Annotated in this window: 192 protein-coding genes, 4 tRNA genes, 3 rRNA genes and 2 other RNA genes (2 of these 201 running past the window's edge); 78 read left to right on the top strand and 123 right to left on the bottom strand. The window is 39.9% G+C overall.

Going from position 1 to position 230686, the window contains the following annotated elements:
• From A379_RS10880 to A379_RS10825, 12 genes are all read right to left on the bottom strand, one after another.
• A protein-coding gene (locus tag A379_RS10880) for a DUF3683 domain-containing protein (protein ID WP_040728067.1) crosses the window boundary here: on the bottom strand, positions 1-3171 show its 5' portion. The gene continues 693 nt to the left of window position 1, outside the view; 3171 of the gene's 3864 nt are visible here — the first part of the coding sequence; its start codon is at positions 3169-3171; its stop codon lies beyond the left edge, outside the window.
• A 112-nt stretch (positions 3172-3283) separates the two neighbouring features.
• The gene (gene der, locus A379_RS10875; protein WP_040728065.1) at positions 3284-4714 is read right to left on the bottom strand and encodes a ribosome biogenesis GTPase Der; all 1431 of its coding nucleotides are present in this window, start codon (positions 4712-4714) and stop codon (positions 3284-3286) included.
• 13 nt (positions 4715-4727) lie between these two features.
• On the bottom strand, positions 4728-6053 hold the full coding sequence (bamB, locus tag A379_RS10870) for an outer membrane protein assembly factor BamB (protein ID WP_081696403.1): 1326 nt from the start codon (positions 6051-6053) through the stop codon (positions 4728-4730).
• Between the two features lie 27 nt (positions 6054-6080).
• A complete protein-coding gene (locus tag A379_RS10865; RefSeq protein ID WP_040728064.1) occupies positions 6081-6722 on the bottom strand; it encodes a tetratricopeptide repeat protein in 642 nt (213 codons plus the stop codon).
• 57 nt (positions 6723-6779) lie between these two features.
• A complete protein-coding gene (gene hisS, locus A379_RS10860) occupies positions 6780-8063 on the bottom strand; it encodes a histidine--tRNA ligase (RefSeq protein ID WP_040728062.1) in 1284 nt (427 codons plus the stop codon).
• A 45-nt stretch (positions 8064-8108) separates the two neighbouring features.
• Positions 8109-8576, bottom strand: coding sequence for a RodZ family helix-turn-helix domain-containing protein (locus A379_RS10855; RefSeq protein WP_040728060.1), 468 nt, complete (start codon positions 8574-8576; stop codon positions 8109-8111).
• A gap of 26 nt (positions 8577-8602) precedes the next feature.
• A complete protein-coding gene (gene rlmN / locus A379_RS10850; RefSeq protein ID WP_051145175.1) occupies positions 8603-9748 on the bottom strand; it encodes a 23S rRNA (adenine(2503)-C(2))-methyltransferase RlmN in 1146 nt (381 codons plus the stop codon).
• Positions 9749-9763: 15 nt separating this feature from the next.
• Complete coding sequence (ndk, locus tag A379_RS10845) at positions 9764-10186, bottom strand: nucleoside-diphosphate kinase (protein WP_040728059.1); 423 nt, start codon at positions 10184-10186, stop codon at positions 9764-9766.
• A 117-nt stretch (positions 10187-10303) separates the two neighbouring features.
• Positions 10304-10630 (bottom strand): iron-sulfur cluster assembly accessory protein, encoded by a 327-nt coding sequence (locus tag A379_RS10840; protein WP_040728058.1) that lies wholly within the window; start codon positions 10628-10630, stop codon positions 10304-10306.
• Between the two features lie 20 nt (positions 10631-10650).
• On the bottom strand, positions 10651-11082 hold the full coding sequence (locus A379_RS10835; protein ID WP_040728055.1) for an Rrf2 family transcriptional regulator: 432 nt from the start codon (positions 11080-11082) through the stop codon (positions 10651-10653).
• A 111-nt stretch (positions 11083-11193) separates the two neighbouring features.
• On the bottom strand, positions 11194-11979 hold the full coding sequence (gene cysE, locus A379_RS10830; RefSeq protein ID WP_040728054.1) for a serine O-acetyltransferase: 786 nt from the start codon (positions 11977-11979) through the stop codon (positions 11194-11196).
• Entirely contained in the window at positions 11972-12787 is an 816-nt protein-coding gene (locus A379_RS10825; protein ID WP_051145174.1) for an RNA methyltransferase, read from the bottom strand. The genes cysE and A379_RS10825 overlap by 8 nt, the downstream gene beginning before the upstream one ends.
• Before the next feature lie 110 nt (positions 12788-12897).
• Between A379_RS10825 and A379_RS10820 the strand changes: the two genes are divergently transcribed.
• Positions 12898-13707, top strand: a complete 810-nt coding sequence (locus A379_RS10820) for an inositol monophosphatase family protein (RefSeq protein ID WP_040728052.1) — start codon at positions 12898-12900, stop codon at positions 13705-13707.
• Positions 13708-13762: 55 nt separating this feature from the next.
• Here A379_RS10820 and rimI read toward each other — a convergent pair whose 3' ends face one another.
• From rimI to A379_RS10790, 6 genes are all read right to left on the bottom strand, one after another.
• Entirely contained in the window at positions 13763-14254 is a 492-nt protein-coding gene (gene rimI / locus A379_RS10815; protein ID WP_051145173.1) for a ribosomal protein S18-alanine N-acetyltransferase, read from the bottom strand.
• A 27-nt stretch (positions 14255-14281) separates the two neighbouring features.
• The gene (locus tag A379_RS10810) at positions 14282-14872 is read right to left on the bottom strand and encodes a hypothetical protein (protein WP_040728050.1); all 591 of its coding nucleotides are present in this window, start codon (positions 14870-14872) and stop codon (positions 14282-14284) included.
• Positions 14873-14894: 22 nt separating this feature from the next.
• A complete protein-coding gene (locus A379_RS10805; RefSeq protein ID WP_040728049.1) occupies positions 14895-16439 on the bottom strand; it encodes a 2-isopropylmalate synthase in 1545 nt (514 codons plus the stop codon).
• Positions 16440-16503: 64 nt separating this feature from the next.
• Complete coding sequence (pssA, locus tag A379_RS10800) at positions 16504-17358, bottom strand: CDP-diacylglycerol--serine O-phosphatidyltransferase (protein ID WP_081696454.1); 855 nt, start codon at positions 17356-17358, stop codon at positions 16504-16506.
• 177 nt (positions 17359-17535) lie between these two features.
• Positions 17536-18060: a DsrE/DsrF/DrsH-like family protein gene (locus A379_RS10795; protein WP_040728047.1), complete on the bottom strand. Its 525-nt coding sequence runs from the start codon at positions 18058-18060 to the stop codon at positions 17536-17538.
• Between the two features lie 7 nt (positions 18061-18067).
• Positions 18068-18280 (bottom strand): sulfurtransferase TusA family protein, encoded by a 213-nt coding sequence (locus tag A379_RS10790; protein WP_040728046.1) that lies wholly within the window; start codon positions 18278-18280, stop codon positions 18068-18070.
• Positions 18281-18372: 92 nt separating this feature from the next.
• Here A379_RS10790 and A379_RS10785 point away from each other — a divergent pair, with 92 nt between their 5' ends.
• The 5 genes from A379_RS10785 (at position 18373) to soxA (ending at position 22209) form a co-directional block, all read left to right on the top strand.
• Positions 18373-19851, top strand: a complete 1479-nt coding sequence (locus A379_RS10785) for a M48 family metalloprotease (RefSeq protein ID WP_051145172.1) — start codon at positions 18373-18375, stop codon at positions 19849-19851.
• A 181-nt stretch (positions 19852-20032) separates the two neighbouring features.
• Positions 20033-20413, top strand: a complete 381-nt coding sequence (soxX, locus tag A379_RS10780; protein WP_040728044.1) for a sulfur oxidation c-type cytochrome SoxX — start codon at positions 20033-20035, stop codon at positions 20411-20413.
• A gap of 34 nt (positions 20414-20447) precedes the next feature.
• The gene (gene soxY, locus A379_RS10775; RefSeq protein WP_040728042.1) at positions 20448-20915 is read left to right on the top strand and encodes a thiosulfate oxidation carrier protein SoxY; all 468 of its coding nucleotides are present in this window, start codon (positions 20448-20450) and stop codon (positions 20913-20915) included.
• Between the two features lie 56 nt (positions 20916-20971).
• Positions 20972-21283, top strand: coding sequence for a thiosulfate oxidation carrier complex protein SoxZ (gene soxZ / locus A379_RS10770; RefSeq protein ID WP_040728041.1), 312 nt, complete (start codon positions 20972-20974; stop codon positions 21281-21283).
• A gap of 95 nt (positions 21284-21378) precedes the next feature.
• A complete protein-coding gene (gene soxA / locus A379_RS10765) occupies positions 21379-22209 on the top strand; it encodes a sulfur oxidation c-type cytochrome SoxA (protein ID WP_040728039.1) in 831 nt (276 codons plus the stop codon).
• A 185-nt stretch (positions 22210-22394) separates the two neighbouring features.
• On the opposite strand, the gene A379_RS10760 is transcribed toward soxA, so the two are convergent.
• Entirely contained in the window at positions 22395-22796 is a 402-nt protein-coding gene (locus tag A379_RS10760; RefSeq protein ID WP_040728038.1) for a hypothetical protein, read from the bottom strand.
• A 20-nt stretch (positions 22797-22816) separates the two neighbouring features.
• Positions 22817-24676, bottom strand: coding sequence for a dihydroxy-acid dehydratase (ilvD, locus tag A379_RS10755; RefSeq protein ID WP_040728036.1), 1860 nt, complete (start codon positions 24674-24676; stop codon positions 22817-22819).
• Between the two features lie 99 nt (positions 24677-24775).
• Here ilvD and argA point away from each other — a divergent pair, with 99 nt between their 5' ends.
• Positions 24776-26062 (top strand): amino-acid N-acetyltransferase, encoded by a 1287-nt coding sequence (argA, locus tag A379_RS10750; RefSeq protein ID WP_040728034.1) that lies wholly within the window; start codon positions 24776-24778, stop codon positions 26060-26062.
• A gap of 20 nt (positions 26063-26082) precedes the next feature.
• Positions 26083-26697, top strand: coding sequence for a ribonuclease T (rnt, locus tag A379_RS10745; RefSeq protein ID WP_040728033.1), 615 nt, complete (start codon positions 26083-26085; stop codon positions 26695-26697).
• A gap of 131 nt (positions 26698-26828) precedes the next feature.
• Here rnt and grxD read toward each other — a convergent pair whose 3' ends face one another.
• Together grxD and A379_RS10735 are read right to left on the bottom strand one after the other, a co-directional pair.
• On the bottom strand, positions 26829-27182 hold the full coding sequence (gene grxD, locus A379_RS10740) for a Grx4 family monothiol glutaredoxin (RefSeq protein WP_040728031.1): 354 nt from the start codon (positions 27180-27182) through the stop codon (positions 26829-26831).
• Between the two features lie 79 nt (positions 27183-27261).
• Positions 27262-29085 (bottom strand): N-acetylglutaminylglutamine amidotransferase, encoded by a 1824-nt coding sequence (locus tag A379_RS10735; RefSeq protein WP_040728030.1) that lies wholly within the window; start codon positions 29083-29085, stop codon positions 27262-27264.
• A 330-nt stretch (positions 29086-29415) separates the two neighbouring features.
• On the opposite strand from A379_RS10735, the gene A379_RS10730 reads away from it, so the two are divergent.
• The 3 genes from A379_RS10730 to coaE all read left to right on the top strand — a co-directional run bounded on the left by A379_RS10730 (position 29416) and on the right by coaE (position 33241).
• A complete protein-coding gene (locus A379_RS10730) occupies positions 29416-30309 on the top strand; it encodes an alpha/beta hydrolase (RefSeq protein ID WP_051145171.1) in 894 nt (297 codons plus the stop codon).
• A gap of 12 nt (positions 30310-30321) precedes the next feature.
• Positions 30322-32556 (top strand): bifunctional diguanylate cyclase/phosphodiesterase, encoded by a 2235-nt coding sequence (locus tag A379_RS10725; protein ID WP_040728029.1) that lies wholly within the window; start codon positions 30322-30324, stop codon positions 32554-32556.
• Between the two features lie 67 nt (positions 32557-32623).
• The gene (gene coaE, locus A379_RS10720) at positions 32624-33241 is read left to right on the top strand and encodes a dephospho-CoA kinase (RefSeq protein WP_040728027.1); all 618 of its coding nucleotides are present in this window, start codon (positions 32624-32626) and stop codon (positions 33239-33241) included.
• 27 nt (positions 33242-33268) lie between these two features.
• On the opposite strand, the gene A379_RS10715 is transcribed toward coaE, so the two are convergent.
• Complete coding sequence (locus A379_RS10715; protein ID WP_232744846.1) at positions 33269-34231, bottom strand: Nudix family hydrolase; 963 nt, start codon at positions 34229-34231, stop codon at positions 33269-33271.
• 170 nt (positions 34232-34401) lie between these two features.
• Here A379_RS10715 and hisC point away from each other — a divergent pair, with 170 nt between their 5' ends.
• Positions 34402-35460, top strand: a complete 1059-nt coding sequence (gene hisC / locus A379_RS10710) for a histidinol-phosphate transaminase (protein WP_040728026.1) — start codon at positions 34402-34404, stop codon at positions 35458-35460.
• A 131-nt stretch (positions 35461-35591) separates the two neighbouring features.
• Here hisC and argJ read toward each other — a convergent pair whose 3' ends face one another.
• On the bottom strand, positions 35592-36803 hold the full coding sequence (gene argJ / locus A379_RS10705) for a bifunctional glutamate N-acetyltransferase/amino-acid acetyltransferase ArgJ (RefSeq protein ID WP_040728025.1): 1212 nt from the start codon (positions 36801-36803) through the stop codon (positions 35592-35594).
• 120 nt (positions 36804-36923) lie between these two features.
• Positions 36924-39641 carry a preprotein translocase subunit SecA gene (gene secA, locus A379_RS10700; protein WP_040728024.1) on the bottom strand — a complete coding sequence of 906 codons (2718 nt, stop codon included), beginning with the start codon at positions 39639-39641 and terminating at the stop codon, positions 36924-36926.
• A gap of 180 nt (positions 39642-39821) precedes the next feature.
• Here secA and A379_RS10695 point away from each other — a divergent pair, with 180 nt between their 5' ends.
• Positions 39822-40259: a DUF721 domain-containing protein gene (locus tag A379_RS10695; protein ID WP_040728023.1), complete on the top strand. Its 438-nt coding sequence runs from the start codon at positions 39822-39824 to the stop codon at positions 40257-40259.
• Between the two features lie 28 nt (positions 40260-40287).
• Here the strand turns inward: A379_RS10695 and lpxC are convergent, their stop codons facing one another.
• The 12 genes from lpxC to A379_RS10635 all read right to left on the bottom strand — a co-directional run bounded on the left by lpxC (position 40288) and on the right by A379_RS10635 (position 53311).
• Positions 40288-41214: a UDP-3-O-acyl-N-acetylglucosamine deacetylase gene (gene lpxC, locus A379_RS10690; RefSeq protein ID WP_040728021.1), complete on the bottom strand. Its 927-nt coding sequence runs from the start codon at positions 41212-41214 to the stop codon at positions 40288-40290.
• Positions 41215-41391: 177 nt separating this feature from the next.
• Positions 41392-42639, bottom strand: a complete 1248-nt coding sequence (gene ftsA / locus A379_RS10685; protein WP_040728019.1) for a cell division protein FtsA — start codon at positions 42637-42639, stop codon at positions 41392-41394.
• A gap of 65 nt (positions 42640-42704) precedes the next feature.
• Entirely contained in the window at positions 42705-43403 is a 699-nt protein-coding gene (locus A379_RS10680; protein WP_040728018.1) for a cell division protein FtsQ/DivIB, read from the bottom strand.
• Positions 43404-43433: 30 nt separating this feature from the next.
• Positions 43434-44342, bottom strand: coding sequence for a D-alanine--D-alanine ligase (locus A379_RS10675; protein ID WP_040728017.1), 909 nt, complete (start codon positions 44340-44342; stop codon positions 43434-43436).
• Complete coding sequence (murC, locus tag A379_RS10670; protein WP_040728015.1) at positions 44342-45730, bottom strand: UDP-N-acetylmuramate--L-alanine ligase; 1389 nt, start codon at positions 45728-45730, stop codon at positions 44342-44344. The genes A379_RS10675 and murC overlap by 1 nt, the downstream gene beginning before the upstream one ends.
• Before the next feature lie 148 nt (positions 45731-45878).
• The gene (locus A379_RS10665; RefSeq protein ID WP_040728013.1) at positions 45879-46223 is read right to left on the bottom strand and encodes an ATP-binding protein; all 345 of its coding nucleotides are present in this window, start codon (positions 46221-46223) and stop codon (positions 45879-45881) included.
• A gap of 108 nt (positions 46224-46331) precedes the next feature.
• Positions 46332-47561: an aminotransferase class V-fold PLP-dependent enzyme gene (locus A379_RS10660; protein ID WP_040728012.1), complete on the bottom strand. Its 1230-nt coding sequence runs from the start codon at positions 47559-47561 to the stop codon at positions 46332-46334.
• Between the two features lie 56 nt (positions 47562-47617).
• Positions 47618-48955, bottom strand: a complete 1338-nt coding sequence (sufD, locus tag A379_RS10655) for a Fe-S cluster assembly protein SufD (RefSeq protein ID WP_051145170.1) — start codon at positions 48953-48955, stop codon at positions 47618-47620.
• A gap of 19 nt (positions 48956-48974) precedes the next feature.
• Positions 48975-49733 carry a Fe-S cluster assembly ATPase SufC gene (gene sufC, locus A379_RS10650; protein WP_040728011.1) on the bottom strand — a complete coding sequence of 253 codons (759 nt, stop codon included), beginning with the start codon at positions 49731-49733 and terminating at the stop codon, positions 48975-48977.
• A gap of 70 nt (positions 49734-49803) precedes the next feature.
• Positions 49804-51318, bottom strand: coding sequence for a Fe-S cluster assembly protein SufB (gene sufB / locus A379_RS10645; protein WP_106381701.1), 1515 nt, complete (start codon positions 51316-51318; stop codon positions 49804-49806).
• 106 nt (positions 51319-51424) lie between these two features.
• The gene (locus tag A379_RS10640) at positions 51425-52222 is read right to left on the bottom strand and encodes a hypothetical protein (protein WP_040728009.1); all 798 of its coding nucleotides are present in this window, start codon (positions 52220-52222) and stop codon (positions 51425-51427) included.
• 18 nt (positions 52223-52240) lie between these two features.
• Positions 52241-53311, bottom strand: coding sequence for a zinc ABC transporter substrate-binding protein (locus tag A379_RS10635; protein ID WP_051145169.1), 1071 nt, complete (start codon positions 53309-53311; stop codon positions 52241-52243).
• A gap of 107 nt (positions 53312-53418) precedes the next feature.
• On the opposite strand from A379_RS10635, the gene A379_RS10630 reads away from it, so the two are divergent.
• Complete coding sequence (locus tag A379_RS10630) at positions 53419-54282, top strand: ATP-binding cassette domain-containing protein (RefSeq protein ID WP_081696400.1); 864 nt, start codon at positions 53419-53421, stop codon at positions 54280-54282.
• On the top strand, positions 54279-55079 hold the full coding sequence (locus A379_RS10625) for an iron chelate uptake ABC transporter family permease subunit (protein ID WP_232744845.1): 801 nt from the start codon (positions 54279-54281) through the stop codon (positions 55077-55079). Before A379_RS10630 ends, A379_RS10625 begins: the two co-directional genes overlap by 4 nt.
• A gap of 208 nt (positions 55080-55287) precedes the next feature.
• On the opposite strand, the gene A379_RS13255 is transcribed toward A379_RS10625, so the two are convergent.
• From A379_RS13255 to A379_RS10535, 19 genes are all read right to left on the bottom strand, one after another.
• Complete coding sequence (locus A379_RS13255) at positions 55288-57768, bottom strand: methyl-accepting chemotaxis protein (protein ID WP_040728008.1); 2481 nt, start codon at positions 57766-57768, stop codon at positions 55288-55290.
• Between the two features lie 125 nt (positions 57769-57893).
• Positions 57894-58385 (bottom strand): type 3 dihydrofolate reductase, encoded by a 492-nt coding sequence (gene folA, locus A379_RS10615; protein WP_040728007.1) that lies wholly within the window; start codon positions 58383-58385, stop codon positions 57894-57896.
• Positions 58382-59215: a thymidylate synthase gene (locus A379_RS10610; protein ID WP_040728006.1), complete on the bottom strand. Its 834-nt coding sequence runs from the start codon at positions 59213-59215 to the stop codon at positions 58382-58384. Before A379_RS10610 ends, folA begins: the two co-directional genes overlap by 4 nt.
• A gap of 154 nt (positions 59216-59369) precedes the next feature.
• Positions 59370-60161 carry a prolipoprotein diacylglyceryl transferase gene (lgt, locus tag A379_RS10605; protein WP_040728004.1) on the bottom strand — a complete coding sequence of 264 codons (792 nt, stop codon included), beginning with the start codon at positions 60159-60161 and terminating at the stop codon, positions 59370-59372.
• A 207-nt stretch (positions 60162-60368) separates the two neighbouring features.
• On the bottom strand, positions 60369-62399 hold the full coding sequence (locus A379_RS10600) for a methyl-accepting chemotaxis protein (RefSeq protein WP_040728002.1): 2031 nt from the start codon (positions 62397-62399) through the stop codon (positions 60369-60371).
• Between the two features lie 351 nt (positions 62400-62750).
• Positions 62751-63530 (bottom strand): SDR family NAD(P)-dependent oxidoreductase, encoded by a 780-nt coding sequence (locus A379_RS10595; protein ID WP_040728000.1) that lies wholly within the window; start codon positions 63528-63530, stop codon positions 62751-62753.
• Positions 63531-63565: 35 nt separating this feature from the next.
• Positions 63566-64642, bottom strand: a complete 1077-nt coding sequence (gene murG, locus A379_RS10590) for an undecaprenyldiphospho-muramoylpentapeptide beta-N-acetylglucosaminyltransferase (protein ID WP_040727999.1) — start codon at positions 64640-64642, stop codon at positions 63566-63568.
• A 71-nt stretch (positions 64643-64713) separates the two neighbouring features.
• On the bottom strand, positions 64714-65961 hold the full coding sequence (ftsW, locus tag A379_RS10585; protein WP_081696399.1) for a putative lipid II flippase FtsW: 1248 nt from the start codon (positions 65959-65961) through the stop codon (positions 64714-64716).
• A gap of 81 nt (positions 65962-66042) precedes the next feature.
• On the bottom strand, positions 66043-67419 hold the full coding sequence (murD, locus tag A379_RS10580) for a UDP-N-acetylmuramoyl-L-alanine--D-glutamate ligase (RefSeq protein ID WP_040727997.1): 1377 nt from the start codon (positions 67417-67419) through the stop codon (positions 66043-66045).
• Between the two features lie 21 nt (positions 67420-67440).
• Positions 67441-68523, bottom strand: a complete 1083-nt coding sequence (mraY, locus tag A379_RS10575; protein WP_040727996.1) for a phospho-N-acetylmuramoyl-pentapeptide-transferase — start codon at positions 68521-68523, stop codon at positions 67441-67443.
• A gap of 77 nt (positions 68524-68600) precedes the next feature.
• Entirely contained in the window at positions 68601-70136 is a 1536-nt protein-coding gene (gene murF / locus A379_RS10570; RefSeq protein ID WP_081696398.1) for a UDP-N-acetylmuramoyl-tripeptide--D-alanyl-D-alanine ligase, read from the bottom strand.
• Between the two features lie 9 nt (positions 70137-70145).
• A complete protein-coding gene (locus tag A379_RS10565; RefSeq protein WP_040727994.1) occupies positions 70146-71780 on the bottom strand; it encodes a UDP-N-acetylmuramoyl-L-alanyl-D-glutamate--2,6-diaminopimelate ligase in 1635 nt (544 codons plus the stop codon).
• Complete coding sequence (locus A379_RS10560; RefSeq protein ID WP_040727993.1) at positions 71780-73708, bottom strand: penicillin-binding protein 2; 1929 nt, start codon at positions 73706-73708, stop codon at positions 71780-71782. Before A379_RS10560 ends, A379_RS10565 begins: the two co-directional genes overlap by 1 nt.
• Positions 73695-74066 carry a cell division protein FtsL gene (ftsL, locus tag A379_RS10555; RefSeq protein ID WP_051145168.1) on the bottom strand — a complete coding sequence of 124 codons (372 nt, stop codon included), beginning with the start codon at positions 74064-74066 and terminating at the stop codon, positions 73695-73697. The genes A379_RS10560 and ftsL overlap by 14 nt, the downstream gene beginning before the upstream one ends.
• 77 nt (positions 74067-74143) lie before the next feature.
• On the bottom strand, positions 74144-75376 hold the full coding sequence (gene ftsZ, locus A379_RS10550) for a cell division protein FtsZ (RefSeq protein WP_081696397.1): 1233 nt from the start codon (positions 75374-75376) through the stop codon (positions 74144-74146).
• 63 nt (positions 75377-75439) lie between these two features.
• On the bottom strand, positions 75440-76369 hold the full coding sequence (gene rsmH, locus A379_RS10545; protein ID WP_040727991.1) for a 16S rRNA (cytosine(1402)-N(4))-methyltransferase RsmH: 930 nt from the start codon (positions 76367-76369) through the stop codon (positions 75440-75442).
• Between the two features lie 44 nt (positions 76370-76413).
• Positions 76414-76872, bottom strand: a complete 459-nt coding sequence (gene mraZ / locus A379_RS10540) for a division/cell wall cluster transcriptional repressor MraZ (protein ID WP_040727989.1) — start codon at positions 76870-76872, stop codon at positions 76414-76416.
• Between the two features lie 675 nt (positions 76873-77547).
• Positions 77548-77929, bottom strand: an RNA gene (gene rnpB / locus A379_RS12895) — RNase P RNA component class A.
• A 139-nt stretch (positions 77930-78068) separates the two neighbouring features.
• On the bottom strand, positions 78069-79505 hold the full coding sequence (locus tag A379_RS10535) for a D-alanyl-D-alanine carboxypeptidase/D-alanyl-D-alanine-endopeptidase (protein ID WP_106381700.1): 1437 nt from the start codon (positions 79503-79505) through the stop codon (positions 78069-78071).
• A 105-nt stretch (positions 79506-79610) separates the two neighbouring features.
• Between A379_RS10535 and A379_RS10530 the strand changes: the two genes are divergently transcribed.
• From A379_RS10530 to A379_RS10520, 3 genes are all read left to right on the top strand, one after another.
• On the top strand, positions 79611-80009 hold the full coding sequence (locus A379_RS10530; protein WP_040727988.1) for a hypothetical protein: 399 nt from the start codon (positions 79611-79613) through the stop codon (positions 80007-80009).
• Positions 80010-80849 (top strand): class I SAM-dependent methyltransferase, encoded by an 840-nt coding sequence (locus A379_RS10525; protein WP_051145166.1) that lies wholly within the window; start codon positions 80010-80012, stop codon positions 80847-80849.
• A gap of 394 nt (positions 80850-81243) precedes the next feature.
• Positions 81244-81660 (top strand): response regulator, encoded by a 417-nt coding sequence (locus tag A379_RS10520; RefSeq protein WP_040727987.1) that lies wholly within the window; start codon positions 81244-81246, stop codon positions 81658-81660.
• A gap of 18 nt (positions 81661-81678) precedes the next feature.
• Here the strand turns inward: A379_RS10520 and rsmI are convergent, their stop codons facing one another.
• Entirely contained in the window at positions 81679-82554 is an 876-nt protein-coding gene (gene rsmI, locus A379_RS10515) for a 16S rRNA (cytidine(1402)-2'-O)-methyltransferase (RefSeq protein WP_040727985.1), read from the bottom strand.
• Between the two features lie 187 nt (positions 82555-82741).
• Here rsmI and A379_RS10510 point away from each other — a divergent pair, with 187 nt between their 5' ends.
• The gene (locus A379_RS10510; RefSeq protein ID WP_157832369.1) at positions 82742-84295 is read left to right on the top strand and encodes a penicillin-binding protein activator; all 1554 of its coding nucleotides are present in this window, start codon (positions 82742-82744) and stop codon (positions 84293-84295) included.
• An 8-nt stretch (positions 84296-84303) separates the two neighbouring features.
• Entirely contained in the window at positions 84304-84690 is a 387-nt protein-coding gene (locus A379_RS10505) for a YraN family protein (RefSeq protein ID WP_040727982.1), read from the top strand.
• Positions 84691-84718: 28 nt separating this feature from the next.
• Here the strand turns inward: A379_RS10505 and ppsA are convergent, their stop codons facing one another.
• The 4 genes from ppsA to A379_RS10485 all read right to left on the bottom strand — a co-directional run bounded on the left by ppsA (position 84719) and on the right by A379_RS10485 (position 90320).
• Positions 84719-87145 (bottom strand): phosphoenolpyruvate synthase, encoded by a 2427-nt coding sequence (gene ppsA, locus A379_RS10500; protein WP_040727981.1) that lies wholly within the window; start codon positions 87143-87145, stop codon positions 84719-84721.
• 261 nt (positions 87146-87406) lie between these two features.
• The gene (locus A379_RS10495; RefSeq protein WP_157832368.1) at positions 87407-88282 is read right to left on the bottom strand and encodes a dienelactone hydrolase family protein; all 876 of its coding nucleotides are present in this window, start codon (positions 88280-88282) and stop codon (positions 87407-87409) included.
• Between the two features lie 116 nt (positions 88283-88398).
• Positions 88399-89313 carry a helix-turn-helix transcriptional regulator gene (locus A379_RS13125; RefSeq protein WP_040727980.1) on the bottom strand — a complete coding sequence of 305 codons (915 nt, stop codon included), beginning with the start codon at positions 89311-89313 and terminating at the stop codon, positions 88399-88401.
• Positions 89314-89315: 2 nt separating this feature from the next.
• Positions 89316-90320 (bottom strand): LuxR C-terminal-related transcriptional regulator, encoded by a 1005-nt coding sequence (locus A379_RS10485; RefSeq protein ID WP_040727979.1) that lies wholly within the window; start codon positions 90318-90320, stop codon positions 89316-89318.
• 450 nt (positions 90321-90770) lie between these two features.
• Between A379_RS10485 and A379_RS10480 the strand changes: the two genes are divergently transcribed.
• Positions 90771-93650: an autotransporter domain-containing protein gene (locus A379_RS10480; protein ID WP_040727977.1), complete on the top strand. Its 2880-nt coding sequence runs from the start codon at positions 90771-90773 to the stop codon at positions 93648-93650.
• Positions 93651-93894: 244 nt separating this feature from the next.
• On the opposite strand, the gene A379_RS10475 is transcribed toward A379_RS10480, so the two are convergent.
• From A379_RS10475 to A379_RS10450, 6 genes are all read right to left on the bottom strand, one after another.
• Positions 93895-94578 carry a trans-aconitate 2-methyltransferase gene (locus tag A379_RS10475; protein WP_040727976.1) on the bottom strand — a complete coding sequence of 228 codons (684 nt, stop codon included), beginning with the start codon at positions 94576-94578 and terminating at the stop codon, positions 93895-93897.
• 52 nt (positions 94579-94630) lie between these two features.
• Positions 94631-98296 carry an exodeoxyribonuclease V subunit beta gene (locus A379_RS10470; protein WP_040727975.1) on the bottom strand — a complete coding sequence of 1222 codons (3666 nt, stop codon included), beginning with the start codon at positions 98294-98296 and terminating at the stop codon, positions 94631-94633.
• Positions 98296-101124 (bottom strand): PD-(D/E)XK nuclease family protein, encoded by a 2829-nt coding sequence (locus tag A379_RS10465; protein ID WP_040727973.1) that lies wholly within the window; start codon positions 101122-101124, stop codon positions 98296-98298. Before A379_RS10465 ends, A379_RS10470 begins: the two co-directional genes overlap by 1 nt.
• A 27-nt stretch (positions 101125-101151) precedes the next feature.
• On the bottom strand, positions 101152-101628 hold the full coding sequence (locus tag A379_RS10460) for an RDD family protein (protein ID WP_040727972.1): 477 nt from the start codon (positions 101626-101628) through the stop codon (positions 101152-101154).
• Positions 101629-102073: 445 nt separating this feature from the next.
• A complete protein-coding gene (locus A379_RS12840; protein ID WP_051145164.1) occupies positions 102074-102859 on the bottom strand; it encodes a M48 family metallopeptidase in 786 nt (261 codons plus the stop codon).
• A 108-nt stretch (positions 102860-102967) separates the two neighbouring features.
• Positions 102968-104182, bottom strand: a complete 1215-nt coding sequence (locus A379_RS10450) for an EAL and HDOD domain-containing protein (RefSeq protein WP_040727971.1) — start codon at positions 104180-104182, stop codon at positions 102968-102970.
• Between the two features lie 293 nt (positions 104183-104475).
• Between A379_RS10450 and A379_RS10445 the strand changes: the two genes are divergently transcribed.
• From A379_RS10445 to A379_RS10425, 5 genes are all read left to right on the top strand, one after another.
• A complete protein-coding gene (locus A379_RS10445; RefSeq protein ID WP_157832367.1) occupies positions 104476-105402 on the top strand; it encodes an RluA family pseudouridine synthase in 927 nt (308 codons plus the stop codon).
• Positions 105402-105839, top strand: a complete 438-nt coding sequence (locus tag A379_RS10440; protein WP_040727969.1) for an HIRAN domain-containing protein — start codon at positions 105402-105404, stop codon at positions 105837-105839. The genes A379_RS10445 and A379_RS10440 overlap by 1 nt, the downstream gene beginning before the upstream one ends.
• 87 nt (positions 105840-105926) lie before the next feature.
• On the top strand, positions 105927-106805 hold the full coding sequence (locus A379_RS10435) for a 3'-5' exonuclease (protein ID WP_040727968.1): 879 nt from the start codon (positions 105927-105929) through the stop codon (positions 106803-106805).
• A gap of 26 nt (positions 106806-106831) precedes the next feature.
• Positions 106832-107467, top strand: coding sequence for a trimeric intracellular cation channel family protein (locus A379_RS10430; protein ID WP_040727966.1), 636 nt, complete (start codon positions 106832-106834; stop codon positions 107465-107467).
• A gap of 227 nt (positions 107468-107694) precedes the next feature.
• Positions 107695-107922, top strand: a complete 228-nt coding sequence (locus tag A379_RS10425) for a hypothetical protein (RefSeq protein ID WP_040727964.1) — start codon at positions 107695-107697, stop codon at positions 107920-107922.
• A 9-nt stretch (positions 107923-107931) separates the two neighbouring features.
• Here the strand turns inward: A379_RS10425 and ggt are convergent, their stop codons facing one another.
• Genes ggt through A379_RS10410 form a run of 3 tightly spaced genes read right to left on the bottom strand, consistent with a single transcriptional unit; the run spans position 107932 to position 112338 of the window.
• Positions 107932-109692: a gamma-glutamyltransferase gene (gene ggt, locus A379_RS10420; protein WP_232744844.1), complete on the bottom strand. Its 1761-nt coding sequence runs from the start codon at positions 109690-109692 to the stop codon at positions 107932-107934.
• Positions 109693-109722: 30 nt separating this feature from the next.
• Positions 109723-111681: a M48 family metallopeptidase gene (locus A379_RS10415; RefSeq protein ID WP_040727963.1), complete on the bottom strand. Its 1959-nt coding sequence runs from the start codon at positions 111679-111681 to the stop codon at positions 109723-109725.
• 60 nt (positions 111682-111741) lie between these two features.
• Positions 111742-112338, bottom strand: a complete 597-nt coding sequence (locus A379_RS10410) for a LemA family protein (protein ID WP_198525675.1) — start codon at positions 112336-112338, stop codon at positions 111742-111744.
• A 270-nt stretch (positions 112339-112608) separates the two neighbouring features.
• On the opposite strand from A379_RS10410, the gene A379_RS10405 reads away from it, so the two are divergent.
• Together A379_RS10405 and A379_RS10400 are read left to right on the top strand one after the other, a co-directional pair.
• Entirely contained in the window at positions 112609-113241 is a 633-nt protein-coding gene (locus A379_RS10405; protein WP_040727960.1) for a YSC84-related protein, read from the top strand.
• 110 nt (positions 113242-113351) lie between these two features.
• Positions 113352-113693 (top strand): DUF3392 family protein, encoded by a 342-nt coding sequence (locus A379_RS10400; RefSeq protein WP_040727958.1) that lies wholly within the window; start codon positions 113352-113354, stop codon positions 113691-113693.
• Positions 113694-113823: 130 nt separating this feature from the next.
• Here the strand turns inward: A379_RS10400 and A379_RS10395 are convergent, their stop codons facing one another.
• The gene (locus A379_RS10395) at positions 113824-114102 is read right to left on the bottom strand and encodes a peptidylprolyl isomerase (RefSeq protein ID WP_040727956.1); all 279 of its coding nucleotides are present in this window, start codon (positions 114100-114102) and stop codon (positions 113824-113826) included.
• A gap of 172 nt (positions 114103-114274) precedes the next feature.
• On the opposite strand from A379_RS10395, the gene A379_RS10390 reads away from it, so the two are divergent.
• The 6 genes from A379_RS10390 to mvaD all read left to right on the top strand — a co-directional run bounded on the left by A379_RS10390 (position 114275) and on the right by mvaD (position 120869).
• The gene (locus A379_RS10390) at positions 114275-115339 is read left to right on the top strand and encodes a hydroxymethylglutaryl-CoA reductase (RefSeq protein ID WP_040727955.1); all 1065 of its coding nucleotides are present in this window, start codon (positions 114275-114277) and stop codon (positions 115337-115339) included.
• 14 nt (positions 115340-115353) lie between these two features.
• On the top strand, positions 115354-116421 hold the full coding sequence (gene fni / locus A379_RS10385) for a type 2 isopentenyl-diphosphate Delta-isomerase (RefSeq protein ID WP_232744843.1): 1068 nt from the start codon (positions 115354-115356) through the stop codon (positions 116419-116421).
• Between the two features lie 121 nt (positions 116422-116542).
• Positions 116543-117706: a hydroxymethylglutaryl-CoA synthase gene (locus A379_RS10380; RefSeq protein ID WP_040727954.1), complete on the top strand. Its 1164-nt coding sequence runs from the start codon at positions 116543-116545 to the stop codon at positions 117704-117706.
• Between the two features lie 17 nt (positions 117707-117723).
• A complete protein-coding gene (locus A379_RS10375) occupies positions 117724-118752 on the top strand; it encodes a mevalonate kinase (RefSeq protein ID WP_040727951.1) in 1029 nt (342 codons plus the stop codon).
• Complete coding sequence (locus A379_RS10370; protein ID WP_040727950.1) at positions 118737-119735, top strand: mevalonate kinase; 999 nt, start codon at positions 118737-118739, stop codon at positions 119733-119735. Before A379_RS10375 ends, A379_RS10370 begins: the two co-directional genes overlap by 16 nt.
• A 78-nt stretch (positions 119736-119813) precedes the next feature.
• Positions 119814-120869 (top strand): diphosphomevalonate decarboxylase, encoded by a 1056-nt coding sequence (gene mvaD / locus A379_RS10365; RefSeq protein WP_040727949.1) that lies wholly within the window; start codon positions 119814-119816, stop codon positions 120867-120869.
• A gap of 300 nt (positions 120870-121169) precedes the next feature.
• Here mvaD and A379_RS10360 read toward each other — a convergent pair whose 3' ends face one another.
• The 4 genes from A379_RS10360 to efp all read right to left on the bottom strand — a co-directional run bounded on the left by A379_RS10360 (position 121170) and on the right by efp (position 124360).
• A complete protein-coding gene (locus A379_RS10360) occupies positions 121170-121625 on the bottom strand; it encodes a ClpXP protease specificity-enhancing factor (protein ID WP_040727948.1) in 456 nt (151 codons plus the stop codon).
• Positions 121626-121636: 11 nt separating this feature from the next.
• Complete coding sequence (locus A379_RS10355; protein WP_040727945.1) at positions 121637-122275, bottom strand: glutathione S-transferase N-terminal domain-containing protein; 639 nt, start codon at positions 122273-122275, stop codon at positions 121637-121639.
• A gap of 201 nt (positions 122276-122476) precedes the next feature.
• Entirely contained in the window at positions 122477-123466 is a 990-nt protein-coding gene (gene epmA, locus A379_RS10350; protein ID WP_040727944.1) for an EF-P lysine aminoacylase EpmA, read from the bottom strand.
• A 327-nt stretch (positions 123467-123793) separates the two neighbouring features.
• Positions 123794-124360: an elongation factor P gene (efp, locus tag A379_RS10345; RefSeq protein ID WP_040727942.1), complete on the bottom strand. Its 567-nt coding sequence runs from the start codon at positions 124358-124360 to the stop codon at positions 123794-123796.
• A 79-nt stretch (positions 124361-124439) separates the two neighbouring features.
• Here efp and epmB point away from each other — a divergent pair, with 79 nt between their 5' ends.
• A complete protein-coding gene (epmB, locus tag A379_RS10340) occupies positions 124440-125378 on the top strand; it encodes an EF-P beta-lysylation protein EpmB (RefSeq protein ID WP_040727941.1) in 939 nt (312 codons plus the stop codon).
• On the opposite strand, the gene A379_RS10335 is transcribed toward epmB, so the two are convergent.
• Genes A379_RS10335 through A379_RS10325 form a run of 3 tightly spaced genes read right to left on the bottom strand, consistent with a single transcriptional unit; the run spans position 125375 to position 128240 of the window.
• Positions 125375-126910: a glycosyltransferase family 39 protein gene (locus tag A379_RS10335; RefSeq protein WP_040727940.1), complete on the bottom strand. Its 1536-nt coding sequence runs from the start codon at positions 126908-126910 to the stop codon at positions 125375-125377. The two genes, epmB and A379_RS10335, sit on opposite strands and share 4 nt — an antisense overlap.
• Before the next feature lie 8 nt (positions 126911-126918).
• A complete protein-coding gene (locus A379_RS10330) occupies positions 126919-127353 on the bottom strand; it encodes a divergent PAP2 family protein (protein WP_040727938.1) in 435 nt (144 codons plus the stop codon).
• Complete coding sequence (locus A379_RS10325) at positions 127353-128240, bottom strand: decaprenyl-phosphate phosphoribosyltransferase (protein WP_040727935.1); 888 nt, start codon at positions 128238-128240, stop codon at positions 127353-127355. Before A379_RS10325 ends, A379_RS10330 begins: the two co-directional genes overlap by 1 nt.
• A 111-nt stretch (positions 128241-128351) precedes the next feature.
• On the opposite strand from A379_RS10325, the gene A379_RS10320 reads away from it, so the two are divergent.
• Genes A379_RS10320 through A379_RS10295 form a run of 6 tightly spaced genes read left to right on the top strand, consistent with a single transcriptional unit; the run spans position 128352 to position 134960 of the window.
• Entirely contained in the window at positions 128352-128741 is a 390-nt protein-coding gene (locus A379_RS10320; protein WP_040727933.1) for a GtrA family protein, read from the top strand.
• Positions 128742-128749: 8 nt separating this feature from the next.
• Positions 128750-130102 carry an FAD-binding oxidoreductase gene (locus A379_RS10315; protein WP_040727932.1) on the top strand — a complete coding sequence of 451 codons (1353 nt, stop codon included), beginning with the start codon at positions 128750-128752 and terminating at the stop codon, positions 130100-130102.
• A 32-nt stretch (positions 130103-130134) separates the two neighbouring features.
• Positions 130135-130875, top strand: coding sequence for an SDR family oxidoreductase (locus A379_RS10310; protein ID WP_040727930.1), 741 nt, complete (start codon positions 130135-130137; stop codon positions 130873-130875).
• 14 nt (positions 130876-130889) lie between these two features.
• On the top strand, positions 130890-132407 hold the full coding sequence (locus A379_RS10305) for a glycosyltransferase family 39 protein (protein ID WP_040727929.1): 1518 nt from the start codon (positions 130890-130892) through the stop codon (positions 132405-132407).
• 18 nt (positions 132408-132425) lie between these two features.
• A complete protein-coding gene (locus tag A379_RS10300; RefSeq protein WP_081696393.1) occupies positions 132426-133796 on the top strand; it encodes an acyltransferase in 1371 nt (456 codons plus the stop codon).
• A gap of 33 nt (positions 133797-133829) precedes the next feature.
• Entirely contained in the window at positions 133830-134960 is a 1131-nt protein-coding gene (locus A379_RS10295; protein WP_040727926.1) for a glycosyltransferase family 2 protein, read from the top strand.
• A 19-nt stretch (positions 134961-134979) separates the two neighbouring features.
• Here the strand turns inward: A379_RS10295 and A379_RS10290 are convergent, their stop codons facing one another.
• Positions 134980-135588, bottom strand: a complete 609-nt coding sequence (locus tag A379_RS10290) for a tRNA-uridine aminocarboxypropyltransferase (RefSeq protein WP_040727925.1) — start codon at positions 135586-135588, stop codon at positions 134980-134982.
• A gap of 30 nt (positions 135589-135618) precedes the next feature.
• Between A379_RS10290 and A379_RS10285 the strand changes: the two genes are divergently transcribed.
• The gene (locus A379_RS10285) at positions 135619-136077 is read left to right on the top strand and encodes a GNAT family N-acetyltransferase (RefSeq protein ID WP_157832366.1); all 459 of its coding nucleotides are present in this window, start codon (positions 135619-135621) and stop codon (positions 136075-136077) included.
• Between the two features lie 70 nt (positions 136078-136147).
• Here the strand turns inward: A379_RS10285 and rmuC are convergent, their stop codons facing one another.
• From rmuC to A379_RS12835, 9 genes are read right to left on the bottom strand one after another with little or no spacing between them, the layout of a single operon-like run.
• Entirely contained in the window at positions 136148-137626 is a 1479-nt protein-coding gene (gene rmuC, locus A379_RS10280; RefSeq protein WP_040727922.1) for a DNA recombination protein RmuC, read from the bottom strand.
• Positions 137623-138240: a hypothetical protein gene (locus A379_RS10275; protein ID WP_040727921.1), complete on the bottom strand. Its 618-nt coding sequence runs from the start codon at positions 138238-138240 to the stop codon at positions 137623-137625. Before A379_RS10275 ends, rmuC begins: the two co-directional genes overlap by 4 nt.
• A 24-nt stretch (positions 138241-138264) precedes the next feature.
• A complete protein-coding gene (locus tag A379_RS10270) occupies positions 138265-138918 on the bottom strand; it encodes a hypothetical protein (protein WP_040727919.1) in 654 nt (217 codons plus the stop codon).
• Entirely contained in the window at positions 138902-140473 is a 1572-nt protein-coding gene (locus tag A379_RS10265; RefSeq protein ID WP_040727917.1) for a hypothetical protein, read from the bottom strand. The genes A379_RS10270 and A379_RS10265 overlap by 17 nt, the downstream gene beginning before the upstream one ends.
• A 2-nt stretch (positions 140474-140475) precedes the next feature.
• Positions 140476-141678, bottom strand: a complete 1203-nt coding sequence (locus A379_RS10260; RefSeq protein WP_040727916.1) for a type II secretion system F family protein — start codon at positions 141676-141678, stop codon at positions 140476-140478.
• A 13-nt stretch (positions 141679-141691) separates the two neighbouring features.
• On the bottom strand, positions 141692-143377 hold the full coding sequence (locus A379_RS10255) for a GspE/PulE family protein (protein WP_040727915.1): 1686 nt from the start codon (positions 143375-143377) through the stop codon (positions 141692-141694).
• Positions 143378-145225: a tetratricopeptide repeat protein gene (locus tag A379_RS10250; protein ID WP_040727913.1), complete on the bottom strand. Its 1848-nt coding sequence runs from the start codon at positions 145223-145225 to the stop codon at positions 143378-143380.
• Between the two features lie 13 nt (positions 145226-145238).
• Positions 145239-146966 (bottom strand): pilus (MSHA type) biogenesis protein MshL, encoded by a 1728-nt coding sequence (gene mshL / locus A379_RS10245; protein ID WP_040727909.1) that lies wholly within the window; start codon positions 146964-146966, stop codon positions 145239-145241.
• Positions 146956-148560: an ExeA family protein gene (locus A379_RS12835; protein ID WP_051145162.1), complete on the bottom strand. Its 1605-nt coding sequence runs from the start codon at positions 148558-148560 to the stop codon at positions 146956-146958. Before A379_RS12835 ends, mshL begins: the two co-directional genes overlap by 11 nt.
• 146 nt (positions 148561-148706) lie before the next feature.
• Between A379_RS12835 and A379_RS10235 the strand changes: the two genes are divergently transcribed.
• Complete coding sequence (locus A379_RS10235) at positions 148707-149219, top strand: helix-turn-helix domain-containing protein (protein ID WP_040725716.1); 513 nt, start codon at positions 148707-148709, stop codon at positions 149217-149219.
• Positions 149129-150055, top strand: coding sequence for an IS3 family transposase (locus A379_RS10230; protein ID WP_106381680.1), 927 nt, complete (start codon positions 149129-149131; stop codon positions 150053-150055). Before A379_RS10235 ends, A379_RS10230 begins: the two co-directional genes overlap by 91 nt.
• Positions 150056-150280: 225 nt before the next feature.
• Here A379_RS10230 and rrf read toward each other — a convergent pair.
• The 8 genes from rrf to A379_RS10190 all read right to left on the bottom strand — a co-directional run bounded on the left by rrf (position 150281) and on the right by A379_RS10190 (position 162773).
• Positions 150281-150395: ribosomal RNA gene (gene rrf, locus A379_RS10225) — 5S ribosomal RNA — on the bottom strand.
• A 180-nt stretch (positions 150396-150575) separates the two neighbouring features.
• A 23S ribosomal RNA gene (locus tag A379_RS10220) occupies positions 150576-153442 on the bottom strand.
• A 580-nt stretch (positions 153443-154022) separates the two neighbouring features.
• A tRNA-Ala gene (locus tag A379_RS10215) sits at positions 154023-154098 on the bottom strand.
• 232 nt (positions 154099-154330) lie between these two features.
• Positions 154331-154407 (bottom strand) — tRNA-Ile (locus tag A379_RS10210).
• 79 nt (positions 154408-154486) lie between these two features.
• A 16S ribosomal RNA gene (locus A379_RS10205) occupies positions 154487-156032 on the bottom strand.
• The 16S, 23S and 5S rRNA genes sit together here with 2 tRNA genes alongside, the layout of an rRNA operon.
• Before the next feature lie 726 nt (positions 156033-156758).
• On the bottom strand, positions 156759-160574 hold the full coding sequence (locus tag A379_RS10200) for a YhdP family protein (RefSeq protein ID WP_040727908.1): 3816 nt from the start codon (positions 160572-160574) through the stop codon (positions 156759-156761).
• Between the two features lie 93 nt (positions 160575-160667).
• Positions 160668-162137 carry a ribonuclease G gene (rng, locus tag A379_RS10195; protein ID WP_040727907.1) on the bottom strand — a complete coding sequence of 490 codons (1470 nt, stop codon included), beginning with the start codon at positions 162135-162137 and terminating at the stop codon, positions 160668-160670.
• A 42-nt stretch (positions 162138-162179) separates the two neighbouring features.
• Positions 162180-162773, bottom strand: a complete 594-nt coding sequence (locus tag A379_RS10190) for a nucleoside triphosphate pyrophosphatase (RefSeq protein ID WP_040727905.1) — start codon at positions 162771-162773, stop codon at positions 162180-162182.
• 175 nt (positions 162774-162948) lie between these two features.
• Here A379_RS10190 and A379_RS10185 point away from each other — a divergent pair, with 175 nt between their 5' ends.
• The gene (locus A379_RS10185; RefSeq protein ID WP_040727902.1) at positions 162949-163362 is read left to right on the top strand and encodes a hypothetical protein; all 414 of its coding nucleotides are present in this window, start codon (positions 162949-162951) and stop codon (positions 163360-163362) included.
• A 21-nt stretch (positions 163363-163383) separates the two neighbouring features.
• Here A379_RS10185 and A379_RS10180 read toward each other — a convergent pair whose 3' ends face one another.
• The 11 genes from A379_RS10180 to A379_RS10130 are packed head-to-tail and all read right to left on the bottom strand — an operon-like array spanning position 163384 to position 176451.
• The gene (locus tag A379_RS10180) at positions 163384-166233 is read right to left on the bottom strand and encodes an FAD-binding and (Fe-S)-binding domain-containing protein (RefSeq protein WP_040727900.1); all 2850 of its coding nucleotides are present in this window, start codon (positions 166231-166233) and stop codon (positions 163384-163386) included.
• Between the two features lie 20 nt (positions 166234-166253).
• Positions 166254-167612 (bottom strand): O-antigen ligase, encoded by a 1359-nt coding sequence (locus A379_RS10175; protein ID WP_040727898.1) that lies wholly within the window; start codon positions 167610-167612, stop codon positions 166254-166256.
• The gene (locus A379_RS10170; RefSeq protein ID WP_040727897.1) at positions 167599-168630 is read right to left on the bottom strand and encodes a phosphotransferase family protein; all 1032 of its coding nucleotides are present in this window, start codon (positions 168628-168630) and stop codon (positions 167599-167601) included. Before A379_RS10170 ends, A379_RS10175 begins: the two co-directional genes overlap by 14 nt.
• A gap of 9 nt (positions 168631-168639) precedes the next feature.
• Entirely contained in the window at positions 168640-169638 is a 999-nt protein-coding gene (locus tag A379_RS10165) for a polysaccharide pyruvyl transferase family protein (RefSeq protein ID WP_081696392.1), read from the bottom strand.
• A gap of 3 nt (positions 169639-169641) precedes the next feature.
• The gene (locus A379_RS10160) at positions 169642-170235 is read right to left on the bottom strand and encodes a hypothetical protein (protein ID WP_040727894.1); all 594 of its coding nucleotides are present in this window, start codon (positions 170233-170235) and stop codon (positions 169642-169644) included.
• Complete coding sequence (locus tag A379_RS10155) at positions 170232-171329, bottom strand: hypothetical protein (RefSeq protein ID WP_051145161.1); 1098 nt, start codon at positions 171327-171329, stop codon at positions 170232-170234. Before A379_RS10155 ends, A379_RS10160 begins: the two co-directional genes overlap by 4 nt.
• Positions 171322-172422: a polysialyltransferase family glycosyltransferase gene (locus A379_RS10150; protein WP_051145160.1), complete on the bottom strand. Its 1101-nt coding sequence runs from the start codon at positions 172420-172422 to the stop codon at positions 171322-171324. Before A379_RS10150 ends, A379_RS10155 begins: the two co-directional genes overlap by 8 nt.
• A 1-nt stretch (position 172423) precedes the next feature.
• Positions 172424-173452 (bottom strand): lipopolysaccharide heptosyltransferase I, encoded by a 1029-nt coding sequence (gene waaC, locus A379_RS10145; RefSeq protein ID WP_040727892.1) that lies wholly within the window; start codon positions 173450-173452, stop codon positions 172424-172426.
• Positions 173453-173484: 32 nt separating this feature from the next.
• Entirely contained in the window at positions 173485-174453 is a 969-nt protein-coding gene (gene rfaD / locus A379_RS10140) for an ADP-glyceromanno-heptose 6-epimerase (protein WP_040727890.1), read from the bottom strand.
• A 3-nt stretch (positions 174454-174456) separates the two neighbouring features.
• Entirely contained in the window at positions 174457-174828 is a 372-nt protein-coding gene (locus tag A379_RS10135) for a diacylglycerol kinase (RefSeq protein ID WP_040727889.1), read from the bottom strand.
• 30 nt (positions 174829-174858) lie between these two features.
• Complete coding sequence (locus tag A379_RS10130) at positions 174859-176451, bottom strand: phosphoethanolamine transferase (protein WP_040727887.1); 1593 nt, start codon at positions 176449-176451, stop codon at positions 174859-174861.
• Positions 176452-176548: 97 nt separating this feature from the next.
• On the opposite strand from A379_RS10130, the gene A379_RS10125 reads away from it, so the two are divergent.
• From A379_RS10125 to A379_RS10115, 3 genes are read left to right on the top strand one after another with little or no spacing between them, the layout of a single operon-like run.
• On the top strand, positions 176549-177211 hold the full coding sequence (locus tag A379_RS10125; protein ID WP_040727885.1) for a dual specificity protein phosphatase family protein: 663 nt from the start codon (positions 176549-176551) through the stop codon (positions 177209-177211).
• A 3-nt stretch (positions 177212-177214) separates the two neighbouring features.
• A complete protein-coding gene (gene msbA / locus A379_RS10120; RefSeq protein ID WP_040727884.1) occupies positions 177215-178963 on the top strand; it encodes a lipid A export permease/ATP-binding protein MsbA in 1749 nt (582 codons plus the stop codon).
• Positions 178960-179907, top strand: a complete 948-nt coding sequence (locus A379_RS10115) for a lipid A biosynthesis acyltransferase (RefSeq protein WP_040727883.1) — start codon at positions 178960-178962, stop codon at positions 179905-179907. Before msbA ends, A379_RS10115 begins: the two co-directional genes overlap by 4 nt.
• A gap of 257 nt (positions 179908-180164) precedes the next feature.
• Here the strand turns inward: A379_RS10115 and A379_RS10110 are convergent, their stop codons facing one another.
• Entirely contained in the window at positions 180165-180377 is a 213-nt protein-coding gene (locus A379_RS10110) for a zinc-finger domain-containing protein (RefSeq protein ID WP_040727882.1), read from the bottom strand.
• 24 nt (positions 180378-180401) lie between these two features.
• The gene (locus A379_RS10105; protein ID WP_040727880.1) at positions 180402-181328 is read right to left on the bottom strand and encodes a branched-chain amino acid transaminase; all 927 of its coding nucleotides are present in this window, start codon (positions 181326-181328) and stop codon (positions 180402-180404) included.
• A gap of 551 nt (positions 181329-181879) precedes the next feature.
• On the opposite strand from A379_RS10105, the gene A379_RS10100 reads away from it, so the two are divergent.
• Both A379_RS10100 and argF read left to right on the top strand, forming a co-directional pair.
• Positions 181880-183061, top strand: a complete 1182-nt coding sequence (locus A379_RS10100; RefSeq protein WP_040727879.1) for an aspartate aminotransferase family protein — start codon at positions 181880-181882, stop codon at positions 183059-183061.
• A gap of 4 nt (positions 183062-183065) precedes the next feature.
• On the top strand, positions 183066-183974 hold the full coding sequence (gene argF, locus A379_RS10095; protein ID WP_040727878.1) for an ornithine carbamoyltransferase: 909 nt from the start codon (positions 183066-183068) through the stop codon (positions 183972-183974).
• Between the two features lie 93 nt (positions 183975-184067).
• Here the strand turns inward: argF and recR are convergent, their stop codons facing one another.
• The 11 genes from recR to A379_RS10045 form a co-directional block, all read right to left on the bottom strand.
• Positions 184068-184661, bottom strand: coding sequence for a recombination mediator RecR (recR, locus tag A379_RS10090; protein ID WP_040727876.1), 594 nt, complete (start codon positions 184659-184661; stop codon positions 184068-184070).
• Between the two features lie 18 nt (positions 184662-184679).
• Complete coding sequence (locus tag A379_RS10085) at positions 184680-185009, bottom strand: YbaB/EbfC family nucleoid-associated protein (protein WP_040727875.1); 330 nt, start codon at positions 185007-185009, stop codon at positions 184680-184682.
• Positions 185010-185057: 48 nt separating this feature from the next.
• Entirely contained in the window at positions 185058-187406 is a 2349-nt protein-coding gene (gene dnaX / locus A379_RS10080) for a DNA polymerase III subunit gamma/tau (RefSeq protein WP_051145159.1), read from the bottom strand.
• Positions 187407-187734: 328 nt separating this feature from the next.
• An RNA gene (ffs, locus tag A379_RS12955) (signal recognition particle sRNA small type) lies at positions 187735-187831 on the bottom strand.
• Between the two features lie 14 nt (positions 187832-187845).
• Positions 187846-187920 (bottom strand) — tRNA-Gly (locus A379_RS10075).
• A 2-nt stretch (positions 187921-187922) separates the two neighbouring features.
• A tRNA-Ser gene (locus A379_RS10070) sits at positions 187923-188012 on the bottom strand.
• Positions 188013-188114: 102 nt separating this feature from the next.
• A complete protein-coding gene (locus tag A379_RS10065) occupies positions 188115-188612 on the bottom strand; it encodes a heme-binding protein (RefSeq protein WP_051145158.1) in 498 nt (165 codons plus the stop codon).
• 239 nt (positions 188613-188851) lie between these two features.
• Positions 188852-192187, bottom strand: a complete 3336-nt coding sequence (locus tag A379_RS10060) for an efflux RND transporter permease subunit (RefSeq protein WP_040727873.1) — start codon at positions 192185-192187, stop codon at positions 188852-188854.
• Between the two features lie 2 nt (positions 192188-192189).
• The gene (locus tag A379_RS10055) at positions 192190-193293 is read right to left on the bottom strand and encodes an efflux RND transporter periplasmic adaptor subunit (RefSeq protein WP_040727871.1); all 1104 of its coding nucleotides are present in this window, start codon (positions 193291-193293) and stop codon (positions 192190-192192) included.
• 45 nt (positions 193294-193338) lie between these two features.
• Entirely contained in the window at positions 193339-194742 is a 1404-nt protein-coding gene (locus A379_RS10050) for a TolC family protein (RefSeq protein ID WP_040727870.1), read from the bottom strand.
• Positions 194743-195012: 270 nt separating this feature from the next.
• Positions 195013-195648 carry an alpha/beta hydrolase gene (locus tag A379_RS10045; RefSeq protein ID WP_040727869.1) on the bottom strand — a complete coding sequence of 212 codons (636 nt, stop codon included), beginning with the start codon at positions 195646-195648 and terminating at the stop codon, positions 195013-195015.
• Between the two features lie 154 nt (positions 195649-195802).
• On the opposite strand from A379_RS10045, the gene A379_RS10040 reads away from it, so the two are divergent.
• The 4 genes from A379_RS10040 to A379_RS10025 all read left to right on the top strand — a co-directional run bounded on the left by A379_RS10040 (position 195803) and on the right by A379_RS10025 (position 202129).
• A complete protein-coding gene (locus A379_RS10040; protein WP_040727867.1) occupies positions 195803-196954 on the top strand; it encodes a 4-phosphoerythronate dehydrogenase in 1152 nt (383 codons plus the stop codon).
• Positions 196955-197104: 150 nt separating this feature from the next.
• Positions 197105-197674 carry a DUF302 domain-containing protein gene (locus A379_RS10035; protein ID WP_040727866.1) on the top strand — a complete coding sequence of 190 codons (570 nt, stop codon included), beginning with the start codon at positions 197105-197107 and terminating at the stop codon, positions 197672-197674.
• Between the two features lie 1772 nt (positions 197675-199446).
• Entirely contained in the window at positions 199447-200748 is a 1302-nt protein-coding gene (locus tag A379_RS10030; protein ID WP_040727865.1) for an OmpP1/FadL family transporter, read from the top strand.
• Positions 200749-201280: 532 nt separating this feature from the next.
• Positions 201281-202129: an NAD-dependent epimerase/dehydratase family protein gene (locus tag A379_RS10025; RefSeq protein ID WP_040727864.1), complete on the top strand. Its 849-nt coding sequence runs from the start codon at positions 201281-201283 to the stop codon at positions 202127-202129.
• An 869-nt stretch (positions 202130-202998) separates the two neighbouring features.
• Here A379_RS10025 and A379_RS10020 read toward each other — a convergent pair.
• Positions 202999-203475, bottom strand: coding sequence for an FxsA family protein (locus A379_RS10020; RefSeq protein ID WP_040727862.1), 477 nt, complete (start codon positions 203473-203475; stop codon positions 202999-203001).
• A gap of 417 nt (positions 203476-203892) precedes the next feature.
• Here A379_RS10020 and A379_RS10015 point away from each other — a divergent pair, with 417 nt between their 5' ends.
• The 22 genes from A379_RS10015 (at position 203893) to A379_RS09915 (ending at position 224800) form a co-directional block, all read left to right on the top strand.
• The gene (locus A379_RS10015) at positions 203893-206166 is read left to right on the top strand and encodes a protein-disulfide reductase DsbD (RefSeq protein WP_106381698.1); all 2274 of its coding nucleotides are present in this window, start codon (positions 203893-203895) and stop codon (positions 206164-206166) included.
• Between the two features lie 222 nt (positions 206167-206388).
• Positions 206389-206829, top strand: coding sequence for a type II 3-dehydroquinate dehydratase (gene aroQ / locus A379_RS10010; RefSeq protein ID WP_040727861.1), 441 nt, complete (start codon positions 206389-206391; stop codon positions 206827-206829).
• 120 nt (positions 206830-206949) lie between these two features.
• Positions 206950-207411: an acetyl-CoA carboxylase biotin carboxyl carrier protein gene (accB, locus tag A379_RS10005; RefSeq protein WP_040727860.1), complete on the top strand. Its 462-nt coding sequence runs from the start codon at positions 206950-206952 to the stop codon at positions 207409-207411.
• Positions 207412-207422: 11 nt separating this feature from the next.
• Positions 207423-208772 carry an acetyl-CoA carboxylase biotin carboxylase subunit gene (accC, locus tag A379_RS10000; protein WP_040727858.1) on the top strand — a complete coding sequence of 450 codons (1350 nt, stop codon included), beginning with the start codon at positions 207423-207425 and terminating at the stop codon, positions 208770-208772.
• A gap of 201 nt (positions 208773-208973) precedes the next feature.
• On the top strand, positions 208974-209852 hold the full coding sequence (gene prmA / locus A379_RS09995; RefSeq protein WP_040727856.1) for a 50S ribosomal protein L11 methyltransferase: 879 nt from the start codon (positions 208974-208976) through the stop codon (positions 209850-209852).
• 66 nt (positions 209853-209918) lie between these two features.
• Positions 209919-210890, top strand: coding sequence for a tRNA dihydrouridine synthase DusB (dusB, locus tag A379_RS09990; protein ID WP_040727855.1), 972 nt, complete (start codon positions 209919-209921; stop codon positions 210888-210890).
• A gap of 37 nt (positions 210891-210927) precedes the next feature.
• Positions 210928-211194 carry a helix-turn-helix domain-containing protein gene (locus A379_RS09985; RefSeq protein ID WP_051145156.1) on the top strand — a complete coding sequence of 89 codons (267 nt, stop codon included), beginning with the start codon at positions 210928-210930 and terminating at the stop codon, positions 211192-211194.
• Between the two features lie 66 nt (positions 211195-211260).
• Positions 211261-212823: a bifunctional phosphoribosylaminoimidazolecarboxamide formyltransferase/IMP cyclohydrolase gene (purH, locus tag A379_RS09980; protein ID WP_040727853.1), complete on the top strand. Its 1563-nt coding sequence runs from the start codon at positions 211261-211263 to the stop codon at positions 212821-212823.
• Positions 212824-213211: 388 nt separating this feature from the next.
• Positions 213212-214498, top strand: coding sequence for a phosphoribosylamine--glycine ligase (gene purD, locus A379_RS09975; RefSeq protein WP_040727852.1), 1287 nt, complete (start codon positions 213212-213214; stop codon positions 214496-214498).
• Positions 214499-214753: 255 nt separating this feature from the next.
• A complete protein-coding gene (locus A379_RS09970) occupies positions 214754-215062 on the top strand; it encodes a late competence development ComFB family protein (RefSeq protein WP_232744842.1) in 309 nt (102 codons plus the stop codon).
• A gap of 241 nt (positions 215063-215303) precedes the next feature.
• The gene (gene ccmA, locus A379_RS09965; protein WP_040727849.1) at positions 215304-215933 is read left to right on the top strand and encodes a cytochrome c biogenesis heme-transporting ATPase CcmA; all 630 of its coding nucleotides are present in this window, start codon (positions 215304-215306) and stop codon (positions 215931-215933) included.
• Positions 215934-215946: 13 nt separating this feature from the next.
• Positions 215947-216603, top strand: a complete 657-nt coding sequence (gene ccmB / locus A379_RS09960; RefSeq protein WP_232744840.1) for a heme exporter protein CcmB — start codon at positions 215947-215949, stop codon at positions 216601-216603.
• Positions 216600-217358 carry a heme ABC transporter permease gene (locus A379_RS09955; protein ID WP_198525674.1) on the top strand — a complete coding sequence of 253 codons (759 nt, stop codon included), beginning with the start codon at positions 216600-216602 and terminating at the stop codon, positions 217356-217358. The genes ccmB and A379_RS09955 overlap by 4 nt, the downstream gene beginning before the upstream one ends.
• A 3-nt stretch (positions 217359-217361) precedes the next feature.
• Entirely contained in the window at positions 217362-217520 is a 159-nt protein-coding gene (gene ccmD, locus A379_RS12950) for a heme exporter protein CcmD (protein ID WP_081696390.1), read from the top strand.
• 51 nt (positions 217521-217571) lie between these two features.
• On the top strand, positions 217572-218045 hold the full coding sequence (ccmE, locus tag A379_RS09950) for a cytochrome c maturation protein CcmE (protein WP_040727847.1): 474 nt from the start codon (positions 217572-217574) through the stop codon (positions 218043-218045).
• Positions 218042-219967: a heme lyase CcmF/NrfE family subunit gene (locus tag A379_RS09945; RefSeq protein WP_040727846.1), complete on the top strand. Its 1926-nt coding sequence runs from the start codon at positions 218042-218044 to the stop codon at positions 219965-219967. The genes ccmE and A379_RS09945 overlap by 4 nt, the downstream gene beginning before the upstream one ends.
• Positions 219964-220503: a DsbE family thiol:disulfide interchange protein gene (locus tag A379_RS09940; protein WP_040727844.1), complete on the top strand. Its 540-nt coding sequence runs from the start codon at positions 219964-219966 to the stop codon at positions 220501-220503. Before A379_RS09945 ends, A379_RS09940 begins: the two co-directional genes overlap by 4 nt.
• A gap of 17 nt (positions 220504-220520) precedes the next feature.
• A complete protein-coding gene (locus tag A379_RS09935; protein WP_040727843.1) occupies positions 220521-220958 on the top strand; it encodes a cytochrome c-type biogenesis protein in 438 nt (145 codons plus the stop codon).
• Between the two features lie 4 nt (positions 220959-220962).
• Entirely contained in the window at positions 220963-222018 is a 1056-nt protein-coding gene (locus A379_RS09930; RefSeq protein WP_040727842.1) for a tetratricopeptide repeat protein, read from the top strand.
• Between the two features lie 180 nt (positions 222019-222198).
• Positions 222199-222807, top strand: coding sequence for a NapC/NirT family cytochrome c (locus A379_RS09925; protein WP_051145155.1), 609 nt, complete (start codon positions 222199-222201; stop codon positions 222805-222807).
• 98 nt (positions 222808-222905) lie between these two features.
• A complete protein-coding gene (locus tag A379_RS09920; RefSeq protein ID WP_040727840.1) occupies positions 222906-223496 on the top strand; it encodes a cytochrome c in 591 nt (196 codons plus the stop codon).
• An 11-nt stretch (positions 223497-223507) separates the two neighbouring features.
• Positions 223508-224800 (top strand): NAD(P)/FAD-dependent oxidoreductase, encoded by a 1293-nt coding sequence (locus A379_RS09915; RefSeq protein ID WP_040727839.1) that lies wholly within the window; start codon positions 223508-223510, stop codon positions 224798-224800.
• 168 nt (positions 224801-224968) lie between these two features.
• Here A379_RS09915 and clpB read toward each other — a convergent pair whose 3' ends face one another.
• Positions 224969-227539, bottom strand: a complete 2571-nt coding sequence (gene clpB / locus A379_RS09910) for an ATP-dependent chaperone ClpB (protein WP_040727838.1) — start codon at positions 227537-227539, stop codon at positions 224969-224971.
• 224 nt (positions 227540-227763) lie between these two features.
• Here clpB and A379_RS09905 point away from each other — a divergent pair, with 224 nt between their 5' ends.
• Both A379_RS09905 and A379_RS09900 read left to right on the top strand, forming a co-directional pair.
• Positions 227764-229050 (top strand): diguanylate cyclase, encoded by a 1287-nt coding sequence (locus tag A379_RS09905; RefSeq protein ID WP_051145154.1) that lies wholly within the window; start codon positions 227764-227766, stop codon positions 229048-229050.
• A 98-nt stretch (positions 229051-229148) separates the two neighbouring features.
• Positions 229149-229949, top strand: a complete 801-nt coding sequence (locus A379_RS09900; RefSeq protein ID WP_040727837.1) for a YdcF family protein — start codon at positions 229149-229151, stop codon at positions 229947-229949.
• A 251-nt stretch (positions 229950-230200) separates the two neighbouring features.
• On the opposite strand, the gene hemN is transcribed toward A379_RS09900, so the two are convergent.
• Positions 230201-230686, bottom strand: partial view of an oxygen-independent coproporphyrinogen III oxidase gene (gene hemN / locus A379_RS09895; RefSeq protein WP_040727834.1) — the 3' end only. Its footprint extends 897 nt past the window's final position; only the last 486 of its 1383 coding nucleotides appear in the window; its start codon lies off the right edge, out of view; the stop codon is at positions 230201-230203.

Raw genomic sequence — 230686 nt, 5'->3', positions numbered from 1 at the left:
AACGGTTTGTGCTCCTGACTCAGACAACATCGCAATGGTCGCTAGACCAATATCACTAAATAATCGCTCAGAACCACAGCCAGGAAAGTAAAATACCGCATCAGAATCATCATCCACTTTGCTCGGGTTACTAATAATAGGCACCATATTAGGTTCTTCTAACCCTAATAAACCGCGCATAGTTGACTGGTTAGGCCCTGTATTCAATGGTTTTCGAACAAAGTTAATCACCTGTTGTTGAACAGGAGCAATTGTGGTCGATTGAGGTGGAATATCTTTTGGCTTACCTAAAAAACCAAATGTTTTTGCAAACTTATAGCCTAAGGTTATAAAGTTAGCACTCCAACCAATCATGGTTTTTCTTAGCAATTTGATTGTCACAGGGTTCTTAGTATTTAAGAAGAACAACGCGGCTTTAACAGTAAGTGAAGAACGCTTTCTACCCATTTTGGTTAGAATATTTCGCATACGAATCGAAACATCACCAAAATCAATATTAACAGGGCAAGGCGCTTCACACTTGTGGCAAGTTGTACAATGGTCTGCGACATCATTCATGGCATCAAAATGCTGTAAAGAGATACCACGTCTTGTCTGTTCTTCATACATAAAGGCTTCAATGACCTGACCTGTAGCCAAAATTTTATTACGCGGTGAATACAGCAAATTCGCTCGTGGAATATGCGTCTGACAAACAGGCTTACATTTACCACATCGCAAACAGTCTTTAATGTCATTATTCAGCTCATCAAGCTCATTTGCCTCTAGGATAATTGCCTCTTGATTCACTAAACTTAACGATGGCGTATAAGCGTTATCTAGTCCTGAACCAGGCATTAACTTGCCTTTATTGAAGTAGCCATTTGGATCCACTTCATTTTTGTACTTAACAAAAGCCTCAATTTTAGAGTTTTCTAAATACTGAAATTTCGTTAAACCGATACCATGTTCACCAGAAATAACACCGCCCAATTGATGGGCTATATCCATAATACGATCAACTAACGATTCGGCTAAATGAACCATTTCGTAATTACCAGAATGTACTGGGATATTGGTATGAATATTTCCATCACCTGCGTGCATATGTAATGCAACAAAAAGACGTGCGGTACGAATCTCAGCATGAATTTTGTCTAAACGTTTGTGTAACGCTTCAAAATCATGGCCTAAGAAAGTTTGCTTTAAGAACTCTTTAACTTCTTTACGGTATGAGAGTACCGTCTCACGACGCAAGAAAAGGCTTGCTAAAGTATCACCGTCTCTCACATTACCGTGTGACTCTTTTGGCAAAAGGTCTAAACACTCACTAGCAGGACTATGCAGACGTTCTAACTTACCTAACCAACGAGCTTTAACGGTTTTGAAATGTTCAAGCGTCTCCTCAACCTTGCCTCTAAAGTACTTAGAAGGTCCAGAGATATCCTCAAAATCATCTTCTTGGCTAAACTCAGGAATATCGCCTTCAAAGTACTCAATGTAGGCATTAAGAATATCAACCTTATTCTTAATCGACATTTCAATATTGATTTTTTCAATTTCAATATTGTATTCATTCAAACGATCTAAAGGAATGACCACATCTTCGTTAATTTTAAAGGCATTAGTATGAGATGAAATAGCTGCAGTACGAGAGCGATCCAACCAAAAACGTTTACGTGCTTCGTCACTGACCGCAATAAACCCTTCGGCATTTCGTTTATTGGCAAGCGCCACAATCTCAGTACAGGTATTAGCGACTTCAAACCCATTTTCGCCACAAATATCAGCCAATAACAACATTTTTGGCAGCTCTTTACGGCTTGCTTTGGTATTGTACTTAACGGCCTTGATATAACGATCATCTAAATGTTCAAGCCCTGCAATCAGAATACCTTCTTTTTTCTTAGACTCAACGTAATCTAAAATTTCAACAATAGCAGGTACCGCGAGACTTAAATCCGTACCAAAAAATTCCAAACAAACGGTACGAGTATGGCTCGGCATGCGGTGCACAATAAAACGGCTTGAGGTAATCAGACCATCACACCCTTCTTTTTGAATACCTGGCAATCCACTCAAAAACTTATCTGTAACATCTTTACCCAGGCCTGCTTGTCTAAAACCTGAACCTGGAATCTCTAAACGCTCGGTTTCACCAATTTGCGTTTGACCATCTTTTTCAAATCTGCGGATATCGAAAATGACGGTTTTTTGATCTTGTAACTTACCTAAATTATGGTTGATACGCTCAACTTCTAACCATTTTGCATCAGGTGTCACCATTCTCCATGACGCTAGGTTATCCAAGGTAGTTCCCCATAAAACGGCTTTTTTACCACCCGCATTCATAGAGATATTGCCACCAATCGTTGAAGCATCTTGAGAGGTTGGATCTACGGCAAAAACATATCCAAAACGTTCAGCCTGTTCAGAGACTCTTCGAGTGACAACCCCTGCTCCCGTTCGAACAGTGGGGACTTTACCAATCATCGGTAATTCAACCTGCTCAACCAAACTCATAAACTCAAGTTTTTCAGTATTGATTACTGCAGTTGCTTCATGTAAAGGAATCGCTCCACCCGTATAACCAGTACCTCCACCACGCGGGATAATAGTTAGCTCAAGATCAATACATGCTTGAACCATCTCGATAGTTTCTTGCTCAGAATCTGGTGTTAGCACCACTAAAGGTAATTCTACACGCCAGTCAGTCGCATCCGTCGCATGAGATACACGGGCTAAACCACCAAAATCGATATTGTCTTCACGAGTACATTTTTTTAAACGTTTTAATACCTTATGACGCAATACCACTTGTTTTGGAAACCAAGCAGCAAACTCTTCTACCGCTTTGGCCGTAGAATTCAGCAGGTCAGCCGCCACTTCATTGCCATTCAAACGTTTTTCAACTTCTTTAAGACGGTGATGCAGCGCTTGAATTAACGCTTCACGACGTTTAGGATTTTGAATCAAATCATCTTGAATATAAGGGTTACGACTAATAACCCACATATCCCCTAAAACCTCAAAAAGCATGCGAGCTGATCGCCCTGTATTACGAGTTTGGCGTAACGACTCTATGGTTGTCCAACACGACTCCCCCAAAAACCTTAAAACAATCTCTTTATCAGAGAATGAGGTGTAGTTATAAGGGATTTCGCGAATACGTTTCGTCGGGTTTGGACTCATGGTATTAATTCAACTCTTAATGTTTTGGGGACTGAAAATGGTAACGCCTAAAATAGAAAATAGTATGGATAAACAATGAAATAGCCACTGTTTATCAATTTTAAATTTTTACTTAAGTACGACGTTTTTGAGTTTTTTTCTTTTTCTTAAGTTTCGCTTTCATATCAGATTTTTCTGATTTAGCAGACAAGCGAGAACTTAATTTATTTTTACGGCCTTCAAACGGGTTTTGCGTTACTTTGTATTCAACCGTAACCGGTGTACCAACCCATTTAAACGCCTTACGGAATACATTCACTAAATACTTAGTGTAAGCTGCGGGCAGTTTATCCACCTGAGTACCATGAACGATAACTCTTGGTGGGTTTAAACCGCCCAAATGAGCATAACGCAGTTTGACACGACGTCCTGAAATAAGTGGCGGTTGATGGTCAAGAACAGCTTGTTCCAACACTCGGTTTAAATCAGAGGTGGATACACGTTTAAAAGCAGCTAAATGAACCGCATCAATGGTTTTAAACAGATCACCAACACCTGTTCCATGAAGAGCGGAAATAAGATGTTGTTTTGCATAGTCCGCAAACTGAATACGGAAACTCAATTCATTCTTAACCCACTCTTTTTGCTCAGTAGATAAATTATCCCATTTATTTACGGCAATGACTAAGCCACGACCTGATTCAATGGCTAAACCAAGTAAGGTTAAATCTTGATCCGTTAAACCTTCAGAACCATCAATAAGAAGAATAACTACATGAGAATCTTCCATCGCTTCAATCGCTTTAACAATACTGAATTTTTCAATTTTTTCTTTAATATTCTTACGTCTACGGATACCAGCCGTATCAATTAAGGTATAAGGTTTTCCATTACGCTCAAATGGAACAAAGATACTATCTCGAGTAGTGCCTGGCATATCAAATGCAACAACACGGTCTTCACCAATCATTCGGTTAATTAACGTTGACTTACCCACATTTGGACGCCCAACAACAGCCACTCTCACCCCTGGGTGTTCATCCAAATCAAACTCATCCTCATCCTCTTTTTCAGGAAGAAAAGACAAAATATGGTCAACCGCAACGGCAACATTATCACCGTGTGCCGACGAAATGGCATAAGGCTCACCTAATCCGAGCTGAAAAAAATCTGAAGTCGCCATTGTATAATCACGACCTTCTGATTTATTCACCAACACTTGAACAGGTTTATCAAACTGTCTAATGTAATTCGCAATAAGTTCATCAGCGGGAACAAGCCCTTGACGACCGTCAACTAAGAAAAGAATGGCATCGGCCTCTTCCAAAGCAGCTCTTACCTGATCCGCCATAAGAGGATCAACACCTTCAATCTCTCCGCTTAGGCCACCTGTATCAACAACGATGTATGGCACCTTACCAACACGCCCTGTACCATACTGTCTATCACGGGTTAACCCAGGATAGTCTGCCACAATCGCATCTCTCGAACGTGTCAAACGATTAAAAAGCGTAGATTTACCTACATTTGGGCGCCCAACAAGAGCGATTACAGGTTTACTCATTTATTTTATTTACCTAAAACGGCCATAAATTTGACAGTTTAAAATTCCACCAAGAATCACTTTCTTCATTGGCATTTTTTGTTGAATTATCAGCATCAGAACCAGTCGTACCAGGCTCTAATTCAGTTGATTGTGGATTATATTGCTCTTTAAATAATTTAAGATTAGAAGGTGTAACATCATAACTTGTAATAACGCCCTCATCATCAAGTAAATAAGCGTTTTTACCTTCGGAATAAACCCTCAAAATTCGGTTTCCATCACCATACTCATTACTGTGTTTGGCGCGGGCAATTTCAATACCCTGTATTTTATTTAGCCAATGTAGATAACCCCAACCATCAACCACTAAAATATCATCAGCAAATAGAGATAAATCACCTACTAAACGATTTTTAAATGCATTTTGCTTCCATAAATTAACCCCATTGGTTAAATCAAAACCATATAAAATATCGTCTTCATCCACAATATAGACGGCTCTATCATCAACCACAAAATCCCTGTAACCAGAAATATCTTTTACAAAATAAAAATTGCCATTTTCAGGGTTGATAGATGCAAACTTACCATGAAATCCTAATACAAAAAGTCTGTTATCTTTCATAACGAGCTTAGATTGAATATCAACCATGCGCTCTAAATCCGTTCTTCCACTTGGAACCGCTATACGGTTTTCCCAAAGTAAAGCCCCCGATTTAGCTGAAAGCGCTTGTACAGACCCTGACTCCCAACCAATAAAAATTTTACCATCATCATAAACAACTTCAGGAGAGCCTCGCAGAGAAAGGTTTGGCATCTGATGCTCGACAACCCATTCCACTTTGCCATCTTTTGCATTTAGAGCATAAAGCTTACCGTCAACCGTCCTAGTAAAAATTTTGAGGTCCGCTACAACAGCTCGACTCATAACCTCACTAGAAAGTTGAGTTTGCCAAAGATAATCACCTGTTTTGGCCGAAAAAGAAATCAATTGCCCTTTTGAAGTCCCGACTAATAAATCATCACCATCTTTCGTTGGCCCAGACACAATAGGAGAGTCTAGCTTAACTTGCCAATCAATTTGATCCATCCAACGCGAAGTATTGCTTTTTTTCAATGAAACCAAATGACCCGTTTCAGTTGCGACATAAACTCGACTCTCATCCTCTGCAAAAAATAAACCTTCAGAGTCTCTGTTAGGCATACTTTCTAACTTTACTTGCCAGTTTTTATGCAGAGAATAATCTGACTCCATTGGTGCCATGTAAGGTTCTACTATAGGCTTAGTTGAAGAACAGCCACCAAGTAGACCTAAACAAGTCGTAAATGCTGCAAGAAGAGTAAAATGTTTATTCATTCTGGTTACCAATTCATTATTTAGGGGTTACTTTGCCAAATCATCTAACTGAATTTGAGCTAGACCCAATAAGTTCTTTTCTGTTTCTGGATTAGCTACGACTGCAGAAAATGCAGAATATGCTTTTTCAGAATCTTTTTGCTGTAGCGCTAACATACCAGAAATATAATCAACACTGCCTTTAGCAGCACCTTCTATGTTTAAAGCATTCAGCTGTGCTAATTGTGCTTCTGCTTCAGTATATTTTTCTTCATCAATATACACTCTTGCTAATCGAGTCTGTGCCGTAACTTTTAAAGCTAAATCGGGGGCATTTTTAACAACCCAGTTTAAATGCTCAATTGCTTCCGCTGAATTGCCTTTCTCTAGACTATAAGTTGCATACAATAACGCAGCTCCTGAAGCGTATGGGCTCTTAGGCTCTTCTTGAATTAACTTCAAAGCTTCACGGGACACTTCACCAAAGTTACCTTGTTGCATACTCGCCTGTAATAACTCATACATTGAAGAAGAATTAGCCGCTTCAACATATTGAGTGTTCGTCCAATAACGCCAACCAGAAAAAGCTAACACAACAACTAAAATAGCAGATAGTAGCTTAGTTCCGTTTTTATTCCACCAGCTTTTAAATGCTTCGATTTGTTCTTCTTCAGTTTCGTAACGACTCATTTGTTATAAACCCTTATCAGTTTGCTTATATAAAATTATGTGTGATTTTTGTTTTATTTAATGTTTACTATCAGTGAAAAGTGTACGCAAGTAAGTGGTTAACTCAGTCCATTTAATAATTTGCTGTTCACCTTCTGAACGAAGAGGTTTAACCGCAACCACTTGCTCATCAATCTCTTGTTCTCCCATAACGATTGCGTAGCTAGCTCCAGATTTATCCGCTTTTTTAAACTGACTTTTAAAGCTACCGCCTCCGCAATTCATCTGTACATTTAATGCTGGAAAGGCATCACGAATCATTTCAGAAATTACCAGGCCTGGTCTTGAAGCTTTTTCTCCTGCCGCCACAATAAACAAATCTGCTTCACCAACGACTGGAACAAGCTCTTTATCCATTAACAAAGCCACTAAACGTTCAATTCCCATAGCAAAACCCACAGCTGGAACGGATTTTCCACCAATCTGTTCAACCAAACCATCGTAGCGTCCACCCGCACAAACCGTCCCTTGCGCCCCTAGCTCTGTTGTTACCCACTCAAAAACAGTGCGATTATAGTAATCTAGACCTCTCACCAAGTTTGGATTAACAACATAAGCAATGCCAATATCATCAAGATGTGATTTTACCGTTTCAAAATGGGCTTTTGATTCATCATCAAGGTGATCGATTAATTTTGGAGCTCCATCAACCAACGTTTTCATATCGGGATTTTTAGTATCTAAAATCCGTAACGGATTAGTCTCTAGACGTCTAAGACTATCTTCATCAAGCTTATCTTTATGCTGAGACAGATAAGAAACCAATGTATTACGATAGTTTTCTCTTGCTTCTTGACTTCCTAAAGAGTTAATTTGTAGTTCGAGGTTTTCTAGCCCCAACTGTTCCCATAAACGAGCCGTTAAAACAATCAGCTCCGCATCTACATCAGCCGAAGCTAAACCAAATACTTCAACACCAAACTGGTGAAACTGCCTATAACGCCCTTTTTGTGGACGCTCGTAACGGAACATAGGCCCAGTGTAATAGAGTTTTTGGATTTGGTTATGAGCTAGACCGTTTTGGACAATTGCTCGTACGCAACCTGCGGTACCTTCTGGACGTAAGGTTAAACTTTCACCATTTCGGTCCGAAAAGGTATACATCTCTTTTTCAACAATGTCGGTTACTTCACCAATTGAACGAGCAAATAATTCGGTTTTTTCAACAATAGGCAAACGAATTGAGTTAAAGCCATATTGTTGTAGAGTTTTTTCAGCGGTTTTAATTAAGTAATCAAAGGCGTTTGCATCCGCACCATATATGTCATTCATTCCTCTGATTGCTGAAATTTGATTTGCCATTGTCTCTTTTTCTCTTAAATCTTATATATTAATGGGTATTGAAAATTACTGTATCGGATTAGGTAAAGTAATCTCTGTTGCTTGTTCTAATGTTTTGTTTAAATCGACTTGTGACAAATCAATACCTAATGAGGACAGGAACCACACAATCAAAACGACAATGGAGATAAATAACGTTATTTTTACCCATAATCGACTCATAATGGGTTTTGTTGTTTTAAAACCATCACGCTGTATCGATTGCAACTCAGAACCCACATTAATTCCATGTGGAAAATATATTTCAAACTCGTCTAGATTAACATCAACTAAAGAAGCGTAGTTCCTCAGATAACCACGCTCAAAGGTCGATAAACTTTGTAAATTCAAATCACCGCTTTCAAGCTTTTCTAATTGTTTGCAAGATAAATTTAGCTTTTCTGCCGCCTCATCAATAGAGAGATTCTTTTGTTCACGCCCAAGAGCAAGTAATTCGGATAATTGAGCATTTGAATCTTCAACGGTATCGGTCATTATCTATTCCTGCCTGGTTAAACCATTTAATTTAAGGACTTGCCAGCAAACTCTATTCTATGCTGTGTTCGTTTTGTTCTATCTGACACCTTACCCGCCAACTGTCCACAAGCCGCATCGATATCATCGCCTCGAGTTTTTCTCACCGTAACATTTAAACCACCTTCTTCCAATATCGCTCTAAACTTATGAATGGCATTATTTGAAGAACGTTTATAGTCCGTATTTGGAAATGGATTGAAAGGGATTAAGTTGACTTTACACGGTAAATCACCAAGCAGTTTAACAAGCTGCTTTGCATGCTCAACCCTGTCGTTAATTTGATCCAACATCACATATTCAACAGTAACATGTTTTTTACTGTGACCACCTTCTACATAACGATGTAGGCTTGGCATCAATACTTCTAGTGGATACTTTTCATTGATAGGGACTAATATGTCGCGAAGAGCATTATTCGGTGCGTGCAATGAAATTGCAAGGCTAACATCGACTTCTTCTTTAATTTTGTCTATAGCAGGAACAACACCAGCCGTACTTATTGTGACACGCCTTTTTGACAAGCCATAAGCAAAGTCATCCATTAATATGCGAGCGACTGGAAAAGTATGCGTCACATTTAAGAGTGGCTCTCCCATCCCCATAAACACAACGTTTGAGATTCGACGTTCTTCTTTGGGTTTACAGCCTAATGCTTTGTTCGCCACCCACATTTGGGCAATAATCTCCCAATTCTCAAGGTTACGATTAAACCCTTGCTGACCTGTAGAACAAAAACTACACTCTAAAGCACATCCTACCTGTGAAGAGATACAGAGCGTACCACGGTTTTTTTCGGGAATAAAAACGGTCTCTACAGAGTTATGATTATCCACTTCTAAAAGCCATTTAATCGTTCCATCATCCGAAACTTGTTCAGCCACAATTTTAGGTGTGCGTACTTGCGCAACCCTAATGAGCTTCTCTCTGAGCGCTTTACTGAGATTTGTCATCTCTTCAAAATCGCTTACACCAAACTGGTGTATCCACTTCATTACTTGGCCAGCACGAAAAGGTTTTTCATCAATCGAAGCAAAAAACTCTTCCATTGCTTGTCTATCCATCCCCAACAGATCAATTTTTTCTGAAGACGTTACATTAGGGATTGTGGCGTTACTTTGAGTTTGATTCATTTTAGGTTACAACTATTAAGCTCTTGGACAAATTTCATTTTCTGAAAAAAAGAAATCAATTTCTCTTGCCGCACTTTCTGGGGAATCCGAGCCATGAACAGAGTTTTCGCGGACTGAAATAGCAAAATCAGCACGAATTGTACCCTTTTCCGCTTTACTAGGATCAGTAACACCCATAATTTGGCGGTTTTTAGCTATAGCGCTCTCACCTTCTAAAACTTGAACAATAACAGGTGCCGAAGTCATATAAGTAATCAAAGGTTCGTAAAATTCTCTGCCTTTGTGTTCTGCGTAAAATCGTTCTGCTTCATCCAGCGTTAACTGTTTCATTTTAGATGCAATAATACGTAAACCATTATCTTCAAAACGCTGGGTTATTTTTCCAATCAAGTTTCTAGACACGGCATCTGGCTTAATAATTGAGAACGTTTTTTCCATCTCAGAAGTCCTTTAAATTTTAATCGGCATATTTTAACAACAATTAGCTAAAGCTGCAGAAAAACAAAACCCCGGTCAAATGCCGGGGCTACTTTTGTCAAAATATAGTATTACCAGTTAAACAGTGAAGGATTCACCACAACCACAACTATCCTTAACTTTAGGGTTTTTAAAATCAAACCCCTCATTCAATAAACTTTCTTGAACGTAATCAATTTCCATACCGTCAATGTTTTCTAAACTTTTGGCATCCACCACAACCTTAGTTCCAAAACTTTCAAAAACTTGATCGCCATCTTTTATCTCATCCGCATAATCAACCACATAAGAAAAACCAGCACAACCACTTACTTTAGTCGCCACACGTAAACCAATACCGTGACCTCGTTTATCAATCATAGTCTTAACTCGGTTTGATGCAGATTCAGTTAGTGTTACAGCCATATTCATTCCTAATTAGGTTATTAACCAAATGCAATTTCTTTTACATTGGATTGTTTTTTATCAATTACATTCTGAAGTGTAATACTTTTCAAGAAACTGTCAATTGTTGAGCTTAATTCACTCCACAACTCGTGCGACAAACACTCATCACCGCCATGACAATTTGCTTTACCACCACACTTACGGGCGTCAACTGACTCATCTACCGCTCGAATAATTTCACTGATTGAAATCTCACTTGGAGAACCACTTAAACGATACCCACCGCCAGGTCCGCGAGCGCTGGTAACCAAATCGGCTTTTTTCAACTTAGCAAACAATTGCTCTAAATACGATAAAGAGATGCCTTGTCGTTCAGAAATAAGCGATAGAGTAATCGCCCCCTTATCTTGATTTAAGGCGATATCAATCATTGCTGTGACAGCATAACGACCTTTAGATGTTAATTTCATAAAAGTAAAATCCAAGTAAAGAAGTATTAGGATTTTATAATAACCAAGTAATTAACTCAAGATTTAATATCCATTTCATTCATTCAAAACGATTGAACACCAAAAAAGCAATCAACTTCTCTTCTTTAAATGAGCAGCCTGACTCGGATCACTTGGTTCAAGAACGGCATCGTCCAGGCCTGGTAGATCAATATCGATTGACTCACCACCCATTGCTGCCAAAGAGGCGGCAAGCTTTTCTAGCTTTTCATCTTGAACCTGAATATGATCCAGTAAACTATAAATCGCTTTTTCAACAGGGTCAGCCATTTCTTGGCCCACACCATAAGCATCAAAACCAATTTTTTCTGCCATCTTGGCTCTTTTGACCTTTACATCATCTGCTTGTTGTTTGACCACTCGCCCAGGAATACCAACAACGGTTTCGCCCTTACCAACAGGTTTAATAACAACTGCGTTAGAACCAACCCTTGCACCATCGCCAATCTCAATAGGCCCAAGAACTTTAGCGCCTGCACCCACAACCACACCATTACCTAAAGTAGGGTGACGCTTACCCTTTTTCCATGATGTACCGCCGAGTGTAACACCATGATACAAAGTACAATCATCACCAATTTCCGCAGTCTCACCAATCACAACACCCATACCATGATCAATAAAAAAACGTTCACCAATTTTAGCCGCTGGGTGAATTTCAATCCCAGTAAACCATCGTGCAAAACCTGAGATAAATCGAGCCAACCACTTAAAGTTAATCTTCCAAAACCAGTGAGCAAGTCGATACCATAGAATGGCATGCAACCCAGGATAAGTCGTTAACACCTCAAACGTATTTCGAGCCGCTGGATCACGATCAAAAACACAATTAATATCTGATCTCAATCTCTTAAACACTGTCCGTGTTCTCCTGTAAAAGTGTTGGCGATATTGTGTTGACTTCCTCTAATCGCTCATTGTATTTAGGTGACTGCCTTTGAGCGGCGGTTAAAATTCCCCTTAAGATATCAATTTCTTTAACATCCAATTGAGAGCGGTTAAACAAACGACGCATTCTTCGCATAAAACGTGCATTTTTATCAGGATCTAAAAAATCGATATCTTGTAAAGCAAGAAATAAATGATCATAAAAGCCCTCCAATTGCTCCGTACTCGCCAATTTATGACGATAACCTTTTCGGTGAACAGACTCAATTTGAGTGGCCATTAAACACTCATAAGCAAAGACCTGAACTGCCGCTCCAATATTTAATGAGCTATAAGTTGGGTTGGTTGGAATATGAGCTAGATAATGACACTTATCCATTTCTGCATTACTTAAACCCGAGTCCTCTCGACCAAAAACAAGAGCCACCTCTCCCTCGTCAACAGTTTCAAGAGCAAGCTTAGCAGTTTCTCTAACATCAAGCTGAGGCCAAGACACCTTTCGTAGCCTGGCACTTGCCCCTACCACCAACTTGGTACCCAACAATGCTTCATCCAAAGTTGCAACAACCTTTGCATCATTTAAAACATCAGTAGCACTCGATGCTCTTGCTGATGCGACCTGGCTTGGAAACTCCTTAGGGTTAACCAAAACTAACTGACTTAGCCCCATATTTTTCATGGCACGTGCAATTCCGCCAATATTTCCAGGGTGTGAAGTTTCAATAAGCACAATTCTAATTTTCGCCAATCCTGGATCAAGACGGTAATCTTCAATCATTTTTCTTTTCCGTTTATAATCTTTTCATTAAAATTTATTTTGATAAACGTGTATTCTACCCGTTCATTACAATTTAAACATCACCAACACATAAAAACTAAAGGCACAACATGCATCCACTTCTAAATATCGCCACTCAAGCCGCCAGAGCTGCAGGCGGCAACATACTTCATCACCTTGATCGAATTGACCAACTTAACGTTGAGCATAAGGGTAAAAACGACTATGTTAGCGAAGTGGACAAAGAAGCTGAAAACACGATTATCCAAACCATTAAAAAGTACTATCCAGACCATGAGATTCTGGCAGAAGAAAGTGGTGCATCTGGTCAAAAAGGAAAAAAATCCGATACACGATGGATTATCGACCCTTTGGACGGCACAACCAACTTTCTGCATCAATTTCCGCAGTTTTCCGTTTCTATTGCTGTCGAAGTCAAAGGTAAAGTCCAGCATGCGGCCATTTTTGATCCCGTTCGCGACGAGATGTTTACAGCAAGCCGCGGCAGTGGCGCATTTATTAATAACCGTCGCATTCGCATCTCTGAGCAAAAAACATTGGATAACGCACTCTTAGCGACAGGTTTCCCATACCATGACTTCAGTTATTTAGATGTTTACATGGCAAGTTTAAAAGAATTTATTAGCACAACAGCGGGCGTTCGCCGTGCGGGTTCTGCAGCTCTTGATTTAGCCTATGTGGCCTGTGGTCGAGTAGATGGGTTTTGGGAGTTTAATTTGAAACCTTGGGATATAGCTGCTGGCGCATTAATCATTACTGAAGCGGGTGGTTTGGCAACGGATTTTACAGGCGGAGAGAATTTCTTAAAACATGGCAATATCTTAGCTGCAAACCCAAAGCTCTATAAAGAGATGGCTCAAACTCTAGCAAAAACAATTCCTGCTGAACTAAGGAAATAAACACCTATTATTAACGTGCTTTGCTAACGTACTAAATCACCATTAGCAAAGCCATCTAATCAATAGAAAAAGACATCAAAATCGCATCTTCTTTTTCTTCAATCAAACTTTGTGTTTCATCATCCCAGGCTTGAGATCGATAATAGCCCTTTCGCACACCATCCTCAGTAAAACCCAATTGTTTATATAGAGATTGAGCAGGGTAATTTGACTCTCTTACCTCTAAAAGAACCACTTTAAAATCACGGTTCTTTAAACCATCAAGAATACTTAAAAAGGCTTGCTTAGCAACCCCTTTTCTTTGAAAGCTTGGCGCAACACAAATATTAAGAATATGTGCCTCATCTAGAACTGGAAGAATACAACAATAGCCCAACATTCGATTATCGATATCACAAAACACATAGTTCAACCCTTGGTCTAAACTCTTCTCAAAACCATTAAGTGTCCAAGGAAAATCATAGGATTTTTGCTCAATCTCATAAACCTGATGTAAATCGGACTCATCCATTAAACGTAAGTAATTAAAACAGGAAAGATTTGACATGATACGTAATCTTGTTAGCTTCTTGACTTAAATACAACGATTTAAAGAGACAACAGAGTGATAAAAACTTTGTTTTGCATAAGGGTCAGACAGCATCAATTCAAATTCTGGCACTGAAACGACTTGGACACCTTCAGAAAGCTGCTCAGAAATTTCATGCTCCTCATCCATCGTTAACACCCATTCGACACCTAAATCAATAACTTCTTCCATGGTAGAAAAAACAGCATCTTCAGTGACCAACAACTCGGTATCAAAAAACACAACTTGCGTTTCATCCCAGTCAAAGGCCTTCATAATATTCTGCCAAAGTTGCCATGCCAAAGATTCATCATTTTGCCAAACACTCTCCAAGCCAGCTCCTAAAACAACCACAGAGGTAACAGTCTGAGCCTGTACCTTAGATTGAAACAACGGCTCTTCAACAAGAAGATTCTTTTCTTCCAATAGATCAACTTGATTATCAATTGAGTCTAAAAAGGGTTCATTTTGATTATTACCCAAGGTCTCTCCATTATTTAATGGCTTTGTCTCTATATCAAAGTAACCAGGCCTGGTAACCCAGTTTGAACCACCTATTTGAGAAAATAAGTTATTTGAAAATTGTATTTTTGACATCCGTTATCACAAACCAAACAAATCAAACTGGCGCTTGTGGATGCGCTTTATCGACATCCACTGCAAGTTTATTTAACGCATTTATATAAGCCTTAGCCGAGGCCGTAACGATATCGGTATCAGACCCCTGACCATTAACAATACGTCCGCCCTTTTCAAGGCGCACAGAAGTCTCGCCCAATGAATCTGTTCCATTTGTCACATTACTGACTGAATATAACTGCAGAGATGAACCTGACTCAACAAGAGATTCAATCGCTTTAAAAGTGGCATCCACCACACCACTACCTGTTGCTAAAGCACTGGCTTCATCTCCCTTCATCCACAGAGTCACTTCTGCTTGAGGACTCTCACCCGTTTCTGTGGATGCTTTAATGGAAATTAAGCGATAAGATTCATTTTCAACACGCTGAGTATTATTATCCGTCACTAAAGACTGTAAATCTTCATCGTAAATTTCATGCTTTCTATCTGCCAACTCTTTAAATCGAACAAAAGCCTCGTTCAACTCTTGTTCAGTTTCAAAGTCGATTCCAAGCTCATCAAGGCGTGTCTTGAAGGCGTTACGGCCTGAGTGTTTCCCCATAACCATTTTATTGGTACTCCAGCCAACATCTTCAGCACGCATAATTTCATAGGTTTCGCGATGTTTTAGTACGCCATCTTGATGAATCCCCGATTCATGTGCAAAGGCGTTTGCACCCACAATCGCCTTATTAGGCTGTACTGCAAAACCAGTAATATTAGAGACCAGTCTTGAGGCCGCTAATATCTCGCGTGTGTTAATACGCGTATCAACTTCAAAAATATCTTGTCGAGTTTTAACCGCCATCACAACTTCTTCAAGTGCGGTATTTCCAGCACGTTCGCCCAATCCGTTAATGGTACACTCAACTTGCCTTGCGCCATTTCTAACGGCGGCTAAAGAGTTTGCAGCTGCCAAGCCTAAATCGTTATGGCAGTGCGCTGAAAATATCGCTTTATCGGAATTGGGAATACGCTCAATAAGCTGCTTAAATAAATTACCAAACTGGTGTGGAACATTGTAACCAACGGTATCTGGAATATTGATAGTCGTTGCTCCCGCATCAATAACGGCTTCAATTACTCGACATAAAAAATCGACATCAGAACGCCCTGCATCTTCAGGAGAGAATTCAATATCATCCGTGTAGTTTCGAGCCATCTTAACCGCCCAAACGGCACGATCAACAACTTCATCTGGAGACATGCGTAATTTTTTCTCCATATGTATTGGAGACGTTGCTATAAACGTATGTATGCGACCTGAATTAGCGGGTTTAATCGCTTCACCAGCTCGTCTAATATCGTGTTCAACAGCGCGAGCCAAACCACAAATCGTACTATCTTTAACTACCGACGCAACGGCCTGAACCGCTTCAAAATCACCTTCACTCGCAGCTGGAAATCCAGCTTCAATCACATCAACCTGAAGCTTCTCCAACTGTTTTGCAATTCGAATCTTCTCTTCTTTGGTCATTGATGCGCCAGGACTTTGCTCACCATCACGAAGTGTCGTATCAAAGATAACTAAATGGTCTTTCATGTTCATTTATCCAGTAATATTTTTGTATATTGTTTTAAATAACTTAATTTAAAGCTGCGAAAATTTATGACTTCTTGTCTTCCATTTCAGAGAGATTGTTTTCTGATTCATTGCGTGTTTCTTCATCGGACTTACCATCGTAATCTGCTACTTTTTCTTTTAGCACTTCACTTTGCTCTGGCTCATCTGTTTTATGTGCTTTTCTCATCGCTCTCGTTTTCTTTAAAGTCAATAAAGTAATTATCGGACCTGAAACGGCATAAGATAGAAAAATAATAAATAGAATCATAGCGGGTTTGATTGTGATCACTACAAAAACCAAAACCACAATCAACAATGTTACAAAGGGTACTTTATCTTTTAAATTCAATTCTTTAAATGAGCTGAATCGTGTATTACTCACCATCATCAACCCTGCAAACACGGTTAACACCAAAGCAACCACAGGGGTAATAGCCAAATCAATTTGATTACTTTCAACAACCCAAATCAACCCCGCTAACAATGCCGCTGCAGCTGGGCTTGGCAAGCCTTGAAAGTATCTTTTATCTGCAGTACCAACCTGGGTATTAAAACGCGCCAACCTTAAAGCCGCTGCAACCGTGTAAATAAACGCAACTAACCAACCTAACTTACCAAAGTCCATTAGCGCCCATTGAAAGATAAGAATGGCGGGCGCAAGACCAAAAGAAATCATATCTGCTAGACTGTCGTACTCTGCACCAAAAGCACTGCAAGAGTTCGTCATTCGGGCGATTCGGCCATCTAAACCATCAAAAACCATTGCAATTAAAATCGCAATGGCTCCCAACTCAAAATGACCTTGTATACCTGCTATTACTGCATAAAAACCCGCAAATAAAGCCGCTGTTGTCATTAAATTTGGTAGTAAATAAATACCTCTTTCAAACCCTTTCATATTCTCTTTCTCTAAATTAGCGATGTTTTTTTCTAAACCAAGCACTGTAATTTGATAATAACCAGGCCTGGTAAATCTTCATTTTGACTATTCTAACAATTAATCTAATCCGCAAAGCAAAGTATTTATCTAAACTAAACCCTGGGTTGTACTTACCATTTCACTTACTATAAAAACCTACACATATAGACTCTGGCTCTCAGAAGTGTTTGCAAAATACGTTGCGGCACCGGCAAAACCTATTCCATCGATAAAATCACTCTCTTGATGCCCCATCATCTCCATCGTCATTTGACAAGCCGTCATATTAACGCCCAGCTCAATACAAAGATCTCGCAATTCCTCTATCGGTACCTGCCCTTGCTGTAAAAGTGTTTTCTTAAATCCCCAAGTCGCTAATAGACTCATTCCTGGTAATGTCCATACCAGGCCTGGTAACACCTGATTAAAATCGATATTAGTCAGCCATTCGGGCCCAACAGGACTTCTAATAACCATTCCTGGGTTTCCTAATGGAGAAACTTTTAACGAATCGGTCGATTTTAGAACCGCTTTTAAACCGTAGAATGTAAAAAACAATTGAACATCTTTATCCATTGCCGCAGCCGTACTGGCCAATATAAAGGTAGGATAAGCCCAATCAAGGGTTCCCTTTGAATGAATAATACTAAGATTACTCTTTGTAGGTACTTCTAATTCCATACTTAAATTAACCCTTAATTCTGAATTTTATATTCGGGTTCTCGCCAAGTAACTCACACATTAAACCAGCTTGTTGACAAAAGGCTGGAATATCCCTTAAACCTGACTTATCACTAATTTCTAAAACAACATCAATCTTTTTACCGCTGTTTTCTGCCAAATATTTCTTTAACTTAATAATGGGCATTGGACATACCAACCCAACCAAATTTAACTGCATACTTACAATACCTTGACTATTCTTTTTATAGACACACTTCTTCAATATAATAACCAAATGTAATTCAATAATTTAAAAAGATAACGTATTTAATGAAGACTTCTAATCAAGTAAATAAACAACCAAAACCATATGACTTAATACGGTTTAGCCTAATCTGTTTATTACTAACCCTCTGCCATTCAAATCTAACCCATGCAAACACTCTTCCTGATTTGGGCGCTCCTGACCTTGTTGAATACGACACTGAAACAGAACAAAATCTTGGAAGAGCATTCACCTCTGCTCTCCACACACACTATAAACTACTCAATGATTTGGACACCAATGACTACATTAGAGAGCTTGGCCACAAACTAGCAAGCTATACGGGCAATAATCGCAACTACTCTTTTTATATTATTGATGATTCAAGCATTAATGCTTTTGCTGGCCCTGACGGTGTAATAGGTATCCATACAGGACTTATTTTAGCTTGTGAAACTGAAGATGAACTGGCAGCGGTTATTGCCCACGAAATATCCCACGTCACTCAAAATCATCTATCAAGAAGATACGAATACTCAAGCACACAGGGCGGAATCAGTACCATTGCCACACTTATTGCTGCCATATTAATAGGCACCCAAGACCCTTCAGCAGGAATGGCTGCACTTATGGGAGGCATGGGATATAACTTACAGCAACAATTAAAAAACTCCAGGCAACATGAATCAGAAGCAGATGCTATAGGCATCACCCTGCTCTACAATACGGGTTACAACCCACATGCCATGGGCAGTTTCTTTGCACGCCTTTCAAAAGAGAGCCAACTCGATACAATTAAAGTACCTGAAATACTGAGAACACACCCCGTATCAGAAAATAGACTTGCAGAAGCAGAAAATCGTGCACAAAACCTCAAACCAAACAACAAAGCAAAACCACAGAGTCAATTAAACTTAATTCAGAAAAGAATTAAACTCTTAAACAACAGTCACACTGAGTATAAAAAGAACCACTCACACAGCCATCATGAAAACCAGGCCTGCTATGAAAAAACACTTGAGCACACTGAAAACCACAACAAAGCACCAGATTGTTTATACACACTCGCCTATACAAATTCTAACCCCATATATATGTCAGCACTGATACAAAGCTTAATCAAACAAGACGAGCCTATAAGTATTAAAAACCTTTCAAATGTAAATAAGCAGATAGCACTTAAAATAGAACTTCATCCAGACAATGAATCGCTTCCTATCTACTACAGTCGATTACTAAGGAAGCTCAATAAAGACATAGACGCTAAAAATATATTGATCAATGCTGAGCAATATTTGTTATATAAATACAACTTATACATCGAGCTTTCAGAATTTTTTGCGAAAAAAGAACAGAAAGCTGAAGCTTATTTCAATTTAGCCAAAGCCTATCTGGAGAGTGGAAACCCAGAACGAAGTAAGTATTTCCTAAAACAAGCCCTTGCCGCCAAAACAAACAATGACCAAAATATTGAGAAACAAATCACCCTATTTAAAAACCAAAACAGCAAGTTGTTGAATAATAACGATAAAGAGCAAGAATAACAATTTGCCATAAAAATTTATTTAACATTGATTAAATAATACTATCGCAATCATTCCCCAAAAACCTTGCGTTTATTAAGTAACTGAGTAAGCTAACACCACAAAGAGCAATCTCTTTTGTTCATATAAAAAAATCCCAACATATAATGGGAACGTCGAAAGACACTTTTGGAGGAGAAGAATGATGAATTCTAAAATGAAGCAACTGTTGACTGCTTTAGCTATTTCAACTGCGGTAGTTGCTGCACCAATTTCTGCTGTTCAAGCAGCTGATAAAGGCGCATCTACGGTTGAAGAAGGAAAAAAGCTAGCATACAGCCGATCAAAAGGTAACTGTCTAGCGTGTCACATGGCTGGCGAAGGTGCTATGCCAGGTAACATTGGTCCTGCTTTAATCGCGATGAAACTTCGTTACCCAGATAAGCAAAAGCTATACGACAAAGTATGGGGTAAAGCTGAAACTCAGACTGTGCCTAACAGCATGATGCCTGCTTTCGGGCACAATGGTATCTTGTCAGATAGTGAAATCAGCAAAATTGTTGATTACATCTATACTCTATAATTTTTATTAAACCTAACCGGGAGTTTAAAACCTTATGAAACGTAGATCTTTCCTTAAAGGTACTCTAGCAACTGGTGTTGCAGCTGTAGCTGTAAACGCTGGTCTTCTAACACCTAGCTCAGTATTAGCTGACTGGAACTCAAAAGCATTCAGTGCTAAGACTACTGACGATGCACTAAATAGCGTGTTTGGTTCTACAAGCACTGCTGATTCTGGTGACATCAAACTTAAAGCACCTGCAATTGCAGAAAACGGTGCTGTAACACCTGTTACAGTTGACGCTTCAGGTATCGATGGTGTTGAATCTATCGCTATCATGGCAAGCAAAAACCCAATGCCTTTAGTATGTGAATACACTTTCGCTGCTGGTGCAATTGGTTACGTTTCTACACGTATCAAAATGGGTCAAACGATGAATGTTATTGCCGTTGTTAAAGCTGGTGGGAAACTACTTAAAGCTGAACAAGAAGTTAAAGTAACAATCGGTGGTTGTGGTGGTTAATCCCCACTGAAATTACTTAATTTCTACAACGAAACAAATTATTAAAAGGAAATAACATGTCTATTAAAATTAGAATGCGTGGTAAATCAAAAGGTGGCGTAGCTGAAGTTAAAGCTCTAATCAAGCACCCTATGGAATCTGGTGTTCGTATGAACAAAAAAACTGGTAAGCCTTATCCAGCTAAGTACATTGATATGGTTCAAGTTTCTGTAAACGGTACTCCTGCAGTTGATGCTCAGTGGTCTGGTGCAGTTTCTGCTAACCCATACATGGCTGTTCAAGTTAAAGCTAACGCTGGTGATGAAGTTACTGTATCGTTAACTGACAACACTGGTGAAAAAGGGACTGATTCTATTAAATTAAAATAATAGTTTCCTACCCTGGCATTAGTCTGATATGACTAATGCCAATCCTAAAATAATAATAATTAGAAATATACAGAGCTCTCGGACGGAGGATTGGAATGAAAAAAACACTACTAATCGCCTTATCTTTAGGTGTGACAGTAGGTGCCGCTTCAACATCGGCATTGGCTGTTGATCCTGAGATGGATCGCCAACAAATCGTTGATTTCTTCAAAGCAAAAAATCCAAAAATTGCACCTGAAGAATATATTAATGGCGCATATATTTATGATGCCGATAAATTTGCTCAGTGGGAAGCAGCAGAAGAATTCCCTCCTTATTTAGATGCCATTGATGCTGGTGAAGCTGCGTGGAATAAAGACCAAGCTGTATTTGAAAAATGTTTTGGTTCTGATGTATCTAAAGTACGTGTTCAATACCCATACTTTGATGATGCTACGAACAAGGTAGTAACTCTAGAAGCTGCTATCAATAAATGTCGTACAGATGCAGGTCTTAAACCATATAAACTTAAGAAAGGCACTCTAGCGCAAGTTAGTGCTTATCTAGCTTACAATGCACGCGGTCAAAAGATCAATGTCAAAATTGAAAGCGAAGGTGCTCGCAAAGCTTATGAAGCTGGTCGTGCAATCTACATCGAGCCTCGTGGACAATTAGGGTTATCATGTGCGAAATGTCACACTTATAACTCTGGACGCAAAGCGCGTTCTAATATTTTATCTCCTAACCTAGGTCATACGACTCACTTCCCGGTTTTCCGTGCTAAGTGGCAGGCTTTAGGAACATTACACCGTCGTTATGAAGGTTGTAACAAAAATATGCGTGCCAACCCATTTAAAGCTCAAGGTACTGAATACAGCAACCTAGAGTTCTTCCAAGCTTATGTTTCAAACGGTTTGGAAATCAATGGACCTGGTTACCGCGAATAATTTGAATAATATTCAAATTTTAAAACCCAGCTTTGCTGGGTTTTTTTATGCCTTATTTCACCAAATTTTTTCACTAAACTCTTCACCCAATTAGCGAAACATTGTAAAAAATTAAACACGCAGAGATAAAAAAACCGACTTTTACATCGGCTTTTGGTACTACTGAAGCTTTATATGACAATCAGTCATGACCCCTCAATCATCATCTCTCCCTCATAAATCCAATCAAACCCTTGACGAACCCATTTTTCAATACGTAGCATTAACTCAGGATCATTTAAACCCATTTTTTGGGCAATCAAAAAAACTCTGTCTTGCTCTTCATCACCAAAGTGACCATCTTTATAAGATAGTTTAATAAGCTCTTGTAGTGTAATAATTCGAGATGACTTGCTATCTAACAAAGTAATCGCATCATCAATATTTAAGCTACTTTTATCTAAATCATAATCTATACCATAAGCACTACTAAAGTCCTTAAGATACTGAACTTCTTCATCAGAAACATCATTATCTGCAGCCGCTAAATTTACGGCTAAATCAAATACTACTTGACGCTGGGCTTGAGTAAGTTTATCTGCAAACATATTAATTTCTCCAAGAAGTTTTATTTACGTTCAATTTGTTCTACATTTCTTACAGCACCATATGCTGCACTTGTTGTCATAGCTGCATATGCTCTTAATGCCGAAGATACTTTACGTTCTCTTGGCATCTCTGGCTTCCAAGCATGTGATGCACCTTTTGCTTCCATAGTTTCTCTACGAATATCAAACTCTTCATCTGAAACCAATGCATTGATTGTACGATTTGGAATATCAATTTCAATGATATCACCTTCCTGCACCAAGCCTATATTGCCACCCTCTGCTGCTTCTGGAGAGCAGTGTCCTATTGATAAACCAGATGTCCCTCCCGAGAAACGTCCGTCTGTTAATAAGGCACACTCTTTACCTAGACCTTTAGATTTTAAGTAACTTGTTGGGTAGAGCATCTCTTGCATACCAGGACCGCCTTTTGGCCCTTCATAACGAATTAAAACGACATCACCTGATTTCACGTCATCACCTAAGATGCCAGCAACAGCCGCATCTTGACTCTCGTAAATCTTCGCTTTTCCTGAAAACTTAAAGATGGATTCATCGACACCTGCGGTCTTTACGATACAACCGTCAAGTGCAATATTTCCGTGTAATACGGCTAAACCACCATCTTGTGTGTAGGCGTGCTCCATTGAACGAATACAACCATTCTCAGGGTCTGTATCAACCGTTTTCCAACGTTTGGACTGACTAAACGCTTCTGTAGTACGAATATTGCCTGGTGCAGCTCTAAAGAAAGTCTCTATCGCTTCATCTTCATTACGGCTAATATCCCACAAATCAATTGCAGCCCCCATCGTTGAAGCGTGCACCGTGTGTACATCTGTATTAATTAGTCCACCACGCTCCAGTTCGCCCAAAATTCGCATAATACCACCAGCGCGATGAACATCCTCCATATGATAAGTTTTAGAGTTTGGTGCAACCTTTACTAAACAAGGAACCTTACGAGAAATTTCATCCATATCTTGCATAGTAAATTCAACTTTTGCTTCATGGGCGATCGCCAATAGATGCAATACAGTATTGGTTGAGCCTCCCATTGCAACGTCTAATGCCATTGCATTTTGAAAAGCCTCATAAGTTGCAATTGAACGCGGTAATACACGATCATCATCCTGTTCATAGTACTGCTTGGTAATCTCAACAATACGACGCCCCGCTTCGACAAATAAATTTTTACGGTCAGCATGAGTCGCTAAGGTTGTTCCATTACCTGGTAGAGCGATACCTAAAGCTTCCGCTAGACAGTTCATTGAGTTTGCAGTAAACATGCCCGAACAAGAACCGCACGTTGGACAGGCTGAAATCTCAACCTCATTCACATCGCTGTCAGAGCAAGAATCATCGGCGGCCATAACCATCGCATCAACCAAATCTAGTTTAATCCCTTCACCACCAAGAACCGTTTTACCTGATTCCATTGGGCCGCCAGTAACAAAGATGGTTGGAATATTCAAACGCATAGCCGCCATCATCATGCCTGGAGTAATTTTGTCGCAATTTGAGATACAGACTAAAGCATCTGCACAGTGTGCATTACACATATATTCGACAGAGTCTGCTATCAAATCACGCGAAGGCAATGAATACAGCATACCGTCATGCCCCATGGCAATTCCGTCATCTACCGCAATGGTATTAAACTCTTTAGCCACGCCACCAGCCTCTTCAATGACTCGAGCCACTAATTGCCCCATATCTTTTAAATGTACATGTCCAGGTACAAACTGGGTAAACGAGTTGGCCACAGCAATGATTGGCTTACCAAAATCTTCTGTGCCCATCCCTGTTGCACGCCAAAGTGCACGAGCACCTGCCATATTACGACCGTGAGTACTGGTTTTTGAACGATATTGCGGCATTAAAAACTCCTTTTAAAGGGTGTAAAGCAATTTGCGCTTTAGACTTTACCCTTGAGACTGTTATACTTAGTAAATTATTAGACTTATTTTCGCACATTCATGCAGCAATCTGAATTAGATTTTATTAATACATTAAGACAATCCTCACGTTATATAGAACAACACCGTGGAAAAACCTGTGTTATCTATTTACCAGGAGAATTTTTGGCGTCTAAAGATTCTACCTCACAACTATCCCAAGACATTGGTCTTCTCTACAACTTAGGCTTAAAAATTGTATTAGTGATGGGAGCATCGCCACAGTTAGACCAAGCCTTTACCCATGCAGGAATTGACTGGAAATTGCACCATCAATTCAGAATCACCCCTACTGAGTTAATTCCTGTATTTCAGCAAACTATCGGACTTTTACGCAGCCAGCTTGAAGCAACATTTAGCCAAGCAAACTGCTTGCAACCAAACCCTCCTACTTTAGTTTCGGGTAATTGGGTAATCGCTCAACCAAAAGGCGTTATTGATGGTATAGATTTTCAACATACGGGTAAGTTACGGAAAATTCGACACCAAGCCATTTCTGACTGTTTAGAATCAGGGCAGGTTGCATTATTAACCCCTATCGCCTACTCACTTACTGGTGAAGTCTTTAACTTAAATACCCTTGAACAGGCCTGTGAAATAGCGAGCGCGATTCATGCTGACAAATTGATGGTGTATGGCTCAGCAGAGCAATTAGCTCACTTACCAAAGCAGGTTAGCATTCCACAGCTAACAACCATTATGCAAGCTCCTGCAAACAATGAGCAAGTGTTATTATTGAAGCAGATCTCATACACCAACCATAAAGTTAAACGTGTTCATTTAATGGACCAAAACAATCCAAGCGCTTTATTACTTGAACTTTTCTCTCGTGATGGTTCTGGTACGCTTATATTCAGTGACCGATACCATCAACTTCGTTCTGCAAACATTGAAGATGTAGGTGGCATACTCGGTTTAATTGAACCTTTGGAACAAGAAGGCATCTTAGTAAAACGTTCCAGAGAAAGATTGGAGTTAGAAATCAACAAATTTGTTGTCATTGAACGAGATCAAATGATTATAGGTTGTGCGGCTCTGTATGAAAATGACGATAATATGGCTGAATTAGCTTGCCTTGCTGTGCATCCAGAATATCAAGGACAAGAACTCGGCAGTGAGCTACTTAAAGCGATTGAAATCAGTGCAATCGATAAAAAAATAAAACAGTTATTTTTACTCACAACTCATACCCATCATTGGTTTATCGAACACGGATTTTATCTGGCTGATATCTCAGCATTACCCAATCAAAAACAATCCCTATATAATTTTCAACGACAATCCAAAGTGCTTGTCAAATCGCTGTAAAACACAGCTAAAGTGAACTCATGAGCAAAGTGACTCAAATCAAAGACCGTTTTCGCGGTTTCTTACCTGTTGTTGTTGATGTTGAAACAGCGGGTTTTAATGCCAATACCGATGCCCTGTTAGAAATGGCCGTAGTCACCTTAAAAATGGATGAGAATGGATTGCTCATTCGGGATCAGACTATTGATCGAAATATATTGCCATTTGAAGGCGCAAATCTTGAAGAGAGTGCATTGAAGTTTATTGGCATGGAAGACCCCTATCACCCTTTTAGAAATGCTATGAATGAAAAACGCGCATTAAATGAATTATTCGCGCCCATTCAACAGCAAATAAAAGCAACGGGCTGTACTCGTGCTATTTTAGTTGGTCACAATGCTTTTTTTGATTTGAACTTTGTCCAAAAAGCGGCAGAACGTTGCAAAATAAAGTCACCATTTCATGAGTTTAGTACTTTTGATACCGTTTCTCTTGCTGGCTTGGCTTATGGTCAAACCGTTTTAGCAAAAGCCGCCGTTTGTGCTGGCATGCATTGGGACAACCAACAAGCACACTCTGCGGTGTATGACACAGAAAAAACCGCAGACTTATTTTGTGAAATTGTTAATCAATGGCCAATTGACGCCACAGAATAGTGTTTTTTAATAAAACGCATTAAGTTACCAGGCCTGGTAACTTTAAACAGATTCCAAGAAATTTTATGCAAAAAAGGCGCTATCAAAGCGCCTTTTTTACAGTGTTGTAAACACAAAAATAACGTTTTTCGTTATTTCGCTTCATGTTTAGCGTTTGCATCTGCCATCATTTTTTTCAACTCGCCTGATTCTGCAAGCTCAAGGGTAATATCACATCCACCTTGTAATTCACCGTCAATATATAACTGAGGGAAAGTCGGCCAATCCTGATATTTAGGTAGATGTTCAAAAATAGTTGCATCAGCCAAAATATTCACAAAAGCAAACTTTTCACCTGTTTCAGCCACCGCCTGTGCTGCACGGCTTGAAAAACCACAAGATGGCATTTGTGGTGTGCCTTTCATGTATAAAACAACAGGGTTATTCGTCACTTGACTATGAATACGCTCTAAAGTCTCTTTTACAATAGGATCTTGGTTTTCCATGGTTCATTCCTTAATAATTTTAAATCCAGAGTAGTTTACTAGGTTATCACAAAAAAATATAGATTTTCTTAGTGGTAGATTAAATTGTTTTATCTACATGCTTCTGCAACCAAAACTCAAGCAAAGCGGCATGCCATAATTTACTGCCCTGAATCGCTGTAAAAGCATTTTCTGCTTCTGGATTTGCCAAAAGCTCGGCCAGTTTTTGCTGATTAAAGATGCCTCGCGCCTTGGCTTGCGGAGAAGTTAATAACGCTTTCATATATTCAAAAAAATCTCCTCGAACATACTTCAAGGCAGGCATTGGAAAGGCCACTTTTGGTCGATCGATGATCTCATCAGGCACAAGACCTCGCCCAATTTGTTTAAGAATATACTTTCCATCGTTTTTGAGCTTTAACTCATCAGGAGCCGCCATCGCTACTTCAACCAATTTATGATCTAGAAAAGGAACTCGAGCCTCTAATCCCCAAGCCATCGTCATGTTATCAACCCGTTTTACGGGGTCATCTACAATTAACGTTGTGACATCAAAACGTAAAACTTGGTCTAAAAAGGTGTCTGCTCCCTCTTCAGTCAGTCGGTCACCAACATAGTCTGAAGTCACATCATGAATATGGTATTTAGGATTAACAACCTCCAACCACTCTTGATGCGAACGGTCAAAATAGTGAGGTGCAAAGGAGGCAACAGCTTGTTTTGGGTTGGTTAGATCCTTATTTGTAGCCGCTTCAGCCATTTTGGCATACCAGAAATACCCGCCAAACACCTCATCAGCCCCCTGACCAGACATCACCACTTTGACATCCTTTGAGACCTGTTCAGAGAGTAGATAAAACGCAACCGCATCTTGTCCAACCATAGGTTCTGACATTGCTTCAATTGCTTCATGCAACCGAGGTAAAACCTCCTCGTTAGAAATTAAATATTTTTTATGATCAGTTTTATAACGCTTAACCACTAAGTCAGAAAATTCAAACTCATTTCCCTTCTCTTCTGGGGCATCTTCAAAACCGATTGAAAAGGTTTTAACCTTTTCAACCCCCGCTTCCGCTAACATCGCCACCAGCAAGCTGGAATCTAAACCACCAGACAGTAAAACCCCCACAGGCACATCAGAGGCCGTTAACCGCTTATGAACCGCTTCTTTTAACGAAGCATGAACAGCATCGATCCACTCTTTTTCGGTTTTAGGTGCAGGTAACCCATTGAGCGTTTTAGGACGTTTTGCCTCTAAATGCCAAAAACATTTTTTATACATTTGTCCATCAGGGTTCACAATTAACCAGTGACCAGGTTCTAATTTTTTAATGCCTTTTAAAATAGTGTGAGGTGCAGGAATAACGGCATGTAAAGTCAATTGATGGTGAAGACCAACTGGATCAATGTCAGTATTAATGCCGTCGGTTTCTAACAAAGCTTGAGTATTCGAAGCGAACCTTACCCCACCTTCAACAGGAGCATAATAAAGCGGTTTAATCCCCATTCGATCTCGCGCTAATAACAGTTGATGTTGCTCATCATCCCAAATGGCAAACGCAAACATACCTTCAAATCGTGAAACGCAATCCATTCCCCATTGGCGATAGGCTTTGAGAATAACCTCGGTATCGGAATGAGAGACAAATGTCTGTCCAAGTTCTTCAAGCTCAACCTTTAATGACTCATAATTATAAATACAACCATTAAACACTAAGGTTAATGCATCATCTTGCATCGGTTGATGCCCCGCAGATGAGAGATCAATAATCGCTAAACGTCGATGACCCAGTCCCACATGACCATTTAACCAAACGCCTTCATCATCTGGCCCACGTTTTTGCATGGCATCTAACATAGGTGTAAGCGTTTTTTCAGAAGCTCGCTGTCCATCCCAATAAATTTCACCACAAATCCCACACATAAAGAACTCTCGTATTTTGTATTACTAATTAAATAGCCAACATTCTAACGTTTTTGTAGCAAATGCGCCAAAGTTTGAGGGCTGCGATACATCTTTAACGACCAAGAAATAAAACAAATTAATAATTCAAAATTTAATATACATTCACTATGTGAAACAGCACCGTCTAACGGTTTATGTATTTAATTTTCGTTTGACTCTTAGTCATTATTTGCTAACCTTATGCTAACTGGGTGTTTTGCTTATTAGCAACCATTGGTGCAATAAATTATAATAACAACTTATTACTTTCATTCCTGAACGAATACAATGGTTAAAATCTAAAATATTATGGATAGTGTAAACACTAAACGCTCAATTTTGATACCGCTCATCTTTATCACTATTCTTCTCTCTTTTGCCATAGAGAGTCAGGCTGCAACCGTTAGTCATAAACTGAATAATTCAGAAATCCATGCCGAGGCAGACTACTTTAAAGGTGAAACAACAAAACCTGCCGTTCTTATCATTCACGGTTTTTTAACAACGAACAAGTTTCATACGGTTGTAGCAATGAGTAAATCACTTCAAGATGAAGGCTTTACTACTCTTGCGCCAACCCTGACTCTAGGTATTAACAAACGACAAAACTCCATTAAATGTAACTCAATCCATACACACACACTAGAAACCGATGTGGATGAAATTCAGTCCTGGGTTGATTGGTTAATGAGTCAAGGACATCAAAAAATTATATTAGTTGGGCATTCCAGTGGCAGCCAAGAACTTCTAGAGTATCTCAACACTAAACCGCAGACAAACATTACAGGGGCGGTATTTACGAGTTTATTTTATTTAAAGGGTAAAGAGCTCGGCACGCTAGAAAATGAAATCGTTTTAGCGAAAGATTTGCTCAGTAAAAACCAAAACCGTCCCAATAAATACAGTTTTTTATTTTGCAAAAACAACTATTTTGCCACCACAGAAAGCTATCTTTCCTATATGAAACTTGACAGAGAATACGTTCTAAATAGCTTAAATAGATTACAAATTCCAAGTTATACCATTATGGGTAGTGCCGACAAACGCTATTTAAGTGTTGGTAAAAACTGGCTTGATGAAATTAAACATACAGGTACGAACTTAATTATTGTGGATGGCGCCAACCACTTTTTTTCAAGTGAACATGAATTTGATTTACAAGACCGTCTAGTTGAAATCGTTAAAGAAATCTCTAGTAAATAGGATGATAAATTCTTGAACCCCCCTAAATCTCTCATAAAGTCCATTCGTTTTTACTTTGCATTCTTCCTTATTATTTCTGCATTAGTTCTACTTTTTGTTGATTTAACCCTCTACCGAGAAGGTGAAAAGATTCGAGAAACCGTGCAAAAACAATCAAAACTCGAAGCCGAGCATGAGCTTGAGAAGGCTATCTATAACGCTTTAAATAACATTAAAAAACAAGCCAATGCTATTACCGAATGGGATGAGGTTCACCAGCAGTTCAACGACCCTAGTTATTACTTCTTTTGGCATGACGAACGTCTTAAAGAGAGCGGTTATTTCAAACCCTACTATAATTCACTAGAGCTCTATAAATCCAATTCAGAACTGCTTATGCCCGCATCTCCAAATACACAATTACAATTTTTATTACCCGAAAAATTAACGGATACAGAGCCGAAAGTCATCCTGAAAAACAATTTAGAAATGTATCTAAACTTTTTCCAGGAAGTCAAATTAAGAGGCTCGGAAGAGGTTATTGGCTATGTAGGAATTTCAATCGAATTTCTACCCTTTCTATTGAGCCAAAATACATTTTACAGCGTCGATAAATCTTCACTTCGTGTTAATGGAACAGGAGAGTTTCCTTTTGATGAGATTATGACACACCTCTCTTATCAGCCCACTTCTAACCCTGTCAGTGACTACTTATGGCAACTGATTCAGGACTTTATTATCGAACTCATTGTGCTAATGATTATTATTAGTTTATTGATAACATTCCTGTTTAATTTAACAATCTATAAACCCTTGTATGTTATCTCGGAGTACCTACAGCGTTTAAAAAACCAACCTAAAAAAATTCATCCACTCCCCAAAGAGATGTTTTTTTTAAAAGAATTCGAAGAATTAAAAAACACCATTCACGATTATCATAGAGATTTACAAAATACTCAAAATGAACTAGACCGTCAAAACCAAACCGTTTGGGAACAGGCGCGTAGAGATGTGTTAACTAACATCTATAACCGTCGTGCTTTTGATGAAGCATGGAATGAAGTGGTTTATGAATATATTCAAAACCCCAGCCCCATCACGTTCATGCTCTTTGATTGTGACTTTTTTAAAGCGTTAAATGATACCTATGGTCATGAAGTTGGGGATGAGGTCATTAAGCTCTCAGCCATCACCATTCAGCAAACACTACCTATCGACTGCCCTGTTTATCGTATTGGTGGAGATGAGTTTGCGGTGCTATTGCAAAATAAAACCCACGAAGAAACTATGATGATTGCTCAAGCTTGCCTAGTTTCTTTGGAGCAAGCGCCTTTTCCCAGCATTGGTATTAAAGAACATTTAAGCTTTAGCGTTGGTGTAAGCAGTACCTTAGAAGATTTAAGTAATGATATTAGTTTATTACCCAAACAAGCTGACATGGCAATGTATAAGGCTAAGCAGTCCCTAAATGAAAAAATTCAATGTTATCACTCTAGCTTTGAAAATGAATCTCTCTCTCTTGTTTCCAACAGCCTTGTGAACACCATTGTTGAAGCGATTCATACAGGAAAAGGGATTCAAATGCATTATCAACCTATTCAGTCGTTGCTTGATCAATCTATTTACTATGAATCCCTTATTCGCATCAAACAAGATGATCAACTTATTGTTCCCAATGATATCTTTTCTGTTGTTGACCGCCGCAGATTAGAATTTGAACTTGATAATCAAGTGATTAAACAAATTCATGGCGCCTTTAAACGAGGTGAGATTCCAACAGGAACAGGACTCTCTATTAATATCTCAGGCAAAACCCTGCTGCAACCCAGCTTTCCAAAACTGTTTAAATCTATTAAACCTTTTTTGAAAGACTACAAAATAGTTCTAGAGATTACTGAAAACAGCTTAATTGACCATATGGAATATGCTCAAAAAGTACTTAATAATTTACGTGCCGATGGATTTTTAATTGCCCTCGATGATTTTGGCAGTGGTTACTCATCTATCCGTTATTTAGCACATATGCCCGTTGATATTATTAAGTTTGATATGACAATGACCCAAGCTCTGTTAAGCCCCGATATCAAAACACGTAATATTATTGAAACTACGGCTGAGATGATTATAAACTCTGGCTACGATTTAATTATGGAAGGCATTGAAGACCAAGAGATGTTACAAAAAGCGGCTGATGCTGGTGCCACACACATTCAAGGGTACTTACTCGGAAAACCATCCGCCATTGCTCAGAAACCCATTTCAATGTAAGTGGGATAGTCAATCTACAACGAACTTACACAAACAGCTAGATAAACCATAGTGAATAACAACGAATATGACTAAAGTGATTGGACTTACAGGTGGTATTGGCGCAGGAAAAAGCACCGTTACAGCGCTATTAGAAAAGCACAATATCCCTATAATCGATACCGATCAACTATCCCGCGAAGTTGTAGAGCCGCATTCCAAAGGACTCCAACAGGTTGTGGAGTGTTTTGGCGAAAAATGCCTCAATACGGATGGTACACTTAACCGAGCACTTCTAAGAAAAATCATCTTCAATGAAGCAAGCGCAAAACAAGCGTTAGAATCGATTCTCCACCCACTTATTCTAGAGAAAACGCTTCAAAAAATTACCGAGTATAGGAAAGCCAAACCAACACATATCGTTGTTGCCATCCCGCTTTTAATTGAATCCATCAAAAAACAAACTACCAGGCCTGGTTATATAGATGAAATTTGGGTGGTTGATTGCTCTATTGAACAACAAATACAACGCGCTGTACAAAGAGATGGCAATGACCGCGCATTAATCGAAAAGATTATTGCACAACAAGCCACTAGACAAGAGAGACTGCAATACGCTGACTCTATTATTGATAATAGTGGCTCGCTTGAAACATTAGAACAGAGCGTTCTTTCCAAGCTTGAACCATTTTCAACAGAAACTTAAAAACAAAAATCAAACACAGCCAAACAATCAGCTTGGCCAAAAACCAGAAATCGCTGCAATTCCTTGTCCACCATTTTGTTTAGCAACGTCAATATCTTCTGGCTTCATACCACCCAGAGCAAAAACAGGGATTGGAATATCCTTTACTTTATCTGCAAAATTTGACCAGCCAATTCCTGGCACTTCTGGGTGAGAAGTAGTCTCTTTCACTGGCGACAGTAAAATAAAATCGGCATCCAACTTTAAAGCTTGAGAAATATCGTTATCCGTGTGAGTTGAAACCCCCAGTATTTTGTCTTTTGCTATGGGGCGTTCATTAAACGCATCAATTTCATTGGAAGCCAGCTGAATGCCATCGGCATCTGGAAAGGTCTCTAATAGCGTCACTTTACCATTCAATAAAATTTTAGCACCATAGTGCTGGCACTGTTTAATGGCGGGTTTTGCAATCTCTAAAAAAGCCTCTTCAGATAACCCTTTAGCTCTCAACTGACAAAAACGAACCCCGCTATCCAAGGCATTAGTCAGCTTTTGTAACGCCTCTTGAGCATTCACAAACTGACCTGTAATCATATAGCTGTCTGACAATTGTAAAGCCGTAACAATCCCTTTATTGGCTTTAGGAAACTCCAAATTTGAAAGCTCATTTACAGCAAACCATTCAACTCTTTGCCCTTCATTACCTGTTGGTTTACCCCTAAATTGCTCAGTTTGATAAACATGCAAACGTACTGAAACCTTTTCGTAATGCCAGGGAATTTCAATGAGTTTTTGCCAACCCTTTGTTTGAATAGCCAACTCTTCAAAAAATTCTCGCTGTAAAGCTTCAATTATACTTTCACCCTCTTCAACCTTTCCACCAGGAAACTCCCAATGATTGGCATGACTTTGATGTTTTTGTCTCAAACTTAGACAAACCTTATCGTCTTGTTTAAGCACACCCACAGCAATATCAATATAAGAATTTATTTTATTTTTGGTTTCTAACACGCTTACTCTCTTCCTTATTTATGACAATAGAAACTCTAAAACTCTAAAGAGTGAATATTAAGATTTCTTACAGGCTAAATTACCAGGCCTGGTAACTTTAAGGTAAAATACTTTGAAATAAAATCACCTTATATCATAGTAAACCGTTTTTAATTTTAAGAGTCTATCCCATGAGTCAATTTTGGAGTTCGTTAGTTCACAACTTAACCCCTTACGTTCCAGGTGAACAGCCAAAGGTGAGCAACTTAATCAAGCTTAATACCAATGAGAATCCATACCCACCTTCTGATCGTGTTTTACAAGTCATTAGAGAAGTTGCCGATGATAAGCTAAAACTCTACCCTGACCCAAATGCGGATCTATTAAAACAACGTATTGCTAAATATCATGGTTTACAGGCGAATCAGGTCTTTGTGGGTAACGGCTCTGACGAAGTTCTGGCGCACGCCTTTCAAGCGCTTTTAAAACACGACAAACCCTTACTATTTCCTGACATCACATACAGCTTTTACCCTGTATATTGTGGTTTATATGGTATTGATTTTAAAGAAATCCCTTTAACAGACGATTTTGCGATAGATATTAATCACTATCAGCAAGAGTGTGGGGCAATTATCTTTCCCAATCCAAATGCGCCCACAGGCCGTCTTTTAGAACTAACCCAAATTGAAGAGTTGCTTATAAATCACCCTAACCAAGTGGTCGTTATTGATGAAGCTTATATCGATTTTGGTGGTCAAAGTGCGATTACCTTAGTAAACCAATATCCAAACTTATTGGTAACACAAACCTTATCTAAATCTCGTTCTCTAGCTGGTTTACGCGTCGGTTTTGCGGTGGGTCATCCCGACCTTATTGAAGGGTTAGAGCGTGTTAAAAACAGCTTTAACTCCTACCCTTTAGATCGTATGGCAATCTATGGAGCTGTTGCTTCGTTTGACGATGAGAGCGCCTTTCAGAATAGTTGCAAAGCAATCATTGAAACGCGTGAAGAACTGGTTTCTCATCTACAAAAACTCGGGTTTGAGGTAATCCCCTCTAAGGCAAACTTTGTCTTCGCCAGTCATAAAAACTTCAATGCCGAAGAGATTGCCGCTAAACTGCGTGAAAAATCGATTATTGTGCGCTACTTCAATAAACCTCGTATCAATGAGTACTTACGCATCACGATTGGTAACAATGATGAAAACCAAGCTTTATGTAAAGCGCTAAGTGAAATCGTTACTTAAAAAAGTGATTCAACAAAACCGATCTAATAAATAGTACCTCATAAAAAACCCCAAATAAGAGCTTCTTATTTGGGGCTTTTGCTTGAAATAACCAATAATCAAACTAAATGGCTATAACTGGTCACTTGTCATTAAGAACGATACTCAGCATTAATTTTCACATAATCATATGAAAAGTCGGTTGTCCAAACCGTCTCAGAAGCATCACCACGATTTAACTGAATCAAAATATCAATATCTGTTTGATTCATAACCGCTTTGCCAGCTTCTTCAGTGTAAGAGATTGCACGACCACCATTTTCGACAATGCAAACATCCCCTAAATAGATTTTAAGTGCATTCACATCCAGTGAATCAACACCCGCTCTACCCACTGCCGCTAAAATACGACCCCAGTTTGGATCTGAGGCAAATAACGCTGTCTTAACCAACGGTGATAAAGCAACAGCATGTGCAACCTTCAAACATTCGGCTTGTGACGCACCGCCTTCAACAATAACACTTACAAACTTAGTCGCACCTTCTCCATCACGCACAATCATCTGTGCTAAATCGGTCATTACTTGATTAATTTCAGTCGCAAATGCTTTGTAAGCAGAAGACTCCACCGAATTAATTTCTGGCATATCGACTTGTTGAGTTGCCGTTAATGTGCAAGCATCATTTGTGGAGGTATCACCGTCAACTGTGATTCGGTTAAACGACAAATTAACCGCATCCGATAAACACTGCTGTAAACAGGCCTGATTGATTTTTGCATCCGTTGCCACAAAACCTAACATAGTCGCCATATTCGGATGAATCATTCCTGATCCTTTTGAAATGCCCGTAATGGTCACTGAATGTCCATCAATATCAACAACTTTACTTACCGACTTAGGTACTAAATCTGTCGTCATAATACCTTTACAAGCATCCTGCCAACCTGTGATCGATAAATTTGATAAAGCTAAAGGAATTCCCGCTTGAAATTTTTCCATCGGAATGTTTTCACCGATTACCCCTGTTGAAAAAGGTAAAACTTGCTCGGCATCACAACCTAACTCATTCGCAAGCCATTCACAGGTCTGTTTAGCATCTTGTAGGCCGCGCTCACCTGTTCCAGCATTGGCATTACCCGCATTTATCAACAGAGCTCTAGGCTGTGCCATTTTTAGATGGTTTTTTGCCAATGTAACTGGCGCTGCACAAAAGGCATTTTGAGTAAATGTGGCTGCAGTAATAGAACCTTCAGCCAACTCAAAAACCACTAAATCGGTTGAACCATTCTTTTTAATTTTTGCTGCACAAGAACCTAAATACACACCCGCAATAGGATGAAACTCTAGCGTATCTATTTTCATAAAAATTCCTTAAAACCCTTACTTATCTTTATTATCTATTAGGGAAAAACAAAACCCACCTAACGGTGGGCTTTTATAATGCTTTTGAGAGATTATAAAATCAATTTAGCATACTGTGGATTAACTTAATTTTCCACAACATTGTTTATATTTTTTACCCGAACCACAAGGACATGGATCATTTCGTCCTACTTTTGGTGCTTCTCTTTTGAAGGTAGAGTCCGCCTCAACTTCAACCTCTTGATTATCATCAGATAAGCCATCTGCCGATGGATGTGTCGCATCTAAATTGTGTGGGCGTTCTTTTTCTGTTTGCTCATCAAAATCAGCCACATCTTGTGACCCTTCAATTTGCACTAAAGAAAGTACCTTAACCGTTTCAAAAGTCACTTCTTGCAAGAAGTTGTGGAACATCTCAGAAGATTCACGACGGTACTCTTGGAAAGGGTCTTTTTGTGCATAACCGCGTAAGTGAATACCACGACGTAAATAATCCATTTCTGACAAATGTTCACGCCACTGTCTATCAATCGTTCTCAACAATACTTCTTTTTCGAAATGATGACGTGTGGCAGGATCAACAACAGCCATTTTGGCTTGGTATAAAGTAGCCAATTCAGCCACGATACGTTCAACCAATTTTTCTTCATACAGATTTTTATCTTCATCTAACCAAGTTTGAATTGAAAACTGTGCGCCTAACTCTTCGGCGATGGCTTTTTCGACTCCTGGAATATCCCACTGTTCTTCCAAAGAGCCTTTAGGGATATACATCGCAACAAGTTGTTCAACGACTTGTTCACGCAAACTATCAACTACATCAGAAACCTCTTCAGCTTCCATTAACTCGTTACGCTGTTGATAAACCACTTTACGCTGTTGATTAGAAATATCATCAAATTTAAGTAAGTTTGCACGCTCATCTTGATGCATACGTTCAACTTGCTTTTGAGCTCGCTCAATCGACTTAGTGACCATCTTATGCTCAATCGCTTCATCAGAAGTCATACCTAAACGTTTCATCATAGATTTTACTTTTTCAGAAGCAAAACGACGCATCAAATCGTCATCTAAAGAGAGATAAAAACGTGTGGTTCCCACATCACCCTGACGCCCAGAACGACCACGTAACTGGTTATCAATACGTCTTGATTCATGTCGTTCTGAACCAATCACTTTTAAACCGCCAAAACTCAACACCTCATCATGGCGTTTTTTCCAATCTGCTGTTACTTGCTTAACTTTTTCCTCACTAGGATTGTTCAATTCAGCTAGTTCAAGTTCTAAATTACCGCCTAATACAATATCAGTACCACGCCCTGCCATATTGGTAGCAATCGTAACGGCACCTGGACGCCCAGCATTAGCAATAATAGACGCTTCTTTTTCATGTTGTTTGGCATTCAAAACATTATGTGGCACATTTTCTTGTGTTAGAAAACGCGATAAAAGCTCCGACATTTCAATTGAAGCGGTACCCACCAATACAGGCTGTTGTGATTTATGTGTTTCAGCAATATCTCTAACAATGGCATGAAATTTCCCTTCCATATCCAAAAAGACCAAGTCAGGTAAATCGATTCTTGTTGGTGTTTTATTTGGTGGGATAACGACAACTTCAAGATTATAGGTGGATAAAAACTCACCCGCTTCAGTGTCCGCTGTCCCCGTCATACCAGATAATTTTTCATATTGACGGAAGTAGTTCTGGAAAGTAATTGAAGCAAATGTTTGACTCTCTTGTTGAATCTTAACACCCTCTTTCGCCTCAACCGCTTGGTGTAAACCTTCACTCCAGCGACGCCCTTCCATTTTACGACCTGTAAACTCATCGATAATGACAACTTCATCATTTTCAACAATGTAATCACGGTTCTTTTCAAACAGTAAATTGGCTCTTAGAGCCGCATTCACATGAATCATTAAACCGATGTGAGCCGCATCATAAAGGCTATCACCTTCTTCAAGCAGTCCTTGCTCGGCCATCATTGCTTCGACTTTGGCATGTCCATCATCCGTTAAATAGACTTGCTTTGATTTTTCATCAATCGTAAAGTCACCCGAAGAGGTTTTGGTCTCTAGATCTTCTTCACCCTGTTCAAGGTGTGCAACTAATGGGTTAATTTTTTTGTATAGCTCCGATTTATCTTCAGATGGCCCTGAAATAATCAAAGGTGTACGAGCCTCATCAATCAAAATTGAGTCAACCTCATCAATGACGGCAAAATGTTGACCACGCATGACTTTTTCAGCTGAGAAAATTGCCATATTGTCACGCAGATAATCAAAACCGAATTCGTTATTCGTTCCATAAGTAATATCTTGAGCATAAGCGGCTTGTTTCTCTTGTTGAGATTGGCCGCTTAAAATCACACCGGTACTTAACCCTAAAAAACTATATAACTGCCCCATCTGTTCAGCATCACGTTTAGCGAGGTAGTCATTTACGGTAATAACATGAACACCCTCACCTTTCAGCGCATTTAAATAAACAGGAAGAGTTGCCACCAAGGTTTTACCTTCACCCGTTCGCATCTCAGCAATACGCCCATCATTAAGAGCCATACCACCAATCATCTGCACATCATAATGACGCATTCCAAAAACACGTTTACCTGCTTCACGCACAACCGCAAAAGCTTGCGGAAGAATGTCATCTAAGGTGTTACCATCTTCAAGAAACTGTTTAAATTCTTGGGTTTTCTGTTGCAACTCTTCGTCTGTTAATGCTTCATATTCTTCTTCTAATGCATTAATTGATTGAGTCACTTTACGATACTGTTTAAGCATGCGTTCGTTTCGACTACCAAAGAGTTTTGTAAAGATATTTAAGGCCATTTAAATGTTCATTCCAATTAAAAAATAGTGCTAACAATAGATGACATAAGCTGTCAAGCGGGCGAATCACAAATTTGATTCTGCATCATTTTACGCTAAACCCCAATTTTTGGGGTTTTGTACAATCATTATTGCGGTAAAATGAGCGAATATTCTAACATAAAACCAAATACTAACAGTATGAAACCTCTCTTAAATCAAGCACAAGGTGCGCTAAAAAACTTACTGGCAGACGCACAGCTTTTCCAAGCTCTTCTAGAGGTGGGACAGGATAGCTTACCGACAGAACTTCAACCTCATTTGGTTGGCGTGAGCTTTGAAAAAAATACGCTACTATTGCAACTTGATGAAAGTATTTGGGCAACACAATTGCGCTTTTATGAACCCAATTTGCTGGGCATCTACCAAGAGCACTTTCCACACTTAGAACTCAGAAATGTAAAGGTTCATGTCTTACCACAATCACCTGATCCTGTTCGTACCAAAAAAATTGTCACGCCACCCAGCAATCAAGATGCTGAAGAGATGCTACAAATCAGTCAATCCGTTAAATCAAAAGGCCTCAGTGAAGCTCTTAAATCACTCAGTTTACGTGCAAAAAAAAACGCCCATGACTAGGGCGTTTTTTCTAATAGTTAATTTGGCACTAAAGTAGAACCTTACTACTACCATACCTCACAGGTGGTTTTCCACCTTCATCAGAGTACTCTACCAATTCATAAGCTTCAGGTTGCTCTAATAAAGCTCTTAATAATTGATTGTTTAATGCATGCCCAGACTTATGAGCGGTAAACTCACCCACAATAGGATGCCCCAGCATGTATAAATCACCTACTGCATCTAAAATTTTATGCCGTACAAACTCATCTTTATCTCGAAGGCCTTCGATATTCATTACACCTTTCTCATCAAGACCAATCGCATTTTTTAAACTCGCTCCCAACCCTAGATTTCGTGCTCGTAACGTCTCCATATCTTTCATAAAACCAAAGGTACGTGCACGGCTCACTTCTTTAAAATAGGCTGTTGATGAAAATTCTAAAGTCATTTTTTCAGCTGTCTCTTGGAATGCTGGGTGTTCAAAATCAATTGAGAAATTTAAACGATAACCTTCATACGGTTTAAACTCAGCAGAACCACCTTTTTCATTTTCAACTCGAATAGGCTTTAATATTTTTACGAACTTTTTAGGTACGTCTTGAATTTGAATACCCGCCGACTGCAATAAAAAGATAAAATGGGATGAACTACCGTCCATTATTGGCACTTCATCCGAAGTGATATCAATATACACATTATCAATTCCAACACCCGCCAGAGCCGACATTAAATGCTCAATGGTCGCTATTTTTATTTTCTTCTCACCATCAGAGTTAACAATGGTCGTACATAACATAGTCTCACCAACAATCTCAGGTGACACTCTGAATTCAACTTCTGGCGTGCAATCGACACGTCTAAAGACAATTCCAGTGTTCACAGGGGCTGGACGCAAAGTCATGACTGATTCATGACCCGTGTGTAAGCCAATACCTTTGGCCTTAATTTTGTTGGCAAGTGTTCTTTGATTCAAGGGAAACTCATTTTCTAATGTGGATTTTATACTATGTTTTCAATACTGCGAATTTAAAGGATTGTCTACTTACAAAGCAAAATATCCATCTCTTATAACGCCGTGCATTCTAGCATAGAACACACCGCAAAATTTAGACCGAAATTTACTTAGATATGTAATCCGTACAATTAATGCTTAAAAGCTTTTACTAAACCACGTTTTCATTCTTTCAAGGACAGAACCTGCATCCGAAAAGCTAGAGCGTTCAGCTATCTCAGGTACTGCACCACCTAAATGGTCTCGAGCGTGCATTAATAGACCAACCGTTGTTGCATAAGACGGACTATTGACTTCATCTTTTAGGCCATGAACACCTTGTGGATAACCCAATCTTACAGGCATATGAAAAACTTCTTCTGCTAACTCAACTGCCCCTTCAACCAGAGAACTGCCACCCGTTAAAACAATACCTGCTGCCAAAACATCTTCAAATCCCGCACTGCGTAGCTCTGCTTGAATCAGTTGAAATAACTCTTCATATCGTGGCTCAATCACTTCCACTAAAGTACGACGAGAAAGGCATCGCGCTGGGCGATCACCCACACTGGCTACCTCAATCTCTTCGTCTTTATCAATTAACTGAGGTAAAGCACAAGCGTATTTACGCTTAATCTCTTCGGCGGCTTGTGTTGGTGTACGTAAGGCAACTGCAATATCATTGGTAACTTGATCGCCTGCAACAGAAATAACCGCAGTATGGCGAATTGCGCCATTATGAAACACGGCAATATCCGTTGTTCCACCACCAATATCAACTAAACAAACACCGAGTTCTTTTTCATCTTCAGAAAGCACCGCTTCACTCGAAGCAAGTTGTTCTAGAATGATATCAGAGACACCTAAGTTACAACGCTCGACACATTTGGTGATATTTTGTGCCGCACTGACAGAGCCAGTAACCATATGAACCTTAGCTTCTAGACGAACACCTGACATACCAATTGGCTCACGGATACCGCCTTGATTATCGATAATGTACTCTTGAGAAAGAATATGTAGAACACGCTGATCACCAGGAATGGCAATGGTTTGTGCAGCATCCATAACACGTTCAATATCATCAGGCTGAACATCTTGGTTACGAATAGCCACCATACCGTTTGAGTTAAAACTCTTAATATGACTTCCTGCAATACCTACGTAAACAGAATGCACTTCAAAACCCGACATTCTTTCAGCTTCATCAATCGCACGTTGAATAGATTCAACGGTAGAATCGATATTGACGACAACACCCTTTTTGAGTCCTCTTGAAGGATGAGTTCCCATCCCCACCACTTCTATTTCGCCATCTGGTTTGATTTTACCGATGATTGCCGCAATTTTAGAAGTACCGATATCTAAACCCACTACGGTATTTGAGGAGTGTTGTTTTCGCGCCATGCTATGCTTTACCTTTTCTCATTTCACACTATCAAATTTGAATCTTGAACCAAGCTAAATACGATTCATTTCTTGGCAATTATAAAACCATTACTATAGCGTAAATCATAAATTCCTGCTGATTTTCTCATCTCTGAATCGAGCTTTGGATAGGCTTTGATAAAACGCTGTAGTTTATGCTCATAATTCAATGAATCTAAGACAATACTTGGGCCATCTAAGATGCCGATACTCCAGACATTATCTGTGGATAATTTCAAGGATTTTATAATAAAATCTAAATTTAAAAACTGACTTTGTAGGGTAATTAGATTACGCAAAACCTGCTGTGATTGGGCGAGTTCTCCATCAAGCTCAACCAGATTGGTAAAGCCCTCTATTGATTCTGGAAAGAACACCTCACCAGAACGATTCACTAGTCCAGCATCCCCCCAGCGGGCAACAGGAGTTTGCTCTTTAATTGAAATATAAAGTAAATTTGGCCATTTACGTTTTACCTGGGCTGACTGCACCCAATCTAAATGCACCAAATCTGCTTGAATTTTATTTAAGGGGATATCCCAAAACGATGCTCCTAAATAAGGCTTTACAGTCGTAGCAATCTCTTCTTCTGTCACTTGTTTAATCGGTAAAACCAGCTTGTAACTCTCTATAGGCTTATAGAGTGGAGAATCTTTCTGAGTAGACAGCCAGCCAACAGAAACAAGAGTTACCAATGCTAAAAACAGTATGAATAGTTGCAGACTGCGCTTTACGCTAAACAAAATAATCTACTCCTGTAAACATCATTCCGCTTAACGCTTTAAGGTTGTTTTTAAAATTTCAACAACTAAATTTTCAAAACTGATCCCAGCCACCTTCGCAGCCATAGGAACAAGACTATGATCCGTCATACCAGGAACCGAGTTGAGCTCGATTAACCAGGCCTGGTCATCCTCATCCAACATTAAATCCACTCGCCCCCATCCCTGTGAACCAAGCACATGAAAGGCTTGTAAAACTAAATTTTGAATATCACTTTCACTTTCTGAATCAAGGCCACAAGGGCAAATATATTGAGTATCGTTTGATTTGTATTTAGCATCAAAATCATAAAAATCATGTGAGGTTTTTAACTGAATCAATGGCAAAGCCTGGTTATTCAATACCGCCCCAGTATATTCACGCCCGGTAATCCACTGTTCAATCAAAACTTCCGAGTCAAACTCACGAGCGTAAGTGACGGCTTCAACCAAGCTCTCTTTGTCATAGACCTTACGCATACCAATACTAGAACCTTCATGGCATGGTTTTACAATGACTGGAAATGGTAAATCAAACTCATCAATATCTAATGGCATCAAATCAGAGACCCAGATGAATCCTGGAGTTGGCAGGCCTGCTCCCATCCACATCCACTTGGTTCTTAGTTTATCCATGGCAACAGCTGACGCGGTCATTCCACTGCCTGTATAAGGTAACCCTAAATCATCTAAAACAGCTTGAACCACACCATCTTCACCCCAACGACCGTGCAAGGCAATAAACGCTCTATCGTACTCTTTAGCAATACGCTGTAAATCTTCTAGTTGCGTGACATCTTCTGAAACCGCATCAATGCCTTGAGCCAATAAAGCTTCAGTAACCGCAGCACCACTTCTTAACGAAACGTCTCGCTCAGCCGCTTTACCGCCCATTAATACAGCCACTTTTCCAAACTTCATTAAACCTGCTCCTCAACTGAGTGCCAGTTTTTAGCGACCTGCCCCACATCACCCGCTCCCATAACGAGAACGACATCATCATCATGCAAAACATCTTTAGCGATTTCATCTAGCTGCTCTAAACTGTCAGCATAAAAGCCATGTTCACCACGCAGCCTCAAGGCTTGAAGCAGTGATTTTGAATCAAACATTGGCAATGGCATTTCACCAGCGGCATAAACATCTAATAAAATCACCAAATCAGGCCCCATTAAGGCTTGAACAAAGTCATCAAACAAGTCACGTGTTCGGGTGTAACGATGCGGTTGAAAAACTAAAACCAAACGTTTTTCTGGAAAAGCGTCTCTGGCCGTCGAGATGGTCGCTTCAAGCTCTGTTGGGTGATGACCATAATCATCCACTAAAGTTACGGTATGATTGCCAATAACACGTTCAGGATAAACCTCAAAACGTCGCCCTACACCACCAAATTCATTTAAAGCCTGCTGAATCGCTTCTACCGAAACATCCAACTTTAGAGCAATCGCAATTGCGGCAAGCGCATTTAATACGTTGTGTTTTCCAGGTAGGTTCAGCGTAATATCAAAGCTACGTTCACGGCCAACCAGAACCTGAAACTGCATCTGCAACCCTTTTGCAGTAACATTGATGGCTCTGATATCGGCATTTTCAGCAAAACCATAGGTCAAAACTTTACGGGATAGTTTAGGTAAAATCTTTTGAATATTCTCATCGTCTATACACATAATCGCCATGCCATAAAATGGCAAACGATGAATAAATTCGATAAAGGTGTTTTCTAAATTTTGGTAATCACCTTGATAGGTTTCCATATGATCTTCATCAATATTGGTAACCACCGACATCATCGGTGAAAGGTGTAAAAATGAAGCATCGGATTCATCCGCCTCGGCAACTAAATAACGACTCGAACCCAAGCGAGCATTAGAACCGACCTGGTTCAATTTACCACCAATCACAAAAGTTGGATCAATCCCACCTTGTGTCAGTACCGAGGCGGCAAGACTGGTTGTTGTGGTTTTTCCGTGGGTTCCTGCAATCGCGATTCCAAAACGCATTCTCATTAATTCAGCTAACATTTCAGCACGAGGAATAACGGGGATACGGGTGCTTCTTGCCCAATCAACTTCCGCATTACCTGCTCCAATGGCGGTAGAAACCACCACCACATCGGTATTTTTAACGTGATCCGCTTCATGCCCTAGCTGAATCAGTGCGCCTAAAGATTCTAAACGCGCGACTGTCGGGTTATGTTTTAAATCAGAGCCAGACACAATATATCCAAGGTTAAGACAAACCTCAGCAATACCCGCCATACCTACACCACCGATTCCAACAAAATGAATCTGTTTAACTTGTTCTTTCATTGCGTTGACAACTTCATAAATTAATTTTAAATATAGGCAATATCATACAATGATTTACTGATGCAAACGCCAATTTCTATTCTTAATATTAAGGTTTTTTCACTGGCAAAAAAGACAACCTTTTTAAGTTATTGAATCTAAAAATACATTATTGAATGGTTGAAGAAGTCATTCCCTCTGCATTCTCAATATTTTCAAACGGTTTTGAAACGGGCTGAGGAATCACCCAGTAAAATTGACCAAGAATAGCCGCTAACTCGGTTGGTTTTTGATATGGGTTAGTTATTTCGACTGTGCCACTTGATTGAGTTGCGACCACACCATTAGACAAAGCATTGTTAATCAAACTTTTGATTAAGCCGACATCTCCCTCCAAGAGACCTAACTCGGGATTCCACCAAAATACCGTTTGAGGATAAGCCTCATCCATGTTTGGAAGCGGAATTAACTCGATGCGAATCCAGCTAAGAGAGATAGTTTCATTTGATTTCATAATCACTAATATACTGAAAACAGAAATGAAATTTTAAAATATTGGGTGTATTAAGATTGATACATCTAAAAAGCTACCAGGCCTGGTAGCTTAGGCTGTGCAAGTAATTTAAATTAACATCTCTTTAGCTTCTTGAATAGAAACCACTAAACGGTCAATATCTTCGAAGTTATTATAAGCGCCAAATGAGGCACGAATCGTTGCTGGTACATTAAAGTGTTGCATAACAGGCATCGCACAATGATGGCTCGCCCTTACTGCAATCCCATCTTGATCCATTAATGTTGCCATATCATGAGGATGTACACCTTCAATTACAAAAGAGACGACACCACCTTTATGCTCTGCTTGACCAATAATTTGTAACCCATCAATTTCAGATAATTTTTCAGTCGCATAAGCCAATAGCTCTGCTTCATGCTTAGCGATATTTTCTAAACCGACTTCATTCAAAAAATCGACCGCTGCAGCCAAGCCAATGGCACCTGAGATATGTGGGGTTCCTGCTTCAAACTTATAAGGCAAAACGTTGTATTCTGTTTTATCAAAGGTCACGGAGTAAATCATATCTCCACCACCTTGATAAGGTGGCATCGCTTCTAATAAAGCTTCTTTAGCATACAAAACACCAATTCCTGTTGGACCATACATTTTATGACCAGACAGCGCATAAAAATCACAATCTAAATCTTGCACATCCACCTGCATATGCGGAGTCGCTTGCGCGCCATCAATCATAATTTTTGCACCCACAGAATGCGCGATTTCAGCCATCTCTTTTACAGGGTTTATGGTGCCTAATGCATTTGACATATGCGTCACTGAAACCAACTTGGTTTTTTCAGAAACCAGACTTTTAAGTGCATTCATGCAGACTTCGCCTTTCTGGTTCATGCGTAACACGATAAGACGAATCCCCATGCGATCTCTTAAAAGCTGCCAAGGGACAATGTTTGAGTGGTGTTCCATCTCGGTGACAATCACTTCATCACCCTCTTTCAGGTTTTCCATAACCCAGCTTTGTGCAACCAAATTAATTGCTTCAGTGGTTCCTCGAACAAAAACAATCTCTTTGGTGCTTTTTGCGTTTAAAAAGGCCCTTAAAGTTTCACGCGCGCCCTCATATTTTTCAGTTGCCCGCTCACTTAAACCGTAAACACCACGATGTACATTTGCATTTTCTTCACGGTAATAGCGCTCTAAAGCATCAATCACTCGTTGTGGTTTTTGTGATGTCGCTCCACTGTCTAAATAAACCAGCGGTTGTCCATTTTCAACCAAGTTTAGGATTGGAAACTGCGCTCGTACTTTTGCAAAGTCGATAGTGTTTGTTGACATACTCGTTCCGTTAGTCATTATTTAAACCAGTGAATAAATAAAAGGATAATTGTTGATTACTGATGGATTTTTACCAGGCCTGCTGAAAGACGATCTGTTACCCAGTGTCGGATTTGCTCATTACTAATGTCTTCTGCAGGTTCAAGCAAGAAGGCATGGGTAATCATCTTAATCGCATCTGCACGACGAATCCCGCGAGCTTGCAAATAGAAGATTTGATTTTTATCAATCTGACCTGATGCAGAACCGTGAGAACACTTTACATCATCCGCATAAATCTCTAACTGAGGTTTGGTGTCCATTTTGGCTTGATTTGATAACAATAGGTTTTTGTTATCCATTTGACCATCGGTCTTTTGTGCCTTTTGATCAACACGAATCATCCCATTAAAAACGCCAATAGCGTGATCGGTTAATACATATTTATGCAACTGCTGACTAGTGCCCCAAACATCGTTATGTTGGGTATCTGTACGAGAGTCAACGACTTGGTTATCTTTAGCTAAACACGCGCTATTCTGCTGGCTTTCAATGTATTCGCCATTCATCAAAATATGATTTTGATGGCGCGAAAGCTGCGAACCTAAACCGCCATAAAAACTATGAAAACTGCTATTATCCGCTTGATAGATAAACTGGTTATTGAAGTAGAATGCGCTATCATTTTGCTCTTGCATCACAATTTGTTTACAACGCGCTTGTTTAGCTATCTCAATTTCAGTCACAACATTCGTGCAGGCACTACTGTCTGTTTCGCCCGTTAATTCGGCTAAAGACACAAAACGTTCAACCAAAGTTAACTCTGCATTTTCGCCAAGTTCAACGCGATTACGCACATTGCTCATTTGATTTTTTTGTGTCTGGATATGCAAAACAAAAAATGGCATTTCCATATAAGCATTGGCAGCTAACTGAAGATAAAAACCATCCGCTAACAAAAGACTATTTAAAACACCAAATGGCTCTTTAGTTATCTGTTTTTCTCTTTCAAATAACACTTCAGCATTACCAGCGATGGATTCAATATCTCTAAAAGATTCATAAATCACACCTTTTGGCAGAGCTTCTAAATCATCGGATAACGATTCACTAAACCAGCCATCAACAAACACCACCATCGTGACTGGGAAACCAGGCATAAACTGACGAACTTGTTGACTCGTAACGGGTACCGCAGGTTGCATAGCAAAATGGTTTTGTACAAAACCTGTTAAACGAGTGTATTGCCACTCCTCATCTCGCTGCGTAGGAAAACCCTGCTCATTCAACAATTGTTGGGCTTGTTGGCGAATTTTTTGTAAAGAAGCACTTTGACAAGTCGCATTCAGCAACTCCGATTGAGCCACATAATGTTCAACCGCTTTTTTGGCTACGGGAGAGATTTTTCTTTGCATGTAATTATCCGCTCTCGTTTTAATTGTTTTGATTTTGTTGAATGATGTCGTCGTAACCATTCTCTTCAAGCTCATGAACTAACTCAAAACCACCTGATTTAACGATTCGGCCGTTATAAAGAACGTGAACATGATCAGGTTTAATGTAATCCAATAAACGTTGATAGTGAGTCACAACAATAAAACTTCTCTCTTCAGAGCGCAGAGCATTCACACCATTCGCCACAACACGTAAAGCATCAATATCTAAACCTGAATCGGTCTCATCAAGAATACAAAGCTTTGGTTCTAATAACGCCATCTGAAAAATATCATTACGTTTTTTCTCACCACCAGAGAAACCAACATTAACAGAACGTTCTAGCAAATCGGCACGCATATCCAACAGGTCGATTTTCGCTTTTGCAAACTCATCAAAATCAAACATGTCTAATGCAGGTAAACCACGCTCTTCACGAATGGCATTTAAGGCGGTTTGCATAAATAACTTATTACTCACACCAGGAATTTCTACAGGGTACTGAAAAGCTAAAAACAACCCTTTACGAGCTCGTTCTTCAGCATCCAATTCAAGCAAGTCTTCGCCATCAAACTCAACACTACCTGCCGTCACTTCGTAATCATCACGACCAGATAGCACATTAGCCAGCGTACTTTTACCCGCCCCATTAGGCCCCATAATTGCGTGCACTTCACCGGGTTTAACCTCTAGGTTAAGGCCTTTTAAGATCTGCTTATCATCAATTTCTGCTTGTAGGTTTTCTACTTTTAATAACATGGTATCAATACTTTCTATTTATGAATTCTTGTAATATGTTCTGTCAATATTGGATTTGCCCTTCAGCAATTTAACCAACAGACCCTTCTAAACTGATTGCCAGTAACTCTTCAGCTTCTTGAGCAAACTCCAGCGGTAATTCGCTAAAGACCTCCTTACAGAAGCCATTTACAATCATTGAAATGGCATCTTGTTCACTGATTCCACGTTGCTTGCAATAGAACAACTGGTCTTCACCAATACGTGAAGTGGTCGCTTCATGCTCAATTTGCGCGGTTGGGTTCTCAACTTCAATGTAAGGAAACGTATGCGCTCCACACTGATCACCAATCAGCATAGAATCACACTGGGTAAAGTTTCTTGCGCCTTCCGCACTCGGTAAAATTTTAACTAGACCACGATAGGTGTTATCACTTTTACCCGCAGATAACCCTTTAGAGATAATCGTGCTTCGAGTGTTTTTACCGATGTGAATCATTTTTGTACCGGTGTCGGCTTGCTGTCTGCGGTTGGTTAAAGCAACCGAGTAGAATTCACCAATCGAGTTATCGCCCTTTAAGATACAACTTGGATATTTCCAAGTAATGGCCGAACCTGTTTCAGCTTGTGTCCATGAAAGCTTTGAGTTTTTACCTTCGCAAATACCGCGTTTGGTTACGAAGTTTAAAATACCGCCTTCACAATCTTCATCGCCAGGATACCAGTTTTGCACTGTAGAGTATTTTACTTCAGCGTCTTCATGCACAATGACTTCCACCACAGCGGCATGCAATTGATAGGTGTCACGCACTGGCGCTGAACAGCCTTCCAAATAACTAACATAACTGCCTTTATCGGCAATTAAGATAGTACGTTCAAACTGCCCAGTTTTTGCTTCGTTAATACGGAAATAGGTCGATAAATCAATCGGACAACGAACCCCTTCAGGTATATAAACAAAGGTTCCATCAGAGGCTACCGCGGAGTTAAGTGCGGCAAAGTAATTGTCGTGATGAGGCACAACGGTACCGATATATTTCTGCACCATCTCGGGATAATCTTGAACAGCTTCAGAAAAGGAGCAGAAAATAATACCTAATTCAGCTAAATCTTCGCGTTTGGTCGTTGAGACAGAAATAGAGTCAAAAATAGCATCAACGGCTACATTGGCATCATCCCCCGTAATAGGCACACCCAATTCAGCAAAGGCTTTTGCCACTTCAGGGTCAATTTCATTACTTTGCTCATCATCGGTACTGCAAGTACCTGCGCATGAACCGCACTCTGGAGCAGAATAGTAGCTGTAATCCTGATAATCTAAAGGCGTATATTCGGCTTTAGCCCAATGAGGTTCTTCAAGTGTTTTCCAGTAAGCAAAGGCTTTTAAACGGAAATCAAGCATCCAATCTGGTTCATTCTTTTTTGCTGAAATCGCACGTACAACCTCTTCATTTAACCCTTTTGCAAAGGTTTCAACGCTAGTGGTTGTTACAAAACCCTCTTTGTAGTGCTGATTTTTAGAAAGTAAGTCATTTATCTCTTGATATTGACTTTCATCAGAGCCATGTTCTGGTTGTAGTTCGGTTATTTTTTCTGCGTTAGCCATTATTCTAAATCGCCTAATTATAATATCAGAGTATTTTAGTGGGTTATTATCGAAATGTCCATGCCTAACCTAAAAACAAACGTCACGCAGACGTTTACTTAGTAACTCAAGCCTTACAAGCCTGAATCATTTCTGACAACCAAGCTTTCTCAAGGTTTACACCACTAATTGTTAACTGGCCAAGTTGGTCATCGGACTCTGCCGCAAAGGTATCCCAACGATACGGGGTTCCCTCTATCGTGACTAGATTTTGATACTCTAGTGTTTTTAACGTTCCTACCACTCGGGTAATATTCATGCCTAAGTTCTGTCGAGCGTTATCCAACACCATAAGCAGATGATCCAACACAATCCGTTCTAACTTAAAGTGAAAACATTCTATTTTTTCGGATACATTCTTGACACTCCCCCGAGCTTCTAATGAGCTCGCTTGGGTGTCATTTGTTTTAGTAAAGCCGTTAAAGCTTTCTGGCAAGGCATGATTTAACATACGCACAACAGGCAAGGATGAATTCTCTGGCCTATTCTGTACAACCCATTTACCCCACCAGGCCTGGTCATCTAGGGAACTCTCTTCACTGAAAGTAAACACGATGCCATCAGATATTTTTAATAAACGCTGTAGTTGAGTATTTAGCCAAGCAGAATCATCACCTGGCAATATTGAGCGAATATCAACCACACACCAAACCGCATACGATGAATGGTTACTAGGCATTTTTATAAAATCTTGCCACTCAAAACATCCAGGCCTGGTAAATTCAATTTGGTGATTTTCTAGAATTAAATCCGCATCGGTGAGTTTTGAACAAGCAAACTGATTATTTAATCTCTCTGCTACACGGCTTTTACCTGAACCAGGTAAACCGATGAGTAAAATATTTTGAGATTCAAGTGTATTCATTCTGAATCAATCTTTATTTTATTGGGCTGATGGACGCGCTAAACAATCATAAAATTGATTCGCCAACTGCTTAAGAAAAACGTCATATGGCAAGTAGTCGGCATCATTTTTTTGTTGATAATCTTTGGAAACTAATCCAATTGGGTCAAGACTTCCCACCTGCACATCTAGCCCCTTGGTTACGGCCAACACTCTTTTGGCAGGAAATTGCGGTTCTTTAAACACACAACGCACATCACCTTGCTTAATTTTTTCGCGCAATTCCGCCACACGTTTAAGACTTGGTGACACAGATGGGTTCAATTGGATAGAGCCAATACCGTTCAAGTCATAACGATGTTCAAAATATTGAAAAGCGTCATGCAAAACCATAAACGGAACTTCTTTTACGGGTTGTAGTTGGTTAACGATTTGTCGATCTGTATCTGCCAATTGTAACAACCAGGCCTGGGTTCTTTGCTCTATGGCTCCAGCTTGTTCAGGCTTCAATAACTGTAACTGTTTCGACACTGCTAGAACTAAACGCTGAGCATTATGAACAGACACCCATAGGTGACCATCCATCCTAATTTCATGTTCGTGCTCTTCGTGTTCATCGGCATGTTCAGAGTGCTTATGTTGATGCCCTTTTTTCTCCCACAAACCACCCTGTCTAATGGGTAACTCTTCAATACCAACCAAAGCCTGTATAGATAATTCATTGCCTTTAAGATTAGATAATGGTTTCTGCATCCAACTATCAACAGGACTTCCCACCCATAGAACTAAATCACTTTGTTGAAGCGTTTTTAGGTCTGAAGGTTTCAATTGAAAACCATGCGGACTTGCTCCAGGTTTTAGAATTACTTCCAAATGATCCTCTTCAGAGAGCAAAGGAGCAATCATCCCTGCTAAAGGAGGAATTGAGGTTGAAATATTAATTGCATAACTTGAATGAGAGAAGCCCAATAAAGGCAGAGCACAAAAAGCCATCAGAGAGGAATAAGATTTAAATAAATCCAAACGCCTTTTTTCTCCAAATAGAAGCCGTTTTAATTCTTTTCGTACTTCTTTTAATACTTTATGATTCAAACTCGATAAAATATTCATAACATTAATTCATCCTTATCCTTTTAAAGCTCATATAAGCTAAATTAAGGCTATATACTATATTATTCGCACTCTGTGTTACCCAATAATTAAAGGCTCTCGTCATCGTGCAGTTCTCACAAAACCAAAAACCACTGATTAAAGCAGAGAACATCTCCCATCAGTTTGGTTCTAACAGCGTTTTACAGCAAATCTCGTTACAAATTTTTCCTAAAGAGATTGTGACGTTAATTGGGCCTAATGGCGCAGGAAAATCGACTTTACTTAAAATTTTACTTGGCTTAATCAAGCCATCTCAAGGATTAGTCACTCGCCAAGCAAATTTACAAATTGGTTTTATGCCACAAAAAATCCAAATTGACCCAACGCTACCAATGACCGTTAAACGCTTTTTAGAGTTAGGCTTGCCACAAACCCATTTTTTAAAGAGTCTTGTTCGAGGTCGTTTTCAGGCCACGCATTCTAACACACTGATCGAAAAAACCACCCATGATCTAGATATCAACGAACTATTAAATCAACCTATCCAAAAAGTCTCTGGTGGAGAAATGCAGCGCATTCTACTCGCTCGTGCATTGATTAGAAAGCCCAACTTATTAGTACTAGACGAACCTGTCCAAGGTGTTGATTTGCAAGGGCAGACTGAAATCTACGACTATATTAATAAAATTAGACATGAGTATGGCTGCGGTATTTTAATGGTCAGTCACGACCTACACATCGTAATGAAACACACCGATGAAGTACTCTGCCTAAACCAACATATGTGTTGCACAGGACACCCACAGAACGTGAGTAAATCATCAGAATTTCAGGCTCTATTCGGTGATCTCTCTGAAAGCTTAGCCTTTTATGAACATCATCATAATAATGATGCTTGCGACCATACTCATGGCCACCACCATCATAATGAACAAGAAACTGCTCTTACGGCAAAGTCTGAGCCTAATAACAATGGAAAAACATTATGATGAACTGGCTACCTGACTTCATGTTCTATGCACTTATTGGTGGTATTGGCCTAGCGATTATCTCTGCACCTTTAGGCGTTTTTATGGTTTGGCAACGCCAATCCTACTTTGGCGCAACCCTAGCGCATTCTGCGCTACTTGGTATTAGTATTGGTCTTTTTCTAGAAATGGATTTAACACTTAGTGTCATTGTTATTTCAATGCTCGTGGCGGCAATGATATTTTGGCTAAGCCATTTTAAACAACTGTCGTCAGACACCTTATTAGGCATACTTGCACACAGCAGTTTGGCATTTGGACTCATCTTGATTAGTTTACAAGACAATATTCAAGTAGATTTAATGGCCTATTTATTTGGCGACATTTTAAGCATCAATGAAATCGACTTAGGCTTAATATTCTTAACCAGTCTTCTAATACTCTTATTTTATGCACAACATTGGCAGGCATTACTCAATGTCACACTTAATCCAGAACTTGCACAAGTTGAAGGGGTAAACGTCAAAAGAGTTCAGCTTCTTTTTGTTTTATTGTTAGCTTTTATGATCGCACTCTCGATGAAAATTGTGGGCGTATTATTAGTGACTTCTTTATTAATTATTCCCGCAGCTGCAGCCAGAAGGCTATCAAACTCACCTGAACAGATGCTGGTATACAGCATTATCATTGGTTGCTTGTCGATTATTTCAGGGCTTTTAGTCTCTTACCAAGTAGACCTACCTACTGGTCCTTCTATTGTGATGACCGCCACAATCCTTTTTCTACTGCTTTTATTAAAGCCTCAAGAAAATAATTAACTTAAATAAAACCTTTGCACGAGTGTTGCTCGAGACAAAAATAAGAAAAACGCAGTGAATTTCTCACTATTCACTGCATCTTTCAGCAACAACTTGGATAAGTTTAGCTTTTTTTACCGAGCTTTGACTCGTGCAAAGGCTTCAAATAAAAAAATAGAGGCCTATCGCCTCTATTTTTTATTCACCCTGATTTAAAGCTTCTTATCTTTTAAGCTAACTGATCAATTATCTGATAAAGCAGTTCAACCACTTTTTCACTCTGCACATCAATCTCAGCAAGACCAGCTTCAACGGTATCAATATCATTAATAGACTTGGCATCCATTACCGTTTTAATCCCTTGGTGCATCTGCATATGCTCATCACCTAGCTGAACCATTTGAGGAATATGCATAAAGGCCTGACCATCTGAATAGTACCACTTGCCTAAGATACAGGCGGTATGGTCAGTCGCCGACTCATAGGTTACACCAATATCCACACCTTCAACATAGGCGCGAATTTTACCTTTCCAAGCCAAGTGAGCCTCAATCATTTTCTCAAATTGACTCGCCGTTTTAGAGTTGATTAACTTAGCCATTCTCTGTGAAACCACGTTATCAACATTAAATAAACTCACCTGTTCTTGCAGGGTACCAGCATTGTCTAGTAGCGCTTTACTTGATTCAGCGGCCGTTTGCACAATCGCGGCATTTTTCTGTGTCATCTCATCCATAGACATTACCGCACTATTAACCTGCTCAACACCTCTCGCTTGCTCTTCACTGGTTCCTGAGATGTCCGCAACCATCTCACTCACTTCAAGCATCGTGGCATTGATTGTACTCAAGACTTCACTGGTTTGACCAACATACAAGCCACTTTCTTCACTGATTTTCACACTATTTTCTATTAGGTGTTTAATCTCACCAGCCGCTTCTGCCGATTTACCTGCTAGATTCCTTACCTCTCCTGCCACAACCGCAAAACCTCGTCCATGCTCTCCTGCACGAGCTGCTTCTACAGCCGCATTCAGTGCCAATAGATTTGTCTGGAAAGCAATGCCATCAATTAAGGTCGTAATATCATTAATCTTCTGACTCGCAGCTGACATCTCCGACATTGAGTTAAGTGCTTTTTGCATCGTCACCAAACCCGCTTCCAACTGATGGCTAGCGTCTGTGGTTTTTTCTTTGGCTTGAAAAGCGTTATCTGCATTTTGACGCACCGCACTTGTCATCTCCTCCATTGACGCTGAAGTTTCTTCTAAAGCGGCGGCTTGCTCTTGTACTCGGTTGCTAATCTCACTGTTACCCTGAGCCAAATTCTGCACACCACTCACAACGGACTGCGTTATCGCCTCGACTTTCGCGACCATCACAGCCGTATTTTTTACTGAACTATTCAATGAGTCTTTTAAAACCGCCATTTTCCCCGAATAGGTTCCACTTACAATCTTAGTCAGATCCCCTTCACTAATAGAAGCTTGGACTTTTGCCACCTCTTCCACAAAGCTTTCTAAATCATTTAAGGTTAAGTTTAAAGACTCTTTTAACGGAATAAAGTCACCAAGCACATCTGCTTCTGACCTTACTGAGAAGTCACCATGCGATAGATAATTAAGTGTTTCAGCGATTGAGTTAACGCTCGATTTCATGAGTACCGCAGAACGCTCTAAATCATATAGAACATCCGCAAACTTACCTTCTAGCTGAATTGAGTCATCTTTATCAACCTCAAGAACACCTGCACGGAAATTTTGCGCTGTTTTTTCAATCACATTCATGACAGAACGGATTTGGTGCACAGAGCTGTTTACTTCGTTCTTCATTTGCATAAAATCCCCTTTTAATTCAAAGGAGACTTCACTGTCAAACTGACCTTTTGAAACATCTTTTAAAACATCATTAACGGAAAAAACAGAACGACTAATATCTTCTAATAAAGCGTTCACTGCTTGTGAAGTAATTGCAAGTTCATCCTTGCCATACACTTTGATACGATGCTTCAACTCACCTGTTTCAACAATTTTAAGCATGGTGTTTTCCATCTCAGTAATAGGCTTCAGCAAACTGCGCATAACCAAAAAACCGATAATTGAAAACAGTACAACTATGACAGCAAAACCACCCCAAAGGTATACGGAACTTTGCTCCTGTTCAGCGTGTAAATTCTCTATTGCTAGCGAGTTTTGGGTAATTTCATAATCTCTAAATTTCTCAACAATATCAGCAAAAGATTGATACTTTGGCCTAAACTCTTCCTGCATAATAACAACCGCTTCATCCCTAAAACCCTCATTAATTGCGGTCATAAAACTACCAAAAGAAGTGTTTGCACTCGCTACGTTTGCTTTTAACTCTTCATATATTTTTGATTCTTCTGCATTTAAATCAATTTTATTTAAACGTTCAAAGATTTTAAATATGTCGTCCGCCGTCTCTTTTAGAACGTCTCGGCCTTTTGCCATTTTTTCGTCATAACCCTCCTCATCTTCATCAAAGAGAACTAAGTTTAGGAGTTGAATTTCTCGTCTATCAGAGGTGTTTTTAAGATGATTAAGTAATGCCAACTTTTCACCATTGACATCAATAACAATTGAAAGGGTTTTATTTGTCTGATTAGTAAGGTACTGCGTTGCTAGGTTTCCCAAAAGCAATAAAACAAGCGTTCCAATGATTCCAAGAATCATCTTCGTTTTAATTGACATAGACACTCCATTTTTAAAGCCTACTTCATTGTTAATGACTTTATTGTTCTCTATTCGTGTACGCCATTCTAGAGGAAAGGATTCCTTCAGGTGATAAGAGTTTACTATCTAATAACTAATAGTTTTTATTCCCCCTTTTCAAGGGTAACAAAATCAAACTCATACGCATGACGTTCATCTTTTGCATGATGCTCTCTTGCAAGCTCATTCCATGCCAACCGAGTCCAGTCAGGAAAGTGGGTATCACCATCAATATCTGCATCAATTAATGTTAGATAGAGTTTATCCGCCTTAGGAAGCATCATGGTATATAGTTGGCCACCCCCCATAATAATGACTTCTTCAGCCTCAGAAAGTTCAGATAGTGCCGCTTCCACAGAACTAAACACCTTTACTCCCTCAGTATTCAAATCCATTTGGCGACTAATGACATAATTTGGGCGGTTAGGTAAAGGTTTAGAACCAATCGATTCAAAGGTTTTTCTTCCCATAATAACGGGCTTTCCAGTGGTTACCGCCTTAAAAAACTTTAAATCATCGGGTAAATGCCAAGGCATGTCATTATCTAAACCAATCACTCGGTTTTTTGCCATAGCGGCAATCATTGCAATCTTCATACGGACACCGTGGCTTTAATATGCGGATGAGATTCATAACCCACAATTTCAAAGTCCTCAAACTTGTAGTCAAAAATCGTTTCAGGCTGACGTTTAATCACTAATTTAGGCAGTTGGTAAGGCGCACGAGTTAACTGCTCTTTTGCCTGTTCAATGGTATTGTTATAGAGATGCACATCGCCACCAGTCCAGACAAACTCACCAACTTCCAGGCCTGTCTGTTGAGCCATCATATGCACTAATAGCGCATAACTGGCAATATTGAATGGCACACCAAGAAAGGTATCTGCACTGCGTTGGTATAACTGGCAGGAGAGCTTGCCATTAGCCACGTAAAACTGAAAAAAGGCGTGACAGGTCGCTAATGCCATTTGCCCATTTTCGACATTTTGCTGAGGGCTAATAGATTCATCAGGCAAGTCTGCTGGGTTCCAAGCGGTCACAATCATTCGGCGACTATTAGGGTTGTTTTTAAGGGTTTCAACCACTTCGGCAATTTGATTAATCGTTTCACCGTTCGGCTTCTGCCAAGCGACCCATTGCTTTCCATAAAGCGGCCCTAAATCACCTGATTCGGTCGCCCATTCATCCCAAATACGAACCCCATTATCTTTCAAATACTGGATATTGGTATCACCTGTTAAAAACCACAATAACTCATGCACAATAGAGCGAATATGTAGTTTTTTTGTGGTGACTAATGGAAAACCTTGTTGTAAATCAAATCGCATTTGATAACCAAATACAGAACGTGTACCCGTACCCGTTCTATCGCCTTTATCGGTTCCATTTTCCAAAATATGACTTAATAAATCTAAATACTGCTGCATAATTATTTCGCTTCTTTCTTTAAAATTAACCACGAAGTCACGAAGACACGAAGTTTTTAAGAGAGCTCAGTATCGGTGAGTAACGATACGAAAAAGTTACCAGGCCTGGCAAATCTTCTTTCTCGTTTTTATCTCGTCCCAAGCAAAGCTCTCATTAAATACGATTACCCTTATTTTTGTATAGAACCAACAACAACCCAATGAGCACCATCGGTAATGACAGCAATTGCCCCATGGTTAACCAGTTCCATAAAAGATAGCCCAGCTGAGCATCGGGTACTCGCCAAAACTCAACCAGGAATCGGAATACCCCATAACCAATTAAAAACATTCCAGCAATAGCGCCTGGTGCTCTCGGTTTTCTTCCATACCAGGCCAGTAAAATAAACAATACAACGCCTTCAAGCAGAGCTTCTAAAAGCTGTGTTGGGTATTTTTGGATGGTTTGCTGAATCATTGGATCGTAAACCCACATACCTAAAGACGAGTCGGTTGTTTTTCCCCAAAGCTCGCCATTGATAAAGTTACCAATGCGACCTGTCAACAAACCAATAGGGATAAGCGGGGCAACAAAGTCTGCCACTTGAAACAAGCTTTGCTGAGTTTTTCTAGCAAACAGAAGCATGGCAACCGTTACGCCTAAAAGACCACCATGAAAAGACATTCCACCTTGCCAGACTTTAAAAACATCTAAAGGTTGCTCAAGATAATGACTGAGGTCATAAAACAGAATATAACCAATTCGTCCACCTAGAATAACGCCCATAGCGACATAAAACAGCAGGTCGCCTACCATTTCTGAATTCCAAGGCTCGATATTTCTCGCTCTATATACGCCGTAAAACCAGCCGCCAGCAAAGGCGATTAAATACATTAAGCCATACCAATGAATTTGCAAAAAGCCTAAATCAAGGGCAACGGGATCGATATTTGGGTAAGACCACATAAGATAACTGTAAACTCAATTTGTTATTTTAAAATAAGTCACGTTTTAGGTGACAAGTAAAAATCTACTTTGCATTATATAGTTTCTTAGATGCAGATTTACATCTAATCAACCCCAAAAGAAATCCAATACCATAGAAACAAAAAAGCGACCAGGCCTGGTCGCTTTTTGGGATTGGTTTTAATGAAATCTAATTTGTAGTAATTCTTAAATCTTAAACTGATGCACCAAGCCTTCTAACTTATCTGCCAAGTGTTGCAGATGATTGCCTGCTTGTTCAGTGCTATTAGCTCCTTGAGCGGCGCTTTCAGTAACATCATGTATTTGACTAATATTCTGATTAATCTCTTGAGCTAAAACGCTTTGTGCATGAGCGGCACTCGACATCTGTTGGCTCATCTGATTAATATCTTCCATTAAAATAATCACAGGTTGTAAAGCCGCTTTTGTTTTGGAAATCGCTTCACAACTGGCTTTTGTAGCACCTTGTCCAGACTGCACGACCTCGACAGTTGATAAGGTAGCCGTACGAATTTTATCAATGATTTTTTCAATTTCAACGGTTGATTCTTGTGTTCTCTGCGCCAAACCTCTCACTTCATCTGCAACCACGGCAAACCCTCTACCATGCTCACCAGCACGAGCCGCTTCAATCGCAGCATTTAAAGAGAGCAAATTGGTTTGCTCAGCAATCTCTCGAATGACATTGACCACTGTACCAATTGATTCGCTGTCTTCTCTCAAGAGGTTAACGGAAGCGTTCATTTCATCCATCCCTGTTGATAACTGCTGCATCTGATCAGCGGTGCTAATAACCATCTCGCCCCCTTTTTTGACTCGATCTGCCGCTTCCTGAGTGGCTCGAGAGGTGTTATGAGAGTGATCTTCCACACTTTTTGATTTTTCTGTCATATCAATCATCGATGCTGACAAACCGCCCGTGGCGGATAACTGCTGTTGAGCACCACTTTTGGCCTTTTGTGTAATGCCTAATAATTCACCAGAAGAGACTTCCAGTTGATTAATGGTGTTTGCCACCTCAGACAACATGGTATGAATCCGTTCAACAAAGAGGTTGAAATGTTCAGCCAGCTTGCCAACCTCATCCGAGCTATTTACAGGCAATCTTCGGGTCAAATCCCCCTCTCCTTCAGAGATATCTTTCATCGCGGCTGAAATTTCTTGTATAGGGTTTACCACAGAAGCTGTTACCCTTCTTGAGACCAACATGCCCGCAACCTGTCCAATAAAAGAGAGTAACAATAAGATAATAATACTGTTTAAACTCAGCTGTAAAACACTTTCACTCATGCTTTCAACTTCAGAGACGGCCAAATCTGAAATCGCGATTAACTCCTCATCCAGTTGATTAAAAACGGGTTGGATTTTATTATTCATAAACCACACATCCATACGCCATTTTTCACCGCCATGTATGCCTTTTACCACCATATAATGTTCACGGTAAGACTCATAAAGGGCCGCCAAAGCACTTAATCCTTCCTCTTCTTCAAAGGTAAGCTCTACTGCTCTTTGGTTTTGAAGTTTCTGCAGTACTTGCTCAAAAAGATCTAAATAATTATCGGTTGCTTCTGACATAGTCTGGCTTCTAAAACCAATATAACCCCGTAAACTACTGGTTACATTTAACCAGGTCTTTTGTAAACTCAGTAAATCTCCAATCACCCCTTCTCTGTCCTGAGAAAGCTCAGATAATTCAGAGTTGATCATTGAAGAGATTACCTGCTGAACCTGATTAGCAATCGCCATCATATTGTTGTTTACATATTTAAAAGCGGGAAATTTTGCCGTTCGACTTTTTTGAAAACTCTTTACTTCTAATACCAATGCATCTAACTGCAACATATGCTTTTCTAATTGCTGGTACTTTTCTAATAAAACTTTTTGCTCTGTACCAAATTCTTGTAAATCTTTTTTGGATTGAGCCATATTTTGTTTGACCGATGCAAGACCATCCTCATAGAGTTTCAGCACATTTTCATCATTCATCAAAATATACATACTCAAGGCATTCATACTTTTTTCTAATAAAAATGCAGATTGTTTTGCGGCAAGCGCAATCGGTTGCTGTTTCTCAACCACCTCAGACATATTCGATCGCACAACGGCAAGATTGACCGCTGCTTGAATGGTAATGATAGCTAGAACGCCCCAGATTACACCGAATCCAAAACGCATTTTCTGTTTGATTGTGAGTTTTCGTAACCAGTCTTTCATACTATTTCTTCAGTTTTTTGACATATGTAAGAACACTAGCAATTTAAATGCCATTGATTGATTGTGGAAATGCTTTAATCTAAAAAGTCACAGAGAAAAGAAGAGAATTTGAATAGGTTTCATTCAAAAATTTGCAGATAAAAATAAACTTTAACGATAAAACCAACCAGGCCTGGTCGAGTTTAGCCAAGTTAATTTAAGTTAAAAGAACATAACACCAATTGATTTGTAGGTAAATCGATGAAAATAAAACCTATACATAAGATCTATACATAAGCTCTATACATAAGCTCTATAAGGTCGATATATTAAAAAACTTCGAGCCTTCGTGCCTTTGTGTTTCTTTACGATTTAACGTACTGGATAATTGCCTCGTGCAATCAGTCCGCCATCAATCGTTAAAATCGATCCTGTCATCCACTGGGTAGCATCTGAAAGTAAATAGGCCGTGGCTTCGCCCATCTCTTCCACCGTTCCGTAACGGCCAGCGGGCATCTGTTCCGTCCATTTTTTTGCCATAGCAGGGTCATTTAAAATTTTATGAGTGCGTTCAACAGGTACAACACCTGGCGCTAAACCGTTAACACGAATCCCATATTGCCCCCACTCTACCGCCTGAACTTTGGTTATTGCATCCAACCCCATTTTAGAAGCTGCATAAGCCGAAAACCACTCGCAAGTTGCCTGCCCATGAATACTGCTATTATTGACAATCGCTCCAGGTTGTTTGGCTTTAATACACGCATTAGCAAATGCGGTACTGAGTTGATAAGGCGCTTGTAAATTCACCGCCAGAGTTTCGGCAAACTTTTCACCTAAAGGGTCTTTTAAGGCGGTGCTTTTGGTCACAATACCTGCATTATTCACTAAACCGTCAAGGCCATCATAAAGTGACCAGGCCTGGTTAAAAAAATCATTTAAACTTGAAAGTTCTTTAAAATCGCATTTTACTAATTTGACTTTAGCGCCAAGCTGTTTCACTTCTTGCAATGTATTTTGAATACCTGATACATTCTGGTTGTAATGTAAAACCAATTTACAGCCTTCACGCGCAAGCACTTTAGCCATACCTGCACCAATACCACTTGAAGCCCCAGTAATTAAAATACGTTTGTCTTTTAAGCCTTTCATTCTCTACCCTAAATCTGTTTTTTAGTCACACTTTGTTAATGCGGTGTGGCCATAATAGCGAGCAATTTTTCAACGATTTGTTGTGTTGCTTCTGTTTTCGCTCGCTCTCGAATACTCAAAGAGGCTGCCACCCTTTTTTCGGGCTGTTCACACCAAACGGTTAGCGATTGAGCCAACCCTTCTGGTGTTAAGTTCTTTTGTTGAATAATTTCGCCACCATGCATATCCACCAAGGCTTGTGCATTAGCGGTTTGATGGTCATCCACCGCATGAGGATAAGGCACCATAATCGCTGGTCGAGCACTTGCCATTAGTTCGCTCACGGTAAGCGCGCCAGACCGACACAACAACATATCTGCACTGGCATAGGCTAACAACATATTGTCAATAAAAGGCACCACATCCGCCTGAATCCCAGCATCATCGTAGGATTTTTGAGCTAGCTCTAAGGTTTTCTCGCCTGTTTGGTGTTTGACCACAGGGCGAATCGTTTCATCCATTAACGCCAAAGCTTTAGGCAAGATTTCATTTAAAGCCAATGCCCCTCTACTCCCGCCCAATACCAATAAATGACAGGGTTGAGTATTTTCTACTACTTCAATCTCTTCTAAACCAGCGCGAACAGGGTTACCAATATTAACAACCTGTTTACCCGTGATTTTCTTTTGCGGAAAAGCGGTTATAACTAATCGAGCCAATGGGGCTAAAAGTTTATTGGTTAATCCTGGAATCGCATTTTGTTCATGAAGAACTAATGGAATGCCCAACGATTTTGCCGCCAAGCCTCCAGGCCCGCAAACAAAACCGCCCATACCCAACACCAAATCGGGTTGAATATCTTGCATGATTTTTTTGGCTTGCGACCACGCTTTTGTGACATTAACAGGGGCTTGTAACCACCCTTTTAAGCCATTGCCTCTCAAACCTTTAATGGTGATTTTATACAATGGGATTTGTGCGTTGTTTACCCAGGTGGCTTCCATACCGCCTTCGGTACCCAACCAAAAAACATCAACCCCTTTCGCTTTTAAGGCTTCTGCCAAAGCAATACCTGGAAAAACATGGCCACCCGTTCCGCCAGCCATGATTAAAACTTTCTTTATCTGCGTCATACAAGTCTACTGTTTGTTATTTAGAAATCTAAAGTCATCATCACTTTAGAAAGTGGAAGTGAAAAACCAAGCTAACTTCCCGCAACACCGCGTGAGTCGGATTGAACTCGTCTGCGTTTACGAGGCTTGCTTTCTATTTGGTTGCTGTCAACATCGTCTTCACTCTTCTCTTCTTTTGGTTCTCGTGGATAAAAACGGGTTTCATAATCAACCCTAAACACCACCGCCAAAGCGATACTCAACAATAAAACACTACTACCGCCATAACTCATAAATGGCAGAGTTAACCCTTTGGTAGGAAAGGCACCGAGGTTTACCCCCATATTGATGCCCGCTTGCAAAATAATCCAAATACCAATACCGTAAGCGACCATACCGCCAAAAAAGTGATTCGCTTCAATACCTTTACGACCTATTCGGAATAGACGATACAAAATCGCCAAATAGAGCCCAACCAAAAACACCACACCAATAAAACCAAACTCTTCGGCGTAAATTGAGAATAAAAAGTCAGTGTGCGCATCAGGTAAGTATAAAAGCTTTTGTACACTTGCCCCCAAACCTGCACCAAACCATTCGCCACTTCCAGAGGCAATTAAAGCTTGAGTTAATTGATAACCTGCGCCAAAGGGGTCTTGCCAAGGGTCTAAGAAACTACTGACTCGCGCCATACGGTATTTTGAGGTGACGACCAATGCGACCAAAATGGTGACCATCGGTAAAACTGTCAATACAAAGTAACGCCAAGGCGCCCCTGCAATCAATAACATACCCGTAATAATCACCGCTATAACAAAGGTACTGCCGTAATCTGGTTCCATTAACAGCAAAATCGCCATTAAACCAAACGGTAACGCCAAACGAATAACCGCACCAAAATCCTCTTTTACCGCTGAGGCATGTTTATCTAAATAGCCCGCCATAAAGACCACGATAGCAAGCTTCATAAACTCCGATGGCTGAAAATTCATAACAACCAGCGGTAGCCAACGTTTACTACCGTTTATTTCACGCCCAAAAATCAATACCGCAACTAACAGGAAAATGGCAAATAAAAAGATTTTACCGCGATGTTTCTCCCAAAACGCCAGCGGAACTTGAAAGAAGATATAGGCGGCAAAACCGCCTAATCCCATCGACATAAGTTGCCGAAAAAAATAGTGGTCAGGATTACCAAAACGGCTTTGACTGATAGCAACAGAACTTGAGGCCACCATGGTTAAACCCATTACCGCCAAAATAACAACCAAGCCTAATAACCAAAAGTCCATTGGCCAGGTTTTGTTTTGCTGTTTTAAGGTGTGAAATAATGATTTCATTGGTTTATTTTATTTTGATCGTTTTAATTTTAGCAATTAAGTTCATTTTGATTTTACCAGGCCTGGTAGATTACAGGTTGATTAGGCGTTTTCATTTACACGAATCACATTACAAGCTTGATGCACTAACTCAATAAAGTGCTCTCCTCGTTTAACATAATTGGTGTATTGATCAAAACTCGCACAAGCGGGTGAAAAGAGTACACAGTCATTAGGCAAAGCATTTTCTAAAGCAATCGCAACCGCCGAAGCCAAATCATCCACCTTAACCAGCATCTCTTCAGTAAAAGCATTGCATTTCTCAAATGAAAACGCTTGAGCTATCAAATCCTGATCGCGGCCAAATAAAATCACTTGTTTACAATAATTATTTATAGGTGCTTGTAAGCCAGAAAAGTCCGCCTCTTTACCCACGCCACCTGCAATCAAAATCAATCGGCCTTTAGTTTGTTGCCCCACACTGTTAATGGCGGTAATAGTTGCACCCACATTAGTACCTTTTGAATCATTCACCCAGGTGATATCATTAGCGACTTCCACGACCTCGGTACGATGCGGTAAACCAGTAAACTCATTTAATACCTTTTCAAAACAGGCATTATCGATATGAAATGGGCGGCATAATGCCAACATAGCCAAAGCGTTTAATTGGTGGTGATGGCCTTGTAACTTCATCGCGGAAACAGGCACTTGCGGACACTCGCCATGACCTAACCAGGCCTGGTTGTTGTGTTGCATAATGCCGTAATCTTTATCACTTTTAATAGAGCCTTCTTCAATACAAAAGCGCACTATTTTTCCATGATGAATCACGCCTTCTACCCCAAGTTCTTTCGGTATTACCGCAAGTTCAGTATCGGCAAACACCTTGGTTTTGGCTTGAATATAGTCCTCAATACCCAAATAGCGATCCATATGATCTTCTGAGATATTCAATACCGTCGAAGAGATAGTCGTTAAAGAGTAAGTGGTTTCTAATTGAAAACTCGATAATTCCAGTACATAAACGTCATATTCATTGTCATCAATCAATAAATCGAGAGCAGGTTGACCAATATTTCCACCCACCCCAACGTGATAACCTGCCTCCTGAAGAGCCATACCGGTAATCGTTGTGACGGTACTTTTACCATTTGAACCCGTAATAGCAATAACGGGTGCACCAACGGCTCGTGCAAACAGTTCAATATCACCAACCACCTGTTTGCCCATCTTTTGCAATGCCGCTACCCACGGTTCAGACAGAGCGATACCTGGACTTAAAACAATAAAGTCAAACTGTTTAAGCCAGCTAGAAGGAATCTCACCCAAGGCAAACTGTACGTCAGAAAACTGAGTTTGTAGCTCAGTTACATCGAGACTGATACGCGTATCAAAAGCGAAACAAGGCTCACCCTGTGTCTGAAAATAACGCAGTACGGACTGACCTGTAACTCCTAACCCTGCCACTAAATACATTTACAAAACTCTCTTTTACTTTTAACGCAGTTTTAAACTGGCTAAACCAATCAATACTAAAATAATGGTAATCACCCAAAAACGCACAATAACTTGCGACTCATGCCAGCCTTTCTGTTCATAATGGTGGTGCAATGGCGCCATTAAAAATATACGTTTGCCACGTAATTTAAAGGAACCCACCTGCAAGATAACCGAAACAGTTTCAGCTACAAAAATCCCCCCCATAATAAACAGAACAAGCTCTTGTTTTACTGCAACCGCCATACCACCTAATGCCGCACCAATGGCCAAGGAACCTACATCGCCCATAAAGACTTGAGCAGGATGTGCGTTAAACCATAAAAAGCCTAAACCAGCGCCCACCAATGCGGCCGCTAAAATGGTGAGTTCGCCCACCCCTGGAATATAGGGAATATTTAAATAATCCGAAAAATAGACATGTCCAGATAAGTAGGCAAAAACGCCAAGCGCACCTGAAATCATGACGGTTGGCATAATCGCCAAACCATCTAAACCATCCGTTAAGTTCACTGCATTTGAGGTTCCCACAATCACAAAATAACTCAACACAACGGTCCAAGCACCTAAGTGAATCACGGTATCTTTCATATATGGAATTAATAACTGACTCTCTGCTGGAACCGTCGCTAAGGCAAACAGCGTGTAGGCCGTTGCAAACCCCACAATGGATTGCCACAAATATTTAGTACGCGCTCGCATACCATTAGGGTCTTTATAAACCACTTTTTTATAATCATCGATAAACCCAATTACCCCAAAGCCAAGCATGGATAAGGTAATCACTAACAAGTAATGATTGGTCAAGTTCCCCCAAAGAATCACCGCCATGGCCACCGAGAATAAAATCATGGTACCACCCATTGTCGGTGTACCGGCTTTAATCAAATGCGTTTGCGGTCCATCTTGTCTAATTGACTGCCCCACCTTTAATCGTGTTAACCAACGAATCAACGCGGGACCAACTAAAAAAGACAAAATTAAGGCGGTTAACACACTCATAATGGCACGCATGGTGATATAGCTAAATACACCAAAACCGGAGATATATTGTTGTAAATATTCTGTTAAATAAATGAGCATGTCACCATTTCCTATTATCTAGTCGGGGTTATGTTTTTAGGTTATGTTTTAAGTTCTGACTCTTTATAAGCCGTGCTTTAGGCACGAATCTTTTCCAAGACTTGCTGAATCACGCGTTCCATCTTGGCACTTCTTGACCCTTTTACCAAAACGTTCATGGTTTGCTGTTCGCTTGCACAATTTTTTAATGTGGTTAACAGCGCCTCTGCAAGTAAATCATGCGAGTCAAAATAGGCACTATTTTCACCAAATATCTTTGGCATCGTTTTGGTGGCTTCACCATAAACATAAAGGTTTAAAACCCCTTTATTTTTAGCGTATTCCGCAATTTCTTGATGAACGGTTTCAGAGGTTTCCCCAATTTCAGCCATCGCTCCTAAACAGAGGGTTGCCAGGCCTGGTAAAGAGGTTAGCGCATCAATACCCGCTTTCACCGATTCGGGGTTGGCATTATAACTGTCATCGATCAACCAACCAGAGCTTATTCTGGTTTTTTGTAACCTTCCTGAAACACCTGTAAAACTAACCAGGCCAGGCTCAATCTGATTCCAACTTAATCCAGCCGCTAAAGCAACGGCCGTACAACTTGCGGCATTCATCGCATTATGAAAACCCAATACAGGCATCTCAACTTGATGAGACGATTCTTCAAAACCTAAACCAGACAGCCTGAGGGTAAATTGAATGGTTGAGTTTTCAGCGTCAACAACCTTAAATTCAGAAATTCTAACCTGTGCATCGTCGCGCGTTCCAAAACGGATTATGTTTTGTACCCCCAACCTATCCAGTTCATTTAACCAATCTTTATAGCCTGGCGAGTCGGTGTTGATAATCGCGGTGCCTGCTTGACGCCCAGCCACTTTATTTAAACCTTGAAAGATTTCACCTTTCGTGTCAATCACACCTTGCAGGCTACCAAAGCCTTCTAAATGCGCGCCAGAAGCATTGTTAATCATTGCAATATCTGGCAAAGCCAAAGCCGTTAAATAAGCAATCTCATGTTTATGGTTTGCCCCCATTTCTATAATCGCAAACTCGTGTTCTGGTCTTAGGTTCAATAGGGTTCTTGGCACGCCAAAATCATTATTTAAATTCCCCACGGTGGCTAAGGTATTACCTACTTTAGCAAAGATATTTTCAAGTAAACTTTTAGTGGTGGTTTTACCATTGCTCCCCGTTACCGCAATTAGCGTTTTAACGGGCATTTGCATACGATGCCAACGCGCAAACTCACCTAAAGCGATACGGGTATCATTCACTTGAACACCTGGAATAATCAGCTCTACATCTTCTGACACCAATGCCGCTACCGCACCTTGTTTAATGGCTTCATCAATAAAGGCATGGCCATCAAACTGTTCACCTTTAATCGCAATATATAATGCACCTGGTTCAAGGGTACGAGTGTCAGTACTGATTGAGGTAAACTCAACCCGCTCTGAAATGGGACCAATGATATCGCCATCGGTACTTTCGCAAAGTTGTTCAAGTGTCCATGAAAACATATTGGGTTCCTTTGGTAGATGGTCATCGTCGGAATGACTAATTTGTGTTTGTAAACGGGCAACCTGTTGTTCAGCACTCTCTAAATTTTGGGTATTCTTTACACTCATAACCTGACCTTACTGTCTTGAGTTTAGGGTTAACCATTGAGTAACCACCGCTGCATCACTATAAGGTATTTTTTTACCGCTAATCTCTTGGTAATCTTCATGCCCTTTTCCTGCAATCACCACAATATCATTCTCAGAAGCGCCATTTAACACCTTTAAAATGGCGGCTTCTCTATCGAGTTCTTTATCTGAATATTCAGGATGACTTAACCCCTTTTCAATATCCAACAGTATCTGTTCTGGCTTTTCATCGCGAGGATTATCACTGGTCAACATTACCTTATCTGCAAGCTTTTCTGCAATGGCCGCCATTAACGGTCTTTTACCTTGGTCTCGGTTGCCACCACAGCCAAAGACCACAATGAGTTTACCCATTGAAAGACTTAGATGAGCTTTAACGGCCAGTAACACTTGTTGTAACGCATCGGGGGTATGTGCAAAATCTAAAATAATCGTTGGCGCTTTTGCCAATACCTGCATTCGACCAGAGACGGAAGTTAGGCTATTGACTTGGCTAAAGAGTTGTTCACTATCAAAACCATTAACCAGTAAAATCGATAATGCACACAAGCTGTTCTCAATATTAAACGCACCCATTAATGGTAGCTTAACCGCTTTAAACGCCTGCTTACCTTGGATTGAACAATCAAACGCAATGCCTTCTTGACTAAGCTGAACATTAGAACAGCTTAAATCCGTTTGTCGATTTAAATGACTTGATTGCTGACTTGCCTGCTGATTTGCGCTGTAACACCAAACTGGTAGTGCAGAGTGATTTTTCTGTTTTTTACATAAAACCTCACCCACGGAATCGTCTAAATTCAACACCTGGTTTTGCGTTGGATACTCGCTAAACAGCTTGGTTTTTGCCTCTTTATAGGCCTCTTCTGTGCCATGAAAATCAATATGGTCGCGGGTCACTTGGGTTAAGGCAACGGTTTGAAAATGCACCCCTTGAATACGGCCTAAACACAAACCATGTGAAGAGACCTCCATAATGACCCATTCAATACCCTGCTGATAAAACTCGTGAAGTAGTCTGTGCACCGTTACACTTTCAGGCGTAGTATTGTTTGATTGCACAAGAGCATCAATTGACCCGTTACCCAAAGTGCCAATTAAAGCCACCTGAACGCCAAAACCTTTCAGTAATTGCCCTGTGTAAAAGGCGGTTGATGTTTTACCGTTTGTGCCCGTAATACCGACTACTTTAAGGTGCTGGCTTGGAGAATCATAAAACCACGAAGCAAAATGGCCAATAAACTCTTTAATATCCTCAACAATCCAAACTTGGCAAGCCGCACCAGCTTTATCTAAAATTAATTGTTCTTGTTTATTTAAAACCCTATCACAAATAACCAGGCCTGGTAATTTCTCTAAAACAGAATCTAAATAGTCGATTCCATGCCGACTTTCGCCTTGAATAGCAAAGAATAGATCGTGTTGGCTTATTTGCCTTGAATCCAAAGAGAGATGATGAATCGGTGTATCCAAATCAGAGTCGCCAGGCCTGGTCTCTTTATTAGCCAGAATGCCTTGTAAGTCATGGCTAGAATCAAAACAGGCAGACTGCTCGGTTATAAAAGCAGCAATCTCTAATAATGTTTTACTGTGTAAGTTCGATAAGTTCATTTCAGCTGCCATTAATCCGCCACCATTATCTGGTCGGGCGCTATATTTCGTAAGCGTAATGCCTCTTGCATCACCTCTTTAAATGCAGGCGCGGCAACTGACCCACCATAATAGATACCACGGCTTGGCTCATTCACCGTCACAATCATGACCATATCAGGGTTAGAAACGGGTACAACCCCCGCAAACAGAGAGAGGTATGTATTTTTTTCATAGCCTCCCACCTTATTGGTTTTGTGTACCGTTCCCGTTTTACCTGCCACACGATAACCTGGAATTTGTGCTTTTGGAGCCGTTCCACCTTTTGCGACCACGGTTTCCATCATCTCTAAAACCGCTTGAGCGACTTCTGGCTTAACCAACTTTTCGCCAATTGGTGGTTGATTAAGCTTAATTATACTTAATGGCACCATCTCACCCTTATTTGCAAACAGCAAATAGGCGTGGGCTAAATCTAAGAGGTTGGTATTAAACCCATAACCAAATGATGCTGAGGCTTGGTCAATTTCTTTCCATGCATGGGCTGGCTTTAAATAGCCCATCGCTTCACCAGGTAAAAACAGACCACTCTCTTGACCAATGCCAATGTCAGCCCAAAAGTTTCTTTGTTGTTCTGCCGACATTTTCAACGCAATCTTTGAGGCGCCAACATTACTCGATTTTTGAATAATTTCTAATGGTGTTAACATGCCATGATTATGCGAATCCGTGATTCGGTTGCCTTGAATTCTGATTGAACCAGGTGAAGTATTAATTTCAGAAGTTTCATCTATCAACCCTAAGTCTATTGCCTTAGCAATAGTAAAAGGCTTCATGGTTGAACCTGGTTCCATTAAATCGGTAATCGCTCTATTTTTAATGCCCGCACCACGCCTTTGCGTTGAATCATTAGGATTAAAACTGGGCAGGCTCACCATAGATAAAATCTCACCTGTTTTGGCATCTAAAATCACACTGCTTACCGCTAAGGCCTGGTGTTCAATCATCACTTTTTTAAGCGCTCGGTAAGCAAAATATTGAATATTTTGATCAATACTTAATGTCATCGGGTTACCTGGTTTGGCCGCTTTCACATCCTTTATAAAATCAACAACGTGACCTGCTCTATCTTTAACAACTTGTTTTTTACCAGGCACACCTTTTAACCAATTGTCATAAGCTAACTCAATCCCTTCAAGCCCCTGGTCATCAATATTGGTAAAACCAATCAGGTTTGCACTGCTCTCACCCGCAGGAAAATAACGTCGATACTCACCTTGCGTATAAACGCCTGTTAAATGCATATCCTCAATTTTTTTAGCCACATCAGGCACTAAGCCACGCTGTAAATAGAGAAACCGTCTTTTAGGATTTTTATAGATTTTAGAGACAATTTGTAAACGCTCTTTACCTAACACCTGAGCCAGTCTTGCAGGCGTGTAACGATAGCGATTAATCAAACGCATATCGACCCAAATAGAGGGCAGCAGCTTATTCACTTCAATATGATTTGTTGGCGTGTCATAGCTCATTTCAACATACTTGGTATAAGTGCCTGGCAAATCGAGTTTAGCCAGCTCATCAATAATGCTGTTATCGCTAACTTGTTTAATAAAACTTAATTTTTTATAACGATTTTGTTTACCTAAAGCCGTTAATTCTGAGTCAGTTAAATTGAGTAGATCCAAGAACGCTAAATAGTTTTGTTCATGGGTAATGATTTGTTTAGGATCAATCCAAACTGAAGCCATTGGGGTACTTAAAGCAAGCAAACTCCCATTACGGTCATAAATCTCACCTCTTGGTGCAGGTATGGCAATAGTACGAATTTGTCGTTTATCCCCCTCCGCCTGTAGAAAATCTGTCTTAATCACTTGTACATAGAAAGCACGAACACCAATAGCCACAAAGCCCAAAAAAATCAGTGCATAGACAACAGAATCACGTTTAATTTTCAACATGCTCTGCCTCTTGCTCAATCATTTCTGATGTTTCTATTCTAGGAAAAGTGGGTTCGATATAGATATATTGAAAGTGCGTTTTATCCAGGGTCATGCCAAGTTTTTGTTTAGCAACTTGCTCCACCATGGTAGGCGAAGTGAGATGTTTCTTTTCTAACATTAAACGCCCCCACTCTTCATTAGCAACGAGGGATTGCTGTAAAGATTGGTAGTAACGGGATTCAATATTACGAATTTGATGTTGTACGTGAACAATAGCCAGCAAACTTGCGCAAACAAGAGTGACTAATATAAACAGAAAAAACCCACGCCACTTAAAGTTCTTTAAGTGTGTGGGTTCTGGGAACCGACTTTGCATATCGACCTATCCGACAGTGCAATCGTTGACGTAACTCCGTTTAATACTCGTTGGACTAACGAATACCAAAAACAGAATTAGTCTGCTTGACGTCGTAAGAAAGCAGGAATATCTAAATAATTAGAACTTTCCATACTTCCTGCTGTAGCACCGTTGACAACCATTTTAGGGCGAACCACTTCAGGCTCTGCTAATAAATCTGGCTGTGTCATTTCTATCGTAGCTTGTTGCGCTTCAGCATTTACAACCTTAGGCGCCTCCTCAACAACAGGAGCGGCCACTTTAGCTTCTTGGTTTGCTTTAACAGCTTGCAAGTTAGGTTTAACAAACTCAGGCTTACCAGCTGCGGCTTCAACAGTTTCTAAACCAGTAGCCACCACCGTTACACGAATTTCGTCGGTCATTGACTCATCAACAGAAGTCCCAATAATAACACGAGCGTCTGCCGCAGCAACCTGGTCAATAACATCACCTACCTCATTGAATTCACCCAGAGTAAAATCAAGACCACTGGTGATGTTTACTAAAAGACCACGCGCACCAGACACTGAAATATCTTCTAATAACGGGTTAGCAATCGCTTTTTCGGCTGCTTTGATGGCACGATCATCACCCGTAGCGTGACCTACACCCATCATCGCCATTCCACGCTCACCCATGACAGTACGTAAATCTTCAAAATCCACGTTAATCATGCCAGGACGAGTGACCAATTCAGAAATACCCTGTACCGCACCAAATAGTACTTCGTTTGCATAGTCAAACGCTTTGGCTAATACAAAATCGCGACCTAATACTTTTAATAATTTATCATTTGGAACCGTAATCAATGAATCTACATGTTCAGCTAATTCAGTAATACCTGCTTCAGCAATATGATTACGACGTTCAAAACCAAATGGCTTACTCACCACACCAACAGTAAGAATACCCATCTCACGTGCTGCTTGAGCAACAACAGGTGCAGAACCCGTTCCTGTACCACCGCCCATACCAGCAGTGATAAATACCATATCCGCATCTTTTAATTGTTCTTTTACGGCATCAATATCATCCTTAGCGGCTTGTCGGCCACGCTCTGGATCTGCACCAGCACCTAAACCGCCAGCACCTAATTGAATACATGTTTTTACATTGGCATTTTCTAATGCTTGAGCATCTGTGTTTGCACACATAAACTCAACGCCCTTAACGTTTGAGCGAACCATATAATCAACGGCATTACCGCCGCCCCCGCCTAAGCCAATAACTTTAATGACTGGCATACCAGGTGTCCTAACTGGTGATACTTCTTTTCCTACAAAATTCATGGCGACGATTCCCCTTAATCAGCATGATAAACAGTAATAACATTCTTTTTCTATAACACTTCGTTATAGTTTTTCAGCAATTCTCAGTACCGCGCTGCGGGATCTTGAGTTTTGCTTGCACTCCTCTGTGCTTGGAAAGATAGGCTTTCCGACTTTCTTCAACACCGGCTCAATCACTTCTAATTGAATCGGTGAATCTGGAAACAGGTCTCGAATCTTTGATTGATCTCGAATAAACACTTTAACTATTCGATCTTCTAACGAGTGAAAGCTAATTACTGAAAGCCTTCCACCAGGCGTTAAAATTTCCATCGCAGATTCTAATACATTCTTTAACACATCCAATTCACGATTTACTGCAATACGTATTGCTTGAAAGGTACGAGTTGCTGGATGTTTATTTTTTTCAGTCTTTGGCGAAACTCTCTGTACAAGCCTTGCCAAATCCAACGTTGTTTGTAATTCGTCTTTTATAGAGGCTTCTTTAATCTCTCGAGCGATACGCCCAGAAAACCGCTCTTCGCCGTAGTTTTGCAAAACCAACTTTAAGGTTTTTTCATCTACTTTTTTTAACCACTCTTTGGCACTCAAACCCTCTTCTGGGTTCATGCGCATATCAAGAGGGCCTTCACGCATAAAACTAAAACCGCGTTCAGCATCATCTAACTGTGGAGAAGAAACACCTAAATCTAATAGCAGTCCATCAACTTTACCCACTAGACCTCGCGTTTCGCAGTACTGTTTTACATCTTCAAAACTGCCGTACTGAATTTCAAAACGTGAATCCTTAATATGTGTATTGGCATACTCAATCGCTTCGGGATCTTGGTCTATGGCAATTAATCGGCCATTTTCACCTAAGCGTTTTAGCAAAGCCGTGCTGTGTCCACCTCGACCAAATGTGCCATCAATATAAACGCCATCTTGTTTAATATTAAGACCATCTAAAGATTCATTTAAAAGAACTGAAAAATGTGTTTCTTGTGAATCCACGTTGCACCCTTGTTTTGGATTATGTCGCTCTGTATAGTTCTAAATTACAAACTTAAACTTGCAAGTGATTCTGAAATCTCGTTTGACATGGCTGTATCCAACATTTCTGGACGGCTATTATCCCAAGCCTCTTGTGACCACAATTCAAACTTATTGCCCTGCCCTAGTAAAATCGCTGGCTTATCAATATTGGCATGCTCTCTCAGCAAACTCGGCAATAACACACGACCTTGTGAATCAATTTCCATCTCCGAAGCATGTCCCAATAGTAAACGCTGGTACAATCTCGCCTGAGGATCAACGTTTGGCAAAGACATTAATTTACGCTCAATGATTTCCCACTCGTCTAGGGTATAAATCAGCAAACATGGGCTATGCAGATCAATTGTGGCAACCAGTTGGTTATCGCTGGCGTCAGAAATCGATTCACGATACTTCTTAGGGATAGCCATTCTTCCCTTAGTATCGATACTGACCGAATTGATTCCTCTAAAAAAAAGCATATTTACCACTTTTCACCACTTTGCCCCACTTGGTGCCACTATATGAACTTTTAACGCCACTGTCAACCATCCAAAAAGGCAAATTCCATTTACTGACAACAACTTAGAGCGCTTTTAGAAAAATAAGAAAAGATTTTACATTATTTATTTATCTTTATATTTCAACCAGTTATAACAATCATAAAAAAGTTATTTTAACTAGAGTCAACAACATTTTGTCTTGTTCTTGGTAAAATTACATAGTCGACAACAGCGCTCTCATAAACTACATATATGCAAACACACAATCAATAGACACAACATATAGTATGTATATTTCTATCCGTATATTTTTTAAATCAAAGTGGGGATTTATTTCTTTTTTTTCAAAAAAAATAAAAAAAGTGGGTGTTTTGACCTTATTTTTTAAAAATCTAGCATGTGGCATCCAAATAAATGAAATTACAACGATACAAAAGAGAACTACCAGGCCTGGTAGACTGACTCAAAACCATTTTCATTAATAACGAGTCTTTTAACGAACTTGGTTTCAGAATTTAAGCTCGTTTAAATAGCTAATTTTGAAGTTGAAAGTAATTTTGCAATGCAATACTGCATCAACTAGAGAGGAAAACTTATTGACACGCTTGGAAGCGAAATAAAAAACTTGGAAATTTTAAGAATTCTAGGGGGAAAGAAAAAAGTGGGTCTATAAGCCGGGTTCTGTACTCTTGCGAGCGACAACCATTCATCTGGACTAAACATCACTGCTAGCCTCAAGCAACCTACCCGAAAACTCCTGCGAGCAGCAGGTTGTAACAAGCAAGCTTGCTACGTTGTTTTCCTATTTGGTCTTGCACCGGATTGGGTTTTCACTGCCACTTTTGTTGCCAAAAGCGCGGTGCGCTCTTACCGCACCATTTCAACCTTACCTGTTCTCCGAAGAGCCATCGGCGGTATATTTTCTGCTGCACTGTCCGTCAGCTTTCACTGCCCAGCTGTTAGCTGGAATCCTGCTCTATGGTGCCCGGACTTTCCTCCGAAGAGTAAACTCTCCCGCGGTTGTCCGACCCACTTTTTAGAGTGCGTATAGTACAGTAATGTTCTGTAAAAGGCGAATTAAGAAAGTGCATTATCGAATAAATAAAAATATAGCAAGAATAAGAGACCTTACGCCTTTAAAGACTTAAATAAGTTACCAGGCCTGGCAATCATTTTTAATAACGCATTAATTTCGCGCTGGCGAGTTCTTTGGCGAATCTATTTCTGAATCGATAAGGTACTCGCTGGTTAATCATCATTGCAAACGGTAAAAATTGGTTATCTTTTTCGACATAGCCTGCTAAGGTGCTCACACCTATCAGCGTACCTGACTTGGCAAAAACACTGGCTTCAATCTCTGGCAAAAGCTTACGCCAGGGTTTAAATGCCTGTAAGACATCAATCAATTGATTTGGCGCCAGATGGTTATCTCTTGAGAGCCCTGCGCCATCTTCAATATAAAAATTTTGCCACTTAAACTGTTCTGATAGCAATTTTTGGTAGGCCTTTTTTACTTTATCTTGATTAGCTGGCATGCCAAATAATTCAACACCTAAGTTTAGCGCTAGTTGATTGGCAATAAAATTGGTGGAATATTTCATCATTGGGCGAATCACATCGGCCAAGGTTTTACTATTTAAGTGGGTATAAATCTTTTGCTTTTGCTTTTGCTTTTGCTCAAGATGTTGCACGGTTTCATTAAAGGTCACCACGTTCTCAACCGTAATGCCGTGACCTTCTATAAATTTCGACAATAACTCAGCAAAATAACGTTGATTTAGCTCGGCATCATTGCCCAAATTAATACGTTGCGTTAAGCCATTTTTTGTTTGGTGGAATTGTTTAATGGTTTTGGCAATTTTCAAGCCACTCACGGTCATAGGCGTTTGTGGTTCTGCACTCAAGAACTGTTTACCGCTCTTTTCTACAAAAATACTATTAAAATTGGCCGCCACTGCAGCAGGAATCGCATCATAAGGGTTATCACTCTCCCCCGTACCAGGCATAACCAGGCCTGGTTGATAAAAACTGCTATCAATTTGAATACCTGATAATTGTGAAACACCTTGTTCAGCTAACTGTTTAGAGAGATTATTAGCGAGAATTTGCAACTCTTCAGAAACCAAAAAGGGGTCGCCATAACCTTTTACAACTAATACTGGTGAAGCCGCTGTTGATTTTTGAAGATAAAATTCAGTTTTAAAACGATAATCTTCACCCCAATGCTGAAGGCTTAATAACGCAGTAATTAATTTAGTCGTTGATGCAGGTACATAAGCTTGCTGGGGGTTTTTAGACTGTAGAAGTTTTTGCTGTTCATCCACAAACAAAAAACCAGCTTGCGGGAGTTGAGAAAAATAGTGCCAATTAGAGCCATCCAAAATAATACGCTCATGCGCTTGCTGAGCCGCCGAGACATTAAAAGACCACGCAGCGAACCCCAACGCCAATAACTTTAGACTCGCTAAAGCAAGTTTATGGTAAAAAGCCTTAAAAGGCTGTGCTGTGTTTTGGATTAATTTCATTTTGCTTGTAAAAGTCTCTTTGAGTACAACAATACAGTACGACAATACATCTAAGTACAAGAGTACATTATATGCCTCTTTATTCATATAAATAGCCAAACAATAAGAATACTTAAGATTCCTCGTTTAATCGTTTTCGTATAAGATAGCCATTCAATTTACAAAGCCTTATAAATAAACCAAATAAACCCTATGAACAATCAAAGCAATGAACCTAACGTCAGTTCAGCCCAACAAACAAGTTTGCCTTTTTATAAATATCCTTTAACTAAATCCATTTTTTATGGTTTTATTTGGGCATTGGCATTTGCGCTACTCCTGCCCATTGGCAAAATTCATTTTTGGCAATACGCTTTTTTTGTAGGTGCTGTACCCAGTACCCTGCTTTGGGACCTATTTAATATTCAAAACAGTCTCAGCGTTATTGTCATTGCTATAGCCAATAGTTTAGTCCTGCTTATTCCGTATTTTTATTACCTGAAAACCAAGCAGCAATATTGGTGGCTCTATTGGAGCATCTCTTTGTATGGCTTTATCAATGCCGCACTGGGTTTTACCATTATTATTAGTGTTAAAGGTTTTGCCCATTAAATGATAAACCATTCCAACACAGCAGAATCGCTTTGTATTGCCAATACCTACCCTGAAAAAGCCAAAGCTTTAAGTGATTTATTAGGCTTACCGATTTGTCATAATCAATCAATTTCTAGCCTTTGGCTAGACTGGCTTAGCGATAAAAAAGACCCCACTATCAAACTTTCCCTCTGCTCGGATAAACAAGGCCCTGTATCGATTGACTTTTTGGGTGGAAAAAAAGCCCATCGCCGTCAGTTTGGTGGTGGCAAAGGTCAACCGCTTGTAAGGGCAATGGGGCAAATCACTCAAAATGAGACCAGCCGCCTACCCACCATTATTGATGCTACCGCAGGCATGGGCGGTGATAGCTATGTACTTGCAAGCTTAGGGTTTAAGGTGCAAATGATTGAGCGCTCACCCATTGTTGCCGCACTCTTAAATGATGCGCTTGAAAGAGCCAATAACCCAACAGAAGCCCTTGACGAAGAAATGGCTAACAGCATTCAAAATCTATCTCTGGTTAACGCCGATAGCGCTCAGTATTTATTGGATGAAAAACCCGACATTGATGTTATTTATATGGATCCGATGTATCCAGAAAAAAAGAAAAAAGCGGCCGCTAAAAAAGAGATGCAAGCTTTACAGCAACTGGTTGGCCCCGATACTGACAGCGAGAACTTATTAGCCGCCGCACTGCAAACAGCTAAATATCGCGTAGTGGTCAAAAGACCCAAAGGCGCTGTGCCTGTTTTTTGCCCAATTAACAATATTCAACCCAGCAGCCAGGTGAGCAGTCCAAATACCCGTTATGATATTTACGTGATTAAAGCGTTAAAAGCATCGAATCAATTATAAAAAAGGTAAGTGTATTTTATGGTTGATAAAACCAAAGCTTTAACCACGAAGACACGAAAGCACGAAGAATTCAAAAATTAACTGCCTGTTTTATTTGAACAAATAACCAATCTAAATGTACTTGGCTATGGGTATTAAAGCTTTATAAATAATGAGCTTAGGCCATCTGGGTTAATGAATGAACCATGTTTACCAAATGGTTTTTACTAATTTTTTTGTATCTTCGTGTCTTCGTGACTCTGTGGTTGATTTTATATAACACTAAAATCAATCACAAAAGTATGGGCGGCAACAATGCATACCAGGCCTGGTCATTTAAACTTTGCATTTTTAAGATTCGTATCTATACTTAACTTCAATTCACTCAATAATTCCATAACGCCCGAGAGGTTGCATGCTAAAAATTCTTATTCTTGATGATGCCAAAGTCATTCGCACACTATTAAAAATGACTTTAGAAAGTGATGGAATCGAAGTAGATAGTGCGGTAACAATAGAAGAAGCCACTCAATTTATTATGCAAAAAAAATACGACCTTATGATTGTGGATTTCATGTTAGAAAACAACCACAATGGCCTAGAGTTAGTTGAAGTGGCAAAAAACCAGGGCAAGAACACTCAAACGCCTTGCATTATGCTGAGTGCCGAAGATGGTAAAACGTGTAGAGATGAGGCTCAAGAACTAGGCGTAAAAGCCTGGGTTAAAAAACCGTTCACCCCAACAGGTATCTTAAAGGTGGTTTATAAAGTGATAAACATCGAATATTTAGACCCAAAACCAGCAAATAAATCGATGCATCGTCATGATTAACCCCTGATTTTCATTCAGTTAACACGCCTTTAACTCTAACACGCGCTGGTAAATCGTTTTTTTCTTCTCACCCGTTATTTCAGCAATCATTTCAGAAATTTGTTTTACAGGCAAAGACTGTTTCAACATAATTTGAATCATCTTATCCACTTCAACCAATTTTGCTTCTGAATCGGCATCGGTTTTAAGCTCAGCTCCTGTCAACATCAAAACAAACTCACCACGAACCTTATCAGAGTTATCCGTAAAGTAAGTGACTACCTCCCCAACCGAGCCAGAAACAAACTGCTCAAACTTTTTAGTGAGCTCACGGGCAACCACCATCTCTCTGTCATCACCAAAAACCTGTTGCATATTCTGTAAACAATCCATTAAACGATGTGGAGATTCGTAAAATACCAAAGTACGTGTTTCAGACACCAAAGCTTCTAACGCCAATATTCTTTTACTCGATTTAGCAGGCAAAAAACCTTCATAGGTAAAACGATCCGTGGGTAATCCTGCCGCACATAATGCCGTAATCACCGCACTTGGCCCAGGAACAGGCACCACTTGAACGCCTTCTTGGCGTAGGCGTTTTACTAAAAAATAACCTGGGTCATTAATCAATGGCGTGCCCGCATCTGAAATCAGCGCACCACTCTCACCGTTTTGCAGTTTTTCCAGTAATTGTTCCGTTCTTTGCGCCTCATTATGCTCATGTAAACTGAGCAAATTCTGGTTAATTCCTAATGAGTGTAATAAGGGTTTGCTGTGCCGTGTATCCTCTGCGGCTACCCAATCCACTTTTTCAAGCGTTTCAATCGCTCTTCGAGTAATGTCGCTTAAATTACCGATTGGTGTGGCAATGACATACAGTGTGCCACACGATTGGCTCTCAAAATTTTGACTCATATTAACCTTTATCTTTTTATGAAGGGTTATCAACGCCATAAGGGAATTTAGAATGGTATTTAAAACCGATGAATTTTAACTAAGCAACAGTACCCAATCTGAATACGGATTGCTATATAATCCATAATAATAACTTAATAATAGATAACTATTTTAAATCAAAATGATAATGACCTCGCCTTTTTACATGACAAAACCGCTAAAGGTTTTAACACTTTCAGCCGTTATTTTAGGACTTTCTGCTTGTGGAAGCGTGCCAAACAAACCTGTTACAGCGCCAACACCTAAAAGTGAACCAACGGTTAACCAAACTCAAGCGTCAGCAGGCGAAGACCGACAAAATTTGAGTTTAGAAGAAATTCAAAAGTTAAGAGCGGATGCGGCAATACAAGCTCGCTGGGCAGATTACTTACTATACAGCACCGTACTGTGGCATAAACAAGCAGACAAGCCAACCGTTCAAGCACAAATTGAAGAACAGGCCTGGGCGATTGTTAACTCTTTACCAAGTCAAAAAATTCAAATCTTAGCCAATGATTCAAATCCAGACATTCAAGCTTGGGGCAGTTTACATAAAGCCTTTGCAAGTTCTAAATATGAATTTAATACAGAGCTATTGAACTTAAAAACCTTTGAATCGGATGCAATCTATCAAAAACACCTATTAGCCAAATTAATGGCACAAAAACCTACGCCAAAAGCCATCAATCAAATCGCAGTATTGCTTCCTTTAGAAGGTAAATATAGAGTGGTTGGAAATCAAATCCTTAGCGGTATTATGAAGGCTTTTTTTGCATCTCAGCAAAACGTTACCCTTAAATTTTACGACACCAGTGAGCTTGAAAACGTAGAAGCCACCTATAATCGAGCCAAAGAAGAAGGTGCAGATCGAATCATTGGCCCACTTCGTAAAGAAGCCATTCAGCAAATCGCCAGTTTTCATGACGATAAAATGCTTGTCTTAAATACCGTTAATAATAGTGCTATTACCCAGTTTAGCTTTAAATCCGCTAATCAAAGCCAGCAAATGTTACAACGTTTTACACATTCTGGCTTTAAGCGTATTGGTATTTTAACTAACGATAATAAACACTCCCTTGCTAGTGCAACCGAGTTGCAACAAACCCTTTTACGCTATAAAGATTCTGCCGTACTGAGTGTTTATCCAGATGAAAATCCAAAACTTCGCGATGCGCTTGGCAACCTCATCCATGAAAACTTGAGCAAGGAACGACAAAATAACCTACGTTGGTTAATTGGTGAAAAACTCGAATTTTTCCCACGTACTCGTGCTGATCTCGATGCCATTGTTATTTTTGACAATGCTCATCGTATGGCGGTCTTTAGACCCCAGTTTGATTTCTTTGAATTAGATACACCGCTGTATGGCGATACAGAATTAACACCTAACTCTTTTCAAACCATCCCTGAAAACCGTGATTTAAATCGTGTTAGTTTTTTAACCTACCCTGCCGTACTCAATCCTGTTGATTTAACATCCGCATTTGAAGCCTTTGGCTGGGACAGTTTTCAAGTCACCATGCAACTTGAAAACCTGCAAAATGGTGCTTGTTTAACCAGTGGCAAAACCGGCATATTAAGTTTAGATGGTAATCAAATTAAACAACAATTAATTTGGGTTAAATACGATAAATCAGGCGTTCTTGCTGAAGCCCCTATGGTGGACATAAAAAGCCGTTCAGAAGAAGTTCCGTTAATTCGAGATTCTGATACAGAGTAAGTTTTTTTATGTCAAAGCTATCTAGCTGGTTCTCTATTGGTCATCAAAAAGAACAACAAGCCAAACACTGGTTAGCCAAACGTAATATTCAAATTTTAGCTGAAAACTTTCACTGTAAAGGTGGCGAAATTGATTTGATTGGCCTACAAGAAGCCAATCATAAAGAAGAGACTCAGCTTATCTTTTTTGAAGTTAAATACCGTAAGCAAACCGCCTACGGCCACCCTTCTGAAACCGTCACCGTGAAAAAACAGCAACACATCATTCTCTGTGCTCAAAACTATCTACTTAAAAACCCACAATATCAAGAACTCGCAATGCGTTTTGATGTACTGAGTTTTACCGCAGAGCAAAGCGAACCCGAATGGATTCAGGATGCCTTTCAAGCAGGATAATAATCAGAAAGGCAATTCTAAATGCGGTTTACTGTTTAGCTTCCGCAGCCAAAATACTCGGTAAGGTTGCTAAAATCGAATCGGGATTTAAACTCATAGCATCAATCCCTAACTCAACCAAAAATTCCGCAAACTCAGGATAATCGGAAGGGGCTTGGCCACACAAACTAATATGTTTGCCATTGCGTTTTGCACCCTCTATGGCCATTTGTACCATTTTTTTCACCCCAGGGTCACGCTCATCATAATTGTAAGCGACCTTGGCAGAATCACGATCCACCCCTAACACCAGCTGTGCTAAATCATTGGTACCAATTGAAAAGCCATCAAAATATTCTGAGAACTCATCCATTAACAATACATTATTTGGAATCTCACACATCATATAGATTTTTAAGCCATTACTACCGCGCACTAAACCATTTTGTGCCAGCGTATCAATTACACTTTTGGCCTCCTCAACACGGCGGCAAAATGGCACCATAATAATGATATTGTCAAAACCCATCACCTCTCTAACCTGCTTTAAGGCCGTACACTCCATTGCAAAACTTTCTTTAAATGAGGCATCGTTATAACGTGCTGCTCCTCTAAAGCCAATCATTGGGTTTTCTTCTTTTAATTCAAACGCTTTACCGCCAATTAAACTGGCATATTCATTGGTTTTAAAATCGGACAACCTCACCACAACAGGTTTAGGATAAAAACCCGCTGCAAGCGTACCAATTCCTTCTGAAAGCTTACGCACAAAAAAGTCTTTGCCACTGCTAAAACCTTCGGTGAGCTGTTTGATTTTAGCTTTGTCCTCTTCACTCTCTACCTTCTCGGGTTGCAATAAAGCTTGCGGGTGTATTTGGATTTTATTGTTAATAATAAATTCCATACGTGCCAGACCCAAACCATCATTAGGCAATTTATTCACCCTAAAGGCCATCTCAGGATTGGCGAGGTTCATTAGAATTTTAGTCTTAGGTTTTTCAATATGAGATAAATCCGTTTCTATGATTTCATAAGGCACTTGACCTGTATAAACATGCCCTTCATCCCCTTCAGCACAACTCACGGTCACCACCTCACCGCTTTTCATTAACTCAGTTGCATTGCCAGTACCCACCACCGCTGGGATACCCAACTCACGTGAAATAATTGCCGCATGACAAGTACGTCCACCACGATTAGTCACTAAAGCCGAGGCCATTTTCATCACAGGCTCCCAGTCTGGCGTCGTAATATCAGAAACTAAAACCTCACCTTCTTGAAACTCATTTAAATGCTCCACCGACTCAATTACTCGCACTCGACCATAAGCGATTTTAGCGCCCACAGAGCGACCAACGGTCAAGCTTTCAGCTGGTTTTTCAACTAATTGGTATTGCTTTAACACCATATTAGATTGTTGAGAAGCCACCGTTTCTGGGCGAGCTTGTACAATAAACAACTCCCCTGTAATACCATCTTTAGCCCACTCAATATCCATAGGGCGGTGTTGGTTAGCATGATCACTATAGTGATTCTCAATTTTGATTGCGTATTCGGCCAATTTAATCGCTTCAGTATCCGTAATACAAAATTGCTTCTGTTCAGAAACCGCTGTTGGAATATTATGAACAGGCTCTCTACGGTTAACATCACTGGCATAGACCATTTTGATTTTTTTAGTGCCTAAGTGACGTTTAAAAACACTTCTAAAGCCTTTTTGAAACGTCTCTTTATGTACATAAAACTCATCTGGGTCAACCGCACCCTGTACCACATTCTCACCGAGTCCATAAGCACCAGTGATTAAAATCACATCTTCAAAACCTGTTTCCGTATCAATGGTAAACATAACCCCAGACGAAGCCACATCTGAACGCACCATCACTTGCACCCCAATTGATAAAGCCACTTCAAGATGATTAAAACCTTGATCACTTCGGTAGTGAATCGCTCTATCGGTAAACAAGCTGGCAAAACAGTGACGGCAAGCATCTATATAAGCTTGCAGGCCTGATATATTTAGATAAGTATCTTGCTGACCAGCAAAACTTGCAGTAGGCAAATCTTCCGCGGTGGCCGAACTTCTTACCGCCAGAGAGACATTTCCAGCATATTCTTTAATCAGTTTTTCATAAGCTTCAACCATCTCCTGATACAGGTCATCAGGCAATTTTGCGTTATAAACCAACCCACGTAACTGCGCTCCACGCTTTTGCAATTCAATTGAATTTTCTGGGTCTAAGCCATCCAAAATCTGAGTCACTTCAGGCCATAGATTATTTTCTGTCAAAATCCAACGATAAGCCTCAGCCGTAATCGCAAAGCCATTCGGAATCGGAACACCTTGCGGTGTCAGTTGTTGATACATCTCACCCAAAGAAGCATTTTTACCACCAACAATGGGAATGTCATTAATTCCTATTTCATCAAAGAAAAGAATGTATTTAGCTTGTTCAGAACGACCTTGTTCAGACATGGTTAGCCTCCTTAAAGAAGTGAGTTGCAGTTCAATAAATGCTGATTTTAAGCTTACGCTGATTAAGTAAGAAATGCATAACAATTTTGTAATTCATAAATAAGAAATGTAAATGATTACGAATATAGACAATAGAAAAGGCTTTACCCAACGCTCACAAAGTATTGTTGGCCAAGGGATTGCCAGGCCTGGTAACCTCCTTAATAATTTGCCCCTCTTTTAAAACTCCTTATTTTTTAAATAACCACCCTTAAACTCGACTCAATAAAACTCATTCTTTACATGAGGTTCTAAGGATTGTTGCAATGCACGCCACTCGCCAACCCAGCAACAAACATGAGTGTAACCAGGCATTTCACGAACTGTTATTTTCTCTATTTCATTTTTTATTGCTTCTTGCACAAACGATTCGGTAATACTTTTTGGAATTATGCGATCTGCACTACCAATAAAATGTACCTGGGGGATACTTTTCAGCTTATGAATCTCATCAATTGGGTTAAGCGATTCTGTTAATGGAGATATTTTATGAAAGTGCGTCCATGCGCGATGGTCAAGAGTGCCTGCAACGGTAATAAGCATCTCTATATCTTTTCTTTTTTCAGCCAACAATGTGGCTATAGCGCCTCCACCAGAATAACCAATGAGTCTAATTTTTTTGGTCATCGTCTGCTCTTTAAGCTGCTGAACGGCTTGATTCATAGCCTCAATCACAGGAGTTGAAAACCGTGCCTCTTTCCAAAGTTTGGATTCACAGTTTCTTGAGGTGCTTTCAACAAACTGGCAAGGTCTCGCTAAGTATGCCACATTACCACTACTGTCATTTATGGCCAGTTTTAGCGCTAAAGGATTGATAGGGGTTGGATTATGAGAAGGAACATTCGGTGATATCCAAGCAAGTCCATCACCTTCAATGTAAACGGTAAGCACGTCACTTTTATGGTTGTGTACAACATTTGGTAAAAAAGCGATTAAATCAAAGCGTTTTGTTCTAATAACTTGCTTTTGCCATTCATTTTTTTTAACTAAAACATTTGCATATTTTTGTCTTTCAGAAACATTCGGCACGCCTGCGCAACCAAGCAATGCAGTACAGAAAAAGAATAGACCTAATAAAGGTAGTTGTCGAAAAGTCATCAGAAAATTCATCTTCTAGAAATCTAAACCGAGCTTTGCATAAAGAAAGAAGAGCAAGGGTAATTTATTGAGGCGAATATAAATATAATTATAAATATAATATTTATAGGTAACTTTCATTCTTTTATTGCTGAATACAAGCTAGAAACGAGCTTGGCTCTAGAATCAATGTTTATTTTTTGATAAATATTGCTCAAATGGTTCTCAACCGTTTTTTCTGATATTTTTAACGCCTTTGATATATCGGTATTTGAAAACGCTGCGTTGACATAAAAGCAAATCTGTTTCTCTTTTAGCGTCAAGTTGCTTAACACACCATTAAAAACTAACATTCTTATGAAATAGACATCTAGAATTTTTTCGATACCAAACAACAAGTCTTTGTATAAAAAAAATGATTTCTGACCCAAGAAATCCCTCATTTTAAAAATCTCTTTCTTAGAAAGTTCAGCTTGTTTGAGTTTTTCATAAAAAAAAGGTTCCATATAAATCTCATGGCCACCGCTTTCTATAATAGCGCCTAAATATCCATCACATTTCCATGCCTTTTGAAACTGCGATAAAATATGCAAACGCAAAGCTTCCGCTAAATGAGGCAAAAACATTGTTAATTCAGTTTGTTCCTTTTTTGACAAAAGGTCATTTTCACAAACTTGTTCAATATCAAAATAATGCCTCGCTCCATGACAACTTATAATCTTTTTATGAAATATTTTATTTGAAGAAATAAATTCTCTATCTTCGGAAAGTATGGGAACAACTGTACTTAAATCGTTTACAACAAATTCAATATTTATCTTCCCTTCACCTTCAAATATTGCAAACCATTGGTTTTTACTTAAATGAATATGATTTTGTTGGGCATCAATTTTCCAAGAAAAGCGAATTAACGGAGTAATATTATTAATAGCATTAATACATGCACGTTGAAATTGCTCTCTACAAGGTGATTGAGAAGCATGATAGAAGGAGGCTATGCACTCACCTAATCTATTAACAGGATTTGGTTCTTTTAATTTTAAGAAGGGCATTTTTAACTTAACCTAGATTGTTCAACATTTTGTGTCAACCTACCTGTTAAATCAAAACGGCACAAACAACCAATTGCTTGTGTACGAGACGCTACACCAATCGTCTTATAAATTTCTTTTAGATGGTTATGAACTGTATTAGGAGACAAACCCAACTTATTTCCAATCTCTTTATTAGATAAGCCATTAAGAAGTAATTGAGCAACTTCAACTTTGCGCTCGCTAAGAATTTCAATTAAGCTTGATAAATCAACCTCTACAAAAACTAAACCATTATGGTTTTTGTAACGAAAACTTAGGCCTTTGATTTCTACAGTACGGTGATGAGATTCAAAATCAATTAACACTTTAGACCCTAAAGCAAGCTGCTTAGAACTCAACAACGCTAAAAAACCATCTTCAGCTTCAATAACATTACCATATCGGTCCATCACAGCACGATAAGAACCTGCAAAATCTACCCCAGAATGTAATGCATTTAAAAGATTGATTCTTAGAGCTTCAATTAAATTGGGAAAGATAAATTCTTTCAAAGACTTCTCTTCCTCAGTAAACCCATGAGCAGGGTTATGCCGTGCAACGGTAATCAGATTCATTACTTGATTAATTGGATTGATATCAACAGTCATCAAAGAGTGATGTAAATTAAACTTATCACAATACAAACGGTACATTTCTGAATCAAACCAATCCTCAGAGGGAACCACATCTAATATATCTAAAGTTTTGCGTTGATTACCCAAAAGCACTGAGAAAACCTGGTTTACCTGTTCTGATACCGAGGACAAGTGATGGTAATCTTCCATAAAGCCCTCTGGTAAAGCATATGTAAAACTATCATTTTCGTAAAAAAGAATATCTTTTTCTGAACGTGTAATCCAAGTACCACTCTGAATATCCAACACATCGGCTAAAAGTTCAAAGCACTGCTTTTTAAAGTCTGCAATACTGGTTTTATATGCCAAGCGGTATATTTTTAAAACCAGCTCATTAGCTTGTTTGTGCACTTTTTGCTTCCTATTTTTATCTCTACGCTTTAACCTCCTGTATAAATATAAATAAATGCAAATAAAAATACCACTAAAAACGCCCATAATATTACGTACACTAGCCAATATCCCCTATATAAAACCCTTCATAATCAAGGGACTTAACACGTCATGCAAACATAGGCTCAATGTTAACCCCCTTAATTACAAAGCCAAAACATAAAACAGCTCTAAGATTATTCAGCTAATAATTAATAAATAACACTGTCCTGCGTCACTAATAGAGTACGTGGTAACCCTTATTTTTATTAACTCAGTAGCCGTGTTCCCCTATTTATAAGAAATCAACCTACCACTAGAATTCGTTAAGTAAAAATAATCCGTTTATTCATTCGCTTGAACAGACTCTCTAAAAGACTCTAAAACCTTAATAAAATCAAATTAACCATTCGCAAAAGGATGATTTCAATGCAATCAACAAAAAAAATTACAACGCAAAAGTTTGCACTCAAAACTTTAGCAAGTTCAGTACTGCTTGCCATGTACTCAATGAATGTACAAGCCGCTACAGGTTCTTGTGCATCTCTCCCGGTTACAGGTGCACTAACAACCACTTGTACTGCAGCAGACAATGACACTATTACTGTCGATAATGGCGCTTCAATTACCACTACAGATGCTTACGCAATTAATGCTGGAAGCACTTCTGGTGTCACCATTAATAACAATGGCTCGTTATTACTAGACCCAGCAACATCAGGTTTTGCAGCGGTAATCAATGCTTCACAAACAAGCAACTTAACCATTAACAATTCATCAATGATCGACGGTGATAATTCAGGAACTAGCGGTCCTGGTATTTATGCTAATGGAACCACTAATTTAGAGATTGTTAATAACGCTAGCTCAATGATAAATGGTACTAATGCAATATCAATTGAAGATGATGGAACACCTTTTTCTGTTACATCAATAATGAACGATGGAAGCATTGTAGGTGATGTTGTAGGTATCAATCTTGATGGTGACTACAGCAGTTCAGCGACAAGTAACAGTACTGTAACGACATTGCAAAATAACAATAATGCCACTATTAATGGTACAAATAATTCAGCCATTTATGTTGGCCGTACAGACATTACAACGTTCCAAAACGATGGCGATATTCGCTCTTCGAATTCAGCTGTTGGGTTTCCCGTAGTCCGAATTACGGATGGGTCAACCATCGGGACGTTTACGAACCAGGGTAATGGTCAAATCTTTACTACAGTTAACGGCGGTGGCTCAGCAATAAAGCTTGAAAGCAGTGCGTCAATCAATAACTTAACGAATAATGGAGACATATTCAATAATGACAGTCTCGATGCAACGATTCATGTTGCGGGCGGCACTATAACCGGGTATCTAGTTAATAGCGGGCTGATTGAAAATTGGAATAGCGCTCAGGCACTTTATTTGGGGCCGAATGCTGGTAATGGTACCACCATCATAGAGAATGGTGGGGCAAACGGCACTATCATCTCAGCAGGTAATACTGCAGTTGAAATTACTACAGGTGCAAATATCGATAAGTTTATTAACTCAGGCGAAATTGTTGGTAATTTTGTTTCAGCAACAGGTGCATTAAACCAAGTGGAAATTGGCGGTAACAACACCGCTGTTTTTGATGGTCAATTCCAAGTAGGTGATGCCGACGTTGTTTTTGATAGCGGTGCTACCTATACCCCGTTTGCTAACCAGCAAATACATGCAGCAAACGTCATTCTTAATGGCGGTACATTGGTATTAAATCCTAATGCGGCCTCTGCAACTGGGGGTACTGTAAGTGCCAACCCTAATACTAATCCACAGTTTTTCAGCGATTTCACTGGTAGCGGTGGTGATATTGATGTTGTTATTGTTAACAACACTACCTATGGAAAGCTTTATGTTGATGGGGATGTTGATTTAGATAACACCACCATGAATATTGATGTTCAGCAGAGTGGTGTTTTGTCAGACGGTAATGTGTTTCAAGATGTAATCTCCACTGGAAGCACAACCGCAATTAACTACGGTACTTTTGCCATTACAGATAACTCTGCGTCATATGATTTTAATACGGTTAGAAATGCGAGCGACCTAGACCTTGAGTTAACAACAGGTGCGGGTGAGTCCTCAGGTACAACTAACACGGGTAACACGGGTGGTTCAACTACGGGTAACCTTGTTACCGCCGTGACAAATACTGGCTCAACTACTGCACAAGGTATTGCTCCTATTTTGCAAGGCTTGCAGAATGATTTTGCTAATAACGGTACCACAGGTAATGCGCAGCTTGATCAGGCAGTAGGTTTAAGTGGCCTAGGGCAGTATTCTACTGAACAACAGCTTGCTAATGCGGTTGAATCATTGGCTCCAGCATCTAACAATGCAGGTCAGCAAGCTGTTTTTGGTGCTTCACAAGCTATGACAATTATTGGTGAGCGTAGTGACTACCTGCAAAGTTTAACTAGCCGAGGAATGAATGGTGGAGACACTCTAAGTGATAAAAACTTCTGGATTCAACCATTTGGCAACTGGGCAGAGCAAAACAAACAAGACGGTGTGGCAGGTTATGAAGTCGATTCAAAAGGTATTGTCATTGGTGTAGATGGTCAACTATCGCCATCAACAGAAGTTGGCGTTGCGCTATCGACCGCAAATAGTGATGTAACAAGCAAACAATCAATCGGTGGTTACTCTACCGATGTGGGCTCTTATCAACTATCGGTTTATGGTACAAAAAACCTATCTAACACACTAACCGCTAACGGTAGCCTTACCATAGGCAAGTCTGATTACGATACTAAAAGAACACTTTTTAACAACAGTATTGCTTCATCATCTTATGGCAGCACACACACCCATGTTAATGCTGAATTAGAAAAGCACTTCGCTTTGAACGATAAGTTAGATTTTGCAGCCACCGCTAATGTGGATTACCATAAAGTAGATGTAGACAGCTACTCTGAAAAAGGTGCTGGTGCATTAAACTTAGATGTAAAAAATCAAACCTACGATAGCTTAGTAACGAGCATTGGAGCTAAATTATCATACGCTACTTCTGACAATATGATGATATTTGGTAGTGCTGCGATTGGTCATGACTTTTCGACAGACAAAGCATCTGTTACCTCATCATTACAAGGTACAGGGGCAACCTTCACTACCGATGGAATTAAACCGAGCGAACGTGTTTACCAAGCTGGTTTTGGAGCAAAATACAATAGCCAAAGTGGTACAGAATTATCTGCTAAATACAACCTAAATAGTCGTGACAACTATTTAGACCAAACAGTATCAGCAAATATTAGAATACCGTTCTAAGCAATCAAATAAAAAGGCTAACCAACTGGTTAGCCTTTTTAACTTTTCTAAATAATTATGTTCTAATAGTTATGTTCTTCAGAACCGTTCTAACACTCTAACCCACCCACTCATTCCACAAATCACTTCGCAAGCGATACTCAAATCGAGTAGTTTCCAGCTTAAACCTAAAAAAACTACCAGGCCTGGCATGCCCTGTGGCTATTAATACTTTGTGAGCACTGGGCAAATCCAGAATAAAAACCTACTTCTCAACCACAATACGCACAAACCGCCCATCACGTTGCGGGGTGTTTTCGATTAGTTTGAAACCTAATGATTTGAGCATAAAAATAATATCATCGGCATGGTATCGGTTGTGCTCTAGAAAGTGTTCAAACACGTCTTCAATTTCATCACGGTTCACATCGTTATTAAACAACTCGGCATTTGGATATTTGTGGGTTAAATAGTCCGCTAATGGTTGGCGAACTAAATCGATAATACAAAACCGCCCGCCTGGTTTTAGCCACTTGTGAATAGCCTTAAACATATTGATAGGTTGCGGTAATTCGTGCACCAACATATTGGCCATTACACTGGCCACTTTGTTATCGCCAATGTTTGATGTTGGCTCGTTTAAGTCGTCTTTTAGCATACGAGCGTTTTCTGGCAAACTCACTTGAGCGGTTAACATATACTCGGCGGCATCAATGCCTACAACCGTGTTCTCTGGGTAACGAATCGCCAAGTCTTCCACAAATTGTCCTATGCCTGCACCTAAGTCTAAAAGAACATCACCTTTGCTGATTGCACTGCCCATTTGTGCATTCCAAAACTCCCAAAAATCGACATTGTGACGACGTGCATAGGTTTCGGTAATCATCTTACGAGCATGTTCAGCATCACCACCGTGGTGGCGTAAAATTTGTGCTTGGGTTTTTTCCATTGTTTTCTCTCTTTTTATTTTTTTCAATATCCGATTGACCACGAATTAAAGGTTAATTCAATTCATGCCAAATATCTAAGTAACTAAAATACAGCACCCATTTTTGTGGGCGGTTTTCTAGCTGGTTAAACAGTTCACCGTATCGTTGCAATTGCGGTTGATATTTTTCGGTCTGTTTTTGTATAAATGCATCCATATTCTCACTGTCATTTACACTGGTCTTGTAGTCTACAATCCAGCGTGTCCCTGTCTCATCTACAAAGGTTCTATCCACAATATGGTTGGCGATAATGCCCTCTTCTATGGAGGTGAGCGCATATTCAGTAGCGGATTCTAGATGATGATGACTTAACGCCCAAGTGAGCTGGTTATTTTGCAAGCCATTTAAAACTGACTGTTTAACTCGGCGAATCGCTTCAGGTAAATCTTCTTCTGGCAAACCTTGTTGCAAGAGCCATAGTTCGTATATTTCAAGGCGATTTTGTAGGGTGTCTGCTGACCAATTTGCGGCACCCTCTTCTACCATCTGTTCAAAAATGGCGTGCACCAAGTTACCCACCGTGGTATTTAATATGGCATTTTGTTGGCTAAATACCAGGCCTGGAAGATTGGATTTTTCTTCAAGCTCTGCGGTGTTTTCTGCTGAGTCTATTGCCGTTTTTTGTGCGCTGGCTGTGCGGTTAAGCAAGGGCGCAAAGTCACTTGCCAGTTGAGGATAAAACTCGGCAAAACCTTGACGATTAATCGGTAAACGACTCACTTTTGGCCAAGCTTGTTCGCTATCGCTTTGCGCTTCATCAATCGGTTCATAGGCTTTGGCTAATAGAATAAAATCCTCACTCACAAATGGCCATAGGCTTTGCAATAAACTGTCTTTTGTAGGGGCAATAACTATCTCATCACTGGCGAGTTGTTTATCACTGGGTTGGTATTTAATTTGCCCAAAGAGATGTAATTGCTGTTTGGCGCGTGTTACCGCCACATAGAGCAAACGCCCTAGTTCATAATTTTGCTTTTCCGATTCAAAACTTTTTAACAGGTTACGTAAGCCAGAATTGGCTGTTCCTTTTTGGTCAATCGGAGCAATCACCAACTGCTCTTCACCCGCATCACTCAAGAACTGAAACCACGAAACCAAGGCCGCATCATCACCACGCGGTTTTCTACCCAGGCCTGGTAAGATGACCGTATCAAACTCTAGCCCTTTTGATTTATGCATAGTCATTAACTCAATACTTTGACTCTCTGGTGACGAGTCTGGTCGAGCAAATAGGCTCTCTACCTGTTTTTCTAACTGCTGTAAATCAATCACTGGGGCATCACTATTGGCGATGGTTTGGCAAAAAACGTCAACGTTTTCCAGTGCCACCGCATTCTCTACAGTTTGTGCGCCATCCAGTTGTAGCCAAGTTTCACGAATTAAGGTGGCAAAACCGACACTGCCCAAACGTTTTAGCGCATTTTCTAAAATCGGAACTGCATGTTCTAAACGTGCTTGCCCAATATCTGACAGGCCTGGTAACTTATCAAAACACCAGGCCTGGTAATTAGTATTTAACTCGGTTTGATCACATTTACAACGCAAAATGGCAGACCAAACCGCCTGATAAGGCATATCCCCAATCAGTGTGTAAATATCTTTTAAATCCAAACCAACCATGGGTGAACGTAATAACGCGATCCAAGCCGCTCTATCGGCCAAGTGCAGTAAGGCACGACTTAACGCCAACACATCTTGCACCTCTTGGCGCTCTGCCAGGTTTTCTAAATCAACCGCTCTAAACCCAATTTGATGCTGTTTTAACAGCTTTGCAATGCCCATTAAACTGGAACGCGAGCGCCCCAAAATCGCAATTTTATGTTTTTTACGATAGGCTTCTCGTTCATTTTCATTGAGCGCTGTTTCGGCTAATGCAAAAGTCTGTAATCGGTTTTGAATTACCGTCAGAATCTGTAAAGCTTCCGCTTCAGCCGATTGATTTAAAGCCCAGTGGGTATTCACTGCTGGCGCATTATCTTCCGAGAAGGCAATAGAATCGGAATAGGTTACCGCCCCTTTTTCAATGGCATTTTCTTTAGGCAGTACTTTTTTAAAGGCTTGGTTTACCCAGTTGACCACCCCTGCCGATGAACGGAAGTTGACCTTTAAATTGAGCTGTTTAAGGCTCACATTACCAATCTGCCCTTGCCACGCTTTTAAGAAATTACCCACCTCCGCTTCACGAAAACGGTAGATGGATTGCATGGGGTCACCCACCAAAAATAGCGTGCGGCCATCGTCCACCTGCCAGCCCGCAATCAGCTGTTTAAGCAGTTTAAACTGCTCACTACTGGTATCTTGAAATTCATCCACCAACAAATGTTGAATTTGATAATCAAGTTGTTGCGCCAAATCGGTCGGTTCTAAATCTGAACCTAATGCTTGGCTCGCTGCTTGGGCGATTTCGATGTAATCGGCTTGCCCGCTCTGCTGAAAAACCAGTTTTAAATAGGCCGCACTCATGGTTAATAATTGAATTAACCACTGTAAATCTTGCCACTGGCTGTCGCTATAATCGGGTTGAGGTAGGTCTCTTAAAGTTACCAGGCCTGGTAAAACCTCTGCATGATTAGCTACTGCCACACGAACCTGCTCTAATACATCTAAAAACCGCTCTTTGTGCTCTTTAGCTTCGCCTTTACCTGCAGGAAAACCATTGTTTTTAGTCACACTTTTGCGAACCGTTCCCTCTTTGGTCAACAACCAATCGGCTAACACTCGCCATTTATCTACCTCTGAGCTGTCTTCAGCAATTGGCCAAGCACCGCATAAAACCGCCAATTGTGGTTGGTCATTTTGTACCGCATAATCGGCAATTTGGCAGGCTTCTTCAAAGGCGGGTTTTAGGTAATATAAGGCGGCAAATTGCTCAGCTAATAGTTTACTTACAATCTCTTCAATGGCCGATTCTAGAACCTCTCTGGCTTCATCACCTTGGTATTGCAATAGGGTTCGCATCCACTGGTCACGTTTAGCTAACATACCAATCAATAGGTTTTCGGCACGGTTAAAACGCCCGTTGACCAAACGCAATAAACGGCCAACTGGCTCTTCTAAAGCCTCCATTTTTAATACTTGGCGCACCGCTTCTTGATAAGCAGGGGTAGCGTCTTGCAATAGTTGCGACTGCCCGCCCATTTTAGAGAGCAATGGCATCTGCCCCACTAAATAACTGTTTAAACCGTCAATGGTTTTAATGCGCAAACGGTTGGGATTCTCAAGTAAAAACCACTGTTGTTGAGCATCTTGTTGCAATGCTTTTTGAGCAAGTTGCCAGGTGTTTTTTTCAACAATACTCGCTTGTTCTGGCAAAGGTTCTTTACCAAGCATAAGTGCTTCAATAATTCGCTCACGCATCTCCGCTGCGGCTTTTTTGGTAAAGGTCATGGCCACAATTTTTTCGGGTGAATCCACTTGTGAAAGTAGCGCCAAAAAACGCTGAGCCAACAATGACGTTTTACCCGAACCTGCAGGCGCTTGCACAATATAGGAGTGATGAGGATGAACGCCTTTAAAACGCGCTTCGCCATCTGGGAGTTTGCTATCTAGTTGCAAATTAAAGTGTGTTTGTAGCCATGCAATGGGGTTGGTCGATTCTAAGTCGTTTGAGTATTGATTGCTCGTTTCAAAACAATCAGAAATAAACTCACCAGAGCCAAACATTTCATTCTGTTGCATTATTCAGCCCCCTCAAGAAATTCATCGGATAAGCTGTTGATGCTCTGTTGCTGTAACACCTCTGGCAGTCGTAACGCCAATTTACCTGCCGCGTATTCCATATCTTGTAACTTGTTAAAGGTCATTTGTGCTTGGCCTTGTTGAATTTGCTGCGCCAGCTCTAAAACTTGCTGCTTTAAGTGGTCTAAAAAATCGGCCCAGGTGGTTTCAAAATAGTCGCCCCCCTCTTTTTCAGCCAGTTTAGAAAACACCTGAATGCTGCGGCTCTTCTCAAGAAGTACCTCTTTTTCTTCAACAATGGCATTAATTTTCACACCATCATCTGAGTGCAATAAGGCGTAACCAATCCCACCCACATCTTGTTTGACTGCCCATAAATATACCGCTAATTGAGGTGCGGCTAATGGCGTTTTTAACAGATTGTTAATGGAAGCCTTACCTGTTTTGTAATCTAAAATAACCGCTTGGTTTTCCACTTCATCCACACGATCAATAATCACCTTAAACTGAATGCCAGCTAAGGTAATATGATGTTCTTGCTCGGTTTCAACAACCGCAAAACTACTGCGTTGTGACTCCTCTTGCATCCACTGCAAGCACAGTTCTAATACCCTAGACTGCTCAACCTCTAAAATACCTTTGGCAAGACTCTCATGCAGGCTTTCAAAAGCGTGTTGAATATGTGACGTTAAGCGTTCAATCAGTTGCTCTTCACTCAGCGATAACATCGCCACTTGGGTTTTAGTTTCTAGCCAAAAATCTTCTAACACCTTGTGAATTAAAGTCCCCTGATTGGTGTTTTGCAGGCTATCTTCAACCTGTTCAAAACCGTATTTAGCCCCCAAACGATAATCAATATAAGCCATTAACGGACACTGACTTTGCGCTTGCAAAATACCTGTTCCACCAGGCGCAAGGCTTCCTTCGGCAATAGCGGCACCTTGCGCATCTAACTCCCACTGCAAACCTTCATTAGGGTCACGTAAAGCCAATAACGTTTCTGATAATGTTTGATAGGATTGCGATTGGTAAGTTTGCACATTGAAATGCTCTTTATCCGCCTTTGGCAAAATGGCGCTGGGCAACATTAAGGCTTCACCCGTTTGCTGTGGATAACTCCAAATAACTTTTTTAGCCGAGGCGACTAAACGCTGGCTAATGGTTTGTGCATAAAGGAGTTCGCGGCTGGCATCACTTCTTGGTAGAGCAAATTGGCGTTGCAGTTGCATGGGTATAAACGGGTTGGGGCTAGGCATTCTTGGCCAGGCTTCATTGGTTAAGCCCATAATCCACAAGTCATCGAAGGTTTGCCCACCCGCCTCTAACATTCCCATAATTTGAATGGGTTGATGCCCCACACTTTGCGACTGGTGAACCTGCTCGGTTAAGAAACGTTTTAATAAACTGAGCCATTTTGAATAACTCTGTTTGCCACCAATTTCAGTCAGTTTGGCAAATTGGGTTAGGCTATTTTCAAAAGCGGTTTTTTGCTGAAACTCATCTGAATTTAATACGCGGTTACCTGGCCAACCTAAGGTTTCAAGAACTTGCCAGGCCTGGTCAATAAAGCCTTTTAATGAAACGCTACTCTTAGCTTGTAACTCATACAAAGATAAGCCATTTTGCATCGCTTTTTTTAATGCCTGTGGCAGGCTGCTTGCCGCTTTGGTATCGAGCAGTTTTGGCCATTTAATATTAGCCCACTGTAACCGTCTAAATTGCGCATCGGCTTGCTGTCTTAAAGCAAAATCACCCAATGTATAAGCTGAAATTAGCCATTGACTCCAGGCCTGGTAAGGCACACTTTTATCGGCTTGCAAAAATAGGTTGAGTGTTTGCCAGGCGTTTTCAATTAAAGGTACAGAGAACAGCGGCTCACCCAAAGAGAGGTTATAGAGTTTGGATTTTACTGGCGTTGCATCTGCACTTTTCTGCTGTTGAGTTTGTAACTTACCCAGGCCTTGTAAATAGAGCTGTTCATCTAAACACTGAATTAAGGTACTTTTATATTCGCCAATATTGGGCGAGACAATGGCCACTTTTATTTGTTCAAACGTCTTAGTTTGCAACTGTTTTTTTACCGACTCAATCGCCCATTTAGCGGCCTGTTCAGCTTCATCAAAAACATCTTGCGCTGGGTAATATCCCATTGGCTGATTGCTTAAATCACCTGCGGGTGCATAAGCCTGCTCTTCAACCACTACACCAAACGATTCCACAGCCTTTTGCCAGGCTACAATATTGGGCGAAAGGTCATCAAAACCATGCAATTGAAAACTTTGAGGCAAACGTTTAACACCAACCTGTTTGCTGGTCAACCAGTGTAATCGTTGCTGGGCAAGCAAGGCTTCATCTTGCCAGTTTTTACTTTTAAGGTGGGTTAAGTAATTGTCTAAAACAATTTTAAAGAGCTCCGCTTCATCAGATAAAAACCCTTGCTCTTGCCAATCTTCTGGCAACCATTCGGCAGTCAATACCCAGGCCTGGTAGAGTTGTTTTGCGGTTGTGTGAATATTTAACAATGCAATCGGTTTTAATGCGTTGCCAGAGCTCTTTTCATCTTCACTGGCTTGCTGGCGTCTATCCAATTCATCCTGCAAAAGCTGTTCCCAAAGCCATTGCGCTTCAAAACTGTTTAAAACCTTTTTAGGCAACTCTGCTGCCAACAATTCACCCGTTAATAAAGCAGTGGTTTGCCATTCCTGCCACCACTGAGCCAAGGTCATTACCTTGGGAGTTTGCACCACGGTTGTTGACGAATTAAGAATCGCTTGCTGTTTGATTTCGGCGGTTAATCGACTATTGGCCGTGATGTGAATGGTTTGCATCAGTTGATACTCTTAAATTATTTAACTTTATGCCTTGGATGATTCACGTTTAATCACAATTGCGCCAGCAATCATGTCATGCAAACCCTGTTTCTTTTCGGTAAAGGCGATCATAATAAAACCAATAAAAAACAGCAGTGCCGATAAAATCTTACTGAAAAAACGTACACTCGCTCTTAAAAAACTGATGCTCTCACCCTGCAAACTGGTAACTTTTATGCCTAAAGCGAGCTTACCTAAGGTGGCTTGTTTGGCTGAACTCTCCATTACCGCGTAATAGAGCCAAGCCATTAAAAAGGTGAGCAATTTAGCCTGCGCTTGAAACATCAAAACAGAAGCCTCATCACCCAAGTCATTGCCCATAAATGCCAAAAACATGGAATAGCCAATTACCAAAAAAATGCCCAAAACGGTTAATACCGCCCAATCAACAATATAGGCCAAAAAGCGTCGCCAAAATCCCGCATATTGCACTGTATTTTCAGTGGTTAAATTTTCAGACATTCTCTACCTCTTAATAACAGGTATCCATATTTTGTGGTGAATTAGTCAAAACCAACCACGAAGACACAGAGACACGAAGGTTTAAAAAGAATTAATATCGATTAGAAATAACACCGTTCATGTGTTTTTACTCATGCGACATAAATACTTTATTTATAAGATTTTATAACGAATAATGAATAACAAATGCCAGTTAGTACGGTTATTTGCTCAAATAAAACGGGTTTAAATTTTAGAATTCTTCGTGCCTTCGTGTCTTCGTGGTTAATTTTTTGTTTTTATCAATCAAAAAATGCACTTACCTTAATAACTTTAGTACTGTTTTTTGTACAGAATGCTTAACCTTCAGTTTATAAGGATTTTAAAACAACAAAATTAAACCTTAAAAACTTCGTGCCTTCGTGTCTTCGTGGTTAAAAAACTCTGTATCAAGCATAAAATACAGTCAGCTTAAAAAACTAATCCATTCGCGACCCTGTTGTTTTAATACTTGTTTAGCCTGTTTGGTTTTTGGGTAATGCTGTTCTACCAAATTCCAAAAGTCTCTTGAGTGGTTGGCATGAACCAAGTGCGCCAACTCATGAACCACCACATAATCAATCACCCACTCTGGCGCTTGCATTAAACGCCAATTAAATTGAATACGACCATCTGAGTAGCAACTACCCCAACGCGATTTATAACCTTTAACAGTTAAAGAGTGATATTGCACCCCCATTTTCTGTGCATAAAAATCGAGTTTTGGGTCTAGGTAGTGATAGGCTTTTTCTTTGTAATATAACGCTGTTGCTTTACAACACTGTTCAGCCGTTTGTTTGTCGCTTTTTAAATTTGCCAAAAAAAACTTAGCTCGTTGGCTTTTTTCACATAGTTCAATGCGCTGCGTATTAGCTTGTGTTTCAGCTTGCGTATTTACTTGCCATTCACATTGATAATTTTGCCCAAAAAAGGTAATCGGCTGCCCCTGCTCTCCGCTAAAAATAGGGGTTGTCATTTCTGCCAAATCGGCCACTCGGCGTAATAACCATTGTTGATTTTTTTGTAAAATGCGGCTTAATTGACTGGGTTTAATCGCTTTAGGTATTTCTAAACATAGTTGACCTTGGCGATATTTAATCGCAATCGATTTTCGTCTTGCCGACAAAACAATAGGCAAACTCAAGTCGCCAACTTGATACTCTGTTGGCAACTCAGGCAGTAACGAATTTTTAAGCGATTTGAGTGCAAACATCTTTGTTACTCTGTCGGTGATTCCTAAGCTATAAAACAAAAACGCCCTGATAAACCATCAGAGCGTTTATGGATAATGTTGTTAAAGGCACAAACAACCTATTCTAAGCTAGGCCGCTTCCAGACCATTCATGGTTTTATAGGCCCAAGAGTTGGCACTCATATAAGCTGAAGAAACTAACATAATATCAATACCACTACCGCCCATATTGGCATTACCCTGTTCAAGAGAGCGCACCACAAATAACGCTTTACCCATATCGCCAGAGTGGTCAACCAAGGCTACTTTTACCTCAGATGATAATGGCAATTGCCCCACGATATCGACCATAGAGGCTTTTAAAAACGCATTTAAGGTTGAGAACATGCCTGTCATAAAGTAGCGGTCTTTATCGGTTGTTTTGCCTTGTTTCTCAGCCAATACTTCCATAAACTTGGCGCGCACTAAGGCGGTGGTTAATAGCTCTTTAGGTACATCATTGGCCTCTGACAGCACCATCATATTCACCCAAAATTTAAGACGTTTTAATCCCATAAAATTCACTGCATCTTTTAGAGTTTCAATCACCTGCGGAATATTATTATTTGGGTGGTTTATCGCACTTAATAACTTATGAGTTAAACCAACATCAGAACCTACGGTTTGCACAATTTTATCAAACTCGACATCTGGATCATTCACCTCAGCCAATAGTTTAAGCATCGCTAACTTACTGCCCGACAATTCTTTTTGCCCAGAAATAACAGGATTAGTAAAGAAGTAACCTTGATAAAAAGTCGCTTTGGCCTGTGCGTATTCAGCAAACTCCTCTTCTGTTTCTAAGCCACAAATAACGCTATTAACTTGCTGTAAATTCAACGCACTTACAATGGTTTTAGCTTCTTCTGCCGAAAATTCTTTGGCATCTAACTTAACCGTTTTGGCAATGGTTAATAGCTTTTTGTAAGCATCACTATTTTCATAACCTAAAACGGCTACCCTTGCACCCGCTTTAATCACCTCTTTTAGGGAAGCTACCACCGTTTTATCACGTAGGTTTGCTAACGTTACTTCAACGGTAACCATGGAGAGGTCATCCACTTTTGGTAACCAATCCAGCGTTAAAACCTCAATGGGGGCACGGTAAAAAATAGGTTTATTTGAGGTGAGCGCACTCATGCCGTCTTGTTTAGCAATATCTTCACAAAACGCTTTCATAACACTTTCCCATTCAACCTTAGATGGATCAACATCATTCACTAACTCAAGCGATAGGTGATAACCATAAAGTACTTGCTTAGCATCGAGTATAGGTTGTTTATTTAAGAAAAGTTGTGCTTGCATCGAAGGTGTTCCTTGTTAAAACTACATAGCAAAATATGCAAAAAAGAAGCTTAAATAGTACACTTTTTTCGCTATTCTGAAATCGCTTTTTTAGCGGCCTAAAATAAATAATATTGTATTAGATAGTATTATATAACTCGCTACCATTATAAGAAGATTCGTAAAAAGAAAAAGCCTCTACTCTAAAAAATACTTATCACCAAATAACGATTAATTTTATGACCTTGAGAAATCAATAACATAGCAATGAAAATGATTTTTACCCACCCAAATTTCTCATTTATACTATGTCCATGAGACAAGACGAATCACCCATTACTGGCTGCCAGCTAGACAAGAATCACTCAAACAAACAGCACATTAATATTTGTTGTGAGCTTGAGCAAACAGCCCTAGACTTATTATTCAATCAAACAGATTTAGCAAAACAACAACTCAAACAGTTTGCCCAACAAGGTGCAGTTTGGATTCAACGGAAAACAAACAGCAAACCTGAACGTTTACGCCGTTTAAAGAAAACAGTACAGCCAGGACAAACATTAGATTTTTACTACTACCCTGATTTGCTGAATGAAACGCCCGCGACACCAATATTAATTGCCGATTTTATAGAGTATTCTGTTTGGTTAAAGCCCAGGGGGATGTTTTCTCAAGGCTCTAAATGGGCAGACCATACCGCTTTATATCGCTGGGTAGAACAGCACTATCAACCCAACAACCAGATTCGCCAGGCCTGGATAGTGCACCGTTTAGATAGAGCAACGCAAGGTTTGATGTTATTAGCGCATAACAAAAAAATGGCGACGACATTAACGCAACTTTTTGAAAAAAATCAAATCCATAAAAGCTATCAGGCCAATGTTTATGGTTGTTATCCTGATAGCAGACAAACCATTCGGCTAGAGATTGATGGCAAACACGCCACCAGCCACATTTCACGGCTAGACTATGATAAAAAGCTGGATATTTCTCGTCTGCAAATTGATATTGAAACAGGTCGTAAACACCAGATTCGCCGCCACCTCTCGGCAACGGGCTACCCGATTATGGGCGATAGACTCTATGGAAATGAAACACTCGACCTACAACAAAAACCGCGACCCAACCTGCAATTAACCGCATTTAAGCTGAGTTTTAATTGCCCTATAACGGGTGAATTGCAAGTGTTTACACTTAAAGAATCACAACTCGATTTACTCCCACTCAACCAGGCTGAGTGATGAAAAGGCTAATCTCTTTTCCAATAAAAGGCACGTTTTATTACAGTGCTTTTTTAGCGATGCAAGAGAACCTAATCAGCAAAAACACTCCACTCATCTTTAAATTAGAGCCTGATAATCGCTATGACAAAAATGCCATTCAAATCTGGCTACCAACCACAGATAGTTCATCAGAACTGGGTTTATTGCTGGGTTATGTACCCAGAAGTTTAAGTAAAAAACTTAATTTTCTTTTCAGCCATAACCTCATAACAGATATTCACGTTATTCATTGCGCACAACAAGGCAAACTAATTGAAGTTGATTGCCAAATCACGGTTAACCAGGCCTGGCAACATTACTTGCTGTTAGTTATTCAAAGCCAATGGATTACAAAATGGCATAAACTAAACCGCCTAACACAGCGTTTGTTTGGTAAGAACAAAACACACAGATAACTCAAAGGGCAAATTTGTTGCTACAATCCTATTAAATGTTAAATCCAACGTTAAATCGCCTTTTTCAAGGACCTCAAAAGAACCGCTATGACAGAACAAAACTTACAACACTGCGCTGAACAACTTAACCAATCCGATGACTATCAAGTCTTGAATAAACTGGTCGCCAAAAACGAATTTTGTGCGCCAAATTCAGAGCCAACCCATAAGGTCTGCATTATAGATACCGAAACCACGGGGCTGGATACCGATGTGTGCGAGATTATTGAACTCGGTTACCAAATTATTGAGTTTGATTCACAAGGTAATTTTTACAAAGTATTAAAAGCGCAAAACTTTTTAAATGAACCTAATGGAGAAATCAGTGCCGAAGTGACTCAAGTGACAGGTTTAACCATGGAAGATGTGCAAGGTCACAAAATTCCGTGGCAACAAGTTGAAGCGGAACTTGCTGATGTACAGCTTTGCGTAGCGCATAATGCCAGTTTTGACCGCCCTGTTTTAGAACGTTATAGTGATGTTTTTATCAATAAAATTTGGGGTTGCTCGGTCGCCCAAATAGACTGGATGAAAGAAGCTCATATTGGCTCAAGAAGCCAAGAGTTTCTCTGCTGGAAAGTAGGCAACTTCTTCTACGGCGCACACCGTGCATTAGATGATGTACAAGCCTTAACCCAACTTCTCTCTTGTAAAATATCAACAAACAATGTGCCCGCTTTTAGCTTTTTATTAACAGCTGTACGCCAAAGTAAATCACTGGTTAAAGCCACTGGCGCACCCTTTGATATTAAAGATGACTTACGTTCTCGTGGCTATCGCTGGAATGTAGGCGAACGTGTTTGGCAAAAAGTACTGGACGATTCCAAACTGCAAGATGAACTCGGTTGGTTAATTGAACATCAAACGCCAAATCCTAATGTAATTAAGCTCAAAGCGACAGACAGCTTTTCTATTAGAGCGCGTTAACCGATAACACTACCCAGGCCAGATACATGACATTAAACCCAACTCCCGAACTGCTCAATAGCCTTTATTGGATCACCCTATTTGCCGTTATTGTCTCCTCCGCTTCAGGGGTGCTTAAAGCAGGGTTTCGCCAGTTTGACTTGTTTGGGGTCATTATTATCGGCATAACCACAGGGCTTGGTGGTGGCTCGCTTCGAGACATGTTGCTTGGAGAACAAGCCTTTTGGATTGTTGATGAAGCCTTTTTTATCGCCTCATTATCCAGCGCTTTAATCATGTTTATTTTGGCGAGAAATATCACCATAAACCCTCGGTTTTTTCTAATACCCGATGCGGCAGGTTTAGCCACATTTAGTGTGGCTGGAACCTTAGCCTCACTAATGCTTGGAGCACCCTGGTTTGTTGCGGCTTTTATGGGGGTTATGACAGGGATTATGGGCGGGATTTTTCGTGATATTTTATGTAACACTTCGCCAATCGTCTTTCAGAGTCAGCTGTATGGAACCGTTTCTTGGCTGGGTTCACTGTTTTTTATAGGTTTGCTCTATCTTAATATTGATGCCACGGTAGCGGCTATTTCAACAGGTATATTAATCTTTGTAAGCCGTTTGCTAGCGCTTCATTTTGATATTAGCTTACCCAAGTTTCGCTTTAAATCTTGAGAGCAAGGCGTCCTCTTTTCATACAACTCTCTGTAAATTATTATAATTTAGTGATTCATAAAACATTGTATACAATACCCTTACACGCAACGTTGTGCTTATTCTAAATTAACCAGGCCTGGTTAAGACCCTTTTCAAGAAAGCTAAGTCCTTAATACATAGATTAATATTGATAGATATTAATTAAAACCGCGATTGATTTTTCTAAGAGAAACAAGGTTTATCTAATGAATACTCTGAATACCTTAATGCCACTGTACGTATTGAAAGTAAAAGGCCACCATGGGCTGATATTTAAAACTAAACACCCATCAACAAACTATTTACAGCAGGTTGGTGAAGAAATGATTAACTGGCCGAAAAGCCATTATCTTGAATATGAAATTCATGCCAGCGACCATTCAAATTCTGAAATGACACAAGCTGAAATATTACTCCACCCAATATTCGACTAATATCACTAACTAACGGTTAATATCAAACACTTTTGAAACGCCTTCTCCACGATAATCGGATGCGGCTTGCCAGCCTTGTTGGGTTTTTAATATCAACTGAACATCGCCCATATAGTTATTCTTTTTAAGTGTGTAACCCATTGCCTGCAACGCTTCTTTTACCAGGCCTGATAACTTTGGGTTGTAGGCAATTTGGTCTTTGGGTAAGAGTTGATGATGTACTCTTGGCGCATCTACGGCTTGCTGAGCGTTCATACCCTCTTCGACTACATTTACAATCGTTTGAAAGACTGAGGTAATAATGGTTGATCCACCTGGTGTGCCTACGACCATTTCGACTTGGTTGTCTTTGAGCACAATGGTGGGCGACATCGATGAGAGCATTCTTTTTTCGGGTGCAATGGCATTGGCCGAACCGCCCACCACACCAAACACGTTGGCGACACCAGGTTTGGTACTAAAATCGTCCATCTGATCATTCATTAAAAAGCCCGCCCGCTCTATGACCACGCCACTACCAAAGGGCATATTTAAGGTATAGGTGTTTGAAACCGCATTGCCGTTCGCATCCACAATACTAAAATGGGTGGTTTCAGGGCTCTCAATTTTGCCTGGTTTTATCTCTTCTGAAATTGAAATCCCATCAAACAAAACTCCTTGGCTTCGCTGTTGAATATAGTTATCTGAAATAAGTGTACTAATTGGTACATCAACAAAGTCTGAATCGCCTAAAAAGTGTGCTCGGTCGGCATAAACTCGTTTTTCGAGTTCGGCATAAAAATGGGTTTTTATCACTTGAGGTGGTATCCCCTCTTTTACTGCTGTTTCAATTGCCTTTTGCAGTTTTTGCTCAAGCAGAGCCTGCATTTTAAGCAGTTGAACAATCGCTATTCCGCCTGAACTAGGTGGTGGTGCCGAGACAATGGTGCGCTCTTTCCAGTTTGCCACAACAGGTTTACGCCATTTAGCTTGATAGTTTTGTAAATCCTCTAAAGTGATTAAACCGCCATTTTGCTGCATTTGGCTCACCAATAACTTAGCGGTTTTGCCTGTATAAAAATCCTTTACGCCTAGCTTGGCAATACGTTTTAAGGTTTGGGCAAGTTCGGGTTGTTTGAAAACCTGCCCCGTTTTTAAATTGGCAAAATAATCATTAAAGTTAAGCGGTTGTGGCGATTTATCCGCAATCCAACCTTTAAACCATTGTGAACGTGATTCTAATTGCGGTGAAACCTTAAAACCTTGCTCGGCAAATTGTATGGCAGGTTGCAATAAAGTTGCCCAAGGCAGAGAACCAAACCGTTGATGCGCTTGCCAAAACCCCATAACCGTTCCTGGCACGCCTGAAGCCTTGTAACCAACCAACGATTGATAGGGGATGACTTGCTGTTTTTCATCTAAATACATGTTTTTTGTGGCCGCTTTCGGTGCTTTTTCACGGTAGTCTAAAAAATGCACCGCGCGGTTTTTGGTCTTATCCGATTGTAGGCTTGGGGCAAATAGAGTCATAAAACCTCCGCCACCTAAATTGCCCGCTTCTGGATAGGTTACCGCCAAGACAAAAGCTGAAGCCACGGCCGCATCCACCGCATTACCGCCGTTAACCAAAACCTCTTGAGCCACTTGAGCACTGTATTGATCGGGCATGGCAACCGCCGCTTGATTTAAAACGTTTTGTTGTGCATTTACCAGGCCTGGTAACAATAGGCAGAACAAAGCTAAAACCTTCATAAAACGGCCTTTTAATGTTTGTTTTAAAAAATAAGACACAAAGAATCCTTTTAATGAAATTAAAAGCCGTTAAAGACTTAATCGTGGAATGGGCGCATTCATGGTGGCAGCAATGGCTAAAAGTAACTCTTTTTCAATGGGTTCAATTTTGCCATCGTGCTCAATGCTAAGCACTAAGGCTTCTACAATTTGTTGCTTTAACGGTTCTGAACAGTAGAGCAATTTATCAACAGAGCGTTCAAACATCTCTTGATGCTGTTCATCAATCTCCATACGCTGCAAATCATCGAGTTTAAGGTGTTTAACAGCCTTATTAAATGCTAAGTCCATCGTTAACTTATTTAAGTTTTCTGATGAATCGTTATGCCCATAATGCACTAAAGCAGACAATACAATTTGTAGTTCCATTGCCACCTGTTTGGCTTTGCGGTAACGTACTTGATTGGCTTTAACCAAACCAAAATGCACATCTAAATAGCGGGTAACTAACTGAAAAACACTCTGCTCAAAAATGGTTTTTTGGCCATCAAAGTCCATCACCGTTTGTAGCAACGCTTTAAATTCTAAATACTGTTTTTTAGATAGGCTTTTAAGGGCTGGCATTGTCAATTCAATCAGCGGTAATTTATTGACTAAATCAACACTCAAAATGAGTTCTAGCTGTTTTTTAACCAAAACATCTAAGCCCTTAACTGTGTCACTACTGAGAACTTGTTGCCAGTTAATAGGTTGAACATTTTTGCCCTCTTCACAGGCTAAAACCGCCAAAACCAGAGCCATTGCCTCCATTGGGTCTTGCGACTTTTCAACCAAAGAAACTAAGGTCGATTGCGATTTTTCACTTAGCTGCTCAACCATTAAGCCTGCGGCCATTAACATGGTAAGTGGTTGCGGTAATTTGTCTTGCAATGCATCAAGAGCTGAACTATTTGCCTTGCTCTCTGCATCTGCTAAGTTTTCTGACTTTTCTGGCGGTGGCAATGGTTTCAGAAAAGAACCATCCCAATAGGGTTCAACTCGTTGAATTCGCATTTCAATCGGTGGATGGGTGGCAAAAAGAAAGGCTAAGCGAGTATGAAACGCCTGGCCAAAAAACATATGTGAAACTTCACTGACATCGGTATTTCTAAGACGAGAACTTTCGGTCACACCACCAATTACTTTTAAAGCCCCAGAAATAGCACTTGGGTCACGGGTAAACTGCACCGAAGAGGCATCCGCTAAAAACTCGCGTTGCCGACTGACAGCCGCTTGAATCATATTGCCAAACAAGATGCCAAACCAACCGATAATACGTAATGCAATACCCGCTAGAATAATGGCTCCATTGCCTTTACCTTTTGAACGAGAGCGTGAACGATTGCGAGTTGATGAACTCAAAATACGTCCCAGTAACGCAATAAACTCAATGCCGTACAACAACATAATAATACGTAAATTTAAACGCATATCGCCATTTAAAATATGGCTAAACTCGTGACCGACTACACCCTGTAATTGGCTACGAGTCAGCTTATCAATACAGCCTTGTGTTAAACCAATTACCGCATCTTGCGCGGTTTGCCCTGCTGCAAAGGCATTGATTGCGCTCTCATTACGCAACACAAACACTTCTGGAACTGGCATGCCAGACGCAATGGCCATCTCTTCAACCACATTCAAGGCTTTACGTTCATTGATATCACGACTATTAGGTGAGAGTTTTATGCCTCCTAAAGCACTGGCAATAACGGCACCCCCTTTAGAGAGATGGCGTGCTTTAACTAATGAACTAATTAAGGCACCACCCACAATAAAAGCTCCCACACCAAATAACATGGGCAAATTTTCTGTCGAAAAAACGGACTGCCAAAATCGAAGCGACATTAAGTCGCCCGTGATGGTTAGGGATTGACCACTAAAAAGCGGCATAAAAAGAGCCAGCACTAAGGTGCTTAAAAAGGTCAAAATAAAGAGAATCAACACATACAAAAGTACCAAGTATTTGGTTTTCTTTTTAGCGTTATCTTGGGCGGCGTAAAAGTTCATAATATTAACGAATTAATAATCTACCAGGCCTGGTAACAGGCCTAGACAAATTTGGTTAACTTAAAACTGTACTTTGGGTGCTTGTTGAATGGCTTCGCGATCTTCAAACTCAAGCATTTGTGCATCAACAGGGTGACCAAACATCGCGGCAAACAGGGTTTGCGGAAAACTTTGACGGTAGGTGTTATAAGCCATAACCGAGTCATTAAACGCTTGACGTGCAAAGGCGACTTTATTTTCAGTGGAGGTTAGCTCTTCGGTAAGTTGCATCATATTTTGATTGGTTTTTAAATCAGGGTAAGCTTCCATCACCATATTAAAACGTGACATAGCAGAACCCAAGACTCCTTCCGCTTGAGAAAGTTGCCCCATAATGCTTGCATTGCCTGGGTTAGCCGAAGCGGCTTTTAATAAAGTGGAAGCTTCATTACGTGCCGCAATAACCGCTTCTAGGGTTTCACGCTCATGAGTCATGGCTTTTTTAGCCACTTCAATTAAGTTGGGGATGAGGTCATAACGGCGTTTAAGCTGTACATCAATTTGGGCAAAAGCGTTTTCAAAACGATTTTTTAAGGCAACCAACTGATTGTAGATACTGATTAAATACAAAATCGAGACCACAACCAAAACTAAAAAAATAATCATTCCAGTACTCACAGCAAACTCCTCAAGTTAAAAATTTATCTTCGTCATTTTACACAGTAAATGCATACTTAAATAACAAGAATGCGCTCTTTTTATTCTAAATTCTCAAGCAAATCAAAACTGCAATCCGCTTTAATTCATAAAAACGATTTAAACTATCTTCATCTTTTTTTCAGAATTGCATTTTAATCTTTACAAAATTAAGCTTAAAATGAAATTAGTTTACGTGCATGATAGATACCATCTAACTTACAAGCCACTCATTCAAACAAGGATTCAAACATGCTTAAGTCTTTCTTTCAAAAAACCGCCATTGTCACTCTTGCCATTACCAGTTTGACCACATTTAGCTCAATCAGCCAGGCTGATGATGAATATACCGAATCAGAAGCTCAAATGACTCAAGATGTAAGCGAAGCTGAATTTGAAGAGACCATTAACGCCTTTCATAAAGCACCACAGTCGGCTGCATTTTTTGACCACGCCTATGGGTATGCGGTCTTTCCAACGATTGGAAAAGTGGGCTTTGTAATTGGCGGTGCTTACGGTAAAGGGCGTGTTTACGAACACGGTCGCTATTCTGGCAATGCTGAAATGACACAGGCCACCATTGGCTTTCAGCTAGGCGGACAAGCGTTTAGCCAAATCATATTTTTCCAAGATCAGCGTGCATATGACGAATTTACCAGTGGAAACTTTGAATTTGGCGCACAAGCCTCCGCTATCGTAATTACCGCAGGTGCAAATGCCGAAGCCTCTACCAAAGGTACATCTGCCTCAGCTAATGCTGGACAAAGTTATGTGAAAGCCGATGGCCAATATTACAAAGGTATGGCTGTTTTCAGTTTAGCCAAAGGTGGGCTAATGTATGAAGCAACATTAGGCGGTCAAAAGTATAACTTTTACCCTAACTAAGCTTTGCCTTAGCAAGAAAAGTCAGTCGTTTAACCTATTTGGTTAAACGACTTTTTTGTATTTACCCAAACGCCACACTGGCAATTACAACTTAATTGGATAATAAACACATGGATATACTTAACTGGCTAAATGACATATTACTGCACGTTTCAGGCTGGATGAAAGGTTATTTAAACCAAATTGTACTCTCTATGGTGGCTACACTATTAGTCATTTATGGCGACAATATTCTTGGCATGCTAAAACAACAAATTGGTAGCTTAAAACTTTTTTTACGTATCACGTTATTTGTGGCTTTTTGTGCATTTGGGTTTAGTTTTATTACCTCTATCGCAGCTCCCTTTATGAGCAACTGGTTGGCAAAATCTAACCCAGAGTTTTTACCCTTTATTATTGTGTTTATCTACTACGGTTTAGGCTATTTAGCGCAAAAGAAAGGTATGTTATAAAAGTTCATCATTATAAAAGTTCATAATTGCTTTCATAAATACCTTAATTACTAAAATTCAGGCAATAAAAAACCGAAGTTACCAGGCCTGGTAACTTCGGTTATAAACTTTTCAACTATATTGAAATCGCTTAGCTACGGCTTGTTACTTCAAGCAGGTGATAACCAAACTGAGTTTTAACTGGTCCTTCAACTGAACCTACGTCTGCACTGAATACCACTTTATCAAATTCAGGCACCATCATTCCTGGCCCAAACTGACCTAAATCACCACCGTTTGCACCAGATGGGCAATTAGAGTTTGCTTTTGCTACTTCTGCAAAGTCAGCTCCGTTAGCAATTTGATCTTTTAATTCATTACATTTTTCTTCTGAATCCACAAGAATGTGGCGTGCTGTTGCTAATGTCATGCTTATTCCTTTTTCTAGAGACCTTTAATCCAACTATCTCTGCTAATAAAAAACGAGTATTACGTTGTTAAAAATGAATATAGGGGTTATTTTTTGTCTTTCAAGGTAAATCACCCTCTTTTTTAATTATTTTCCTGCCCTTACTCACAGATGCTCATTTATAATATTCCCCATGACTAAACAGACAAATACCCCAACGCAACCATTCGCCTCGATTCCTATGCAAGCCGTAGGCCCTTTTAAGCTGATTGGTGATGTAGAAGCTGATGACCTAATGGTGCCAATGGCCACTTATGAAACCCCACTTTGGCCATCTGTCGCTCGTGGCGCACGAGTCGCATCTCACTCGGGCGGCATTAGAGTCACGGTAATTGATGAGCGTATGACTCGCTCGGTATTGCTTGAAGCACCTAATGCAGGCGTGGCGGCTCTGCGTTTAAAACAGATACAGACACGTCACGATGATTTGCAAGATGTTGTTTCTCAAAGCAGTCGTTTTGCTAAATTAATCGACACTAACTTTCAAGTTGTGGGCAACTTAATTTACTTGCGCCTAGAGTTTCAAACAGGCGATGCTTCTGGACACAATATGGTGACCAATGCCGCAGATAAAATTTTGCCTTGGTTATTAAAAGAGTACACAGACCTTAAATATGTTTCCATCTCGGCAAACTACTGTACTGATAAAAAAGTCTCTGCAGTAAACGGTATTTTAGGTCGCGGTAAATATGTGGTTTGTGAAACGACTATTCCTAGAAAATTTTGTACACGTTTTTTAAAAACGACCCCAGAAGCTTTAGTAGACCTACACATTAAAAAAGATTTAATTGGTAGCATTGTTTCAGGCGGTCTTCGTTCGGCTAACGCGCATGTGGCCAATATGCTTTTAGGTTTTTATTTGGCTACAGGCCAAGATGCCGCCAATATTGTTGAAGGTTCGCAAGCGATTAACCATGCCGAAGTGACACCCGAAGGTGATTTGTACTTTTCAACGACCCTGCCTAACCTTATTGTTGGCACGGTGGGTAATGGCAAAGGTTTAGATTTTGTATTAGAAAATTTAAGCTTATTAGGTTGCGCCAATAATGATGCGCAACCTGGTGAAAATGCACGTCGTTTAGCGTGTATTGCGGGAGCAACCGCATTTTGTGGAGAGCTTTCTCTATTGGCGGCACAAACCAATCCTGGTGAGTTAATGGAAGCGCACATTAAACTTGAACGTGGCCATAATGCCTAATCATCTGGATAAATATGAGCAACGGTAATCCCCATTCTAAAATGAACGCTTCTGAAATGAACGCTTCTGAGCAAGTAACCAATCGTAAACAACAACACATTGATGCGGTTTTAAACGATGTGCAGGTTGACCGCCACCAAGATGGTTTTGAACAGATTCGCCTAATGCACCGAGCCTTACCCGAACTCGATTTTTCAAGCATTGATATCTCAAGCCTGTTTTTGGAACGCAAAATCAGCTTTCCTTTTTTAGTCTCATCCATGACAGGTGGTGCGGCAAACAATTTGGGTGACATTAATATTCACCTTGCTGAAGCCGCTGAAGCGTGCAATGTACCTATGGCCGTAGGTTCACAACGCGCCATGATTATTGATGAAGCCGCCAAACAGAGTTTTGAATTAAGAAAATACGCCCCCAATGTTCCTCTGATTGCCAATATGGGTGCCGTGCAACTGAATTATGGTTTTGGCTTGGATGAGGCTCGCAGAGCGATTGATACTTTAGAAGCCGATGCCCTTTACCTGCACTTAAACCCCTTACAAGAAGTCATTCAACCAGAAGGTGATACCGATTTTGCCAACTTAGCCAATAAAATTCATGCTTTGGCACAAAATATTGAAGTGCCTATTATTCTTAAAGAGGTGGGTTGCGGCCTCTCTCCCCAAGATATTGAATTGGGTTTAGAGGCTGGGATTCAATATTTTGATATTGCTGGTCGTGGAGGCACATCCTGGAGCCGTATAGAGGCACACCGCTCAGAAAATGACTTAGGCTTTCTCTTTCAAGACTGGGGGCTAACCACCATTGAAAGCCTTAAACTAGCCGAACCCTATCAGGGAAAAGCACAGTTTATTGCCAGTGGAGGCATACGAAACGGAATCGATATGATAAAAGCTGTTATAATGGGCGGCCGTTTGTGTGGGGTGGCCGCGCCATTGTTAGCGCCAGCACAAAATTCAACCGAACAGGTTGTGGCTAAAATAGAGCAATTTCAGCAAGAGTTCCGAACTGCGCAGTTTTTGCTTGGCATCGAAAACAGCGATGCCTTACATTTAAATACCGCTTTGGTCGCACCTTTTTAGGCACGGCATCAAAGATGATTAACAACCCATATTCTGTTTGCATCGCTTTAAATGACTCATTAAAGCGGCAATGACGCCTGATGCAAACAGTAATACGAATAGAACGAATCCACTTTAGATTATGAAAGTAGGCATTGATTTAATCCATTTTGCTACAGCTGACTATTTTTTAGGCTTAGATACCTTTGCCGCTGAAAAGCAGATAGATGTAAACAAATTTACCATTGGTATTGGCCAAGAGAAGATGTCGATTGCGCCTCCCGATGAAGACGTTGTGAGTCTAGCAGCGAAAGCGGCTGCACCGATATTAGAACAAATTGATTCAAGCCAAATCAGTGCAATCCTGTTTGCAACAGAAACTGGTGTCGATCAATCAAAATCGGCAGGTGTATTTTTACACGGCCTTTTAGGCTTATCAAATCGTTGCCGAGTCATTGAACTCAAGCACGCTTGTTATGCAGGTGCTGCCGCACTGCAAATGGCCACAACCATGGTACGCGCCAATCCTAAAGAAAAAATTCTAGTGATTGCGGCTGACATTGCTAAATACGACATTGATACCTCAGGCGAAGCAACTCAAGGCTGTGGTGCCGTTGCCATGCTAGTGACCGAATCTCCACGTATTATTGCCATTGAACCAGGTTCTGGCTATTACACCGATGATGTGATGGATTTCTGGCGTCCAAACCACCGCACAACCGCATTAGTGGATGGCAAATATTCAACCAAAGTGTATTTAAATAGCTTAAAACATGCCTGGGAACATTTCACCGAACAAACTGAGCGAACGTTTGATGATATTGATTATTTCTGTTATCACATTCCCTTCACTAAAATGGCTGAGAAAGCACACAAAACATTAATTAAAAAAGTGGGTGCAAACTTAACACAAGCACAATTTGACGCCCAAACGTTGCCAGGCCAACTTTATAACCGAATTGTCGGTAACAGCTACAGCGCATCGTTATTTGTTGGATTTATCTCTTTATTAGATAATGTACTTGATAACCTTGAAGGTAAACGTGTTAGCTTTTTTAGCTATGGTTCGGGCTGTGTTGCAGAGTTCTTTACTGGCATTATGCAATCAGGCTATCAATCGGTTCTAATGACGAAAGATCATAGAAAGCAAATTGAGCAGCGCCAACCACTGAGTTATCAAGAATATCTCGATTTTTATCATCAAACTGATAGCACGGTCGATAACATTGTTTATCCGCTCACGAATAAAGGCCCATACCGTTTAGCAGGCATTGAAGACCACAAACGTTATTATCAAAAACTTTAGTCTTTAGGTAACTCGTTATGCAAACGCTCTGTTCTGTTCCAGCCAAATTGATTCTTTCTGGAGAGCATGCCGTTATTTATAATAGCTCTGCACTCAGCATGGCTATTGAGCTTTACACAAGCTGTGAATGCCACTTCAAAACCAGCACCCTCAACAGCGTTACCATTGAACTGAGCGACTTTCAGCAAAAACACAGCTTTCCCTTTTTTGTTTGGCAAAACCTAGCCTCTCATATTGAAGCACGCTACGCCAATTACACGTTTGGCAACCTTTCTATACAAAGCGTTTTAGTACAGCCCGTTGACTTAGTGTTAGATACGCTTTACCACTTTAATGATTTTCATAGCCTAAAAAGAGGTGAATGGTTCTTTAAAATCCATTCTGACACTCCTATTGGCAAGGGTTTAGGCAGCTCAGCCTCAGTTATTGTTGCGCTATTAACGAGCCTATTTCAACATCACGATTTAGAGCCAGAAAAAGAAACCCTACTTGCTCTAGCAAGAAAAGTGGAATCCCGTCAGCACGGACGTTCAAGCGGTATTGACCCTGCAACCATGCTTTATGGTGGGTTGCTAGAATTTCATGCAAACCACACAACTAAAAAACTAAAATCTAATGACTTTAAGGCCTGGTTGATTGATACAGGCACGCCAACCAGTAGTACTGGGCAAGCCGTTGACTACGTTAAAAATCAGCACGCCAACAATAAAGCCTTGTGGAAACGTTTTGCTCACACTACAGATGCCATTATCCAGGCCTGGTCACAGCAAGATAGCCAAAAGCTTTATCAACACATTGAAGACAATGAAAAACTGTTAGAACAAATCGGTGTGGTACCAGAAAAGGTTCAGCAATTTATTCAACGCCTAAAAACAGAGTGTAACGGCACTGCCAAGGTCTGTGGTTCAGGCAGTATAAAAGGCGATTGTGCTGGTGTATTACTCTGTTTTTCAAATCAAGCGCCTACTGAACTTTGTCACGAGTTTGGCTACCATTTACAACGTATCACCATTGATAATCAAGGGGTAAAATGCCAAATACTATAACCCCTCTTGGCTTACCCTCTTGGCGTAGCCAAGCTCCTGCAAACACCATGATATTGGGCGAACATAGCGTGGTTTATGGCCATCCAGCATTAGCGTGTGCGGTTGACCAATATATCTCTATAGATTGGCAAGCACGAGAAGATAATGCACTTCACATCTATTCTGCGCTGGGCGAACATCACACTCAGCGGGAGGTCATTACTGCCCACCCAAAACTCAACTTTGTGGTATCCGCTCTACAGGCCTTCCAAAAAGAACTATCCCATGGTTTTGATATTCATATAGAAAGTGAGTTTTCTTCGACCATTGGTTTAGGCAGCTCTGCGGCTGTTTTAGCCGCTATGCTCTCTGGTTTAAATACCATTTGTAAAACGAATTACAGCTTAATCCAACTTTTTGAAATGGGGCATAAAATCATTCTTGATATTCAAGGACGTGGTTCTGCTACCGATTTAGCGGCCAGTCTTGCAGGTGGTGTAATTTTTTTTCAACCTAAAAGTGCTCAACACCCTGTTCCTCAAATTAAAAACTTGGCTATCAGCCTGCCGTTAGTATTGATTTATTGTGGCTACAAAACGCCCACAGCTGAGGTGCTTGAGAAAGTTGCTAAAGAGTGGCAAAACAAACCGTCTGAGCTAGAGATGCTCTACCGCTCGATGGCCAAAACCACTCGTATGGGTTTTGAGGCGTTACAGAATAATGAACTCCATAGGTTTTACCAGGCCTGTGAAGACTATCAACAATCCATGCAGATGTTAGGTGTAAATGATAAGGTCTTACAGAGTATTATTGATGCACTTTATGGCTGCGAATCCATAGCTGCGGCTAAAATTTCAGGTTCTGGATTAGGTGATTGCGTATTAGGTATTGGCACTCTAAACCAATGTCTCAATGAGGCTAAAAACACATTAAACCGCTATCAACAGATGCATATTCATATTTCGCCCACTGGGGCAAACACCGTTTTATTAGAGCGACTTTAATAGCAGAACTGTAGTAGAACCGTTTTAAACAGACTGCTTTAAGTAGAATTACTTTAAATTAAAAGTTAAGGCATAACCATGACTGAGTCTCAAAACACTCTTACCCCACAACAATTACGCCAACAGCGCTTTGTGCACCATGTAATTGCACATTCGCAGTCAAATAATCGCTTACAAACAAGTCAAGAAGTTGGTTATGGTTCTGCTCCTGTCAATATTGCCTTAAGTAAATACTGGGGCAAACGTGAGCCTATTCTAAACCTGCCAACCAATAGCAGTGTTTCCATCAGTTTACCAGGCCTGGGAACTCAAACTGAAATACGTTTATTAACGAATCAAGCCGAAGACGCTACTGATCAAATCTCTTTAAATGGCAAAACACTGGAGAGCGAACACCCTTTTGCCAAACGGGTTAGCACCTTTTTAAATCACTTTAGAGAAGCCCCAAACACGCTGTTTGAAGTCATTACCACAAATAGTGTACCCACTGCCGCAGGCCTGGCCTCTTCTGCTTCTGGTTATGCGGCATTGGTGTTAGCGTTAAATGACCTATTTAACTGGCAACTCAGTCACAAACAGCTTTCACTATTAGCTCGTCTTGGCAGCGGCAGTGCCAGCCGTTCAGTCTTTAATGGTTTTGCCATTTGGCATGAAGGTACCCAAGATGATGGCTTAGACAGCTTTGCAGAGCAGATTGATATTCAGTGGCCTGAGTTTTGTGTAGGACTACTAGAGATTAATGTAAAACAGAAACCCGTGAGTTCTACCCAAGGCATGCAAAACACGGTGGAGACTTGCTCACTTTACCAGGCCTGGCCAAAACAAGCGAATAAGGATGTTGAAACGGTTTTAAAAGCGATTGAAACTAAAGACTTTAGTTTGCTTGGTAAAACCGCTGAACACAATGCCTTAACCATGCACGCCACCATGATTGCCACCTGGCCACCCATTGTTTACTGGCAGCCTGAATCTGTACAGGCGATGCAAACTGTGTGGCAACTACGAGAACAAGGGGTTGAGGTCTATTTCACGATGGATGCAGGTCCAAACCTAAAATTACTGTTTTTAGAAACAGAAAAGCCCGCAATTAAGCAGGCTTTTAAAGAGGTAAAAATTATAAAACCTTTTGGTTAAACCAGAAAATACAAAGGAAAGCTGGGTAAGCGTATTTTGTATTTGATAAAACCAAATTATTAACCACGAAGACACGGAGACACGAAGTTTTAAAAAGGAGTAATAGCGATTACGTAATAACACCGTTCATGAGTTTTAACTCATGCGACATAAATACTTTATTTATAAAATTTTATAACGAATAACAAATGGCAATTTGTACGGTTATTTGCTCAAATAAAACGGGTTTAGATTTTAGAATTCTTCGTGCTTTCGTGTCTTCGTGGTTAAACTAAAATCACCACAAGAGACATCTATCGATTATTTTACAATCGATAAACTCGGTTTCTTTTTATCAGAACTTTTTGGTTTTTTATCGGTTGAATCCGTACTTTTAGCCGATGTTTCAACCGTTTTCAACGCTGGTTTATTTTCCATGTCCTCTTGCTCTTCATACCCTTCTGGATAAGGTTCTGGAGGAAATGGCATGCCCTGCCCATTCTCACGGGCAAAACAAGCCAATACAGCTTCTGGCGGAAAATAGATACTGCGTTCAATGCCTTGAAAACGTGCTTTAAACGCAAACAGATCATTGTCTAATGACAATGAAACGACCGCGGATGGATGCATATTCAAAACAATCACCCCCTCTTGCACATATTCCATAGGAACCTGTGCACCAGGATAGTTGGCATCTATCTGCATATGCGGTGTCCACTGATTATCTACAATCCAATCGTAAATAGCGCGAATCAAATAGGGACGGTTAGAAATCATCGTCATGAACCTTAGATAACATCTCGCATATCAATCTCATCGTCAGATAAGCTTTCTACAAACATCTCACGGCTTAACACCTTCTCCGCGTAATCGATGATTGGCTTAGCCCCTTTTGGTAATTCAATACCTAAAGAAGGTAAACGCCATAGCAATACCGACATACTGATATCCACTAAAGAATAATCTTCACTCATGAAATATGGCATGTGATCAAATACTGGAATCAACTGAATCAAACGCTCTTGTAAATTACGACGCGCAGTTTTTACATCGTCTTCATTTTCGCTGTTGGCGATGGTGTCAATTAACGGATACCATTCAGTTTCAATCTGACGTAACATCTGGCGAGAACGTGCTTTAGAAATAGGATCTACTGACATTAATGGCGGATGCGGGAAACGCTCATCTAAATATTCAATAATCACTTGCGGATCATAAAGCACTAAATCTCTATCCACTAACGTTGGCAAAGTGGCATAAGGATTAAGTTCTAACAAATCTTCTGGAAGATTGTCTTTGTCTACCTCAATCACCTCCATTGGAATATCTTTCTCTTTTGCCACTAAGCGCACACGGTGGCAGCTTGGGCTTTTAGAGTCAGAAAATAAAACCATTACGGAACGTTTAGTGACTGGAATGTCGGACATAGTGCTCTCCTAAATAAAAACACGATAAACTTAAAACTTAATGAATGGCATGAGCGCTAAATTAAGCTAGTTTGGGATTGTTGAAGTTAAAGATTTATTATACACCCTCTGTCAAGCCCTTGAGCTTACGTAGTGTAGGCAAAACAACCATTTAGAGCTAATTAACATTGATTTACCAGGCCTGACAACCTCAATATTAATTTAAGCTTTTTCAATTCCAAAACTCATTCCCTGTTCTAAATGGCTAAAACCTTGCTGTAAAGCAAATAAACGGTCTATGCCTAAGGCGACTCCGCTGCAATCGGGTAAAGGTTGAAAAGATAAAGTTTGTAATAAGTTTTCATCTAATGGCACCGCAGGTAACTGGTATTCTTGTCGCTTTTGCAAAGATTCGTTAAAACGTTGTCGATAACTTTCTGCGTCCGCCAATTCCTGGTAACCATTCGCCAGCTCCATACCATTAACAAAGACTTCAAAACGTTCAGCAACCAAAGGATTGTCATTTGAAACTTGCGCTAAGGCCGCATCTTTAGCAGGATAGTGATACATTACCGTAATGGCTGGCTTGCCTTGTTGATTCCCCAAGTGAGGTTCTATCACTTCGGTAAGCACTAATTGCTCCCATAAATCCTTATCATCTTCGTCTACCCCCACGATTTCAGGAATAGAATGGTGTTTTAAGCAGGCCTGGTAATCGGCTGGTGTTGCTGAAAACACATCTTCAATTTGTGCGTATTTTGCAAATAGTTGCTGATAACTTAATCTTTCAACATCAAGTAATTCAGAACTGTCACGCGTCATCACATTTTGAATAAGTTCAATCACCTCATCAATCAACTGATGCATTGAAAAACCAAGGCGATACCACTCCAACATCGTAAACTCTATCTGATGACGAGGGCTCAAATCACCGTCACGAAACACTTTACCTAAATAGAAAATATCGCCACTGCCCTCACACAAAAGGCGTTTCATGGGATATTCTGGCGAAGTGTGTAAGTAGTAGGTTTTTGGCTCTTTATAACCAGGTACTTGAAGCTGAGAACTTAACGAACTTAAATGTACATCAGGGGTGGCGGCTTGTGAGAGTATTGGGGTATCCACCTCAATCACCGAACGAGTATAAAAAAACGCCCTAACCTGTTGTAACAAGTTAGAGCGTTTTTGCAGAGTGTCACGTCTATTCAACATAAAACCTTATTAAGAGACCTTTGCACGAGTCGATGAACGTATAAAAACGGCTATAATCCTCTATCTTCAGGCTAAAAAGTCCGCCCAATAACTCGTTATTATGCGTATTTTTTAGCCTAAATCTAAAGAATTCTATCTCGTTTTTCTTACATCCCTGACTCGTGCAAAGGTCTCTAAGAATTAGAACTTTCAATAAACTGCTGAAAAAGATGATTTTTGTTCAGCTTCGCGGCGTGCGAGAAGCCGCAGCGGAGTGTACATAAAGTACATGAGCAACGGAAGTCACAGCGCAACAAAGAAGCTGGGTAAAAAGCACTTTTTCAGCTTTTATTTAGCACGTGAAATGTATTCACCTTTTTCAGTGTTTACAATAACTTTTTCACCAATCTGAACAAATAGAGGAACTTGCACCACAGCCCCCGTAGACAATGTTGCTGGCTTACCACCTGTTCCAGCAGTATCACCTTTTAAACCAGGATCTGTATCAGTTACTTCCAGCGTGATTTGTTTTGGAGGGGTAACCGAAATAATTTGACCATTAAACAGCGTTACTAAACATACGTCTTGTTCAATTAACCATTTTGCTACATCGGCAACGGCCGCTTCTGCTGCTTGGTACTGTTCAAAGCTGGTTTCGTCCATAAAGTGCCAAAACTCGCCATCGTTATAAAGATACTGTAAATCGGTATCAACCACATCGGCGGCATCGACCTTTTCACCTGACTTAAAAGTCTTCTCTAAAACTTTACCAGTCATCAAATTACGGTATCTAACACGGTTAAAGGCTTGCCCTTTACCAGGAGAAACTTGGGTATTTTCAATAATTGAGCATGGTTGACCGTCCATTAAGAACTTTAAACCGCCTTTAAATTCAGTTGTGCTGTAAGTTGCCATATCTTTACCTGAGTACTTCACTTAAAATAATCGGCGTATTCTAACTCAAAAACCACCAAACTAAAAATAATCTAAATCTATGTCTAAAACGCTTACCGAACTTTATGAAACCTTAAACCTCAATAAAGAGCAAACTAATGCCATTGAGGATAGCGCTTTTCCGTTTAAAGTACCTAGCGATTTTTTACAGCAGATTGCAGTGAACGATTTTAATGACCCTCTTCTTAAACAAGTTTTACCTAGCAAACAAGAATTGACTAACATGCCAGGCTTTACGGCAGACCCTGTTGGCGATTTACTTAAAAACCCCACCCCCTCTCTCATTCATAAATACCATGGACGAGTTCTGCTCATTGCTAGCCCAAAATGCGACATTCACTGTCGTTACTGTTTTAGACGCCACTTCCCTTATGAAGAGCACAGTAATCTAAGACATTGGCAAAAAGCGCTTGACCAAATTGCCAAAGACAAAAGCATACATGAGGTGATTTTAAGTGGTGGCGATCCAATGAGTTTAAATGAAGCGGCTTTATTGCGTTTAATTGAATCGATTGAACAAATTAAGCATATAAAAACCTTGCGAATTCACAGTCGCACCCCCATTGTTAGCCCAAGCTCTGCACCTCAAAAGGCATTATTAACTTGGTCAAAACAGAGCCGTTTAAATAAGGTTTTGGTGGTGCATTGCAACCATGCCAATGAATTGAGCGATAAAACCCAAAGCCTGCTTGAGCTATACAGAGTTGCGGGTTTTCAGCTATTGAATCAAAGCGTATTACTAAAAGACATTAATGACACGGCTGACAGACTGATTGAGTTGAGCCATAAACTCTTTGAACAAGGTGTTTTACCCTATTACCTGCACCAATTAGATAGGGTGCAGGGTGCTAGCCATTTTGAAGTGGACGATAACAAAGCAAAAGCCCTAATGGAAGAAATCAGAAGCCAACTACCAGGTTATTTGGTGCCAAAATTAGTGAGAGAAATTGCTGGCGAAGCCAATAAAACACCGATTTAATCTAAATGATACTTCTGTTTAAAAGCGCAACCATTGCCCCACTTGGGAAACCAATCTGGCGCACTATAAAACTTCTCATTCACGGGTAAAATAATTTGCTCTCGGTAGAATTCATAATCAAAATTTTTGCCTGTTAGTAAATAGTAGGTTACTTCTTTATCTACAATAATGGGTTTAACCTTTACCTTTTCAAAATAAGGTTCAACTTTTTCAATGTCCTTTTCTTGAGTCACAAACACCAATAGATTTTGACTATTTAAACCTTTAAAGTCGGTCAACTTATCGTCTTCACGACCATATTTGGATTTACTGGCAAATACATGAATATCGTCATTACCACAATGATAGGAAAGTGCTGATTGGCTACTGTAATCTAAAGTAAAGAACGTTTGGTTTTGTGGTAGCGCTTTGCAAACCTGTTCTGGCTGAGTGTAAACCGCTACATGGTGTTTTTGAGAAGGCGATATTAGTTGGTCAACCATTGACAATGCCACTAACAAAATAACAGCGGCCACAAGCGAAAAATAACCGTTAAAGACAAACAGTTTTTGCAACTGTTTTAGTGACAAGGACTGATAAACCACATACAAAGCAATCACAGCAATTAATGGCCAGTGCAAACCAACCTGGTTACCAAAACTCACCAACAGCAACACCATTAATAACGGAATAGAAGCGAACCGAACAAATTGTGAAGCATTAAACCAAGAATCTTGAGCTGGCGTTACATTTACACGGTTTTTAAACAGATACCAAAGCCCTAAGGGTGAAAGCAACACCGCAATCATCAATAAATAAGAGATGACATTTTCAATCGCAAATTGACTCTCTTCAGTTCTTGAAAAGAAGTTAAACAGAATATTATTCCAACAATGGGTCGCATTAAAATAAAGGTTTTCAGCAACCGCCAATAGAACAATACTAACCATCACCACTAGTTGCTTAAAATGGATGTGTTTCCAATGCCACAAGGCATAGGCCAGAAGCCCAAACAACATAAAGCCCGCAAAATATTTTGATAAAAACGCCATACCTAATAGCAGGCCTGCTAACAATACATCTAACCACTTTTGACCTTGTAGCGCTTTAGCAAAAAAATACAAACCAAGCATTGCAAACAGAGCCAGCACCGTATCATTTGCAGTGACTACAAACATTAATGAGATAGGCGAAACAAAAAAGGCCAATGCCACCCAAAAAGCGGTAACTTGAGAGCCTTTAGAGTTTAAACAGATCAGTTTGTAAAGCAGATAACTAATGAGCATGGCCGATACAAATGCAAAGCCACGATACCAAGTTAAATTATCGCTAACCTGCCCTAATAGGTATAACAGCCAACCGACCGCAGGCGGATGGTCGTAATAGCCTAATGCAAGATGCTGCCCCCAAGTAATAAAATAGGCTTCATCTCCTGTGAGAGGCAACATCAAAATCAACGCGATTTTTAAAACAATAAACGCCGATAAAATTAACTTTTGATGGCCTGTAAGCTGAGCAATAAAAAGCGCTAGAGAATTTGGTTTTGTTGACATATCAATGACTAAATAGGCAGTTGAAGAAGCTGAAATAAGGAATAAGCGACAAGAGCACCCACAAACACACCTGCCAAAATTTCTAAGCGTGTATGCCCCATTCTTTCACGAAGTGGTTTTTCGATTTTGTCTGAACTCTGGTTTAACTGGTTAATGGCTTTAGCCTGTTTACCCACTTGTTGACGCAAACTGTTGGCATCAAGTAATACGATAAACGCTAAGGTAAGAGCCACCCCAAATGCAGGATGCGTTATACCTTCTTTAAAAGCAATTAAAAAAACCATACTACTGACAATGGCACTGTGATTACTGGGTAAACCGCCATAACCAATCAACCCAAAAGCCAACTGTTTGGCTTTAATTGAATTAATCACAAACTTGCTCACACCAGCTACCAGCCAAGCCACAAAAGGGGTGATTAGATAGATATAGTCGTACAACATTACAGGCCTCCTGCTGGCCAAAGTACCCAAAGGCAAACCCCAATCCAACCTAGTACGGTTACCATAAGTTGTTTATCGGCAAACAGCGCATCAGTCGGCGATTCACCCTCTTCTAACACCTCTCCTACATACCAATAACGAAACAGACCAAATAACACAAATGGAATGGTCATTACCATTTCTGGGCGGGCATTCATCACAAAAAGGCTATAAAACAGCAAAGCGCCTGTGGCGGACATCTCTGCATAACGATCAACCAAACTCACCGTATATTTTTGTAAAACGGCACGCCCCTCTTGAGTGGTTTGCACCAGCTCTTGGCGGCGTTTTACCGCAGCTAAATAGAGCGCTAAACATAAAGTGGTTACAAACATCCAAGAAGACACGGGTACAGAAATCGCCACCGCCCCTGCATAAACCCTTAAAACAAAACCTATTGCAATCGTAAAAATATCTAATACAGGTTGATGTTTTAAATAATAGCTATAGGCCACATTTAAAAGTAAATAAGCAACAATCACCGCCATAATCATAGGTTGATAAACAAAACCTAGTGCCAAAATTGCATAGAGTCCAATCAATAGTTTTTTAGCTTGCGATGGCGTTACCTGCCCTGAAGCCAATGGTCGTTTTTTAGATTTAACAGGGTGTTTTCGGTCATCTTCAATGTCTCTTAAATCATTCACCACATAGGTGGCAGAGGCCGCTAAACTGAATAAAACGAAGGCAATCACCGTTTGAGTAATCGCGGTTAAATCTAAAAACAGGCCTGTAAACATAAGCGGTGCAAACACAAAACCATTTTTAACCCACTGTTTTGGGCGCATGAGTTTGAGTAGCCCAGTGAATACCGATGTATTACCCGTGGCAGAAGTGTTAGAATTCATCTATTCAATTTACCGTTATAAAAATCTAAGAAATATAAGTATCAAAATGAGCTATTTTCATCACCATTACTGCGCCAAAAGCACCGTCAAAACAGTAGAAAACCTCACAAAATGAAGATTGCACTAATGTACACGATTTTTGCGGTAATCTCTACTATCGCCAACATTGGTAGCCAAGACATTGCCTTTAGAATCTACCAAGGCAGTTACAACTTATGGTTGGCTATTTTAGTGGGTACTGCAGTGGGTCTAGTGGTTAAATACTTTTTAGACAAACGCTACATTTTTCAATACCAAACCACCTCGATTCAACACGGCTCCAAAACCTTTTACCTTTACACAGTTATGGGGTTATTTACCACGGTGATTTTTTGGGGCTTTGAATATGCGTTTGATACCATCTATCAAACTGTTGAGATGCGTTATTTAGGTGGTGTCATTGGTTTGGCGATTGGCTATTTTGTTAAATACCAACTCGATAAACGTTATGTTTTTAAATAGGAATTAAAGTGAAACTTTCAGGCTGGGGACGTTACCCAATCATAAAAACGCAGAGTTCATTTCCAAACCAACCAGGCCTGGTTACTTCGTCTATTGAGTCTTCGAACAGTAAAGAGTCGGCTAAAAAAACAACGCAAATTGCGCGTGGTTTGGGTCGCAGTTATGGCGACAGCAGTTTGGCAGAACAATCTCTCAACTTATCAAAGCTTGATGCGTTTATCTGTTTTGATGAAAACAGTGGCGAGTTAACCTGTGCGGCGGGCGTAAGTTTTGCTGAAATTTTACGTCTCTTTGTACCCAAAGGCTGGTTTTTACCCGTGACCCCTGGCACACAGTTTGTTACGGTTGGTGGTGCGATTGCCAGTGATGTTCACGGTAAAAACCACCATATTGATGGCGCTTTTTGTGAGCATGTCAGTTCATTAAAACTCTGTTTAGCCAGTGGTGAAGTGGTTGAGTGTTCTAAAATTCATCACCCGCATCTATTCAGAGCAACCTGCGGCGGCATGGGGTTAACAGGGGTTATTTTGCAAGCGACCTTTACGCTTAAACCGATTGAAACCGCCTTTATTAAAGAAACCACCTATAAAACGGCCAATTTAGAAGAAACCTTGGCCAAGTTTGAAGAACTCGACTCGGCTACTTATTCTGTGGCTTGGATTGATTGTTTAGCAACAGGAAAATCCTTAGGGCGTTCTTTATTAATGTTGGGTGAACATGCGTCTAAAATAGAGTTACAAGAAAACCAAGCAGAAAGCGAACACTTAAATGTAGCAAAGGCCAGTAAACTGAATATGCCGTTTGACCTACCCGCTTTCACTTTAAATAGTTGGAGTGTTAAAGCCTTTAATGCTCTGTATTATGGCAAGGTTCGTCAGCAACAAAGCCAACGTATGGTGCATTACGCCCCTTTCTTTTATCCGTTAGACAGTATTCAAAACTGGAACCGAATGTATGGTAAAAACGGTTTTGTGCAATACCAGTTCGTTATTCCAAAATCAGCAGGCCTGGTAGGTTTAACCGAAATTTTAAGCGAAATCGCCAACTCCAAACGTGGTTCGTTCTTAGCAGTATTAAAAGTCTTTGGTAAAGGCAATGACAACTATCTGAGTTTTCCTGAAGAAGGTTATACCCTCGCACTGGATTTTAAAATGGATAATACTTTATTGGCATTTTTAAATAAGCTTGATGACATTGTTTTACATTATGGTGGCAAACTCTATTTAACCAAAGATGCACGAATGAGTGAGCAGATGTTTAAACAGAGTTATCCACAATGGCAAGAGTTTCAAAAGATTAGACATCAATATGATGCACACAAGGTCTTTAATTCACTACAATCTACCCGCTTAGGTTTGTAATAGACCAACCTTATTAAATAAGAGACAATCTCATGCAAAAAAACATTCTGATTATTGGTGCAACCTCCGCCATTGCCAAGGCCACTTTAAGATTGTATGCCGAACAAAACCACAACCTTTTTTTGGTGGCGCGTAATGAAACGCTATTACAAAACATCGCAGAAGATGCCAAAATTCGTGGCGCCAATCAGGTTGAATCGCAAGCATTTGATTTAAGCAACCTAGAGCAACACTCCAGCTTACTTGAAACGGTTTACCAGACCTATCCTAAAATTGATATTGTGCTGATTGCACACGGCACTTTACCAAATCAACAGGCCTGTCAAGATAACCTTGAAATCGCACTGCAAGAGATTAACATCAATGCGTTAAGCACCATTTCTCTGTTAACCCTGCTAGCCAATCGATTTGAAACCCAAAAATCGGGTTCTATTGCGGTGATTACCAGTGTGGCGGGCGATCGCGGTCGCCAATCAAACTATGTCTACGGTGCGGCTAAATCAATGGTTTCAACCTTCTTGCAAGGTTTACGTAATCGTTTAAACGACAGCAATATTCAGGTACTGGATATTAAACCTGGCTTTGTAGATACCCCAATGACCGCTGAATTCAAAAAAGGCGCTTTGTGGGCGCAGCCAGAGCAAGTTGCCAATAGTATTATTAAAGCGATTAATAACAACCGCAATACCCTTTACACCCCCTGGTTTTGGTGGGGAATCATGTTCATTATTAGAAATATTCCTGAATTTATTTTTAAAAAGCTCAAGTTGTAAGAATAATCCACACTATGCCAAATGTAACCACTCCTCAACTTACCGCACAAAAAGCCAGTTTTATTTTAGTTGGCTTTATGACCTTACTTCATCTCGTTTTAGCTTTTAACGTTGAACTCGGTGGTGATGAAGCACATTATGCCTTATATGGTTTAATGCCAGACTGGAGCTATTTTGACCACCCGCCAATGATTGGTTGGTTGCAAATTATCCCTATGTGGTTAGCGCCTTATGATTGGAGCGCTCGACTTATTCCTATTGCTCTTTACGCCATATTGAACTACCTGCTTTATCAAATTACCATTATCTTCTTTAATGAAAATAATACCGATACAAAATGGAAAGGTTTTGCCAGCTTAGTAGTTTTAAACACCAGTTTAATTCTTTCATTGATGGGCATGGCAATGTTGCCAGACAACCCATTAATGGTGGCGGTTTTGGCTTTGGTATTGGTTACCCATAAGCTGCTTCACTCCAATGAAATCAAGTATTGGCTACTACTCGGGATTTTTGTTGGTTTAGCCGCCTTATCAAAATACACAGCAGTCACCGTAATTGTCTCTTTATTTTTGATCTTATTGATTGAGCGCAAGTGGAATTGGCTCACCTCTAAAGGTCTTTGGCTTGCGATTATTGTTGCGTTGATTTTAATTAGCCCTATCCTTTACTGGAACGCAATTCATGACTGGGCCTCTTTTATTTATCAAATAGACCACGGTACCAAAAGCAGTGAGTGGCGCCTCTCTCGATTACTGCAAACCCAAGGTATTCAGTTTGCGTCTTACACTCCTTTTCTATTTATTTTTGGTTGGTGGATGATGTTGAAACCGAGTAATTATAAAAATCAAAATGCTCGCTTGTTACTGCTGTTTTCTTTGCCTATCACTGGGCTATTTGCTTGGGGTTCAGGTTTTGAAAAAAGCCTACCACATTGGGTCTCTTTAGCTTGGGTATTGCTGATCCCAATCATTGTGAATTTTCTTTGGCAAATTCGCCATAAAACCTGGGTAAAAGTGGTTTCGGGTTTACATATTGTTTTAATGGGCATAGCCGTCTTAGTTATCCACAGCTTATTATTTAAGCCATGGATTGCCTTTCCTGACCATAAAAATCCAATGCAAGGCGATTATGGCTGGCCACAAGCGTCCAAAACGGCAACTGAGCTCCAGAGGGAATTGTCGCAAAACCCTAATGATTTTCCTCTTTTTGTTTCTAACTGGAGTTATGCGAGCCACTTAACTTGGTATAGCCGTCCGCAACCTGTTTATATTACCAGTGGCAAACAAACCCAATTTGAATTTTGGTTTGGTAAACCCAAAGCGGGAATGAATGGTTTATTGGTATCTCCGCATTATGAAGACAATCCGCCTGAAGTAGGCACAGTTAATCACTTTGAGAGTTGTAAAAAGCTGAAGCAAGAAGATATTGAAGAGGCTGATGCGATTATAGTGACCTATAATTATTATTTGTGTCATAACTTTATAAGCGAACCCACTAACTTACCAGGCCTGGTAAAACCAAATGCCAATTAAAGTCGGGCAATAATTACAATGTCTATGTCACAGTCTATTCACCTAAAAACCATTATCGCTGTATTGCTGTGGCCTTTTAGTAAACCATTAAAAATCGCACAGGATATTGTTAACCAACCTGCCAAAGCTTTTCCAGTAGTGGACTTTTTAAAAGGCTTAAGCGTATTAATGGTGATTCTGTTTCATATCTTTTTTGCGGTGTTTTTTCTATTTAAAAAAGAGCCCGAAAAATTACAGCAGTTTGTTGAGAGTATTCCCGCTTGGTTGAGCTTTGTTTTAGCCTTTGATAAAGCGGTGGATATCTTCTTTATGCTCAGTGCGTTTTTACTGAGTTATGCCCTACTTAAAGTCTATGACAAAAAACAAAGTATTCACATTGGGCGTTTTTATCTACACCGTTTTTTTAGAATTTACCCACTGTTTTTAGTCGCTCTACTGCTTTATGGCTTAGCGGATATAGACAAACTTTTGCAAGATGGTTGGTACAGTCTGTTATTTATTGAGAATATTTACAGTAAAGGCATCATCCCTGTGCAGTGGAGCCTATCCATTGAAATGCAGTTTTATTTGGTGCTGCCATTTTTATTGCTGTTTTTAGCCAAAAGCAAACGCCCTGTTTTTTGGATTATGGTTTTAATTTTCTTGTCTATCGGTCTACGTTTTTTAATTGCTTGGCAGTCACCTGTTATTTACCAGACACACTGGTATGCTTTTTTTGAAAGCGATACTGGCAAAACCTATATGGATAATATGTACTATGTAATTCAAAGCCGAATCACACCACTGTTTTTAGGTATGCTTTGGGCTGTTATGCTTTGGCGCTACCCTCTGGCTAAGGTTAACTTTAATAAAGTCACTCTAATCAGTTTATGGGTTACTGGCTTAGTCATTATTTACCTAACAATGCGTTTCCCAATCTACTATCAAGACTCACTCTACTTTCAAAACTTTAATGAAACGCTAAACCTATTTGTTGTAACTCTGCACCGCATTGTTTTCAGTGCCGCTATTTTAGGTTTGATTCTGTTGGCGCACTACCAAATCAAACCCCAATCACTCAATCTATTACAAAAACTAAAAATGAATCTGGTTGAATGGAAAGGCTGGCGTTTATTGTCTGAAGTCGCTTATCCAATGTATTTTTTTCACTTTCCATTTATTGTTGTTGCTTGGGTCATTACATTAGGCACGATTGATGTAAATAGCATCAACCAAATCTCTTTGTACAGTATTCCTATTGCCTATCTGTTGGCAGTATTATTTACCTTATATTTTTCACTTTGGCTCAACTTTTTGGTTGAGGCACGTTTTATCCGTTACGGAAAACTGATTGAAACCAAATGCTTTGGCGGGCATAATGCCACCACATCATCCAATAACAGCAACTAACAACAGCAACCACATAAAATAGAGCCAAAAACCATGATATCGATTATTGTTCCTACTTATCAAGAAGTAGAAAATCTAGCTCCTCTTAGTGAGATGATTCAATCTGCACTCAATGAGGCTGGAGAACAGAGTTATGAAATCATCATTATGGATGATAACTCTCAAGATGGCTCTATTGAAAAAGTGGCTGAACTAGAAAGCCAATACCCAATTCGTATTGTGACTCGCACTGAAAATCGTGGCTTATCACCAGCGGTGATTGACGGTTTTGGTGAGGCCAAGGGTGACTTTGTGGTGGTAATGGATGCCGACCTTTCTCACCCTGCAACGGCGATTCCAAAAATGATTGCGCAACTTCGTAATGGCGAAAGTGATTTTGTGTTGGGTTCTCGTTATGTTGAAGGCGGTAGCATTGATGACAGCTGGACTTTGTGGCGTTATATCAACTCGGTAGTTGCAACTATCCCAGCATTACCGATTACACAAGTAAAAGACCCAATGTCAGGTTTTTTTGCGGTTCGCAAGGCTGACCTTCCTAATGAACATAACTTATCGCCAATTGGCTATAAGATCGCCTTAGAGGTCATGGTTAAAGGTGATTTCCCAACAGTATCAGAAGTGCCTATTCATTTTGTTGACAGAGTGCATGGCGAATCTAAACTGACCTTAAAAGAGCAGCTTAAATATTTACGCCATTTACGTCGTTTGTATCAGTATAAGTTTCAAACCAAAGCGGAATTTTTTCAGTTTGCTTTTGTGGGAGCCAGTGGCTTTATTGTTGATTTAGCATTCTACTTAATTCTGCAGATGTTTGGTGCGTCCCACACTGTTGCTCGAGCGATCTCTTTTTGGCCAGCTGTCACGTGGAACTGGATGCTGAACCGTACCATCACTTTTAGTCATCGTGAAAAAACCAAAAAGTCCACTCAATGGGGCGCGTTTGCTTCGAGTTCTTTACTTGGCTTTACGGTGAACTACGGAACCTATTACACCCTTACCAAATTTGTGCCTTTCTTTGAAGAACATATGATTTTAGCGTTGATTATTGGTGTCTTGATGGGCATGGGCTTTAACTTCTCAATTTCAAACCTGTTTATCTTTAAAAAATTAAGAGAAGAAGTTGACCACGAAAAACAGCAAGAACAGCCCAAAAGTAAAAAATAATAGACGTTTACTTTCCTCTTTACCTAAAAGCCAGTTGCTGGTTTTGCATTAAATCAAATGCATCCAACAGAGGCTGATATTTTTCAGCATTACTCTCTAACTGTGACAGCACTTCATAAATGGCTTCTACGGTAGAAAGTGATTTTGTATCTCTCTGTTTTCGCACCCGATACTTTGATTCTAAAACGGGATTCAACTCAATACGATTTAACGCACGTAATTGAGGATTGAGCTGCATGATTTTAAAGGTTTTGCGCCAAGTCCCATCCAATACCAAAACCTTAATAGCCTCTACGCCATTTAAAGGCTCTAAAACTTTCACGACCTCTTCTATATAAAATGATGAATAAGCTTCTTCTTGGTTCTCTATTTCTGGGTAGAGTAAATAGATATTTGGCGAACTTTTTAACCAATCTACCAGGCCTGGTAACTCGGCTAAATCTTCACCAACCCAAAACTGCGAACGGTTTAATGAGAGCTGAGCGATTAATGCTGTACCTTTGATTTGTTTTACTTCACTAGGGTGCTGTAGAATGCCAATTTCAACCAAATTTTCTATCGGTTGAATAAAGTCACATATACAGACTTTTTGCGGTCGACCACAGGTTTGACAAACGGCTCTAGACATAAAAAAACGGGCTTTATGAAGTTAATCAAAATGAATTTATTAAAATACGATCTAAGCTTTAGCATTGCAAATAGTGAAGAGTTTTACGAAATTAAACATTTTTTAAAACGTAACAACACCCATTCACCCAATCGTGATGATATTATTTATTTGGTTCGTGCAGGCACATCAATTATTGGCCTTGCAAGACTTTTAAAAATTGACGACCAAGCAGATGCTCTATGGCTAAGAGGGTTATATATTCAAGAACCTTGGCGTAACAAAGGCATTGCATCGCAACTTTTATTAGAAATATTACAAAGCCAGAAAAATCAATTTGAAACCAAATCTCTATTTGCTTTTGCAGAGCCGCACTTAGCCCATTTTTATAATCACAATAAATATGAAATTATAGATAAAAGTGCATTGCCGCAAAGCTTAAAACAGAAGTACAGTAATGCTCAAGAGCAGGGAAAGAATTGGCTATGCTTAGTAAAAATCATAAATTAAAAATGCAATTTAAATAAACACTATTTAAAACTTACCAGGCCTGGTAAGTTCTATAAACATAACCTCTTTCTTATTGGTCATCGGTATCTGGCAGTTGAGTGATTTCAGCTTCATTTAAAAGATGCGTTGGAATCTCTTTTTTGGTTTTACCAGCTAAAGACTTTAACATTTCAGCCTGTCTTACTAAATTACCTTGCCCCGAAATCATCTGTTTACGTGATTGTTCATAAGTCAGTTGCGCGGTTTGTAGTTGCTTACCGACCTTTTCAAAACTCTCAACAAAGCCAACAAACTTATCATGCACTTCTGCTGCGCGCTTAATCAATTTAACTGTATTTTCACTTTGTCGTTCATAACGCCAAAGTTGTTCAATGGTTTTCAAGGTGGTGAATAGAGTTGTTGGCGTAACCACCGCAACCCGTTTTTCAAAGGCATCTTCAAAAATTCGGCTATCGGTCTCAATCGCCATAAGATAAGCGCCCTCAACAGGTACAAACATTAATACGAAGTCAGGTGCATGCAACTGCTCTAAATGGTCATACCGTTTATCAGCAAGAGCGGCAATATGTCTTTGTAAACTAGACAAGTGTGCTTTGGTTGCAATTGCCTGAGCCGATTTATCATCCGCATTGAGTGCTTGTTCATAATGAACTAAAGAGACTTTAGAATCGATAATGACATGTTTATCATTGGGCATATTAATGATGACATCTGGCCTAAACCGTTTGCCGCTTTCATCCGTAAAACTCTTCTCACGTTCAAACTCAACCCCTTCAGTAAGGCCAGAACGCTCTAGTAAACGTTCTAGAATTAGTTCTCCCCAATTCCCTTGGGTCTTGCTGTCGCCTTTAAGGGCTTGAGTCAAATTTTGCGCTTCTGCAGTCATTTGAGAATTCAAGGAATGCAACTGCTTTAGCTGTTCCGTTAAACTAGCACGGCCTTCTAGATCTTCTTTATGAACCAGTTCAACACGGCTTTTAAAAGCGTCTAAGGCTCCCTGCATAGGTTTTAAAACAGCTTCAATCGTAGATTGGCTACTCTGAGTAAATTGCGCCTGTTTTTGATCAAAAATTTGATTAGAAAGTACTTTGAACTCATCGGCTAGCTGTTTTTTTGCCGACTCAAGCAACGCGAGCTTTTCACTAGATTGTTCCTGCTCTTTTTCTAAAGTCACCGTCAGCTCAGCGACCTGGGATTCACTGACCATTAGTCGATCACGTAGTCGTTCTAAAGCCTGCTCTTTTTCTGTTAATTGTGAATTTAGCAACTGTTGCTGCTTAGATAATTGTTCGGCTTGACCTTTGATCTCTTGAAGTTCATCTAACTGAATACGGTTAGACTCTATTCTTTTCTCTAGCTCAGAATGACTAGATGATAAGTTTTGAAACTGACTATTAATTGTTAGCAGTTCCGTTTCTAGCAATGAACGTTCATTAGATTGAAGTGTTAAAAGTTGATGTTTTTGATGGTTTGAACGCCATAAAAATAGCAATAACAAGACGCTTACAGCCAAACCTATAAGCGTTAAAGTAAATAGATCAATAATCATTCTGTGGGTTTAGCATTTAAAATTTGAACTTCATCAAGTCTATTTTTAACCGCTTTTTGTTCCGTTTTTGGTAGTGCATTTTGACGTGATTGTGCTTTTAATTTGTAGCTATCAATTAACTTATTTTTACGCGTTAATAACGTTGAACCCACAGGCACAAGCTGAGTCTTACCATTAACGGTAATCGGAACACCATCAATATTGGCATTATAACCATCAATATCAATGTGCTTAGAAGGAGATTTATCGTACTTGTTGTTAACACGAATTATGGTAGAACCATCAGGCTTAACAATAACAGCAGAGATAGCCACTAGAGGTGGAATATAGATGCGTTTTTTCTTGGGTTTACCGTCACCTTTTTTAGGTTCGACTTTAGTAATCACTTTTTCTGGTTCTTTGACAGGCGGATTTAAATAAGCTTCACGCTGCTTGTCGATACGCATTCGCTCTTCTTGGCTCAAAAAGAGTGTTTTAAAAAGTGGCGTAACTTGGTTGTTCTGTACCTGAAAAGTTTCAATCGCCGCATCCTGAGACGCAGCTAAACTTATCGAATTCAAACTCATCAGTCCCACAGCAAGTAAAACTGGAAATGTTACATTACCTTTAATCATATGAGATACCTTATACCTACTCTTTTATAGAGCCTTTTTTGCGGTGCTTTGATGAGTATGGAAGACAATCAAGGAACAATTTGCATTCACATTTCCCGTTGTTAAATCAAAGTTCGCATTAATATCATGGCTAGCGTCTTTTAGTTTAAGATCACAATTATGAACCAAATATAATGGGGAAATATTTTGACTAATGCTTTCAAATACTCGAACCAAATCCTCTTCATGTTGTAGTGACATTTTTAATTTCACATCACTATAAAAAAACATGCCATTTGGAATTTTAATTTTAGTGAATTGTCCGCTACTTAAAGGCTTTTCTGCCGAAAAAGAAAAACTCAAATCGGGAATAATATATTCGTCCTTTAACCTGATTAATGAATCAGTCCAAAAAACTCGGTCTTGCTGCTTTACCAAGCCTTTCTTTACAAGCTCCTGGTATTTATCACCATACTCTTGATACAGCTTAACCTGCTGTTGAAGAAATTTTACCTGGCTTTTTAATGAATTGAGTTTTTGAATTTTAGGCTTTTCTTGTGCAGCCAGTTCTTTTTGAATTTCTCCATATCCATACCAAGACGCCACAAGTAAAACGATAAGAATCACCAGTATGATGACTAGCTTTTTAAAAAAGCGTTGGACGAGTGGATCCCTTATTGTACTACTTAGGTTCAGCATCTTTGACTCTCAACGTTACAGTAAATGGTAAGGCATCAACATTACCCATTTTAGAATTAATGGATAAGGTTTGACTCAATTGTCTATTTAGTGGTTCTTTTTGCAGCTGAACCATTTCAATACCAGCAATGGTATTCAACTCGGCAACAAAAGCGTCCACCCACATAACAGGGTCATGATAGGTCTCATAAAAAGGGTAGACCCAAGCTTTAATATCAATTTGATTACGTCGACTATCAAATCGATCTAAGGTTTTCCAATCCATACTGGAGAGTTGAATATTATTATGATGGCCAAAAACCTGACTTAATGCATTTACATCAAAGCTAATTAATCGATTCACTTTCAGTTTTAAAATCGCTTCAGAAAACTCTACAGAAGCTTTAATTTGTTGGGCGTCATCCTGAAGCTTAACCACTTCTTGTAATCGTTGCTTTTCAGTCTCATGTTGAACAATTTTTTGTTCAAGCATTGCTTGTTTTTGTAAACTTACAACCGTATCGATACCTGTTATTAAGACGTAATAAATCCCCGCCAAAAACAATAAAATATTGACACCAATAAAAACTTTCTGTCCTGTGACAAGGGCATTAATTTTATTAACGTAACTGTTTCGGTAAAAGCCTTTAGGCTTATCACTAAAAGCAAAATCTACTGAAGCTTGCTGTGAAAAACAAGGGGAATGTTCTCTCTTACAATTTAAACCATTAGGAGTTACCTTTCTAAAATTTGCAACACCTACAAAGTATTCAGCCTCTTCCCATGTTGATCTAATTAAGCCTTCTTCCTGGCATTTAGCTAAGATGCCGTCAAGCATCTGCTGGTCACCATCTAAAAATACATAACCAATTGGACTGTTAAAAGGAACAATCTTCTGATTGTAAACATAACTAATTGCAAGCTTGGTTTCGTTGATTAATGCTTGACGTACGCTCTCAAGATCATCATAACTCTTATCAATTTCTACTAAACGGCTTAGTCGAAGTTCACCACCATAGAAAAACGTTTGTCTAAAAGTATTTTTTGATTGACGGCTAACTAATAAAAAGGGCTTGTTTAAGTCTTGTCTTTTTAATTTTAAATAAGGTCGTACTTTTTTCCGAAAATAATCTTCAAGTAAAAATGCTTTTGAATGAATTGCTTTAAGTACAACTTGAGCTTCTTCTAAGCTTTCTAAAAAACTACTTAAATTAAATGAATCGGTAACCGTTGCCGAGAGTATTAACTCCTCTTTACGACCATCTGCACTTGTTTGTACTGTACCAGTCCAGTGTACTTCTGAAAGCGCTACCGTGTCTTGATGAAGTCTTTGTTTACGACGTGAAGCAATTCCTGATTTTTCCCAAGGATGTACTTTTGGTGCCCACTCAAAATATAAATCTTCATCAACCAAATCAAGAATAACATCCGCTTCTGATTTCTCAGGCATCGTAGAAAGATATGCATCAATTAATGCAACGTCATTCCAGTCGAATGATTCACTATTTTTATGACTAGAAGCAGAGTTGTTATACGCCGTAACGCCACTATCTGTAATATAAAAAACATATTTCATGCTTACTGCACCTGTGCAATCGTGTCATAAATAGGCCCTAGGACCGCAATCATTACCCAGCCAACAACAAACCCCATAACCACCGTTAAGATGGGTTCAATGGTCGGCTCAATTTTATCAATCAACTCTTTGGCTTCTCGGTCATAGAAATAACTAACATTCTTTAAAGCAGTGTCCATTCCACCACTTAACTCACCTACTTTAATCATTCTTACTGCCATTGGCGGGAAGACGGTTGCCTCATCAAAGGATTCAAAAATGGGCTTTCCTTCTTCAATCATTCTAACAGCTTGGTTAATATTACCTTCAAGATATTTATTTCCTGCAATAACGCTAGCCATCCTTAAACTATCCGGAAAACTCACCCCAGCACCGTACATAACAGCAAGTGAATTAGCAATACGGGCTAATTTCAATTTATATAAAACAGGACCAACAATCCAAAGATGAAGTGTCATTTCATCTGTCTTAACTTTAAACTCTGGTGACTGTTTTCGCCAGGTCTTTAAAATAAAGATGAGTACAATTGGAACAATAAATATCTCTAATATATAATTTTGAATAAAGCCAGATGTCGCAATCAGTGCAATCGTAGCAAAACCAAGTTCTCCACCCATAGAGGTAATAAAACCTAATAATTCTGGAACAACAAATAACATCATTAAAATAACGACACCAATGACTACTGTTGCAACAATTGCAGGATAAATCATCACCTTCTTAGCTTTTGATACGAGTTCATCTTCCCATTTCAACATATTGGCTAAATCTAGAAGTATATCTTCTAATTGACCCGTTTTCTCACCTACAGAAACAAGTGAAATGTATACCTCACCGAAATCATCTTCAAAGTTTCTAAGTGATTCTGAAAACGTTGCGCCTCCTTCCATAGACTCATAGACGTTTGCCAGCATCTCTTTAACCGCATCACTCTCAAAGTTGTCTTTAAGGTCGTTAATAATTTCTAGAAGCGGTACACCAGCTCGTAATAACTGTTCTAACTGAAAAGTAACACCAATAACATCTTTTCTAGTAATTTTTGGTTTGCCTAGTAGAGAAAAACCTTCAGACTGTTTCTTGTACGTTAATAAATCTATGCGTGACTTCATTAACTTTTGTTCAAGCTCCTGCTCATTTGCCGCAGGTAAAACACCTGTGACACGCTTTCCATACTTATTGATTCCAGTATAATTATAATTTTGCATTCATAATTCCTACTTATAAGAGCTCTGTCAGGTTAACGACACGACTGATTTCTTCTAATGTCGTTTCTCCCTGCTTTACCCAACGAATACCACTTTGTGCCATGGTCGAAAAACCATTTTCAATCGCTTTATCTAATAAAGCATGCTGAGAAGCTCCCTCCAAAAGAAGCTCATCCAACTCGGATGTAAATCGTAAGGTTTCCAAAACGGCTAAACGTCCTTTATAACCTACACCATTGCACTTATCACACCCCTTGGCTTTATAAAGATGATACTCTTCACCGTCACTAATTGATAATAACTGTTTCTCAAATTCCTCTGGTTCATAAGCTTCTTTACAATGCTTACAAAGCTTTCTTGCTAATCGTTGTGCCACAATTCCAATTAAGTTACCTGACATAATTGAGCGAGAAACACCAATATCTAGCAATCTGGGAATCGCACCAATAGCTGAGTTCGTGTGGAGAGTGGCAAATACTTGATGGCCTGTCATTGCAGCACGAATCGACATTTCAGCAGTTTCGGCATCACGAATCTCACCAATAAGAATAATATCTGGATCTTGTCTTAATAACGCTCTGATACCTGCGGCAAAACCCATTCCTATTTCTTCATTAACAGGTGTTTGCCGAATTAAAGACATAGGGTATTCAACGGGATCTTCAAGCGTCATAATGTTAACGCCTATATCATTTAATTCATTTAAAATAGAGTATAAGGTGGTTGTTTTACCAGAACCCGTAGGTCCAGTAACAAGTAAAATCCCCGTTGGTCGTCCCATCATGATTTTTAATTCATCATAAGAATCTTTATCTAGGCCTAAGGCATCTAATGGAACAATCCCCTTTTCTCTATCCAATATACGCAACACAAAGTTTTCACCATGAGTTCCAGGAAGAGAAGATACACGGAAATCGATTCTTCGCCCATGTACAATTAACGACATTCGGCCATCTTGCGGAATTCTTTGCTCGGTCAAATCTAGTTCAGACATGACCTTTAATCTAACAACCAGGCCTGACCAAAACATCTTATGAAGTAAACGTATTTCTTGAAGAACGCCATCAATACGATAACGAATCCGAATATAGTCTTCTTCTGGTTCAAAGTGAATATCTGAAGCATTTCGTTTCACTGCATCCGTCAGTAAGTTATCTACTAAACGAACCATTGGCTGTGAATATTCATTATTAGAAGATATTGAAGCTATATCAGCTTTGCCTGTTTCTAATTCTTTAAGAATTCCCTCAATTGAGAGTTCATAACCATAGTAATTATCAATGGCATTTTGAATTTCAGATTCAACAACAAGAACTGGATGAACCTGAATATTAGGATTTTGTAGATGACGTCTTAATTTATCTAAGACTAAAATATCGCCAGGATTGGACATGGCTACTTTTAACGCATTATCCTTAACACTAATTGGCATTATCTGATAATTATGAGCAAAGGTTTCTGACACAAGAGAAAGCGCTTTAGGGTCAGGAACAACCTCCTTTAAACTCATGGACGCATAGCCTACGTATGAACCGACGGCCTCTCTGATAATCTCAACTTTAACAAACCCCATAGAAACAAGAATTTCACCAAGTCTCTGGCCATTTCTTTTATGTTCTGTTAAAGCAATACTTAGCTGGTCAGGTGTAATATGACCTTCTTGAACTAATCTTTCACCAAGACGCATTGGAACCTGCATCTATTGACCCTTAACAATAAACTGACGAATTGAAATCAGACGGTCTTTAACACGTTTTTTATCAAAACTGACCTTAGTATTATCAGCAAAAGCTAAAGCCTGGGTGTAATACTGTGAAGCCATAGCATATTTACCTAGATGATCAAAACTAACCGCTAAGTTCATCATATAATCAGGATTACCAGGTTCTAAAGCATAAGCTTGAAAATAACTTTGTTGGGCTGACAACCAGTCGTTTTGTCTTGCATACAAGTTACCTTGAGCATATTGCAACACAGCAGAATTAGGATATTTCAGAGCCATATCACGAAGTTCTGATTCCCATGATTTATTTAATTCAAGATGACCAGAGAGGTTTGAAATCGCCTCAAACGCGTACAGGTTATTAGGTTTAATATCTAAAACTTTTTGATAATAATTTATAGCTACAAGGTAATTACCTTGTGCTACAGCAATCCCGCCAAGCCCTAATAATGCATTAATATTTTTAGGTTCTTTACTCAGAGTTTTAGCAAATAACCTCTCCGCATTATCATAATCCCCAGAGCTATATGCTGAATAGGCTTTCCCAATATCAGAAGTTCTCGAACCAGTCAGTACAATTCTATTTTGAGTTGCTGGGCTTTGGTATTTAGCGACCTTATTTGATGGGGACACTTGAACAACATTCACACTCTTCTTAGCAACGCGTACAGGATTGTCATTCAATGACTTTGTTGAAACCCTATTTTTGTTGTCCAAAAATTCAGCAGCTGGGTTTTTATTTTCAACTAGTTGTAAATCATTCTTTTCTATTTTTTCAACAGGGGATGTAGTTTTATGTGAATCGGTTGTTAGAGGTTCAATAACATTCGATTCAACAGACTCTTTTAAAGACTTACCAAGCTCGATTACTTTATTCGATACAACATTTAGTGGTGTAACTTCTTCAAAGTTTTCTATAGGCTTACTCGGCACGGGGGAATTAGGATTTTGAGGTAATGGCATCTTGGAAAGATTATATTTTCTCATGCTTCGTTCTAAGTTTTCATTTTGCTCTTGATAATAGAGCATTCCATAGAACCCAATACCAATAAATAACAATATAACAACAAGACTAACAATAATACGAGATGAAGTCGCATATTTTTTATTCGCATTAGTTGACGTTTCTCCCGTATTAAGGAGAACAGGATTAACAGGTTGTGAACTTGCTTGGTTCTTAACTTCGTTACTTTGACTGTCTGTATAAGCAGGAAGGTTATCCATGCCCCACGAAAAGTCATCGCTCTGAATTGAATCATTGTCTAGTGAATCTGCTTTATCATCGCCTGTCAAATCAACAATATCTGAACTTGATTCTAAATGACTTTCAAGTGTCATGGCGTTTTGATTAGATTTGTTGACATTAGAAATCGACAAACCCTGCGATTTTGGTTCAGCTACCTCATCGACATCTAAAGAATCTATTAATGAGACTAAGTCAAAATCTTTTATCTCTTCATGAACCGCCTCTTTACCATTTTCAACATTTTTATTGTTGTCTTCCACGGCCAATTGAATTTCTGGAACATGCAGACTTTCATCTTGTTCATCTTTAAGCTGACTTGCAGCTTCATCTTCTATATTTTCAAAAGTATCTAAATCATCAGCTTCAATTTTGAGATTAAATATTGGTAATTCACCATGTTGATTATCACTACTTGATTCATTTTGTAAATCACCATCACTTGTAACTTCTAACTCAGGTTCAACAGGGGTTAGTAAAGGTGATTGTTTTTCAGTTACACTTCCCCCCTCAACAGCAGATTTCTCAGCATTTTTCTTTTCTTCTGCTGCTTTTTTTAAAGCATCAAGCAATACACTCACTGTAAATTCACTTTTAGTATGTTTTTGTTTTCAAAAATCGGCTAACAGAAGTCAAATCACCATTATCAACATCTGGATTTTTTACAATAACGGGTCTAATAAATATAACTAACTCCGTTTTCTTGGTCGAGTTCGATCTAACTGAAAATAAATCACCTAAAACTGGAACATCCCCTACCCAGGGAAGTCCAGTTTTGTCATTCACATTCTTATCTTCAATAAGCCCACCGATTACAGCCGTTTGACGATCTTTAAGTCTTAAAACTGAAGACATTTCCTTTTCTTGAATAACAGGTATCAAACTCTGAATTTTATCGCCATTAGAGTCAACAAGTGACGGATTTGGATCCTGTAGATATTCAACAATACTTGAAATAGTAGGACGAACATTTAAGGTTACATCACCTTCTTCACTTACAAAAGGAGTAACGCTCATGGTAAAACCTACTGGTACGGTATTAATCTCAGTTTCATAAGTAGACGTACCTGCGGTCGTTGTTGTCCCAACCGTTGTAGTAACCTCGACAGTAAAATAAACAACATTGTTTACAACTTTCAATAGTGCCGTTTGATTGTTAATCGCCATTATTTTAGGGCTAGATAAAACCTTTGTGTCACCAAATTGTTTGAGCATCTTTAAATTAGCTAAAATATTCCAATCCCCGCTTATAACCGCTCCAGGAGTTCCTGTACTATCAAGTGTATCAATAGAGAAACCGTCACTAGGTCCAGAAAAAGGTGAAGAAATACTCAATCCTCCATCGTTTCCGAAAGCTCTATCGCCAAAAAAGGACCAGTTTATTCCAGCCTGATAGAGATCATTCAGTTCAACCTCAACCACTGTGGCCTCAATTAAAACTTGTCGTTGGGCACGCAAACTCACTTCATCAATATACTTTTTTATAGACTTGTGCTTATTTGATGTTGTGTAGACTGAAATAACACCTGCTTCTGGATTAATTACAGTATTTTGAGAAACACTGGACAAAGCAGGCTGAGGTGTACCTCTCGGTTGACCACCATCTGGTTGCTGAGGAAGAATGACTCTATTGGCATTAGGATCTAGTTGCGCTAATAATTGAATATTTTTTTCTAGGTTCTTCCAAAAGTCATGTTCAGAATCGACAGTTACTTTTGTAGAGCTTGAAGTTGAACCACTTCCTGTTGATGTTCCCGTTGAACTAGAAACCGTCATTTTCATATCAATAATGTCCTTACTAGACTTCTTAATATTGACATAATCAACATTATAGTTACGCCACTCAGGAAAATCAGGTTTAATCTTCATTGTTTGAGCATCTACTTCAAACATAAATCCTACTTGATCAGATATGCGTTCCAATATACTTTCTAATGGTTGATTAATAGCGTTGATTGTAACGTTACCTTGAATACCTGCATAAATATCCATTTCTTTACCAGCATCCTTAGCTAGCTTAAATAATAATTCACCAACAGGAACATTAACGGCAGAAATAGAGTAATTATCTTGAGAGCCCAAACCATTCAACGGTGGAAGTTTAGGAATACTACTGTTTGTTAAGCTTGGTATAGACGAGCTATTAGGCACTAGGTCTTCTACATGCGCTTTTGGTTGTATATGACCACTTGGTGCAAGTTTTTCCGATACAGGAGGCGCAATAGGGTCACGTTTTACAGACGATTCTTGGCAGCCCGTAAAATTAACAACTATGACAAGCCCAAATAAAACAGAGCTAATAGATTTGACTTTAGTATTCATGAACTATTCCAATTTGTTCTAATTTTTTTTCAGTATAACGCAAATTTTGTTCCAACTGGTCTATCCTTGCTATATAAGGATTTGATGTACGCATTTTCTGAGGCAGTTCATCAATCTTTGTACTTAGTTCCGAAAATTTAGAAGACGATAAATAAAAAACCTTCAATCTAAACTTATCTACGTTCTTATTATAATCAACCAATATATGTATAGAGTCGAGGTCCATTCCTAAACCACTATAAAATTTTAATGTAGAATCTAAACTACGTATATGTCTAGTCGATAACTGGATGGCATAATTGCTGCCAACGTTCAAAACCCAATTTCTTGCCTCTTTATGATATCTGAGAATTTTGTTTAATTGTGCTGGATTTCCAACAATTGCATCAGGATTTTTTATCTTATAATCAAATAAATCGGCTGTATCCCTATCGTGATTGATTACTGGTACTTTATCGAAGTTTAGCGAACCGCTCTGTTTATTATTCTCTAATAACTCAGGCTTGGATACACTCCCTTCACTAAAAACTGTTTTCTTATCAAACCCACCAGTTTCAGACTTTAAACTATGATCGACATTTATTTCAGCCATACCCGTTTGATTAGAAGAACTTGAATGCTCTAGGGTAGATTTTTTAGATTCTAAATTAAGAACAGGCTTCATACTTTGATCTGAATTAATATTTAAGCTATTTTGTTGATATAAAAAATACAAAAGAATACTGGTTACCAAAACCAAAGTAATAGCAAGAATATAGGACAAACTTGTTTTAAGGCTGTAATTATTCGGTATGCCTTCTAGATCGGGTAGTGCTTGTAAATGCATATTTTTTGCAAATTTATCACCTGAACTAAAAACTGCCATCAATACCTTATCAGCCACAATATTAATATTACGAGGTAAACCATTTGTTAGCTTCTGTATTTGCTTAGAAACTTTAAGGTTAAAAACATCTAAACCATCGTAACCAGCTTTACGCATTCTGTAATTAAGATAAGCTTGTACATCGGAAACGATAAGAGGTGGGACGTAAATACTGTAACTAATACGACTCTTGAGTTGCCTTATTTGTTCATGCTCTAACGCTCTATCTAATTCAGGCTGACCAAATAGAACCATTTGTAACAACTTATCCCTATCAGTCTCTATATTACTGAGTAAACGCAACTCCTCTAAAGCATCAAAAGTCATAGATTGGGCTTCATCGACTAACATAACTACTTTTTTGCCAATGGAATGTATTCTCAAAAGTTCTTTTTTTAACTCGTTAACAATAGTAAATTTTTGAGATTTTCCATCAAGGTCAATCCCGAGCTCTTCAGAAATATAAAGAACAATATCCTTAGCAGATAGATTAGGGGAGTTAATATAAATAACTTCAAAATCATCAGGCAACTGATCTGCAAGCAATCTAAGAAGCATTGTCTTACCACTTCCAACCTCACCAGTAACCTTTACAATACCATCACCACGGGTAACCGTATATAACAGAGCTTCTAAAATTTCTTGACGGGAACCCTGCTTATAAAACATCTCTAAGTCTGGGGTCGTTTTGAACGGTAAAGAATTTAAACCAAAGTATTGACGATACATCTAAAATTACCAATTAAAAACTTATTGTACAAAAATTTAATACGAAAATTTAACTATATCACTTTTTGGCCCCAAAAAAAAACCCGCTATATCGAAGATATATGAAGTGACCCCCAAATGTTGGACACCAACTTTGGGGGTTTTTCATGTCCAAATACAATCGAGAATTTAAACTGGCGATTGCTAAGCAATGCCTTTCTCATGAATCCAGTCTGTCCATTTCCAAGCGACTCGGTATTCCAGATCGCTATATCCGTTACTGGACACAAGTCTATCGTTTCCATGGTCAAAATGCGTTTATCAAACGAAACACACCATACTCTTTTGAAGACAAATATCGTATCCTAAAACACATGCGTGAAAATAACTGGTCTATTAGTTATACCAGTATTGTCCATAACATGAGTTCTCCAGGTACGATTTCTACTTGGCTCACTCAATTCGAACGGTTCGGCCTTTCAGGCTTGCAGCCTAAAAAGCAGGGTAGAAAAATGAAAAAAAACCAAAAGCAAGAAACCATTAAACCAACCGAACAAATGAGCCTAGAAGAGTTACGAGAAGAACTCGAATACCGTCGAGCGGAGAATGCTTATTTAAAAAAGCTCGATGCCCTGCTTCAGGAAAAAGAACGCCAAACCAAGAAAAAGCAGGGCTCATAGATCAGCTTAGAAAGTTCTATCCACTTAAACATCTTCTCAAGGCCGCAGGGCTTGCGCGCAGTGTGTTTTATTACCATCAGGCGCGCAATGCGCTGCCTGATCGTTATGCGGACGTTAAAAGAGCGATTCAACAACTCTGTAATGAGCATAAAGGTCGTTATGGGTATCGACGCATGACCTATGCGTTAAGACGCTTAGGTCACTTTTTAAACAAGAAGGCCGTTCAACGTTTAATGCAAGAACTGAACTTGAAGTCATTCGTCAGGCCAAAGCGTTACCGATCCTATAGAGGTCAAGTAGGCCGAATTGCCGAAAATGTGCTTCAAAGAAACTTCCGTGTTGATGCACCGGATAAAAAATGGGTCACCGATGTCACGGAGTTTAAAGTCGGAGAACAGCGAGTTTACTTATCCCCAGTGATTGACCTGTTTAACCAAGAAGTGATTAGTTATCGAGTGGCCAAGAGTGCACGGCTACCACTGGTGACCGACATGCTAAAAGAAGCAGTCAATAAGTTAACAGGCAAAGTCAAACCGATATTCCACAGTGATCAAGGCTGGCAGTATCAGCATAGTGATGTACAGAAGTTACTAAAAGAGAATGGATTAACTCAGAGCATGTCAAGAAAAGGGAACTGTTTAGATAATGCGGTTGCTGAGAACTTTTTTGGAATCCTCAAAACCGAGATGTATCATCGTAAGAAGTTCAATAGCGCTGAGCATCTAATGGAAGAAATTAAAGACTATATTGAGTATTACAATACAAAACGAATCAAGGTGAAACTAAAAGGCCTGACTCCGATAGAATATCGAAATCAGGCCTTAAGTGCCGTTTAACTAAAATGTCCAACTTTTTGGGGTCACTTCAATAACGGGTTTTTAGGATATAAGCTTGGCAATGGTCCAGCCTAACCACTGAGGGTTAGGCGCTCCCTTGCTAAAATTCATCCACTAGGATGAATTTCTTTACGCGAATCGCCCTACTCTCTCGTCGGTTATTTCGAATAGACATAAAAAAACCCCGCCAGACTCAAAAGAGACTAGCAGGGTTTTAGGATATAAGCTTGGCAATGACCTACTCTCACATGGGACCTCCCACACTACCATCGGCGCTAAGACGTTTCACTTCTGAGTTCGGAAAGGGATCAGGTGGTTCCATCTTGCTATTGTCACCAAGCAATTTGGTGTTACGGGCTGATTAGTATCAACCACGTAAAATTCTTTGAAATAGATCTCTTTGAGATTTTATAAATTTGGTTTTTCTATAATCTCGAACACTCAAGGTATACCATAACCACTCTTAAACTCTTAGTTACGTTACTCTACTTCACTTTAACAAAAGTTACTTTTGAGTTGTATAGTTAAGCCTCACGGGTAATTAGTACAAGTTAGCTTCATACATTACTGCACTTCCACACCTTGCCTATCAACGTCATAGTCTCTAACGGCCCTTCAGAAGACTTAAAGTCTAGGGAAATCTAATCTTGGGACAGGTTTCCCGCTTAGATGCTTTCAGCGGTTATCCTTTCCGAACGTAGCTACCGGGCAATGCTATTGGCATAACAACCCGAACACCAGCGGTTCGTCCACTCCGGTCCTCTCGTACTAGGAGCAGCCTCCCTCAAATTTCCAACGCCCACGGCAGATAGGGACCGAACTGTCTCACGACGTTCTAAACCCAGCTCGCGTACCACTTTAAATGGCGAACAGCCATACCCTTGGGACCGACTTCAGCCCCAGGATGTGATGAGCCGACATCGAGGTGCCAAACACCGCCGTCGATATGAACTCTTGGGCGGTATCAGCCTGTTATCCCCGGAGTACCTTTTATCCGTTGAGCGATGGCCCTTCCACACAGAACCACCGGATCACTAGAACCTGCTTTCGCACCTGCTCGACGTGTCAGTCTCGCAGTCAAGCACCCTTTTACTCTTGCGCTCATTGCACGATGTCCGACCGTGCTGAGGGTACCTTCGCGCTCCTCCGTTACTCTTTAGGAGGAGACCGCCCCAGTCAAACTACCCACCATACACTGTCCCTGACCAGGATTCACTGGCCTAGGTTAGAACCTCAATAATATCAGGGTGGTATTTCAAGATTGGCTCCACAATAACTGGCGTTACTGCTTCAAAGCCTCCCACCTATCCTACACAGATAGTATCAAAGTCCAGTGCAAAGCTGTAGTAAAGGTTCACGGGGTCTTTCCGTCTAGCCGCGGGTACGCAGCATCTTAACTGCGATTTCAATTTCGCTGAGTCTCGGGTGGAGACAGTGTGGCCATCATTACGCCATTCGTGCAGGTCGGAACTTACCCGACAAGGAATTTCGCTACCTTAGGACCGTTATAGTTACGGCCGCCGTTTACCGGGGCTTCGATCAAGAGCTTCGCCTAAGCTAACCCCATCAATTAACCTTCCGGCACCGGGCAGGCGTCACACCGTATACGTCATCTTTCGATTTTGCACAGTGCTATGTTTTTAGTAAACAGTTGCAGCCACCATTTTATTGCAACCCCCGAAAGCTTACAGAGCAAGTCTTTCACCTAAGGGGGCGTACCTTCTCCCGAAGTTACGGTACCATTTTGCCTAGTTCCTTCACCCGAGTTCTCTCAAGCGCCTTAGAATTCTCATCCTGACCACCTGTGTTGGTTTGGGGTACGATTCTTTATTACCTGAAGCTTAGAAGCTTTTCTTGGAAGCATGGCATCAATCACTTCGTCCAAAAGAGGACTCGTCATCAGGTCTCAGCATAAAGTATCCCGGATTTACCTAAGATACATGCCTACATCCTTAAACTTGGACAACCATCGCCAAGCTGATCTAGCCTACTCCGTCCCTCCATCGCAGTAATAAAAAGTGCAGGAATATTAACCTGCTTCCCATCGACTACGCCTCTCGGCCTCGTCTTAGGGGTCGACTAACCCTACGTCGATTAACGTTGCGTAGGAAACCTTGGTCTTTCGGCGAGGGAGCTTTTCACTCCCTTTATCGCTACTCATGTCAGCATTCGCACTTCTGATACCTCCAGGACACTTTACAATGCCCCTTCGCAGGCTTACAGAACGCTCCTCTACCATGCCATAAATGGCATCCGCATCTTCGGTATATTACTTAGCCCCGTTAAATCTTCGGCGCAGGCCGACTCGATCAGTGAGCTATTACGCTTTCTTTAAAGGGTGGCTGCTTCTAAGCCAACCTCCTGACTGTCTGAGCCTTCCCACATCCTTTCCCACTTAGTAATATTTAGGGACCTTAGATGGCGGTCTGGGTTGTTTCCCTCTTGACTACGGACGTTAGCACCCGCAGTCTGTCTCCCATGATTGTACTTGTTGGTATTCGGAGTTTGCAATGGGCTGCTAATCCTTGACGGACCGCTAGACCATAACAGTGCTCTACCCCCAACAGTAAGACATGAGGCACTACCTAAATAGTTTTCGAGGAGAACCAGCTATCTCCGGGCTTGATTAGCCTTTCACTCCGATCCACAGCTCATCCCCGCATTTTTCAACATACGTGGGTTCGGTCCTCCAGTACCTGTTACGGCACCTTCAACCTGGCCATGGATAGATCGCCCGGTTTCGGGTCTACACCATGCAACTAAACGCCCATTTAAGACTCGGTTTCCCTACGACTCCCCTATTCGGTTAATCTCGCTACATAATGTAAGTCGCTGACCCATTATACAAAAGGTACGCAGTCACAGAACAAGTCTGCTCCTACTGCTTGTACGTACACGGTTTCAGGTTCTATTTCACTCCCCTTCAGGGGTTCTTTTCGCCTTTCCCTCACGGTACTGGTTCACTATCGGTCAGAAGAGAGTATTTAGCCTTGGAGGGTGGTCCCCCCATGTTCAAACAGGATTTCTCGTGTCCCGTCCTACTCGATTTCACACTTAAAAGATTTTCGTATACAGGACTATCACCTTGTATCGTTAGACTTTCCAGACTATTCTACTAATCTTATAAATGCTTAAGGGCTGGTCCCCGTTCGCTCGCCGCTACTTAGGGAATCTCGGTTGATTTCTTTTCCTCCGGGTACTTAGATGTTTCAGTTCCCCGGGTTAGCCTCCTGCAAGCAGGATATCCATAAATGGATGGGTTTTCCCATTCGGAAATCCACGGATCAATGCATGTTTACTGACTCCCCGTGGCTTATCGCAAGTTACTACGTCCTTCATCGCCTTCTTCTGCCTAGGCATCCACCGTGTACGCTTAGTCACTTAACTATACAACTCAAAAATAACCTTATGCCTTTTGTTAACTCCGCAAGTTCTGGTAGCTATACCATTGAATGAACTTGTTTCTGTTTATAAGGTCTGATGAGTGTACGTAACTAAAAGTTTTTCGCTGTCATGATATACGCTTGAGTATTCTCAATTATATATTTTACCTATACTTGATAACTCTTAAGCCTAAGCTTAAAAATTATCCAGTTTGCGTGACAAGCACCTGGAAGGGATACTTGCCACACCCACCTCTCAAATTGTCGGCTGAGAGGTGGGCTTCTCATTGATTGAGTCTTAAACCAACTACAATGCCTATTGATTACTCAATAAGTAATGCTTGTATTTAAAATCTCAATCGAGAGATCTATTCCAAATTTTTAAAGAACTTTTCAGTTTTTTCAGTATCGTTTGTCTACTTAATCTTATTAAGCAGAACAACCAATAGTACTGTTAATAAACTCTAGTTTTAAAACTAAAACTCATTAAAAGTAGTATTGTTAATTTTAACTAGGTTGGACTATTTCAATCACGAAGCTTATCTTTATAAGCGAGCGATTTAAATCGTTCAAGATAGTAAAATTGGTGGAGCTATGCGGGATCGAACCGCAGACCTCCTGCGTGCAAGGCAGGCGCTCTCCCAGCTGAGCTATAGCCCCATTACTTGTCTTTTTTAATCTACTCTGCGTTGCATTCGTCAATCTTTCAGTCATGCACCATAAGTACACTCCTTCAATCTTTCCTCTTGCGCCTTGATTAGAATAAAAAATCCTGCGTAATTGGTGTCGGTGTGTTGCCACCCTGACTATTTTTGATTGAGGTTGGATATTTTAAAAATCGAAGTTTGTTTTAAACAAACGAGGTTTTTAAAAGATTCAAGATCAACAAAAATGGTGGGTCTGGGTGGATTTGAACCACCGACCTCACCCTTATCAGGGGTGCGCTCTAACCAACTGAGCTACAGACCCGGGTCGTTCACTATACTTTCATGTAATTCAGAGACAATTTATGTGAAAACTCACTTAAGCTCGTAACCATCTTTATCTTAAAGGAGGTGATCCAGCCCCAGCTTCCGCTAGGGCTACCTTGTTACGACTTCACCCCAGTCATGAACCACAAAGTGGTAAGCGCCCTCCCGAAGGTTAAGCTACCTACTTCTTTTGCAATCCACTCCCATGGTGTGACGGGAGGTGTGTACAAGGCCCGGGAACGTATTCACCGCGACATTCTGATTCGCGATTACTAGCGATTCCGACTTCATGGAGTCGAGTTGCAGACTCCAATCCGGACTACGAAGGGTTTTTTGAGATTCGCGCACTGTTGCCAGTTGGCTGCTCTTTGTACCCCCCATTGTAGCACGTGTGTAGCCCATCCCATAAGGGCCATGATGACTTGACGTCGTCCCCGCCTTCCTCCGGTTTATCACCGGCAGTCTCATTAGAGTTCTCAACTAAATGGTAGCAACTAATGATAAGGGTTGCGCTCGTTGCGGGACTTAACCCAACATCTCACGACACGAGCTGACGACAGCCATGCAGCACCTGTATCCAAGTTCCCGAAGGCACGAAACTATCTCTAGTAACTTCTTGGTATGTCAAGGGATGGTAAGGTTCTTCGCGTTGCATCGAATTAAACCACATGCTCCACCGCTTGTGCGGGCCCCCGTCAATTCCTTTGAGTTTTAATCTTGCGACCGTACTCCCCAGGCGGTCAACTTATCGCGTTAGCTTCGTTACTAATCTTTTTAATAAGACCAACAACTAGTTGACATCGTTTACGGCGTGGACTACCGGGGTATCTAATCCCGTTCGCTACCCACGCTTTCGCACCTCAGCGTCAGTTTTAAGCCAGGAAGTCGCCTTCGCCACTGATGTTCCTCCAGATATCTACGCATTTCACTGCTACACCTGGAATTCCACTTCCCTCTCTTAAACTCTAGACTACCAGTATCAGATGCAGTTCCCAGGTTGAGCCCAGGGCTTTCACAACTGACTTAATAATCCGCCTACGCGCGCTTTACGCCCAGTAATTCCGAATAACGCTTGCACCCTCTGTATTACCGCGGCTGCTGGCACAGAGTTAGCCGGTGCTTCTTCTAAAGTTAACGTCAAGAACAGCAGGTATTAACTACTGAACCTTCCTCACAATTGAAAGTGCTTTACAACCCTCGGGCCTTCTTCACACACGCGGTATGGCTGCATCAAGCTTTCGCTCATTGTGCAATATTCCCCACTGCTGCCTCCCGTAGGAGTCTGGGCCGTGTCTCAGTCCCAGTGTGGCTGATCATCCTCTCAAACCAGCTAGAGATCGTTGCCTTGGTGAGCCATTACCCCACCAACTAGCTAATCTCACGCGGGCTCATCCTATAGCGATACCTTCCAAGGAGAGGGCACCTTTACTCCGTAGAGCATATTCGGTATTAGCGTACGTTTCCATACGTTGTCCCCAACTATAGGGTAGATTCCCACGCGTTACTCACCCGTCCGCCACTCGACGCCTGAAAAAACAAGTTTTTTCATCGTTTCCGTCCGACTTGCATGTGTTAAGCCTACCGCCAGCGTTCATTCTGAGCCAGGATCAAACTCTTCAGTTTAATCTTGCTGATATATTTCAATTCCATCTCTGGAAATAAACACTCGGAATTGACAAAGTGAACATGATAAATAAATAATAAATTATTTATTACCAAATACATAATTTGTCAAAAATCGAGATTTTTTATTTGGTTACTCACTTAAGGAGTTTCCACATAAATTATCTCTGAATTACCTGATTTTTAAAGAACTTAGGTCTCTTCGAGAAAGTTAAGAAGCGAATCAAATTCACTTGCTTTTCCTTCTCGGTAAGCCGCTTATTATAAGTTGATTTCCAATTCGTTGTCAACAATTTATTTCAAATTATTTTCAACTGCTTTTTCAATCAACTTAACAATCTCATATCAAATACTCAATCGTTAAGCGGGGTTCTCAACCACTTTCAACTCCCTGTTGACTTAGCGTCTAACCAGTTCGTTGTGTGTCTCCGTTGGAACAGGTGCGTATTCTAGTCATTTCACAAAACAACGCAACCCCTTTTTTCACCTTTTTGACACTTTTTTTACATTTATTCCAATACCACCACTTAACCCCATCTTACCCACGAGTTATCCACAGAGTTATTCACATTTTGGCTTCTTACCCTATTTTTTCTAACTCAAAACGTGTGGTTATTCACAGTATCAAAAGAATTCTTCCAACAGGTGACTTATAAAAAACAAAAGGCGATGCCTTTCGACATCCCCTTTATTGAAACAACAGTTATTCATCTGGTTTAAATCGATTTAATTCAATTCTAGAATTGAGTCGCTTTCTATATTTTCTTTTTTAGGAGCTTCATTTTTGTCTCCATCTATAGTTGGAGAGGACCATGGACCTGTTATTTTATATTTATAGGTAACTAGGTTTTCATTCACTCCAGGTAGTACTTTCATTAAGGTATAAACGGCTAATGCTGCCAATGGGTTTGCTGTTCCAGCTAAGGCTGCGATGGTCGGTACTGTCGCACCAATTTTAGGGGTTATACTCGCATCTAAATCGAAACTCTGTTTTGAGATGTTTGCATTACCTTTTATTACCCCATTTGCTGATGGCGCTTTAATCGTAAAATTATCTATTAATACAATTCCATCTTTTAAATTTGCTTCACCTTTAATCTCGTCATAAACCATACCTTTATTAGTCACATCTTTAAGATCGAGCTTTAATCTTCTAACCAATGACTCAATACTTAACAAACCAATCAATCTGGCAAAACCTGGTTCAATGTCTTCTATAGAGCCATCTTCTAATTTAAATTTAATATTACCTTCTGTGCGTTTCGTTGAGAAACATTCCAGTCCACCTAACCAGGTTAACCTAATATCTACACGTCCCGATTTTCCAGTGAAACCTTTTTTTAACTTAATAAACTCGGTTACAGCAGATACATTTTGTGAGTTAAGCTGTATATTAAAAGCACTTTTACCTGTTTGTTTATCAAATATGTAGCCTCCTATTAATGTCCCCGCTCCGCCACCAAAGCTTCCTTGGATATTTTCGATTTGCAAATTGTCCATGTCGTCAACCAACTTAAAGGAAACCGAATCCACCTTTCTCTCGTCGATTATTAAGTTTTGCCCTTTAAATTGAATAATTGGCAGTAGAGGCTCTTTATCATCGATTATGCAATTATTCTTTTGCGACGCCACCGCTTTGTCTGTTGTATTCGCCATGTCATCAGTATAAAAAGAAAACTTCTTTACTTTTACATCGATTAAATCGGCTTTGGTAAACTGTACTGCGGCATCAATATCTTGATTTAGCACATTCACTATTAACGGTTCATTAGCTTTACTTTTCCAAGTAAACCTTAGATTGGAGTAGTCATGTGATAAGAACTTGGCTTGTTTTACAAAAACGGAAGATGATGACCAATCTAAGCTTGAAGAATTATCTTTGCTAGACGGGGATAAAAAATCGATTTTTTTTGAAATTGGCATCCATTCATCTAAAGACAACTTTTGAATATTACCTTTCACAAAAGAGTATTTATTAAGTGTATCTTCTTTTTTAACTGGAACTTGACCTAACCATATTTTATTATTTGTGAGTTCAAAACCTGCCTTATGCTTTTCCCAAAGTAAATTGGCTTTTACCAGGCCTGGTAATTTCAATTCACTTTTTATAGACTCGCCTGAAATTTTTGTACTAATTGTTGCTTTTTTACTTGCTAATGATTCTTTATCTAACGGTGTTGGCAATTTGCTTTCTGCTTGAGCTAGATCCACATCCAAGTCAAGAGTAACATCCTTGTTTTTAGATGCCTTGAAAGGTACAACAATTCTTGCCGACCAGGGAACCGCTTTATTAAACCAATCATGTTCTTTTTCAAAAAAGCGACCACTTCCGGTAATATCGGTCTGCTTTGTTAGCTTGTTCGTTTTAACTTGAACTTGTCCATCACCATCCAATAATTTAAAACCAAGCCTTTGTGAAGAAACGCCTTGTTCAGAAAAGTCGAGACGCCCTTTAATATCCGTTAAATGAAGTTTTTCTAAAATATTTAACTTAGCTCTATTAAAGATAACGTATCCACTCACTTTCACAGCACGGTCTTTATAACCCGATATGGGCACCCAAATCTTATCGACATGGACTGTTGATTGGCCTGAAAGCTTACCGCCCTTGGTTAAAAACTCTTTAATCCCTAAGCTTTGAGAGAGAGGTGAAGCATTTAAATAATTAACTGCATTTTGTAGTTTTGTTTGCACATTACCCTGAACCGTTAACGCTATATCTTTGTTATCTAAACCAGGAATATTCACTAAAACATCTTTGGCAATGACATCGGTACCAATATTTACCTTATCAACCGCAATAGCTAAATTGAATGGTGTAAACACTAACTCTGCGTCAAAATCTCTAAGTACAGGCCATTTGGGATTAAAATTCAAAGCAGCGTTTTTTACACTAGCCACAACTTTAAAAAGACCATCTTTGTTTTGAAAAGGGAATGCACTCAAAACACCTCTAATATCACCTTTAATAGTGATATTTTCCCCGCCCACTAAACCTTCAGTTAACCACTTTTTGAGCTTATCTGTCATAAAGGCATAGGGCAGATAGTTTTTTAAGCGTGATATGGAATCAATATTCATCGAAAATTCGCTATCAATATAGCTTGAGCTAAGTTGATTCATCTTTAAGTTGAACGGCATTTTATCTATTAAAAAACGGCTATCAGGTAAAGACCAGACCTGGTTAACTTTATCTAAACTCAAGGTAAAAGAGGCTGGCAACTCCAACTTCATAGGCTTGTCATGCACTTTCGGTTCCATTATCCACACAGGATTAGGTGTTGAGACCATAATGTTTTCAGGCGTTTTGATCACATTAAATTGACGTAAACTCATCCCAGGATAATCTGTAACGGGGATATCCAATCGATCAAAAAGAATTTCTAACTCTGGTAAATCCAGTGTTTTCCAATTAAAAATCCCCTCTAAATTTGAAATACTCAAATATGCAGAACGGTCAAACAAGGATGCAATATGCGGGTTTTTTATTAATGACTTAACCACAACTTTAAATGGTTCTATATCAAAATAATCGGCATTAAATCGAATAAACTCCTGCCCTTCAAACCTTAAATCCATTGGTGAAATGGACTCAATATAACGGTTATCAATCTGAATCTTAGATAAAGTAAAGCGCCAATCCTTTAGTTTCTTGGAAATATTTTGATGTTCTACGTTCCAATTAAGCTTTAATCCTAAGTTGTCAGGCAACCCTTTATGTAACTGATGCCATTTTAAAGCCTGGGTATTGAGATTTAATTCCATTGATGACAGTTGCGACTTACTCAGATGGCCCTTTAAATCTAAAATAAGCTCACCATCAGGAAGTACAGACTGCCAATTGACTGACAGTAATTTACTTAAACGTTTAATACTTAGTGGTTTAAAAGAGGTAAGTGAAAACTCACCATTTTCAATCCCCCCCCAAACAGTTGGTGTGAATGTAGACTTGAGATTAAATCGCTCATACTTCAGTACATCTTTATAGTTCAAACTAAACTCAGAAACGATACTTAAATGTGAGCCATAGAGTGATTGAAAGTTATGTAGCTGAATGGAAAGACCAGGCCTGCCAACTTCATTTAAAACAAAGTCTTGCAGTTTAATGCGTTTCCATAGATGACTAATATTCGTATCAACCCTTCCTAACTCTTGTATATCAAATGCTTTACTCTCTTCTTCAAGAGAGCTGTTAAGCTTGGATTGAAAAGCCCCCTTGGTAATTTGTAAAAAATCACCGTACCCAGCAGTAGGAATAAGCATAGAAAATGCATTGATATCAACAATAAGTTTTTGAGCTTGGAACTCGAAATCATCCGAGCTAATCGAAAAGTTTTTTAGACTTGCTTGAAAACCTAACCAATCTTGTTCAATCTCAATTGAACCCAGCTGAATTTTCGAATCGGTTAACCATTCAGAGGTCGCAACAAATTGATTAGGAAAAAATTGCACCCAAGAGATAAAAAGGCGGGTAATTAACAAATAGGCAACAAAAAGGCCAAAAGCCCAATGCAAAGTATGATGTGTGCTTTTTACAATCATCCATAACGCCTAGTAAATGATTTGAGAGAACATAGTTTTATTATCACCGTTTTAAGAGAACATACCTTTAAGACAACCTTACATAAATAACCATCACATCATAACCACATCAAACTGTTCTGCAGCATAAGTACTTTCAGCCTGAAAACGGATACTCTTATTTAAGAATGACTCAAGCTCGGCAACACTGCTTGACTCTTCATCCATAATGCGTGAAACCACCTCTTCTGCCGCAATCACTCGGTATTTACTGGCATCAAACGAACGCGCCATACGGGTTATTTCTCTAAATATTTCAAAAGCCACGGTTTCTGCTGTTTTAACTGTGCCACGACCACTGCATACAGGACAAGGTTCACATAATGTGCGCTCCAGGCTTTCTCGTGTGCGTTTACGGGTCATTTCAACCAAACCTAAATTAGAGATATTACTGATTGAGGTTTTTACTCGATCTTTACTTAACTCTTTTTCTAAAGCCGATAAAACGTGCTGCTGGTGTTCTGGGTCTTCCATATCAATGAAATCTAGAATGATAATTCCTCCTAAATTTCTTAAACGTAATTGACGAGCAATGGCTTGGGTGGCTTCTAGATTGGTTCGGTAGATAGTCTCTTCCAAATTTTTATGCCCAACAAAGGCCCCTGTATTCACATCAATCGTAGTCATCGCTTCGGTTTGATCAATAATCAGGTATCCGCCCGATTTTAAATTTACTCTTTTGTGTAACGCGGTTTGAATCTCTTCTTCAATATTATATAAGTCAAAAATGGGACGTTCACCTTGATAGAGACCAAGCCGATCATTTAATTCAATGACATACATCTCAACAAAGCCCTTCATTTTCTTTAGCGTTTCAGTGGAATCTACACGAATTTTTTCAATTCGATCAATCGGAATATCACGCATAATTCTTAGGTAGAGCGGAAGATCTTCATAAATCAACACGGGCTTTCTTGCAGCACGAGCACGTTCCTGAACACCATTCCATAAACGTTGCAAATAAAGCATGTCAGCGCGCATCTCATGAAAATCGACCCCTTCAGCAACGGTTCTAACAATCACTCCACCTTCTGAGGCCTTATATTCGGGGATAGTTTTTACCATCTCTCTGAGTCTGTCGCGTTCTTCAGCGTCATCAATTTTTTGCGATACACCCAAGGTTTTTTCAACTGGCATAAAAACCAACATTCTTGAAGGAATCGTCACCTGCATGGTGATGCGAGCGCCCTTTGTACCAAGCGGGTCTTTTAACACCTGCACCATGATTTTTTGGCCACAATGAAGTAGCTTTGCAATATCTTCGCACTCTTCATCTTCATGGCCAATCGCTTTATGACACACATCCGAAACATGTAAAAAAGCGGCACGTTCTAAACCTATATTAATAAAGGCGGCCTGCATTCCTGGCAAAACTCGGTCAACTTTTCCTATATAGATATTACCCACCAACCCACGCTTATTGGCACGTTCTACCCAAACCTCTTGTAAAACACCGTTTTCAACCCAAGCAACACGGGTTTCATTTGGGGTAACATTCACTAATACTTTTTCTTCATTGTGCATTGATTAATGCCTTTATTCTTTGAATTTAACGTTGATTCATTTTTAGTTTGAGTAATAACTAGATTGTGTTAACAACTCATCCAACTCAAATAAGGGCAAACCCATTACGCCAGAATACGAGCCTTCAATCTCAACAATAAACTTTGCCGCCAAGCCTTGAACTGCGTAACTTCCAGCTTTATCTTGGGGTTCGCCACTTGCAATATACTCTTTAATCTCGTTTTCGTTTAACGGCTTAAAACGCACTTGTGTGGTGTTCACCGCTGAAAAAACCTCACCATCAAAAACCACCGATACGGCAGATAAAACCTGATGCGTTTTTCCCGACAACAAAGCAAGCATCCGATAAGAATCGGCTTGGCTCTTTGGTTTACCTAATACTTTGCCATCAATCAGTACTGCTGTATCACCACCAATAACCCAAACAGCCTTACCAGCAACCTTATTAAAACCCGCCAAAGCCTTCTCAATGGCGATACGTCTCACATAAGATTCAGGATTCTCATGTGGTAAAGCCACCTCTTCTACTGGCGCATTGACCACCTCAAAGGGTAACCCTACTTGCTGTAAGAGCTCTTGTCGTCTTGGTGAGTTTGACGATAAATAAAGCGGTTTATTTTTAAATTGTTGTGTCATAATTCCAAAGGTAGATTAGTGTTTTATTCGAGTTTTTTAATCTTGCCATTCTAACGCCTAAACAACGATTTTTGTTGGCTTTAGAGCGCTTTGGTTAAAATTGAATTAACATAGAAAGCAAAACGCCCACTTCACCCCCTTTTTTACAAGAAATTAATAAAGAGAAAAGAAAAGTATGGACTTTATTCTGAGCGACCATTCACCCCAAAAACTAGAAGCTACTTTTGACAGCCTCTATCTCTACGACCACCCTCTTTACTCATTAATGGCTGAAAAAACAGAAATGAAGTGGTTGCTTGTTGTACCTAAACAAACGTTAAATGCCAGTGAAAATTTAAACTATATTCAAGCGCTTTACGGTGCTATCTACCAACTCATCGCTTTTATTCAAGAAAACAACATCGCGCAGCATTTTAATATTGCCAAAATTGGTAATAAAAACCCTAACCAACATATTCATTTGATTTTTAGAGAAGAAAACGATGAGGTTTGGCCAGATGCCGTTTGGTGTCACGAGCCATTAAAAGCCTCATTAGAAACACCTGAAAAGCTTAGAGAAGCCTTAAAAGGTTTTTACCAGGCCTGGTAAAAACGTCCAGTTGCAGTGTTCTTATTGTGTTTGTAAGGCCTGAGCAAACACTTGCGCTATATGCATTGAGGTGTGTTGCCCCAAATCGGCTAGTTGATGACGACAACTTGTGCCTGTGGCAACAATTAAATCTTCAAGCCTAGCTTGTTCTAAAGTGGGTAATAACACCTGATTAGCAATCGTTTTAGACACTTCATAATGTTTATAACCAAAATCGCCAGACATACCGCAACAACCCGATGGAATCATATTAACTACCAGGCCTGGTATCAATTCTAAAGCGGTTTTTGAATCCATCGGTTTGGCTAAAGCCTTTTGATGACAATGCACATGCAACCATACGGTTTTGTTTAGAGCGTTGAATTCAGGCAAAACACCTAATTCATTCAGTCTTAACATCAATTCCTCAAAAGAGAGAATGTTCTGCAAGCCTTGTTTTTTAGCTTGAGAAACTGACCAGGCCTGGTTACTTGCAAAATGCGCGTTACTAAGTAAGTCTTTGGCCTCATCACGCCAAACCAGCAGTTCTGATGGCTCAATCCCCACAATCAAATCTCCCTGCTGATAGGCTTCAAGGTCAAAAATCGTATCAATTAAGGCTTTCTTTGCTTGTTTTAATAATCCTTTACTGATTAACATTCTGGGTGACTGTTCCAAAAACAGCGGCTTTACGTTTAAGCCAAGCTTATGAAGCGATTCTAAAACGACTTGCCCCACTCGCGGTTCTTGATATTGACTAAACAGATCGCATAAAACCCAAATAGTTTGATTATTAACGTGTTTTGAAGGCACATTTTTAGTGCCAAACTGAAACCACCAGGCCTGGAGATTTGATTTAAACGCCTTAGGCAAGGTTCTATTTTTATCGACCCCCATCAAACCTTTCACAACCGATAACGATTGCAACCAGTTATAAGTCGCGGGCCAGTTTTGCGCTTGTTTTAAAATAGCACCATAATGCGCTACGAGCCAATTAGAGAGCGAAGCCGATGAACCATTCGTTTGATACAACACTTCAGATTTAAGACGCGCCATATCCACATTTGCAGGACACTCGGTTTTGCAAGCTTTACAACCCAAACACATCTCCAGCGCATCTTGTAATTCAGCATCGCTCAAAGCTTTTTGTGGATTCGGCTCTGTCAAAGCAAAACGCAGTAAATTGCTTCGCCCCCTGGTTGAGTAATTTTCTTCACGTGTTGCTTGGTAAGAAGGACACATCACTCCACGCCCTGCAGACTTTCTGCAAGCACCTGCACCATTACACTTCTCTACCGCATCCATCAAAGACAAATCATTGGACCAATCAAACTTCGTATCAATGAGTTGCTGAGGTTGCCTGTCGGCGCGCAAGTTTTCGGTAATAGGCATATCGCCAATAATCACGCCTGGGTTTAATAAATTATAAGGGTCAAACGCTCGCTTTAGCTCCATTAAATAGGCATAAACCTGCTCGCCAACTTGTTCTTTAATAAATGGCGCACGAATTCGTCCATCACCGTGTTCGCCCGAAATAGCCCCTCGGTATTTTTTAACCAACTTTGAATTGCGCTCTGCAATGGTTGTAAAAAGATGTTTACCCTCTTCTGTTGCCAAATCCAACTCTGGACGAATATGAATCAAACCAACAGAAGCATGACCATAATAGACACAACCCACTTGCAACTCAGCCATTAAAGCCTGAACATCGGTAAAATAGCTAAACAAATCCTTCACAGGAACAGCCGCATCTTCAATCACCGCCACCGCTTTTTTACGCGTGACTTTGCCCATTAACATGCCCAAGCCCGCTTTACGCACCTCCCACACCTTTGCCGCATCTTGTGCATTAATAATGGGGGCAGCATACGCTTGGTTTTCAATTAACCAGGCCTGGTAAGTTAACATTTGATGATTTAAATCCGCTTCATTTTCCGCAAACCATTCACAAACCAATACCGCTTCTGGTTCACCGTCAATCCAAAAACGGTTTTGTTGCTGCTGAATATTGGCTTTAGTTCCGTCTAAAGTCGCCTTATCAATTAACTCAATGGCCGCTGGTTCAAATTCAAGCAAGCCTTCAACCACTCGCATTGCCGACTCAATCGAATCAAAATGTGCACAGAGCAATTGCCTGAATTTAGGCTGAGGCACTAAGTTTAACGTAGCAGTTTTCACGACCGCCAAAGTCCCTTCACTTCCGCAAATAAGTGGGGCTAAGTTAAAAGGTTTTCCATTCGGGTTAAAAGGATGATGATGACGATACAGCTCGTCTAAGGCATAGCCCGTATTACGACGTTTTATAGAAGGATGCGGAAAGTGCTCTAAGATTTGTTTACCATGACTTTTCAGCAAACGAATCACCGTACGATAAAGATTACCTTCAAAATTTGTTTGATTCAGTTTGTCATGAAGTTGTTCTGCCGTTAGTGGTTCAAAACACACTTCTGAACCATCCGCCAAAATCACCTCTAATGATTTAACATGTTCACGGGTGGTACCGTAATAAACCGAGTATGAACCACAAGAGTTATTACCAATCATCCCCCCAATCATGGCACGATTAGAGGTCGAAGTATCAGGAGCAAACTTCAAACCGTCCGCTTTTACAAAGTCATTCAAATCATCCTGAATTACACCAGGTTCAACGGTAATCTCATGTACATCAGGCTGATAATCAATAATATTGGTTAAATGCTTAGAAACATCAATCACCACCCCAGAACCAATCGCCTGCCCACCTAAAGAAGTGCCTCCAGCGCGCATTGTTAATGGTTTATTAATACAGAGATTATTACCAACAACTATAGCTAACTCTCGAGTTGTTTTAGGCTTACTGAGCTGTTGTGGCGATATCTCAAAAACAGAAGCATCATTAAGTCTATAATTCATAAAGTTCACTTAAAGCATTTCTATGAGACATGAGAACTTTCTTTAAATTCAATTAATTTGTTTTTTTCTATTACTGCAAACACAAATAGTAAAGTTAAAAACAACCAATAATGAGCACTATAACTGCTATATTCTAACGGGCTCTCTGGCATAAAAGACATAAAGGTTGCGACTGAAAAAACAATTCCAGCAATGAAGATTGGTTTACTCTCAGGTTCACTAGAACGCATACCTAACCAAAAGAACCTTAGAATATATATAAAAAACGACAATAAAATTAGAACTGGGAATATGCCGTATTGAATCCAAGTCATTAAAAATTGATTATGAACCTGACTATACTTAAGTCCTTCACTAGACCTACTAAAGCGACTATTCAACACATAAGCACTTTGAGACTTAAAATTTTCTTTAAAACCATCTGCACCATATCCTAGCCAAGGCCTTTCTTGAATTAGATTCCAACTAGTCTCATACATCACAAATCGAGCACCTAAACTTGAATACGGATTATCTCCATTTATATAGCCAACAATATCATTAACAGCGGCCATATAACGTTTTTCAAAAACACTTTTAACTGGTTCAGAACTAGTTATTAAAAATAATACAATCAAGGGTAAAGAAATAATATTCAATTTAAACCATTTAGAAGAAGAACTCTTTAAAATTAAAAATAAATAATACCCTCCCCAACCAATAATAGCTTCTGGCCAACCAATCCAAGCAGTTCGACTTTGTGAAAGAATTACTATTAAAAGATTACTAATAACCAGTAGCACCCATAAAATTAGTAACAAAGGGTGTTTTTTGTATGCCCAAACAAACCCACCAAGCATTAATATAAGTAAACCGTTACCATAAACACCAAACTTTATTGGATGCCCATAAGCACCACCAAATCTTGTTGCATTAAAAACGGCATCTAAGCCATGAGCCTTTAACTCCATCCCTAACCAAATAGCCATAAACATACTAGCAACGATTAAAAAGTACCAAAAATAATCAATGCTTGGATTCAGGTTTAAAATCGTCAAGCCAAGTACAATAAAGCCTAAAATCAAAAACACTATTTGCAATTTTTGGACTGTAACTTCACCAAAAGAAAAATGATAAAAACTTATTAAAAAAATACTTAACCAATATGATGTGAGTAGTAGCAGCCAAATATTAAAAGACCTATCTAATACCTCATGTTTTTTTTGCTTCCAAAAAACATACCCTCCCAAAAAAAACATTAAGATTAATATCTGCTCAAAATTGTAAGGAATAACACCTCTTAGGCTATAACCAGCAAATAACATAATCACAAGAATAAACGTCAACCATCGCAAGACAAGCAGGTGAGTTTCTTTTAATTTCGGTTTATCTAGATTCACAGAACACACCAGAATTTAATAAATTTAAAGCAGGGCAAATCTTGTTGTTAAAGCTATTTTCAAATGTCTTAATATTTGGGTGTAATAAGACAGAAAAAACATAATAAAATAACAGTAGATTTCTTTCATTTTGGTTAATTAATAAATTTAAAACGTTCATAACAGAAGATTGAAACCCTTCCTTATCTTTAGAAAGGTAAAACGCTAAATCCCAAACCCTAATTCCATAGCAAATATATTGGAAATCAATCAATTTTAGATTCCCATCACCATCTTCCATCATATTAGATTTTTTAAAATCACCATGAACAAAGCCCCACAAAGAAGGATCTTCTATATTTAACTTTTGATGCAGACTATGGACTTTGTCCTCAATAGAGGACAAATCATCGATGAATTGGGGCAAAAACTTCTTTCTTTCCATAAAAAAAGTATCTATAAAAGTTTTCGATTCACCTGTTTTTAATTGAACCACTAAATTTAATAAAAGATCTCTTATACGGCTACCAGCTTTTAAAGGCATCAATTCATCAGTTCCAAAGGTTGTATTTATAAATTCATTTGCTCCAGCTGTCTTTTTATACAAGTTAAACATACTATTTAGTTTTATACGTTTAACAGAGGTTAATTTTTCTGTAACAAGAAATTCAATACTCGTTTCGGGTATCCTTCCCGATGTTAAATATTGAGGAGCAAAAACGTCTTGTAAATTAATGGATTCTTGATGCCACTTTAAAAAAAGTATTTCTCTAGTAATTAAATCTTTGGATGCCACTTTTCCAACCCATAAAGTTTTATGAGTATATTCATCCTTCATTAAGATAAATCCAAAATTATTAGCACCTCCTAAAAAACGATATTCGGACACGATTTTTATTGATGGCATAACAACAGTCTGAGAGCTTTGTTGAATGGTTGCAATAATCTGGTTTAAAGAATATTTACTTTCTAACTCAAGTTTAGAAATGTGTTCTTTATTACGCCATCGATAATAAAATCTAACTAATCTGTTCAGCATAAGATTAACTTAATCAATATCATTTACGATTTCTTCTATCATTTTAGCGTTCATATTAATCGCTTTTTCTATAAACAAATCTATGGCTAATAACTCTGCTTTAGAGAAAGAATTCCATTCATTAAACTCCAAGCTTTCAAGCTTATCTGAAGAAATAACTCGATGGGTATCCCCAAAAACTTCTTTTAGAAGAAAACTAATTTTAGGAGTATTCGACTCTAATGCAACAAACGGTATCCGGTTTTTTAGACACATTGTTACAGTATGATATCGTCCAGTAACAATAAGTCGATATGTTGCTAATTGCGCTTCAAAATCACTTGGATTTAGACTACGCTTTTTTTCATTTACTGCCCATTTAAATATTTCTATCAAAAAGCGTCTCGGTCTTTTCCAAAAAGAATAATTAGATGGTCTTGCCACAATCATTGAACAATAATCTGCTTGGTTCTTCTTACTAAATTCTTTCAACTTAGGAACATCTGTTTGCATAACTGAGTCCACAACTAAAAGCTCTTTACTTGGCTGATAATTTGAATTAGGTTTTAAAGCAAACGTCATATCAGGTACATATTGACTTTCAATTTGTTTAGTCTGTAACGTTTCAAAACTTGAACGATCACGAACATAAATTCGGTTAAACCTTTTTATATATTCATACAAAGAATCTTCGTTAGCATATAAAGTGGTATTAATCAAAAATGCAGGTAAATGTAGGACGTTATGCGCATAATCAGCAAACTCTGCTAATGCTTGAGCCTGCCATCGCCTTGGACCATGATGAATGGTTCCTTCCCCGTTGACGATAACCGCATCCACTTTAGGCATAGCGAATAACATTTCTTTATGTGTACGCCAATCAACGCTTACTGGCCAAGTCCATAAAACTTCTACCCCTTGCTGCTTGAGTAAGGTTTCTAAATTTTTCATAACCATCAAACAGCCATAATGGCTAGTTGGACGAGTATTGTTGATTATTGCGACTCTCAAACTTTTTCTCACATTCATAATTTAAGGCTTGATAATGCTTAATTGATTAGCAGGCAAACAGTTTTTAATAAAAACAGCTTCTTTAGCACCATCATGTGGGTTGACATAAACATCCATTCCAAAGAATAACTTGATGCGTTCAATTAAACTATATCGCTTATGCCAACTGGCATTTTGAAAAAAATCAAATCCATATAAAGTTAAAGTACCATCATCCAAAGATCGTCTCAATAGATCAACTACCATACAACCTGTAGATGGTCTAGATCCCAATTTTTCATATAATTCTTTCCACCACTCTATGGGATAATAATAGAGTAAACTCGCAACTTCAGAGTCCATGACATCTCTACTCTTAGGAGACATCCAGACAACGTTTGGGTAAAGTTTGACTATTTCAGAAATTTCTTTTTTATGGCCTGAAACGCAAAGGATATCTAACTTGACACCTACACTTTTCTTCATCTCTTCAGGCAAGTTCCAAGCGCCATTCATTCTAATAACGACATCATGATTATCTACATCATATTTTTTACCGATAACACTTCTAGAATTACCTACAAGTGCAACTCGCTTACCTCTAATTATTTCCTGAATATTTTCAAGGTGTTTCATGATGCTTTATTTCCTAATATCTTTGAATTCAAGTCTTTTAAATCAGTCACAATAACACCCACTTCAGAACAAAGTTTAGCCATCTTATTAGAATAGCTATCCTTGTTAACATCCAACATATAAATGCCATTTTTTAATCCCGCATAATTCGCCATCAAAAGAGTAGTGGAAAGATCTCCTATTATTTTGGAATGCTCTAGAAAGGGTAATAAAAGCTCAAAACTCATGTAACTTGGTATTAACCACACACCTTTTTCTTGAACATTAAGTAAATCGGCTTTACCTGCTGCAGGATGATATTTCACCCCTACGAACAACCCGTTTTTCTTCAATACATCGATTAGATTTAATAGCGATTTGTTGTAGCCTGGATACTTGGAAAATAAGAAATGGTTTGGAAGGGTTATTAATACATCTAATTGATTCAATCTTTCTGTATCAAACTTCTCAATCGAAAACGCCTTATAAGATAAATTTTTTAAATCTTTAAAAAACTCATTATTAGGCAAAATATTGACTACTTTTTTTTGCTTTAAAAGAAGATTTACATTGTTTGGATACATAACCCAAGCCTCATCAATCCATTTGCTAGCACCAACCGTTATAGGTGAATCATACCAAAGGCCGTAAATCAGTTTTTTAAAAGAGGCGTCTAAATATCGTTCTCTAAAACTTTGTGAAGCTTTTCGCCCCAAATAAGAAAAGACACCGTCATCCATGAAACAACCGACACAGGAAGCATCTTTTTGCTTTGCTTCCTTTATAAACCATTGACCCAAAACACTTCTGTCGTTACCGATCCAAACCCTTTTAACATCGTTATTTTTTATGAAATCACTTACCCAGTTAAACTGCTTACTTCGGTTACGATTTTTTTTTAAACCACCTAACTCTCTACCTTCCAATTTAGTTTGAGAGATAAATGGCGTGTTCTCTGCTGTTAAGTAATTCCAGAGTTGCATTGGCCTGTTAGTGTATTGATCTATTAGAACTAAGTGGCTATCTCGTTTGTTTTCAAATCGCTTAGCGAGCATAAACGCCCAAAAGAAATGTAATGTTGAAGATACTAAATACACATCAATTTGTTTAGCCATTGATTAACTCCAACGCTTCATCAAAACTACCTTTCACTCTCACATCTAATTTTTGCATTATTTTCAGAAACCTAACTTCAAATTGAGAGTCTTTATTTAATACCGCAATATTATTTACATCTGGACGTAACCATTTTGCGGTTAACAAAGAAGTGCCTACATCACCAATCACAAAACTCTTCGACTTTAACAATGGTAGAACAAATTCAAAGGCAAGTGCAGAAGGAATCAATTTAACACCATAACGCTCTTTAAAGTTATATGGATCTTCACTTTCTGTACGTGGATGATACTTTATTGAAACACTCAAATTATGGTTATTTAAGTTGGCTAAAAAATGTTCTATTTTGGCAAGATAGCCTGGCATTTTTTCAATATTATTGGGGTGTGGAATTAAAATAAAAACATCTGATTCATCTTCAGTTAGTAACAAACCAAAAGCTTTACAAATAGTTTGACTAAAACCTTTAATTTGATCTATTACAAACCATTCAGTCACAATCTGATGGCACTCTTTTTGTTGGATAGCCTCAATAGCGTTTTCTGGCGAAAACAACCAGGCCTTGTAAATCCAATTAGATGAGCCAACTGTTTTGGGCTCTTGCCACCAAAACCCGTAACTCAGTTTCTTTAAAATACTATTAATAGAATCTTTGAACCATCTATAAGGCCTACCAGCATAGGAATACAACCCATCATCTAAATACCAGCCTTCTACGCCACCCCTGTCATCAGTTCTCAAATGCATTAAATACTGAAATTCAACTCTTCTATCACTTCCTACCGCAATGGCATTTGCAGGAAATTCCTTAGCAAGTTTTGCTAGAGTTTTAAAATTAGCTTTTCGTTCTACAACTTTTTGGAAACCTCTAGCACTACCCGATGTTAATAATACCTGTTCAAAAGGTGAGTCTTTCCATTCATTTAAGATCTTAAAGTAAATATTGTCTTGAATATTTTTTTGGTCAATTAAAACGATTCTAGCGTTTTGACTATCTGCATGGGCAAGCGCATGAGCCACCGAAACCAGTATATTCAATGGTGTAGAGGGTAGATAAAGTACTTTAGGGTTTTGTTCTTGTAGCGTAGTCATATTACTCTTTTTCCAAAGCGTTTAAGACATCAGCTACACTCAAGCCTTTTAATGACTCTAACTCCTGCTCTTTACTTGAAAACTTTTTGATATAGTCAGGTGCACATGGAGACTCTAGTCGGGTCACTTTTGCCCCATCCGCTCCGACTAATTTAGGGTCGGTTACTCGGTACAAAACAACCATAGGTACTTCTAAAGCGGCCGCTACATGAGAAAGACCAGTATCGACAGACACCACTGCCTGAGCGTTTTTAAGGGTTTTGGCCATATCATTAAGAGACAACATTTCACTAGGTACCCAAACATTTGTTGGTTCTGCAGTTCCCGCGATTCGTAAAGCACGCTCATGCTCTTCTTGATTTCCCCAAGGCAAAATTACCTTTTTCCCAAGTACATTGGCTTCTTGTAAAACTTCAATCCAATAGTCTTCTGGCCAATATTTGGTTTCCCAAGTAGTGCCGTGTAAAAAGACCCAATAATCATCTTCCGCAAATTGCTCAGTGACCAAATGGGGTTTTGACCAGGCCTGGGTATTTAATCCGTATACAATTGGTGCATTGTCTGGCAAAGCATAATTTAGGCTTTGGGCAATCAATTGGCGTAACCGTAAAATGGCATGTTGCTCTTTAGCAACAGGGTATTTATATCGATAAAACAGAGTGGCTAAAGGTTCACGAGCACTTTGCCAGTCGTAACCTGCCGTTTTTGCGTTAATTTTTCTGGCTACCCAGGTACTTTTTAAAAGTCCTTGAGCGTCTATAACTAAATCGTATTGTGTTTGATTTATCTCTTCAAAAAACGCTTTAATCTCTTGGCGGGTCTGTTTTTTCAGCAAGGTTTTACGCCATTTACGCAATTCAATAGGATAAACCTTATCGACTACTGGATGCCATTTAGGGATTTCTGCAAACGATTTTTCAACCACCCAATCTATTACCAGGCCTGGCAAGTTTTGTTGGGCATCCGATAAAGCAGGGAATGTGTGAAACACATCGCCCATGGATGACATTTTTATGAGCAGAATTCGCATACAGTTTTGTTTTATACCTAAACTATTCTTTACTATTTTGTAAAATTTAACGTAGTTGGATTTTCTGTTAACCAAGTTAAATATTTTTTAACACCTTGGGCAACGGTATGAAAAGACTCATCATACCCTGCTTCTCTTAACGCAGTATTGTCGGCCTGAGTAAAACTTTGATACGCCCCTTTTAGATGCTCTGGAAAAGGTATGTACTCAATTTCACCTTTGCCATGAAAATCAATTACCGCATCGGCAATATTTTTAAAGGGTTCAGCAGCGGCTGGCCCCAAATTAAAAATACCCGATTTTTCTGGGTGTTGCATAAACCAAAGATTCACCTTAACCACATCTTCAATATAAACAAAATCACGGGTTTGCATACCTGCACCATAACCATCGTATTCACCAAATAATTTAAGTTTTTCGCCCGCTAATATCTGGTTATGCAATTTAAAAGCCACACTGGCCATATCGCCTTTATGCTGTTCACGCGGACCATACACATTAAAGTATCTAAAGCCGACAATTTGGCTTTGTGCGGTTGGTAGGATTTGGCGAATATATTGGTCAAACTGAAACTTTGAGTAACCGTAAACGTTCAACGGTTTTTCATAGACTCGGTCTTCAATAAAATCAGGCCCATCACCATAAACTGAAGCTGATGAAGCGTAAAAAAATGGAATTTTCCAGTTTAAACAATAATTCAGAACATCTTTAGAGTATTCATAGTTATTGTCCATCATAAATTTGCCATCCCACTCGGTGGTGGCAGAACAAGCTCCCTCGTGAAATACTGCTTCAATATCGGGCAGGCCTTGTTCGGCAAAAATACGCTGTTGAAAATCTTCTTTATCGAGGTAATCGGCAATATCACAATCGGCAATATTGATAAACTTTTTACCGTTTTTTAGATTATCAACCACAATAATATCAGTACGCCCTTGTGCATTTAACGCCTTAACGATATTGCTGCCAATAAACCCTGCGCCACCTGTAACAACAATCATTTTTTAACCCATTAACTTAGAAATAATAAAACCGCCCCAAACTAAGATGGCGATAAAAAAAGATAAAAACACCGCTGCCGAACCTTGGTCTTTGGCGCGACCTGATAATTTATGATAATCCTCACCAATACGATCCACAACCGACTCTACTGCGGAGTTTAAAAGTTCAACCACCAACACAATAAGTAAAACCGCAATTAAAATTACGGTTTCGGATGCGGTATCTCCTATCCAAAACGCTAGGGGGGTCATTAATGCAAAAAGTATTACTTCTTGCTTAAAAGCCGCCTCATGTTTCCAGGTCAATTTAAAGCCTTTCCATGAATAACCCGCCGCATGTAGAACTCGATTTAAACCAGTGTGTGGTGACTTCATTGATTATCCTTTTTGAATAAAAAAAGAGAATTAATCATAGAGCTTTCCATCTTGATATAACTGACCTGCAACCACTCGTTTTTTTGGCGTAAAGTTAGGTTCACATGGAGAGCTAGATTGTTTTGAGATATCTGCATCTATTCCCATAAAACACAATCCAAAATCAAAAAAGTCATCATTTAAAAATGGCATTTTATGTTGCGATTTCATTGCAGTAACTTTTTCTTGAAAACGATTTTTATACAGATCATTCACCCAAACAATAAAAGGTACTTCAAACATAACGGGTGTAATTCGTTTCAATTCATGTCCAATAAAATCTTTATAGTCATAAACTTCTTCCCCATGATCTGCAAAATATACAAGCCCCGAAATCGAATCTTTGGTTTCAAGAGACTGAATTAATTCAAAAAGAATTTTATCTGTATAAACAATCGAGTTGTCATAGGCATTAACAACCTCAATCTGCTTTTTAGAAGGCTCTTTACTATATATCTCAATACCTTTTTTATTATCAAAAACCTGGTATGTTTGCGGGTAGCGTTTATTGTAAGTCATATGGCTTCCGCGTAAATGAACAAATATCACCTTGTGAGAGCTTTTGTCTTTTAAAGCTCTCTCAACAGCAGGCAATACTACTTCATCATAGCCTCCTGACCCACTAACATATTCCGCATGATCAGCAACTAAAGATAATGACAGCGTTGTCCCTTCATATTTTGGCTGATTAGATATCCACCATGTTTTAAAGCCTGCTTTTTTTGATAAACCCACAATACTGAGTGAATCGGCAAATTCTGTTTTATTGTTCAAGTTTTTTTCAGTCAAAGTGTGACTTAACGAAAGATAGGTAACAGCAAAGGGTGACACAACATCATTGAACAGTATTAAGTCTTTTTTAATACTTTCTAATAATGGGTTTGTATTTCTTTGATAACCAAACAAACCATGATGTTTTCGGGCTGCTGACTCTCCAATCACAACGATATAAGTTTGTGGCTTAGCTTCTTCTTTCAAAACGGGTAATTGATAATTGGCTAATAACTCTGGCCTTTTCTTCATTTCATTTTGAACTTGGTAGTATTTTTTAACCCCATCAGTCATTTGCCCAAACGCACCAGGTAAAACATCTTTATAACGATCATGAAACCATATTTGCTGCACTGCGACGATTAGCATTAAAACGCCACCCACAACCAAAAGTTTTGTTTTAAAACTTTGAGGTCTAAAAAACTTTAATTCTCTTCCTAAATAAAACAAACCTGCAAAATACAACGCCAATATACTCAAGTTAAATGGCCCAAGATAAACTGATAAAAACTCTTGAGTTTCTTGAGAGTCGGTATCTGTTAATACTCTAACTAAGCTAGCTTCAAATTGTTGATTAAAGGTGGATGTATAAAAAAGATCAACAACCCCTGAAAGAACAAAAGGTAATAAAACTAATAGATACAAAAATCGAATGCGAACAAGATATGAAAAAGCTATTAATAGTATTAACCACCCCATCCTCGCAGTTATTTCTGACTCATGAAATTCTTCAGCCATTAATAAAAAAGCGATTAATGGAAACATCAAAATCCACAGCGTAATGGCTGATGAGTGTGATAGATATTGCTTCATTCAGATTAAACTTTACGTATTAAAAAATGGGAATTTTAACATTTTAGAGCAAATAGAAGTTAAAATAAGCCCACTAAAATTTGAATAAAACACCCTAATGAAATTCTTCAAAAACAGCTGGCAACGCTTTAAATTACGTTTTGAAAACCTGTTCGTTGACCACGAGATATTAAGAATGGTTTATCGCAATCTTTATGCCTTGTCTTCTAAGGCTTATCGTAGCAACCACCCTTCTGGTTCTTTCTTGAGAAAAATGCAAAAAAATCATGGTTTAAAAACAGTGATCAGTATGCGTAAAGCAAACACATCTGCCTCTTATATTTTAGAAAAAGAAGCTTGCGATAAATTAGGGATCAAAATGATAAACCATCCAATGTCTTCACGTAAACTCCCTAAAAAAGAGATGATATTAAAAGCAAAAGAACTGCTAGAAACCGTAGAATACCCAATACTCATTCACTGTAAATCAGGTGCCGATAGAGCGGGGTTAATGAGCGTTTTTTACATGCATTTTGTTGAAAAACAACCTATTGAAGAAGCCGTGAAACAACTAAGCATGAGATTCGGCCACTTTCGCTGGGCAGATACAGGTAAACTTGACTTCTTTTTTGACCACTTTTTTGAATACAAAAAAACGCACCCAGACATTGAGTTTTTAGACTGGGTAACAAATATTTACGACCGGGACACTATAGATGGCGAGTTTCATAGCTCTGGCTGGGCGAATATTGTGGTTAATAAAATCCTTCACCGAGAATAATTGATGTTAGATCGCTCTACTTTAAGACTTTATCGCCGTTTATTAAACTACATCATGCCCTTTAAAGGCATGATAGCGATTACTCTACTTGCGTTACTGACCATTGCTGCGATGGAACCTGCCACGGCGATGGTTTTAAAAGAGCTAGTTGATGAAAGCTTGATTGCCAAAAATCCAGACTCCTTTGTGATGATGCCTCTGCTATTAGCGGGTGTCTTTATTATTAAAGGGGTAGCAGAATATTTCAGTAAAGTGTTTAGCCAGTGGATTGCCCAAAAAGCGATTCTGAATATTCGTGCAGATATGTACAACAAAATGCAACATCTTCCCTTTGCCACATTCCAAAGCTATGGAACAGGCAAATTGATGTCAAAAATCACCTATGATGTGCCACAAGCGAGCAATGCTTTATCTACCGCCTGGGTTACTCTGATTCGCGACACCTTAACCATTATTGCGCTTATTGGTTACTTGCTTTACATCTCATGGCAACTTACTTTATTGATGTTAATTGTTGGGCCAGTGGTTGCGTTTATTATCGATAGAGCCAGCAAATTAATGCGTAGCTCAAGTAAAGCGATGCAACAAAACATGGGGCAATTAACCCACCGCTTAGAGGAGAGCTTAACCGCACATCAAGAGATTAAAATTTATGGTGCCGAAAGCTACGAGCAAAAACGCTTTCAAGATACCGCAACGGAACTCTTAACCAACACAATGCATGTTACTAAAGTATCTGCTTTAAATGTACCACTGGTTCAAGTTTTGGCGGCAATTGCTCTAGCTGGCGTTGTGTATGTAGCCATGCAAATGTCTGCTCAAAACCTGTTTACTCCTGGTGAATTGTTAGCCTACATCACCGCCATGGCCTTAACGTTTGAACCGATTCGTCGCTTAACCAGTATCAATGAAACCATTCAAAAAGGCATGGCCGCCGCTGAAAGTATTTTTGAACTGCTAGACCAGCCAGACGAAATAAATATAGGCCAGGCTAAACTTGAAAACATCAAAGGCAATATAGAGCTAAAAAAGGTCAATTTTAGTTACCCAAATAGTGATTTTATTGCTTTAGAAAACTTTTCACTCAATATCCCTGCTGGAAAAACTACGGCTCTAGTCGGTCAATCTGGTAGCGGAAAATCAACATTAGTCAACCTCATTACTCGTTTCTACGACGTTCAAAATGGTGAAATCTTATTAGATGGTCAAAACATTCAAGAATTAGATCGCCACTATCTTAGAGAACAAATTGCGCTGGTTAGCCAAAAAGTGACTCTTTTTGACGACACCGTTGCTGCCAATATTGCATATGGTAAAACGGACACCGACCGTGAAGAAATTATCGCCGCAGCCAAAGCGGCACACGCTTGGGGATTTATTGAAAAACTGCCGCAAGGACTAGACACCAATATTGGTGAAAACGGCAATTTACTGTCTGGCGGTCAACGTCAGCGTATCGCCATTGCTCGTGCCTTCTTAAAAAATGCACCGATTTTAATTTTTGATGAGGCCACTTCTGCTTTAGATAATCAAAGCGAACAGATGATTCAAAGCGCCATGGAAGTGCTCAAGCATAATCGCACTGTGATTGTGATTGCCCACCGTCTAAGTACCATAGAAAATGCCGAAAACATTGTGGTAATGGAACACGGTAAGCTCATTGAACAAGGTAATCATAATAGTTTGTTAAAAAACAAAGGAACCTATTCTCAACTATACAACCAAGGGCAAACAGGAACAGACGAACTATGAGTAAACCATCAGCTACCAAATACGTACCTGATTTTAAAACCCAATTTTATCACCCAAAATATTGGGGGATTTGGCTGGGTTTAGGGCTGTTACGCTTGTTCGCCTTAGTTCCTTATCAGCAAAAATTCAGTATTGGCAAATTTCTCGGAAAAGTGATTTATTTCATAGCACCCAAACGTCGTCGTTTAGCTAAGGCCAATATAGACTTATGCTTCCCTGAAAAATCTGCTGCCGAACGTTCAACCATCCTAAAAGAGCACTTTCAATCTACTGGTATCGCACTAATGGAAATGGCAATTGTTTGGTGGGGCGACCATAAAAAAAATCATAAACACGCGTTTGAAAGGCAAATTGTTAGCTTTATGGGTGAAGACAATCTAAAACACGCTCAAGAGCAAGGTAAAGGCGTACTCATCCTTGCACCGCACTTTACCACTTTAGAATTAACAGGCCTGTTCGTTTCGTTCTTAACTAATTATCACGCCGTCTATCGCCCGCACGACAACCCTTTTATGGATTACATTATTGCCAAAGGCCGCTCTATTCAGTTTGATAATGGCGAACAGGTTGAACCCGTTTCTAACGCCAATACCAGACAAATGTTAAAAGTGCTAAAGGCAGGAAAAAGCATGACTTTTTTACCAGATCAACGTTATCGTTCAAAAGGTCATGTCGAAGTCCCCTTTTTTGGTGTACTTGCCAAGAGTAATCCAGCCACCTCTAAAATAGCCAAAATGACAGGATGCGCTGTTGTACCGACCTTTACGAGACGATTAGAAAACAACCAATATGAAGTGGAGTTTTTACCCGCCTTAGAGAACTTTCCATCGGGTGATGATTATGAAGATACCTTAAGACTGCATAAGCTTTATGAAGCTGAAATTCGCAAAAACCCGAGTCAATACCTGTGGGTTCATAATCGCTGGAACCTTAAAAGCTATTAAATCCTAAATATTACCAGGCCTGGTAAAATTGAACCACGAAGACACGAAGGCACGAAGATTACAGAAAAAGGTAAACATAAACTGCCAACTAACTCTCAGTTGATTACATTCAAAATATTAAAAAACTTCGAGACTTTGTGGTGTATAAATAACATAAAACAAAAAAGCCGTAACTGTATCAACAATTACGGCTTTTTTAGTGTTTAAAACTTAACTAAACCCATTTTACCAGGCCTGGTAATGACTCTAAATGTAACTTAGTGATGACCTTTATGATGTTCTGGGTCAAAATCTTTTAAGACATATTCTGCACCACAATATGGGCATTTTGCATGACCCGTTTCTTCTATCTGCAAAAAAACGCGAGGATGAGAGTTCCATTTACTCATATCATCTGTTGGGCAGTGAAGCGGCAAATCATCATAAGTTACTTCATAATGCGATTTAGAATTGGTTGAATTTTCACTCATATCTTTCTCCCGTTATTTAGCAACTTAAGCAACCGTAGTTAACCAGTCTAAATGCTTCTCAGAACGACCATGCACAATATCAAAATACATAGTTTGTAGTTTTTCAGTAATAGGCCCACGTGAACCAATGCCGATTGGACGATTGTCTAGTTCACGAATAGGTGTTACTTCTGCTGCTGTTCCAGTAAAGAAAGCTTCATCGGCAATATACACTTCATCACGCGTGATTTTCTTTTCAATAACTTCAAGCCCAATTTCTTTGGCCAAAGTCATAATGGTTTTACGAGTAATACCATCTAAACAACAGGTCAATTCTGGTGTATATAAAACCCCATCTTTTACCATAAAGAAGTTCTCACCAGACCCTTCAGCCACATAACCATCAACATCTAACAATAAAGCTTCATCACAACCGTGGTTTACAGCCTCTTGTAAGGCTAACATTGAATTCATGTATGAACCGTTAGATTTTGCTTTGGTCATGGTGACGTTTACATGATGGCGAGTAAAGGATGAAGTGGCGATTTTAATGCCACGAGTAAGATTTTCTTCACCCATATAAGCGCCCCATTCCCAAGCGGCAACCATAACGTGAGTTTTAAGGTTATCGGCACGAATCCCCATGCCTTCCGAACCATAAAACGCCATTGGACGAATATAAGCTGACTTTAGATTGTTTTCACTTACCGCAGCTCTTTGTGCTTCGTTTAGAGTTTCTTTATCAAACGGCATTTTCATATTGAAGATTTTTGCCGAATTAAACAAGCGATCGGTATGCGCATCTAAACGGAAAATGGATGTTCCTTGCTCAGCTTCATAAGCTCTAACACCTTCAAACACACCCATTCCGTAATGTAGTGTGTGAGTTAACACGTGAACTTTTGCTTCACGCCAAGGAACCATTTCGCCATCTAACCAGATTACGCCATCTCTATCTGCCATCGTTTGCATTAACAAATTCTCCAACAAAATTTTATAAAATAAGTTGGACATTTTATCCTAAATACATCATTACTGAATTGAATATTCAGCAAAATATTCATTAAAAACCATTTTTTTACACTATGAGACCTTTGCACGAGTGAGGTGTGTGAAAAAAATGCGATAAAATTTGCCTGATTGCGGCGAATAATGCAGCTAATAGCAGGCCATTAGCAAGTTGTTCAACAAAAATCAGGTGAATTTTAGCCACTTTTAACCGTGTCTTAACTCGTGTAAACGTCACTATATATGCTACTTTTTGTTTATCAAAACCGATTCGACTTGAATTTTTTGTAAAATTCGCTAAGATTATTCTTTTGAAGCTGTACCTTAATGGCAAACCAAAAAGCCATTGCCGTACAATCAGAAAAGCAACCTTGCAGAAAGTATTTATAAGCACCCAGTTTGTTTAAATTGGATTTTTATAAATACCCTTCTCAGGTTGCTTTTTTTGTTTATTCATCTCATTTAGTTACGGAGTGACGATATGACGGTGCCTTGCACGTCATGGTTATAAATCTATGTCAGAACATATTATGAACACCTATGCCAGACTACCTGTTACTTTTAAAAAAGGTCATGGCGCGCTATTACAAGATACCGAAGGTAAATCCTACATTGATGCTATTAGTGGCATTGCCGTATGCAGTCTTGGTCACGCTCATCCCACTATTAGTGAAGCGATATGTGAACAAAGTCAAAACCTTATTCACACCTCTAACTTGTATCAAATTGAAAACCAGCAAAAACTGGCGGATAAACTGATTAAGCACTCTGGTATGGATAGAGTTTTCTTTTGTAACTCAGGTGCTGAAGCCAATGAAACGGCCATTAAAATTGCCCGTAAATACGCACACCAAAACAATATCGACAACCCTGCAATTATTGTGATGGAAAACAGTTTTCACGGCAGAACCTTAGCCACCTTATCAGCAACTGGAAACCCTAAGGTACACGAAGGATTTGCGCCTTTAGTAGAAGGTTTTATCCGTGTACCTTATGACAATATTGAAGCGGTTAAACAGCACTCTCAAAACAAAAATATTGTAGCCATCTTAGTTGAACCCGTTCAAGGTGAAGGTGGTGTGCATGTTCCAAAAACGGGTTATTTAGCTAGCCTAAGAGAAATCTGCGACAACAACAACTGGTTACTCATGGTTGATGAAGTACAAACGGGTATTGGTCGAACAGGTCGTTGGTTTGCCTTTCAGCACGATAACATCAAACCCGATGTTATGTCTTTGGCCAAAGCGCTAGGAAACGGTGTTCCTATTGGTGCTTGTCTTGCACATGGAAAAGCAGCAGAAGTACTTGTACCAGGCAACCACGGCACAACCTTTGGCGGCAATCCTTTAGCTTGTGCAGCAGGCCTGGCAGTTATTAACACTATTGAAGTTCACGATTTTGTAGAAGCTATAGCCAAAAAAGGCCAAACACTACTTAACCGTTTTAAAGAAGCCTTAAATGGTCAGGAAGGTATTATCGACATTCGCGGAAAAGGCTACATGATTGGCATTCAGCTCAATCAACCTTGCGGCGAGCTTGTTAGCCTTGCATTAGAGCAAGGCTTATTAATCAACGTAACTCGTGGTGATACCGTAAGATTACTGCCAACCTTTGTAATGAGCCAAGAACAAACGGATCTACTTGTTGAAAAACTCAGTGAGCTGATTAAAACTTATTTAAATAAAAAGAAAGATTAGAAAGATGACTGTAAGACACTTTTTAACCCTAAAAGATTTATCTCCAGAAGAATTACAACAAATCATGCACCGAGGCATTGAACTCAAAAAAATGCAGCACGCTGGAGAGATTTACGAGCCTCTAAAAAATCAAACTCTAGCGATGATTTTTGAAAAATCTTCAACACGCACTCGTATCTCATTTGAAACAGGCATGACGCAATTTGGCGGACATGCACTTTTTCTATCTTCTAATGACACCCAACTTGGACGTGGTGAACCTATTGAAGACAGTGCTCGTGTTATCTCGAGCATGGCAGATGGTATTATGATTCGTACCTTTGGCCACGATATTGTAGAAACCTTTGCACAACACTCTTCAGTACCGATTATTAACGCCTTAACAGACGATTATCACCCTTGCCAGTTACTTGCGGACATGCAAACCTATCAAGAACATCGTGGTAGCATTCAAGGCAAAACAGTCACCTGGGTAGGCGATGGTAACAACATGTGCCATTCATACATTAATGCGGCAGCACAGTATGACTTTAAATTACGCATTGCAAGCCCAGAGGGTTACGACCCTAATATGGACCTAGTAAACGAGCACAGCGATAGAGTTGAAATTGTTCGCAACACGCTTGATGCAGCAACCAACTCAGACCTTATTGTGACGGATGTTTGGGCAAGCATGGGGCAGGAAGAAGAACAAAAACTACGTGAAAAAGCGTTTGCAGACTATCAAGTTAATTCTGAAGTTATGCAACAAGCCAATAAAGATGCATTATTCATGCACTGCCTACCTGCACACAGAGGCGAGGAAGTCTCGGCTGAGGTGATGGATAATCCAGAATCGGTTGTATGGGATGAAGCAGAAAATAGACTGCATGCTCAAAAAGCACTGCTTGAATTTTTAATGGCTAAAAAATAAAAACAGCCTTTCATTCAAGACATTAAAAAGCTCGCTAAATGCGGGCTTTTTAATATTGAACCAGCTTTACCAGGCCTGGTAAAAACAGAAAAACTAGATGGTTTTTCTTGCTAAAAAAGCTTGTGAAAGGGTACCACTATCTAAATATTCCAACTCTCCACCCATAGGGATTCCCTGAGCCAGTCTTGAAACAGTCACAGCTAATTTCTGTGCCATTTGCTGAATATAATGTGCAGTAGCTTCACCCTCTACCGTTGGGTTTGTGGCAAGAATAAGCTCAGTAACTGCGCCATCTTCCAGACGTTTTTGTAATAAATCCAAGCCAATTTGCTGTGGACCAATACCATCAATCGGAGATAAATGCCCCATCAATACAAAATACTGGCCTTGAAAAATGCCTGATTGCTCTATCACCGAAACATCAGAAGGAGACTCAACAATGCACAATTCACCCGTTGCTCGATGACTGGAAAGGCAGATTGAACAAGTCTCCTCCTCGGTTAAAGTGCGACAAAGGGAACAATGACCTATTTCATCAACCGCTTTGGCTAATGTTTTCGCCAGCTGAACGCCACCTTTTTTATTGCGCTCTAACAAGTGGTAAGCCATTCGTTGAGCCGACTTTGGCCCAACCCCAGGCAACACCCGAAAAGCTTCAACTAACTCTTGAATCAATGGACTTTGCAATACAATATCTCAACTCAATTAAAATGGCATTTTCATGCCAGCAGGCATATTCATCCCCGCTGTTAAACCACCCATCTTCTCCTGAGTCACCTCTTCTACTTTACGAGAAGCACTGTTGACTGCTGCGGCAAATAGGTCTTCCAACATCTCTTTATCATCCATTAATGAATCGTCAATCTCAACTTTAACCAGCTCATGCTTACCAGTCATCACAACCTTAACCATGCCACCGCCAGCTTCAGCATTGATTTCCATTTTTGCAATTTCATCTTGCGCAGCTTGCATATTTTTTTGCATATCTTGCGCTTGCTTCATTAAATTACCTAGGCCACCTTTTCCGCCAAACATACTGTTTTCCTTTTATTTCAATGATTGTGTTATTTAATTTCTTATCACTTAGATTGGCTTAATACTACCTGGGATAATATCCATTCCCAAAGTTGAAACCAACTGTTGCACGACACTATCCGTATTAATTGAGTTTTCAGCCGCTGCCATTTTATTAGATTCTTGCTGTGCATCGTACTTAACTGGCGTAAAGAAGCTATCGGCCTCAACCAAATCAAGTTCAACATCTGCCCCTAATAGCGACTTAGCCGCTTGTGCAATTTGCTCTAGATACATTTCAGGTTTAGCATAGTGTTGTTCAGGATCTATACTGATTGCCAAACGTCTCTCAGATAGCTCTACTAAAACACTATTACGCGCTAAATCTGCCGCCATCCCTTTTAAATCTAAACGCTCAATAAGCTTAATCCAATCAGCAAGTAAATCATCTGATGCTTCAAAACTTGGCCGTTCCTCACTTTCTGCAACTTGAACGGCGTTATTTTCCATGCTGTTTGATTGCACTAAAGATTCTTGGATGTGTTCTTGGTTATGCTCTTGGATTTTTTCTGCTGTATCTTCAGCATAAGTTTGAGAGTCCTCCAATATCCAAGGCGGAGCGTCTTCAATAGCATTCATCTCATTGGATGCATAATCTTGATGGTTTAAAGAAGATTGCGAAGCCTCCTGCGCTTCAAACATCGATAAATCAACGGACTCATTAAAGCTTTCTTGCAAGCCTGGTTCAGAAACAGGCAAGCTCTCTACTTGATCCTGAACATGGTCTAACATATGACTTAAAGCCGTTGTTACACTCTCCTCAGGAACTTCAGTTGGCTCAACAGGTTTAACAGTGACACCCGCTTTGCCCAAAGGCTGCTTGAGCCGTTCTCTGATTTGAGCTAAATGGTCAGTATGCGTTGGCATTTCACTGATTGGTTGTTGGTTTTGATCGGCAGAAGCTTGTGGTTGCGGTGAAGGCGCATCTTGATTTAAATTTAAATCTTCAGAATAGTGTTTTTCAGGTTCAGTAATTCTGTTTGTTACTTGAATTGGATTTGACTGTTCAATTGCCTCTTCCGATTCTGAACAAGTTTGCTGATTATCGCCCCCTGCAATGACTGTTAAATTCTCAGCATTTGATTCAATAGGACTATTTTCTGTTATTTCAGGCTTTTTTTTTCCCACCAATGATCTTGCTGTCGCCAAGCCCGCTAAAGCATCCAATGGATTATTTTGTGAAACAGCTGAACCAGCGTCACTCTCAGTTTGTTTGGCTACACGATTCACAACAGCACCTTGAGTGCCTTGTAGGCTTTCGCTATTAACAGACTGAGCAGGAACAAAAGCCAGCATTCTCATTAATGCCATTTCAAATCCAATACGAATATCTGGCGCTAGCTGCATATCTTGCTTTGTTAATAACGCGATTTGGTACAACAATTGCACTCTTTCTGGTGCAAAGCTCTGCGCAAAATTCTGGACGATTTCAGCAGGCAGTAAAGTAGTTGTTTCATTATCGCCAAACACTTGAACATAAGAAATGGCATGCAAACTTTCTATTAATTGTGCAAGCAAAGCTTGGTAATCCACGCCCATAGTAGCCAATTGCTGTATGGTGTTTTTAACCTGCTGTGAATCTTCCTCAGCCAAGGCACTTAAAATAGCCACACCAAACTGTTGATCAACTAATCCAAGCATCGTTTGCACAGGTTCAAACATCACCTGCCCAGCACCATAAGCGATTGCCTGATCAAGCAGACTTAAACTGTCTCGTGCTGAACCATCGGCACTTTTGGCAATTAAGGCTAAAGCGCTATCTTCAAAAGGAATATTTTCTTGCGTAAGAATATAGGCTAAATGGTTTTGTATTTGCGGTTGCGTCAGGCGCATTAAATTAAACTGTAAACACCGCGACAAAACGGTAATGGGTAATTTATGCGGATCTGTTGTAGCTAATAAAAATTTAACATGCTCAGGTGGCTCTTCAAGGGTTTTAAGCAGAGCATTAAAGCTGCTTTTAGAAAGCATGTGCACTTCATCGATTAGATAGACTTTATATCGACCTTGAGTCGGCGCAAACTGTACGTTATCTAAAATTTCTCGGGTATCATCTACCTTGGTTTTAGAGGCGGCATCCACTTCAATTAAATCAATAAAACGGCCTTCATCAATTGAGCGACAAGTTTCGCAAACGCCGCAAGGCTGTGAAGAAATACCTTCCTGACAATTTAATGCTTTAGCAAAAATTCGTGCAATCGTTGTTTTACCAACACCACGAGTCCCAGTAAAAAGATAAGCGTGATGAAGTCGCTGTTGATCCAACGCATTCGATAATGCCTGCATTACATGTGACTGACCTACCAACTCTGAAAAGCTTTTAGGACGCCACTTTCTTGCTAAAACGGTATAACTCATACGAGGGTAACAACTCTTAATAAGAAGAGACTTTTGCCTACTTGCTGCACACATGTCTCAAGAAAAAATTAGGATTTATTTTAACGTGATTCAAGTTCAAATTCAGAACTATTTAAACTTAATAATTCATATTACCTGGCCTTTATACCCCCTTGCGGGGTGTGGTAAAACCTGTGGATAACAATGCTTTGCATACACTGGATAGATTTGAATCAAAGAGCCAACATTTCCAATAAAATGAGTAATCACAAAAAAACAAAGTCATTAACTTATGAAATCAAGAATACACAAATAGACAGGAATACATAGAAAAAGAAATGGGTGGCAACCCTACCCGCCTTACCTCGGCGCACGCATCAGAAGGTACCGTTGCTTCCTTCCGGACCTGGCGGAGTTCCCAACTTAGCGTCGCGAGGGGACGAATAGAGTCACCATAATATGGAGCGGGTAAGGAGAATCGAACTCCTCTCATCGGCTTGGAAGGCCGAGGTAATAGCCAATATACGATACCCGCTTTGGCGGAGAGCGAGGGATTCGAACCCTCGATAGGTTTAACCCTATACACACTTTCCAGGCGTGCGCCTTCAGCCTCTCAGCCAGCTCTCCTAAACAAGTGGCGAATTATACTTGGTATATCCAGCCTTGTCTAGGAGACAACCGATTCAAACCAGAATAAGTTTGAAACAACTAAAATTCGAAAAATCGACTTTATTGCATTTCAAGATCGTCAGATACCGACTTTAAACCAGCAACTGCACAAGCTTCATCATCTTTACCATCTGGAGCACCGCTAACACCGATTGCCCCATACAGTTTACCACCCGCTGTAATTGGAGTAGAACCTGCCATAAACGCTAAACCTTCACCAAGCGTTGGTAAAGGACCTTTAGCACGACCTTCTAATTGTGAGCCTTTGACATTAAACATCACCGATGTGTAGGCTTTTTTCTGACTGATATTTAATGAAACTGGTGGCGCAATGGTGTCACGCATCTGTACTTGAACAATTCCATTTCTGTCCACAACTGTAACACTGATAGGAATACCTTTTTCTCGACAAGCTTTAATGGCATTTACAGCAATCGTATTAGCCGTATCTGCTGTAATACGTGCCACATTTACGGTCATTGGCTCTTCAGCATGTACTGGCAAAGCCGCCGTTAACGTTAAACCTGCAACCATAAGTGCTTTCGTTATTTTTTTCATTTTTCACCTCCTCTGTTCGTTGTATAAAAAGCATTCGAATTAGGAGTATACCTGTTTAATTGTTCTCTTCAAAAGAAAACAATATTCATTTAATTGACACAAATAATCTCAACTTACCAGGCCTGGTAACTTCTTAATATCGTTCAAACATAAAAAAAACCAGGAAACATGATGTAACCCGGCCTTAATTTTACGTTTAACAGTAAAGAATTGCTTAGCTATACGTTAGTTTATCGCTGTTAAGCATTCACTTTTCTTTCCAACGCTTCTTGCTGTTTAACGCCTCCATGCCACTGCCAAATATAATAAAGCAATGGAATAACCAACAGCGTTAACACGGTTGATGAAAGCGTACCAAAGATTAATGAAACTGCTAACCCACCAAATACTGGATCAGTAATCATAATCATAGAACCGAACATAATCGCTAAAGCGGTTAACAGAATTGGACGGAAACGCACCTTACCTGCTTCAATAACAGAATCTTTAAGAGACTTGCCTTCGGCTCGATATTCCAGAATAAAGTCAATCAATAGTAATGAGTTTCGAACCACTATCCCTGCTAAAGCGATGACCCCTATCATGGATGTCGCGGTAAATGCTTGATCGGTTAACCAGTGACCTGGGAATACCCCAATCATGGTTAATGGAATAGCTCCCATTACAATCACAGGCATCATAAACGACTTATAATAACCAACTAAAATGAGGTAAATGAAGATCAATGCCACAATAAATGCACTTCCCATATCACGGAATACATCTAAAGTTAAACGCATCTCCCCACCCCATAAAATGGTGTAGTTCATCACATCATCAGGTTGAGCCTGAACAAACCCTAAGTTGGCTGTATGGAAAGTTACACCAGATTCAGGCAACCTAACACCATCCAACATTTTATCAAGAGACAATACCGCATAAACGGGGCTTGATTGAAGTAGTTCACCACCAATCATTACCATCTGATGCTGATCACGACCTAAAACAGGTTTGGCGTATAACACCTCTTCTATTTTAGCGACCGCAGACAATGGAACGGATGCTCCAGAACGTGACTGGACTTGTAACGACATCATCTGTTCAGCCACTGTTCTTTCTGAACGTGGCAAACGAACAATAATATCGACGGGTTCACGCACATTATCAAGGTGCATGTAACCAAGCTCAAAACCATTAATATAGTCACGTAACATTTTACCTACCTGAGCAGGCGCAACACCCAACAGATTGGCTTGTTCACGGTCAATATTAATTTGGTAACTTAGGTTATCTGCAGTAACCGAATCATCGATATTAATCAAACCATAGACCTGATTAAATGCCTTACCAACTTCAATAGAAGCTTCGCGCAACTTCTCATAATCTGGGCCATATAATTCAGCCATAATTTGAGTGGTTACAGGTGGCCCAGGAGGTGTTTCATAAAGCTTAATATTTGCCGTAGGAAATGTTTTGCGTAACGAATTTAAATCTAGATTAAATTGTTCAACAATCTCATGCGATGAAACATTACGATGATGTTTATTCACTAGATTCACTCTAATTTGAGCAAAGTTAGCACCCTCTTTAATTAAATCACCACGCACCAAAGCGGCAAAATCAATAGGCGCATGATTCCCCAAATACACACTATAGTCTGTCACATACTGAGTTTTAGATAAACGCTCACCCACATGACTTACCACACGGTCGGTTGCTTCAAGTGCTGTGCCTTCTGGCATATCAACTTGAACCAAAAAGGTACTGGTATTGTCATAAGGCAACATTTTTACTTCTACACCTGCAGGATGAAGAGGGTTATTCATACCATCATCACGGATAAATTGCAGTGCTGGCTGAATCATCGCTGCAATTAACGACAGTAAAACCACAAATAAAAACACATTACGTTTAGTACGGCTTTCAATCATTGGATTGATGGCCTTAACGTAAATCTTCTGCATCCAATCTTCTTTTTGAACATGGTGAGTTTCTAGACTCTCACGCGTCTGCATCTCTTTAATTGCCTTTTTACCAAGCAATCTATAAGCAGCATAAGGCACAAGAATGTAAGCCACCACTAGAGAAGCAATCATCGCCACAGGCACATTAAATGGAATCGGCGCCATAAAGGGCCCCATCATACCTGTTACAAACAGCATGGGAATAAAAGCCAAAATAACCGCAATTGTAGCTACATTGGTTGGGTTACCAATTTCATTGGTGGCTTTGATTAAAACTTCATCAAAATTCTCTGGATCAAATCCATCATGTATATGCCTGTGAATATTTTCTATGACCACAATGGCGGCATCCACCAAAAGCCCCAACGATAAAATGAGTGCAAACAAGGTAATTCGGTTAATGGTTTGCTCAGCAATCATGCCAATAAACAACACCACAAACAGAATTAATGGCACAGTCAAGGTAACAATCCCCGCTTCTCGCCAACCCAAAAACAGCACCAAAATAATCACTACCGAACCAACGGCAATAAGCAAATGCTCCATCAGTAAGTTAACCGCGGCATTGGCCTTCTCGCCATCATTACGAGTCACAACCACATCAACATTAGCGGGGATTACAGACTTTTTAAGCTCAGCCAATTGATTCAGCACCGCATTCGCCACATCTACCGCATTGGTTCCAGGTTTTTTAGCTAAGGTAATGGTTACCGCCTGTTGCTCACCATTAACATTCAGCGTTGAACTTGGGCCAAAACCTAAACGAGTATAGCTTTGTGACTCTTGAGGCCCATCATTGATCGTAGCAATATCTTTTAAATAAATTGGACGACCATTATCCGCACCAATAACAATTTCGCCCACCTGCTGAGCATTCCCTAAATAACCATTTACACGAATCATGCGGTCGCGGTTATTATTCACCACTGAACCAACGGGTAGAGAAACGTTACTGCCTTGCAGCATTTCACTTATTTGCTCTAAAGAGAGGCCAGTTAATGCAATCTTTTGTGCGTCTAACCAAACATTAATCGCACGCTGCTTACCGCCAATCACATCAGAAAATGAAACCCCAGGAATGTTGCGAAGGTTTTCAACCAATTTAAGAGAGATATCACGCAAATCATAACCAGATAACTCTTTAGACGTTACCGCCAAGGTCATAATGGGTACATCGTCCACATTGATTGGTTTGATTAATGGCTGTTGTGTATCAGGCGGCATCTTATCCATATTTTGCATAATCTGGTTATAAACCTTAACCAAACTATCCACCTGATTCTCACCCACCTCAAACTGAACGGTGACCACACCAAAATCATTAGACGCATAACCAAAGGTGTGATCAACCCCTGGCAAAGCACTCAAAATAGTCTCTAATGGCTTAACCACCATATTGTTGACTTCTTCAGGTGTTGCTCCCGCTTTTGGCACAATAATATTGGCCGCAGGTACCACAATTTGCGGATTATATTCTCGTGGGGTAATCAAATAAGCCATAATCCCAGCAAGGGTAACTGCAATCACCATCATCATGGTAATTTTTGAATGAATAAAAGCCTTAGCAAGTTTACCTGCAATATTCAATTCGGCCTCTGGCTTAGCCTGTTCTGGTACTGGATTCTCAGCCATCGTTAAGCTCCTTCGGCCGCATTCACAGCTTTTGTTGATTCAACAATGTCGCCATTCAACATCTCTTCATTGTTATTCACAACCACCTGCTCACCTAATGCCAAACCTGATTGAACTTCAACCATATCGCCAATTACCGCTCCTGTACGAACCATATGGAAGAAAGCACGGCCATTTTCTACAACAAAAACCCCTTCAATCCCAGCACGATTTACAACAGCAGTAGTTGGCAGCATCATCGTTTGACGCTCACCACGCTTAAAGCTCACACGGGCAAAGGTTCCGCTATTTACATCATTTACATCTGGCAAGCTCAACTTAACCGTATGGGTACGACTTTTAGGGTCAGCCGCACTCACTAAAGTATAGATAGTTCCCACAAACGGCTTATCAATACCATCAATTAAAACTTCTGCAGTATCGCCATTACGTAACACCGCATATAAATCAGCCGACACTTGCGTTTGTACACTTAAAGACTTTAAGTTTTCCATTACCACAACAGGGTTACCTGGCGCGGCCAAAGAGCCTGCCACTGCCATTTTTTGCACAATAACCCCATCAAATGGCGCTTTAACATTGGCATAATTCAACTGTGCTTTAGCTTGATCTAAACCAGACTTAGCCGATGCTAAGTTTTCTTGTGCAACACTCAACTGCAAACGAATTTTGTCGTACTGCTGCTTAGAGACCGAATCTTCTTTATACAATTTGGTAAAACGATTAAAATCCAAACGAGCATCCGTTAAAGCAGCTAATGCTTGTTGATAACCCGAGTTAGCCTGTGAGATTTGACTTTTAATATCGCCCGAATCAATTGAGAATAATAAATCACCACGCTTTACCTCTTGCCCCACGGTTACATCTAAGTTTTTGATGTACCCCATCAAACGTGAAGCAATTTGTGCTTTTTGGTCTGGCACAACCGCACCAGGTACCAACGCGGTGAGCGGAACAGAGCCTAAAGTAACGGTAAACACATCCGCTTTAACCGTTTTTGCGCTCGCTGTTACTGGCTCGGCATTTTGATTTTCTTGACCACACCCTGTTAACCCCAAGCTCGCCACTAAAAGTGACATTCCAATGACTTTAGAGATTTGTTTCATTTTGAGCCTCAATTCTTTATCAATTTGTTAATGTTCAGTTATGCGTTATATACGCTGAATATCCATACGACCAGTCAGTAAAAGCAACTTGGCTTTTAATACATTTACGTCATAACGTGCCGACACCAAATCCGCACGCGCCTTATCAAGTTGCGTTTCACCCGCTAAAACTTCAGTAATGGTCGATACACCATTTTTATAGCGTTTCATAATTAAGCTTTGCGCCTCACTCGCTTGTTGAACCGCCAATACACTTGAACCAACCTGCTTGGTTGCAATTTGTAACTTTCTCCAGGTCGATAACACATCTAAACGCAATTTATTTTCTTGTGACTTAACGGCTGCTTTTTTCTGCGCCGCTGAAGCATTTGCCATATCAACCGAGCTACTCGTTACACCAAAGTCCGTAATTTTCCAAGAAACCACTCCTGCAATCGTATAGGAGCCATTACTTAAGGCTAAAGACTCATCATTCCAATCTTGTCTTAACATCAGATTAAAACTTGGATAATAATCGGCTTTTGCCGCATCTACCGTAAAAGCCGTTGAAGCGGCCTCTTTACGTTTCGCATCCAATTCATGGTTACTATTCAACGCTATAGCTAACAGCTCTTCTGCGTTATAAACAGGGAGTTCCAAATCAACGCGATTTGCCACATCAATATCAGCGGCGGCATCTACACTCATTAACATCTTCAAGGTATCCAACGCAATTTGTTCATGCCCCTGAGCCTTTAAAAGCGCCACCTCAGCTGCAGACTGATTAACCTTGGCACTTAAAAATTCAGAACGCACCACCACTCCTTGTTCAACCAAGTTTTGGGTTGTTTTTACATACGAATCCGCCGTTTCTTTTGCTTGTTTAGCCACCGTAATAAACGAACGTGCCGCATGAACCGCCTCATAAGCCTGATAAACATTAAAGGTTAAAAACTGCTGGACCGCTAAATCGCCTTTTTTTGCCGCTTCAATCATGGCTTGCGCTTGATCTTCATAACTACCGATTTTGCCACCATTCCAAACAGGAATCAGCATCTCAATACGGGTATTAAAATCGGTATGCGCTTTTGGATTATTTAATGAATCGGGCTCATAAGCGTAATTACCAGACATAAACTCATTAGTGGTGGCTGTATCGAAACCAAAATCACCCAAACTCGCTTGACGTTGTTGCAATTTCATACCAAATACATTTAAAGCATTATCAGAATTACTCCCTGTAACCGAAAGTGTAATCTGTGGTAAACGGCTTGATTCCGCCTTGGTTAATGCCCCTTGCGCTTGTTCAATTCTAGCGGCGCTCACTTCCATCTCTGGGTTTTGGTTTAAAGCGGTATTTACACAAGCTTTAAAATCGTATTTTTGTGCATACACAGACATCGGTGCAGTAAAAGAAAGTGCCAGCATTAATGCGGTAATCTTCTGTTTAACCATTTTTTTTTGTTCCATTTTAACTCCAGCTCAATAAGCTTTTTGTTTGTCAACTTTGCTTGAGGCCGCCATCATTCAGAAAGCAAAAAAGGATGAATAAACATCCTTTTTAACCATCAAAATCTCTCATAAACTACGCAAATATTCTATAACTACTTAAATAACGTAACCTTATCGACTATTTGGCCATAACTCAAGCTTATTAACATATAAGCATTTTCTGATATTATAAGGATTTTAACCATATAAGCAATTCCTTATATATCTTTTGATTTATCAAAATGAAACTCATGAGAAACTCGCTTCAATAACCTTTCTTAACCAAATCAACTCACCATGAAAAAAATGACTCGCTTGATTTCGCCAATAGACATCAGGTTTAAACTCTCTACTCATTGCCCAATCTAAAATTTCTTCTGCCGAAACCACCTCATCCTCACCACCTTGAATCAACACCCAGGGAAGCTCTATCTCAGCAACGGTTGAAAAATCATACAAGCCAACAGGTGGTGCCACCGTACATAGCGCATCGACTTTACAAACGTCTTGCGCTTTTAATGCCACATAACTACCAAAAGAGAAGCCCGCCAAAACTGAATATTCAATCGCAAACTGATCCCTTGCCCAATTCAGCACTTCTTGTAAATCTTGCTGCTCACCTAAGCCATTGTCGTACTCCCCTTGACTACGGCCAACACCACGAAAATTATAGGCAACGGTGGTATAACCCAAACGTGAAAAGGCACGTTCCATAGTCGTCACCACTTTATTATCCATGCTACCGCCATACAATGAGTGCGGATGACTAATCACAACTAGGCGTTTTTTTGAGTTAGCCATCTCTACTTCAGTAGAGGGCTTCACCCTTATCTCGATATTTCCAACGCTACCTTCAATTAATCTTGTTTCTGCTTTCTTTCTCAATTTACTCTCTATCTCTTTTGCTATTTAATTTATATTTTTGGCTATTCTGACAGCTTACTATTAAGGTTTATATTAAAACTTAACCTAAGGCTAACCGCACACTGTTAATACATGGCAAAATAGACCCAACTAAACGACTCTTAAAAGTGAATGTATGAAAAACAAAAAAATCATTATTGATGATGCCGTACCTTATGCTCAATCGATTTTTTCTCACCTTGGTGAAGTCACTACCCTTCCTGGAAAATCGATTAATGCCGAAACCGTTAAAGAGGCTGATGCCCTAATTGTTCGCTCAAGAACTCAAGTGGATCAATCTCTGCTAAAAGACAGTACCATTAGTTTTGTTGGTAGCACCGTTGTGGGTTTAGACCATATAGATCAAGACTACTTAAAAGCCAACAATATCACCTTTTACTCTGCCCAAGGCTGCAATGCAAACTCAGTAGCCGAGTTTATTATTACTATCCTATATCAACTCGCTGAGCAATTTCATTTCGATTTAAGTCAAAAAACCCTTGGCATTATCGGGGTGGGTAATGTGGGCAGTCGAGTGTATAAAAAAGCGCAAATTCTTGGTATTAAATGTTTATTAAACGACCCTCTCAGAATAGATAAAGAACCAGGCCTGGCAAATAATAGTGACTTCACTGATTTAGATACCTGCCTAAAAGCAGACATTATTACGGTACACACCCCATTAACTTTTCAGGGGCAATATGCCACCCACCAACTGATATCCGCAGAAAAGCTAAAACAGATTAAACCCCATCAAATACTTATTAACGCCGCACGCGGTGGCATAATTAATGAACAGGCCTGGGTAAAAACCCCCACGCTTTGCAATATTATCGACTGCTGGGAAAACGAGCCAAACATCAATGAATCTTTGTACCAAACAGCACTCATCGCCACACCACATATAGCAGGCCACTCATTAGACGCCAAAATAGCAGGCAGCGTCATGGTTTACCAAGCACTCTGCAAACAATGGAATGAGCAACCGCAAAATGATTGGCAAAATGAGCTCCCCACAGCACCTCAACCAATTGATTTAACCATTCATAAAAGCCTACAAGCTACACTTAATGATTTATTTCAATTAACACACAATATTACCCATGACGACCTAGCTATTCGCTCAAAAGACATCGCAGAAGTGCATAACAAATACGAAAATTACAGAAGAAATTTCCCTATTTATCGTGAATGGCACCAACATACCGTTTACAAAACCAACAACCAAAAAACCAATAACCTGTTAGAAACACTAGGATTTAAGATAAAAAACCAACAATCATATTAGAGTATTAGGAACTCTTAATAAAATAATGTTATCAAACCAACAATTTTTTTAGTTTTGCTTTTAATAAATTAATCGGTAATCTACATCGTGACCAAAAAATGAAGCAGAAATCAATTTTGCTCAAACCATCCAAATGGAACGGAGAATAGAATGAAATTAGCAAACTTATTTAAAGCAGGTATTTTAGCTGCGGCAGTAACAACTCTTTCAGGTTGTGGAACTATGAACGCAATCGGCAACCTAAATGACGGTGCTGGCGGAACATTCATGGAAATCTGGGACAAATGGGTTGAAGCAGAAGGCGATATCGCTGATGCAACCATGTGGGAAGTAAAAGTTGACGAAGGTGTTGCCCTTGAAGACGTAATTGATGCAATCAATAACGTTGGTATCAACAGCAACATCAAAAACGTAGGTGAACTACCGCTTTCAGAAGAACTAAAAGCTCGTGGTATTGACTCTAAAATCATTCACGTAATGTCTTTCTGTAACCCAGAAACAGCTCGTAAAATGGTAGACTTCTCTCCTGCAATGGGTGGTTTCCTTCCTTGTCGTGTAAACATCATTGAAGAAGAAGATGGCCTACACATCTACACAATGAACATGGATATGGCAATCAAAATGGGTAAAAAAATGCCTCCAGAATTGCTAGAAGCTACAATGCAAGTACGTAACACCATGTGGGAAATGCTACAAAAAGGTAAAACTGGCGCATTCTAATTTTAGAAAGCCTACAGAACTACCAGGCCTGGTAAAAATTAATCAGGCTTAAAATTCAAAACCGCGAATTGCCAAAAGTAACTCGCGGTTTTTTTATGCCCAAAACATCCAGTTAAGCTTGATTATGTTTCGCTACACCAATACAAGCACATTCAAATAACTCAGCTAAAAAAGATTAACCACGAAGTCACAAAGACACTAAGAAATAAAAGGTACTGATGTCATTGCGAGGAGCAAGGCGAATACTCCATGGCTCTCGGCAAAGTGCTGTAGTCAGACGTTAACCATGGATTACTTCACTGCGTTCGTAATGACCGTGGCAATCCAGGACTCTCGGCAAAGTGCTGTAGTCAGACGTTAACCATGGATTACTTCACTGCGTTCGTAATGACCGTGGGCTTGGATATGGATTTAAAGTGTAGCTCTTGTGTTTGCTAATAAATGGCGTTCTACGCTTGTAATGACGGGCGGATGTTTGTCATTGCGAGGAGCAAGGCGACGTGGCAATCCAAGACACACGGTAAAGTGCTGTATTGAGACGATGACCATGGATTGCTTCGCTTTGTTCTCGTCTCTTCAGCCGAGTTCTTCGTTTCGTAATGACGGGCGAAAGGTTTGTCATTGCGAGGTCGAAGACCGTGGCAATCCATGACTCTCGGTAAAGCACCGTAGTCAGACGTTATCCATGGATTACTTCACTGCGTTCGTAATGACCGTGGGCTTGGATATGGATTTAAAGTGTAGCTCTTGTGTTGCTAATAAATGGCGTTCTACGCTTGTAATGACGGGCGGATGTTTGTCATTGCGAGGAGCAAGGTGACGTGGCAATCCATGGCTCACGGCAAAGCACCGTAGTCAGACGTTAACCATGGATTACTTCACTGCGTTCGTAATGACCGTGGGCTTGGATATGGATTTAAAGTGTAGCTCTTGTGTTGCGAATAAATGGCGTTCTGCGCTTGTAATGACGGGCGGATGTTTGTCATTGCGAGGAGCAAGGCGACGTGGCAATCCATGGCTCTCGGCAAAGTGCTGTAGTCAGACGTTATCCATGGATTACTTCACTTCGTTCGTAATGACCGTGGACTCGATTTTGTTTTTTTTGTCATTGCGAGGTCGAAGACCGTGGCAATCCATGGCTCTCGGCAAAGTGCTGTAGTCAGACGTTAACCATGGATTGCTTCGCTTTGCTCGCAATGACCAATTACTTGTTTCTCGGCTCTGCAGCCGAGTTCTTCGTTTCGCAATGACCGAATGATTATTTGTTTCTCAGCTCTACAGCCGAGTGTTTTGTTTCGTAATGACAATACCTTTTATTTCATCATGCCTGCGTGGTTAACCTAAAAAGACCTTCCTGCTTTCGTGCCTTCATGATCCACCCTAAAAATCCCAAATCAATAACGCAAAAGTGATAACCCAAAAAACAAACCCATCATCACACCTAGCAAAAGTGTTGCAAAATTACAACATAAGTAAAAACCATATATTAGAAGAATCTAATACTAATTAATAAGAATAGTTAATTTGCGTATAGAAAATAATATTATCCCGTTTTATCAACAAGTTATAAACCATAATAAATTTTATATGCCCATATATTAAAGTATTACCAACTTCTGATATAGAAACTAATGGCTTGTTAAATTTTTTTAATTACCCAACTAAAAATAAATATTGCATAGTAGCAATCGACAAGAAAACAGGCCTGGTAAAGACAAACTAAAACCAACGCCTGTTTAAATAAAACTAAAAACAAAGAGAATAAACAAACAATGAAAAAGACTAAATTAGCTCTAGCAATTTCAACAGCTGTTTTCGCATCATCTGCGATGGCAACTAACGGAACAAATATGACGGGTGTTGGCGCACAATCTTCTGCTATGGGTGGAACAGGTGTTGCAGCATACTACGGTGCAGAAAACGTAGTTGTAAACCCTGGTATGATTGGTAAATCAACTGGCACCGAATTTTCATTTGGCGGGACTTTATTTAAGCCAGATGTAAGCAATGATGGTATCTTAGACGCAAATGGTCAAAGTTTTGAAAAAAGCTCTGCTGATACTTTTGTAATCCCTTCTGTGTCTTTAACTAGCCGAATCAGTGATTCATTAACATTTGGTATTGGTATGTACGGTACTTCAGGTATGGGTGTTGACTATTCAAATAATGCTTTTGATATGGCAACTGGTAAATTTGACCAGTTCGAAGCTCAGTCAAACTTACAAATCATGCGATTCGTTCCTACCCTTGCATACAATGAAGCTAACTTTGGTATCGGTTTCTCACCAGTTATTCAATACGGTGCATTAGACATCAACTACACTATGCCAGAAATCAGTGCTGGTGGAGCATTTACGGGTAACTCAAAAAGTGTAGGCAAAGGAATGGCTTCTGACCTAGGAATGGGTTATAGCATTGGTGGTTACTTCGATGTTAGTGAAGACTTGACAATCGCAGCTAGCTATACTTCTGCAATTGACATGAAATATGATGGGCAACTATCAACTGCATCTACTTCATTTGTTAACCCAGCAACTGATTTTACAGAACCGTTTGGCGACCACTTGGAACAGCCTGCTGAACTAAAAGCTGGTATTGCATACAAAATGAACAACATCACTTTAACTGGTGACTTCAAACAAATTAAATGGGGTGATGCTAAAGGGTATAAAGATTTCGGTTGGGAAGACCAAAATGTTTTCTCTATTGGTGCTAAATACCAAGGAAATGGCTTCTGGTTAGGTGCTGGTTATAATAAAGCCGATAACCCAATCAAAGAACAAGCTGCTATGACGTCTTATGCTGGTGGCGTTAAAAACATGTTCAATAACGTGTTCTTCCCAGCAACAACAGAACAGCACTTCTCATTTGGTGGAGGTTACAACCTAACTAAGAATGTTGCAATTGACGCTGCTGTCGTCATTGTTCCTGAAGTTAAAACTACAGTTGATATGACTTCTGTAACAAGTGCATTTGCATCTATCCAAGCTGGTTCACCTACATATGCACCATCTGACAATACAACTAAGCACTCTCAAACTGCTTATACTGTATCTGTTCGCTATAACTTCTAATTCTTAATAGAATCATTAGTTAACACTCAAAGCCACGTTAGTTTATCTAACGTGGCTTTTTTATTTCCTAAAGCGATTAAGGGGTCAGAGCCCTTTATTACTTTATTAAAATCAGAGTACATTTAATTTTTAACTAACCCTTTCAACTTCGTGTCTTCGTGCCTTCGTGGTTACCTCTTTTTTAAAAATAGTTTTCCTTCGCTCAAAATTAGGCGAGCCAATGACCGTTATTACCAGGCCTGGTTGCTTTTTCATTTGATTAAGGGGTCAGAGCCCTTTATTACTTTATTAAAATCAGAGTACATTTAATTTTTAACTAACCCTTTCAACTTCGTGTCTTCGTGCCTTCGTGGTTACCTCTTTTTTAAAAATAGTTTTCCTTCGCTCAAAATTTAGGCGAGCCAATGACCGTTATTACCAGGCCTGGTTGCTTTTTCATTAAGAGATAAATATTTCATCTTTCCGTATTGTATTTTGGGGCTTTTATGCATACCATTGCAAAAAGTGACCTTACTAATTTGGAAGTGATTTTATGGCGAATATTTTGATTGTTGGATGTGGTGATATTGGGTGTCAGTTAGGTTTGATTTTGAACCAGCAAGACCATAATGTTTTTGGCTTACGCCGCAACATTGAGGCGCTTCCTGAAAGCATCACCCCTATTCAAGCGGATTTTTCTTCATCTCTTCCTGAACTTCCTAAAGAGATCGATTATGTGTTCTATATTGCCTCGGCGGGTAAATATAAGGATTCGGCCTATTATCAGGCCTATGTTCATGGCTTAAAAAACACCATTAATGCATTAAAAAACCACAATATTAAACGTTTGTTTTTTATCTCTAGCTCTTCAGTATTTGGTCAATCCGATGGTGAAAAGGTGAATGAGAACAGCCCTACTTCGGATTTAAACTTTTCTACCAAGCGACTATTAGAAGGTGAAGAGTTGGCATTAAACAGTAAAATCCCTGCTACGGTCATTCGTTTTGGTGGTATTTATGGCCCAGGCAGAACGCATTTAATTGATTTGGTTTTAGCGGGTAAAGCCCACTGCATGGATGATGTATGGAGTAACCGCATTCATTCGGCGGATTGTGCGGCTATGTTGGCATTTTTATTAAATAAAGATATTGAAAAACCGAATACTTTGGAGTCTATTTACATTGGGGTGGATAATGAACCCACCCTTTCATGCGAGGTGTATGACTGGCTTGCAGAGCAGTTATGTGTTCCTGATGTGGAGCATATCGAACCCAAAGAGTCGTCTCGTCAAATGCGTAGTAATAAACGTCTTTCAAATGCCCGAATTGTGAATTTAGGGTATGAGTTTATTTATCCTAACTATCAAACAGGTTATCTTGCACTTTTGGATACGCTAGATTAAAAATCGTTTGGCGCATTAATTTAACAAGATTCACCACGAAGTCTCAAAGTTTTTTAAAGTAAGCAGGCCTGGTAATCCAAAAGTTATATTCTTAAATAACCATTAAAACGATTGGTCATTGCGAAACGAAGAACTCGGCTGAAGAGACGAGAACAAAGCGAAGCAATCCATAGCCTACGTTTTAATGCCGTTATTAGAAACATAGCTCATCTAAAACCTATCAATAACGTCATAACCCTCTCCACCTCCGTCTTAATCCAAGTTTGATTGGATAATCTCTTTTACCGTATAAGAACCCTGGTCAAGACGACCCTTAAAGGGTGAGTGTAACGAATAATCCATCGTTTTGGGTAAAGTAATGCATTTAGACGTTAACCCTGGATTACTTCGCTTTGCTCGTAATGACGGGAAGAAAGACTTGTCATTGCAAGGAGCGACGTAACGTGGCACAAGCTGCCTGTTAAGACGACTCTTAAAGGGTGAGTGTAACGAATAATCCATCGTTTTGGGTAAAGTAATGCATTTAGACGACAACCCTAGATTACTTCGCTTTGCTCGTAATGACGGGAAGAAAGATTTGTCATTGCAAGGAGCGACGTAACTTGGCACAAGCTGCCTGTTAAGACGACTCTTAAAGAGTGAATGTAACGAATAATCCATCGTTTTGGGCAAAGTACGGTGTTTAGACGACAACCCTGGATTACTTCGCTTTGCTCGTAATGACGTGGGGTTTGGGATTTACCTGGCCTTTATACACCCTTGCGGGGTGTGGTTGTTTTTATCATTATCGGGTTTGACCCGATAATCTTATTTTGTCGTAGAGAATTCCATAGTCAAGCCAGAGGATAGCGTGTAACTCTGGTAACTTATTATTTTTTATCTTTAAACTCGCCTTCCAACACATCATGTTCTAACGATTTTGGGGGTTGTTGTTGCTTTTCAGCCCATTCGCCTTCATAGACAGAATCCCCTTTTTGGTATCGAAAACGCCCTTGAGTTTGCATCCCTCTCATACTTTGATTTATTAAAAAACGACGTACAAAAGGCACTAGAAACAATAAACCGATAGAATCCGAAATTAAACCTGGAAAAAACAAAAATACACCACCTAAAAAGATAAACACCCCTTCCAACATACTGCTTTGTGGTGATTTGCCTGTGGCCATTTCAATTTGGGCATTTTGTAGGGTCGCCAGTCCTTGGCTTCTCATCAATGCTATACCCAATATTGCAGTAAAAATCGTTAATAACACGGTAGGTAAAGCGCCAATTACATTACCCAGTTGAATCAAAAAATACAACTCAATTAATGGCACAACAAACAGAAGGAGAAATAAAATTCGCATTTACAGGTCTCTATATTTAAATTGGGTAAAACTAAATTAATGCCTTTGTACGAGTCAGGGGCTTGAGAAAAACGAGATAGAACTCTTCAGATTTGGGTTAAAAACACGCATAACAGCAGGCTATTGGGCGGATTTTTTTGGCCTAAAGATGAATAGGTTATAGACACGTTTTTATCTGTTCCTCGATTCGTGCAAAGGAATCAACTTAACGCAAACTTTAACAGAAAGTATTGAGTAAATAGTTAATCTTTGATTTTTACCCCCAAGCTGACTTTATTAAAAGTAATAAACGATTATAATTGAGTCAACTTAGAATGATGCGTGTTTACACGCAATACCTAGTCGTTTTAACAAGGCGATAAACCTTTTATAGCGATTATCTTTTTGTTTTTCAAGCGTTAACTAATGAGAAAACTTATGAATTCAATTTGTTCCAGACCAAACAAGACAAAGCTCTATTTTTTAAAGAGTAGCTTATTAGCGCTGTTTACCAGCTTAATGGTTAGCTTAGGTTTATTTGCCTCTCTAAACGCTCACGCTAGTGATGAATTACTTGAAGTGGATCAAGCTTTTGTTTTAAACCAGCCAACCGTCAATAACCAAACGATTGAAGTAAAGTGGGATATTGCAGAGGACTACAAACTATATAAAGACAAACTGTCTGTTAATGCTACTAATATCACATTAGATGCTCCGCAGTACTCAAAATCTAAAACGGTAGATGATGCGCTTTTTGGTAAGAGTGAGGTCTTTCAACACACTGCCGTTATGACAATTCCATACACGGGCGATGCAACGCAAACTGAGTTAACCGTTAAATATCAAGGTTGTGCGGATAAATTAGGGGTTTGTTACCCACCACAGACCAGAACCTTTACGGTCGATTTACCTATTCAAAAAACCGCTGCAACGGATTCTAACCTTGGTTCACTCTCTGCATTAAACAACTATTTACAAGAAGACAGCGGCCAAGCAGAGTTACTGGACGCCGATGACGCTTTTGCTTTCACACACAAAATAAATGCAAATGGTCGAGTGGAGCTGAACTGGACGATTGCTCACGACTATCACCTATATCAAGACAAAATCAAAGTCTCTGTTTTAAACGGGGATGCCACTTTAGGGCAACTTAATTTACCTAAAGCAGAACTGATTGATGATGAATTATTTGGTAAAACCATGGTTTATCATGGTTCTTTTTCTGCTGAACTTCCAGTAAATGCAATCAACAATAACGCAACCATTCAAGTTGAATACCAAGGCTGTTCTGCCGCTTCGGGTGTTTGTTACCCCCCAGTAAAGAAGCAAATTACAATTGATGCCTCAAACATCAACACCAATGCAACTGTAACCACATCAACCCAAACCGCAACGGCTTCTGTTAATGCCGAAGCACTTTCAGAAAGTGATCAAATTGCAGATACACTTAAAAACAGTAGTGTTTGGATAGTGATTGCCACCTTCTTCATTTTTGGTTTATTGCTGGCGTTTACACCTTGCGTATTCCCAATGATTCCCATTTTATCGAGCATTATTGTTGGTCAAGGCGATCAATTAACCACAAGACGTGCGTTTGTTATGTCATTGGTTTACGTACTGGCTATGTCAGTGACCTATACCGTTGCTGGTGTATTAGCAGGAATGTTTGGCGAGAACTTGCAAGCCGCTTTCCAAAACCCTTGGATAATTGGTAGTTTCGCTGCTATTTTCCTTTTATTAGCCTTATCTATGTTTGGTTTTTATGAATTACAACTGCCAAACTCTCTACAGACTAAATTAACCAATATCTCTAATAAACAACAAGGTGGAACCTTAACGGGTGTCGCCGTAATGGGCTTTTTATCGGCCTTAATTGTTGGCCCTTGCGTTGCGCCACCATTGGCAGGCGCACTCATTTATATTGGCCAAACTGGCGATGCACTTTTAGGCGGAACCGCTCTATTTGCCATGAGTATGGGTATGGGATTACCGCTCCTACTGCTTGGTACTTCTGCTGGTAAACTACTGCCAAGAGCTGGCGCATGGATGGATAATGTAAAAGCCGTATTTGGTGTTATGCTGATTGGTGTGGCTATCTGGATGGTGGAACGTATTGTGCCAGCTGAAGTTGCGATGCTGAGCTGGGCAATTCTATTCATTATGTCGGCCGTTTATTTAGGCGCATTTGAAAGTACCGCTGAAAAGTCTGGCTGGTTAAAACTAACCAAAGGCTTAGGTTTAGCTCTATTCTTATACGGCACCATGATACTTATTGGTTTACTCGGCGGAAGTACACAGATGTTTCAACCGTTAAAAGTATTCCAAGGCGGTGGCTCTCATACCCAAGCTCAATCAGAACATTTAACCTTTAAAACCATTAAGTCCTCTGCCGACTTACAAGCAGAACTGGCAAAAGGCCAACCTGTTATGCTCGATTTTTATGCGGACTGGTGTGTAAGCTGTAAAGAGATGGAAGCGTTAACCTTTACTGATTCGGGCGTGCATAGTGCATTAAAAGGGGTAACTTTATTGCAAGCTGACGTGACCGCAAACGATGATATTGATAAAACACTTATGAAACAGTTTGGCATTATTGGCCCTCCAGCCATCTTGTTCTTCACTGCCGATGGCGTTGAACAAAAAGCCCAACGAGTGGTTGGCTTTAAAAAAGCAGACGCTTTTATTAACAATATCAATAAAGCTTATCAATAACGTCCAATCCAATAGTTGCAGTTACCTCGCTCTGAGGCAACTGCGACTTCCCCACTCATAACAAATCTTCACTTTTATATAGTTTCTAGCTTTTTCAATACAGAACGCATCATTTCACGTAAAAACCTTTTAGTTTTATTGTTATTTACATAGAGAAATCAAAGCACTTACGTTATAATCCAGGCATTAAATTTACTTGTAAACTGAGCTAAAAGGCAAGTTATGGCAACAATTCTTCTGATTAATGGTCCAAACCTCAATATGCTGGGTCGACGTGAACCTGAAATTTACGGAAGCGAAACCCTTGAAGACATTATTGAATGCCTTGTTGAACTTGCTGACGACTACAATGTGCGTCTTTTTGATTTTCAGAGTAATGCCGAACATGAAATTGTAGAGCGCATTCATCAAGCCATGGACGATGGCACCAGCTATATCATCATTAACCCTGCGGCCTTTACCCATACCAGCGTAGCCATTCGTGATGCTTTAGCCACAATTAATGTGCCTTTTATTGAAGTTCACTTGTCTAACATACATAAGCGTGAGCCATTTAGAAGCCACTCCTATTTTTCTGACCTTGCAGAAGGCGTAATAGCAGGCCTGGGAACAAAAGGTTATCAGCTTGCTTTTGAAGCGATCATGGACAAGTTAGAAGACTAAATTAAGAGCTAAAAAGACCTTAAAGTTCAAAAATTAATTTTTTAATATAAAAAATCAAACCAAATTTAAACCAAATAGCTTGTTGAGCAAGCTAAAAATAATAAGACCAGAGGATACATAATGGATATTCGTTCAATTCGTAAACTAATTGAAATTGTAGAACAGTCAGATATTGCAGAAATTGAGATCAAAGAAGGTGAACACAACATCCGTATCTCACGCAGTAAAGAACAAGTTGTTGTTCAAGCGCCAGCCGCCATGGCAGCACCTGTAGCAGCGGCTCCTGCTCCAGCAGCCGCAGCCGTTGCACCTGCCGCTGCAGAAGCGCCAGTATCAACTGAAGTTAATGGCCATAAGGTCACTTCACCTATGGTAGGAACTTTCTACTCATCACCATCACCAGATGCAGGTGCTTTTGTTAAGGTTGGAGACAAGGTTTCTGAAGGCGATACACTTTGCATTATTGAAGCGATGAAAATCATGAACCCTATCGAATCGGATAAGTCTGGAACAGTCAAACAGATTGTAGCCGTAAATGGCGAGCCAGTTGAATTTGGTCAAACTCTATTCGTAATCGAATAAGGAATAGCAATATGATCGATAAAATTCTAATTGCTAACCGTGGAGAGATTGCCCTTCGTGTTTTAAGAGCGTGTAAAGAATTAGGCATTAAAACTGTGGCGGTGCACTCTACCGCTGACGCCGATTTAAAACATGTTTTATTGGCTGACGAGTCGGTTTGTATTGGACCGCCAGCATCAACCAATAGTTACCTTAATATGGCGGCGATTATCTCTGCGGCTGAAGTGACGGATGCCAGTGCAATACACCCAGGTTATGGTTTCCTTTCTGAGAATGCTGACTTTGCAGAACGTGTTGAAGAGAGTGGTTTTGCCTTTATTGGCCCTAAAGCGGAAACGATTCGCATTATGGGTGATAAGGTTTCGGCCATCCGTGCCATGAAAGCGGCAGGTGTTCCAACCGTACCTGGCTCTGGTGGACCTTTAGGCGATGACGATGCAGAAAACCACCGTATTGCCAAACAGATTGGTTACCCGATTATCATCAAAGCTTCTGGCGGTGGTGGTGGTCGTGGTATGCGTGTGGTGCATACGGAAGCGAGCCTACTTAAATCTATTCAGCTAACCAAATCTGAAGCTGGCAGTTTCTTTGGTAACCCAGAAGTTTACATGGAAAAATTTCTAGAGAATCCACGTCATGTTGAAATTCAGGTTTTAGCCGATGGTCAAGGTAATGCGGTTCATTTAGGTGAACGTGATTGCTCTATGCAACGTCGTCACCAAAAAGTAGTTGAAGAAGCCCCAGCTCCTGGTGTAACTGAAGAGCAACGTGCAAGAATTGGTGCTGCTTGCGTTAAAGCATGTATCGAAATCAATTACCGTGGTGCAGGAACATTTGAATTCTTGTATGAAAACGGTGAATTCTATTTCATTGAAATGAACACCCGTTTACAGGTTGAGCATTGCGTTACCGAGATGGTTACGGGTATCGACTTAGTTAAGGCACAAATTGAAGTGGCTGCTGGTATGCCTTTAACGCTTAAGCAAGAAGATATCAAAATAACAGGCCACGCAATTGAGTGCCGTGTGAATGCTGAGAACCCTTCTAAAAACTTTATGCCATCACCAGGTAAAATTGAAAGATTACACTTACCAGGTGGTTTAGGGGTTCGTTGGGATTCTCATATTTATACTGGATATTCTATTCCGCCACACTACGATTCAATGATTGGTAAGCTAATCTGTTTTGGTAGTTGTCGTGACACCGCAATTGCCCGTATGGACAGTGCATTGAGCGAAATGGTAATCAAAGGCATTGAAACCAATATTCACCTGCAACGTGAAATTATGAATGATGGTGGCTTCCAAGATGGTGGCCGTAACATTCACTATTTAGAAGAGCGTTTAGAACATTTAGTTTAATTAATACGCCTACGTTAATCATTAACCACGAAGACACGAAGGCACGAAGAAAATTAATTGCAAATATACGTTTTTACCAGGCCTGGTAAACTCATAATTTTTGTTATTAATATTAAAAGGTTCTATCTTTTAACTTCGTGCCTTCGTGTCTTCGTGGTTTTTACTTTTTTATTTTCAAAAAACCAAACTTTAGGATTTTTTATGGCTTGGATTCAAATTAATACCGTTGTGCAAGAAGCAATTGCTGAACCTTTATCAGACGCTTTTATGGAAGCCAACGCCGCTTCAGTTACCTTTGAAGACGCCAAAGACCAACCCATTTATGAACCCGAAATCGGCACGACCCCCATTTGGGGCAATACCAAAGTCATTGGTTTATTTGATGCCGATGTCGATAGCAAAGCCATTATTGAGATGCTGGTGCAAATGGTTCCTGAACTGAAAACGACTCAATTTAAAGTTGAGCAACTTGAAGATAAGGATTGGATTAGAGCTTGGATGGATCAATTCAAACCAATGCTGTTTGGTAAAAACCTTTGGATAGTGCCTAGCTGGACAGAAGCTCCACAACCCGACGCCGTTAACCTCTATTTAGACCCTGGCATGGCCTTTGGTACGGGAACTCACCCTACTACTTCTTTATGTTTGACCTGGTTAGACCACAACGCTCCAAAAGATTTAAGCGTGATAGATTATGGTTGTGGTTCAGGTATTTTAGCTTTAGCCGCCCAAAAACTTGGGGCAAAAACCGTTTCAGGAACCGATATTGACCCACAAGCGATTACCGCCAGCATTGAAAATGCCAAACGTAATAACGAAACTATCCCTTTTGCTTTGGTAAAAGATTTTAATGCCGAACCTGCGGATGTGATTGTGGCTAATATTTTGGCTGGACCATTAAAAGAACTCTCTTCAGAGTTTGACCGCCTATTAAAACCAGGTGGAACCTTAACTTTGTCTGGACTTTTAGCGACCCAAGCTGATGAATTAATCCAACACTATCAATCAATTGGAATCACCCTAGACACTTTTGAAACAAAAGAAGAATGGGGTCTTTTGTCTGGAAAAAAACAGGTTTAATTGACTAAATTTAAAAGTTACCAGGCCTGGTAACTCCCATTGAGAACAAACAAAAGACATTTTTTCATGCTAAAAATTGGCTCTTATCAATTTGAACACAATATTGTGCTTGCACCTATGGCAGGGATAACTGACGCTGTTTTTCGTGATTTATGCCGTTCTCATGGCGCAAGTTATACTTTAGCGGAAATGGTGGCCTCTAAAAAAGAGCTTTGGCAATCCAAAAAATCCTCTACTCGCCACGTAAACCTCAATGACCCTGAACCAAGAGCGGTGCAACTTATTGGAACAGACCCTCAAGAACTCGCTGATGCGGCAGCTTGGCAAGTGTCGCAAGGGGCACAAATTATTGATTTAAATATGGGCTGCCCTGCTAAAAAAGTGTGTAGCGTTTCTGCTGGATCAGCTCTCATGTCCGAACCGCAAAAAGTGAGAGAGATTTTTCAGGCGGTGGTAGCGGCTGTTGATGTTCCAGTAACGGTTAAAACAAGAACTGGCACAGATACAGAAAACAGAAATGCACTTGAAATTGCCCAAATTTCCGAAGATGAAGGGCTAAAGGCCATTACCATTCACGGCAGAACACGTGAAGCAAAATTTACTGGTAACGCTGAATATGACACCATTAAAGAGGTTAAAAAAGCGATAAATATTCCAGTAATTGCAAATGGTGATATTTGCACTCCCGAGCAGGCCGATTTTGTATTAAAATACACCTCTGCTGATGGCATCATGATTGGACGAGCAACACAAGGCTACCCTTGGATATTTCGTGAAATAAATCATTACCTTAAAACAGGTAATCAACACGAAAAACCGAATACGCTTGAGTTTAAAGAAACTATGCTCAATCACACTCAGGGCTTGCACCAACTCTATGGTGACATGTTAGGGGTAAGAATCGCTCGAAAGCATATTGGCTGGTACAGCCAACATTTACTTAACGGCAATCAGCTTCGTAAAACGTTTAATCAACTCAATTCAGCTGATAAACAACTATTACTAATTAACGACTATTTTGAGCAATTCCCAGCCTAGATATTGTTTAAAAAATGACGCAGGCTTAATTTTAGACATGACAAAACCTAAAGTAGAAAGACGCAAAACACCCCCTCCGTTGTCTTTAAGTGATCAAGTCACACTCATGCTAAACGCCTATTTTGATACGCTTGCGGAAGAAAATGCCACCGATGTCTATGAGATGGTCATTCAGCAAGTAGAAAAACCGATGATTGAGTTTGTTCTACAACAAACAGAAAACAATCAAAGTCAGGCCGCAAATATTTTAGGGATTAATCGAAATACCTTAAAAAAGAAAATGCAGAAATACAATCTCGTTTAGAACCTTAAGTTACTAAACGATAACAACAAATTTACATAATCGATTTTATTTTGGAGAACCAAAACCATGAAACCAGTACGTCGCGCTCTGATTAGCGTTTCAGATAAAACAGGCATTCTTGAATTTGCCAAATCCCTAGTTGCAATGGACATTGCCATTCTTTCAACAGGTGGAACTTATAAAGTCCTTTCTGAAGCGGGTTTAGCAGTCACGGAAGTGTCTGAATACACTGGTTTTCCAGAAATGATGGACGGTCGAGTCAAAACCTTACACCCTAAGATTCATGGTGGGCTTTTAGGTCGTCGTGGAACCGATGATGCCATTATGCAAAAACACGGCATTGATGCGATTGATATGGTGGTCGTAAATTTATACCCTTTTGAAGCGACTGTAGCTAATCCAGATTGCACATTAGAAGATGCGGTTGAAAACATCGATATTGGTGGCCCTACGATGTTACGTTCTGCGGCTAAAAACCATAAAGATGTTGCTGTAGTAACCGACCCACAAGACTACATTCATATTTTGGATGAACTAAAAATCAATGCAGGTAAACTGTCTCACGCCACCCGTTTTGATTTAGCCATTAAAACATTTGAACAAACTGCCCGTTATGACGGTGCTATTTCAAATTACTTTGGCACCATGTTCTCTGAAGATAAAGCCGATACCTTTCCACGCACCTACAATACCCAGTTTGTTAAAAAACAATCTATGCGTTATGGCGAAAACCCTCATCAAAATGCCGCTTTCTATACTGAACGTTCACCGTCTGAAGCCTCAATTTCTACGGCAACACAAATTCAAGGTAAAGAGCTATCGTTCAATAATATTGCCGATACCGATGCCGCATTAGAATTAGTGAAAACATTCACCGAGACGGCTTGCGTGATTGTTAAGCACGCTAACCCTTGTGGTGTTTCAATTGGTGAAACACAGTTTGAAGCATACGACCGCGCTTACAAAACAGACCCAACCTCTGCGTTTGGTGGCATTATCGCCTTCAATACCGAGCTTGATGCTGAAACAGCTAAGGCCATTGTGGAACGTCAGTTTGTTGAAGTGATTATTGCGCCAACGGTTTCTGATGAGGCCAAAGAAGTGGTTGAAGCTAAACAGAATGTACGCCTATTAGCCTGTGGTGAATTAGATGGCCAACAGCCTGCTTATGACTATAAACGTGTTACAGGTGGTTTATTAGTTCAAGACCGTGATTTAGGTATGGTTGATGAAGATGACCTAAAAGTCGTGACCAAAAAAGCCCCAACCGCAGAACAGATGAAAGACCTGATGTTTGCCTGGAAAGTCGCTAAATTTGTTAAGTCTAATGCCATTGTTTACGTTAAAGATGGCATGACGATTGGTGTAGGCGCTGGCCAAATGAGCCGTGTTTACTCAGCTAAAATCGCAGGTATCAAAGCCGCCGATGAAGGTTTAGAAGTACCTGGTTCAGTGATGGCATCCGACGCTTTCTTCCCATTCCGTGATGGTATTGATGCCGCCGCAGAAGCAGGGATTACTGCAGTAATCCATCCAGGTGGTTCAATGCGTGATCAAGAAGTCATTGACGCTGCAGATGAACATGGCATAGCGATGGTATTCACAGGGATGAGACACTTCAAACATTAATGTAAAGGCCGTAATGGCTTATTTTTCCAATTTCTGCGTTCTAAGAAAAAATCCGCTGCTCACGTACTTAATGTACGCTCCGCTGCGGTTTTTCCTTACGCCTTAAACTTGAAAAAAACGCTCATTACTATTTTAGAAAGTGTTTTAAAAAACCTAATTTTTTATTAAGCCTACTGGCTTATGAATAAATTAAATACAAAATATTTATAATGCTTTTGGGTATTTATAAATCTGGCTAGGCAAGGCAAAAAATGTGAGCTTACACACTGTAAGTGACCATTTTCATGCCCTTCGTCCATATAAAACTATGTAGGCGAGGGGTGAACGCAGCATAGGCTGATTTAGAAATCCCCAAAAGTATTATCTAGCGACGGAACGAGATATTAAAATGAAAGTATTGATTATTGGTGGCGGCGGCCGTGAACATGCCTTGGCTTGGAAAACAGCCCAAGCAGCTGAGGTAACTCAAGTATTTGTTGCTCCAGGCAATGCAGGAACAGCTTTAGAGCCAAATTTAACCAATGTAGATATTGCGGTTGAAGACTTACCAGGCCTGGTAAGTTTTGCACAAGAAAACAATATCGATTTAGCCATTGTTGGCCCAGAAGTGCCTTTAGTATTAGGGGTGGTTGATGCTTTTAAAGAAGCAGGTCTAAAATGTTTTGGCCCTACTGCTGGCGCAGCTCAATTAGAAGGGTCTAAAGCATTTTCTAAAGACTTCCTAGCCAAACACAATATTCCAACTGCGGCTTATGATGTATTTACTGAAATTGAACCTGCTCACGCTTATCTAGATAAAGTTGGTGCACCGATTGTCATTAAAGCCGATGGTTTAGCGGCTGGTAAAGGCGTTATTCTGGCAGAGACAGTAGAAGAAGCTAAAGAAGCGGTTTCGGATATGCTTGCAGGCAATAAATTTGGTGATGCGGGTTCTCGAGTTGTTATTGAAGAATTTTTAGTCGGTGAAGAGGCAAGCTTTATTGTAATGGCTGACGGTAAACATGTTTTACCTATGGCGACCTCTCAAGACCATAAAGCCCGTAATAACGGTGATACTGGACCTAATACTGGCGGTATGGGCGCTTACACCCCTGCTCCAGTTGTTACTCGTAGCATTCACAATCGTATTATGGAAGAGGTCATTTACCCAACGATTGAAGGCATGGCTAAAGATGGCTTACCTTATACGGGCTTTCTATACGCTGGCGTGATGATTGACGCTTCAGGCGCTCCAAAGGTGTTAGAGTTTAACTGTCGTTTTGGTGACCCTGAAACTCAACCGATTATGATGCGTTTAAAATCTGATTTACATACACTTTGTTTAGCGGCGATTGATGGCAAGTTAGATACCGTTACCGCTCAATGGGATAGTCGTGCGGCTTTAGGTGTTGTGATGGCTGCGGGTGGTTACCCTGATGAATATCGTAAAAACGATGTGATTACGGGCATTGAAAAGGCCAACGCTTCGGACTTAAAAGTTTTTCATGCTGGTACTGCCGTTAATGAAAACAATGAAGTCACCACATCTGGTGGACGTGTATTGTGTGTTACCGCTTTAGGAGAGAACGTTACCGCTGCTCAAAAACGTGCCTATGAAGGCGTGGCTATGATTAACTGGGATGAAGCCTATTATCGTACCGACATCGGACATAGAGCGGTTTCTAGAGAGAAATAATCCATTCAAGGTAAATCGTTTAGCTTTTAAAATAGGCATGCAGAAGTTTTTCTGTGTGCCTTTTTTGTATTCATTGAATCTCTAATACACCTCCTATTGTCACTGCACCATACACTTCATAAAACTTTTTTAGTTTAGCGCTCTGTTGATTGCTTGACGGCACAAAATATAACACGGTATAGTTAAAGCTATTATTAGGTGAGCCCCTTGAACAAGAGAGGTCTCAGGTAGATCAAAGAAAAGGAAGTATGATTAATGTATATTCCAGGAACCATCCGTAAGGAGACTCTCATGCCAATGGACAGCGTACATAACTATTTTGAAAGACTTGTTTTTAATGAAATCAGAGATAACTATTCTGATAAGTTTGAGGACAGTAATGCCTTAGCAGATATGGCCTGTATCGCACTAAATCGTATTCCGCCACGCTATATTCGTTACGACATTGATATGTCTTTTTATATGTCGGTAGAAGAGCATATTGAAGTGGAACAAAAAGTCAAAAAAGCGGTTAAAAAAGCCTATAAAAAGGTAAAACGTTTTGAAAACCACAAAGACGAATAGTCTTAAAAGCAGAGCTCTCCGTATTAACTTGGATCTCTGCTCTATCACACCAAAAAAATATTAGCGTTTGCTTTCATAAAATAGCTTAATTGCCTATAAAAATTATCACCCCCACTACCTAGCCACAAAACACACTCTTTTTAATCAACTTTGATACACTTCATTCACTTTGAATACACGCCAAACTAAGTCAATCAAGCGTTGTGTAAAACAAAATAATAAAAAGAAACGTGCTACAAAGATGCGGTTAACAGCCAACCAACTTAGCTGCATACGCAGCCATAAAACCTTGTTCAAAAACATTTCATTTGAACTCTCTTCAGGTCAACTTTTACTGGTTGAAGGTAAAAATGGTGCTGGAAAAACCAGCCTTCTAAAATTGCTAACAGGACTACGTCGACCCGATAAAGGTCAAGTCTTGTGGAATAACATCGACATTTTAAAACCCGAATCGGCTTTTCATAGCCAACTCGCTTGGATTGGTCATCAAAATCCACTTAAAGAAGAACAGACCGCCCTAGAAAACCTTGAGTTACTCAGCCACCTAAAAAGCCGAAACAACCTCCCTTTAATAAAAGCGCTTAAAGCCGTGCATTTAGGACAGAGCAAACACATATTGGTCAAAACTTTCTCAGCAGGCATGAAGCGTCGTTTATCTTTAGCCTGCCTGTTGATTACAGATGCTCCTTTATGGATCTTAGATGAACCACAAGCGTCTTTAGATAGAGAAGGCGTTCAATTATTTGAAGAGCTTGCAGAAACGCATTTAAACATGGGCGGCATGATTATTTTGACATCACACCACCCGCTTTCCATTGCTGAAGAACGGGTTCAAAAACTTCAGTTAGGCATCACTGGGGAGCTCAAATAAGGTGAATGGTTTCTTGAGTTTAGTTCGCAGAGATTTAATACTTGCCTACCGTCAACGTGGCGAAGTTTTTTACTCGGTATTTTTCTTTGCTTTGGTGGTGCTACTTTTCCCTATTGGTATTAGCGCCTCAGAAAAACTATTAGCTGAAATCGCCCCTGGTTTAATTTGGATTGCCGCACTTTTAGCCACCATGCTTTCTCTGGATAATTTGTTTAAAGAGGACTTCAGAGACGGTACGCTTGAGCAATGGGCGTTGAGCCAACACTCTTTAATCAGTTTTGCCTTTGCTAGATTAATCTCTCACTGGTTTATCAGCTCGGTACCATTGATTGTTTTAGCGCCTTTATTTGCCCTGTCGCTCAATTTACCGAATGAAGCGATACTCACCTTAATTTTTTCACTATTACTTGGCACCCCCCTATTAACCTTTATTGGTGGCATTGGTGTGGCCTTAACCACAGGCTTAAAAAACAGCAGTATCTTGTTACCACTGTTAATACTGCCTTTTTACATTCCCATTTTAATTTTTGGTGCCAGTGCCGTTGATGTGTCGGCTGACGGTTGGTCTGCCGCAGGGCAACTTTACATTTTGGCTGGTTTGTTTGTATTAGGCATCACGCTCGCGCCATTTGCTGTGGCAGCCGCATTAAAGGTAAGTGTCTCGCAATGAATATTCTATTGAAATGGTTTTATCGATTAGCCGCACCTCTGTGGTTTTATCCATTAGCAGGCAAACTCATTCCGTGGCTGGCTCTGTTATTTTTAGGTTTACTATTACCAGGCCTGTATATGGGGCTTTTTACCGCTCCTGCTGACTACCAGCAAGGCGATTCGTTTCGCATTATGTATGTGCATGTGCCTGCGGCTTGGATGTCGATGTTTGTGTATCTGGCCATGGCCGTTGCCGCCGTCGTGGCTTTAGTGTGGCGCATAAGAATGGCTGAAATTATGATTATTTCGAGCGTACCCATTGGAGCAAGCTTTGCATTAATCGCGCTGTTAACAGGTGCTTTGTGGGGTAAACCCATGTGGGGAGCCTGGTGGGTTTGGGATGCTCGATTAACATCGGAACTCATACTGCTTTTTATCTATTTAGGGATTATGGCTTTGTATAACGCCATTGAAGATAAAAAAACCGCGGGCAAAGCAATGAGCATTTTGACTTTGGTGGGTGTCGTCAATTTACCGATTATTCATTACTCTGTTATTTGGTGGAACACTCTCCATCAATCGGCCACGGTCACGGCTTTTGATAAACCAAGCATTCATATCGACATGCTCATCCCCCTGATTTTAATGGCCAGTGCATTCAAATTTTTGTACCTATTTGTTCTACTGCTCAAAATGCGTGCAAATTTAGTTGAACAAGATCTGCATTCGGGATGGGTAAAAAAACTCATACTCGACAAACAAAAGGGGCTTTAAATCATGTCAGAGTTTTTGGCTATGGGCGGTTACGCTTTTTACATTTGGAGCGCCTTTGGTTTGACAGCATTGGTTATTATTATTGCCATTTTTGAGCCTTTTATTCATCATCAAAATGCACTAAAACAAGCCGATGATTTTCACAGTGATGAATCTAACTGAAGCACTTGTACTTTCAAGTCATAAACCCATTAATAGAAGAAACCAATACCTATGAGCCCAGTAAGAAAAAAACGATTGTATATGGTGTTACTCTTAGTGCTAGGCGTCAGTATTGCCACCGCTTTAATTGTGCAAGCCTTTAGTCAAAATATGATGTTTTTCTTTTCTACTAGCGAAGTAAAACAAGGTAAAGCCCCTTTAGACCGCGACTTTAGACTAGGCGGTCTGGTCGTCAACAACAGCGTAATAAGAGAACCCAAAAGTTTAACGGTTCGCTTTCAACTGACAGATACGCTCAACAATATTGAGGTGAAATATACTGGGATTTTGCCCGACCTCTTTAGAGAAGGCCAAGGCATTATTGCCAAGGGTCACCTAAACCCACAAGGCGCATTCATCGCCAGCGAAGTGCTAGCAAAACATGATGAAAATTATATGCCGCCTGAGGTCGCAGACTCTTTGGCAAAAGCCCAAGAGAAAGAGATTGCTGACTCTCTGGCAACAGAGAAAGGGGTGATTGAATGATTCCTGAAATTGGCCTTTTTTCTCTTATTCTTGCCCTTGCCTTCTCATTTGTTTTAGCCGTTGCACCTCTCTATGGAAGCTACCAAAAACACTCGGCTTTAATGCAACTTACCAGGCCTGCTACCCTTGGCCAGTTTCTGTTTTTAGCCATCTCTTTTGCTTGTTTATTGTATGGATTCATTGTTGATGACTTCTCCATCAAGTATGTTGCGAGCAACTCAAACACGCAATTGCCACTGATTTTTAAAATCTCGGCCACTTGGGGTGCGCATGAAGGCTCTTTATTATTATGGGCGCTCATACTCAGTGGCTGGACCTTTGCCGTTAGTTTATTTAATCGCTCACTGCCAGACTCACTCAATAGCAAAATGCTCAGTGTGTTAGGCATGGTGGCCATTGGATTTATTTTCTTTATACTTTTGACCTCTAATCCATTTGAACGCTTAATTGAAATTCCAAACGAAGGGCGTAGTTTAAACCCTTTATTGCAAGATATCGGTTTAGCCATTCACCCTCCTGTTCTCTATATGGGCTATGTGGGTATGGCCGTTGCATTTGCCTTTGCGGTGGCGGTATTACTTGAAGGCAAATTTGAACTCACCTGGGCGCGTTGGGCTAAAAGTTGGACCATTATCGCTTGGGCATTCTTAACCATCGGTATCGCCTTAGGAAGCTGGTGGGCCTATTACGAACTTGGCTGGGGTGGCTGGTGGTTTTGGGATCCTGTTGAAAACGCTTCATTACTCCCCTGGATTGTAGCCACGGCACTGATTCACTCTTTAAGCATTACCGCCACACGTGGTACATTTCAATCTTGGACATTACTGTTGGCCATTTTGGCTTTTTCGTTGAGTCTATTAGGTACGTTTTTAGTACGCTCTGGGGTACTCACATCGGTACATGCTTTCACTACTGACCCTTCGCGTGGCGTATTTATATTAATCTTCTTGGTGATTGTGGTCGGCGCATCACTCTCGTTATATGCGAGCCATGCTCATAAAGTTACTCAAACTAAAGCGTTTAAATTACTCTCTAAAGACACTCTGCTGTTGCTTAATAACGTCATTCTTATGGCCATGATGGCAACGGTTCTACTTGGTACGCTGTACCCGCTTATTTTAGATGCCTTAGGAATTGCTAAACTGTCGGTTGGCGCACCTTATTTTAATTCGGTCATGCTGCCCCTCACTATCCCCTTAGCCATTTTTATGGGGTTAGGTTTTGCGAGCTTTTGGCGTGAAGACAGTTCAAAACGCTTACTACAACGATTATGGCTTCCCGCAATCAGCAGTTTACTGGTAGCTTTTTTAGTGCCGTTATTACTGCTTCCCGATTTTAATGGATTAGCCGTTATTGGATTATTAATGAGTAGCTGGATTGCTTTTAGCGCATTACATTACCTGTTAAAAGCAAATTCACCAGGCCTGGTAAAACCGAGTTTTCAAACAATCGGTTCTGTTATGGCACACATCGGTTTTGCTGTGACTTTAACAGGAATTACCATCACCTCCATTTATTCTATTGAAAAAGATGTAAGACTCGAACCTGGACAAAGTTACCAAATCAACCAATATCGTTTTGAATTTAAAGGTGTCCAACAAAAACAAATCCAAAACTATTTAGCCTCTGAAGGGCTCATTAAAGTCTATGAAAATAATCAATTTTTAACCGAACTGCATCCACAAAAACGTACCTATATGAGCCAAGCCATGCCCATGACAGAGGCTGGAATTGATGCCCAATTGTCACGTGACTTGTTTGTCGCCTTGGGTGAGAAGTTGGATGACCAGGCCTGGAGTATTCGCATTCAATATAAACCCTTTATTCGCTGGATTTGGTTAGGGGCTATTTTGATGGCATTGGGAGGCATCATGACGTTATTGAAAAGACGTAATGCCCTCAATAAAGAGTTCGTCCAATGAAAAAACAGATGATTCCCCTCTCATTGTTTGCAGGCCTGGTAGTTATTTTGGCGATTGGTTTAACCTTAGACCCCAAGAGTGTTCCCTCGCCATTAATTGGCAAGCCTGCGGCGCAGTTTGATTTACCCAGGCTTTTTTCTCATCAAAGCCTTACCGCTAAACAGCTAGCAGGGCAACCTTGGATCTTGAATATTTGGGCTTCTTGGTGTGTCTCTTGTAAACAAGAGCATCAAAATTTAATGGCCTTTGCAAATAAACACCCTACAACCATTGTAGGCCTTAACTATAAAGACACACCTAATGAAGCCAAAGCTTGGCTAAGAGCCTTAGGTAACCCATACACTTTTGTGGTTCAAGACACCAATGGACAGGCAGGCATCGACTGGGGCGTATATGGGGTACCTGAAACCTTTGTAATCGATCAACAAGGCATTATTCGCCATAAATTTACAGGGCCTCTCACTCAACAACAGATAAATAAAGAGTTAATCCCCTTACTTAAAAAGCTAGAAAATAAAATGACTACTGGCGATTAAGCACAGAGACCCAATAAATGAATATTTTACAAAAATCATTACACATAACGCTGGCCACTATTCTTTACTTACTCGTGGCGATACCTAGTTATGCTGCGATTGAAACATACACGTTTCATTCTGTTCAGCAAGAACAAGACTACCAGCAATTAATTGATGAACTGCGTTGTTTGGTTTGCCAAAATCAAAACCTGGCCGATTCAAATGCAGAGCTTGCTCAAGACCTTAGAAAACAGGTACATAGCATGCTGGTTACCAATAACCAAAACCGAGATGAAGTGGTGGAATATATGGTCAGTCGATACGGTGATTTTGTACTGTATAAGCCGCCCGTAAAAAACCAAACCTACCTACTTTGGGCAGGCCCGTTCCTGTTTTTACTGCTGGGTTTTTGGTGGTTAATAAAAACAGTCAAACGCTCCAATCAATCAATAAAAGACAATAAAGCAGAATAAATTTATGACAACGCTCAGCATGGGTTTAGCCCTATTATTGATCATTTCCCTACTCCTCTTACTTATACCTCTAGCGAAAAAAAGTGGGGGTAATAAAGACAAAATCACCCAAAAAAGCCTAATCGCTATTGGCCTATTTATTCCCATCTTTTCAATAACCACTTATTTTGCTTTAGGCACACCTCAATTTGCAGAGGTGGCAAGCAAGCAAGCCCCCGCTCCCATGCAAACATTGGTGGATAAGCTCGAAACAAAACTTAAACAAAAACCAAACGATTTTGATGGTTGGTTACTGCTTGGTCGTTCTTACAGTGTGACAGAAGAGCATAATAAAGCGATTCACGCCTTTGAAAAGGCATTAGCTCTACAACCAAATAACCTCAATGCTTTATTACCTCTGGCGAATGCTATTGCGACACACCAATCAAATTCGCTGAATGAACGCCCTTATCAATTACTCCTAAAAGCCTATTCTATTGCCCCTGAAAACCAAATGACCTTGTGGCTACTTGGCATGGCTGAAAAACAACAAGGCAATCCAGGACTAGCAAAAACCTATTGGCAAGCCTTATATCAGCAACTTCCTAATAACTCTAAGGATAAAAACGAAGTGCAAATAATGCTTGCTAGCCTAGAAGGGCAAACAGATAAATTGATAAACAAAAAACGAGATGAAGAAGAGGCTAAATTAACCAGCCAAACAAACCAAAACATCCATCCCCATCATCAAAATACTGAAGATGGAATAAAAATCACCTTTGAAATAGACACACAAACTAAACAAAAAATAGCCAATGCAACTGTTTTTATTTACGCAAAACAGCCGCAAGGTATGCCAATGCCAATTGCGGCTAAACGACTTAAAGGGCAAAACCTTCCAAATACTGTGGTACTAAGTCAAGCAGATGAGCTCATCCCCAATCGTACTTTAAAACAATTCAACTCATTGATTCTGGGCGTAAAAATCAGTCAAGGTGATGCAAACAGTCAAAATATTTTGTACCAAAAAGAACTTAAAACTCAAAATAATGGGGAATTAAATCTCATAATAAAATTCTAATATAAGTATTTTATTGTATAAGACAGGCCTATAACCCATTAAATTTCTTTTCTTTACCCCATAATTGTTTTTACCTATCATTGCTTCGACTCAATTAAGACCTGATTCAAAAGTTAGGTTAATAAAACAACCATTTTCCTACTCAATGAAGAGTGGGATATAGATTAAAGAAAGCAAAATATGTTCACAAAAAAAACTGGGCTATTCATTATTATCTTCCTACTAGGTTTTGCCTCATTCGGCGCCATGAATGCCTTCTTTTCTTATACCAATACCACCGAATTTTGTACTTCATGTCATAGCATGACCGTCAATCTAGAAGAATATAAAGAAACCATTCACTATAAAAACGCTTCTGGTGTTCGTGCCGAATGTGCAGACTGCCATGTACCTAAAGAATTTTTACCAAAAATCCAAGCTAAATTATTTGCCGCTAAAGATGTTTACCATGAATTTCTGGGTGACTTTGCCGTAAGTGATGAACTAAAAGCCAATCAAGAAAAGTATTTAGAACACTACGACAAACACCGTTGGGATATGGCTTCTTCGGTTTGGAAAAAAATGCAGGATTCAGACTCAAGAGAGTGTAGAACTTGCCACTCATTTATAGCGATGGATACCGAAGAACAAGGTAAACAAGCCGCTAATAAACATCCAAGAGCCATGACAAAAGGACAAACTTGTATCGATTGTCATAAAGGAATCGCACACACCGAGCCTGACGAACCAGAAGAAATTGAAGAAAAATATCGTGACGGTTTGGTTGGCGAGCTGTTACCAAAACGTTAACCCTATACTTAGTGATAACTTCTGGACAAAGTTGTCACCATGAGTAGTAACTAGAACCAGTTATAACTGGAAATTAAACACTTCTGAGGAGGAGTATTATGAAGAAAGCTAAAATTATTGCAGGAGCCGTTTTAGCAGGTTCAATGCTAGCTTCAAGCACTGCATTTGCAGGCATGGACCGTGGAACAATGCTTGCAAATACCTGTGTTGGCTGTCATGGACCTAACGGTGTAAGCCACGGGCCTGCAACACCTAGTATTGCGGGTATTTCAAAAGATTACTTTACCGAATCCATGAATGCATACGCCGCTGGTGATCGTCCATCAACAATCATGATGCGAATTGCTAAAGGGTATTCAGAAGAAGATATTGAAGCAATGGCAGACTATTTTGCTAAGCAAAAATTTGCTTCTGCACCACAGCAAGCTGACGCTAAGCTTTCAACTAAAGGCGCCAAACTTCATGATAAATATTGTGAAAAATGCCACTCTGAAGGTGGTTCTTTATCAGAAGATGATGCTGGAATCCTAGCTGGACAATGGAAACCATACCTACAATATAATTTACATGACTTTACTTCAGGTAATCGTGAAGCCCCTAAAAAGATGGCTAAAAAGCTAAAAGCTATGTATGAAAAACACGGTCAAGCCGGTGTAGATGAACTTATTGAATTCTACTCAAGCAAGTAAGGGGAAAGAACATGACAAATATTTCAAGAAGAACACTTCTAAAAGCTTCTGCTGCGAGTGCAGTAGGTGTTGCAGCTTCAAGCGCATGGTCTCCTGCTAATGCGGCTTCCAAAAAAGTGGTTATCGTTGGTGGCGGTATCGGTGGTGCAACGGCCGCGCAATACCTAAAGAAAATGGATTCAAGCATCGATGTAACTATCGTTGAAGCGAATAAAGATTACTACACCTGTTTTATGAGTAATGAAGTGATTGGTGGTCACCGTAAAATGGACTCTATCCACTTTACTTATGAAAACCTAACGGCAAAAGGTATCAAAGTCATCTTTGATAAAGTATCAGGCATTGATGCAGCGGGTCAAAAAGTGAAAACCGCTGGTGGTCAATCTTTAGCTTATGATCGTTGCATCGTATCTCCTGGTGTAGATTTCAAATATGAACTTATTGAAGGCTACTCTGCTGATGTTGCTAATACATCAATCCCACATGCTTGGAAAGCAGGTCCTCAAACTGAGATGTTACGTAAACAGTTAGTTGATATGAAAGATGGTGGAACTGTTGTAATCTGCCCTCCAGACAACCCTTTCCGTTGCCCTCCTGGGCCTTATGAGCGTATATCGCAAATTGCTTCTTACCTTAAAGAACATAAACCAAATTCTAAGATTGTGGTACTTGACCCTAAAGAGAAGTTTTCTAAATTTGGGTTATTTATGGATGGCTGGAAACGTCACTATGGTTATGGTACAGATAAGAGTCTGATTAAGTGGATTAAGAAATCTGAAGGTGGAACGGTTACTAAAGTAGACGTAGCAACTAAAACGGTAACTTGTGGTGCAGGTGAATTTAAAGCGGATGTTTTAAATATTATCCCTAACCAGAAAGCAGGAAAAATCGCTTTTGATGCTGGCCTAACTAACGATAAAGGTTGGTGTCCAATTGACCATAAGACTTTTGAGTCAACGATTCATAAAAACATTCACATTGTGGGTGACTCATCTGTTGCATCACCTATGCCTAAGTCGGGTTATTCAGCTAACTCACAAGCTAAAGTTTGTGCCGCTGCAGTTGCTTCATTACTAAATGGTGTGGCAATGGTTGAACCTTCATGGGTCAACACGTGTTACTCAGTGATTGCCCCAGGAGACGGTATTTCAGTGGCCATGGTTTATGCTTATGAAGATGGCAAAATCGTTAAAGTGAAAGGATCTGGTGGTCTTACAGGCGCTTATGACGCTGAACTACGTAAGCGTGAAGAACTATACGCTCACTCTTGGTTCAAAAATATTACAGCAGATGTTTTTGGTTAGTCTCAGATTAACTTAAACAAATGTTCTAATTCGCCTCGCTTAATGCGGGGCTTTTTTTTGTTCAAAGCACACTTCTAAAATCCTAAACAAAATAGTTTTTAATAGATAAAAAAAAGCCACCCTCCCAAAGGAGCATGGCTGTTTTTTAGACTTACTTAAATAGTTGGATTACTGAAAGGTAATTTCTGCGCCTTGCATCTCAATGTGTATCGTTGATCCAGGGGCGTAATCTCCTTTAAGGATTTTTTGTGCCAATGGGTTTTCAATACGTTGCTGAATAACACGTTTTAGTGGTCTAGCACCAAATACTGGGTCAAACCCTTGTTCACCAATCGCATCTAGAACCCCATCGGTTACCTCTAAACTTAAATCCGCTTGCGCTAAACGTTCACGTAAACTCTGTAACTGAATATTGGCAATAGAGCGAATCTGCTCTTTTCCAAGTGGATGGAACACCACAATATCGTCAATACGGTTAACAAACTCGGGTCTAAAGTAACCACCAACCACTTCCATCACATCGGTTTTCATTTCATCGTAGGTGGCCACTCCTGCCTTCTCTTGAATGACTTGAGAACCTAAGTTGGAGGTCATGACAATCACCGTGTTTTTAAAGTCCACCGTGCGGCCTTGACCATCCGTTAATCGCCCATCATCCAATACCTGCAATAATATATTGAAGACATCAGGATGCGCTTTTTCAACCTCATCCAATAAAATCACCGAATAGGGTTTACGACGAACCGCTTCAGTTAAATAGCCACCTTGCTCATAACCCACATAACCAGGAGGTGCTCCAACTAAACGAGCAACCGAATGTTTCTCCATAAACTCTGACATATCAATACGCACAATCGCGTCTTGGGTATCAAATAAGAAGTCAGCTAGAGATTTGGTTAACTCTGTTTTACCGACACCTGTTGGCCCTAAGAATAAAAACGATCCATTGGGTCGGTTTGGATCTGCCAGGCCTGCTCTTGAACGACGAATAGCATCCGAAACCGCTTTAACCGCTTCATCTTGTCCAATGACATTTTTAGAGAGTTCTTCTTCCATACGCAATAACTTATCGCGCTCACCTTCCATCATGCGCGAGACAGGAATCCCTGTCCAACGAGCCACCACTTCAGCAATCTCATCTTCCGTCACTTTGTTTTTTAATAGGTGTGAACCTTCGCCCTCTTCAGCCTCACTCTCGGCCATTTCAGCCGCTTGAATTTTAGCTTCTAAATCAGGAATAGTGCCATATTGAATCTCTGACATTTTAGCCAGATTACCCGCACGCCTTGCGGCTTCTAGCTCAATACGTGCAGCTTCAAGTTGCTCTTTATATTGTTGAGCTCCCTGCAAGGCGGCTTTGTCTTTTTTCCAAATCTCTTCTAAATCTGAATACTCTTTTTCGAGCTTTTTGATTTCATCTTGTAAAATCACTAAACGTTTTTTAGAGGCTTCATCTTTCTCTTTTTTAAGGGCAACTTGTTCAATTTTTAACTGAATTAAACGGCGATCAAGTTTATCCATCACCTCGGGCTTAGAATCGATTTCCATACGAATACGCGAAGCCGCTTCATCAATCAAGTCAATTGCCTTATCTGGCAATTGGCGGTCAGTAATGTAACGCTGAGACAATTTAGCCGCCGCAACAATCGCTGGGTCAGTGATATCGACCCCATGATGCACCTCATAGCGCTCTTTTAAACCACGTAAAATGGCGATGGTATCTTCTTCGGTTGGCTCATCCACAATCACTTTTTGAAAACGGCGCTCTAAAGCGGCATCTTTTTCAATGTTTTCACGATACTCATCCAAAGTGGTCGCACCGATACAGTGAAGCTCACCACGAGCCAGAGCAGGTTTAAGCATATTGCCCGCATCCATAGAACCTTCAGTCTTACCCGCACCGACCATAGTATGAATCTCATCGATAAACAGAATGACTTTGCCCTCTTGCTTCTCTAAATCTTTAAGCAGAGACTTTAAACGCTCTTCAAATTCACCACGATATTTTGCCCCTGCAAGCAGGCCTGCTAAGTCTAATGACAGCAAACGTTTGTTTTTTAAACCTTCAGGCACTTCGCCATTCACAATACGTTGCGCCAAACCTTCTACAATGGCGGTTTTCCCGACACCTGGTTCACCAATTAATACAGGGTTGTTTTTTGTACGACGTTGCAGCACCTGAACGGCACGACGAATTTCATCATCACGTCCAATTACTGGGTCTAACTTGCCTGATTCGGCACGTTCGGTTAAATCCACAGTGTATTTATCCAGCGCTTGTCTATTCTCTTCTGCATTTTGATCTTGCACGCTCTCGCCTCCTCGTACATTCTGAATCGCATTATTTAGTGCTTCTGAAGTTGCACCCGCTTTTTTCAATAAAGTTGCTGCGAAATCTGAGGTTTCCAGTAACGCAGGATAAAACAGTTCGCTTGCAATATAAGCATCTCCATTTTTTTGTGCTTGCTTATCCATTAAATTTAAAACGTTACCTGATGCCTGTGACAATTGCACATTACCTCCTGCACCAGACACTTTTGGCAAACTGCTGATTTTTTCAGCCACGGTCTGTTTTAACAGGGGCACATTGACATTTGCTAACTGCAATAAATTACCTGACTCATCAATCAAGGCTGACAAAATATGAACAGGCTCAATATATTGGTTATCGTGCCTCACGGCATCCGACTGCGCCTGCCCTAAAACACTTTGAAACTGGGTTGTAAATTTGTCCATCATAATTGGCAAACTCCTTAAACTTGTATGTAGATACTTTACATATAGGGATAAATTACTCAGTTAAAAGGGATGACCACATTATTTATAAAAAAAAGGTTTGTATAGAAGTATGAATATAAAGAAAAAAGTGCTAAATTAGCTCACTAGCATTTTTACTCAACCCACTTTATATGGCGCTGTAAAAACCTTTAAACATCTACCCAGCAAGCTAGGTATCGTGCAAAATGCCTGAAGAATTTAACCAACTTAATTTAAACATTCTTTTTAATCACATGGAAGATTCCGTATACCTTTTGGATCCTGAATCATCTAATATTTTATGGTGTAATCGATCAGCCTACGAAGAGTTAGGCTATAAAAAGAATGAAATTCTTAACCACTCGGTGTTAAGCCTACAAAAACACGTTATTGGTCTTCCACAATGGCAAGAAGTGGCCGAAGTCATACGCAAAGAAAAATCTTTTACCTTTTTAGGTAATCACCAGCATAAAAATGGCGGAGATATTTCAGTAGAGGTTATTACAACCGTTTTTGAACATCAAAATCGTGAATACTTTTTATCTGTTGCCCGTAATATTGGCAAACGTTTAAAGCATGAAGACGATTTACAGAGTCGAGACCAAAGAATTCGATTTGCTTTCAACGAAACTTCTGACGGACTATGGGAGTGGGAAATTACCACAGGTCACGTTTTCTTTAGCCCGCAATTAAAAAAGATATTAGGTTACGGACCTGATGAAATGCTACCGAGCGTTGAAACCTGGAGTGATAATATTCACCCCGATGATCTTGAGGGGGTGATGCAATCCATTAATGACCATCTTGAAGATAAATACTCCCATTATGAACATGAATACCGATTAAAAAACCGTAATGGTCATTATCTATGGGTTCATGATAAAGGTAAGATTTGTGAGCGCGATGAACATGGTCAACCCCGCATCATGGTTGGTATGGTTCACAATATCACTAAATTAAAACAACTTGAAAACCAGCTTGAAAACCTAGCCTCTGAAGATTTTCTAACCAAACTGCCTAACCGTAGATGCGGTGAAATAAAAGCCAATGCACTTATTGAGCAAGCCATTCAACATAAACAGCACTTATGTTTAGCGATGATTGATTTAGACTTCTTTAAAACGGTAAATGATGAATTTGGCCACCATAAAGGCGATCAGGCATTAGAGTTTAGCGCAGACATTCTACAAAAGCTTATGCGTTCTGCTGACCTCATTTATCGCTGGGGTGGTGAAGAGTTTGTATGTCTTTTTCCAAACACCACAATCGATGAAGCAACCCAGGTAACAGCCCGTATTCATAAAGCATTTGAAGAGGCCAATTGGCAGGAACTCGACCTTCCAAAGCAGACCGTCAGTATCGGTGTTTCCTGCAATACCGAATCTTTTACAGAAGATTTTGAGACACTTTTTAGACAAGCTGACTATGCGTTATATCAAGCCAAGAAAAATGGACGAAATCAAACTCTATTTTGTGAAGAACAAAGTTTCTAGTTAACCTTATTCTGCTAGACTGAGAGTCCAAGTGACTCTTAGACAATAATTCAAGACCCTTAAATAAATGGAATCAACAGAAGCGAAAGAACCTGATTATGGATGAACTCTTTTTTCTTGCCTCAAAAATAGGTTGGGCTTTTCTTAGTCCTGGAAATCTATTGGTATTTTTTCTATTTTTTGGTGTGCTGCTCTTACTTTTTAATCGCATTTCTACGGCTAAAAAAGTCCTCATCCCTACAGGTTTAATGGCATTTGTATTGATGGCCTACCCAATCAGTGATTATGTAATGAAACCATTAGAGAGTCGTTTTAGTAAACCGCAAACTCTACCGTCAAAGATTGATGGCATTATAATTTTAGGTGGTGGTGAAGATTTAAAACGTTCATTAAGTTGGCACGTGGCTGAATTAGGCATGGGTGGCGACCGTTATATTGGCACAGCAGGCCTGGCAACTTACTACCCAAATGCACCCGTTATTTTTACGGGTGGTAGCGGTTCAATGAGTTTACAAAACACCACAGGTGAAGGAGCATTGGCCAGAACATTATTAACCACTATTGGTATTTCTGAACAACGTTTGATTATTGAATCCAAATCTCGAAACACCTATGAGAACTTCAAATATACCAAGCCTCTTTTACCTAAAACAGATGGAACTTATTTACTCGTCACCTCAGCTTTTCATATGGCAAGAGCCGTGGGTATTGCAAGAATGCAAGGGGTGAATGTCATCGCTTATCCCGTTGATTACCGAACCAACTCAGATGACCTACGCATTTTTGATTTTGACTTTTTTGACCATCTAAAGGCTTTAGAACCCGCATGGCGAGAATGGGTAGGGTTAACAGTCTATTATTTAACAGGTAAAACCAATCAATGGTTTCCAGAACCTTAATAGCTATAACACCTTCGTGATTTGTTTACTAACCACGAAGGCACTAAGACACGAAGGTTTGAAAGCCTTTCATAGTGAGTAGAATGTTATGCAGCTAATATAAGTTGACTCTATTAAGAGTAATGATTTTAATGGTTGGCTATTTAAATACAAAATTGATAGTTTAAATGACTAATCACCAGGCCTGGTAACCTTGAAAAACTTCGTGCCGTCGTGTCTTCGTGGTTAAATTTTCTGCTTAATTGAGTTAATTAAATCACTTTAGAGAAGCGGTTGGCTGTGCCCTCTTTTAAATAAGCATCAAACACCATACAGATATTACGAATCAATAAACGCCCTTTTGGCGTAATATAAATATCCTCATCCGTCATAGTTAACAGTTCATCTTCGGCCATAGGTATTAGGTTTTGTAACTCTTTGGCAAAATACTCTTTAAAACGAATCTTCCAGGCCTGGTCTATCTTGGCAAAGTTAAGATGAAAATGGCTAATTAAACGCGTAATCACATCACGGCGTAATTCATCATCTTCGCTTAGTTGCACACCTCTAAATACAGCTAAATCACCTGCATCAATTGCCTCATAATATTCGGCTAAACCTTTACGATTTTGCGCGTAAGTGTTATTAATCAATGAGATAGAGGTCGCCCCCATTCCCACTAAATCACATTCGGCATGAGTCGAGTAACCTTGAAAATTGCGGTAGAGGGTTTCATTACGTTGGGCAATCGCCAGCTC

Origin of the sequence: Thiomicrorhabdus sp. Kp2 (assembly GCF_000478585.1) — a bacterium.
GTDB lineage: Bacteria > Pseudomonadota > Gammaproteobacteria > Thiomicrospirales > Thiomicrospiraceae > Thiomicrorhabdus.
This window is presented reverse-complemented; position numbering and strand designations above follow the sequence as displayed.

What these genes read in the sequence shown, in the direction of transcription:
- der (WP_040728065.1), bottom strand. Translation starts at nt 4,714, where the DNA reads ATGAGTAAACCTGTAATCGCTCTTGTTGGGCGCCCAAATGTAGGTAAA.
- bamB (WP_081696403.1), bottom strand. Translation starts at nt 6,053, where the DNA reads ATGAATAAACATTTTACTCTTCTTGCAGCATTTACGACTTGTTTAGGT.
- A379_RS10865 (WP_040728064.1), bottom strand. Translation starts at nt 6,722, where the DNA reads ATGAGTCGTTACGAAACTGAAGAAGAACAAATCGAAGCATTTAAAAGC.
- hisS (WP_040728062.1), bottom strand. Translation starts at nt 8,063, where the DNA reads ATGGCAAATCAAATTTCAGCAATCAGAGGAATGAATGACATATATGGT.
- A379_RS10855 (WP_040728060.1), bottom strand. Translation starts at nt 8,576, where the DNA reads ATGACCGATACCGTTGAAGATTCAAATGCTCAATTATCCGAATTACTT.
- rlmN (WP_051145175.1), bottom strand. Translation starts at nt 9,748, where the DNA reads ATGAATCAAACTCAAAGTAACGCCACAATCCCTAATGTAACGTCTTCA.
- ndk (WP_040728059.1), bottom strand. Translation starts at nt 10,186, where the DNA reads ATGGAAAAAACGTTCTCAATTATTAAGCCAGATGCCGTGTCTAGAAAC.
- A379_RS10840 (WP_040728058.1), bottom strand. Translation starts at nt 10,630, where the DNA reads ATGGCTGTAACACTAACTGAATCTGCATCAAACCGAGTTAAGACTATG.
- A379_RS10835 (WP_040728055.1), bottom strand. Translation starts at nt 11,082, where the DNA reads ATGAAATTAACATCTAAAGGTCGTTATGCTGTCACAGCAATGATTGAT.
- A379_RS10825 (WP_051145174.1), bottom strand. Translation starts at nt 12,787, where the DNA reads ATGATTGAAGATTACCGTCTTGATCCAGGATTGGCGAAAATTAGAATT.
- A379_RS10820 (WP_040728052.1), top strand. Translation starts at nt 12,898, where the DNA reads ATGCATCCACTTCTAAATATCGCCACTCAAGCCGCCAGAGCTGCAGGC.
- rimI (WP_051145173.1), bottom strand. Translation starts at nt 14,254, where the DNA reads ATGTCAAATCTTTCCTGTTTTAATTACTTACGTTTAATGGATGAGTCC.
- A379_RS10810 (WP_040728050.1), bottom strand. Translation starts at nt 14,872, where the DNA reads ATGTCAAAAATACAATTTTCAAATAACTTATTTTCTCAAATAGGTGGT.
- A379_RS10805 (WP_040728049.1), bottom strand. Translation starts at nt 16,439, where the DNA reads ATGAAAGACCATTTAGTTATCTTTGATACGACACTTCGTGATGGTGAG.
- pssA (WP_081696454.1), bottom strand. Translation starts at nt 17,358, where the DNA reads ATGAAAGGGTTTGAAAGAGGTATTTATTTACTACCAAATTTAATGACA.
- A379_RS10795 (WP_040728047.1), bottom strand. Translation starts at nt 18,060, where the DNA reads ATGGAATTAGAAGTACCTACAAAGAGTAATCTTAGTATTATTCATTCA.
- A379_RS10790 (WP_040728046.1), bottom strand. Translation starts at nt 18,280, where the DNA reads ATGCAGTTAAATTTGGTTGGGTTGGTATGTCCAATGCCCATTATTAAG.
- A379_RS10785 (WP_051145172.1), top strand. Translation starts at nt 18,373, where the DNA reads ATGAAGACTTCTAATCAAGTAAATAAACAACCAAAACCATATGACTTA.
- soxX (WP_040728044.1), top strand. Translation starts at nt 20,033, where the DNA reads ATGATGAATTCTAAAATGAAGCAACTGTTGACTGCTTTAGCTATTTCA.
- soxY (WP_040728042.1), top strand. Translation starts at nt 20,448, where the DNA reads ATGAAACGTAGATCTTTCCTTAAAGGTACTCTAGCAACTGGTGTTGCA.
- soxZ (WP_040728041.1), top strand. Translation starts at nt 20,972, where the DNA reads ATGTCTATTAAAATTAGAATGCGTGGTAAATCAAAAGGTGGCGTAGCT.
- soxA (WP_040728039.1), top strand. Translation starts at nt 21,379, where the DNA reads ATGAAAAAAACACTACTAATCGCCTTATCTTTAGGTGTGACAGTAGGT.
- A379_RS10760 (WP_040728038.1), bottom strand. Translation starts at nt 22,796, where the DNA reads ATGTTTGCAGATAAACTTACTCAAGCCCAGCGTCAAGTAGTATTTGAT.
- ilvD (WP_040728036.1), bottom strand. Translation starts at nt 24,676, where the DNA reads ATGCCGCAATATCGTTCAAAAACCAGTACTCACGGTCGTAATATGGCA.
- argA (WP_040728034.1), top strand. Translation starts at nt 24,776, where the DNA reads ATGCAGCAATCTGAATTAGATTTTATTAATACATTAAGACAATCCTCA.
- rnt (WP_040728033.1), top strand. Translation starts at nt 26,083, where the DNA reads ATGAGCAAAGTGACTCAAATCAAAGACCGTTTTCGCGGTTTCTTACCT.
- grxD (WP_040728031.1), bottom strand. Translation starts at nt 27,182, where the DNA reads ATGGAAAACCAAGATCCTATTGTAAAAGAGACTTTAGAGCGTATTCAT.
- A379_RS10735 (WP_040728030.1), bottom strand. Translation starts at nt 29,085, where the DNA reads ATGTGTGGGATTTGTGGTGAAATTTATTGGGATGGACAGCGAGCTTCT.
- A379_RS10730 (WP_051145171.1), top strand. Translation starts at nt 29,416, where the DNA reads ATGGATAGTGTAAACACTAAACGCTCAATTTTGATACCGCTCATCTTT.
- coaE (WP_040728027.1), top strand. Translation starts at nt 32,624, where the DNA reads ATGACTAAAGTGATTGGACTTACAGGTGGTATTGGCGCAGGAAAAAGC.
- hisC (WP_040728026.1), top strand. Translation starts at nt 34,402, where the DNA reads ATGAGTCAATTTTGGAGTTCGTTAGTTCACAACTTAACCCCTTACGTT.
- argJ (WP_040728025.1), bottom strand. Translation starts at nt 36,803, where the DNA reads ATGAAAATAGATACGCTAGAGTTTCATCCTATTGCGGGTGTGTATTTA.
- secA (WP_040728024.1), bottom strand. Translation starts at nt 39,641, where the DNA reads ATGGCCTTAAATATCTTTACAAAACTCTTTGGTAGTCGAAACGAACGC.
- A379_RS10695 (WP_040728023.1), top strand. Translation starts at nt 39,822, where the DNA reads ATGAAACCTCTCTTAAATCAAGCACAAGGTGCGCTAAAAAACTTACTG.
- ftsA (WP_040728019.1), bottom strand. Translation starts at nt 42,639, where the DNA reads ATGGCGCGAAAACAACACTCCTCAAATACCGTAGTGGGTTTAGATATC.
- A379_RS10675 (WP_040728017.1), bottom strand. Translation starts at nt 44,342, where the DNA reads ATGAAGTTTGGAAAAGTGGCTGTATTAATGGGCGGTAAAGCGGCTGAG.
- murC (WP_040728015.1), bottom strand. Translation starts at nt 45,730, where the DNA reads ATGAAAGAACAAGTTAAACAGATTCATTTTGTTGGAATCGGTGGTGTA.
- A379_RS10665 (WP_040728013.1), bottom strand. Translation starts at nt 46,223, where the DNA reads ATGAAATCAAATGAAACTATCTCTCTTAGCTGGATTCGCATCGAGTTA.
- A379_RS10660 (WP_040728012.1), bottom strand. Translation starts at nt 47,561, where the DNA reads ATGTCAACAAACACTATCGACTTTGCAAAAGTACGAGCGCAGTTTCCA.
- sufD (WP_051145170.1), bottom strand. Translation starts at nt 48,955, where the DNA reads ATGCAAAGAAAAATCTCTCCCGTAGCCAAAAAAGCGGTTGAACATTAT.
- sufC (WP_040728011.1), bottom strand. Translation starts at nt 49,733, where the DNA reads ATGTTATTAAAAGTAGAAAACCTACAAGCAGAAATTGATGATAAGCAG.
- sufB (WP_106381701.1), bottom strand. Translation starts at nt 51,318, where the DNA reads ATGGCTAACGCAGAAAAAATAACCGAACTACAACCAGAACATGGCTCT.
- A379_RS10640 (WP_040728009.1), bottom strand. Translation starts at nt 52,222, where the DNA reads ATGAATACACTTGAATCTCAAAATATTTTACTCATCGGTTTACCTGGT.
- A379_RS10635 (WP_051145169.1), bottom strand. Translation starts at nt 53,311, where the DNA reads ATGAATATTTTATCGAGTTTGAATCATAAAGTATTAAAAGAAGTACGA.
- A379_RS10625 (WP_232744845.1), top strand. Translation starts at nt 54,279, where the DNA reads ATGATGAACTGGCTACCTGACTTCATGTTCTATGCACTTATTGGTGGT.
- A379_RS13255 (WP_040728008.1), bottom strand. Translation starts at nt 57,768, where the DNA reads ATGTCAATTAAAACGAAGATGATTCTTGGAATCATTGGAACGCTTGTT.
- folA (WP_040728007.1), bottom strand. Translation starts at nt 58,385, where the DNA reads ATGAAGATTGCAATGATTGCCGCTATGGCAAAAAACCGAGTGATTGGT.
- A379_RS10610 (WP_040728006.1), bottom strand. Translation starts at nt 59,215, where the DNA reads ATGCAGCAGTATTTAGATTTATTAAGTCATATTTTGGAAAATGGAACC.
- lgt (WP_040728004.1), bottom strand. Translation starts at nt 60,161, where the DNA reads ATGTGGTCTTACCCAAATATCGATCCCGTTGCCCTTGATTTAGGCTTT.
- A379_RS10600 (WP_040728002.1), bottom strand. Translation starts at nt 62,399, where the DNA reads ATGAAAGACTGGTTACGAAAACTCACAATCAAACAGAAAATGCGTTTT.
- A379_RS10595 (WP_040728000.1), bottom strand. Translation starts at nt 63,530, where the DNA reads ATGAAAGGCTTAAAAGACAAACGTATTTTAATTACTGGGGCTTCAAGT.
- murG (WP_040727999.1), bottom strand. Translation starts at nt 64,642, where the DNA reads ATGACGCAGATAAAGAAAGTTTTAATCATGGCTGGCGGAACGGGTGGC.
- ftsW (WP_081696399.1), bottom strand. Translation starts at nt 65,961, where the DNA reads ATGAAATCATTATTTCACACCTTAAAACAGCAAAACAAAACCTGGCCA.
- murD (WP_040727997.1), bottom strand. Translation starts at nt 67,419, where the DNA reads ATGTATTTAGTGGCAGGGTTAGGAGTTACAGGTCAGTCCGTACTGCGT.
- mraY (WP_040727996.1), bottom strand. Translation starts at nt 68,523, where the DNA reads ATGCTCATTTATTTAACAGAATATTTACAACAATATATCTCCGGTTTT.
- murF (WP_081696398.1), bottom strand. Translation starts at nt 70,136, where the DNA reads ATGAGTGTAAAGAATACCCAAAATTTAGAGAGTGCTGAACAACAGGTT.
- A379_RS10565 (WP_040727994.1), bottom strand. Translation starts at nt 71,780, where the DNA reads ATGGCAGCTGAAATGAACTTATCGAACTTACACAGTAAAACATTATTA.
- A379_RS10560 (WP_040727993.1), bottom strand. Translation starts at nt 73,708, where the DNA reads ATGTTGAAAATTAAACGTGATTCTGTTGTCTATGCACTGATTTTTTTG.
- ftsL (WP_051145168.1), bottom strand. Translation starts at nt 74,066, where the DNA reads ATGCAAAGTCGGTTCCCAGAACCCACACACTTAAAGAACTTTAAGTGG.
- ftsZ (WP_081696397.1), bottom strand. Translation starts at nt 75,376, where the DNA reads ATGAATTTTGTAGGAAAAGAAGTATCACCAGTTAGGACACCTGGTATG.
- mraZ (WP_040727989.1), bottom strand. Translation starts at nt 76,872, where the DNA reads ATGCTTTTTTTTAGAGGAATCAATTCGGTCAGTATCGATACTAAGGGA.
- A379_RS10535 (WP_106381700.1), bottom strand. Translation starts at nt 79,505, where the DNA reads ATGAATAAAGAGGCATATAATGTACTCTTGTACTTAGATGTATTGTCG.
- A379_RS10530 (WP_040727988.1), top strand. Translation starts at nt 79,611, where the DNA reads ATGAACAATCAAAGCAATGAACCTAACGTCAGTTCAGCCCAACAAACA.
- A379_RS10525 (WP_051145166.1), top strand. Translation starts at nt 80,010, where the DNA reads ATGATAAACCATTCCAACACAGCAGAATCGCTTTGTATTGCCAATACC.
- A379_RS10520 (WP_040727987.1), top strand. Translation starts at nt 81,244, where the DNA reads ATGCTAAAAATTCTTATTCTTGATGATGCCAAAGTCATTCGCACACTA.
- rsmI (WP_040727985.1), bottom strand. Translation starts at nt 82,554, where the DNA reads ATGAGTCAAAATTTTGAGAGCCAATCGTGTGGCACACTGTATGTCATT.
- A379_RS10510 (WP_157832369.1), top strand. Translation starts at nt 82,742, where the DNA reads ATGACAAAACCGCTAAAGGTTTTAACACTTTCAGCCGTTATTTTAGGA.
- A379_RS10505 (WP_040727982.1), top strand. Translation starts at nt 84,304, where the DNA reads ATGTCAAAGCTATCTAGCTGGTTCTCTATTGGTCATCAAAAAGAACAA.
- ppsA (WP_040727981.1), bottom strand. Translation starts at nt 87,145, where the DNA reads ATGTCTGAACAAGGTCGTTCTGAACAAGCTAAATACATTCTTTTCTTT.
- A379_RS10495 (WP_157832368.1), bottom strand. Translation starts at nt 88,282, where the DNA reads ATGACTTTTCGACAACTACCTTTATTAGGTCTATTCTTTTTCTGTACT.
- A379_RS13125 (WP_040727980.1), bottom strand. Translation starts at nt 89,313, where the DNA reads ATGCCCTTCTTAAAATTAAAAGAACCAAATCCTGTTAATAGATTAGGT.
- A379_RS10480 (WP_040727977.1), top strand. Translation starts at nt 90,771, where the DNA reads ATGCAATCAACAAAAAAAATTACAACGCAAAAGTTTGCACTCAAAACT.
- A379_RS10475 (WP_040727976.1), bottom strand. Translation starts at nt 94,578, where the DNA reads ATGGAAAAAACCCAAGCACAAATTTTACGCCACCACGGTGGTGATGCT.
- A379_RS10470 (WP_040727975.1), bottom strand. Translation starts at nt 98,296, where the DNA reads ATGCAACAGAATGAAATGTTTGGCTCTGGTGAGTTTATTTCTGATTGT.
- A379_RS10465 (WP_040727973.1), bottom strand. Translation starts at nt 101,124, where the DNA reads ATGCAAACCATTCACATCACGGCCAATAGTCGATTAACCGCCGAAATC.
- A379_RS10460 (WP_040727972.1), bottom strand. Translation starts at nt 101,628, where the DNA reads ATGTCTGAAAATTTAACCACTGAAAATACAGTGCAATATGCGGGATTT.
- A379_RS12840 (WP_051145164.1), bottom strand. Translation starts at nt 102,859, where the DNA reads ATGTTTGCACTCAAATCGCTTAAAAATTCGTTACTGCCTGAGTTGCCA.
- A379_RS10450 (WP_040727971.1), bottom strand. Translation starts at nt 104,182, where the DNA reads ATGCAAGCACAACTTTTCTTAAATAAACAACCTATACTCGATGCTAAG.
- A379_RS10445 (WP_157832367.1), top strand. Translation starts at nt 104,476, where the DNA reads ATGAGACAAGACGAATCACCCATTACTGGCTGCCAGCTAGACAAGAAT.
- A379_RS10440 (WP_040727969.1), top strand. Translation starts at nt 105,402, where the DNA reads ATGAAAAGGCTAATCTCTTTTCCAATAAAAGGCACGTTTTATTACAGT.
- A379_RS10435 (WP_040727968.1), top strand. Translation starts at nt 105,927, where the DNA reads ATGACAGAACAAAACTTACAACACTGCGCTGAACAACTTAACCAATCC.
- A379_RS10430 (WP_040727966.1), top strand. Translation starts at nt 106,832, where the DNA reads ATGACATTAAACCCAACTCCCGAACTGCTCAATAGCCTTTATTGGATC.
- A379_RS10425 (WP_040727964.1), top strand. Translation starts at nt 107,695, where the DNA reads ATGAATACTCTGAATACCTTAATGCCACTGTACGTATTGAAAGTAAAA.
- A379_RS10415 (WP_040727963.1), bottom strand. Translation starts at nt 111,681, where the DNA reads ATGAACTTTTACGCCGCCCAAGATAACGCTAAAAAGAAAACCAAATAC.
- A379_RS10405 (WP_040727960.1), top strand. Translation starts at nt 112,609, where the DNA reads ATGCTTAAGTCTTTCTTTCAAAAAACCGCCATTGTCACTCTTGCCATT.
- A379_RS10400 (WP_040727958.1), top strand. Translation starts at nt 113,352, where the DNA reads ATGGATATACTTAACTGGCTAAATGACATATTACTGCACGTTTCAGGC.
- A379_RS10395 (WP_040727956.1), bottom strand. Translation starts at nt 114,102, where the DNA reads ATGACATTAGCAACAGCACGCCACATTCTTGTGGATTCAGAAGAAAAA.
- A379_RS10390 (WP_040727955.1), top strand. Translation starts at nt 114,275, where the DNA reads ATGACTAAACAGACAAATACCCCAACGCAACCATTCGCCTCGATTCCT.
- fni (WP_232744843.1), top strand. Translation starts at nt 115,354, where the DNA reads ATGAGCAACGGTAATCCCCATTCTAAAATGAACGCTTCTGAAATGAAC.
- A379_RS10380 (WP_040727954.1), top strand. Translation starts at nt 116,543, where the DNA reads ATGAAAGTAGGCATTGATTTAATCCATTTTGCTACAGCTGACTATTTT.
- A379_RS10375 (WP_040727951.1), top strand. Translation starts at nt 117,724, where the DNA reads ATGCAAACGCTCTGTTCTGTTCCAGCCAAATTGATTCTTTCTGGAGAG.
- A379_RS10370 (WP_040727950.1), top strand. Translation starts at nt 118,737, where the DNA reads ATGCCAAATACTATAACCCCTCTTGGCTTACCCTCTTGGCGTAGCCAA.
- mvaD (WP_040727949.1), top strand. Translation starts at nt 119,814, where the DNA reads ATGACTGAGTCTCAAAACACTCTTACCCCACAACAATTACGCCAACAG.
- A379_RS10360 (WP_040727948.1), bottom strand. Translation starts at nt 121,625, where the DNA reads ATGATTTCTAACCGTCCCTATTTGATTCGCGCTATTTACGATTGGATT.
- A379_RS10355 (WP_040727945.1), bottom strand. Translation starts at nt 122,275, where the DNA reads ATGTCCGACATTCCAGTCACTAAACGTTCCGTAATGGTTTTATTTTCT.
- epmA (WP_040727944.1), bottom strand. Translation starts at nt 123,466, where the DNA reads ATGTTGAATAGACGTGACACTCTGCAAAAACGCTCTAACTTGTTACAA.
- efp (WP_040727942.1), bottom strand. Translation starts at nt 124,360, where the DNA reads ATGGCAACTTACAGCACAACTGAATTTAAAGGCGGTTTAAAGTTCTTA.
- epmB (WP_040727941.1), top strand. Translation starts at nt 124,440, where the DNA reads ATGTCTAAAACGCTTACCGAACTTTATGAAACCTTAAACCTCAATAAA.
- A379_RS10335 (WP_040727940.1), bottom strand. Translation starts at nt 126,910, where the DNA reads ATGTCAACAAAACCAAATTCTCTAGCGCTTTTTATTGCTCAGCTTACA.
- A379_RS10330 (WP_040727938.1), bottom strand. Translation starts at nt 127,353, where the DNA reads ATGTTGTACGACTATATCTATCTAATCACCCCTTTTGTGGCTTGGCTG.
- A379_RS10325 (WP_040727935.1), bottom strand. Translation starts at nt 128,240, where the DNA reads ATGAATTCTAACACTTCTGCCACGGGTAATACATCGGTATTCACTGGG.
- A379_RS10320 (WP_040727933.1), top strand. Translation starts at nt 128,352, where the DNA reads ATGAAGATTGCACTAATGTACACGATTTTTGCGGTAATCTCTACTATC.
- A379_RS10310 (WP_040727930.1), top strand. Translation starts at nt 130,135, where the DNA reads ATGCAAAAAAACATTCTGATTATTGGTGCAACCTCCGCCATTGCCAAG.
- A379_RS10305 (WP_040727929.1), top strand. Translation starts at nt 130,890, where the DNA reads ATGCCAAATGTAACCACTCCTCAACTTACCGCACAAAAAGCCAGTTTT.
- A379_RS10300 (WP_081696393.1), top strand. Translation starts at nt 132,426, where the DNA reads ATGTCTATGTCACAGTCTATTCACCTAAAAACCATTATCGCTGTATTG.
- A379_RS10295 (WP_040727926.1), top strand. Translation starts at nt 133,830, where the DNA reads ATGATATCGATTATTGTTCCTACTTATCAAGAAGTAGAAAATCTAGCT.
- A379_RS10290 (WP_040727925.1), bottom strand. Translation starts at nt 135,588, where the DNA reads ATGTCTAGAGCCGTTTGTCAAACCTGTGGTCGACCGCAAAAAGTCTGT.
- A379_RS10285 (WP_157832366.1), top strand. Translation starts at nt 135,619, where the DNA reads ATGAATTTATTAAAATACGATCTAAGCTTTAGCATTGCAAATAGTGAA.
- rmuC (WP_040727922.1), bottom strand. Translation starts at nt 137,626, where the DNA reads ATGATTATTGATCTATTTACTTTAACGCTTATAGGTTTGGCTGTAAGC.
- A379_RS10275 (WP_040727921.1), bottom strand. Translation starts at nt 138,240, where the DNA reads ATGATTAAAGGTAATGTAACATTTCCAGTTTTACTTGCTGTGGGACTG.
- A379_RS10270 (WP_040727919.1), bottom strand. Translation starts at nt 138,918, where the DNA reads ATGCTGAACCTAAGTAGTACAATAAGGGATCCACTCGTCCAACGCTTT.
- A379_RS10265 (WP_040727917.1), bottom strand. Translation starts at nt 140,473, where the DNA reads ATGAAATATGTTTTTTATATTACAGATAGTGGCGTTACGGCGTATAAC.
- A379_RS10260 (WP_040727916.1), bottom strand. Translation starts at nt 141,678, where the DNA reads ATGCAAAATTATAATTATACTGGAATCAATAAGTATGGAAAGCGTGTC.
- A379_RS10255 (WP_040727915.1), bottom strand. Translation starts at nt 143,377, where the DNA reads ATGCAGGTTCCAATGCGTCTTGGTGAAAGATTAGTTCAAGAAGGTCAT.
- mshL (WP_040727909.1), bottom strand. Translation starts at nt 146,966, where the DNA reads ATGAATACTAAAGTCAAATCTATTAGCTCTGTTTTATTTGGGCTTGTC.
- A379_RS12835 (WP_051145162.1), bottom strand. Translation starts at nt 148,560, where the DNA reads ATGTATCGTCAATACTTTGGTTTAAATTCTTTACCGTTCAAAACGACC.
- A379_RS10235 (WP_040725716.1), top strand. Translation starts at nt 148,707, where the DNA reads ATGTCCAAATACAATCGAGAATTTAAACTGGCGATTGCTAAGCAATGC.
- A379_RS10200 (WP_040727908.1), bottom strand. Translation starts at nt 160,574, where the DNA reads ATGATTGTAAAAAGCACACATCATACTTTGCATTGGGCTTTTGGCCTT.
- rng (WP_040727907.1), bottom strand. Translation starts at nt 162,137, where the DNA reads ATGCACAATGAAGAAAAAGTATTAGTGAATGTTACCCCAAATGAAACC.
- A379_RS10190 (WP_040727905.1), bottom strand. Translation starts at nt 162,773, where the DNA reads ATGACACAACAATTTAAAAATAAACCGCTTTATTTATCGTCAAACTCA.
- A379_RS10185 (WP_040727902.1), top strand. Translation starts at nt 162,949, where the DNA reads ATGGACTTTATTCTGAGCGACCATTCACCCCAAAAACTAGAAGCTACT.
- A379_RS10180 (WP_040727900.1), bottom strand. Translation starts at nt 166,233, where the DNA reads ATGAATTATAGACTTAATGATGCTTCTGTTTTTGAGATATCGCCACAA.
- A379_RS10170 (WP_040727897.1), bottom strand. Translation starts at nt 168,630, where the DNA reads ATGCTGAACAGATTAGTTAGATTTTATTATCGATGGCGTAATAAAGAA.
- A379_RS10165 (WP_081696392.1), bottom strand. Translation starts at nt 169,638, where the DNA reads ATGAATGTGAGAAAAAGTTTGAGAGTCGCAATAATCAACAATACTCGT.
- A379_RS10160 (WP_040727894.1), bottom strand. Translation starts at nt 170,235, where the DNA reads ATGAAACACCTTGAAAATATTCAGGAAATAATTAGAGGTAAGCGAGTT.
- A379_RS10155 (WP_051145161.1), bottom strand. Translation starts at nt 171,329, where the DNA reads ATGGCTAAACAAATTGATGTGTATTTAGTATCTTCAACATTACATTTC.
- A379_RS10150 (WP_051145160.1), bottom strand. Translation starts at nt 172,422, where the DNA reads ATGACTACGCTACAAGAACAAAACCCTAAAGTACTTTATCTACCCTCT.
- waaC (WP_040727892.1), bottom strand. Translation starts at nt 173,452, where the DNA reads ATGCGAATTCTGCTCATAAAAATGTCATCCATGGGCGATGTGTTTCAC.
- rfaD (WP_040727890.1), bottom strand. Translation starts at nt 174,453, where the DNA reads ATGATTGTTGTTACAGGTGGCGCAGGGTTTATTGGCAGCAATATCGTT.
- A379_RS10135 (WP_040727889.1), bottom strand. Translation starts at nt 174,828, where the DNA reads ATGAAGTCACCACACACTGGTTTAAATCGAGTTCTACATGCGGCGGGT.
- A379_RS10130 (WP_040727887.1), bottom strand. Translation starts at nt 176,451, where the DNA reads ATGAAGCAATATCTATCACACTCATCAGCCATTACGCTGTGGATTTTG.
- A379_RS10125 (WP_040727885.1), top strand. Translation starts at nt 176,549, where the DNA reads ATGAAATTCTTCAAAAACAGCTGGCAACGCTTTAAATTACGTTTTGAA.
- msbA (WP_040727884.1), top strand. Translation starts at nt 177,215, where the DNA reads ATGTTAGATCGCTCTACTTTAAGACTTTATCGCCGTTTATTAAACTAC.
- A379_RS10115 (WP_040727883.1), top strand. Translation starts at nt 178,960, where the DNA reads ATGAGTAAACCATCAGCTACCAAATACGTACCTGATTTTAAAACCCAA.
- A379_RS10110 (WP_040727882.1), bottom strand. Translation starts at nt 180,377, where the DNA reads ATGAGTGAAAATTCAACCAATTCTAAATCGCATTATGAAGTAACTTAT.
- A379_RS10105 (WP_040727880.1), bottom strand. Translation starts at nt 181,328, where the DNA reads ATGCAAACGATGGCAGATAGAGATGGCGTAATCTGGTTAGATGGCGAA.
- A379_RS10100 (WP_040727879.1), top strand. Translation starts at nt 181,880, where the DNA reads ATGTCAGAACATATTATGAACACCTATGCCAGACTACCTGTTACTTTT.
- argF (WP_040727878.1), top strand. Translation starts at nt 183,066, where the DNA reads ATGACTGTAAGACACTTTTTAACCCTAAAAGATTTATCTCCAGAAGAA.
- A379_RS10085 (WP_040727875.1), bottom strand. Translation starts at nt 185,009, where the DNA reads ATGTTTGGCGGAAAAGGTGGCCTAGGTAATTTAATGAAGCAAGCGCAA.
- dnaX (WP_051145159.1), bottom strand. Translation starts at nt 187,406, where the DNA reads ATGAGTTATACCGTTTTAGCAAGAAAGTGGCGTCCTAAAAGCTTTTCA.
- A379_RS10065 (WP_051145158.1), bottom strand. Translation starts at nt 188,612, where the DNA reads ATGAAAAAAATAACGAAAGCACTTATGGTTGCAGGTTTAACGTTAACG.
- A379_RS10060 (WP_040727873.1), bottom strand. Translation starts at nt 192,187, where the DNA reads ATGGCTGAGAATCCAGTACCAGAACAGGCTAAGCCAGAGGCCGAATTG.
- A379_RS10055 (WP_040727871.1), bottom strand. Translation starts at nt 193,293, where the DNA reads ATGAAACAAATCTCTAAAGTCATTGGAATGTCACTTTTAGTGGCGAGC.
- A379_RS10050 (WP_040727870.1), bottom strand. Translation starts at nt 194,742, where the DNA reads ATGGAACAAAAAAAAATGGTTAAACAGAAGATTACCGCATTAATGCTG.
- A379_RS10040 (WP_040727867.1), top strand. Translation starts at nt 195,803, where the DNA reads ATGAAAAACAAAAAAATCATTATTGATGATGCCGTACCTTATGCTCAA.
- A379_RS10035 (WP_040727866.1), top strand. Translation starts at nt 197,105, where the DNA reads ATGAAATTAGCAAACTTATTTAAAGCAGGTATTTTAGCTGCGGCAGTA.
- A379_RS10030 (WP_040727865.1), top strand. Translation starts at nt 199,447, where the DNA reads ATGAAAAAGACTAAATTAGCTCTAGCAATTTCAACAGCTGTTTTCGCA.
- A379_RS10025 (WP_040727864.1), top strand. Translation starts at nt 201,281, where the DNA reads ATGGCGAATATTTTGATTGTTGGATGTGGTGATATTGGGTGTCAGTTA.
- A379_RS10020 (WP_040727862.1), bottom strand. Translation starts at nt 203,475, where the DNA reads ATGCGAATTTTATTTCTCCTTCTGTTTGTTGTGCCATTAATTGAGTTG.
- A379_RS10015 (WP_106381698.1), top strand. Translation starts at nt 203,893, where the DNA reads ATGAATTCAATTTGTTCCAGACCAAACAAGACAAAGCTCTATTTTTTA.
- aroQ (WP_040727861.1), top strand. Translation starts at nt 206,389, where the DNA reads ATGGCAACAATTCTTCTGATTAATGGTCCAAACCTCAATATGCTGGGT.
- accB (WP_040727860.1), top strand. Translation starts at nt 206,950, where the DNA reads ATGGATATTCGTTCAATTCGTAAACTAATTGAAATTGTAGAACAGTCA.
- accC (WP_040727858.1), top strand. Translation starts at nt 207,423, where the DNA reads ATGATCGATAAAATTCTAATTGCTAACCGTGGAGAGATTGCCCTTCGT.
- prmA (WP_040727856.1), top strand. Translation starts at nt 208,974, where the DNA reads ATGGCTTGGATTCAAATTAATACCGTTGTGCAAGAAGCAATTGCTGAA.
- dusB (WP_040727855.1), top strand. Translation starts at nt 209,919, where the DNA reads ATGCTAAAAATTGGCTCTTATCAATTTGAACACAATATTGTGCTTGCA.
- A379_RS09985 (WP_051145156.1), top strand. Translation starts at nt 210,928, where the DNA reads ATGACAAAACCTAAAGTAGAAAGACGCAAAACACCCCCTCCGTTGTCT.
- purH (WP_040727853.1), top strand. Translation starts at nt 211,261, where the DNA reads ATGAAACCAGTACGTCGCGCTCTGATTAGCGTTTCAGATAAAACAGGC.
- purD (WP_040727852.1), top strand. Translation starts at nt 213,212, where the DNA reads ATGAAAGTATTGATTATTGGTGGCGGCGGCCGTGAACATGCCTTGGCT.
- A379_RS09970 (WP_232744842.1), top strand. Translation starts at nt 214,754, where the DNA reads ATGTATATTCCAGGAACCATCCGTAAGGAGACTCTCATGCCAATGGAC.
- ccmA (WP_040727849.1), top strand. Translation starts at nt 215,304, where the DNA reads ATGCGGTTAACAGCCAACCAACTTAGCTGCATACGCAGCCATAAAACC.
- A379_RS09955 (WP_198525674.1), top strand. Translation starts at nt 216,600, where the DNA reads ATGAATATTCTATTGAAATGGTTTTATCGATTAGCCGCACCTCTGTGG.
- ccmD (WP_081696390.1), top strand. Translation starts at nt 217,362, where the DNA reads ATGTCAGAGTTTTTGGCTATGGGCGGTTACGCTTTTTACATTTGGAGC.
- ccmE (WP_040727847.1), top strand. Translation starts at nt 217,572, where the DNA reads ATGAGCCCAGTAAGAAAAAAACGATTGTATATGGTGTTACTCTTAGTG.
- A379_RS09945 (WP_040727846.1), top strand. Translation starts at nt 218,042, where the DNA reads ATGATTCCTGAAATTGGCCTTTTTTCTCTTATTCTTGCCCTTGCCTTC.
- A379_RS09940 (WP_040727844.1), top strand. Translation starts at nt 219,964, where the DNA reads ATGAAAAAACAGATGATTCCCCTCTCATTGTTTGCAGGCCTGGTAGTT.
- A379_RS09935 (WP_040727843.1), top strand. Translation starts at nt 220,521, where the DNA reads ATGAATATTTTACAAAAATCATTACACATAACGCTGGCCACTATTCTT.
- A379_RS09930 (WP_040727842.1), top strand. Translation starts at nt 220,963, where the DNA reads ATGACAACGCTCAGCATGGGTTTAGCCCTATTATTGATCATTTCCCTA.
- A379_RS09925 (WP_051145155.1), top strand. Translation starts at nt 222,199, where the DNA reads ATGTTCACAAAAAAAACTGGGCTATTCATTATTATCTTCCTACTAGGT.
- A379_RS09920 (WP_040727840.1), top strand. Translation starts at nt 222,906, where the DNA reads ATGAAGAAAGCTAAAATTATTGCAGGAGCCGTTTTAGCAGGTTCAATG.
- A379_RS09915 (WP_040727839.1), top strand. Translation starts at nt 223,508, where the DNA reads ATGACAAATATTTCAAGAAGAACACTTCTAAAAGCTTCTGCTGCGAGT.
- clpB (WP_040727838.1), bottom strand. Translation starts at nt 227,539, where the DNA reads ATGATGGACAAATTTACAACCCAGTTTCAAAGTGTTTTAGGGCAGGCG.
- A379_RS09905 (WP_051145154.1), top strand. Translation starts at nt 227,764, where the DNA reads ATGCCTGAAGAATTTAACCAACTTAATTTAAACATTCTTTTTAATCAC.
- A379_RS09900 (WP_040727837.1), top strand. Translation starts at nt 229,149, where the DNA reads ATGGATGAACTCTTTTTTCTTGCCTCAAAAATAGGTTGGGCTTTTCTT.